The organism is Bradyrhizobium sp. USDA 4341 (assembly GCF_054063755.1).
Genome location: NZ_JBSSGO010000002.1, coordinates 898648 through 1119661, shown reverse-complemented (window position 1 = coordinate 1119661; position 221014 = coordinate 898648). Strand labels below are relative to the sequence as shown.

Annotated in this window: 229 protein-coding genes, 3 tRNA genes and 2 pseudogenes (2 of these 234 running past the window's edge); 149 read left to right on the top strand and 85 right to left on the bottom strand. The window is 64.6% G+C overall.

Going from position 1 to position 221014, the window contains the following annotated elements; genetic code table 11:
• From ACVIGB_RS11150 to ACVIGB_RS11140, 3 genes are all read left to right on the top strand, one after another.
• Nucleotides 1-393, top strand: partial view of a hypothetical protein gene (locus tag ACVIGB_RS11150; protein ID WP_456722639.1) — the 3' portion only. 126 nt of this gene lie to the left of the window's left edge; the window shows 393 of its 519 coding nt (coding positions 127-519); its start codon lies off the left edge, out of view; it ends in the stop codon at nucleotides 391-393.
• Between the two features lie 132 nt (nucleotides 394-525).
• Nucleotides 526-3237 carry a bifunctional diguanylate cyclase/phosphodiesterase gene (locus ACVIGB_RS11145; protein ID WP_456722640.1) on the top strand — a complete coding sequence of 904 codons (2712 nt, stop codon included), beginning with the start codon at nucleotides 526-528 and terminating at the stop codon, nucleotides 3235-3237.
• Nucleotides 3238-3344: 107 nt separating this feature from the next.
• Entirely contained in the window at nucleotides 3345-3641 is a 297-nt protein-coding gene (locus ACVIGB_RS11140; protein WP_456722641.1) for a septal ring lytic transglycosylase RlpA family protein, read from the top strand.
• Between the two features lie 19 nt (nucleotides 3642-3660).
• Here ACVIGB_RS11140 and ACVIGB_RS11135 read toward each other — a convergent pair whose 3' ends face one another.
• Together ACVIGB_RS11135 and ACVIGB_RS11130 are read right to left on the bottom strand one after the other, a co-directional pair.
• Nucleotides 3661-6129, bottom strand: coding sequence for a PAS domain-containing protein (locus ACVIGB_RS11135; RefSeq protein ID WP_456722642.1), 2469 nt, complete (start codon nucleotides 6127-6129; stop codon nucleotides 3661-3663).
• A gap of 80 nt (nucleotides 6130-6209) precedes the next feature.
• Nucleotides 6210-7007, bottom strand: a complete 798-nt coding sequence (locus tag ACVIGB_RS11130; protein WP_456722643.1) for a thermonuclease family protein — start codon at nucleotides 7005-7007, stop codon at nucleotides 6210-6212.
• Nucleotides 7008-7165: 158 nt separating this feature from the next.
• Here ACVIGB_RS11130 and ACVIGB_RS11125 point away from each other — a divergent pair, with 158 nt between their 5' ends.
• From ACVIGB_RS11125 to ACVIGB_RS11105, 5 genes are all read left to right on the top strand, one after another.
• The gene (locus tag ACVIGB_RS11125) at nucleotides 7166-7294 is read left to right on the top strand and encodes a hypothetical protein (protein WP_456722644.1); all 129 of its coding nucleotides are present in this window, start codon (nucleotides 7166-7168) and stop codon (nucleotides 7292-7294) included.
• Nucleotides 7295-7347: 53 nt separating this feature from the next.
• Entirely contained in the window at nucleotides 7348-7554 is a 207-nt protein-coding gene (locus tag ACVIGB_RS11120; RefSeq protein WP_016840474.1) for a hypothetical protein, read from the top strand.
• A 166-nt stretch (nucleotides 7555-7720) separates the two neighbouring features.
• Nucleotides 7721-9736: an acetyl-CoA carboxylase biotin carboxylase subunit gene (locus ACVIGB_RS11115; protein ID WP_456722645.1), complete on the top strand. Its 2016-nt coding sequence runs from the start codon at nucleotides 7721-7723 to the stop codon at nucleotides 9734-9736.
• 131 nt (nucleotides 9737-9867) lie between these two features.
• Complete coding sequence (locus ACVIGB_RS11110; RefSeq protein ID WP_456722646.1) at nucleotides 9868-10734, top strand: isocitrate lyase/PEP mutase family protein; 867 nt, start codon at nucleotides 9868-9870, stop codon at nucleotides 10732-10734.
• Nucleotides 10731-11030: an acylphosphatase gene (locus ACVIGB_RS11105; RefSeq protein WP_456722647.1), complete on the top strand. Its 300-nt coding sequence runs from the start codon at nucleotides 10731-10733 to the stop codon at nucleotides 11028-11030. Before ACVIGB_RS11110 ends, ACVIGB_RS11105 begins: the two co-directional genes overlap by 4 nt.
• Before the next feature lie 7 nt (nucleotides 11031-11037).
• Here ACVIGB_RS11105 and ACVIGB_RS11100 read toward each other — a convergent pair whose 3' ends face one another.
• On the bottom strand, nucleotides 11038-11850 hold the full coding sequence (locus ACVIGB_RS11100; RefSeq protein ID WP_456722648.1) for a class I SAM-dependent methyltransferase: 813 nt from the start codon (nucleotides 11848-11850) through the stop codon (nucleotides 11038-11040).
• A gap of 240 nt (nucleotides 11851-12090) precedes the next feature.
• Here ACVIGB_RS11100 and ACVIGB_RS11095 point away from each other — a divergent pair, with 240 nt between their 5' ends.
• From ACVIGB_RS11095 to ACVIGB_RS11080, 4 genes are read left to right on the top strand one after another with little or no spacing between them, the layout of a single operon-like run.
• Nucleotides 12091-12648 (top strand): GbsR/MarR family transcriptional regulator, encoded by a 558-nt coding sequence (locus ACVIGB_RS11095; RefSeq protein WP_176530732.1) that lies wholly within the window; start codon nucleotides 12091-12093, stop codon nucleotides 12646-12648.
• A 26-nt stretch (nucleotides 12649-12674) separates the two neighbouring features.
• Nucleotides 12675-13340: a DUF4166 domain-containing protein gene (locus ACVIGB_RS11090; RefSeq protein WP_456722649.1), complete on the top strand. Its 666-nt coding sequence runs from the start codon at nucleotides 12675-12677 to the stop codon at nucleotides 13338-13340.
• On the top strand, nucleotides 13337-14773 hold the full coding sequence (locus ACVIGB_RS11085) for a TIGR01777 family oxidoreductase (RefSeq protein WP_456722650.1): 1437 nt from the start codon (nucleotides 13337-13339) through the stop codon (nucleotides 14771-14773). The genes ACVIGB_RS11090 and ACVIGB_RS11085 overlap by 4 nt, the downstream gene beginning before the upstream one ends.
• A 10-nt stretch (nucleotides 14774-14783) precedes the next feature.
• Complete coding sequence (locus ACVIGB_RS11080; RefSeq protein ID WP_456722651.1) at nucleotides 14784-15209, top strand: hypothetical protein; 426 nt, start codon at nucleotides 14784-14786, stop codon at nucleotides 15207-15209.
• Between the two features lie 21 nt (nucleotides 15210-15230).
• Here the strand turns inward: ACVIGB_RS11080 and ACVIGB_RS11075 are convergent, their stop codons facing one another.
• Nucleotides 15231-16088 (bottom strand): LysR family transcriptional regulator, encoded by an 858-nt coding sequence (locus ACVIGB_RS11075; protein WP_456722652.1) that lies wholly within the window; start codon nucleotides 16086-16088, stop codon nucleotides 15231-15233.
• 115 nt (nucleotides 16089-16203) lie between these two features.
• Here ACVIGB_RS11075 and ACVIGB_RS11070 point away from each other — a divergent pair, with 115 nt between their 5' ends.
• Entirely contained in the window at nucleotides 16204-16629 is a 426-nt protein-coding gene (locus tag ACVIGB_RS11070) for a tautomerase family protein (protein WP_092114882.1), read from the top strand.
• 3 nt (nucleotides 16630-16632) lie between these two features.
• Here ACVIGB_RS11070 and lipB read toward each other — a convergent pair whose 3' ends face one another.
• Nucleotides 16633-17361, bottom strand: coding sequence for a lipoyl(octanoyl) transferase LipB (gene lipB, locus ACVIGB_RS11065; protein ID WP_456722653.1), 729 nt, complete (start codon nucleotides 17359-17361; stop codon nucleotides 16633-16635).
• 60 nt (nucleotides 17362-17421) lie between these two features.
• On the opposite strand from lipB, the gene ACVIGB_RS11060 reads away from it, so the two are divergent.
• The 3 genes from ACVIGB_RS11060 (at nucleotide 17422) to ACVIGB_RS11050 (ending at nucleotide 18468) form a co-directional block, all read left to right on the top strand.
• Nucleotides 17422-17667, top strand: a complete 246-nt coding sequence (locus ACVIGB_RS11060) for a FliM/FliN family flagellar motor switch protein (protein WP_021080574.1) — start codon at nucleotides 17422-17424, stop codon at nucleotides 17665-17667.
• A 92-nt stretch (nucleotides 17668-17759) separates the two neighbouring features.
• Nucleotides 17760-17844, top strand: a tRNA-Leu gene (locus ACVIGB_RS11055).
• A 249-nt stretch (nucleotides 17845-18093) separates the two neighbouring features.
• Nucleotides 18094-18468, top strand: coding sequence for a hypothetical protein (locus ACVIGB_RS11050; RefSeq protein WP_456722654.1), 375 nt, complete (start codon nucleotides 18094-18096; stop codon nucleotides 18466-18468).
• A gap of 8 nt (nucleotides 18469-18476) precedes the next feature.
• Here the strand turns inward: ACVIGB_RS11050 and ACVIGB_RS11045 are convergent, their stop codons facing one another.
• Nucleotides 18477-19853 (bottom strand): polysaccharide deacetylase family protein, encoded by a 1377-nt coding sequence (locus ACVIGB_RS11045; RefSeq protein WP_456722655.1) that lies wholly within the window; start codon nucleotides 19851-19853, stop codon nucleotides 18477-18479.
• 95 nt (nucleotides 19854-19948) lie between these two features.
• On the bottom strand, nucleotides 19949-20764 hold the full coding sequence (locus ACVIGB_RS11040) for a polysaccharide deacetylase family protein (RefSeq protein ID WP_456722656.1): 816 nt from the start codon (nucleotides 20762-20764) through the stop codon (nucleotides 19949-19951).
• Between the two features lie 84 nt (nucleotides 20765-20848).
• Between ACVIGB_RS11040 and mgtE the strand changes: the two genes are divergently transcribed.
• Both mgtE and ACVIGB_RS11030 read left to right on the top strand, forming a co-directional pair.
• Entirely contained in the window at nucleotides 20849-22270 is a 1422-nt protein-coding gene (gene mgtE, locus ACVIGB_RS11035) for a magnesium transporter (RefSeq protein ID WP_456722657.1), read from the top strand.
• Between the two features lie 145 nt (nucleotides 22271-22415).
• Nucleotides 22416-22736 carry a helix-turn-helix domain-containing protein gene (locus ACVIGB_RS11030; RefSeq protein WP_456722658.1) on the top strand — a complete coding sequence of 107 codons (321 nt, stop codon included), beginning with the start codon at nucleotides 22416-22418 and terminating at the stop codon, nucleotides 22734-22736.
• An 89-nt stretch (nucleotides 22737-22825) separates the two neighbouring features.
• Here ACVIGB_RS11030 and ACVIGB_RS11025 read toward each other — a convergent pair whose 3' ends face one another.
• Nucleotides 22826-23851 (bottom strand): IS481 family transposase, encoded by a 1026-nt coding sequence (locus ACVIGB_RS11025; protein WP_456722659.1) that lies wholly within the window; start codon nucleotides 23849-23851, stop codon nucleotides 22826-22828.
• Nucleotides 23852-24246: 395 nt separating this feature from the next.
• Here ACVIGB_RS11025 and ACVIGB_RS11020 point away from each other — a divergent pair, with 395 nt between their 5' ends.
• A complete protein-coding gene (locus tag ACVIGB_RS11020; protein ID WP_456722660.1) occupies nucleotides 24247-24456 on the top strand; it encodes a hypothetical protein in 210 nt (69 codons plus the stop codon).
• 39 nt (nucleotides 24457-24495) lie between these two features.
• On the opposite strand, the gene ACVIGB_RS11015 is transcribed toward ACVIGB_RS11020, so the two are convergent.
• The gene (locus ACVIGB_RS11015; RefSeq protein ID WP_456722661.1) at nucleotides 24496-25023 is read right to left on the bottom strand and encodes a DUF6428 family protein; all 528 of its coding nucleotides are present in this window, start codon (nucleotides 25021-25023) and stop codon (nucleotides 24496-24498) included.
• A gap of 49 nt (nucleotides 25024-25072) precedes the next feature.
• Between ACVIGB_RS11015 and ACVIGB_RS11010 the strand changes: the two genes are divergently transcribed.
• From ACVIGB_RS11010 to ACVIGB_RS10995, 4 genes are read left to right on the top strand one after another with little or no spacing between them, the layout of a single operon-like run.
• A complete protein-coding gene (locus tag ACVIGB_RS11010; protein WP_456722662.1) occupies nucleotides 25073-25432 on the top strand; it encodes an ArsR/SmtB family transcription factor in 360 nt (119 codons plus the stop codon).
• Complete coding sequence (locus tag ACVIGB_RS11005) at nucleotides 25432-26118, top strand: aquaporin (RefSeq protein WP_456722663.1); 687 nt, start codon at nucleotides 25432-25434, stop codon at nucleotides 26116-26118. Before ACVIGB_RS11010 ends, ACVIGB_RS11005 begins: the two co-directional genes overlap by 1 nt.
• Entirely contained in the window at nucleotides 26115-26552 is a 438-nt protein-coding gene (arsC, locus tag ACVIGB_RS11000; protein WP_456722664.1) for an arsenate reductase (glutaredoxin), read from the top strand. The genes ACVIGB_RS11005 and arsC overlap by 4 nt, the downstream gene beginning before the upstream one ends.
• Nucleotides 26549-27715 carry an MFS transporter gene (locus ACVIGB_RS10995; RefSeq protein ID WP_092114872.1) on the top strand — a complete coding sequence of 389 codons (1167 nt, stop codon included), beginning with the start codon at nucleotides 26549-26551 and terminating at the stop codon, nucleotides 27713-27715. The genes arsC and ACVIGB_RS10995 overlap by 4 nt, the downstream gene beginning before the upstream one ends.
• Here the strand turns inward: ACVIGB_RS10995 and ACVIGB_RS10990 are convergent.
• On the bottom strand, nucleotides 27684-28592 hold the full coding sequence (locus tag ACVIGB_RS10990) for a LysR substrate-binding domain-containing protein (RefSeq protein ID WP_456722665.1): 909 nt from the start codon (nucleotides 28590-28592) through the stop codon (nucleotides 27684-27686). The two genes, ACVIGB_RS10995 and ACVIGB_RS10990, sit on opposite strands and share 32 nt — an antisense overlap.
• 80 nt (nucleotides 28593-28672) lie before the next feature.
• Here ACVIGB_RS10990 and psrA point away from each other — a divergent pair, with 80 nt between their 5' ends.
• The 10 genes from psrA to ACVIGB_RS10940 all read left to right on the top strand — a co-directional run bounded on the left by psrA (nucleotide 28673) and on the right by ACVIGB_RS10940 (nucleotide 40440).
• Complete coding sequence (gene psrA / locus ACVIGB_RS10985; RefSeq protein WP_456722666.1) at nucleotides 28673-29803, top strand: iron-containing alcohol dehydrogenase PsrA; 1131 nt, start codon at nucleotides 28673-28675, stop codon at nucleotides 29801-29803.
• A 25-nt stretch (nucleotides 29804-29828) separates the two neighbouring features.
• A complete protein-coding gene (gene phnA / locus ACVIGB_RS10980; RefSeq protein WP_456725200.1) occupies nucleotides 29829-31076 on the top strand; it encodes a phosphonoacetate hydrolase in 1248 nt (415 codons plus the stop codon).
• A gap of 24 nt (nucleotides 31077-31100) precedes the next feature.
• Entirely contained in the window at nucleotides 31101-32549 is a 1449-nt protein-coding gene (gene phnY, locus ACVIGB_RS10975) for a phosphonoacetaldehyde dehydrogenase (protein WP_456722667.1), read from the top strand.
• A 96-nt stretch (nucleotides 32550-32645) separates the two neighbouring features.
• Entirely contained in the window at nucleotides 32646-33962 is a 1317-nt protein-coding gene (locus tag ACVIGB_RS10970; RefSeq protein ID WP_456749139.1) for an MFS transporter, read from the top strand.
• A 441-nt stretch (nucleotides 33963-34403) separates the two neighbouring features.
• Nucleotides 34404-35708, top strand: a complete 1305-nt coding sequence (locus ACVIGB_RS10965) for an MFS transporter (protein ID WP_342728600.1) — start codon at nucleotides 34404-34406, stop codon at nucleotides 35706-35708.
• A 53-nt stretch (nucleotides 35709-35761) separates the two neighbouring features.
• The gene (locus tag ACVIGB_RS10960; protein WP_456722669.1) at nucleotides 35762-36538 is read left to right on the top strand and encodes a maleate cis-trans isomerase family protein; all 777 of its coding nucleotides are present in this window, start codon (nucleotides 35762-35764) and stop codon (nucleotides 36536-36538) included.
• Nucleotides 36535-37353: a GntR family transcriptional regulator gene (locus tag ACVIGB_RS10955; RefSeq protein ID WP_456722670.1), complete on the top strand. Its 819-nt coding sequence runs from the start codon at nucleotides 36535-36537 to the stop codon at nucleotides 37351-37353. The genes ACVIGB_RS10960 and ACVIGB_RS10955 overlap by 4 nt, the downstream gene beginning before the upstream one ends.
• Nucleotides 37350-38114, top strand: coding sequence for an aspartate/glutamate racemase family protein (locus ACVIGB_RS10950; protein ID WP_456722671.1), 765 nt, complete (start codon nucleotides 37350-37352; stop codon nucleotides 38112-38114). The genes ACVIGB_RS10955 and ACVIGB_RS10950 overlap by 4 nt, the downstream gene beginning before the upstream one ends.
• Nucleotides 38114-39526, top strand: coding sequence for a dihydropyrimidinase (gene hydA, locus ACVIGB_RS10945; RefSeq protein WP_456722672.1), 1413 nt, complete (start codon nucleotides 38114-38116; stop codon nucleotides 39524-39526). Before ACVIGB_RS10950 ends, hydA begins: the two co-directional genes overlap by 1 nt.
• A 29-nt stretch (nucleotides 39527-39555) precedes the next feature.
• Complete coding sequence (locus ACVIGB_RS10940) at nucleotides 39556-40440, top strand: alpha/beta fold hydrolase (RefSeq protein WP_456749138.1); 885 nt, start codon at nucleotides 39556-39558, stop codon at nucleotides 40438-40440.
• Nucleotides 40441-40467: 27 nt separating this feature from the next.
• On the opposite strand, the gene ACVIGB_RS10935 is transcribed toward ACVIGB_RS10940, so the two are convergent.
• Nucleotides 40468-41226: an SDR family NAD(P)-dependent oxidoreductase gene (locus ACVIGB_RS10935; protein ID WP_456722674.1), complete on the bottom strand. Its 759-nt coding sequence runs from the start codon at nucleotides 41224-41226 to the stop codon at nucleotides 40468-40470.
• 14 nt (nucleotides 41227-41240) lie between these two features.
• Nucleotides 41241-41990: an SDR family oxidoreductase gene (locus ACVIGB_RS10930; RefSeq protein WP_456722675.1), complete on the bottom strand. Its 750-nt coding sequence runs from the start codon at nucleotides 41988-41990 to the stop codon at nucleotides 41241-41243.
• Nucleotides 41991-42089: 99 nt separating this feature from the next.
• Here ACVIGB_RS10930 and ACVIGB_RS10925 point away from each other — a divergent pair, with 99 nt between their 5' ends.
• The 5 genes from ACVIGB_RS10925 (at nucleotide 42090) to ACVIGB_RS10905 (ending at nucleotide 46781) form a co-directional block, all read left to right on the top strand.
• Nucleotides 42090-42992: an AraC family transcriptional regulator gene (locus tag ACVIGB_RS10925; protein WP_456722676.1), complete on the top strand. Its 903-nt coding sequence runs from the start codon at nucleotides 42090-42092 to the stop codon at nucleotides 42990-42992.
• A 209-nt stretch (nucleotides 42993-43201) separates the two neighbouring features.
• Nucleotides 43202-43672: a MarR family winged helix-turn-helix transcriptional regulator gene (locus tag ACVIGB_RS10920; RefSeq protein WP_456722677.1), complete on the top strand. Its 471-nt coding sequence runs from the start codon at nucleotides 43202-43204 to the stop codon at nucleotides 43670-43672.
• Between the two features lie 256 nt (nucleotides 43673-43928).
• Complete coding sequence (locus ACVIGB_RS10915) at nucleotides 43929-44963, top strand: HlyD family secretion protein (RefSeq protein ID WP_456722678.1); 1035 nt, start codon at nucleotides 43929-43931, stop codon at nucleotides 44961-44963.
• Nucleotides 44956-46497 (top strand): DHA2 family efflux MFS transporter permease subunit, encoded by a 1542-nt coding sequence (locus ACVIGB_RS10910; protein ID WP_456722679.1) that lies wholly within the window; start codon nucleotides 44956-44958, stop codon nucleotides 46495-46497. Before ACVIGB_RS10915 ends, ACVIGB_RS10910 begins: the two co-directional genes overlap by 8 nt.
• A 56-nt stretch (nucleotides 46498-46553) precedes the next feature.
• Nucleotides 46554-46781: a hypothetical protein gene (locus ACVIGB_RS10905; protein ID WP_092114856.1), complete on the top strand. Its 228-nt coding sequence runs from the start codon at nucleotides 46554-46556 to the stop codon at nucleotides 46779-46781.
• A gap of 199 nt (nucleotides 46782-46980) precedes the next feature.
• Here the strand turns inward: ACVIGB_RS10905 and ACVIGB_RS10900 are convergent, their stop codons facing one another.
• On the bottom strand, nucleotides 46981-47166 hold the full coding sequence (locus ACVIGB_RS10900) for a hypothetical protein (RefSeq protein ID WP_092114855.1): 186 nt from the start codon (nucleotides 47164-47166) through the stop codon (nucleotides 46981-46983).
• A gap of 85 nt (nucleotides 47167-47251) precedes the next feature.
• Between ACVIGB_RS10900 and ACVIGB_RS10895 the strand changes: the two genes are divergently transcribed.
• From ACVIGB_RS10895 to ACVIGB_RS10880, 4 genes are all read left to right on the top strand, one after another.
• Nucleotides 47252-48955: a phospholipase C gene (locus ACVIGB_RS10895; RefSeq protein ID WP_456722680.1), complete on the top strand. Its 1704-nt coding sequence runs from the start codon at nucleotides 47252-47254 to the stop codon at nucleotides 48953-48955.
• A 24-nt stretch (nucleotides 48956-48979) separates the two neighbouring features.
• A complete protein-coding gene (locus ACVIGB_RS10890; protein WP_456722681.1) occupies nucleotides 48980-50311 on the top strand; it encodes a cytochrome-c peroxidase in 1332 nt (443 codons plus the stop codon).
• A gap of 72 nt (nucleotides 50312-50383) precedes the next feature.
• Nucleotides 50384-51169 (top strand): aldo/keto reductase, encoded by a 786-nt coding sequence (locus ACVIGB_RS10885; protein WP_456722682.1) that lies wholly within the window; start codon nucleotides 50384-50386, stop codon nucleotides 51167-51169.
• A 207-nt stretch (nucleotides 51170-51376) separates the two neighbouring features.
• The gene (locus ACVIGB_RS10880) at nucleotides 51377-52297 is read left to right on the top strand and encodes a hypothetical protein (RefSeq protein ID WP_456722683.1); all 921 of its coding nucleotides are present in this window, start codon (nucleotides 51377-51379) and stop codon (nucleotides 52295-52297) included.
• A gap of 13 nt (nucleotides 52298-52310) precedes the next feature.
• Here ACVIGB_RS10880 and ACVIGB_RS10875 read toward each other — a convergent pair whose 3' ends face one another.
• Complete coding sequence (locus ACVIGB_RS10875; protein ID WP_092114851.1) at nucleotides 52311-52988, bottom strand: DUF599 domain-containing protein; 678 nt, start codon at nucleotides 52986-52988, stop codon at nucleotides 52311-52313.
• Between the two features lie 127 nt (nucleotides 52989-53115).
• On the opposite strand from ACVIGB_RS10875, the gene ACVIGB_RS10870 reads away from it, so the two are divergent.
• From ACVIGB_RS10870 to ACVIGB_RS10850, 5 genes are all read left to right on the top strand, one after another.
• Nucleotides 53116-53769, top strand: coding sequence for a glutathione S-transferase family protein (locus ACVIGB_RS10870; RefSeq protein ID WP_456722684.1), 654 nt, complete (start codon nucleotides 53116-53118; stop codon nucleotides 53767-53769).
• 117 nt (nucleotides 53770-53886) lie between these two features.
• Nucleotides 53887-54255: a YidB family protein gene (locus ACVIGB_RS10865; protein ID WP_456722685.1), complete on the top strand. Its 369-nt coding sequence runs from the start codon at nucleotides 53887-53889 to the stop codon at nucleotides 54253-54255.
• A gap of 216 nt (nucleotides 54256-54471) precedes the next feature.
• Nucleotides 54472-54675: a hypothetical protein gene (locus ACVIGB_RS10860; RefSeq protein WP_092114848.1), complete on the top strand. Its 204-nt coding sequence runs from the start codon at nucleotides 54472-54474 to the stop codon at nucleotides 54673-54675.
• Nucleotides 54676-54828: 153 nt separating this feature from the next.
• Entirely contained in the window at nucleotides 54829-55773 is a 945-nt protein-coding gene (locus tag ACVIGB_RS10855) for a hypothetical protein (protein ID WP_456722686.1), read from the top strand.
• Nucleotides 55774-55892: 119 nt separating this feature from the next.
• A complete protein-coding gene (locus ACVIGB_RS10850; protein WP_028336418.1) occupies nucleotides 55893-56333 on the top strand; it encodes a DUF1489 family protein in 441 nt (146 codons plus the stop codon).
• Nucleotides 56334-56376: 43 nt separating this feature from the next.
• Here the strand turns inward: ACVIGB_RS10850 and ACVIGB_RS10845 are convergent, their stop codons facing one another.
• Together ACVIGB_RS10845 and panC are read right to left on the bottom strand one after the other, a co-directional pair.
• The gene (locus ACVIGB_RS10845) at nucleotides 56377-57123 is read right to left on the bottom strand and encodes a hypothetical protein (protein ID WP_456722687.1); all 747 of its coding nucleotides are present in this window, start codon (nucleotides 57121-57123) and stop codon (nucleotides 56377-56379) included.
• 145 nt (nucleotides 57124-57268) lie between these two features.
• Entirely contained in the window at nucleotides 57269-58120 is an 852-nt protein-coding gene (gene panC, locus ACVIGB_RS10840; RefSeq protein WP_456722688.1) for a pantoate--beta-alanine ligase, read from the bottom strand.
• A gap of 288 nt (nucleotides 58121-58408) precedes the next feature.
• Between panC and ACVIGB_RS10835 the strand changes: the two genes are divergently transcribed.
• Both ACVIGB_RS10835 and ACVIGB_RS10830 read left to right on the top strand, forming a co-directional pair.
• On the top strand, nucleotides 58409-59332 hold the full coding sequence (locus ACVIGB_RS10835) for a division plane positioning ATPase MipZ (protein WP_456722689.1): 924 nt from the start codon (nucleotides 58409-58411) through the stop codon (nucleotides 59330-59332).
• A 301-nt stretch (nucleotides 59333-59633) separates the two neighbouring features.
• Nucleotides 59634-60593, top strand: coding sequence for a serine hydrolase domain-containing protein (locus ACVIGB_RS10830; protein WP_456749137.1), 960 nt, complete (start codon nucleotides 59634-59636; stop codon nucleotides 60591-60593).
• Here the strand turns inward: ACVIGB_RS10830 and ACVIGB_RS10825 are convergent.
• Nucleotides 60590-60847: pseudogene (locus ACVIGB_RS10825) on the bottom strand (alcohol dehydrogenase); the annotation flags it as partial. The gene ACVIGB_RS10830 and the pseudogene ACVIGB_RS10825 overlap by 4 nt on opposite strands.
• A 26-nt stretch (nucleotides 60848-60873) precedes the next feature.
• Between ACVIGB_RS10825 and ACVIGB_RS10820 the strand changes: the two are divergent.
• From ACVIGB_RS10820 to ACVIGB_RS10810, 3 genes are all read left to right on the top strand, one after another.
• Nucleotides 60874-61062, top strand: coding sequence for an MmyB family transcriptional regulator (locus ACVIGB_RS10820; protein ID WP_456722691.1), 189 nt, complete (start codon nucleotides 60874-60876; stop codon nucleotides 61060-61062).
• A 342-nt stretch (nucleotides 61063-61404) separates the two neighbouring features.
• Nucleotides 61405-62349 (top strand): alpha/beta hydrolase family protein, encoded by a 945-nt coding sequence (locus ACVIGB_RS10815; RefSeq protein ID WP_092114842.1) that lies wholly within the window; start codon nucleotides 61405-61407, stop codon nucleotides 62347-62349.
• 98 nt (nucleotides 62350-62447) lie between these two features.
• Nucleotides 62448-63188 (top strand): VWA domain-containing protein, encoded by a 741-nt coding sequence (locus ACVIGB_RS10810; RefSeq protein ID WP_456722692.1) that lies wholly within the window; start codon nucleotides 62448-62450, stop codon nucleotides 63186-63188.
• A gap of 13 nt (nucleotides 63189-63201) precedes the next feature.
• On the opposite strand, the gene ACVIGB_RS10805 is transcribed toward ACVIGB_RS10810, so the two are convergent.
• Entirely contained in the window at nucleotides 63202-63609 is a 408-nt protein-coding gene (locus ACVIGB_RS10805) for a DUF302 domain-containing protein (protein WP_092114840.1), read from the bottom strand.
• Nucleotides 63610-63738: 129 nt separating this feature from the next.
• Between ACVIGB_RS10805 and ACVIGB_RS10800 the strand changes: the two genes are divergently transcribed.
• Nucleotides 63739-64458, top strand: a complete 720-nt coding sequence (locus tag ACVIGB_RS10800; protein WP_456722693.1) for a DnaJ domain-containing protein — start codon at nucleotides 63739-63741, stop codon at nucleotides 64456-64458.
• Nucleotides 64459-64702: 244 nt separating this feature from the next.
• Here the strand turns inward: ACVIGB_RS10800 and ACVIGB_RS10795 are convergent, their stop codons facing one another.
• Nucleotides 64703-66499 (bottom strand): serine hydrolase, encoded by a 1797-nt coding sequence (locus ACVIGB_RS10795; protein WP_456722694.1) that lies wholly within the window; start codon nucleotides 66497-66499, stop codon nucleotides 64703-64705.
• A 424-nt stretch (nucleotides 66500-66923) separates the two neighbouring features.
• Here ACVIGB_RS10795 and ACVIGB_RS10790 point away from each other — a divergent pair, with 424 nt between their 5' ends.
• On the top strand, nucleotides 66924-67259 hold the full coding sequence (locus ACVIGB_RS10790; protein ID WP_092114837.1) for a phasin family protein: 336 nt from the start codon (nucleotides 66924-66926) through the stop codon (nucleotides 67257-67259).
• A 73-nt stretch (nucleotides 67260-67332) separates the two neighbouring features.
• Here the strand turns inward: ACVIGB_RS10790 and ACVIGB_RS10785 are convergent, their stop codons facing one another.
• Nucleotides 67333-69315, bottom strand: coding sequence for a pilus assembly protein TadG-related protein (locus ACVIGB_RS10785; protein ID WP_456722695.1), 1983 nt, complete (start codon nucleotides 69313-69315; stop codon nucleotides 67333-67335).
• A 499-nt stretch (nucleotides 69316-69814) separates the two neighbouring features.
• Between ACVIGB_RS10785 and clpS the strand changes: the two genes are divergently transcribed.
• Both clpS and clpA read left to right on the top strand, forming a co-directional pair.
• Nucleotides 69815-70147: an ATP-dependent Clp protease adapter ClpS gene (gene clpS, locus ACVIGB_RS10780; RefSeq protein WP_092125690.1), complete on the top strand. Its 333-nt coding sequence runs from the start codon at nucleotides 69815-69817 to the stop codon at nucleotides 70145-70147.
• A 260-nt stretch (nucleotides 70148-70407) separates the two neighbouring features.
• Nucleotides 70408-72807 carry an ATP-dependent Clp protease ATP-binding subunit ClpA gene (clpA, locus tag ACVIGB_RS10775; protein ID WP_092114835.1) on the top strand — a complete coding sequence of 800 codons (2400 nt, stop codon included), beginning with the start codon at nucleotides 70408-70410 and terminating at the stop codon, nucleotides 72805-72807.
• Between the two features lie 85 nt (nucleotides 72808-72892).
• Here the strand turns inward: clpA and ACVIGB_RS10770 are convergent, their stop codons facing one another.
• From ACVIGB_RS10770 to ACVIGB_RS10760, 3 genes are all read right to left on the bottom strand, one after another.
• Nucleotides 72893-74314 carry an MFS transporter gene (locus tag ACVIGB_RS10770; protein WP_092114834.1) on the bottom strand — a complete coding sequence of 474 codons (1422 nt, stop codon included), beginning with the start codon at nucleotides 74312-74314 and terminating at the stop codon, nucleotides 72893-72895.
• A 130-nt stretch (nucleotides 74315-74444) separates the two neighbouring features.
• Nucleotides 74445-74798 (bottom strand): PilZ domain-containing protein, encoded by a 354-nt coding sequence (locus ACVIGB_RS10765; RefSeq protein WP_092114833.1) that lies wholly within the window; start codon nucleotides 74796-74798, stop codon nucleotides 74445-74447.
• A gap of 151 nt (nucleotides 74799-74949) precedes the next feature.
• Nucleotides 74950-75906: an AraC-like ligand-binding domain-containing protein gene (locus tag ACVIGB_RS10760; RefSeq protein WP_456722696.1), complete on the bottom strand. Its 957-nt coding sequence runs from the start codon at nucleotides 75904-75906 to the stop codon at nucleotides 74950-74952.
• 207 nt (nucleotides 75907-76113) lie between these two features.
• Here ACVIGB_RS10760 and ACVIGB_RS10755 point away from each other — a divergent pair, with 207 nt between their 5' ends.
• Together ACVIGB_RS10755 and ACVIGB_RS10750 are read left to right on the top strand one after the other, a co-directional pair.
• On the top strand, nucleotides 76114-77124 hold the full coding sequence (locus tag ACVIGB_RS10755) for a carbon-nitrogen hydrolase family protein (RefSeq protein ID WP_456722697.1): 1011 nt from the start codon (nucleotides 76114-76116) through the stop codon (nucleotides 77122-77124).
• Nucleotides 77125-77159: 35 nt separating this feature from the next.
• The gene (locus ACVIGB_RS10750; protein ID WP_456722698.1) at nucleotides 77160-78212 is read left to right on the top strand and encodes a phenylacetaldoxime dehydratase family protein; all 1053 of its coding nucleotides are present in this window, start codon (nucleotides 77160-77162) and stop codon (nucleotides 78210-78212) included.
• 285 nt (nucleotides 78213-78497) lie between these two features.
• On the opposite strand, the gene ACVIGB_RS10745 is transcribed toward ACVIGB_RS10750, so the two are convergent.
• The gene (locus ACVIGB_RS10745) at nucleotides 78498-79349 is read right to left on the bottom strand and encodes a LysR substrate-binding domain-containing protein (protein WP_456722699.1); all 852 of its coding nucleotides are present in this window, start codon (nucleotides 79347-79349) and stop codon (nucleotides 78498-78500) included.
• 103 nt (nucleotides 79350-79452) lie between these two features.
• On the opposite strand from ACVIGB_RS10745, the gene ACVIGB_RS10740 reads away from it, so the two are divergent.
• The gene (locus tag ACVIGB_RS10740) at nucleotides 79453-80466 is read left to right on the top strand and encodes a bile acid:sodium symporter family protein (protein ID WP_456722700.1); all 1014 of its coding nucleotides are present in this window, start codon (nucleotides 79453-79455) and stop codon (nucleotides 80464-80466) included.
• 162 nt (nucleotides 80467-80628) lie between these two features.
• Here the strand turns inward: ACVIGB_RS10740 and ACVIGB_RS10735 are convergent, their stop codons facing one another.
• Nucleotides 80629-81558, bottom strand: a complete 930-nt coding sequence (locus tag ACVIGB_RS10735) for a glycine/sarcosine/betaine reductase selenoprotein B family protein (RefSeq protein WP_456722701.1) — start codon at nucleotides 81556-81558, stop codon at nucleotides 80629-80631.
• A 91-nt stretch (nucleotides 81559-81649) separates the two neighbouring features.
• Between ACVIGB_RS10735 and ACVIGB_RS10730 the strand changes: the two genes are divergently transcribed.
• From ACVIGB_RS10730 to tsaA, 5 genes are all read left to right on the top strand, one after another.
• Nucleotides 81650-82753: a transglycosylase SLT domain-containing protein gene (locus ACVIGB_RS10730; protein ID WP_456722702.1), complete on the top strand. Its 1104-nt coding sequence runs from the start codon at nucleotides 81650-81652 to the stop codon at nucleotides 82751-82753.
• A 192-nt stretch (nucleotides 82754-82945) separates the two neighbouring features.
• Nucleotides 82946-83698, top strand: coding sequence for an AzlC family ABC transporter permease (locus tag ACVIGB_RS10725; RefSeq protein WP_456722703.1), 753 nt, complete (start codon nucleotides 82946-82948; stop codon nucleotides 83696-83698).
• Nucleotides 83695-84039: an AzlD domain-containing protein gene (locus tag ACVIGB_RS10720; protein ID WP_456722704.1), complete on the top strand. Its 345-nt coding sequence runs from the start codon at nucleotides 83695-83697 to the stop codon at nucleotides 84037-84039. Before ACVIGB_RS10725 ends, ACVIGB_RS10720 begins: the two co-directional genes overlap by 4 nt.
• Nucleotides 84040-84099: 60 nt before the next feature.
• Nucleotides 84100-85080: a Bug family tripartite tricarboxylate transporter substrate binding protein gene (locus ACVIGB_RS10715; RefSeq protein WP_456722705.1), complete on the top strand. Its 981-nt coding sequence runs from the start codon at nucleotides 84100-84102 to the stop codon at nucleotides 85078-85080.
• 3 nt (nucleotides 85081-85083) lie between these two features.
• Entirely contained in the window at nucleotides 85084-85575 is a 492-nt protein-coding gene (tsaA, locus tag ACVIGB_RS10710) for a tRNA (N6-threonylcarbamoyladenosine(37)-N6)-methyltransferase TrmO (protein ID WP_074128941.1), read from the top strand.
• A gap of 104 nt (nucleotides 85576-85679) precedes the next feature.
• On the opposite strand, the gene ACVIGB_RS10705 is transcribed toward tsaA, so the two are convergent.
• The 4 genes from ACVIGB_RS10705 to ACVIGB_RS10690 form a co-directional block, all read right to left on the bottom strand.
• Complete coding sequence (locus tag ACVIGB_RS10705) at nucleotides 85680-86105, bottom strand: HIT domain-containing protein (protein ID WP_456722706.1); 426 nt, start codon at nucleotides 86103-86105, stop codon at nucleotides 85680-85682.
• Nucleotides 86106-86158: 53 nt separating this feature from the next.
• Nucleotides 86159-87409, bottom strand: a complete 1251-nt coding sequence (locus ACVIGB_RS10700) for a GNAT family N-acetyltransferase (RefSeq protein WP_456722707.1) — start codon at nucleotides 87407-87409, stop codon at nucleotides 86159-86161.
• Between the two features lie 155 nt (nucleotides 87410-87564).
• On the bottom strand, nucleotides 87565-88317 hold the full coding sequence (locus ACVIGB_RS10695; RefSeq protein WP_456722708.1) for a glycerophosphodiester phosphodiesterase: 753 nt from the start codon (nucleotides 88315-88317) through the stop codon (nucleotides 87565-87567).
• Between the two features lie 3 nt (nucleotides 88318-88320).
• Nucleotides 88321-88788: a RidA family protein gene (locus ACVIGB_RS10690; RefSeq protein WP_021078295.1), complete on the bottom strand. Its 468-nt coding sequence runs from the start codon at nucleotides 88786-88788 to the stop codon at nucleotides 88321-88323.
• A gap of 262 nt (nucleotides 88789-89050) precedes the next feature.
• On the opposite strand from ACVIGB_RS10690, the gene ACVIGB_RS10685 reads away from it, so the two are divergent.
• Both ACVIGB_RS10685 and ACVIGB_RS10680 read left to right on the top strand, forming a co-directional pair.
• Nucleotides 89051-89914: a cell envelope integrity EipB family protein gene (locus tag ACVIGB_RS10685; protein ID WP_456722709.1), complete on the top strand. Its 864-nt coding sequence runs from the start codon at nucleotides 89051-89053 to the stop codon at nucleotides 89912-89914.
• A gap of 208 nt (nucleotides 89915-90122) precedes the next feature.
• The gene (locus ACVIGB_RS10680; protein WP_092114816.1) at nucleotides 90123-90524 is read left to right on the top strand and encodes a RidA family protein; all 402 of its coding nucleotides are present in this window, start codon (nucleotides 90123-90125) and stop codon (nucleotides 90522-90524) included.
• A gap of 152 nt (nucleotides 90525-90676) precedes the next feature.
• On the opposite strand, the gene ACVIGB_RS10675 is transcribed toward ACVIGB_RS10680, so the two are convergent.
• A complete protein-coding gene (locus tag ACVIGB_RS10675; RefSeq protein WP_456722710.1) occupies nucleotides 90677-91993 on the bottom strand; it encodes a DNA polymerase IV in 1317 nt (438 codons plus the stop codon).
• Nucleotides 91972-92271 carry a DUF3572 domain-containing protein gene (locus ACVIGB_RS10670; RefSeq protein WP_456725201.1) on the bottom strand — a complete coding sequence of 100 codons (300 nt, stop codon included), beginning with the start codon at nucleotides 92269-92271 and terminating at the stop codon, nucleotides 91972-91974. Before ACVIGB_RS10670 ends, ACVIGB_RS10675 begins: the two co-directional genes overlap by 22 nt.
• Nucleotides 92272-92499: 228 nt before the next feature.
• Between ACVIGB_RS10670 and ACVIGB_RS10665 the strand changes: the two genes are divergently transcribed.
• Together ACVIGB_RS10665 and ACVIGB_RS10660 are read left to right on the top strand one after the other, a co-directional pair.
• The gene (locus tag ACVIGB_RS10665) at nucleotides 92500-92865 is read left to right on the top strand and encodes a response regulator (protein WP_016845968.1); all 366 of its coding nucleotides are present in this window, start codon (nucleotides 92500-92502) and stop codon (nucleotides 92863-92865) included.
• Between the two features lie 15 nt (nucleotides 92866-92880).
• Nucleotides 92881-94254, top strand: a complete 1374-nt coding sequence (locus tag ACVIGB_RS10660) for a PleD family two-component system response regulator (RefSeq protein ID WP_092114814.1) — start codon at nucleotides 92881-92883, stop codon at nucleotides 94252-94254.
• A 101-nt stretch (nucleotides 94255-94355) separates the two neighbouring features.
• Here the strand turns inward: ACVIGB_RS10660 and ACVIGB_RS10655 are convergent, their stop codons facing one another.
• Together ACVIGB_RS10655 and ACVIGB_RS10650 are read right to left on the bottom strand one after the other, a co-directional pair.
• Complete coding sequence (locus tag ACVIGB_RS10655) at nucleotides 94356-95561, bottom strand: serine hydrolase domain-containing protein (protein ID WP_456722711.1); 1206 nt, start codon at nucleotides 95559-95561, stop codon at nucleotides 94356-94358.
• A 132-nt stretch (nucleotides 95562-95693) separates the two neighbouring features.
• Entirely contained in the window at nucleotides 95694-96293 is a 600-nt protein-coding gene (locus tag ACVIGB_RS10650) for a TetR/AcrR family transcriptional regulator (RefSeq protein ID WP_456722712.1), read from the bottom strand.
• 133 nt (nucleotides 96294-96426) lie between these two features.
• On the opposite strand from ACVIGB_RS10650, the gene ACVIGB_RS10645 reads away from it, so the two are divergent.
• The 3 genes from ACVIGB_RS10645 to ACVIGB_RS10635 all read left to right on the top strand — a co-directional run bounded on the left by ACVIGB_RS10645 (nucleotide 96427) and on the right by ACVIGB_RS10635 (nucleotide 99764).
• Complete coding sequence (locus tag ACVIGB_RS10645) at nucleotides 96427-97659, top strand: MFS transporter (RefSeq protein ID WP_092114812.1); 1233 nt, start codon at nucleotides 96427-96429, stop codon at nucleotides 97657-97659.
• Between the two features lie 503 nt (nucleotides 97660-98162).
• Nucleotides 98163-99563, top strand: coding sequence for an ammonium transporter (locus ACVIGB_RS10640; RefSeq protein ID WP_456722713.1), 1401 nt, complete (start codon nucleotides 98163-98165; stop codon nucleotides 99561-99563).
• A gap of 72 nt (nucleotides 99564-99635) precedes the next feature.
• Nucleotides 99636-99764 carry an inositol phosphorylceramide synthase regulatory subunit KEI1 gene (locus tag ACVIGB_RS10635; protein WP_244549481.1) on the top strand — a complete coding sequence of 43 codons (129 nt, stop codon included), beginning with the start codon at nucleotides 99636-99638 and terminating at the stop codon, nucleotides 99762-99764.
• On the opposite strand, the gene ACVIGB_RS10630 is transcribed toward ACVIGB_RS10635, so the two are convergent.
• The 7 genes from ACVIGB_RS10630 to topA form a co-directional block, all read right to left on the bottom strand.
• A complete protein-coding gene (locus ACVIGB_RS10630; protein WP_092114809.1) occupies nucleotides 99761-100291 on the bottom strand; it encodes a hypothetical protein in 531 nt (176 codons plus the stop codon). The genes ACVIGB_RS10635 and ACVIGB_RS10630 overlap by 4 nt on opposite strands.
• Before the next feature lie 109 nt (nucleotides 100292-100400).
• On the bottom strand, nucleotides 100401-100568 hold the full coding sequence (gene rpmG / locus ACVIGB_RS10625; RefSeq protein WP_018271988.1) for a 50S ribosomal protein L33: 168 nt from the start codon (nucleotides 100566-100568) through the stop codon (nucleotides 100401-100403).
• 128 nt (nucleotides 100569-100696) lie between these two features.
• Nucleotides 100697-102022: an LLM class flavin-dependent oxidoreductase gene (locus ACVIGB_RS10620; RefSeq protein ID WP_456722714.1), complete on the bottom strand. Its 1326-nt coding sequence runs from the start codon at nucleotides 102020-102022 to the stop codon at nucleotides 100697-100699.
• Nucleotides 102023-102255: 233 nt separating this feature from the next.
• Nucleotides 102256-103005 carry an NUDIX hydrolase gene (locus ACVIGB_RS10615; protein WP_456722715.1) on the bottom strand — a complete coding sequence of 250 codons (750 nt, stop codon included), beginning with the start codon at nucleotides 103003-103005 and terminating at the stop codon, nucleotides 102256-102258.
• Nucleotides 103006-103041: 36 nt separating this feature from the next.
• Nucleotides 103042-103479 carry a DUF983 domain-containing protein gene (locus ACVIGB_RS10610; RefSeq protein WP_456722716.1) on the bottom strand — a complete coding sequence of 146 codons (438 nt, stop codon included), beginning with the start codon at nucleotides 103477-103479 and terminating at the stop codon, nucleotides 103042-103044.
• Nucleotides 103470-105827: a ribonuclease R gene (gene rnr, locus ACVIGB_RS10605; protein WP_456722717.1), complete on the bottom strand. Its 2358-nt coding sequence runs from the start codon at nucleotides 105825-105827 to the stop codon at nucleotides 103470-103472. Before rnr ends, ACVIGB_RS10610 begins: the two co-directional genes overlap by 10 nt.
• Complete coding sequence (gene topA, locus ACVIGB_RS10600; RefSeq protein ID WP_456722718.1) at nucleotides 105828-108608, bottom strand: type I DNA topoisomerase; 2781 nt, start codon at nucleotides 108606-108608, stop codon at nucleotides 105828-105830.
• 328 nt (nucleotides 108609-108936) lie between these two features.
• Between topA and ACVIGB_RS10595 the strand changes: the two genes are divergently transcribed.
• Nucleotides 108937-109077: a hypothetical protein gene (locus tag ACVIGB_RS10595; RefSeq protein WP_456722719.1), complete on the top strand. Its 141-nt coding sequence runs from the start codon at nucleotides 108937-108939 to the stop codon at nucleotides 109075-109077.
• Nucleotides 109078-109570: 493 nt separating this feature from the next.
• Here the strand turns inward: ACVIGB_RS10595 and ACVIGB_RS10590 are convergent, their stop codons facing one another.
• Nucleotides 109571-110047: a winged helix-turn-helix transcriptional regulator gene (locus tag ACVIGB_RS10590; RefSeq protein WP_456722720.1), complete on the bottom strand. Its 477-nt coding sequence runs from the start codon at nucleotides 110045-110047 to the stop codon at nucleotides 109571-109573.
• Nucleotides 110048-110156: 109 nt separating this feature from the next.
• Here ACVIGB_RS10590 and ACVIGB_RS10585 point away from each other — a divergent pair, with 109 nt between their 5' ends.
• Together ACVIGB_RS10585 and ACVIGB_RS10580 are read left to right on the top strand one after the other, a co-directional pair.
• Nucleotides 110157-110930, top strand: a complete 774-nt coding sequence (locus ACVIGB_RS10585; protein WP_456722721.1) for an SDR family NAD(P)-dependent oxidoreductase — start codon at nucleotides 110157-110159, stop codon at nucleotides 110928-110930.
• Nucleotides 110931-111086: 156 nt separating this feature from the next.
• Nucleotides 111087-111251, top strand: coding sequence for a hypothetical protein (locus tag ACVIGB_RS10580; RefSeq protein ID WP_092114800.1), 165 nt, complete (start codon nucleotides 111087-111089; stop codon nucleotides 111249-111251).
• Between the two features lie 156 nt (nucleotides 111252-111407).
• On the opposite strand, the gene ACVIGB_RS10575 is transcribed toward ACVIGB_RS10580, so the two are convergent.
• Nucleotides 111408-112016 carry an FMN-dependent NADH-azoreductase gene (locus ACVIGB_RS10575; RefSeq protein WP_456722722.1) on the bottom strand — a complete coding sequence of 203 codons (609 nt, stop codon included), beginning with the start codon at nucleotides 112014-112016 and terminating at the stop codon, nucleotides 111408-111410.
• A gap of 99 nt (nucleotides 112017-112115) precedes the next feature.
• Between ACVIGB_RS10575 and ACVIGB_RS10570 the strand changes: the two genes are divergently transcribed.
• Nucleotides 112116-112514, top strand: coding sequence for a winged helix-turn-helix transcriptional regulator (locus tag ACVIGB_RS10570; RefSeq protein WP_092114798.1), 399 nt, complete (start codon nucleotides 112116-112118; stop codon nucleotides 112512-112514).
• A gap of 146 nt (nucleotides 112515-112660) precedes the next feature.
• Here ACVIGB_RS10570 and dprA read toward each other — a convergent pair whose 3' ends face one another.
• Nucleotides 112661-113800, bottom strand: coding sequence for a DNA-processing protein DprA (gene dprA / locus ACVIGB_RS10565; protein ID WP_456722723.1), 1140 nt, complete (start codon nucleotides 113798-113800; stop codon nucleotides 112661-112663).
• Nucleotides 113801-113892: 92 nt separating this feature from the next.
• On the opposite strand from dprA, the gene ACVIGB_RS10560 reads away from it, so the two are divergent.
• Together ACVIGB_RS10560 and ACVIGB_RS10555 are read left to right on the top strand one after the other, a co-directional pair.
• Nucleotides 113893-114090, top strand: a complete 198-nt coding sequence (locus tag ACVIGB_RS10560) for a hypothetical protein (protein WP_456722724.1) — start codon at nucleotides 113893-113895, stop codon at nucleotides 114088-114090.
• 62 nt (nucleotides 114091-114152) lie between these two features.
• On the top strand, nucleotides 114153-115391 hold the full coding sequence (locus ACVIGB_RS10555; protein ID WP_456722725.1) for an amidase: 1239 nt from the start codon (nucleotides 114153-114155) through the stop codon (nucleotides 115389-115391).
• Nucleotides 115392-115553: 162 nt separating this feature from the next.
• Here ACVIGB_RS10555 and plsY read toward each other — a convergent pair whose 3' ends face one another.
• The 3 genes from plsY to ACVIGB_RS10540 all read right to left on the bottom strand — a co-directional run bounded on the left by plsY (nucleotide 115554) and on the right by ACVIGB_RS10540 (nucleotide 118738).
• Nucleotides 115554-116150, bottom strand: a complete 597-nt coding sequence (gene plsY / locus ACVIGB_RS10550; protein WP_456722726.1) for a glycerol-3-phosphate 1-O-acyltransferase PlsY — start codon at nucleotides 116148-116150, stop codon at nucleotides 115554-115556.
• Between the two features lie 328 nt (nucleotides 116151-116478).
• Nucleotides 116479-117780, bottom strand: coding sequence for a dihydroorotase (locus ACVIGB_RS10545; protein WP_456722727.1), 1302 nt, complete (start codon nucleotides 117778-117780; stop codon nucleotides 116479-116481).
• A 4-nt stretch (nucleotides 117781-117784) separates the two neighbouring features.
• Nucleotides 117785-118738: an aspartate carbamoyltransferase catalytic subunit gene (locus ACVIGB_RS10540; RefSeq protein WP_456722728.1), complete on the bottom strand. Its 954-nt coding sequence runs from the start codon at nucleotides 118736-118738 to the stop codon at nucleotides 117785-117787.
• Between the two features lie 240 nt (nucleotides 118739-118978).
• On the opposite strand from ACVIGB_RS10540, the gene ACVIGB_RS10535 reads away from it, so the two are divergent.
• The 9 genes and pseudogenes from ACVIGB_RS10535 (at nucleotide 118979) to ACVIGB_RS10495 (ending at nucleotide 127355) form a co-directional block, all read left to right on the top strand.
• Nucleotides 118979-119737 carry a M15 family metallopeptidase gene (locus ACVIGB_RS10535; RefSeq protein ID WP_456722729.1) on the top strand — a complete coding sequence of 253 codons (759 nt, stop codon included), beginning with the start codon at nucleotides 118979-118981 and terminating at the stop codon, nucleotides 119735-119737.
• A 130-nt stretch (nucleotides 119738-119867) separates the two neighbouring features.
• On the top strand, nucleotides 119868-120278 hold the full coding sequence (locus ACVIGB_RS10530; protein ID WP_092114792.1) for a hypothetical protein: 411 nt from the start codon (nucleotides 119868-119870) through the stop codon (nucleotides 120276-120278).
• 35 nt (nucleotides 120279-120313) lie between these two features.
• Complete coding sequence (locus tag ACVIGB_RS10525; RefSeq protein WP_456722730.1) at nucleotides 120314-120766, top strand: hypothetical protein; 453 nt, start codon at nucleotides 120314-120316, stop codon at nucleotides 120764-120766.
• Between the two features lie 134 nt (nucleotides 120767-120900).
• The gene (locus tag ACVIGB_RS10520) at nucleotides 120901-122544 is read left to right on the top strand and encodes an acyl-CoA dehydrogenase family protein (protein WP_456722731.1); all 1644 of its coding nucleotides are present in this window, start codon (nucleotides 120901-120903) and stop codon (nucleotides 122542-122544) included.
• Between the two features lie 10 nt (nucleotides 122545-122554).
• On the top strand, nucleotides 122555-123325 hold the full coding sequence (locus ACVIGB_RS10515; RefSeq protein WP_456722732.1) for a CPBP family intramembrane glutamic endopeptidase: 771 nt from the start codon (nucleotides 122555-122557) through the stop codon (nucleotides 123323-123325).
• A gap of 65 nt (nucleotides 123326-123390) precedes the next feature.
• Nucleotides 123391-124149, top strand: coding sequence for a CPBP family intramembrane glutamic endopeptidase (locus tag ACVIGB_RS10510; protein ID WP_456722733.1), 759 nt, complete (start codon nucleotides 123391-123393; stop codon nucleotides 124147-124149).
• Between the two features lie 221 nt (nucleotides 124150-124370).
• The gene (locus ACVIGB_RS10505; RefSeq protein ID WP_456722734.1) at nucleotides 124371-125582 is read left to right on the top strand and encodes an ABC transporter substrate-binding protein; all 1212 of its coding nucleotides are present in this window, start codon (nucleotides 124371-124373) and stop codon (nucleotides 125580-125582) included.
• Nucleotides 125583-125707: 125 nt separating this feature from the next.
• Nucleotides 125708-126780, top strand: a pseudogene (locus ACVIGB_RS10500) (IS630 family transposase); the annotation flags it as partial.
• Between the two features lie 95 nt (nucleotides 126781-126875).
• Complete coding sequence (locus ACVIGB_RS10495) at nucleotides 126876-127355, top strand: ester cyclase (RefSeq protein WP_456722735.1); 480 nt, start codon at nucleotides 126876-126878, stop codon at nucleotides 127353-127355.
• A 178-nt stretch (nucleotides 127356-127533) separates the two neighbouring features.
• Here ACVIGB_RS10495 and ACVIGB_RS10490 read toward each other — a convergent pair whose 3' ends face one another.
• The 3 genes from ACVIGB_RS10490 to ACVIGB_RS10480 all read right to left on the bottom strand — a co-directional run bounded on the left by ACVIGB_RS10490 (nucleotide 127534) and on the right by ACVIGB_RS10480 (nucleotide 129910).
• A complete protein-coding gene (locus ACVIGB_RS10490) occupies nucleotides 127534-128460 on the bottom strand; it encodes an AEC family transporter (protein WP_456722736.1) in 927 nt (308 codons plus the stop codon).
• Nucleotides 128461-128462: 2 nt separating this feature from the next.
• Nucleotides 128463-128945: a Holliday junction resolvase RuvX gene (ruvX, locus tag ACVIGB_RS10485; RefSeq protein ID WP_456722737.1), complete on the bottom strand. Its 483-nt coding sequence runs from the start codon at nucleotides 128943-128945 to the stop codon at nucleotides 128463-128465.
• 74 nt (nucleotides 128946-129019) lie between these two features.
• A complete protein-coding gene (locus ACVIGB_RS10480; protein WP_456722738.1) occupies nucleotides 129020-129910 on the bottom strand; it encodes a LysR substrate-binding domain-containing protein in 891 nt (296 codons plus the stop codon).
• Between the two features lie 131 nt (nucleotides 129911-130041).
• Here ACVIGB_RS10480 and ACVIGB_RS10475 point away from each other — a divergent pair, with 131 nt between their 5' ends.
• The 3 genes from ACVIGB_RS10475 to ACVIGB_RS10465 all read left to right on the top strand — a co-directional run bounded on the left by ACVIGB_RS10475 (nucleotide 130042) and on the right by ACVIGB_RS10465 (nucleotide 132556).
• Complete coding sequence (locus ACVIGB_RS10475; protein ID WP_456722739.1) at nucleotides 130042-131022, top strand: NAD(P)H-dependent flavin oxidoreductase; 981 nt, start codon at nucleotides 130042-130044, stop codon at nucleotides 131020-131022.
• An 18-nt stretch (nucleotides 131023-131040) separates the two neighbouring features.
• A complete protein-coding gene (locus tag ACVIGB_RS10470; RefSeq protein WP_456722740.1) occupies nucleotides 131041-132117 on the top strand; it encodes an NAD(P)H-dependent flavin oxidoreductase in 1077 nt (358 codons plus the stop codon).
• Nucleotides 132118-132241: 124 nt separating this feature from the next.
• Nucleotides 132242-132556 (top strand): NIPSNAP family protein, encoded by a 315-nt coding sequence (locus tag ACVIGB_RS10465; RefSeq protein ID WP_097673410.1) that lies wholly within the window; start codon nucleotides 132242-132244, stop codon nucleotides 132554-132556.
• 63 nt (nucleotides 132557-132619) lie between these two features.
• On the opposite strand, the gene ACVIGB_RS10460 is transcribed toward ACVIGB_RS10465, so the two are convergent.
• Entirely contained in the window at nucleotides 132620-132790 is a 171-nt protein-coding gene (locus ACVIGB_RS10460; protein WP_456722741.1) for a hypothetical protein, read from the bottom strand.
• A gap of 367 nt (nucleotides 132791-133157) precedes the next feature.
• Here ACVIGB_RS10460 and gatC point away from each other — a divergent pair, with 367 nt between their 5' ends.
• The 7 genes from gatC to ACVIGB_RS10425 all read left to right on the top strand — a co-directional run bounded on the left by gatC (nucleotide 133158) and on the right by ACVIGB_RS10425 (nucleotide 140404).
• Nucleotides 133158-133445 carry an Asp-tRNA(Asn)/Glu-tRNA(Gln) amidotransferase subunit GatC gene (gene gatC, locus ACVIGB_RS10455; RefSeq protein ID WP_207829947.1) on the top strand — a complete coding sequence of 96 codons (288 nt, stop codon included), beginning with the start codon at nucleotides 133158-133160 and terminating at the stop codon, nucleotides 133443-133445.
• A 23-nt stretch (nucleotides 133446-133468) separates the two neighbouring features.
• The gene (locus tag ACVIGB_RS10450; RefSeq protein WP_173642511.1) at nucleotides 133469-133711 is read left to right on the top strand and encodes a hypothetical protein; all 243 of its coding nucleotides are present in this window, start codon (nucleotides 133469-133471) and stop codon (nucleotides 133709-133711) included.
• On the top strand, nucleotides 133708-135183 hold the full coding sequence (gene gatA, locus ACVIGB_RS10445; protein ID WP_456722742.1) for an Asp-tRNA(Asn)/Glu-tRNA(Gln) amidotransferase subunit GatA: 1476 nt from the start codon (nucleotides 133708-133710) through the stop codon (nucleotides 135181-135183). Before ACVIGB_RS10450 ends, gatA begins: the two co-directional genes overlap by 4 nt.
• A gap of 3 nt (nucleotides 135184-135186) precedes the next feature.
• On the top strand, nucleotides 135187-135468 hold the full coding sequence (locus tag ACVIGB_RS10440; RefSeq protein ID WP_456722743.1) for a hypothetical protein: 282 nt from the start codon (nucleotides 135187-135189) through the stop codon (nucleotides 135466-135468).
• A 164-nt stretch (nucleotides 135469-135632) separates the two neighbouring features.
• Nucleotides 135633-136994 (top strand): patatin-like phospholipase family protein, encoded by a 1362-nt coding sequence (locus ACVIGB_RS10435; protein WP_092114780.1) that lies wholly within the window; start codon nucleotides 135633-135635, stop codon nucleotides 136992-136994.
• Between the two features lie 130 nt (nucleotides 136995-137124).
• On the top strand, nucleotides 137125-138612 hold the full coding sequence (gatB, locus tag ACVIGB_RS10430) for an Asp-tRNA(Asn)/Glu-tRNA(Gln) amidotransferase subunit GatB (protein WP_456722744.1): 1488 nt from the start codon (nucleotides 137125-137127) through the stop codon (nucleotides 138610-138612).
• A 1525-nt stretch (nucleotides 138613-140137) separates the two neighbouring features.
• Complete coding sequence (locus tag ACVIGB_RS10425; protein ID WP_212318705.1) at nucleotides 140138-140404, top strand: hypothetical protein; 267 nt, start codon at nucleotides 140138-140140, stop codon at nucleotides 140402-140404.
• 96 nt (nucleotides 140405-140500) lie between these two features.
• Here the strand turns inward: ACVIGB_RS10425 and ACVIGB_RS10420 are convergent, their stop codons facing one another.
• From ACVIGB_RS10420 to ACVIGB_RS10405, 4 genes are all read right to left on the bottom strand, one after another.
• A complete protein-coding gene (locus tag ACVIGB_RS10420) occupies nucleotides 140501-141265 on the bottom strand; it encodes a sulfite exporter TauE/SafE family protein (RefSeq protein ID WP_456722745.1) in 765 nt (254 codons plus the stop codon).
• A 73-nt stretch (nucleotides 141266-141338) separates the two neighbouring features.
• Nucleotides 141339-142061, bottom strand: a complete 723-nt coding sequence (locus ACVIGB_RS10415; protein ID WP_456722746.1) for a helix-turn-helix domain-containing protein — start codon at nucleotides 142059-142061, stop codon at nucleotides 141339-141341.
• A gap of 57 nt (nucleotides 142062-142118) precedes the next feature.
• Nucleotides 142119-143366, bottom strand: coding sequence for an MFS transporter (locus tag ACVIGB_RS10410; RefSeq protein ID WP_456725202.1), 1248 nt, complete (start codon nucleotides 143364-143366; stop codon nucleotides 142119-142121).
• Nucleotides 143367-143377: 11 nt separating this feature from the next.
• A complete protein-coding gene (locus ACVIGB_RS10405) occupies nucleotides 143378-143884 on the bottom strand; it encodes a PaaI family thioesterase (RefSeq protein ID WP_456722747.1) in 507 nt (168 codons plus the stop codon).
• A 196-nt stretch (nucleotides 143885-144080) separates the two neighbouring features.
• Between ACVIGB_RS10405 and gcvA the strand changes: the two genes are divergently transcribed.
• Nucleotides 144081-144983 carry a transcriptional regulator GcvA gene (gene gcvA / locus ACVIGB_RS10400; protein WP_456722748.1) on the top strand — a complete coding sequence of 301 codons (903 nt, stop codon included), beginning with the start codon at nucleotides 144081-144083 and terminating at the stop codon, nucleotides 144981-144983.
• 14 nt (nucleotides 144984-144997) lie between these two features.
• Here the strand turns inward: gcvA and ACVIGB_RS10395 are convergent, their stop codons facing one another.
• Nucleotides 144998-145786: an AraC family transcriptional regulator gene (locus ACVIGB_RS10395; protein ID WP_456722749.1), complete on the bottom strand. Its 789-nt coding sequence runs from the start codon at nucleotides 145784-145786 to the stop codon at nucleotides 144998-145000.
• Nucleotides 145787-145882: 96 nt separating this feature from the next.
• Here ACVIGB_RS10395 and ACVIGB_RS10390 point away from each other — a divergent pair, with 96 nt between their 5' ends.
• The 4 genes from ACVIGB_RS10390 (at nucleotide 145883) to ACVIGB_RS10375 (ending at nucleotide 149680) form a co-directional block, all read left to right on the top strand.
• A complete protein-coding gene (locus tag ACVIGB_RS10390; protein WP_456722750.1) occupies nucleotides 145883-146788 on the top strand; it encodes a DMT family transporter in 906 nt (301 codons plus the stop codon).
• Nucleotides 146789-147056: 268 nt separating this feature from the next.
• Nucleotides 147057-148907 (top strand): hypothetical protein, encoded by a 1851-nt coding sequence (locus ACVIGB_RS10385; protein WP_456722751.1) that lies wholly within the window; start codon nucleotides 147057-147059, stop codon nucleotides 148905-148907.
• A gap of 139 nt (nucleotides 148908-149046) precedes the next feature.
• A complete protein-coding gene (locus tag ACVIGB_RS10380; protein ID WP_456722752.1) occupies nucleotides 149047-149262 on the top strand; it encodes a hypothetical protein in 216 nt (71 codons plus the stop codon).
• A 193-nt stretch (nucleotides 149263-149455) separates the two neighbouring features.
• Complete coding sequence (locus tag ACVIGB_RS10375) at nucleotides 149456-149680, top strand: hypothetical protein (protein WP_143046613.1); 225 nt, start codon at nucleotides 149456-149458, stop codon at nucleotides 149678-149680.
• 92 nt (nucleotides 149681-149772) lie between these two features.
• Here ACVIGB_RS10375 and ACVIGB_RS10370 read toward each other — a convergent pair whose 3' ends face one another.
• The 6 genes from ACVIGB_RS10370 to ACVIGB_RS10345 all read right to left on the bottom strand — a co-directional run bounded on the left by ACVIGB_RS10370 (nucleotide 149773) and on the right by ACVIGB_RS10345 (nucleotide 154851).
• Nucleotides 149773-150054 (bottom strand): hypothetical protein, encoded by a 282-nt coding sequence (locus ACVIGB_RS10370; protein ID WP_456722753.1) that lies wholly within the window; start codon nucleotides 150052-150054, stop codon nucleotides 149773-149775.
• Nucleotides 150055-150187: 133 nt separating this feature from the next.
• Nucleotides 150188-150760, bottom strand: a complete 573-nt coding sequence (locus ACVIGB_RS10365; RefSeq protein WP_456722754.1) for a hypothetical protein — start codon at nucleotides 150758-150760, stop codon at nucleotides 150188-150190.
• 490 nt (nucleotides 150761-151250) lie between these two features.
• Complete coding sequence (locus ACVIGB_RS10360) at nucleotides 151251-151421, bottom strand: DUF3606 domain-containing protein (protein WP_456722755.1); 171 nt, start codon at nucleotides 151419-151421, stop codon at nucleotides 151251-151253.
• 158 nt (nucleotides 151422-151579) lie between these two features.
• Nucleotides 151580-151861 (bottom strand): hypothetical protein, encoded by a 282-nt coding sequence (locus ACVIGB_RS10355; RefSeq protein WP_092114768.1) that lies wholly within the window; start codon nucleotides 151859-151861, stop codon nucleotides 151580-151582.
• Nucleotides 151862-152059: 198 nt separating this feature from the next.
• Nucleotides 152060-152153, bottom strand: a tRNA-Ser gene (locus ACVIGB_RS10350).
• A gap of 250 nt (nucleotides 152154-152403) precedes the next feature.
• Nucleotides 152404-154851, bottom strand: a complete 2448-nt coding sequence (locus ACVIGB_RS10345; protein WP_456749371.1) for a transglycosylase SLT domain-containing protein — start codon at nucleotides 154849-154851, stop codon at nucleotides 152404-152406.
• 378 nt (nucleotides 154852-155229) lie between these two features.
• Between ACVIGB_RS10345 and dapA the strand changes: the two genes are divergently transcribed.
• Genes dapA through ACVIGB_RS10325 form a run of 4 tightly spaced genes read left to right on the top strand, consistent with a single transcriptional unit; the run spans nucleotide 155230 to nucleotide 157717 of the window.
• Complete coding sequence (gene dapA / locus ACVIGB_RS10340) at nucleotides 155230-156120, top strand: 4-hydroxy-tetrahydrodipicolinate synthase (RefSeq protein WP_097673426.1); 891 nt, start codon at nucleotides 155230-155232, stop codon at nucleotides 156118-156120.
• 59 nt (nucleotides 156121-156179) lie between these two features.
• The gene (mscL, locus tag ACVIGB_RS10335) at nucleotides 156180-156596 is read left to right on the top strand and encodes a large conductance mechanosensitive channel protein MscL (RefSeq protein ID WP_456725203.1); all 417 of its coding nucleotides are present in this window, start codon (nucleotides 156180-156182) and stop codon (nucleotides 156594-156596) included.
• 1 nt (nucleotide 156597) lies between these two features.
• Nucleotides 156598-157071, top strand: a complete 474-nt coding sequence (gene smpB, locus ACVIGB_RS10330) for an SsrA-binding protein SmpB (RefSeq protein WP_050400974.1) — start codon at nucleotides 156598-156600, stop codon at nucleotides 157069-157071.
• Between the two features lie 49 nt (nucleotides 157072-157120).
• On the top strand, nucleotides 157121-157717 hold the full coding sequence (locus ACVIGB_RS10325) for a peroxiredoxin (protein ID WP_456722757.1): 597 nt from the start codon (nucleotides 157121-157123) through the stop codon (nucleotides 157715-157717).
• A 41-nt stretch (nucleotides 157718-157758) separates the two neighbouring features.
• On the opposite strand, the gene ACVIGB_RS10320 is transcribed toward ACVIGB_RS10325, so the two are convergent.
• Nucleotides 157759-158418 carry a uracil-DNA glycosylase gene (locus tag ACVIGB_RS10320; protein WP_420964318.1) on the bottom strand — a complete coding sequence of 220 codons (660 nt, stop codon included), beginning with the start codon at nucleotides 158416-158418 and terminating at the stop codon, nucleotides 157759-157761.
• Nucleotides 158399-159031 (bottom strand): LabA-like NYN domain-containing protein, encoded by a 633-nt coding sequence (locus ACVIGB_RS10315; protein WP_016844002.1) that lies wholly within the window; start codon nucleotides 159029-159031, stop codon nucleotides 158399-158401. Before ACVIGB_RS10315 ends, ACVIGB_RS10320 begins: the two co-directional genes overlap by 20 nt.
• 360 nt (nucleotides 159032-159391) lie before the next feature.
• Between ACVIGB_RS10315 and rpoZ the strand changes: the two genes are divergently transcribed.
• The 12 genes from rpoZ (at nucleotide 159392) to ACVIGB_RS10255 (ending at nucleotide 172024) form a co-directional block, all read left to right on the top strand.
• On the top strand, nucleotides 159392-159784 hold the full coding sequence (rpoZ, locus tag ACVIGB_RS10310; protein WP_016844003.1) for a DNA-directed RNA polymerase subunit omega: 393 nt from the start codon (nucleotides 159392-159394) through the stop codon (nucleotides 159782-159784).
• Between the two features lie 216 nt (nucleotides 159785-160000).
• Nucleotides 160001-162292 (top strand): RelA/SpoT family protein, encoded by a 2292-nt coding sequence (locus tag ACVIGB_RS10305; RefSeq protein ID WP_342728702.1) that lies wholly within the window; start codon nucleotides 160001-160003, stop codon nucleotides 162290-162292.
• Between the two features lie 93 nt (nucleotides 162293-162385).
• Nucleotides 162386-163159 (top strand): pyridoxine 5'-phosphate synthase, encoded by a 774-nt coding sequence (locus ACVIGB_RS10300; protein WP_456722758.1) that lies wholly within the window; start codon nucleotides 162386-162388, stop codon nucleotides 163157-163159.
• Nucleotides 163156-163572: a holo-ACP synthase gene (acpS, locus tag ACVIGB_RS10295; protein ID WP_456722759.1), complete on the top strand. Its 417-nt coding sequence runs from the start codon at nucleotides 163156-163158 to the stop codon at nucleotides 163570-163572. The genes ACVIGB_RS10300 and acpS overlap by 4 nt, the downstream gene beginning before the upstream one ends.
• 282 nt (nucleotides 163573-163854) lie before the next feature.
• Nucleotides 163855-164616 carry a signal peptidase I gene (gene lepB / locus ACVIGB_RS10290; protein ID WP_092114761.1) on the top strand — a complete coding sequence of 254 codons (762 nt, stop codon included), beginning with the start codon at nucleotides 163855-163857 and terminating at the stop codon, nucleotides 164614-164616.
• The gene (gene rnc, locus ACVIGB_RS10285; RefSeq protein WP_092114760.1) at nucleotides 164613-165434 is read left to right on the top strand and encodes a ribonuclease III; all 822 of its coding nucleotides are present in this window, start codon (nucleotides 164613-164615) and stop codon (nucleotides 165432-165434) included. The genes lepB and rnc overlap by 4 nt, the downstream gene beginning before the upstream one ends.
• Nucleotides 165427-166350, top strand: a complete 924-nt coding sequence (era, locus tag ACVIGB_RS10280) for a GTPase Era (RefSeq protein WP_456722760.1) — start codon at nucleotides 165427-165429, stop codon at nucleotides 166348-166350. The genes rnc and era overlap by 8 nt, the downstream gene beginning before the upstream one ends.
• A 44-nt stretch (nucleotides 166351-166394) precedes the next feature.
• Nucleotides 166395-166775 (top strand): hypothetical protein, encoded by a 381-nt coding sequence (locus ACVIGB_RS10275; RefSeq protein WP_456722761.1) that lies wholly within the window; start codon nucleotides 166395-166397, stop codon nucleotides 166773-166775.
• A 68-nt stretch (nucleotides 166776-166843) separates the two neighbouring features.
• Nucleotides 166844-167593 carry a DNA repair protein RecO gene (gene recO / locus ACVIGB_RS10270; protein ID WP_456722762.1) on the top strand — a complete coding sequence of 250 codons (750 nt, stop codon included), beginning with the start codon at nucleotides 166844-166846 and terminating at the stop codon, nucleotides 167591-167593.
• Between the two features lie 72 nt (nucleotides 167594-167665).
• Nucleotides 167666-169921, top strand: a complete 2256-nt coding sequence (gene parC / locus ACVIGB_RS10265; RefSeq protein WP_456722763.1) for a DNA topoisomerase IV subunit A — start codon at nucleotides 167666-167668, stop codon at nucleotides 169919-169921.
• A 173-nt stretch (nucleotides 169922-170094) separates the two neighbouring features.
• Entirely contained in the window at nucleotides 170095-171072 is a 978-nt protein-coding gene (locus tag ACVIGB_RS10260; protein WP_456722764.1) for a cation diffusion facilitator family transporter, read from the top strand.
• Between the two features lie 148 nt (nucleotides 171073-171220).
• Nucleotides 171221-172024, top strand: coding sequence for an N-acyl homoserine lactonase family protein (locus tag ACVIGB_RS10255; RefSeq protein ID WP_456725204.1), 804 nt, complete (start codon nucleotides 171221-171223; stop codon nucleotides 172022-172024).
• Here ACVIGB_RS10255 and ACVIGB_RS10250 read toward each other — a convergent pair.
• A complete protein-coding gene (locus ACVIGB_RS10250) occupies nucleotides 172015-172836 on the bottom strand; it encodes a helix-turn-helix domain-containing protein (RefSeq protein WP_456722765.1) in 822 nt (273 codons plus the stop codon). The two genes, ACVIGB_RS10255 and ACVIGB_RS10250, sit on opposite strands and share 10 nt — an antisense overlap.
• A 79-nt stretch (nucleotides 172837-172915) precedes the next feature.
• On the opposite strand from ACVIGB_RS10250, the gene ACVIGB_RS10245 reads away from it, so the two are divergent.
• Nucleotides 172916-173794 carry a DMT family transporter gene (locus ACVIGB_RS10245; protein WP_456722766.1) on the top strand — a complete coding sequence of 293 codons (879 nt, stop codon included), beginning with the start codon at nucleotides 172916-172918 and terminating at the stop codon, nucleotides 173792-173794.
• On the opposite strand, the gene ACVIGB_RS10240 is transcribed toward ACVIGB_RS10245, so the two are convergent.
• Nucleotides 173795-173986: a hypothetical protein gene (locus tag ACVIGB_RS10240; protein WP_456722767.1), complete on the bottom strand. Its 192-nt coding sequence runs from the start codon at nucleotides 173984-173986 to the stop codon at nucleotides 173795-173797.
• 176 nt (nucleotides 173987-174162) lie between these two features.
• On the opposite strand from ACVIGB_RS10240, the gene ACVIGB_RS10235 reads away from it, so the two are divergent.
• Nucleotides 174163-175416: an adenylate/guanylate cyclase domain-containing protein gene (locus ACVIGB_RS10235; protein WP_456722768.1), complete on the top strand. Its 1254-nt coding sequence runs from the start codon at nucleotides 174163-174165 to the stop codon at nucleotides 175414-175416.
• A gap of 109 nt (nucleotides 175417-175525) precedes the next feature.
• Here the strand turns inward: ACVIGB_RS10235 and ACVIGB_RS10230 are convergent, their stop codons facing one another.
• From ACVIGB_RS10230 to ACVIGB_RS10215, 4 genes are all read right to left on the bottom strand, one after another.
• Nucleotides 175526-176767 (bottom strand): MFS transporter, encoded by a 1242-nt coding sequence (locus ACVIGB_RS10230; RefSeq protein ID WP_456722769.1) that lies wholly within the window; start codon nucleotides 176765-176767, stop codon nucleotides 175526-175528.
• A gap of 308 nt (nucleotides 176768-177075) precedes the next feature.
• Nucleotides 177076-178830, bottom strand: a complete 1755-nt coding sequence (locus tag ACVIGB_RS10225) for a flotillin family protein (protein WP_456722770.1) — start codon at nucleotides 178828-178830, stop codon at nucleotides 177076-177078.
• A 3-nt stretch (nucleotides 178831-178833) separates the two neighbouring features.
• Nucleotides 178834-179496 carry an OB-fold-containig protein gene (locus ACVIGB_RS10220; RefSeq protein WP_456722771.1) on the bottom strand — a complete coding sequence of 221 codons (663 nt, stop codon included), beginning with the start codon at nucleotides 179494-179496 and terminating at the stop codon, nucleotides 178834-178836.
• Entirely contained in the window at nucleotides 179493-180623 is a 1131-nt protein-coding gene (locus tag ACVIGB_RS10215) for a PspA/IM30 family protein (protein WP_456722772.1), read from the bottom strand. The genes ACVIGB_RS10220 and ACVIGB_RS10215 overlap by 4 nt, the downstream gene beginning before the upstream one ends.
• A gap of 121 nt (nucleotides 180624-180744) precedes the next feature.
• On the opposite strand from ACVIGB_RS10215, the gene ACVIGB_RS10210 reads away from it, so the two are divergent.
• On the top strand, nucleotides 180745-182118 hold the full coding sequence (locus ACVIGB_RS10210; RefSeq protein WP_092114747.1) for an Nramp family divalent metal transporter: 1374 nt from the start codon (nucleotides 180745-180747) through the stop codon (nucleotides 182116-182118).
• 20 nt (nucleotides 182119-182138) lie between these two features.
• Here the strand turns inward: ACVIGB_RS10210 and ACVIGB_RS10205 are convergent, their stop codons facing one another.
• Together ACVIGB_RS10205 and ACVIGB_RS10200 are read right to left on the bottom strand one after the other, a co-directional pair.
• Entirely contained in the window at nucleotides 182139-182915 is a 777-nt protein-coding gene (locus tag ACVIGB_RS10205; protein WP_092114746.1) for an arginyltransferase, read from the bottom strand.
• A gap of 86 nt (nucleotides 182916-183001) precedes the next feature.
• Nucleotides 183002-183544, bottom strand: coding sequence for an RDD family protein (locus tag ACVIGB_RS10200; protein WP_456722773.1), 543 nt, complete (start codon nucleotides 183542-183544; stop codon nucleotides 183002-183004).
• A gap of 133 nt (nucleotides 183545-183677) precedes the next feature.
• Here ACVIGB_RS10200 and ACVIGB_RS10195 point away from each other — a divergent pair, with 133 nt between their 5' ends.
• Nucleotides 183678-184340, top strand: a complete 663-nt coding sequence (locus ACVIGB_RS10195) for a DUF6151 family protein (RefSeq protein ID WP_456749136.1) — start codon at nucleotides 183678-183680, stop codon at nucleotides 184338-184340.
• 5 nt (nucleotides 184341-184345) lie between these two features.
• On the opposite strand, the gene hemB is transcribed toward ACVIGB_RS10195, so the two are convergent.
• The gene (hemB, locus tag ACVIGB_RS10190) at nucleotides 184346-185410 is read right to left on the bottom strand and encodes a porphobilinogen synthase (RefSeq protein WP_456722775.1); all 1065 of its coding nucleotides are present in this window, start codon (nucleotides 185408-185410) and stop codon (nucleotides 184346-184348) included.
• A 207-nt stretch (nucleotides 185411-185617) separates the two neighbouring features.
• Between hemB and ACVIGB_RS10185 the strand changes: the two genes are divergently transcribed.
• The 4 genes from ACVIGB_RS10185 to ACVIGB_RS10170 all read left to right on the top strand — a co-directional run bounded on the left by ACVIGB_RS10185 (nucleotide 185618) and on the right by ACVIGB_RS10170 (nucleotide 187919).
• A complete protein-coding gene (locus ACVIGB_RS10185) occupies nucleotides 185618-186079 on the top strand; it encodes a DUF6163 family protein (protein ID WP_016845013.1) in 462 nt (153 codons plus the stop codon).
• A gap of 661 nt (nucleotides 186080-186740) precedes the next feature.
• Nucleotides 186741-187259, top strand: coding sequence for a transcriptional regulator LdtR (gene ldtR, locus ACVIGB_RS10180; RefSeq protein WP_018271925.1), 519 nt, complete (start codon nucleotides 186741-186743; stop codon nucleotides 187257-187259).
• A 187-nt stretch (nucleotides 187260-187446) separates the two neighbouring features.
• Nucleotides 187447-187677: a hypothetical protein gene (locus ACVIGB_RS10175; RefSeq protein ID WP_092125669.1), complete on the top strand. Its 231-nt coding sequence runs from the start codon at nucleotides 187447-187449 to the stop codon at nucleotides 187675-187677.
• A gap of 20 nt (nucleotides 187678-187697) precedes the next feature.
• A complete protein-coding gene (locus tag ACVIGB_RS10170; protein WP_092114742.1) occupies nucleotides 187698-187919 on the top strand; it encodes a hypothetical protein in 222 nt (73 codons plus the stop codon).
• Nucleotides 187920-188537: 618 nt separating this feature from the next.
• Here ACVIGB_RS10170 and ACVIGB_RS10165 read toward each other — a convergent pair.
• The 7 genes from ACVIGB_RS10165 to ACVIGB_RS10135 all read right to left on the bottom strand — a co-directional run bounded on the left by ACVIGB_RS10165 (nucleotide 188538) and on the right by ACVIGB_RS10135 (nucleotide 191743).
• Complete coding sequence (locus tag ACVIGB_RS10165) at nucleotides 188538-188660, bottom strand: hypothetical protein (RefSeq protein WP_276327612.1); 123 nt, start codon at nucleotides 188658-188660, stop codon at nucleotides 188538-188540.
• Between the two features lie 224 nt (nucleotides 188661-188884).
• Entirely contained in the window at nucleotides 188885-189217 is a 333-nt protein-coding gene (locus tag ACVIGB_RS10160) for a hypothetical protein (RefSeq protein ID WP_456725205.1), read from the bottom strand.
• A 245-nt stretch (nucleotides 189218-189462) separates the two neighbouring features.
• Nucleotides 189463-189729: a hypothetical protein gene (locus ACVIGB_RS10155; RefSeq protein ID WP_456722776.1), complete on the bottom strand. Its 267-nt coding sequence runs from the start codon at nucleotides 189727-189729 to the stop codon at nucleotides 189463-189465.
• Between the two features lie 637 nt (nucleotides 189730-190366).
• Entirely contained in the window at nucleotides 190367-190552 is a 186-nt protein-coding gene (locus ACVIGB_RS10150) for a hypothetical protein (protein WP_092114740.1), read from the bottom strand.
• On the bottom strand, nucleotides 190549-190860 hold the full coding sequence (locus tag ACVIGB_RS10145) for a hypothetical protein (RefSeq protein ID WP_456722777.1): 312 nt from the start codon (nucleotides 190858-190860) through the stop codon (nucleotides 190549-190551). The genes ACVIGB_RS10150 and ACVIGB_RS10145 overlap by 4 nt, the downstream gene beginning before the upstream one ends.
• 11 nt (nucleotides 190861-190871) lie before the next feature.
• Nucleotides 190872-191207, bottom strand: coding sequence for a hypothetical protein (locus ACVIGB_RS10140; RefSeq protein ID WP_456722778.1), 336 nt, complete (start codon nucleotides 191205-191207; stop codon nucleotides 190872-190874).
• An 80-nt stretch (nucleotides 191208-191287) separates the two neighbouring features.
• A complete protein-coding gene (locus tag ACVIGB_RS10135; RefSeq protein WP_456722779.1) occupies nucleotides 191288-191743 on the bottom strand; it encodes an Hsp20 family protein in 456 nt (151 codons plus the stop codon).
• An 818-nt stretch (nucleotides 191744-192561) separates the two neighbouring features.
• On the opposite strand from ACVIGB_RS10135, the gene ACVIGB_RS10130 reads away from it, so the two are divergent.
• Complete coding sequence (locus tag ACVIGB_RS10130) at nucleotides 192562-192795, top strand: DUF6894 family protein (RefSeq protein ID WP_456722780.1); 234 nt, start codon at nucleotides 192562-192564, stop codon at nucleotides 192793-192795.
• Nucleotides 192796-192888: 93 nt separating this feature from the next.
• Here ACVIGB_RS10130 and ACVIGB_RS10125 read toward each other — a convergent pair whose 3' ends face one another.
• A complete protein-coding gene (locus tag ACVIGB_RS10125; protein ID WP_456722781.1) occupies nucleotides 192889-193278 on the bottom strand; it encodes a PRC-barrel domain-containing protein in 390 nt (129 codons plus the stop codon).
• Between the two features lie 107 nt (nucleotides 193279-193385).
• Complete coding sequence (locus ACVIGB_RS10120) at nucleotides 193386-193619, bottom strand: hypothetical protein (protein WP_092114737.1); 234 nt, start codon at nucleotides 193617-193619, stop codon at nucleotides 193386-193388.
• A gap of 326 nt (nucleotides 193620-193945) precedes the next feature.
• Here ACVIGB_RS10120 and ACVIGB_RS10115 point away from each other — a divergent pair, with 326 nt between their 5' ends.
• The 4 genes from ACVIGB_RS10115 (at nucleotide 193946) to ACVIGB_RS10100 (ending at nucleotide 197339) form a co-directional block, all read left to right on the top strand.
• Nucleotides 193946-194914 (top strand): Bug family tripartite tricarboxylate transporter substrate binding protein, encoded by a 969-nt coding sequence (locus tag ACVIGB_RS10115; protein ID WP_456722782.1) that lies wholly within the window; start codon nucleotides 193946-193948, stop codon nucleotides 194912-194914.
• Nucleotides 194911-195411 (top strand): tripartite tricarboxylate transporter TctB family protein, encoded by a 501-nt coding sequence (locus ACVIGB_RS10110; protein WP_456722783.1) that lies wholly within the window; start codon nucleotides 194911-194913, stop codon nucleotides 195409-195411. The genes ACVIGB_RS10115 and ACVIGB_RS10110 overlap by 4 nt, the downstream gene beginning before the upstream one ends.
• Nucleotides 195411-196910 (top strand): tripartite tricarboxylate transporter permease, encoded by a 1500-nt coding sequence (locus ACVIGB_RS10105; protein ID WP_456722784.1) that lies wholly within the window; start codon nucleotides 195411-195413, stop codon nucleotides 196908-196910. The genes ACVIGB_RS10110 and ACVIGB_RS10105 overlap by 1 nt, the downstream gene beginning before the upstream one ends.
• Before the next feature lie 147 nt (nucleotides 196911-197057).
• A complete protein-coding gene (locus tag ACVIGB_RS10100) occupies nucleotides 197058-197339 on the top strand; it encodes a hypothetical protein (RefSeq protein WP_456722785.1) in 282 nt (93 codons plus the stop codon).
• A 256-nt stretch (nucleotides 197340-197595) separates the two neighbouring features.
• On the opposite strand, the gene ACVIGB_RS10095 is transcribed toward ACVIGB_RS10100, so the two are convergent.
• The gene (locus tag ACVIGB_RS10095) at nucleotides 197596-199872 is read right to left on the bottom strand and encodes a TonB-dependent siderophore receptor (RefSeq protein WP_456722786.1); all 2277 of its coding nucleotides are present in this window, start codon (nucleotides 199870-199872) and stop codon (nucleotides 197596-197598) included.
• Nucleotides 199873-200476: 604 nt separating this feature from the next.
• Between ACVIGB_RS10095 and glyA the strand changes: the two genes are divergently transcribed.
• From glyA to ACVIGB_RS10050, 9 genes are all read left to right on the top strand, one after another.
• The gene (gene glyA, locus ACVIGB_RS10090; protein ID WP_456722787.1) at nucleotides 200477-201778 is read left to right on the top strand and encodes a serine hydroxymethyltransferase; all 1302 of its coding nucleotides are present in this window, start codon (nucleotides 200477-200479) and stop codon (nucleotides 201776-201778) included.
• Nucleotides 201779-201804: 26 nt separating this feature from the next.
• Nucleotides 201805-202287, top strand: coding sequence for a transcriptional regulator NrdR (gene nrdR / locus ACVIGB_RS10085; protein ID WP_050400938.1), 483 nt, complete (start codon nucleotides 201805-201807; stop codon nucleotides 202285-202287).
• A complete protein-coding gene (gene ribD / locus ACVIGB_RS10080) occupies nucleotides 202284-203444 on the top strand; it encodes a bifunctional diaminohydroxyphosphoribosylaminopyrimidine deaminase/5-amino-6-(5-phosphoribosylamino)uracil reductase RibD (protein WP_456722788.1) in 1161 nt (386 codons plus the stop codon). The genes nrdR and ribD overlap by 4 nt, the downstream gene beginning before the upstream one ends.
• Nucleotides 203444-204052, top strand: coding sequence for a riboflavin synthase (locus ACVIGB_RS10075; RefSeq protein ID WP_212315012.1), 609 nt, complete (start codon nucleotides 203444-203446; stop codon nucleotides 204050-204052). The genes ribD and ACVIGB_RS10075 overlap by 1 nt, the downstream gene beginning before the upstream one ends.
• A gap of 214 nt (nucleotides 204053-204266) precedes the next feature.
• The gene (ribH, locus tag ACVIGB_RS10070; protein WP_229166337.1) at nucleotides 204267-204758 is read left to right on the top strand and encodes a 6,7-dimethyl-8-ribityllumazine synthase; all 492 of its coding nucleotides are present in this window, start codon (nucleotides 204267-204269) and stop codon (nucleotides 204756-204758) included.
• 2 nt (nucleotides 204759-204760) lie between these two features.
• Nucleotides 204761-205255, top strand: a complete 495-nt coding sequence (gene nusB, locus ACVIGB_RS10065) for a transcription antitermination factor NusB (RefSeq protein ID WP_092114726.1) — start codon at nucleotides 204761-204763, stop codon at nucleotides 205253-205255.
• 138 nt (nucleotides 205256-205393) lie between these two features.
• Nucleotides 205394-206395 carry a thiamine-phosphate kinase gene (gene thiL, locus ACVIGB_RS10060; protein ID WP_456722789.1) on the top strand — a complete coding sequence of 334 codons (1002 nt, stop codon included), beginning with the start codon at nucleotides 205394-205396 and terminating at the stop codon, nucleotides 206393-206395.
• Nucleotides 206396-206618: 223 nt separating this feature from the next.
• Entirely contained in the window at nucleotides 206619-208739 is a 2121-nt protein-coding gene (locus ACVIGB_RS10055; protein ID WP_456722790.1) for a sodium-translocating pyrophosphatase, read from the top strand.
• Nucleotides 208740-208890: 151 nt separating this feature from the next.
• Complete coding sequence (locus ACVIGB_RS10050) at nucleotides 208891-209046, top strand: hypothetical protein (RefSeq protein WP_171947607.1); 156 nt, start codon at nucleotides 208891-208893, stop codon at nucleotides 209044-209046.
• Between the two features lie 167 nt (nucleotides 209047-209213).
• Here ACVIGB_RS10050 and ACVIGB_RS10045 read toward each other — a convergent pair whose 3' ends face one another.
• Together ACVIGB_RS10045 and ACVIGB_RS10040 are read right to left on the bottom strand one after the other, a co-directional pair.
• The gene (locus tag ACVIGB_RS10045) at nucleotides 209214-210221 is read right to left on the bottom strand and encodes a Bug family tripartite tricarboxylate transporter substrate binding protein (RefSeq protein WP_456722791.1); all 1008 of its coding nucleotides are present in this window, start codon (nucleotides 210219-210221) and stop codon (nucleotides 209214-209216) included.
• 152 nt (nucleotides 210222-210373) lie between these two features.
• The gene (locus tag ACVIGB_RS10040; RefSeq protein WP_456722792.1) at nucleotides 210374-210853 is read right to left on the bottom strand and encodes an outer membrane protein assembly factor BamE; all 480 of its coding nucleotides are present in this window, start codon (nucleotides 210851-210853) and stop codon (nucleotides 210374-210376) included.
• 137 nt (nucleotides 210854-210990) lie between these two features.
• On the opposite strand from ACVIGB_RS10040, the gene ACVIGB_RS10035 reads away from it, so the two are divergent.
• The 9 genes from ACVIGB_RS10035 (at nucleotide 210991) to ACVIGB_RS09995 (ending at nucleotide 219342) form a co-directional block, all read left to right on the top strand.
• Entirely contained in the window at nucleotides 210991-211542 is a 552-nt protein-coding gene (locus tag ACVIGB_RS10035) for a ubiquinol-cytochrome C chaperone family protein (RefSeq protein WP_456722793.1), read from the top strand.
• Nucleotides 211539-212126, top strand: a complete 588-nt coding sequence (locus ACVIGB_RS10030) for a YceD family protein (protein ID WP_456722794.1) — start codon at nucleotides 211539-211541, stop codon at nucleotides 212124-212126. The genes ACVIGB_RS10035 and ACVIGB_RS10030 overlap by 4 nt, the downstream gene beginning before the upstream one ends.
• Nucleotides 212127-212441: 315 nt before the next feature.
• Nucleotides 212442-213503, top strand: coding sequence for a phosphate acyltransferase PlsX (plsX, locus tag ACVIGB_RS10025; protein ID WP_092114721.1), 1062 nt, complete (start codon nucleotides 212442-212444; stop codon nucleotides 213501-213503).
• Complete coding sequence (locus tag ACVIGB_RS10020) at nucleotides 213500-214477, top strand: beta-ketoacyl-ACP synthase III (protein ID WP_212314986.1); 978 nt, start codon at nucleotides 213500-213502, stop codon at nucleotides 214475-214477. The genes plsX and ACVIGB_RS10020 overlap by 4 nt, the downstream gene beginning before the upstream one ends.
• A gap of 130 nt (nucleotides 214478-214607) precedes the next feature.
• Entirely contained in the window at nucleotides 214608-214943 is a 336-nt protein-coding gene (locus ACVIGB_RS10015) for an integration host factor subunit alpha (protein ID WP_021079083.1), read from the top strand.
• A gap of 123 nt (nucleotides 214944-215066) precedes the next feature.
• A complete protein-coding gene (locus ACVIGB_RS10010; RefSeq protein ID WP_456722795.1) occupies nucleotides 215067-215660 on the top strand; it encodes a MerR family transcriptional regulator in 594 nt (197 codons plus the stop codon).
• A gap of 98 nt (nucleotides 215661-215758) precedes the next feature.
• A tRNA-Pro gene (locus ACVIGB_RS10005) sits at nucleotides 215759-215836 on the top strand.
• An 820-nt stretch (nucleotides 215837-216656) separates the two neighbouring features.
• A complete protein-coding gene (locus ACVIGB_RS10000; protein ID WP_456722796.1) occupies nucleotides 216657-217166 on the top strand; it encodes a sigma factor-like helix-turn-helix DNA-binding protein in 510 nt (169 codons plus the stop codon).
• Between the two features lie 10 nt (nucleotides 217167-217176).
• Nucleotides 217177-219342 (top strand): AAA family ATPase, encoded by a 2166-nt coding sequence (locus ACVIGB_RS09995; protein ID WP_456722797.1) that lies wholly within the window; start codon nucleotides 217177-217179, stop codon nucleotides 219340-219342.
• Here the strand turns inward: ACVIGB_RS09995 and ACVIGB_RS09990 are convergent.
• The gene (locus ACVIGB_RS09990) at nucleotides 219337-220245 is read right to left on the bottom strand and encodes a hypothetical protein (RefSeq protein WP_456722798.1); all 909 of its coding nucleotides are present in this window, start codon (nucleotides 220243-220245) and stop codon (nucleotides 219337-219339) included. The two genes, ACVIGB_RS09995 and ACVIGB_RS09990, sit on opposite strands and share 6 nt — an antisense overlap.
• Nucleotides 220246-220987: 742 nt before the next feature.
• On the opposite strand from ACVIGB_RS09990, the gene ACVIGB_RS09985 reads away from it, so the two are divergent.
• A protein-coding gene (locus ACVIGB_RS09985; RefSeq protein WP_456722799.1) for a hypothetical protein crosses the window boundary here: on the top strand, nucleotides 220988-221014 show its 5' portion. The gene runs 339 nt beyond the window's last position; the window shows 27 of its 366 coding nt (coding positions 1-27); it begins with the start codon at nucleotides 220988-220990; its stop codon lies beyond the right edge, outside the window.

The following is a 221014-nucleotide window of genomic DNA, read 5'->3' as shown; positions in this document are numbered from 1 at the left end:
CTGACCGCCAGGGAGGGCGACAGTCAGGGGCTGTATCACCTGACCGACGGCGAACGGGTCCACGCGGTCTGTCAGGTCAGGCGTCTGTTGATGAGCCGATATACGTCGCCGGCGCTCAGCGCGCGTTTCATCAATGTGTCTCCGATTTACGATCTCGGCCTCGCCGATGTCAGCGATTACGCGCAGATGCTCGTGGCGCTGTTCTCCGGCGTCGTCTGGCTGTCGCGCGATGCGCTGGCGGCCAGCCACATCCGTTTTCTGCTCAAGAGTCCTGGCGACTCGCAATTCTTCGCAGCGCTCAAGGCCGCGACGCCGTTCTCTCCATTCTCGAAATTCAGCATTGAGGGCGCGTTGATCGAGTGCAGCCTGAAGGAGGCGGCCGGGGTCGCCTGAGGCGGTCGCGTCCTGAGGCGTCCCGTGCCGATCGCGCTCAGCTACTCATCCGCCTTAACAGTCCGATAACTGATTTTCCTAACGAGCCCTTGGGTTGTGCTCCCGTAGAAGGGCACCCGCAGGGGCAGGAAAATGTCGGTTGTATCAACGAACAGCGTGAAGCCGGAGCACCGGCGGCTGTCGATCAAGGGTGTGCTGCGCGCCACCAGGATGGGCGCCATTCAGTGGCTCGTCCTCAGCGCCGCGCTGCTGGTGCTCGCCATCACGCTTGGCACCGGCTATCTCGCGCTGCAGTTTCGCGAGCGCGCGCTGGAGATGTCCGAACGCGAGCTCAACAACACCGCGCTGCTGCTGTCGCGGCATTTCGACCAGCAGCTCAGCGACCTCCAGCATGTCCACGACGACATCGTGAACTATCTGCGGTCGGAGCAGGTCGAGACCGCCGATCAGTTCGAAAAGAACATGTCGCTCCTGAGCGCGCACGAGATGCTGCGCACGCGGCTGGCCGCGCTGCCGCATGTCGGCGGGCTCAATCTGTTCAACGCCAAGGGATGGCTGATCAACTCGTCCGAGATGTGGCCGGTGCCCGACGTCAGCATTGCCGAACGGCGCTATTTCCAGGAGTTCACCTCGGGACGGCCGACGTCGCCTGTCATCGTCGAACCCGCGATGAGCAAGGTGACCGGCAACTGGACCACGATCTTTGCGCGCAAGATCACCGGGCGCAACGGCGAGATCATCGGCTTCGCGAGCCGCGGCGTCGAGCCCAGCCATTTCGAGGACTTCGTGGCCTCGCTGGCGCTGGACGGCGACACCGTGATTTCGATGATTCATCGCGACGGAACGATCATCGCGCGTTATCCGCAGGATGCCGGCGTGGTCGGCCGCAACATCATCGACCAGCCGGTGTTCCGGAAGGTCATCAGCCTTGGCGGCAACCTGTCGGGACGGTTCGTCGGCGCATCGGGTGAGGAGAACGTCGGCGCGGCCAGGTCGCTGTCGCATTTCCCGATCCTGATCCTTGCCACCACAAGGACCTCCAGCGCACTGGAGGACTGGCGTGCCCAGACCAAGCTGCAGTTTTGCGCTGCTGTGCTGGCGGTGCTGATCGTCGTCATGACGATCTTCTTGATCGTGCGCCAGCTGCGACGGCAGCACGACGCGGCGCAGCGCCGGCTGTCCGAGAAGAGCCAGCATCTCGACACCGCGATCAACACCATGACGCAGGGGCTTCTGCTGTTCGATGCCTCGGCGCGGCTCGTGATCTGCAACCAGCGATACATCGACATGTTCGGCCTGTCGCCCGATGTCGCCAGGCCCGGCTGCCATCTGCGCGATCTGATCCTGCATCGCCGGGCGCTCGGTTCATTCGTCGGCGATGTCGACGAATATTGTGCGCGGTTCACCAATCCCAGGGGAGACGAAATCCGGGACTCGGTGATCATGACGCCTGACGGCCGCAGCATCCGCCTGATCTACAAACGCGCTCCTGACGGCGGCTGGGCCACCACGCTCGAGGACGTCACCGACGGGCGGCGTGCGCAGGCGCAGATCGAGTATCTCGCGCATTACGATGCCTTGACCAATCTGCCGAACCGGACGCTGTTCCAGCGTCACGCGGAAGAATTGTTGCGCGAAGCTGTCGTCCGCGAGTTCGCGATCCATTACATCGATATCGACGAGTTCAAGCGGATCAACGATACGCTGGGGCATCCGATCGGCGATGAATTCCTGCGGCGCGTCGCCGAGAAGCTGCGCCAGTCGGTCGGATCGAACGACTTCATCGCGCGCCTCGGCGGCGACGAATTCGCGATCGTCCAGCATGACATCATGTCGGACGACGACGTCAGCGATCTGGTCGCGCGTGTCTATCAGTCGCTGCGCACGCCGTTCGACTGCCACGGTCATTGGCTGTCGAGCGACGCCAGCATCGGCATTGCGATCGCCCCGCGCCACGGCTCCGACCTGTTCGGCCTGCTCAAATGCGCCGACCTCGCCATGTACGCGGCCAAGGCCGCCGGCCGCAGGACCTATCGCTTCTTCGATCCGGCGATGGAGAAGCAGGCCAATCTGCGCCGCGCGCTGGAGGCCGATCTGCGAAGTGCGTTGGCGGAGGACCGCTTCGAGCTGCACTATCAGCCGCTGGTCGACCTGCGCAGCGACGAGGTGACCGGCTGCGAGGCGCTGCTGCGCTGGCGCCATCCGGTGCGCGGCATGATCTCGCCTGCGGAGTTCATCCCGGTCGCCGAGGAGACCGGGCTGATCGAGGAGATCGGGCAGTGGGTGTTGCGCACCGCCTGCATCGAGGCGGCGGCGTGGCCGGCGCATGTGCGCCTGGCGGTCAACGTCTCGCCGATCCAGTTCAAGTCGGAGACGCTGGCGCTGAAGGTCGCGAGTGCGCTTGCCGAGAGCGGGCTCGACCCGCGCAGGCTCGAGCTCGAGATCACCGAGGCGGTGCTGATCGCCGACGACGATGCGGCGCTGGTCACGCTCGGCCAGCTCCGTGCGCTCGGCGTCCACATCGCGCTCGACGATTTCGGCACCGGCTACTCGTCGTTGCAATATCTGCAGCGCTTTCCGTTCGACAAGATCAAGATCGACCGCAGCTTCGTCAAGGAAGTCACCCGCAACAGCGGCTCGGCCTCGATCATCCGCGCGGTGGTCTCGATCGCGGCCGACCGCAACATGATCACGACCGCCGAGGGCGTCGAGACCGATCAGCAGCGCGATACCGTGCAGATGCTGGGTTGCACGCAGATGCAGGGCTACCTGTTCAGCAAGCCGGTTCCGGCGCAGGATCTGCGGACGCTGCTCGCGGCCGATAGCGTCGAGGACGCCGCCTGAGCGGCTCTCACTGAAAAGTTCCCAAAAATCGACCTGCCGACGTGTCGGGCGCGGAACCGAAACGGTGGAACCGCGTTCCATTGCGGGGCTCGACCGGCAGGCAATCAATGAAGACCGCAGTAACGTCCGTGGCCATGCTGCTGTTTACCTCGTGCATGGCGAACGCTGAGAATGGCCTTGCGTCCTATTATCATGGCATCGGCAGGAGTGGCGAGATGACCTGCGCGCATCGCAAGCGGCCATTCGGCAGCATGGTCACGGTGTCCTATCACGGGAAATCGATCCGGTGCCGGGTCAACGACCGCGGACCGTTCGTTCGCGGACGGATCATCGATGTCTCGACCACGGCGGCCCGCGCGCTCGGCATCCTTCAGCTCGGCGTCGCGCATGTGGTGATCGAGTAGCGCGCGGCCGGCGGCGGGATCAGGGTTTTGAGGCGGTCGCCCGCTGCTCGGCGATCGCCTTGCGGAGCGTGCGCGACAGCGCCTCGACCGAATAGGGTTTCTGTATCAGCTCGAAGCCGCTATGCGCATTCTCGGCGAGCACGTTGCTGTAGCCGCTGGTCAGCACCACCGGCAGGCCGGGAAAGCGATCGCGGATCACGCCGGCGAGCTCGACGCCATTCATGCCGGGCATGATCACGTCGGAGAATACGAGGTCGGCGGCGAACTCGTTCTCGGAGAGGATCGACAGCGCTGCGTTGGCGTTCGCTGCGCGCTTGACCGAATAGCCGAGATCCTCGAGCAGCTCGGTGGAGAACTGGCCGACATCGTCGTTGTCCTCGACCACGAGGACGCGATAGCCGCGGCCGATCGAGGCCTGCTCGATGCCGGCGCTGGCCGCGACCTTGGCGTCCGCCGGGCGCATCGCCTGCGGCAGATAGATGGTGAAGGTTGCGCCGTGCCCGGGCGTGCTGGTCACCTCGATGTCGCCGTCGGACTGCTTGACGAAACCGAACGCCTGGCTCAGCCCGAGGCCCGTTCCCTTGCCGACCTCCTTGGTGGTGAAGAACGGTTCGAAGATCGCGTCGAGATTTTCCGGCGAGATGCCGGTGCCGGTATCCTGGATCGAGACCGTCACGAAATCGCCGCTGCGCGAGGCCTGGGCGCGCAGGGCGGGGATGTGCTTGACCTTCCTGACGCCGATCGTCAGCTGGCCTTCGCCGTTCATGGCATCGCGGCCATTGACCGCAAGGTTGATCATCGCGGTCTCGAACTGGCCGATATCGGCGATCGCAAAGCAGTCGGGATCGTCGATCCTGACCTCGATGTGAATCCGCGCGCCGACCAGCGGACGGATCAGCTGCACCACGCTATCGACCTGCGTCCCGACATTGAACACTTCGGGATTGAGCGGTTGCCGGCGCGCGAACGCCAGAAGCTGTGCTGTGAGCTTGGAGGCCCGCTCCACGGTCTCGGAGATCGCGTCGATGTAGCGGCGTCGCCGCTCGTCCGGCAGCTCGCGGCGGCGCAGGAAGTCGGTCGCGGAGCGGATGATGGTGAGCAGGTTGTTGAAGTCGTGCGCGACGCCGCCGGTGAGCTGGCCGACCGCTTCCATCTTCTGCGACTGCCGCAGGGCTTCCTCGCCGCGGCGCCGTTCGGTGATGTCGACGGCCTCCGGCACCGCGCCGACGATCGTGCCGTGCTGGTCCTGCAACGGGCGCATCGCGAAATCGAAATAGCGCTCGCCGATCGGCAGCTGCAGCCGCAGCTCGATCTTGACGTCCTCGCCGCGCATCGCGGTCGCAAAGGCATTCTGGATCACGCGCGGCATGCCGTCGGTCGCAGTGAACCATGGCGTGTCCCAGAACGGCTTGCCGACGACGTCACTGGCCTCGGCGCGGATGCCGGCCAGCGCGGTCTGGTTGGTATAGAGCAGATCGCCATCCCGGTTGAGCAGCATCTGATATTGATGGCTGGTTTCCAGGATCGCGCGCATCTGCGCTTCGCGGGATTCGAGCTGTGCGGTGCGCTCCAGGATGCGCCGTTCCAGCGACTCGTTGAGCTTGCGCAGCTCGATCTCGGCTTCCTTGGCCGCCGTGATGTCGTGGGCGACGCCGATGAAGCCGATATGCTTGCCGTTCGGGTCCCAACGCGGTTGCGATTCCGAGCGCAGCCAGCGCCAATCGCCCGCCGCATTCCGATAGCGTGCCTCGAGCACGAACGGCTTGAGCGACAATTCGCCGGTGATCTGCTCCTGCAGGATGTTCGGCAGATCGTCCGGATGCAGCGCCTTGCGCCAGTCGAACACGACCGCCTCCTCGAACGGCAGGCCGAGGAAATCCAGATAGGCCTGGTTGGCGAAGGAGCGGGTGCGGTCGAGCTTGGTCACCCAGATCGGCACCGGCGCGCTGTCGGCGATCAGGCGGAAGCGTTCCTCGCTCTCGCGCAGGGTTTCCTGCGCCAGCATCTGATCGGTGACGTCGAGATCGGCACCGACCAGCCGCAGCGCGCGGCCGTTGCGGTCGCGGTCGATCTTGGCGACGACACGGATCCAGCGGCTCTCGCCGTCGTTCGGGCGGATGATGCGGTATTCGGCGGTGTAATCCTCGCCGCCGGCCTTGAGCACGCCGAACAGGTGGCTGATGGTTCGTTCGCGATCGTCGGGGTGAATGCGCGCGACCCAGTTCTCATAGGTCTCGTTGACCTCTTCGGGCGGCAGGCCGTGCACCAGCAGATATTCGGGGGAGCGGCGGTTGCGCACGCCGTCGCGGAAATCGATCTCGAGCCCGCCGACCCGCGCGATGCGCTGGATCCGTGCCAGCTCGGCCTCGCGCTCCTGAAGCTCGCGATGGGCGCGATCGCGTTCGCGCGCGATCTCCTCAAGGTGCTGCCGCAGCCGTTCGGCTGCCGCAGCTTCGGGAAGCACATCAGCGGGATCGGGTGGGGTCATACGCGCCGGCAACCTCTCGGCGCAGTTTCACACAGGACGAGGCGGCTTTTCCAGCGTGATTTGCGGCGATCACTTGCCCTTCATTTGCCTTTGGGCGGGCGGCAATTATAGGCCCTGCGGAACCCGGCGGCCTGCGCATCCTCCTCGGAGCAGAACCAGCGATCCGGATTGCCGAGGCCGGGGTAACTGCGGCACGCTTGCAGGTGATAGATGCCGACATTGCCGGTGACGCGGGCGCGTACGGCATACTTGCCCTTGATGTTGCAGCTTGCCGGCATCGGCAGGTCGTCGGGGAAGAGCGCATTGCGGATCTGCGTGTCACGGTCGGCCGGGCAGGCGTTGCCGAGCAGGGCGCCGTCCTTCTTGCCGAGACGAAAATCGCGCGGCGCCACGAAGCAGCCCTTCCATAGCCCGGCACGATTGTCCTTGGCGGTGGCCTGATCCGGCTTGAATCGGCCAGTGGCCGACGTCTCGACGTTGAGGGCGTAGCCCTTCTGCACCATCACCTGGCTGAGGCTGGTCGGGTCGCCCTCGAGCTTGCAGACGCCGAGGCGGCGCTTCTTGAAGGTCGGGTCGACGCCGATGTCGTCGCAATGAATCGGTTTGCCGCCGATCAGCTTTGTCAGCTGGTCGCGCGCTTCAATCCCGCAGGTCCAGACGTCGGCGTGCTCGTCGATGCAGAGCTGGTCGGCCGCCGGCGCGTCGATGCCGTCGAGCCGGTAAACCGTGTTGCCGAGCTGAACCGTGCCGGCGTCCTTGACGATCGCCGCGGCCGAAGGGCCGGCGGTCGTAGACAAGGCAGCCGTCGCAGACAGGACAGCGCTCGCGGACAGGCATGTCAGGAGAAGCGTCGTGATGATCGGATTGCGAAACCGCATTTTCTCACTTCAGATTTTTGGCGGGCAGCCGAACTTCTAGCACAGGCAGGTACGATCCAACCAAGGCCTGTTCACACGAGATACGTGCGCGCCATCACATCCCGATCGGCATTCCGCGACGTAGAACGGCCGGACACTGTCATCGAAGGGATGCTGATATGGCCGAGTTCATCATCAACCTCATTGCCGATGTCATCACCGACATCTGGACCCTGCAATGCCTCGTGCGCTGGCGGCGGAAGCGAGAAGCGCCTCAGCAGACAGCTTCCGAGCAAAGATCCGATTGACTTCATGAGAACAAAATAGGAACATGATGTGCCACCTGAATCCCGGATGCCCCATGATGTCTGCACGGCCCGAATCTGATGACGATGACGGGCTGGAAGCGGCTGTCGATCAGGCTATTTCCGCCTGCGGCGGCAATTTGCGCGCGACCATCCGGGCGCTGATCGTGGCCAATGAATTCCTGGAGAACGAGGTCAGCGAGCTGATGAAGGCCGTCGCGAAAGCGCATTCGCGCGGCCGCTTCAAGACCTATTCGGGCTGAAATACCTCTCAGGCTACCGCCCGGGACTGGGCAAGGACTGGCCACGTCGGGGCCGGGTCTGCATTTGCCTCCGGGGCATTTTGCTGTACCACGGAGCGGTTACGCCCAATCGCCCGTGCCGGATTGCGCGGGGAGGAATCCTGCCCAAAGCCCAAGCAAGAAGAGCATGTTCAAACGAATCCTGATCGCCAACCGCGGCGAGATCGCCTGCCGGGTCATCAAGACTGCGCGCCGTATGGGGATTGAGACGGTTGCCGTCTACTCCGAGGCCGACCGCGACGCGCTGCATGTCGAGATGGCCGACGACGCCGTGTTGATCGGCCCGCCCGCCGCGGCCGAGAGCTATCTTCTGATCGACAAGATCGTCGACGCCTGCCGCAAGACCGGCGCACAGGCGGTTCATCCCGGCTACGGCTTCCTGTCCGAGCGCGAGGCGTTTCCGCGCGCGCTGGAAGCAGCCGGCATCGTCTTCATCGGCCCGAACCCCGGCGCCATTGCCGCGATGGGCGACAAGATCGAATCCAAGAAGGCCGCGGCCAAGGCCAAGGTCTCGACCGTGCCCGGCCATCTCGGCGTCATCGAGGACGACAAGCACGCCGTCCAGATCGCCGACGAGATCGGCTATCCCGTGATGATCAAGGCCTCCGCCGGCGGTGGCGGCAAGGGCATGCGCATCGCGCATTCGAAGAGCGAAGTCGCCGAAGGCTTCAACCTCGCCAAGGCCGAGGCGAAGTCGTCATTCGGCGACGACCGCGTCTTCATCGAGAAATTCATCGTCGATCCCAGGCACATCGAGATCCAGATCCTCGGCGACAAGCATGGCAACGTGATCTATCTCGGCGAGCGCGAGTGCTCGATCCAGCGCCGCAACCAGAAGGTCATCGAAGAAGCGCCGTCGCCGCTGCTCGACGAGCAGACCCGCCGCAAGATGGGCGAGCAGGCCGTCGCGCTGGCCAAGGCGGTGAACTACGATTCGGCCGGCACCGTGGAATTCGTCGCCGGCCAGGACAAGAGCTTCTACTTCCTGGAGATGAACACCCGTCTGCAGGTCGAGCATCCCGTCACCGAGCTGATCACCGGCATCGACCTCGTCGAGCAGATGATCCGCGTCGCCGCCGGCGAGAAGCTTGCACTCGCGCAGAAGGACGTCACGCTGACCGGCTGGGCGGTGGAGTCCCGCGTCTATGCCGAGGATCCGTTCCGCAACTTCCTGCCCTCGATCGGCCGCCTGGTGAAATACCGTCCGCCGGCCGAGGCCAGCCATGACGGCATTACGATCCGCAACGACACCGGCGTGCAGGAGGGCGGCGAGATCTCGATCCATTACGATCCGATGATCGCCAAGCTCGTCACCCATGCTCCGTCGCGTGCCGCGGCGATCGAGGCGCAGGCGACCGCGCTCGACGCCTTCTATGTCGACGGCATCAGGCACAACATTCCGTTCCTGTCGGCGCTGATGAACCATCCGCGCTGGCGCGAGGGCCGGCTCTCGACCGGCTTCATCGCGGAAGAATTCCCGAAGGGATTCTCCGCGCGCGCCCCCGAGGGCGAGATCGCGCGGCGGCTCGCGGCGGTCGGCGCCGCGATCGATCACGTGCTGGGCGAGCGCAAGCGGCAGATTTCCGGCCAGATGGGCGGCCGGGTGGTGCAGCGCGAGCGCCGTCGCGCGGTGTGGCTCGATCGCGCCGAAATCGCGCTCGACGTCGCGCGCGAGGATGACGCCATCGCTGTGCGCTTCATCGGCGCCGATGGGCTGCCGGGCAATCCGCACAATCTGGTGTCGAGCTGGGCGCCGGGCGAGCCGGTGTGGCAGGGCACCATCGACGGCAATTTTGTCGCCGTGCAGGTGCGGGCCATCAACAACGGCTTCCGCCTCGCGCATCAAGGCTATGAGGTGCCGGTCTATGTCTTCACCGAGACCGAGGCGACCTCGGCGCGGCTGATGCCGGTGACCTCGGCCGCCGACACTGGCAAGAAGTTGCTGTGTCCGATGCCCGGGCTCGTGGTGTCGATCGCGGTGATCGAGGGCCAGGAGGTCAAGGCCGGCGAGACGCTCGCGGTGGTGGAAGCCATGAAGATGCAGAACGTGCTGCGCGCCGAGCGCGACGGCACGGTCAAGAAGATCCACGCCGCCGCCGGTGCCACGCTCGCGGTCGATGCACTGATCCTGGAGTTCGCCTAGACTCGTCATTGCGAGCGAAGCGAAGCAATCCACTCTCCTCGTCAACAATGGATTGCTTCGTCGCTTCAACGCAAAATTGCTTAGCAATTTTGTCGCGAGCTCCTCGCAATGACGTGGATGGAGAGGAATACATGGCCTTCCGCAAACGCCGCGAAGCACTGCGATCGATTCTCAACGGATCAACCTGCATCCGCCCGGGCTCGGTCTATGACGCGACCTCGATCCGGATCGCGGATGATCTCGGTTTCGAGCTCGGCATGTTCGGCGGCTCGGTTGCATCGCTCGCCGTGCTCGGCGATCCCGATATTGCGCTGATCACGTTGACTGAATTCGCTGAACAGGTGCGCCGGATGTCGCGTGCGTCGACCTTGCCTGTGCTTGTCGATGCCGACCATGGTTACGGCAATGCGCTCAACGTTCGGCGCACGGTTCAGGAGGTCGAAGCCGCCGGTGCCGCCGGCCTCACCATCGAGGATACGCTGCTGCCGCAGGCGTTCGGCCAGGCCAAGGCGCAGCTGATCTCACTCGAGGAAGGCGTCGGCAAGATGAAGGCCGCGCTTGACGGCCGCAGCGATCCGTCGCTCGTCATCCTGGGCCGGACCGGTGCCGTCTCGATCACAAACCTCGACGACGCGATCGCACGCGCCAAGGCCTATGAGGCGGTCGGCGTCGATGGACTGTTCTTCACCGGTATCAAGTCGCGCGGTGAGCTCGAGGCGCTCTCGGCCGCGACGAGGCTGCCGATCGTGCTTGGCGGCGCGCCGGAGGAGATGACCGCGCTGGATTATCTGGCAAGCCAGCGCGTCAGGATCGCGCTGCAGGGCCACGCGCCATTCGCGGCCGCAACCCAGGCCGTCTACGAGACGTTGAAGGCGCTGCGCGAAGGCACCTCGCCGAAGAATCTGAAAGGCATCGCCTCGTCCGAACTGACCGGCCGCGTGATGCGCGAGGCGGAGACCAGGGCGCGCAGCGGCGAGTTCCTCGGCCTGAAAAAATGAGCGGTGTGATCCGCCATATCACGGTCAGTGGCCGCGTCCAGGGGGTCGGCTATCGCGCCTGGGTCGACGAGCAGGCGACCTCGCGCGGCCTCGAAGGCTGGGTCCGCAATCGCCGCGACGGCAGCGTTGAAGCGGTGTTCGCCGGCCCCGAGGCCGTCGTCGCTGACATGATCGCGGCCTGCAGCCGCGGACCGTTCTCGGCGCGCGTCGACCGTGTGCACGCCGTATCAGGCAATTCCGATCTTCTGAACCTGCGACGGGCAGGGGAGCGGTTCTCGGTCCTGCCGACGGTATGACGCGTGGTCACGCAACAGCCGTGATCACCAGCGCCTGAATGCGGCCTTCGATCGCGCCCTTGCCGAAGCGCCGCGCGAGCGCCGATGCAGCGTGCTCGGTCGCGGCGTCGAGGCCGATCCCGCCGCGCGCCTCGATCTCGCCGCGCAGCGGTGAGCCCTGGCAAAAACCGATCGCCGGATCGTGCGGCGCGTTCGCCCGGCTTTGCTCCCGGACGGTGTCGATCTCGATCTTGCTGAAGCCCGCGGCCAAAAGATCGGCCCGGATCGGGTCTGCCGCGTAGTGGCCATGGGGCGTGCGCGCGAGGAATCGCGGCGGATCGGCCGGGAAGACCTCTGCCAATGCCTGGGTCACCACGTCGGCAAACTCGTTCTCTTCGATGCGATCCCACATGCTGAACAGGAAGCGGCCGCCCGGCTTCAGGACACGGCGAGCTTCCGAATAGCCCTTGGGCTTGTCGGGGAAGAACATCGCGCCGAACTGGCAGGCGACGACTTCGAAGCTCGCATTGTCGAACGGCAGGTTGAGCGCGTCGGCCTGCCGCCACGTGATATCGGCCGCGTCCGGCATCCGCGATTTCGCCCGTTCGAGCATCGGCTCATTCAGGTCGGTCGCCACGATGCGGGTGCCGCGGCCGAGCGCTGCCGACAGCGCGCGGGTCACGGCCCCGGTGCCCGCGGCCGTCTCGAGCAGGTCGCGCGGGCCAATGGCCTTGGCGCGTTGTGCGAGATCGCGTGCGTAGGGTTCAAAAATCATCGGCACGAGGAGCCGGTCGTAAAGTTCTGGAATGGACCCAACGAACTCCTTGTCGGACGCGGGCATCGCAAGCTCCTTGTTGGCCGTGAAGCTGGCTCGTGTCGACAGCCCGCGATCCGGCCGAAAAATCGTCCACCCGGATCAGCTTGGACGAAGACGTCGGTCGCGACAAAGGAAAATTCGTCATCTGTGATGAATCACCCTCGCTGGGGTCACACAGCCGAGAGGGACACGCTGCGTCATGCGGCGTCCCTGGCGGCATCGATGACCCTTGACTTCTGCTCCGAACAATCTGATATTTCTGTCATGACAGAAATAACCGCCAAGAAAAAACTTCCCGCCGCCGTCGAGCGCTTCATCCTGCATTGGGGCGACATGGGCGACGAATGGGGCGTCAACCGCTCGGTCAGCCAGATCCACGGGCTGCTCTATCTCGCCGAAGCGCCGATGACCGCGGAGGACATCGCCGACACGCTCGGCATGGCGCGCTCCAACGTCTCCAATTCGATCAAGGAATTGCTGTCCTGGGGATTGATCCGGCGCGTCCCGATCCTCGGCGATCGCCGCGACCATTTCGAGGCCGAGACTGATATCTGGGAGGTCGCGGCGAAGATCGCGGCCGGACGCAAGGAGCGCGAGATCGATCCCGCGCTGGCGGCGCTGCGCGCTTGCGTCTCCGACGCGGCCGACGATCCCGCCATCAGCCCGCTCGCCAGCAAGCGGCTGAAGGAGATGCTGACATTCACCGAACTGGTCGACCGCTGGTACACGCAGATGCTGAACGTGCCGCGGCCGCGCCTGGTCGCGTTGATCAAGCTCGGCGAGAAGATCGTGAGTTTCCTGCCGACAGGCAGGGCCAAATAGGGGCGGCGGCGTAACGGGAGTGTGCGATGGTGTCAGCAAGGATATCCACCTTAAAGACAGCGCCGGCTTCCGATACGAAACTGCTCGACGATCATCGCTTCCGCGCATTGCTGTCGGACGAGGATTGGGGCCGCCTGCCGGTCGCGATCTGGCGGCGCTTCTCGAAGCGGTTCGAGGACGGCAACACCGTCGTCTATGTCGGCGAGGTCGAGGAAGCATCGAGCAGCCGCGCCGGCTGGTGGCTGGCACAGGCCGCGCGGCTGATCGGCGGGCCGCTTCCGACCGGCACCGAGACCGGCGTGCCGATGATCGTCACGGTTACCGAGGACGCCGCGAGCGGCGGCCAGATCTGGACCCGCATCTGCGCGCGCCGCGACGGCTTCCCGCAGGTCATCCATTCCGCCAAGCGCTTTGCCGGGCCGACCGGGCTCGAGGAGTATGTCGGATTCGGCGTCAGCATGGCGTTGCGGATCGCGGTCGAGCACGAGGCGCTGGTGTTTCATAGCGTCGGCTATTCGCTGCGGCTCGGGCCGTTTCGGGTGCAATTGCCCGAATGGCTCACGCCAGGCGATCTCACCGTCACGCATTCCGATCTCGGCTGCGGCGACTTCCGCTTTACGCTGGAGATCATCCACCCGCGTTTCGGCCGGCTGATCCGTCAGTCCGCCGTGTTCAGGGAGGCTTCGTCATGACGCCGCTGCTGTGGACCTTGGTCGCCATCCAGATCGCGATGGGCGCGTTCGACACCTTCTATCACCACGAATTCACGGAGCGGCTCGCCTGGCGTCCCTCGCAGCGTCATGAGTTGCAGCTGCACAGCGTGCGGAACATGCTTTATGCACTGCTGTTCCTCGTGCTCGGCTGGCTTCAAGTGCACGGCATCTTTGCGATCGCCATCATGGCCGTGCTGGTCGTCGAGGTCGTCATCACGCTGATGGATTTCGTCGAGGAGGATCTGAGCCGAAAGCTGCCGCCGAGCGAGCGGATCAATCATACGCTGCTGGCGATCAATTACGGCGCCATCCTCGTGCTGCTAGTGCCGGTCCTGATCGGCTGGGCGATGCTGCCGACGGCTGTCGTGCCGGCCTATGCGGGCCTCCTAAGCCTGTTCGCAACTGCGGCGGCCTTCGGCGCGGCGCTGTTCGGTGCGCGTGACTTCGCTGCTGCCAGGCGGCTGGGACGGATGGTCAGCGGTTCGGCCGGCACCTTGGTGGAGAAATTGCCGGCGCGGCAGACCGTGCTCATCACCGGTGCGACCGGTTTCATCGGCAGCCGCCTGGCTGCAAGCCTCACCGCATCAGGCCATCAGGTGATTGCGCTGATCCGCAATCCGGCGAAGGCCGAGATGCTGTCACCGCCGGTGACGCTGATCACGAGCCTCGACCAGCTGCCCGCGGACTCAGGGATCGACGCCGTCGTCAATCTCGCGGGCGAGCCGATCGGCAACGGTCTTTGGACTGAAGCCAAGCGCCGCAAGATTATCGCCTCGCGTGTCGAGATGACGGCCGAGGTCGTCAGGCTGATCGCGCGGCTCGAACGCAAGCCGTCGGTGCTGGTGAGCGGCTCCGCGATCGGCTGGTATGGGCTCTGGCAGGATCAGGTGCTGACGGAGTCGGCGAAATCCCACGCTTGCTTCAGTCATGAACTGTGCGAGGCCTGGGAGAATGCGGCCAAGCCCGCTGCCGGTCATGGCGTGCGCGTGGCGTATTTGCGGATCGGTCTCGTGGTCGGCACCGACGGCGGCTTCATTACGCGGATGCTGACGCCCTTCGAATTCGGTCTCGGCGGCCCGCTCGGCTCAGGCAAGCAGTGGATGTCATGGATCGAGCGCGACGATCTGGTGCGCCTGATCGCGCATGTGATCGCGAAGCCGGAGCTCGCAGGCCCGATCAACGCGACCGCGCCGATCCCTGTGACCAACACGAAATTCACCGAGGAACTCGGACGCCGCCTGCACCGGCCCGCGATCTTTCGCGTGCCTGCCGCGCTGCTCCGCGCCGTCGGCGGCGACTTCGCCAATGAGCTGCTGCTCGGCGGCCAGCGCGTGCTGCCGAACAAGGCGCTCAGCAACGGCTTTGTGTTCCGGCACGAGACCCTGCGCAGCGCGTTCGAGGCGATCTTGTGAGGAGGGCGCGATGTCTGATGACGGTTGCCGTGCATTTGGAGGTTGGCTCGCAGGATGCGGAGCCGCAACGGCGGTTCTCTCTGGCGTTGCCCAGACGCTCCTGATGGTCGCATCCGGCGGCGACATCATGAGGCTGCTGGGAGGCGTCATCGCGCTTCTGCTCCCTTCATTCCTGGTCTTTGTCATCACGTGCCTGCTGACCGCGATTCCCGCAGCGATCGCGATCTGGCTAAGCGAGGAGTTCGAAATCCGATCCGCCGGGTTCTTCGCCGGCGCAGGCGCTGCGATCGGCGCATTGAGCATCACGGTGCTGCTGCGGTCTCCGGCCGTCTGGACATCCGGACTTGTCTGCCTGTTCGCCGCCGCCGGATTTATCGCAGGCCTGACCTACTGGTTTGTCGTGAGAGAGCTGGAAGCCGCCGAGCATTCCCTGTGATGCCGCAGAGCGGTGCCCGCACTACGCCGCAGACGCCACACTCCGGAATGTCGCCGCCAGCGTCCGCAATGCCGCGAGCTTGGCGGGATCGCTGACCTTCGAGTGCAGCATCACCTTTGACGTGCCGAGCCGCGGCAGCTTGTGCGTGGGTCCGATGTCGATCAAGCCGGGTGGCGCGATGCGGCGGACGAGGGGCGCAACGGCAAGGCCTGCGAGCGCGGCAGCCACGACCGCGGTGACGCCGCCGCCAACGAAGCCTTCGGTCCACGCGATGCCGGCCTTGTCGAGCGCCCGCACGGCGAGGGCGCGCACCCCGCACGGTGGCGCCAGCGTAGCGAGCGGCAGCACATCGCCGCGCGGCCAGACCAAGCGCCTGGCGGCGAACCAGCCGAATTCGTCCTCGGTCAGTTTCTCGCCGCCGCGCCGGCTGCCTTCCTGGCGCACGATCACGGCGTCAAGCTCGCCGGCATCGTAGGCGTCGAGCATCTCGCGCGAGAAGCCGATGGTCACGGCGAGCGCAAGCTGAGAGGCCATTGCGTGCAGCCGCTCCAGCAGCGGCACCAGCTCTTGGCCGGCGGCGTGATCGCTGATCCCGAGCGTCAACTGCTGCCGCGCCGGTGTCTCGCCGGACAGCGCACGGTCATGCACCTCGATCAGCGCGCGGGCATGGTGCAGGAAGGCCGCGCCATCGGCGGTCAGCCGCACCGCGCGCGGCGAGCGCTCGACCAGCCGCTTGCCGAGCACGGTTTCCAGCCGCTGCAATTTCATGCTGATCGCCGCTTGCGTGGCGCCGAGCGCCTCGGCGGCACGGGTGAAGCCCTGCAGCTCGGCGACGAGGAGGAAGGCCTGCACGGTGTCGATATCGAGCGTCGCCGTCATGATCAATAATCGTTATCATTGCTATCCATATAGATAAGATACCAAGATGATGCGCAAAGGTCTAGTTGGAGGAGGCGCGATTGACCCGCGCCAACCGAATTCAAGGAGACCGATCATGCCGCTCATCACCGTTACCTATGCGACCTCGCGCGAGAGGCCGTCGCTGAAGTCCGACATCGCCGCTGCCGTCTCGGAGCTGACCGCAGGGATTCTGCACAAGGACCCCAAGGTCACGGCAATCATCGTGAAGTCCGCCGACGCCGCCGACTGGTTCGCCGGCGGCAAGTCGCTCGCCGAGCAGGGGCTCGCGAGCTACTGGCTCGACATCCACGTCACCGAAGGCACCAACACCAAGGACGAGAAGGCGGCCTATCTCGCCGCGCTGTTCAAGCGTATGGGCGAATTGCTCGGACCGCTCCACACCGAGAGCTACGCCCATGTCGACGAGGTGAAGGGCGATGCCTACGGCTTCGGTGGCCTCACCCAGGAGCGCCGCTACATCGCCGGCAAGCTCGAGGTCGCGCCACAGAAGGCGGCGTAGGTCCTATGAGGTTGCTTCCGGCAGGCGCGCTGCAGTGTCTCCGAACACCTCGGAAAATGCCTGCCGGAGCGCGATGTCGACATCGGCCATCGTGACCGGCAGCCCGAGATCGACCAGCGAGGTGACGCCGTAGCGCGGATCGACCACGCCGCAGGGCACGATCGCCTGGAAGTGCGAGAGATCGGGCTCGACATTGATCGCGATGCCGTGGAACGAGACCCAGCGGCGCAGCCGCACGCCGATCGCGGCGATCTTGTCCTCATGGCCAGGCCCCTTGTCCGGGCGCCGCACCCAGACCCCGACGCGGTCCTCGCGGCGCTCGCCGCGGACGTTGAAGGCGGCGAGCGTGCGGATGATCCATTCCTCCAGCGAGGCGACATAGGCGCGCACATCCGGCCGGCGCCGCTTGAGGTCGAGCATCACATAGGCAACGCGCTGGCCCGGGCCGTGATAGGTGACCTGGCCACCGCGGCCGCTCTGGAAGGTCGGAAAGCGCGGAGCCAGCAGATCGTCGGCCTTGCCGCTGGTGCCGGAGGTGTAGAGCGGCGGATGCTCGAGCAGCCACACCAGTTCAGGCGCCGAGCCCTCGGCGATCGCCGCCACCCTTGCGTCCATCTCGGCGAGAGAATCGGGGTAGGGCACCGGACGGTCCGAGATCCGCCATTCGACCGATTCGCCGCCCGAAGGGCACGCAAAGGTCGTCAAATCGAGGCTTTGGCGGTCGTTAACCATTAGCTAACCCTAACGTGGTCAGGTGAACCCACAATTTAGTTCCCGTTCGGTGGTTCAGAAGTGCCCACGCTTGATAAAGTCAGCGTCGATCTCATGGTGGTCCTCGGCACGACCACCATGCCGATTCACCAGGTCATGCGGCTGTCCCGCGGCGCCATCATCGAACTGGATGCCACCGAGGCCGACGAGGTCAAGATCCTCGCCAACAACCTGCCGGTGGCCAGCGGCGTCGTCCTGGTCGACCGCAACCGGATTGCGGTCGAGGTCAAGCAGATGCTGCCGAAATCTCCCGGGGTTCGCAGTTAATTCACGCATCAAGCGCCTTGTCCCTGCATCCGTGATTTGTTACATGGCCCCCTCGATGCGGCGGCGCCTTAGGGTTCCATCCGACATCCTTAGCGCTCGTGGCGGAATTGGTAGACGCGCTGCCTTGAGGTGGCAGTGGGTAACACCGTGGGGGTTCGAGTCCCTCCGAGCGCACCACACCTCAGCTGATCCTTGAAATCGCTGGACTTTTCGAAGCGTAGCCGCGCACTGACCGTGCCGGCCCCGCGCCCCGGGGCAGGTCCGACGAGTGCCGGCCGGCGACGTGAAGGCGCCGGTCGATGCGGTCCTGTAACACCGGTCAGGTAGATTCGCGGATGCATGGCCTTGCCGGTGTGGCGCTGCCGACCGGAGGCGGCCGCGTCTCCCGACCGCGCGGCCGCAAGCCTGCCCCACCCGGAGACCTCGATGATCTTTGCTAGCTACGCCTACCGTGTTCTCTCCAACTTCGTGTTCCTGGGACTGGTCTATTTCACGCTGAATCTGCTGGAGAAATACGAGCAGCGCGCGACGGTCGCGATCCTGGTCCTGGTCTATGCAACGATGCATGCCCTTTCCGGCCTGCGCTCGTTCTATTTCTTCCAGCGTATCGAGCGCCTCGAAGGCGAGACGCGGCGGCTCGCCGCTGCCGCCGGTGAGGGGCCCAATGCGGTGGCCTCGCGCAAGCAGATCGTCACCGATGTCACCGCGCTCAGGCATGCCGGCGAGATCAAATCCTATATCGACATCTTCTTCCTGGCGCTGGTGATCCTGCTCTGCGTCGCCAAGATCGTGGTCAGCTAGATCGCGCTCTAGTCAGGCACGCGCTTGCTGGCCGCTGAGGCCTCGGCGCGCGGGGTGCGCTTGGCGACGTGGACCGACGCATTGCTCGCGGCCGGCGGTACGACATGCAGCGGCGCGCCGTGAAGTCGGCCGTGAGCCGCAGCGGGGATCTGATGCGCGGCCTGCTTCGGGTGCCTGGCCTGGCGCGCCGGGATCGCCTGCGCGCGCGGTGCGCCGACGCCGGGGACAGCTGTCGCGCGCTGTGCGAGACGGCGATCGGCCGCCGAGCGGGCCGCGAGCAGGGTCAGGTCCAGCGCTTCGGGAACGCGAAACACGTCCGCCGCCGGGATCGGCAATGTCGAGACCGCCGCGAGCTGGGTGAACTGCGGCTGCGGCCACAGGGTGCGGACGGATGCGCCGACGCGCGCGCGCTGCGCGTGATCGAGAATGTCGGCATCGCGCCAATCCATGTCGGCAAACACCGGGGCCGGCAGCGTCCGCGTCGCGGTGAAGACGAAGTTCGCAATTTTGGGCCAGCGCGTGATCGCGACCGTCTCGGTCGGCGGACGCATGAACCATTGCTGCGGCTCGGTCGGCGTCGCCGGGCGGTCCGCTGTCGCGGGCACGACATGGACGATGCGGTAGCCGCGCTCCTTCAGCGTGTTGAGGATGCGCGGCAGTGCCGCGACGGTGCGCGGCTGGATGTCGTGCAGCAGCAGGATGCCCTTGTGCTTGGCCTCGATCCGCTGGATCGCGAGGTCGTAGACCCGCTGCGGCGAGACGTGGCGCCAGTCGTCGGCCGGGAAGTCGGCACTCCAGACCTGGATGCCCTGTGACGCCAGATAGGCTTCGGGGATCTCGGCGCGCATCAGGCCGGGGATCCGGAAGAACGGCGCGAGCTTGCTCTTGTCGCCGTTGAGCGCGGCGAGCGTCGAGGCGATGCCGTCGTCGACTTCCTGCCGCACGCGCTCGAGCGGCATCTTGTTCATCGTCAGCGGATGGTTCTGGCTGTGCGTGCCGACAGTATGCCCGGCGGCAACCAGCTTGCGCACGCCCTCCGGATTGAACCGGGCCTGGGAGCCGATGGTGAAGAAGGTCGCCTTGACGCATTGGCTGGCGAGAATGGCCAGCACCTGGTTGCTGTATTTCGGCAGCGGTCCGTCGTCGAAGGTCAGCACCACCTCGTGATCGGCGAGCGGCAGCGTTTCCGGATACTGCATGGTGCCGATCCGCGGATGCTCCCTGGGATCGACGACGATGGTCCGCGAGGTGCCGAGCGCGTTGGGGTTGCCCGGACAATCCGCGGCGAGGCCGGCCTCCGGCGTCATGAAGCAGCAGCCCAGCAGCGCCGCGCCGACCACGGTCCGCGACCGCTTCCGGATCATCACCAGGACGTCTGCAATCATCAATCTCGGCCGCATTCCAAACGCACTGACGAATCCTTAGGTGCGGCCTCATGAATGCCGCCTTAACGGTCTGTAATCCACCTTGGGTCCCGGGTTCAATGTGTCCGGTCAGACACGGTTTTCAACGCCGCCGGGACGACGTGGACGACGTGATAATTATGCTCCTGCAGGTACCTTAGGAAGGCCGGCAGCATCTCGGCTGTTCGCATCTGCGGGTCATGCAGCAGGATAATTCCCTTGCGATGACCTTCGAGTCGCCCGGTGAGCAGCTTGAGTTCCTCCTCGGGGGTCATCTTGTTCCAATCGCTGGCCCAGAAATCGGCGCCGAACACCGCGATACCGCGCTTTTCCAGGCGCTCGAGCAGGGCGGGCGTCGACTCGAAATAAGGGAACCGGAAGAACGGCGTGCTCGGGACCGTGCTCGCGGTGCCGCGCAAGGCCGTCTGGACCGCTTCGATCCCCCGATTGATGTTCGCCTCGGCCTGATCGGTCGGCATTTTGTTGAGATGCGGATGGTCCCAGCTATGATAGCCGATGCTGTGGCCGAGCCGCGCGATCTTGCGGACCATGTCGGGATGATCGGCCGCATTGCGGCCGACCATGAAGAAGGTGGCCTGCACGCATTCGGTTGCCAGTGCCGTCAGCACCTTGTCGGTGACGCCAGGTGTCGGCCCGTCGTCGAAGGTCAGCACGACTTCACCATCCCGCAGCGGCAGGGTCTGCGGAAAGCTTTTCTGCCCGACGCGCGGATAGGTCGCAGGGTCGACCTCCAGCACACGCGAGGTGCCGAGCGCGTCCTTGCGCGGGCATTCGGCGGCCTTCGCCGAGCTAATCAGCGCAACAGGTGCGAGCGCGATCAGCGCCGCGACAATGTTCAGGATCGGTCGCGGTGCGCTCGACATCTTTCTCATTGCACTGGGCCCCACCGATTAGGTAATCCGTTCCGCACTCATCAGAGCAGTTTTTCCCCTCCTGTCAAACCGGCGAAACACGGCATGGCCGAGAATATCGACGTTGCCGAACCCGCCGAGGCCGACCCGCTCGCCCGGATGCCGATGCGGAACGAGGAGGGCCAGCTCCGCCCCGAATTCGTCGCGGAGATCACCCGGGCCATCCATGCCGCCGACCGGCCCCTGCTGTGCGAGGTGGTGGCGGAACTGCACGAGGCCGATCTCGGCGACCTGATCGAGGCGCTGGAGCCGGACGACCGCGTCACCCTGGTCGAGATCACCGGCACGGACTTCGACTTCTCGGCGCTCAACGAGGTCGACGAGACCGTCCGCGAGGAGATCCTCGAGGAACTCGAGCCGGAGACCGTTGCCGAGGGCGTCCGCGAACTCGAATCCGACGACGCCGTCGAGCTGCTGGAAAGCCTCGACGAGGAGGATCAGGAAGAGATCCTGGAGAAGCTGCCGGCGGCCGAGCGCGAGGACATCGAGCGCAGCCTGCTGTATCCGGAGAATTCCGCCGGCCGGCGGATGCAGACCGAGTTCATCGCGGTGCCGCCGGATTGGAAAGTCGGGCAGGCGATCGACTACATGCGCGACACGCCCGATCTGCCGGACCGCTTCTACGAGATCTATGTGGTCGACGCCGACAAGCATCTGCTGGGCGCGGTGCCGCTCGACGTGCTGTTGCGCACGCGCCGCCCGGTCCCGGTCAAGGACCTGATCGACGAGGGCCGCCGCCGGGTCTCCGCGCTGGAAGACCAGGAAGAGGTCGCGCGGATGTTCGGCAAATACAATCTGGTCGCGGCTCCCGTGGTCGACACCACCGAGCGGCTGGTCGGCGTGATCACCATCGACGACGTCGTCGACGTGATCGAGGAGGAGGCCGACGAGGACCTCAAGGCGCTGGGCGGCGTCACCCACCCTGAAGAGCTTTCCGACACGGTCTGGACCATCGCCCGCGGCCGCTTCAACTGGCTTCTGGTCAATCTCGCCACCGCGTTCCTGGCCTCCTCGGTGCTCGGCCTGTTCGAGGGCCAGCTCGAGAAGATGGTGGCGCTCGCGGTGCTGGCGCCGATCGTGGCGAGCCAGGGCGGCAATGCCGCGACCCAGACCATGACGGTCGCGGTGCGCGCGCTCGCCACCCGCGAGCTCGGTGCGTTCAACGCGACGCGCGTGGTGTTGCGCGAGACCATGGTCGGGCTCGTCAACGGGCTCGCCTTTGCCGTCATCACCGGCATCGCCGCGGTGGCCTGGTTCAGGATCCCCGGCCTCGGCATCGTGATCGGGCTTGCGATCATCTGCAACCTGGTCGCCGGCGCGCTCGGCGGCATCCTGATTCCGATGGTGCTGGAACGGGTGCGCGCCGATCCCGCGGTCGCCTCCGGCACCTTCGTCACGACCGTCACCGACGTGGTCGGCTTCTTCTCGTTTCTCGGCATCGCCACGCTGTGGTTCGGGCTGAAATAGAGCATGACCCGGAAAAGTGCGAAGCGGTTTTCCGAAAAGGTCATGCCTAACGGGTGGCCTTGCAGGCCGGTTTATCGTTAATCGCGCCTTAACGGGGTTGGCGGATGATGGTCCTATCTCCAAAGGGGCCATCACGGGGGCCATCATGCAGCGGTTGCGGCTCAAGGCGGACGGACGGATCGTCGAATTGCGCGACGGGCAGGAAATCCCGCTCGCGCCCGCACATCCGGCCGAGGCGGCGATGCAGCCTTCGGCCGCGCAACCGGCCGTGCGCGATCTGCGCCGCCGGGCCCAACTTACCCAGCTCGAATTCGCCGCCAAGCTTGGCGTACCGGTGGAGACCATCCGCAACTGGGAGCAGGGCAAGCGCGCCCCGCGGGGACCCGCCCGCGCGCTGCTCGCGGTGATCGCCCATTCGCCGGAGACGGTGTTCGCCGCGCTGTCGAGCGAGCCGACGGCGGCGTGAGCGGATACGCAGCGGGCGGCGTTCATAATCAGCCGATTGATCGCGCTTACAGGCCACAGCACCAGTGTCGTCCCTGCGAAAGCAGGGACTCATACTCCGCGGCCCGTGTTGTGAACGGGATTCGTCGTTCCACCATCGCGCAACAATGGCCATTCGTGGTCATGGGTCCCTGCTTTCGTGTTTGGTCCCGTGTGATTGGCGAGGGCCTGCATTGGGGCCAGGTAGCCGAGGCATTTGAGGCGAGTTCGGTTGTAGTCGTGGACGAACTTGGCGATGAAGGCGTCCCGATCGGCATGGTCGATGAAGGTGCGCCTTGCACTGCCGCGCTTTTGTTCGCGGCCAATGGCTTCGGCGATACGGCGGTTGAAGCGTTCAACGAGACCGTTGGTCTGCGGGTGGTAGGGCTTGGTCAGGCGATGCTGGATGCCGCGCTGCTTGCAGACCTGATCAAAGGGGTGGTCGCCGGACGGTTTCCCGACCGGCTTGTTCTTCTTGTCGACAGCAAAGCGGTCGGTGAACTCGGCGCCGTTGTCGGTCAGGATGGTGTGAACCTCGTGCGGGAAGTCGGCCAGGAAGCGTTTGAGGAAGCCGGTCGCGGTGGCTCCGTCCCGCCTGGAATGGATCTCGACAAAGACGTAGCGGGTGGCGCGGTCGATGGCGACGAAAGCATAGCTGGTGCGGCGTTGCAGAGCCGGCAGATACTTCACGTCGATATGGATAAAGCCGATGCTGGCGGTCTCGAAGATACCGGGCTTGGGCTTGTCAGGCTTGGCAAGCCGGCTGATGCCATTGCGCTGCAGGCAGCGGTGAATGGCGCTGCGGGACAGCTTGGCATTGATGCATCGCTGCATCACCTCGACGATGTCGTCCAGCGGCAACTGCAGCGACGTCCGCAACTCGCAAACCGCTCGCTCTTCGACGGCCGACAGGCTGGTCGTGAGGTTGTTCGGCCGGTGCGAACGGTCTCCAACCGTGGTGCGGCCGCGCCAGCGGTAGATCGTGGTCTCGCTGACCCCCAGTTCAGCCGCCAACTGGGCAACCGACTTCTTGCTGCGCTGGATGTAGGCGCGCGTCTTGGGTGTCGTGGTGGCGTTCGCGTGCAGGTTCAGTTCCATGACACGAGGTGCTCCCTGACAAAGGCCACGCCTCGTTCTACACCGATTCCATCCAACCAATCAGCAGGGACCAAACACTTTCGCAGGGACGACAGCGAGTGCGTTGCGCGAGTTGTGAGGCATACATCCGCATTCTCGCGACATGAATCGTCCGAGCTATGCATCTCGTTTCGCCCTCTCTCTTAAAGAGGGCGCAGGGAACGCCGGGTGCCGGCGCGGGCCGGCCGCAACGAGACGGCAGGGCCTTCGCCGCCGCCTGTGGTGCGCGAGGCGTGGTCTTGCGGGGAGCCGTGCCAGCGCTCCCGGCACCGCGTCATGGGGCTTGCCAGCAAGGTGGTTTGGCCGCTTTAATCCAAGGATTGCAGTACGTTTTTATTTTGCAGCGTGGATTTCCCATGAAGGCCATCGAGCAGATCATTGCCGGCTACGTGTCGCTGAAGAATCGTCAAGCGCTGGAACAGCTGCGAGACCATCGCCAACACCTGCTGGACGATGTTCGGACCCACAGCGTTCCGGGTTTCAGGCCATCGGTCGTGAACGAGACCCTCGCCGAGGAGATCGAGCTCATCGAGGGAGCATTGGCTCGCTTCGACGAGGGCGGATAGCTCGCGACCGGGGCGTCAGGCCGGCTGGTCGTCTGATGATCAACCGCAGCACGGCTGCTTGGTTTTCGGCGCGCAGCAGGACTGCTGTTCCTGCAGCCATCGGTCGCGCGGCTTGCAGCTCGATGGACGCGCCGAGAGATAGACGCGGATCGCGGCGTCGCCGGCATCCATGCGTTCCGCGCGATAGATTTGCATCGGCCGGACGCCATCGCTTACTTCAAAGGTCAGCTTGGCTTGCGGATCGAAGCCGACGGCCTCGTCGACCTTGCGGATGATCGCAAGAAACTTTCCGGCCGGCATGTGGCCCCGGTTTTCCTCCTCGATGTCCCAGAGCTGAATGAAGGTCTCGCTCCAGCTCTCGGGGTTGGCGCCGCAATCGAGCCCTCTGAATGAGCCGGTCTTGACCTCGGTGACGTGGTAGCTGGGGCGGACATCCCGGCCGTCGTAACTGAAGATCAGCGGCTTCTCCCTGTGCGCCTCGAGGCTGGAAAGCAGTGCTGCAGACGAGAGCTCTTCGACCGCCAGCAGGGCGCCGACGGTCGATCGGGTATTGGCAAGCGGGTTCACGGCTGCTATCCTCATTTCAATGATTCTTGAATTGTAGGATTATCAAAAGATGGAGGAGCGTCAAGCCCGAACCGCCTTCGCCGCGCTGTCGCAGGAAACGCGGCTGCGGATCGTGCGATTGCTTGTACAGGCCGGTCCCGATGGCATGGCGGCAGGGGCGATCGCCGAGGCGGTCGCAGTATCGCCATCCAACGTATCGTTCCATCTGAAGGACCTCGAGCATGCCGGCATGATCGTGCCGCGTCGCGAGGCGCGTTCGATCATTTACTCGGCGGATTTCACCGGCTTGCGTGATCTCATTGCCTTCCTGATGAAGGATTGCTGCGCGGGCCACCCGGACATCTGCGCGCCGGCGCTCGCCGATGCCGAGTGCAGGCCCTCCACGGCCAAGAAAAAGGCGCGCGCCTGATGCACGGCTTCGACCTGCCGCGGCGCCTGGTGACCGAGGGCCTCGGTACGTTACTTCTGGTCGCGACCGTCGTTGGCTCCGGCATCATGGCCGAGACGCTGACCAAGGACGTTGCGTTGGCGCTGCTCGGCAACACCCTTCCGACCGGCGCCATTCTGGTGGTGCTGATCACGATCCTCGGGCCAATATCCGGCGCGCATTTCAATCCGGCGGTCACGCTGGTCTTCATGCTCAAGGGCGAACTCCGTCCGCCGCATGCCGCGCAATACGTCGCGGCGCAGGTGCTCGGGGGAATCCTCGGCGCAATGGTCGCGCACGCCATGTTCGGCCTGCCGCTATTGGAATTCTCGGCGAAGGCAAGGACGGGATTTCCGCAATGGTTTGCCGAATTCGTTGCCGCGTTCGGACTAATCGCAACGATCATTGGTGGCCTCCGATTTCGTGAGGCCGCGATTCCATGGCTGGTCGGGCTGTACATCACGGCCGCGTACTGGTTCACCGCATCCACGTCGTTCGCCAATCCGGCCGTCGCCATCGCGCGATCGTTTACCGACACGTTTTCCGGCATCCGCGCGCAGGATCTGCCGGGCTTCATCGTCGCCGAGGTTCTGGGAGCCATGGTCGCGCTGGCATTCATGACCTGGCTGCTGCGGGGCGCCGAAACCACCAAGGAAGCAGTCCGATGACGATCACGATCTACCACAATCCCGATTGCGGGACGTCGCGCAACACCCTGGCAATGATCCGCCAAAGCGGGGAGGAGCCCGAGATCGTCGAATATCTCAAGACGCCTCCCTCGCGCGACAAGCTGATCGCGCTGATCGCAGCCATGGGCATGATACCGCGCGCGCTGCTCCGCGAGAAAGGCACGCCCTATGCCGCGCTCGATCTCGCCAATCCGAAATGGAGCGACGACGAATTGATCGATTTCATGATGGCGCATCCGATCCTGATCAATCGGCCTATCGTGGTCTCGCCGAAGGGCGTGAAGCTATGCCGGCCGTCCGAGGCCGTCCTCGATCTCCTCGCCGTTGCCGACATCGGCCGGTTCGTCAAGGAAGACGGCGAGGTGGTTTCGCCCAAGATATCGCCCAAGACGCCGGGTGCGCGCGCTGAATGAGCCGCCGTGCAGATAACCTCCTGATCGTCGCGCTCGGCACTACGCAAACCCTGGCCTGGGCGTCGAGCTACTATCTGCCGGCCATTCTCGCGGACCCGATTGCGCGGGACCTCGGCATATCCACGAACTGGCTGTTCGCCGCGTTCTCGATGGCGCTCGTGATATCAGGACTGCTCGGCCCGCGCGTCGGCCGCCAGATCGACCGCATGGGCGGGCGCGAAGTGCTCTGTGCGTCCAATCTTATCCTGGCGTTCGGCCTGATCCTGCTCGGACTTTCGCAAGGCCGCGTTCTGATGGCTGCAAGCTGGCTGCTGCTCGGCGTCGGCATGGGCCTTGGCCTGTATGATGCAGCCTTCGCGGCGCTCGGGCGCATCTATGGCAACACCGCACGCCGCTCCATCACCGGCATTACCCTGATCGCCGGGTTTGCCAGCACGATCGGCTGGCCGCTCACCGCGTGGGGCCTTGCAACCATCGGCTGGCGCTGGACCTGCTTCGGCTGGGCGGCTGCGCACATTCTGATCTGCCTGCCGTTGAACGCCTTCCTGGTCCCCAGGTTGAAGAGCGAGCATCGGATCGCAGCCGACACGCCAAAGCCGCATATTCCGATCGACCGCGCGATGGTGCTGCTCGCCTTTGCCTTCGCGGCCGCCTGGAGCGTCACGTCGGCGATGGCGGTTCATTTGCCGCGAATTCTGGAGGCGTTGGGCGCAACGCAAACGCAGGCGATTGCGGCAGGTGCATTGATCGGCCCGGCGCAGGTGGCGGCACGGATTGTCGAAGCGAGCCTGCTGAAGCGCTTCCATCCACTCTGGTCGGCGCGATTGGCCTGCATCACGCACCCCTTGGGCGCCTGCGTCATCGGCCTGTTCGGCGGTGGCTTCGCCGGGATCTTTGCGCTGCTGCACGGCGCCGGAAACGGCATCCTGACTATTGCGCGCGGCACGCTGCCGCTGGCGATCTTCGGTCCGAAGGATTACGGCTACCGCTTGGGGCTGCTCGGCGCGCCATCGCGACTGTCGCAAGCGATCGCGCCGCTGGTCTTCGGATTCCTGATTGCACCGCTCGGCGGCTATACGTTCGCGGTCACATCGGCCCTCAGTCTGGCTGCGCTCCTGGCATTGTTCGCACTCAAGGCCGAGCCGAAGATCCCCTCGCAGTAGCGTCGCGACCTTTCATCCGCCGAACCGTATCGATGAACGCCTTGATGATCGGGGAGTGGCCGCGCCCGCTGTGATGGGCGATGCTGTACTGGGTCTTGATGGTGCGGTCGCTGATCTCGAGTGCGCGCAGGTTGGGATGCGGCACGAATTCGAAGTCGGCGACGATGCTGATGCCGAGCCCGCGCTCGACCGCCTTCCACACACCTTCGCGGCTTTCGATCTCGAACACCGGCTCGATCCTGATGCCCTCGGCCTGCATCGTCGCCTCGAAGGCGCGCCGCGTGGTCGAGCCGCGTTCGCGCAGCACGATGGGCTGGTCGGCGAGCTCGCGCAGCCTGACCGATTTCCGCTTGAACCAGGGATGGTCGCGGTTGACGAACACGATCACGCGGTGCGTGCGATAGGGGATCATGGTGACGCGCGGATCCTCCGGCACCTCCGCCAGGATCGCGACGTCGGCCTCGAAGTCGATGATGTGGCGGAGGGTGCGTTCGGAATTACCGAGCAGGGTCGAGATCTGCACCTCGGGGTGATCGCGCTTGAACGCGGCAATGATCTCGGTGGCATGAAACGGCCCGACGGTCGCGACCCGCAGATGGCCCTTGGTCGCCTTGCCGTGCGCGGCCAACAGTTCGTGCGCCTCGTCGCAGAATGTCATGATTCCGCGGGTGATCTCGAACAGCGCGGCGCCGGGTTCGGTGAGCTCGGTGTGCCGCGGCTTGCGGATCAAAAGCTCGACGCCGTAGGTCTCCTCCAGCTCCTTGACCTGAATGGTCAGCGTCGGTTGCCCGACATTGAGCACGCGCGACGCCGCGGTGAAGCCGCCATGGGTGGCGACCGCGTGAAAGGCGCGAAGCTGGCTGAATACTATTGACATAATCAATAGAACGCATCCGAAGAATGAATTTGTCAATACCAGCCGGCGCCGTACCTTCGCGCCAAATGGAGGACGCGCGAATGGACTGGAGTTATTCCAACCCGGTAAGAGTCGAATTCGGAGCCGACAGCTTCGACAAGCTGCCGGCGCTGATCGGCAAGCGCGCTTATGCGCTCGTGACCTATGGCGAGCCGGTCTTCGCCGAGCTCGAGCGGCGGCTGCGGGATGCGGCGGGCGCTTCGGTCCTGACCATTCGCGACGTCGCCCCCAATCCGGACTACCGCCTGCTCACCGAACAGACTGCGCGCTTTGCCGGGCTCGCCAGGCAGCCCGAAGTGATTGTCGCGCTCGGTGGCGGCTCGGTGATCGATTCCGCAAAGGTGTTCGCTGCTGCCGGCGGCGACTTCGCGACCGTCAAGACCTATCTGGAAACGCAGCAGGGCGCCGATCGCTTGTCCGCCATTCCGATCATCGCGGTGCCGACCACCGCAGGCACCGGCAGCGAGGTGACGTGCTGGGGCACGGTGTGGGACGAGGCCAACGGCAGGAAATATTCGCTGGCACGGCCGTCGCTCTATCCGACCCATGCGGTGATCGATCCGCGCCTGATGCTCGGCAAGCCGCAGCTTCTGACCATCAGCACCGGGCTCGATGCGCTGTCGCACGCGCTCGAGAGCATCTGGAACGTCAACAACAACCCGGTGTCGGCCAACCATGCGGTGGCGGCGGCGCGTGGCGTTCTCGACGTGCTGCCGAGGCTCGCCAATGATCTGGGCAATCTCGAGCTGCGCAGCCGGATGGCGCAGGCGGCGCTATTCGCTGGCCTCGCGTTCTCCAACACCAAGACCGCGATCGCGCATTCGCTGTCCTATCCGATCACGCTGCGGCACGGCGTGCAGCACGGCATCGCCTGCTCGTTCTCGCTGCCGATGGTGCTGCGCAGCGTGAAAGGGGCGGGCGGGCTCTGCGAGGACAGCCTCAAGCAGATCTTCGGCGCCGACCTGGCGCGCGCCGCCGACGATCTCGAGGACTTCATGGCGCGGCTCGGCATCTCCTGCAATCCGGCCGCCTACAGGATCGAGCGTAGCGAGTGGCACGCGCTGATCGCGGACTCGCTGCAGGGCGAGCGCGGCCGCAACTTCCTGGGGTCCAAGGAACGGCTGATCGAGGCATCGCAGACGCTGCGGATGCCGAGTGCGGCGAGCGCGTGACGACGGCATAGCGACACGGAGAGATATCATGCAAGACAATCGCAAAACCATCACCGTCAACGGACGCCATTACGACGCGCCGACGCGGCCAACGGTCGTGATCTGCCTCGACGGCTCAGAGCCCGGCTATATTGAGCAGGCGATCGAGGCCGGCGTTGCGCCGACCTTCGCGCGCTTCATGAAGGAGGGCGCGCATGTGCATGCCGCGAGCGTGATCCCGAGCTTCACCAATCCCAACAATCTCTCGATCATCACCGGACGGCCGCCCGCGGTGCACGGCATCGCCGGCAATTATTTCTACGACACGGCAAACGACGCCGAAGTCATGATGAACGATCCGAAATTCCTGCGCGCGCCGACCATCCTGGCCGGCGTACATGACGCCGGCTACAAGGTCGCCGCCGTCACCGCCAAGGACAAGCTGCGTACATTGCTCGCCTATGGGCTCGACTATGCGAGCGGCCGTGCCATCGCCTTCTCATCGGAGAAAGCCGATCAGGCCACCAGGGCCAATAACGGCATCGACAACGTGCTCGACTTCGTCGGCCTGCCGCTACCCGAGGTCTACTCGGCCGATCTGTCGCGCTTCGTGTTCGCGGCCGGCGTCAAGCTGGTCGAGCGGCATCGTCCGGACCTGATGTATCTGTCGACCACCGACTACATCCAGCACAAGGTCGGGCTCGGCACCAAGATCGCCAACGACTTCTACGCGATGATCGACGGCTATCTCGCCCAGCTCGATGCGCTCGGCTGCAACATCGTGGCGACCGCCGACCACGGCATGAACGACAAATTCCTGCCCGACGGCAAACCCGACGTGATCTACCTCCAGGACGTCATGGACGACTGGACGGGGAGGGGTGCGGCGCGCGTGATCCTGCCGATCACCGATCCCTATGTCGCCCATCACGGTTCGCTCGGCTCGTTCGCGACGATCTACACGCCCGAGGGCGCCGACGTCGACACGCTGCTGATGCGGCTGCGCGACATCAAGGGCATCGAGGTGGCGCTGCCGCGCAAGGATGCTTGCGCCCGGTTCGAGCTGCCGCCCGACCGGATCGGCGACATCGTCGTGATCTCGACCAGGCACAAGGTGCTCGGCACCAGCGAATCTCGCCACGATCTGTCCGGGCTGACCGAGCCGCTGCGCTCGCATGGCGGGCTGACCGAGGAGCGGGTGCCGCTGATCGTCAACCGCAAGATCGCGCTGCCGGCCGATCACGCCTTGCGCAACTTCGACGCCTTCGACGTCGCGCTCAACCGCATCCAGTGACATCCGGACCTTGAGGATACCACCATGAACATCCAGAGCCCGGCCGTTCGCCATGAGCAGATGCGGATCGCAGGCAGCCTCGTCGACACCGACGAGCATGTCGAGGTTTTCAATCCCTACACCAACAAGGTGGTGGGCACGGTGCCGGCGGCGCGGCCCGAGCATGTCCGCAGCGCCTTTGCCAGGGCGGCGGCGTTCAAGCCGAATCTGACGCGTTACGAGCGCCAGCGCATCCTGCTGCGCACCGCCGAGATCCTGGCGGGCCGCAAGGAGGAATTCGCGCGGCTGATCACCGCCGAATCCGGGCTGTGCTGGAAGGACTCGCTCTATGAGGCCGGCCGCGCCTACGACGTCTATTCCTTTGCCGGGCAGCTCGCGATCAAGGACGACGGCGAGACGTTCTCCTGTGACATCAGCCCGCAGGGCAAGGCGCGCAAGATCTTCACGACGCGGACGCCGCTGCTCGGCGCGATCTCGGCGATCACGCCGTTCAACCATCCGCTCAACATGGTGAGCCACAAGATCGCGCCGGCGATCGCCACCAACAACCGCGTGGTGCTGAAGCCGACCGAGCTGACGCCGCTGACCGCGCTCGCGCTCGCCGACGTGCTGTACGAGGCCGGGCTGCCGCCGGAGATGCTGTCGGTGGTCACGGGCAATCCGCATTCGATGGGCGATGCGATGATCACCGATCCCGACGCCGATCTCGTGACCTTCACCGGCTCCGTCAGGGTCGGCAAGCACATCGCCGACAGAGCCGGCTACAAGCGCCTGGTGCTCGAGCTCGGCGGCAACGATCCCTTGATCGTGATGGAGGACGCCGACCTCGAGAAGGCGGCCGAGCTCGCGGTCACCGGCGCGACCAGGAATTCCGGCCAGCGCTGCACGGCCGTGAAGCGCATCCTCTGCGTCGAGGCGATCGCCGACGATTTCGCTGATCTGGTGCTGAAGAAGGCGCGCACCCTGAAGTGTGGCGATCCGATGGACCCGACGGTCGATGTCGGCACGGTGATCCATGAGGGCGCGGCGAAAGAATTCGAGCGCCGGGTCAACGCTGCGGTCGCCGACGGCGCCGAGCTCTTGCACGGCAACGACCGCAAGGGCGCGCTGTATCCGCCGACGGTGGTCGACCGGATTCCCTACACCAGCGAGCTGGTGATGCAGGAGACCTTCGGTCCGGTGATCCCGATCGTCCGCGTGCCCAACGACATCGAGAGCGTGATCCGGATTTCGAATGCGACCGCGTTCGGCCTGTCGTCCGGCGTCTGCACCAACCGGCTCGACTACATCACGCGGTTCGTCAACGAGCTCGACGTCGGCACCGTCAACGTCTGGGAAGTGCCGGGCTACCGGATCGAGATGTCGCCGTTCGGCGGGATCAAGGATTCCGGCCTTGGCTACAAGGAAGGCGTGCAGGAGGCGATCAAGAGCTTCACCAACGTCAAGACCTATTCGCTGCCCTGGCCGGTGTAGGGACGCGCGTCGATCCGAAGGAGGGCCGCACGCGCGCAACAAGAACAGCGCGGCGGCCGAGGGTGAACAACAAAACAATCATCAGGGGAGGCCTCAATGTCGATCACGTTCAGTCCGTCGGGCGTCGGCTCGGTCGGAGTCCAGAATCCGGAGCTTGCGACATCGTTCCGCCGCGCGCAGTGGCGGATGCTGTTCGCGGCGATGTTCTGCTATCTGTTCTTCTATACCGGCCGGCAAACCTTCGGCTTCGCCATTCCCGGCATCCAGGCCGAGTTCGGCGTCAGCAAGGAGGCGCTGGGTTGGGCGAGCGCGGCGCTGCTCTGGTGCTATGCTGTCGGGCAGGCCATCAACGGCAATCTCGGCGACAAGTTCGGCGGCCGCCGCGTGATGAGCGCGGGCGCGATCCTCTCCTTCATCATGAACTGGGCCACCAGCCTCTCGACCGGCATCGTCAGCCTCACCGCGTTCTGGGGCATCAACGGCTATTTCCAGTCGATGGGGTGGGCGCCGGGCAGCCGGCTGCTGTCGAACTGGTGGGGTCGTCACGAGCGCGGCACGGTCTATGGGCTCTATACCTTCGCGGCCGGTCTCGCCTCGGTGCTGTCGTTCGTGACGTCGCTGGTGGTGGTCGGCTATTTCCAGCTCGACTGGCGCTGGATCTTCCGCATTCCGGTGGTGCTGCTGCTGCTCGGCGGCATCGCGTTCTATCTGATCGCGCGCGAGAAGCCCGAGGACATGGGCTTTGCTTCGCCGCATGACGAGGCCGATGACGTCACCGCAAGCGAAGCCGCGGTCGACGCCAATGAGGGCTCGCTCGCGCGCTACAGAGCGGTGCTGTCGAACTGGCGCCTGCTCGTCGCCGGCGTCTCGATCGGCTTCCAGAACGCGGCGCGCTACGGCCTTTTGGTGTGGGTGCCCGTTCACTTCCTCGGCAGCAACTGGGCCAAGGTCGGCGCCACCTCGGCGATCGATCCGCGCTGGATTAGCATCGCGCTGCCGGTCGGCATGGCGGTGGGTGCGTTCAGCAATGGCTGGGTCTCGGACAAGGTGTTCGGCTCGCGGCGGTACCTCGCCATCGTGCTCTATATGGTGCTCGCCGCGGTCACCGCGCTGTGCATGTACGCGATCCCGACCACCGAGGTCTATCTCGGGATGACGGTGCTGTTCCTGTGCGGCTTCTTCACCTACGGCCCGCAATCCTCGTTCTGGGCGCTGTGCCCGGATCTGGTCGGCCACAAGCGGGCAGGGACCGCGACCGGGGTGATGAACTCCTTCGCCTATCTGTTCGCGGGTCTCGGCGAGCCGATCATCGGCCACTTCATGGACAAGCATAACCAGACCTCGCTGGTGTTCCTCGTCGTCGCGGTCTGCGCGACCTCCAGCGCCGTGGTGGCAGCCTTCATCCGACGCTAGCTCACTCACATGCGTCCCGGGTGACTGCCCGGGACGCGGCCATCGGGGTATGTGTAGCCCGGATGAGCGAAGCGATATCCGGGGTTGCTGTGGTCCCCCGCATGTCGCTTCGCTCATGCGGGCTACGCCTTTTTGCAGCCAGCGGAACGCAGCCGCGCGCGAACGCTGGAGCCCAAACACCGCGCCAGTTCGCTGAAACCGCCTGGCCGCGCCGGCGAACTGACGCCCAATTCCTCATCACGGGCTGACTAACAACAAAGCACCTGAGGAATAATATTACGTAATATCAATATGATATAAGAAATTGCATGCAGAATACAAAATGTGCTTGTCGCCTCGCGCGGCTTGAAGCAGACTTTGCGCGGGGCAGGAGAGGGCCGATGACCTTCGATGACGAAGGTCGCGCGGGGCAAAAACAATCTGCCGGCAGAGGAGCGAGCAATGAGCGATCAGGTGTCCACCATCGCAATGGCAGATACGGCGAAGCCTTCCGGCGTGCGCTGGAAGATCTTCCTGCTGATGCTGTTCCTGATCTCGATCAACTATATCGATCGCGCCTCGCTATCGGTCGCGATGCCTGTGATCGCCAAGGAGTTCGACATCGATCCGGCGATGCAGGGCCTGATCCTGAGCTCGTTCTTCTGGACCTACGCGCTGATGCAGGTACCGGGCGGCATGCTCGCCGATCGGTTCAAGCCGCGGATCGTGATCGCCCTTGCAACGCTGTTCTGGGGCTTCTTCCAGGCGCTGGCGGCGCTGTCCACCAGCTGGATGCTGCTGCTGCTTACCCGGCTCGGGCTCGGCGCGTCGGAAGCGCCGATCTATCCGGCCGGCGGCAAGCTCAACGCGATCTGGATGACGCAGACCGAACGCGGCCGCGGCGCCACCTTGCTCGACGGCGGCGCGCCGCTTGGTGCCGCGCTCGGCTCGATCGTGATCGCCTGGCTGATGGCGGCCTTCAGCTCCTGGCGCGTCGCCTTCGTCGTCGCGGGCATCGGAACCATGCTGTGCGGGCTGTGGGCCTGGTACTACATCCGCAACGCGCCACGCGAGCATCCGTCAGTCAATGAAGCGGAGGCGCGCTATCTCGAGGAGGCGCATGCGATCGAGGACGCAGCGACGCCGCCGTCGTCGGGCGCGAGCGGGATGGCCTATTTCCGCTTCCGCTCGGTCTGGTGCATGTGTCTGGGCTGGATGTTCTTCAACACCACCTTCTACGGCCTGCTGACCTGGATGCCGACCTACCTGTTCAAGGTGCACGGCTTCGACATCAAGGCGCTCGGTGGCGCATCCTTCATCATCTTCTTTGCGGGCTTCGTCGGCGAGCTGGTCGGCGGCTGGATCGGCGACGGCTGGCGCGCGCGGGGCGGGGCGCCCAACACGGTGTTCCGCACCCTGTTCGGGATCGCGGCGATCATGGCGACGGTGTCGATCTTCCTCGTCGCCTACGTCACCAACGCGGTCGTGGTCGTGGTGCTGCTGTCGACGACGCTGTTCTTCCTGCGCTGGTGCGGCATGTACTGGGCGATCCCGTCGGCGCTGGCGGGCCGCGGCAAGTCCGGCTTCCTCGGCGGCTGCATGAATCTCGGCGGCAACATCGCCGGCATCACCACGCCCCTGATCGTCGGCTTCATCGTGCAGGCCACCGGCTCCTACTTCCTGGCCCTGATGTATTTTGCCGCCGCGGGCATTGCGCTGTTGATCTGCTCGACCCTGATCGATTACAGCCGCAAGCTCCCGGTCTGAAACGAGGACGGCCGAATCCTGCCAAGGGTTCGGCCGGTTGATGAGGCAAGCGAATGACACGTCCTATCAGGCTCGGCATGCTGACGCCGTCGTCGAATACCGCACTCGAGCCGATCACCTGCGCGATGCTATCAGGCGTCGACGACGTTTCGGCGCATTTCTCGCGCTTCAAGGTGACGGAGATCGCGCTGTCGGAGCAGGCGCTGCGCCAGTTCGACGCCAGCGAGATTCTTCGCGCGGCAGAATTGCTCGCCCATGCCAAGGTCGACGTCATCGCCTGGAACGGCACCTCGGCAAGCTGGCTCGGCTTCGATCGCGACGAGAGCCTGTGCGAGCAGATCACGGCGGCAACCGGGATCAAGGCCTGCACCACGGTGCTGGCCTATCGCGACCTGCTGCGGCGGATCGGCGCCAAACGCATCGGTCTGGTGACGCCGTATCGCAGGGATGTGCAGGACAGGATCATCGCCAACTGGAATTCGGCGGGGCTGCATTGTTTTGCCGAGCGGCATCTGTCGCTGCAGGACAATTTCTCTTTTGCCGAGGTCAGCGAGGCTAAGGTCGCGGACCTGATCGAGGAAGTGGTGCACGAAGGCTGCGATGTCGCCGTCGTGCTCTGCACCAACATGCGCGGCGCCGGCGCCGCCGAACGGATGGAGCGCGGTTTTGGCGTGCCGGTGCTGGATTCGATCGCGGTGACGCTATGGGCGTGTCTCACAGCTGTGGGCTGCGATCCGTCGCGCGTGCGCGGCTGGGGCAGCCTGTTCACCAACCCCGATCTGCGCGCAGCGACCGCAATCTCCGATCATGACGATAAAGGCGTGCGGTGACTGAAGCCAAGATTGAAGCCAAGCCGACCAGACGGAGCAAGGAGCCGAAGCGCGCGATCACGGCGCAGCAACGGCGCCGCCTGCGCGTGCCGCGGGTCGGACTGCACGAGCAGGCGGCTGCGCGGCTGCGCACCATGATCGTGCGCGGCGAGCTGGCGCCGGGACAGTCGCTGGGGGAGGCGGACCTGTCCGACGCGCTCGGCATTTCGCGGACCCCGCTGCGCGAGGCGCTGAAGCAATTGGCGAACGAAGGCCTGGTTGAACTCAGGCTGAACCACAGTGCCGTGGTGGCACCGTTCCGCCGCGCCGAGCTGACCGAGTTGTTCGAGGCCGTCAGCGGCATCGAGCGCTGCGCCGCTGAACTCGCCGCGCTGCGCATGGAGAACGCCGACTTCGAACGGCTCGATGCGCTGCAGGACAAGATCGAGTGGCATCACGGCCGCGGCGAGCTGCGCGACTATTTTCAAGTGAACCAGCAGATCCATTCGGCGATCGTCGGCTTCGCGCGCAACGCGGTGCTGAAGGCGACGCATGAGGCGTTGCTGGCGCGGGCCGAGCGGGCGCGCTTCTTCGCGCTCTCGGTGCTCGGGCGCTGGGATGAATCAGTGCGCGAGCACCAGGATATCCTGGCCGCGCTCAGGCGCCGCGATGCGGCGCGGGCCGGGCAGATGCTGGCTCACCATGTGCGCCGCACCGGCGAGATCGTCGCCGAGACGCTGGATGGCAAGGCACTGAACAACGAGGCGGATGACGCCGCGGTGCCGGATACTCCCACAAAGCCGCGCGGCCGCAAGACGAGGAACGTTGCGCCATGAAGATCCTGCTGCTCAATCCCAACACGACGGCGGCAGTGACCGATCTGCTCCATGCCGCCGGCAGCAAGGTGGCTTCAGCCGGCACCGAGCTTGTGCCCACGACCGCTGCGCGCGGCGTGCCTTATATCGCGACCCGCGCCGAGGCGCAGATCGGCGGTGCGATCGCGCTGGAAATGCTGGCCGAGGCCGGCCCGGGCATCGATGCCGCCATCATCGCCGCGTTCGGCGATCCCGGACTGTTCGGCGCGCGCGAGCTGTTCGCGTTTCCGGTGGTGGGATTGGCCGAGGCCGCGATGCTCACCGCCTGCATGCTCGGGCGGCGGTTTTCCATCGTGACCTTCGCCGGCGCGCTGGCGCCCTGGTATGAGGAATGTGTCGCCATGCACGGGCTGAGTTCACGCTGCGCCGGCATCCGCACGCTCGACGGTAGCTTCCAGTCTATCTCCGACGTGCAGGCGGAGAAGGAAGAGCTGCTGGTCGCGCTCGCCAACCGGGCGGTCGAACAGGACGGCGCCGACGTCGTCATTCTGTCGGGCGCGCCGCTCGCGGGCCTTGCCGCAAAGGTCCGCGACCGAATTCCGGTGCCCGTGGTCGATCCGGTCGCGGCCGCCGTGCGCCAGGCGGAGACGCTTGCCGTGCTCAAGCCGCGCAAGGCGGTCGCCGGCACCTTCCGCCGGCCCGATCCGAAACCGACGATCGGGCTGGCCGAGCCGCTTGCTGCCATCATCGAACATCGCTCACCAAAAGAGGGGACAGACTGATGTCCTTCGACACCATCATCCGCGGCGGCACCGTCGTCACCGCTGCCGACACCTTTGCCTGCGATGTCGGAATCCGTGACGGCAAGATCACGGCGCTCGGCCGCGATCTCGGCGATGCGGCCACGATCATCGACGCCACCGACCGGCTGGTGCTGCCCGGCGGCATCGACAGCCATGTCCATTTCGCCCAGCCATCGGGCGACGGCATCGTGATGGCCGACGGCTTTGCCAGCGGCACCCGCTCGGCGGCGTTCGGCGGCAACACCACCGTGCTGCCGTTCTGCCTGCAGGAGAAGGGCCAGACGCTGCGCGAGGCGCTCAAGCATTACCATTCGCTGGCCGAAGGCGAATGTCATGTCGACGTCGCCTTCCATCTGATCGTCACCGATCCGACCGAGCACGTGCTGGGCCAGGAGCTGCCGGCGCTGGTCGAGGACGGCTATACCTCGCTCAAGGTCTTCATGACCTATGAGGGGCTGGCGCTGTCGGATCGCGAGCTGCTCGAGACCATGTCGGTCGCGCGCGAGACCGGCGCGATGCTGATGGTGCATGCGGAAAACTTCGACGCCATCCGCTTCCTGACCGACCGACTCGAACGCACCGGCAACACCGCGCCGCGCTTCCACGCGACCTCGCGGCCGATCCCGGTCGAGCGCGAGGCGACGCACCGCGCGATCTCGCTGTCCGAGCTGGTCGACGTGCCGATCATGATCGTGCATGTCTCGAACCGCGAGGCGATGGACGAGATCCGGCGCGCGCAGCAGCGGGGCTTGCGGGTGATGGGCGAAACCTGTCCGCAATACCTTGTCCTGACCGAGAAGGATCTCGATCAGCTCAATATGGAAGGCGCAAAGTACGTCTGCTCGCCGCCGCCGCGCGATGTCGCCAGCCAGCAGGCGTGCTGGGAAGGCTTGCAGCAGAAAGTGTTCTCGGTGTTCTCGTCGGACCATTGTCCGTTCCGCTACGACGACCCGAAAGGAAAGCTCGCGCCCAAGGGGCGCACCAGCTTCCGCTGGGTGCCGAACGGCATCCCCGGGGTGGCGACGCGGCTGCCGATCCTGTTCTCCGAAGGCGTCGTGAAGGGCCGTATCGACCTCAACAGCTTCGTCGCCTTCAGCGCCACCAATCACGCCAAGATCTACGGCCTCTATCCGCGCAAGGGCACGATCGCGGTTGGCTCGGATGCCGACATCGCGCTGTGGGACCCCAAGCGCAAGGTGACGATCCGCCACGAATTGATCCATGACGGCTCGGATTATACGCCCTATGAAGGGCTCGAGGTCACCGGCTGGCCGGTGCTGACGATGGTCCGCGGCAAGGTGGTCGTCGACGACGGGACCCTTGTCGGTAGCAAGGACTACGGCACATATTTGCCGCGTGCCAAACCACCCGCAGGAGCGACCATCCCGTAACCTGCAAAGCAAGAAGGCAGGAGACCACCATGCCCTACGCGACAACAGATGACGGCGTGCGGCTCTATTTCGAGGAGACCGGATCCGGCCATCCGGTGATCCTGGTCCATGAATTCGCCGGCGACCTGCGCAGCTACGAGCCGCAGATGCGGCATTTCGGCAAGCGCTTCCGCACCATCGCCTATAATGCGCGCGGCTTTCCGCCGTCTGACGTGCCCGAGCAGGTCTCGTCCTACTCACAGGCGCGCGCCGCCGACGATATTCTTGCCGTGCTCGATCACATCGGCGCGCCGAAGGCGCATATCATCGGCCTCTCGATGGGCGGCTTCGCGACCTTGCACTTCGGACTGCGTCACCCGACGCGGGCGCTGTCGCTGTGCATCGGCGGCTGCGGCTATGGCGCCGAGCTCGACAAGCGCGAGACATTTCGCGCCGAGGCCGACGTGATCGCGGCCATGATCCGCAAGGACGGCATGCCGGCGTTCGCCGAGCGCTACGCCTATGGCCCGACGCGCGTGCAGTATGAGAACAAGGACCCGCGCGGCCACGCCGAGTTCAAGACCATGCTGGCCGAGCATTCGGCGGTGGGATCCGCCAACACCCAGCAGGGCGTCCAGAAGGAGCGTCCCTCGCTCTACACGCTGGTCGACGAGATGAAGCGCATCACGGTGCCGACGCTGATCATCACCGGGGACGAGGATTGGCCGTGCCTGCTGCCGGGCGTCCTGATGAAGCAGAGCATCCCGTCCGCCGCGCTCGCCGTGATGCCGAACTGCGGCCATGCCATCAACATCGAGGAGCCCGATGAATACAACCGGATCGTCGGCGAATTCCTGTCGCAAGTCGAAAGCGGCCGCTGGCCGCAGCGCGATCCCAGAGCGGTGAGCGCCTCGATCACCGGGATGAAGAATTAGACGGCATCCTCGACTGCCGCCACGCGGCTACCAGGGAATCGTCCCGAGCGTTGCGTGTGTGAATGTGCCTGTGGGGCTCTCCGGGCCGAGCAGGGCAACGCGCACCGCCTCACGGGCGCCGTCCTCGACCGTCTCCGTGCCTGCATAGCCGTTGAGATTTGTCCTGGTGAAGCCGGGGGAAACGGCGTTGACCTTGATCCCGATTTCTTCCAGCTCGATCGCCATCGCGAGCGTGATTGCGTTGAGCGCGGTCTTGGACGCCGGGTAGACCGGGCCGAAGATCGGACGATGCGGATTGGCCGGGTCCGCGTTGCGCGTCAGCGAGCCGGCGCCGCTCGACACGTTGACGATGCGCCCGCCCGGAGCCTTGCGCAGCAGCGGCAGCATCGCCTGATAGACGGCAAGGACGCCGAACACGTTGGTCTCCCAGACCGCGCGCATTTCATCGAGTAATACATTGCTCGGACGGGTGGTCGCTGCGTAATCCTCGACGGACTGGTCCGGCCGCTTTCGCGTATTCGAGATCGCGGCGTTCTGGATCAGGATGTCGAGGCGGCCAAATTCCTTGCCGACGCGCTCGGCGGCGGCGGCGATCGAGGCCTGATCGGAGACATCAAGCTGGAGCGGGTGGGCGTCCGCGCCGATCTCGCAGGCTGCGGCAACGCCGCGCGCGAAGTTGCGTGACCCGACCAGCACAGTGAGCCCGTGTGAAACGAGATCCTTTGCGATCTGGAGTCCGATTCCCTGATTGGCCCCGGTGACCAGGGCGATGCGCTTGTCTTGCATGTTGACCTCTTCTCCTAGCTTCGGCTCGACTCGGCCCAAATCACGGCGTCGGCGCCGGCAGGGATTCGCATCGGACTCGACGGATCGGTCACCGCGCGCCACACCGCTTCGGCAACGTCATGTGCGGTGGTGACCGGCCCCGGTTCGCCGAACCTTGCGAAGACGCTCTGCACGAGCTCGGCATAGGCCGCGTGGTCGAGGCCCTGCGCGTGGGCACGCGCAGTATCGCCGAAGCGGGTCTCCGGCGAACGTCCCGGCAGCACCAGGCACGCGCGCACGCCGAACTGCGCGAGCTCCAGTGCCATCGACTCGGTGAATGCGTTCACCGCCGCCTTGGTCGCGGTGTAGGATGCGATCAAAGGGATCGATCTCAACGTCACGCTCGAGGTGACGTTGACGACAACGCCGGCCCTGCGTTGCCTGAACCGCGGCAGCACTGCCTGCGTGAGGGCCATCGTGCCGAACGTGTTGGTCTCGAACAGCTCGCGGATCGTCGCCATCGGCGTGGCTTCGAATGGCGACGCTGCGCCGAAGCCTGCATTGTTGACGAGGGCATCGATCGATCCCGCGGCCTCGACGGTGCGATGGATGCTGTCGGGATCGGTGACGTCGAGCGCGAGCACGCGCAGATGCGCCGAACGCGGCAGCACATCCTCGCGCGGCGTCCGCATCGTCGCGATGACCTTCCAGTCGCGGTCGAGAAAATATTTCGCGGTTTCAAGTCCGAAGCCGGACGAGCATCCGGTGATCAAGATGGTGTTCATGGGGGCTCTTGGAAGTGATTTGACTGACACAGACGATAGGTGTCAGTGGCCGGACTCTCTATGTTTGAAAGTCCAAGAGTCATTTGCAGGAGTCCGGACATGATCGACCCGCTTGCGGAGGTCGTCACGCTGCTGCAGCCAAGCGCCCGGTTCTCGAAGGCCGTGGTCGGCGCCGGGGCGTGGCATGCCCGCCGCTCCGATGCCGGACAGCCGTTTTATTGCGTGGTCCTCGAGGGCGGGTGCCGGCTTGAGGTCGACGATCACGTAGCGATCGAACTGGGGGCGGGCGACTTCATTCTGGTCCCCGCGGCGTATGACGTCGCGATGTCGAGCCTCGCGCGGTTTCCTGGGACGGCCGCCGAAACACGTCCCGTCGCGCTCGCCACCGGAGAGTTCAGGATCGGAGACCAGGACGGTCCAACCGATCTGCGGATGCTGATCGGCCATTGCAGCTTCGGCTCGGCGGACGCGAGCCTGCTGGTGTCGCTGCTTCCCCAACTGGTGCATGTGCGCGGCGAACCGCGGCTCGCCACCCTGATGCAGTTCGTCCGAGACGAATTCCGCGAACGGCGCCCGGCGCGCGATGTGATCCTGGCCCGTCTGCTCGAGGTTCTCCTGATCGAGGCGTTGCGCTCGACGGCGGGCACCGCGGCGTCGCCGGGTCTCGTGCGCGGGCTCGCCGACGAGCGTCTCGCTGTTGCGATCCGCCGGATGCATGAGAGCCCGACGCGGGCGTGGACGGTCGCGCAACTGGCGAAGGAGGCGGCGCTGTCGCGTTCGGCATTCTTCGACCGGTTCAGCCGCGCTGTCGGCGTTGCACCGATGGAGTATCTACTGGCCTGGCGCATGGCGATGGCCAAGAACATGCTCCGGCAGAATGAAAGCGGCATCGCCGAAATCGCCGAACGCGTGGGCTACGGTTCAGCAAGCGCGTTCAGCGTCGCGTTCACCCGCCACGTCGGATTGTCGCCGACGCAATATGCGCGGGAGCAGGCGCAATAGCGCCGCGCATGACTCAAGGGCCGCATTCGTCACGCCGGTAGGTCCGGGCGTCCCGCGCCACCCGACAGAGCCTTCTCCGATCCAGGACTCCACCATGAACCGATCAGCTGACATGCGCCTTGCGCAGGGGTCGGCGCTTGCGCTTTTTCATAAGCAAGCTTATTAATTTGATACGCAAGCTTATCATAAGCTAGCTTAGGAGTTTGGCCGTGGAAGTCGAATCCCCCACTCTTGGCTTTCTGCTGCACGAGGTCGCGCGGCTGCTCAGGAAGAGATTCGAGCAGATTTCCCGCGATTCCGGGCTGACCAGATCGCAATGGCAGGCGCTGGCCTACCTCGCTCAGAACGAAGGCATCAATCAAAGCGGATTGGCGGAACTGCTCGACGTGGAGCCAATAACGCTTTCGCGCATCCTGGACAGGCTGGAGTCCTGCGAACTGATCGAGCGACATCTGCATCCGTCGGATCGGCGGGTCCGGATCCTCCGGCTTGCGCAGGCAGGCCGGGCAAAGCTGGTGCAGGCGCGCAAGCTCGGCGAAATAGCCCGCCGCGAGGCGTTGAGCGGTCTATCCGAGGCGGAAGGTTTGCGCCTGATGGAGATGCTGCAGGTCTTGAAATCCAATCTCACCAGCGCGTGCGACTTGCCGGTGGAACAGCAGAAGCGAGCAGGTCATGGCTAACACCGGCGAAGCAAATCCCAAACGGCACGGAGCTGACGCCGAAACGGCTGCGTCTGAAAGCGGCTCGCAAGGCGTCGAGGACAAGGTCTATCATTTGACGCGCCATCCACCTGAGGCAAGGGACGCTCCAGATCCGGACGTAACCGTCAGGCCAGCCGCGAAAGAGCGGCCGCAGCTTCGCGAGCCGTCCAGCGAACCGCAGCAGCCTGCGTCGGCAACTCCGGGAGCACCGAGAAAAAGCCGAAAGCGGATTCTGATGTTTACGCTGTTGCCGGTGACGCTGATCATCGGCGGCTATCTCTATGTGACGGGTGGCGCCGTCATGTCGACCGACAACGCCTACGTCCAGGCCGACATGGTCGGACTATCGACCGATGTTTCCGGCATCGTTATGGAGGTCCTAGTTCACGACAACCAGGGGGTCGCAAAGGGCGACGTGCTGTTCGAGCTCAACGACCTGCCATTCCGCCTGGCGCTGGATCGCGCTGAAGCCCAGATCGGAAACACCCGGAATGATCTTGCCGCGCTGCAGGCCAGCTATCGCAATATGCTGAGCCAGGTCGCGCAGGCCAGGACCGACGTCGATTTCAACAATGTCAACTTCAGGCGCCAGCAGCAATTGGTCGCCAACAACTTCACCCCGCAGGCGACTTTCGATGCATCCCGCAACACGCTTCAGGGCTCACAGCAAAAGCTCGCCTCGTTGGAGCAGCAGCTTGCCGGGATTGCCGCAAATCTGAACGGCAATCCCGACGCGCCGATCGAGGATCATCCGCGCTACAAGGACGCTCTGGCCGCGCGCAATGAAGCCGCGCGTCAGCTCGCCCACACCGTCGTGAAGGCGCCATTCGCCGGAATTGTAACCAACGTGCCGTCGTTGCAGCCCGGCCAATATCTCGCCGCCGCGGCAACCGCCTTCAACATCGTGTCGACCGATCATGTCTGGGTCGAAGCCAGTCCGAAGGAGACGGAGCTGACCTACGTCAAGCCCGGCCAGAGGGCCACGATCGATGTTGACACCTATCCCGGCCAGCATTGGGTCGGCGCGGTCGACAGCATCAGCCCCGCGTCGGCATCGAGCTTCTCGCTGCTGCCGGCCGAGAATACCAGCGGCAACTGGGTCAAGGTGGTGCAGCGTATTCCAATGCGTATCCGGGTCAACAATGCACCGGGCCGGCCTCCGCTCCGGGTTGGCATGAGCGTCGAGCTGAACGTCGACACGGGGCACGCGCGCGGACTACCCGGCTTCATCACGGAGCTGTTCGGATCATCGGAAGGTTCAAATGGCTGAGTCTGCCGCCGCCGAGGGCCGGCCGATCAACCGGCCCGCCATCACGGCGTGCGTGATCCTCGCGGTGGTCATGCAGGCGTTGGATACTACGATCGCCAACGTTGCGCTCCCCTACATGCAGGGAAGCGTTTCGGCCAGCGCGGACCAGATCAACTGGGTGCTGACGTCTTATATCGTGGCCGCAGCCATCATGACGCCGCCGTCCGGGTTTCTCGTCAACAAGTTTGGCCGCCGGCAGGTCCTGATGATGGCGGTCGCCGGCTTCGTGGCAGCTTCAGTGCTGTGCGGCATCGCGCACTCGCTGGTCCAGATCGTGGCGTTCCGGCTGCTGCAAGGCTTTTTCGGCGCGGCGCTGGTGCCGGTGTCGCAATCGATCCTGCTCGACATCTACACCCCCGAGGAACGCGGATCGGCCATGGCGCTGTTCGGCGTGTCCGTGATGGTCGGGCCGGTGCTCGGCCCGGTGATCGGCGGCTGGCTAACGGATCATTACAGCTGGCGCTGGGTTTTTTATATCAACGTGCCGCTTGGCGCCCTCGCGTTTGCCGGCATCTCCTTCTTTCTGCGGGAAACCAAAGCCGGCGCGGCGGCGAGGCTGGATTGGGTCGGATTTGGCAGCCTGAGCATCGCCATCGCCGCCATGCAGGTCTTCCTGGATCGCGGCGCGCAGCTTGACTGGCTTTCCTCCTTCGAGATCCTGGTCGAGGCCGTCGTCGCGGTGTCGGCGTTCTACATCTTCCTTGTGCATAGCTTCACGGCAAAGGCCTCCTTTGTGAATCCAAAGCTGTTCCTCGATCGCAACTTCGCGGTGGGAATGCTGTTCATCTTCATCGTCGGCATAACCTATCTGGCTTCGCTGGCATTGATGACACCCTATCTGCAGACGCTGATGGGGTATCCCGTCGTCACGGCCGGGCTCGTCATGGGCCCGCGCGGTTTGGGGACCATGGTTTGCATGTTCGCGGCTGGCAAGCTGATGGGGCGGATCGATACCAGGGTGCTGCTCGTGATCGGCCTGCTGCTGACGGCGTGGGCCATGTACGACATGACCGGCTGGAATCCGAACGTCTCGCAATGGACGATCGCGGTGACCGGGTTCGTCCAGGGGGCGGGACTTGGATTTCTCTTCGTCCCGCTGACCACCGTGACCTTCGCCACGCTTGCGCCCGAGCAGCGTGCCGATGCAACCGGCCTGTACAACCTCTCACGTAACGTCGGCTCGAGCGTCGGCATATCCGTCACAACATACCTCCTGACCAGGAATGGCCAGGTCAACCATGCCATCATCGGAAGCCATGTCACGGCGGTTAATCCGGGATTCAGGAACAGCATCATCGCGCATGCGTGGAATCCATGGACTGCCTCGGGACGGGCCGCCCTCGATCAGGTCATCCAGAATCAAGCTTCCATCATCAGCTACATCGACGATTTCAAGCTGATGATGGTTCTCTCGTTGTGCGCCATCCCCCTCGTGTTGTTGCTGCGGCGTGCTGCGACGGAGACAAGTAGCGACCATGCGATGGTCATGGAATGAAGCCGCATCTCGGCGCTCCGCGAATGCGGCAGCTGCAATAAAGGAAGGAAACGCAAATGAACAAATGTCTGCTGGCGCTCGCCTTGCTTGCGAGCTTATCCACCGTGGCCTTTGCCCAGCACGCTGGCACCGACCAGGACGAGAAAGCTTGCATCCACGATGTCAAGCGGCTCTGCCACAAGTGGATGGATCAAGGCGATTTTACCATTTTGGCGTGCCTGAAGGAAAATCGTGCTCGGCTACAACCGGCTTGTCGGGACGTGCTGATCAGGCACGGGCAATAGCTGCGCCGGCTCTTGGTATCGAGAGCAGTGCCGCTCACGGCGGTGTCCCCGATCGGGCAGATCCAGGCCGTCGGTCGGGGAAATCCTCCACCACCCCACGCCGGCGTGAGTTGGCAATTGTGTGGCCGCACCTGTGCATCGTCGAGCGAGCGCTGCGGCTCGGCTACCGTCACGTCAACATTGCCAACAATCGCACGCGTCACTTCCCGTTTCGATTGACTGTCAGGTACGCGATCAGCATCGGCGCCGCATGGGCAGAAACAGCCGATTGCTTTTCAGTGCGTGACGAGGGCCAGGCGCCGTGATCATGCAGTTTGAATCCGAAGGCGCCGCAACCGCCGCGTGAAATCGAACGCATGACGATCACGTCGCGATGATGCGTCAATCGCAAAACCGACACAGAGCTGTTACGCGCGTTGGCTAATGTGTCGCATGTCGACGTCATAAATCCTTAAAAAATGGGGCAAGAAGTGAAGGCGAAATTCCTTTCAACGGTCGGAGTCTGTCTGGTCGCTGCTGCTGCAGTTGTGTGCAGCGCCGCCGCTCACGACGATGATAGAGATCACGATCATCGTCATCCGCGCGACATCCACACCGCAACGCCGATCAAGCATCTCGTCGTGATCTTCAACGAGAACCGCTCGTTCGATCACTATTTCGCAACCTACCCGAATGCGGCCAACCCGACCGGCTCGATTCCGTTCACGGCCAAGCCGCATACGCCGAAGGTCAACAACCTCGCCAACGCCAATCTGTTGACCAACAACCCGAACACCAATCCGGCCAACGGCACCGGCGCGACCAATCCGTTCCGGCTCGATCGCACCCAGGCCAACACGCGCTCGCAGAATCACGCCTACACGCCCGAGCAGCAGGCGGTCGACAACGGCAAGGAAGACCTGTTTCCGAAATTCACCGGTCGCGGCACCGCCGGCGGCGTCGGCGCCTTCGGCACCAACGGGCAGGTGATGGGCTATTTCGACGGCAACACCGTCACCGCGTTCTGGAATTACGCGCAGAACTTCGCGATGAGCGACAACAACTGGACCGACACCTTCGGTCCGTCGACGCCCGGCGCGCTCGAGGTAATTTCCGGCCAGACCAACGGTGCACAGAACATCGTCGGTACGTCATCGTCGATCGCCGACGGCCAGGGCGGCCTGACGCTGATCGGTGATACCGATCCTGCCTACGATTCCTGCTCGAGCACGACCAGCCAGGTCCTGATGACCAGCAAGAACATCGGCGACCTGCTCAACGCCGAGCACATCAGCTGGGGCAGCTTCATGGGCGGCTTCGACCTGACGTTCAAGAACAGCAACGGCACCACCAACTGCGCCCGCAGCACCTTCTCGAGCAACGTCAACGGCTCCATCGTGGACTACATCCCGCACCACGCCTGGTTCCAGTATTACAAGTCGACCGCCAACCCGACCCATGCGCGGCCGAGCTCGGTGAACGCCGTGGGCCACACCTACGTTCCCGGCAGCAAGACGCTCGATCCGGCCAATCATGCCTACGATCTCGAGGACTTCTACGCTTCGGTGAAGGCCGGCAACCTCCCGGCGGTCTCCTACATCAAGATGCCGGCCTATCAGGACGGTCATCCCGGCAACTCCGATCCGCTCGATGAGCAGGCCGGCAATGTCGAGCTGATCAACTTCCTGCAGAAGCAGCCCGAGTGGCGCGACACCGCGGTCATCATCACCTATGACGACTCCGACGGCTGGTACGACCACCAGTACACGGCGCCAATCAGCGCCTCGTATGATCCGACCGCCGACCAGGTCAACGGTCCCGGCCAGTGCGGCCGCGGCATCGGCAAGCAGACGCAGCCGAATGGCCTGAACGGTCAGCCGGTGAACGGCCGCTGCGGTCCCGGCACGCGGACCCCGTTCATTGTGATCTCGCCTTACGCCAAGAAGAACTTCGTCAGCCACACCCGCATCTCGCAGGCGTCGGTCGTGCGCTTCATCGAAGACAACTGGCTGCACGGCCAGCGTCTCGGCGGCGGCTCGTTCGACGACAGCGTCGAATCGATCACGGACATGTTCGACTTCGATCATGGACACGATCACGATCACGACGGCGACGATCGGCAGAACAAGCTGTTCCTCGATCCGACGGCCGGTACGGTCATCGTCAGCCCGTCCGACGATCATCACCATCACTAACGCTCTGGGATCACTGGACGTCATATGAACGGCCGCATGTTGTGGCTTCTCGGCGCCGGCCTGCTCTGCATGGCCGGCGCCGTTGCGGCAGCCGAGACCCAAGGGCTTCCGGGGACGAATCCGAACCCGGTGCAGCTCAGGCGTCCGCCCGTCGCGCCGCTGTCCGGCATGGCGCAGCTCGGCCAGAAGATCTTCTTCGACGCGTCGCTGTCGTCGTCAGGCGCATTGTCGTGCGCCTCCTGTCACAGTCCGGACCACGCCTACGGTCCGCCCAACGATGCGGCGGTCATGTTCGGCGGGCCCGCGCAATCGCGGCAGGGAACGCGCGCCGTTCCCGGCCTGACTTATCTGGAACGCCAGCCGAATTTCAGCATCGGACCCGAGAAGGACGAGGACGACAATCTTGTCGACTTTGCGCAACTGGCCGCGGCAGGCCAGCAGGCCGCGCGTGCGAAAAAGGTCGCGACCGGGACCGCGGCGTCGGCGGTCAACATCGTGCCGCAGGGCGGACTGTTCTGGGATGGCCGCGCCGATACGCTGCAGGACCAGGCGATCTTCCCGCTGCTCGATCCCAATGAGATGGACGGCGGCAGCATCGAGGTGGTGGCGCAGAAGCTGCGCCAGGCGAGCTACGCCCCGCGCTTTGCCGAACTGTTCGGCGCTCAGGTCTTCGACAACACGCGGCTGCTGGTCGCCGAGGCGATGTTCGCGGTCGCACGCTATCAGGTGGAAGAACCGAGCTTCCATCCCTACACCAGCAAGTTCGATTACTGGCTGGAAGGCAAGGCGCGGCTGAGCGAGAGCGAGTTGCGCGGCCTGCAATTGTTCAACGATCCGGACAAGGCCAATTGCGCCGGCTGCCATACGTCGTCGCCGACCCGCGACGGCCTGCCGCCGCTGTTCACCGACCATCAGTATGAGGCGCTCGGCGCGCCGCGCAACGCCGCGCTCGCCAGCAACCGCGATCCCAACTATTTCGATCTCGGGGTCTGCGGCCCGTATCGCACCGACATTGCCGAGCAGACGCAATATTGCGGGATGTTTCTGACGCCGACCTTGCGCAACACCGCAACCCGCCGCGTGTTCTTCCACAACGGCGTCTTCACGAGCCTCGAGCAGGTGCTCGATTTCTATAACTTCCGCGATACCAATCCGGAGAAGGTCTACCCGCGTGCGGCCGACGGTACAGTGCGGAAATACGACGATCTGCCGGAAAAGCATCACGGCAATGTCGACGTCGCCGATCCGCCGTTCGAGCGCCATCTCGGCGACACACCTGCGATGACCGCGCTGGACGAAGCCGACATCATCGCCTTCCTGAAGACGCTGACCGACGGTTACCAGCCGGAGCGGTGAGCAGTCGCAACCGGCCGTCGCGGAACCCGTACGTGAGTTGGCAGGTCCTCGTCATGCGCGCATAATGGGCGCATGAATGTCGTCGAAGGCAACGGCGCCAAAATTCCCGCGATCGGGCTCGGCACCTGGGAGCTGCGCGGGCGGACCTGCGCCCGTATCGTCGAGCAGGCGCTGCGGCTCGGCTACCGGCACATCGACACCGCCCAGATCTATGACAATGAGCGCGAGGTCGGCGAGGGGCTGCGCGCCTCCGGCATCAAGCGCGATGATGTGTTCCTGACCACCAAGGTCTGGACCACGCATTTCATGGCGAAGGATCTCGAACGTTCGGCCAAAGAGAGCCTGGCGCGGCTGCGTATGGCCGAGGTCGATCTGTTGCTGCTGCACTGGCCGCATCCGCACGTGCCGCTTGCCGAGACGCTCGGCGCGCTGGCGCGGGTCAAGCAGGCGGGACTGGCGCGGCATATCGGGGTCTCGAACTTCAACGTGGCGCTGATCGAGGAGGCGGTGGCGGCGTGCCCCGAGCCGCTCGCCTGCGATCAGGTCGAGTACCATCCTTATCTGAACCAGGCCGATGTGATCGAAGCCTGCGCGCGCCATGGCATGGCGTTCGTCGCCTACAGCCCGATCGCGAAGGGACGCGTGAAGGGCGACCGCGCGCTGGCGCGGATCGGTGACCGCTATCGCAAGACGGCCGCCCAGGTCTGCTTGCGCTGGCTGGTGCAGCAGAATGTCTCCGCGATCCCGCGCACCTCGAAGCTCGAGCGGCTCCAGGAAAATCTGGACATCTTCGACTTCGAGTTGTCGGATGAGGACATGCGCGAGATTTCGGCAATCGGGAGCGCGGCGGCGCGCTGACGGCCCATCTGACTGCGCATCTGAACGCCCATGGCGCGTTGGGTCCTTGCCTGTGAATCGCCGCGCGGAAAATGGCTGGGCAGCGGTCCGGATCATGCTATTGCGCGCTGGCGGACTTGCGGTTTTGCACCGAATGGGGATTGAGGCAGGCGGGTTCCACCCGGTATTGTGACCGGCGGGGAGACGACACTGATGTGATCGAGTGGGATGAAGTTTCGGCCAAACGCGGATCTGATGGCATCGGTGTTCGTGCACCTGATGCTGCTCGCGCTGATTTTCCTGTATTCGGAGGTGCATCAGTTCGATCCGGTCGCCGCTGACACGGTGCCGGTCGAGATCGTGACGCCGCAGGAGGTCGCCAGGAGCGAGATCAAGAGCGAGATCAAGCCCGATCCGGTGCCGAGCCCGTCGCCGACGCCCGAACTGCAGTTGCCGTCGCTCGACAAGCCGGTCGACACCGCCAAGTCCGAACCACCGGCGCAAGCGCCGGCACCACAGCCGCAACAGGCCCAGCAGCAACCGCCGCAGAAGCAGGCGACGCCGCCGGAGCCCAAGCCCAGCCCGGCTCCGCAGCATGCCGCGGCCGAGCCGCCGGCACTGCAGACGCCGGCACCCCAGACGCCGCCGATGCCCCAGCCAATGGCGCAGCAGGCAGCGACGCCGTCGCCACCCGCCTATGTGCAGCCCGAGCCGGACCTGTCCGTCAAATACAATGTCATGCTCGGTTTGCCGCCCGACATCCCCATCAAGCCGCCGGCCGAAGCGCCGCACGGCCCCGGTCCCGGCAAGGACAATTTCGACGCCGCGGCCACCGAGCAGGCCGACGTCGGCTCCAGCGTGGTCGCCGAGTTCCGCCGTCATCTGAAGAGCTGCATGAAGCTCCCGGCGACGCTGAGCACCGGCGATGACGTCAGGATCAAGCTCAGGGTGTTCATGAAGCCCGACGGCAAGCTCGGCGCGGCGCCGTTGCTGATCGAAGCCACCGCATCGGAAAAGGGGCCGCTGCTGCTCAAGAGCGCGACCGAGGCGCTGCAGGCCTGCCAGCCCTATGCGATGCTGCCGCGGGATCGCTACGGCGAATGGAAGGTGCTTGATCTCGACTTCACACCGCGCGATTTCGCGTCGTGAGCGGAGGCAAGTCTCAGCTTCCCATCGCCTGCCAGGCATTCGAGGCGAACTGCCGGCGCCAGATCACGATGACGACTGCGGCGGTGGTGGCGAACAGCACCCAGGGGCTGAGGAACCAGCCGAGATAGCCTAGCGCGAAGAAGAACGCGCGCTGGCCGCGGTTGAAGTGCCGGCCCGCGGTCTCGAACAGGCGCGTGGTGCGGATCACATGGGCCTCGGCCTCCGGCGTATCGCGCTGGCCGGCCGGCGGCATCGCACCGAACAGGATCGCAACATAGTTGAACAGGCGATAGGCCCAGGCGAATTTGAAGAACGTGTAGATGAAGATCAGGATCAGCCCGATGCATTTGATCTCCCACAGCGCGGGCGAGGGCGTCAGGTTGACCGGCAGCGCGCCGAGCACCGCGAGCGCGTCACTGGTCGCGCGCAGCAGCGCCAGCGCGCCGCCGATCGCGATCAGGCTGGTGGAGGCAAAGAACGCGGTGCCGTTCTGCAGGCTGGCCATGATCTGCATGTCGACCATCCGCGCATCGCGGTTGAGTAGATTCCGCACCCAGATCTCGCGATAGACATGCATCCGCGCCGACAGGCTGTCGCGTCCGTAGGCGGTGTGCTCCAGCGTGATGGCGTAGACCAGCCATTCCAGCGCGAAGAAGCCGACGGCCAGGATGTCGACCCAATAGCCGGTCATTGGTGCCTTCCTTCGTCAATGCGCGGCGGCCCGTCCGCGCCGCGCTGCATCCGCATCCCGCGTCATGTACAGGTTGAACGCGTGCAATGCACTATGGCAAACTGACGTGGCAACAGGATTCACAGGCATGCTCAAGCTCGTCATCGGCAACAAGAACTATTCGTCATGGTCGATGCGGCCCTGGCTGGCGCTGCGCGCCAACGACATCCCGTTCGAGGAAATCTTCGTTCCGCTCTACACCGACCAGGCTGACAAGAACCGCATCCTCTCTTTCAGCAAGGCCGGCAAGGTGCCGACGCTGATCGACGGCGACGTCACGGTGTGGGATTCGCTCGCGATCATCGAATATCTCGCCGAGAAGTTTCCCGAGGCGAAGCTGTGGCCGGCGGATCGCGCTGCGCGCGCGCATGCCCGCGCGATCTCGGCGGAGATGCACTCCGGCTTCGTGCCGCTGCGCAGCGAATGCGGCATGAACCTGCACCGGCCGATCCGCGCCGTCGCGCTGTCGGACGATGCGCGGGCCAATGTGGCGCGGATCGAGCAGATCTGGGCCGATTGCCACGCGCGCTACGGCAAGCAGGGTCCGTTCCTGTTCGGGGCATTCTCCGGGGCGGACGCGATGTACGCGCCCGTGGTGCATCGCTTCCGCACCTACGCGATCCCGGTGAAGGCCGAGGCGCAGCATTATGTCGATGCCATGATGCAGCTTCCGGCGTTCCAGCAATGGACCCGCGACGGCTTGGCCGAGACGCTGCGGATCGAGCGATTCGAGGACGCCTGACCGGTTCTCGCGCTGCCGAATTGTGACAGCGGTGGCAAAGATCGCGGCTTGACGCCGCGGGGCCGAAGGCGTCGAATCCAAAAGACCGGTTTTGCAAGTCGTGAAAGGACTTAGACCATGGGCATTCTCGATTCCCTGGAGAATTCACGGGAGCTGAAAGGCATGCTTGGCCAGCTCGGGGCGGCCGTCATCCCCGTCGTGCTGGGCCAGGTGATGGGCAATGGCGGGCAGGGCGGCTTGTCGGCGATCGTGGCCAAGCTCGAGCAGGCCGGCCTCGGCGAACAGGTCAAATCCTGGATCGGCACCGGACAGAACCTGCCGATCACCGCCGAGCAGCTCCAGGAGGTGCTGGGCAGCGACACCGTCAAGCAACTCGCCGCCAAGTTCAACATTCCGGTCGACCAGCTGTCCAAGGTGCTGGCCCAGCAACTTCCGGCTGCGGTCGACGGCGCGAGCCCCAACGGAAAGTTGCCGCATACCGCCTGAGGCTGTGGAACCGGGTTCCAGCCGAGGTCGGCGGGCAATTTCCGGCTGGCACGTAAATTGCTGCCTATCGCCCTGAAAAACCTGCAAAATCGCACCTTCGCCATGCCCCAATCTTGCTGGATTTGGGGCGGCGCGATGTGCTAGGTTGCCGCAGGGTTCTCAAAATGCCGGCTTGAGCTATCGGGACTGTCAGCTCAGCCAGCAATCTCTAAGAAAATGGAGAGGGCGTTGAAGCATAAGTACTCGATTGGCGAGATCGTCTATTTCACGGCCAGCAACGTGGCGCGCCCCGCTGCGAGCGGCACCTATGAGGTGATCCGGCTGCTGCCGACCGATGGTGACGATTGCCAGTATCGCATCAAGAGCTCGACTGAAGCTTTCGAACGGGTGGCCAAGGAGAGTCAGCTCGCGCTGTCCTGAACGCGTTGTGCGCAAGCCGGTGGCTGGAGCGGGTTCCGCGCCGTCGCCGTCAAAAGGCCCTGTTCGCAGACCCATTGTGCTGAAGGTTGGACGTCGGGATGGCGGCGTTCGCCGTCGCCGGCTGTGCTTACGCTGTGTTGAGGGACATCGCGCATGAATTGGGCTTCCTCGCTGGATCAGATCTGGCGCTCACCGACCTTCCCGATGTGGCTGACGTTGGCCGCGGCGGGCTTCTTTGGGATTGTCGTTCTGGTCACGCTGCTGCGCGCGGAAAAGTCCGTCGCCAACGGCGCGCTAACCGTCATCACGCTGCTGTCGATCGCGGTTGCGGTCGCCGCCACGATCCGCGGCTTCGGGCCGGGCGGGCAGGCGGCGCCCGCCGACACACGGACGGCGCAATTCACCAGCCAGACCACGCCGGCGCTGGCCTGCGTCGACGACCTCGCCGGAGATGCCGTGCTCAATGCCTGCGAGAAGGTGCTGTTCGGTTCGTCTGATACGGCCGCGGCGGCAGTCAGCTATGCGGCGGCGCAGATTTCGCGCCTGACCGCGCTCGGCGACCTCGCAACCGCGGAGCGCAATTCCACCACCGAGTTGCAGGCGCTGCGCCGCGCCATCGAGCACGACCGCTACGGTCTGGTGGCCTACGCGCTGATGGCGAGAGACCACTGCACGCCGACCGCGTGTCCCGCGTTCCGCTCGCTGGGCGACAACCATCAGATCATCAACAACATGAACGAGCGGACCTACGAGAACCTGGTCACGCGCTACGCGGCGTCCTGGAACGCGCCGGGCGGCGCGCAGGCGTCGGCCGCCTCCGGCCTGGTCGCGGCGCTGCCGCAGTCGTTGCCCACCGGCAAGCCGACCAATGCGGAGTTTCCGAGCGCGTCCTCGACGCCGCCGGTCAGCATCATGACGCCCGAACCGGCGAAGCCGGCCGCTGCGGCACCGCCGCCGGCCGCGCGCGCCGCCGCCGCACCGCCCGCAGCCCCGAAGCGGCCGCCCGCAGCGAAGCGTCCGGTCCAGATCGCGCCGGCTGCGGCGCCGGCGCCGCCGCCTGCCGCGGCGAGTGCGCCGGCGGCCGCGAACCAGGAATGAGCGTGACGACGGCGGCTTGAGCCGCCGTCCTTGCATCGTTCCGGGTAGTAAATCCCGATATCCACTGCCGCTGCTATCGCTCTCTTTCCAAAGCGCGCGCCGGCCGCTACATCCGGCGCATGCCGCTTCATCTCATCAAGCTTGCCGTCGGTTGCGACTCGGTCAAGGAACTCAAGGGCTGGGTCGCCGAACGGATGGCGACCGCGAAGAAAAAAGGCCTGCCGCTCCGTCACGTCCACATCACGCGGATGACGCCGAAGCGCGAGGAGGAGATCCTCGCCGGCGGTTCGCTGTATTGGGTGATCCGTGGCGAGATCGCCGCGCGCGAAAAGATCATCGCGATCGAGCCGTTCCGCGACAAGGACGGCATCGGACGCTGCCGGCTGGTGATGCAGCCCAAGGTGATCGCCGTTTCGCCGCGGCCGATGCGGCCGTTTCAGGGCTGGCGCTACCTGACCGCGGACTCCGCGCCCGCAGATCTCACCAAGTCGAGCGCAGCCAGCGTGGCGTCGATGCCGGAACCCATGCGCCGCGAGTTGCGCGACCTCGGATTGCTCTGAGCCATCGGATTGCTGTGAGCAATCCGATGATTGCTGGCGCAAATTACTGAGTTACGAGATGCAGCCGGCCCCATTCGGACGCCGGGATCTCGACATAACGGCCGCCGCCCGCGTTGCTGAAGGCGACGTCGAGCAGTTCGTGATCGATCCCCATCTCGCCGAGATAGCGCCGGAACTGATCGGTGAAGATCGAGGTCAGACTTTCGCGATGCTCGGCCGAGACGTTGGGCGCGAGCCGGCTTTGGATCGCCATGCCGCTCAGCACCACGCGGCTGCCCGCCGGCAGGCTGCGATGCACGCCGCCCGACAGCACCAGCACGCAGGCAAGATCGCAGGCAATGCTGGACGGCTTCTCCTTGGCGTCCAGCGGGCCGCCGGGCCGCTTGAGCGCAAAGCATTCCTCCTCGGACTTCCCGTTGCAGGCCTCGACCTCGGTCGCCGCGACCGCGGTATCCGCCCCGCGGTCGCGCAGGATCCGGCCGAGGCTGGAGGCGACGTTGAGGTTGGAATCGCCCTTGATGTTGATCACCACCGGGAGCTTGCGTCCGCCCTGCCGGTCGAGGATCGCCAGCAGGCGCTTGTAGGTGTCCCATTGCACCGAGCCCTCGGCGGCGATCCATTCCGAGCAGCCCGGACCGCAGGCATCGGGCGCACCATGCGCGACGTAGAAGATCATCGCGCCGGGTGCGGAAATGACCCCGCCGACCGGCGGCCGGGACTGCGCCTGCGCCGCGCTGGCGGCCAGCAGCGCGAGGCCGAGAACAATGCCTTGCCTGAAATGACTGACCATTCCGATCGCCTCTGAACGGGGCGATCATCCATGCGTCACGGGCGCCGCGCAAGCACGACCCGGCCGCACAGATGAGGCCGGGCCCTCATTACAGGCTCGCATCCGGTTTGCGCGTGAACCGCTTCACACTTGTCCGGACCCAGCCTTAGACCGCGATGTTATCGATCAGGCGCGTGCTGCCGATCCTTGCCGCCACCAGCATCCGCATCGGCCCGTCCTTTAGCGAGCCGATCGGCGCCAGGGAGGCGGCGTGGCGGACCTCGAGATAATCCAGCACGAAGCCGGCCTTGGTGATCTGCGTAGCGCCGGCGGCCATTGCGGTCGCGGCGTCCTCGCCGGCGCGCAGGCGGCCCGCCGCTTCCTTCATCACGCGGTTGAGTTCGGGGGCCGCGCGCCGTTCCTCCGCCGAGAGGTAGACGTTGCGCGAGGACATCGCGAGGCCGTCGCGTTCGCGCACCGTCTTCGACCCGATCACCTTGACGCCGAGGTCGAGGTCCGCGGCCATCTGGGTCACGACCCGAAGCTGCTGAAAGTCCTTCTCGCCGAAGATCGCAACATCGGGCCGGACTTGCGTGAACAGCTTGCCGACCACGGTGGCGACGCCGCCGAAGAAATGCGGCCGGAAGCGATCCTCCAAGCCGGCGGTGGCCGGTCCCTCCGGCACGATCCTTGTGGCGAAGCCGTCGGGGTACATCGCTTTCACCTCGGGATGCCAGATCAGGTCGACGCCTTCGGCGGCGAGCTTGGCGACGTCTTCCTTCCAGGTGCGCGGATACGAACCGAAATCTTCGGTCGGCGCGAACTGGGTCGGATTGACGAAGATCGAGACGACGACCCGCTTGGCGCGGCGCTTGGCGAGCCGCACCAGCGACACATGGCCGTCATGGAGCGCTCCCATGGTCGGGACCAGCGCGACGGTCGCCTTCTTGGCGCGCAGGGTGTCGACGGCGCGACGAAGGGCGGGGACGGTACGGACGACGGTGGGATTTCTCGGCATCTGGTCTCGACTCGTGGGGCAAGCTGGGTGGGGGGAATCCAGGTGGAACGTTTGGCGTTCGGCAGGTAGCGGAGCTTACCAAGTCCGAACCGTTATCGGCAAACCGCCGCGCAAGCATTACCCGATCTCGCACGCGCATGGATCGCAGGCCTCGTGCCGCCGATCGACGCAGCCGGCGTGCGCGTTCGATTCATCATTAAGGATGGCTGCAATTGATTTCCTGTCGCAGTGATGCATTTCACTTGACCGCAGCCGTGCGCGATTTGAAGATCATTGCGGGGATGAATCATGTTGGTGCAGGCTAGTCAGGGTCAATCCGGCTCCGCACATGTCGTGGTGCTGGGCAACGAGAAGGGTGGTTCGGGCAAGTCGACCACCGCCCTGCATATCGCCGTTGCGCTCCTGAAGGCCGGACAGCGCGTTGCCAGCATCGATCTCGACTGCCGCCAGCAGAGTTTCACCCGCTACATCAGCAATCGCCAGGCCTGGGCGCGGCGTTCCGGGCTCGATCTCGAACTCCCCGCGCATTATTGCATCAAGTACGGCGAGACGATGCAGATCGAGGAGAACGAGAACGCCGAATTCCAGCAGTTCATGGCCGCCGTGAGCGCGGTGGAACGTGCCAATGATTTCATCGTCATCGATACCCCGGGCTCGGACAGCTACCTGATGCGGCTCGCGCATTCGATGGCCGACACGCTGGTGACGCCGATCAACGACAGCTTCCTCGATTTCGACGTGCTGGGCACCGTCGATCCCGCGACCTATGCGGTGATCGGCGAGAGCCATTACGCGGAGATGGTGCGCGACACCAGACGCAAGCGCCGCCAGCTCGACGGCGCCTCGACCGACTGGATCGTGGTGCGCAACCGGCTATCGATGCTCGGCTCGCGCAACAAGCAGCTGGTCGCCGACGGCTTGAAGCAGCTGTCGCTGCGGCTCGGGTTCCGTTCGGTCGACGGCTTTGCCGAGCGGGTGGTCTACCGCGAATTCTTCCCGCGCGGGCTGACAGCGCTCGACGACATCGACGAGGCGACGCTCGGCACCCGCCCGAGCCTCGGGCACGTCACCGCCCGCGAGGAGGTGATGGGCCTGTTGCGCCAGCTCAAGCTGCCGCTCGATGAGCGCGGCCGCCGTCGCGCCGCCAACCGGGCCGAATGGTTCAGCCAGGTCGACAAGCCGCTGGAACTCGACGACATCATCGGCAGCTAGGCCGGCAAGGCCGGTAATCCCGGTGGCGGCCCAGCGTCGGGCAGATTCTCCGAACGATTGGTTTGAGCGGTCGCAAGGTGATGAACGGAGGATCGAATGGAACGGCGCCAGTTCATGTCCCTTCTTGGAGGAGCTGCTTTGGCACCGCTCGCCACCTTGCCGGCCTACGCGGACCCGTCGGACGCCTGTGGTGTTCCGGTCGCGCGGGACGATGGTTGGTCCGTCGCCTCCATCACTGAGGACAAGCTCGCCGACCGCGCTGCGCTGTGCAGGATGGCTGACCGGCTCGCAACGGGTGCCAATGTGCACGCGGTGCTGGTCGTTCGCAGCGGGCAAGCTGGTGTTCGAGCGGTACTTCAGCGGTTCCGACGAGGTCCCCGGCCGCTTCTACGGCAGCCGGGTCGAAGACGTCGCGTTTAATGCCGATACGCTGCACAACATCAAGTCGGTCTCGAAGAGTGTCACCTCACTCGCCGTCGGGATCGCGATCGATCGCGGGCTGATCCGCAGCATCAACGAACCGATCTTCAGCTTCTTCCCCGAATTGTCAGACCTGCGGTCCCCCGAAAAGGACCGCATCCAGCTCGTGCACGCCCTCACCATGTCGATGGGGTTGGCGTGGGTGGAGGCGACCCCGGCGACGGGAGACGACAACGACGAGGTGCGCATGCATCGGGCGTCGGATCCGTGCCGTTACGTCCTCGGTCTTTCGGCAACGGCCCCGCCGGGACAGGCGTTCTTCTACAACACCGGCGCGCTTACGCTGGTGTCGGCCATCGTCCGCAAGGCGACCGGACATCCGCTCGACGAATTTGCGCGCACCGCGTTGTTCGAGCCCCTGGGCATTACCAGCTTCGAATGGAGCCGGGTCAAAGGGGATAGCGATGCCGGTGGCGGGTTGCGCCTGCGGCCGCGCGACATGGCAAAGATCGGGCAGCTTGTCCTCGCAGGCGGTCGCTGGAACGGTCGCCAGATCGTCCCAAAGTCATGGATCGAGACCTCGACGGAATCGAAACTCAAGGCCACGGAGCATCAATCCTATGGATACCTCTGGTGGCTCGGCCAGTCTCTGCTGAATGGGCGAAAGGTCGACTGGATTGGCGCGCTCGGACGAGGCGGGCAATCGATCCGCATCGTCCCTGAGCTCGATCTCGTTGTCGTGGTGACCGCAGGGTACTACCAGGACTACAGCCCGCAGGCGTTTCAAGCGCAGTACGGCGTCTTCAAGGACGTCCTGCAAGGGATTTCGCCTCCGGCCTAGTTCGGTTTCAGCACGGTCATCTTGAACGGTCCGCCGTTGGCGGCGGCATGCGCGACCGCGTCGTTGGCGTGTTCGAGATCGAAGGTCGTGACCTCGAATTGATCGAGCCGCAACAGCCCGGCGCGGGCGAGATTGACGAGGCCGAACGTCGCCTCCGGCGGATACATCCAGACACCGTGAATGCTGATGCATTCGCGCATGATCCAGGGGTAGGGCAGGTCGAGTCCCGGTCCGCCCTGCATTCCAACGCCGCCCCGTCAGCACGACGCGGCCGGACCTGTTGGCGAGGCTCCGTCAGGGCTGTCCCGAGTTCGACGCCTGGTGGGGAACCCATGACGTCAGCAGCAGCGTTGCCGGGCGGAAGGTGCTCAGCCACCCCAGGCGCGGCAGGCTCAATTTTGAGTACGCCAGCTTCCAGGCCAACGACGATCCCGGCCTGAAGCTGATCATCTACACCGAAATTGGTTGAGATCCGTGCTTTTCCGGTGAGTTCGGCCACACCACGGCCAAAAAGCCGGAACAAAGCAGCCGAAATCCAGTTTCTCCTCAGGGTCGATCCAAGGGCGATCCAAGAGTGATCCAAGGCTCGAACGCAACCTTGGGAACTCACGTCGAAGGGAAGAGGAGAGCACGAGCCGTCGCGGTGAGGCGTGTGCATCTGCACAAACTATAGGTGCAGCGCACAACGTTATGCCACCGAAGCCACAATATTTGGACTTCCTGTCACGGCGCTGTGACATATATTCTCAAAAGGAGGCCGAAGAGCCTCCGGCCAAAATCGCCCTGTAAAGGCGGGCACCTCGAGGACGTCATGAAGCGTGGAATTCTCGTTCTGCTTTCGCTCTCCGTAGTGATCACGGGTGCGTACTTCACCGCGAGCAAGTGGGCGATCCGTCACGAAACTCTCATGTTCAAGGATCCGACCCGCGATGAGCGGCCGGTCGCGGTCGACGTTGCCGTGCGCTTCGACAAGGAGATGCAGGCCGACGCCGGCATGATCAAGCTCCCGGTTGCGATCCTCAATCATGGTAATACCGTCAAATTTACCGAATATTCCTTCCTCGCGAATGTGTTCGCGGCACGCGGCTATCTGACCGTCAGCATTCAGAACGACCTGCCGTCGGATGGACCGATGGTGACCAAGGTCGGCGAGCTCTATGTCGGGCGCCTGCCGCAGTATCAGCGCGGCATCACCAACATCAAATTCGCGATCGAGGAGATGAAAAAGCGTCAGCCGAACGCGGACTACAGCAAGCTGACGATGGTCGGCCATTCCAATGGCGGCGACATCGCGATGTATTTCGCCAAGCAGTATCCGGACGAGATCAAGAAAGTCGTCACGCTGGACAATCTTCGCGTGCCGTTCATGACCGACGGCAAGTTCAAGATCCTTTCATTCCGGTCTCACGATTCGCACTTCAAGCCCGATCCGGGCGTGGTGCCGGACGAGGAGGAGTGCGAGAAGGCCGGCATCACCGTTGTGAACACCAACTTCCAGCACAACGACATGCGCGATACCGGACCCGAGAAGGCCAAGGACTCGATCCAGGCGATGCTCGATAAATTCCTGGCCGACACCGACAGCGATGTTGCGGCGGTCGATACCAGGAATGCGCCGCTGAAGATTCTGGAGCCGGGTCCCGTCTCGCTCTACGTGCCGGTCGAGAAGCCGCCTCAGACCTTCGGCGAGAAGGTCAAGAAGTCGCTCTCGTTCACCAAGAGCGAGACCAAGAAGGATCCGTCGGTCACGAACTGACAGGGCCGCCCGGGATCCGATCCGGGCCGGCGGGCGCGTTACGTTGACCAATCCGATGCCGCGGCCCACATAGTGTTTGCTGTACGAGGCAAGCGCTGATGGCTGGCAAGACGATCAAACCGACCTCCGGAGGCGACGTGCGCCCGGGCGATGCGCCTGGCGTGCCGGCGTCGAGCGCCAATGACATCGCCGCATTCGTGGCGAAGGCGCGCGCGATGTCGCCGCATCGCGCCGGCGCACGCGGCAGGCTGGTGTTCGCACTCGACGCCACGATGAGCCGGCAGCCGACATGGGACATGGCCTGCACGCTGCAAGCGGACATGTTCCGCGAGGCCGGCTCGCTCGGCAGCCTCGATATCCGCCTCGTCTACTATCGCGGCTTCAACGAGTGCCGCGCGTCGGGCTGGATCTCCGACAGCGCGCAGCTCGCGCGGCTGATGAGCAAGATCGACTGCCAGGGCGGCAATACCCAGATCGGCAAGGTGCTGTCGGAGACGCGCCGCGAGGCGGTTGCGGCAGGCGTGCGCGCGCTCGTGTTCGTGGGCGACGCGATGGAGGAGAACGCCGACGCACTGTGCGCAAGCGCCGGGGAACTCGGCCTGCTCAAGGTGCCGGTCTTCATGTTCCAGGAGGGCGCGGACGCAACTGCCGAGCAGACGTTTCGTGAGATCGCGCGGCTGACCGGCGGCGCATGGTGCAGGTTCGATCCCGGCGCGGCGGCACAACTCCGCGAGCTGCTGCGCGCCGCTGCAGCCTATGCTGCCGGCGGCCGCGAGGCGCTGCTGCAACTGGCGAAGACGACGAGCGGCGCGGCCAGGCTGATCGGCCAGATGAAATAGGCCGTTTGGCGCGTCAGGCTCCGCCCGACGTCACGGCTTTGGCAATTGCGCCGAGCAGCGCCGACATGTTGGCCGTGACCTGTCCGGTCGCTTCCGCGACGCCGTGCCGTTCGGCGAGCCAAGCCGGATCATTGTAGGAGAACCAGCAGTCGCCGGCTTCGTCCTGCCAGACCAGCGCCTTGAGCGGCAGATCGATCCCGATCGTCTGCGCAGCCTGCATCAACGGCGTGCCGCCCTTCGCGTTGCCAAACACGAACAGTTCGGTCGGACGGAGCGCAAGACCGGCGCCGGCAGCGCCCGCGGCATGATCGATCTGCGCGAACAAGGTCAGCCCGCGCGCCTGCAGTTCGGCCTTGAGTCGGTCGGCGGTTTGCTTCGGCCCGACTTGGCTGCGAAGGCTGATCAGTCCGTCAATCGCCATCAGGCTTCCTCTAGCGCGATTGCCGCAAGCTACTCAATCGCAGGGGGCGGCGCCACGCGAGGGCGCTTCACGCTCCAGTGAGACGAAGCTTCGCATGCTTTTTGTCGCCGGGCCGCCTATATTCCGCGCATGCCAACCCTGATCGCCGGCGTCGTCGCAATTGTCATCCTTTATTCCGCACTGCAGATGTTTCGTGCGGCCAATCCGGCCGTGCTTGCGCGTGCGATCAAGATCGTGGGCGGCGTGCTCGCGCTTGCCGTTGCGGCCTTTACCGGCGTGCGGGGCGAACTGGCGGTCGCAATCCCGCTCGGCATCTTCGGCGCCGGACTGCTCGGCTGGTCGCCGTTCGGGAGCACGGGCTTTCCCAATTTCGGCGGCATGTTCGGTGGTTCGCGCAATCAGGGACAAAGCTCGCGGGTGCGCTCGCAATATCTCGACATGAGCCTCGATCACGACAGCGGCGTGCTCAAGGGCCAGATCGTGGCGGGACCGCAGGCCGGCCGCATGCTCGACGAGTTCGACCTGTCGCAGCTTCTGGCGATGGTCCCGAGCTTCGACGCCGAAAGCGTCGCGCTACTTGAAAGCTATCTGGACCGCCGCTTTCCCGCCTGGCGTCAGGACGCACAGGGCGACCGGGCAGGGGGGCAGGGCCGCGCGGCGACGAGTGGCAAAATGACGAACGAGGAGGCCTATCAGATCCTTGGCCTGCAGCCGGGAGCGTCGCGTGACGACATCGGCCGGGCTCACCGCGCCCTGATGAAGAAACTCCATCCCGACCAGGGGGGCTCGACGTATCTCGCTGCCCGTGTGAACGAGGCCAAGGATACTCTGCTTCGCACGCATCTCTAACTCCGGCTACACTACTGACGCCACAGCCGAGAGCTGCCTTCCGTTTCTGATTGATGCCCCGTGTGGCCCGCCGCTGTCCGGCGTGGCCGATTGTTCTTTCGGGAAAACTTAACCGTAAAATATTGACGAGAAGTTCTCATGGTCGCGCCGCGCGCGGAAAGGCCGGTCGTTGGCGCGGCGGCCTGCAAAGCAAAAGGGCCGGCGCTTGCGGCGCCGGCCCTTTGAAATCAGCTGTTGCTGTCGATCAGTTGCGAACGGTGATGCAGGAGATCTCGGCGCGCTTCAGCGTCTTGCACGCCGCTTCGGCCTGATCGCGCTCGAGGCCGGCAAAGCGGGCGCGGTAGAGCTTGCGGTTGTCCTTGGCCACGACCTCGGTGAACGGATCCGCCTTGCTGAGGAGGCCGCGGGCCGAGCTGCGCGCGAGGTCGATGCGCTTGTTGGCCTCACCTTCGGACTCGAGCGCACCAACCTGGATGATCCATCCGGAATGCGCGGCGCCTGGCTTGACGACGCTGGTCTGCGGCGCGGCCTGCAGGCTGCGGGTCGTCGGTTCGATCGAGGCCACGGCCTGCGGCGCCGCGGCGGCGGCCGGTGCATGGACGGACGAGGCCGGCAGCACGCCGAGGATGCCGTTGCCGGTGCCGAAGTTCGCCGGCTGCGGCGGCATCTCGGGCCTCGAGGTCTCGGCAGCCCGCGCCATCATCGCATTGGAGGTCTCGGGAACTTCGCCGCGCGATGGGATGGTGCTGGTGATCGGGGGCGCGGACTGTGCCGGGCCGGCGGCGGCAAGCTTGATCTGGCCGGCCTTGACCTGCACGGTCTTCACCTTGACCGGCTTCATCGGTTCGGCCGAGCCGGGGATCGCGGCGATCGGCTGGGTCTGGATCACGCCTGAGGTCAGCGGGGCCGGCTCGGGCTTGGCCTGCGGCTCAGGCTTTGCCGGGGGCGGCGGCAGCGCGGCGGCGACGGCGGCCATCAGCGAGGGCTTGCTGGCCGGGCGCGGCGCCTGCACCGCGACGGCTGCCGCGGCGGGCTCCGACGCCGCGACCGGCGCGGTGTCCGCGCTGCGGGCGTTGTCGGCATCGGCAACCTCGACATTGGCGTCGGCCGGGTTGCGCTCGGTGATCGCGGCGGCCGTGCGGGTGGTCGCGCCCTTGCCGATGTTCTCGGCCAGGAGGTTGCGCATGATGGCGTCGCGGGAGCCGCCGCTGCGGCCGCCGAGCACCACGCCGACCAGGAAGCGATTGCCGCGGTGGATCGAGGTCACCAGGTTGAAGCCGGAGGCGCGGGTGTAACCGGTCTTGATGCCATCGACGCCTTCGACGCTGCCGAGCAGGCGATTGTGACCGGTGATCGTGTGGCCGCGGAAATTGAACGCCGTGGTCGAGAAGTAGCGATAGTAACGCGGGAAACGATCCTGGATGGCGCGACCGAGCGTCGATTGATCGCGCGCGGTGGTGATCTGCTCGTCGTTGGGCAGGCCCGAGGCGTTGCGATAGGTGGTCCGGCTCATGCCGAGCGCGCGGGCCTTGCGGGTCATCATCCGGGCGAAGTCGTCTTCGCTGCCGCCGATCGCCTCGGCGATCACGACCGCAGCGTCGTTGGCGGAGCGGGTGACGAGACCCTTGATGGCGTCTTCGACCCTGATGGTCTGGCCGGGCCGCAGGCCGAGCTTGGTCGGGTCCTGCTCGGAAGCATGCTCGGAAACCGGCATCTCGGTGTCGAGCTTCATCTTTCCGGAATCGAGGCGCTCGAACAGCAGATAGAGCGTCATGATCTTGGTGAGCGAGGCGGGGTGCCGCAGGCCGTCGGGACTGTTCGACGTCAGCACCGAGCCGGTGTTGCCGTCGACGACGATCGTCGCGAATTGCGGGCTGTAGCTTTCGCGCGCGGCCTCGCTGTGGTGGTGACGGGCGGTGTGGCGCCGGTGACGGCGCGCCTCCGCGCTATCACCGGTGATCAGGATCGCCGTCGTGACGGTAACGAGCCCAAGAACGCCAACTCGCAGCGCCCGCGAGGAGGCCAAGGTTGTTCGAAGCATCTACTTCCCCGTCCCAATTTCTATCTAGATCACTGGCTCGTGAGGCGAAATTGTGCCCGGCGGCCGTCGATCCTTGCCTGCGCAACAGACCACTTCGGGCAGAACCATCGGCCCTCGTGGCGGCTCAGGTCGCTCTTCTAGCTAAGGTGTTGTTCACAAACAGCTTTCAAGGCTGCCCGTCGGAAGGCGAACAAAGTCCAGGAATCAGGTTAGGCGGACCGAGTTTCCAAAAGATTAAGCAACCGTTGCGTAGTCCCCCTGGGTTTATCGCAAATGCTCAGGATTCGGGCAAATGTCGTTGTGCGACGCACAATATTTGTTGACTTTATTGTGCAATGCGATATTCCGATGGTTGTCAGGGGGCCGGGAGCTTCCCGGCAATGGGAATTTGCGCCTTCAAGTCTGGGAAAAGGAATTCCAATCCATGGTCAAGATCGAAGACATTCAGAACTACGGCAAAGAGCATATCGAGTCCGTCACTGCGTCTGCGAACAACCTGCAGAGCGGCGTCCAGGCGATCGCCACCGCCTATGGCGACTACGCCAAGAAGTCGTTTGAGGACACCAAGTCGTTCGTCGAGAAGCTGTCGGGCGTGAAGTCGCTGGACAAGGCGCTCGAGGCGCAGACCGAGTACCTGCGCTCGTCCTACGAGACCTTCGTTGCGGAATCGCAGAAGATCGCCGGCCTGTACAGCGACTGCGCCAAGCAGACCTTCAAGCCCTACGAGGGCCTGGTCTCCAAGTTCGCGCCCGCTCAGTAAGCGCTACTGACCAAGACAAACGAAAAGCCCGGCCGTTTCGGCCGGGCTTTTTTGTTGCGCCTGAAGCGGGCGGTTATTTCGCCAGCCGCAGCTTGCTGAGAGCAGTTCCGATCGTGTTGAACGTCGTCAGGATCTGGGTCGAACTGGTCAGCATGTAGAACTTGTCCGGGCTGCTGGCGCAGTTCTTCAGGACGGTCGAGGTCGGATCGGCGGGCGTGCTGGTGTTCACCTGGATGGTGTAGATCGTGTACATCGGCGCACCGTTGGCATCCCTCGCGTTCTGCAGATTCTGGCACTGCAGGGCCTGCCTTGCGTCGATCGGATTGCCCGAGGCCTGCGAACTGCCGTCGCCATAAGCGGGCCAGCGGTCCTCGGTGTTCAGACCGTCGGACAGCAGGATGATGACCCGGTTGTAGGTGGTGTTGGAGTCCTCCGCGGGCGTGTTCAGCGGACCGCCCACCAGCAGGGACTGCCACGCCCAGGCGAGGCCGACCGACTGGTCGGTGCCGCCGGTCGGTTGCATGGCGTTGACCGCCGTCTTGAGCGCGCTCCAATTGTAGCTCAGGGGGATGATCGGCTCGAGCGACGTCGAGGCGCTGCTACTGCAATAGGCTGTGCTGTTTTCGAAATACTCGTAGGCGGGAAACAACGTCGTGACATCGGACGTCGCCGGCAGCACGCCGGTCGCATCGTTGGGTTGGGTGCGGTCCGTGATGCAGCCGGTCCATGTGCTGATCGGGTTGGTGGAAGGTTGGCGCCAGTCATTTGCGACCCCGACGGCGTTGGGAGTCCAGATGTGGTCCTTGTTGGTTGTGCTGGTATTGTCCTTGAATCCGACGATGGCGGACACCCTCGGTTGGCTGGGATTGTCTGTCAGGTCGTTGGGACCGGGCTGCGTCCAGTTGTGAACATAAGTCAATCCGGTGCAGGACTTGCTGCTGCCGGTGCCGCTGCAAGTGCAACCCGTGACGGGGGAGCCCGAGGAGTTCTTTGGGCAACTGCAATTCGAGCTTCCGCTGCAGAATGTTTCCGTCAGGCCGGTCGGTTCGCTGCTCCAGCAGCCATTGTACTTCACAAAGGTGTATGGAGCGGTGAACGTCTCGGCAGTCGGGCAAATGGGATTTTTGACGGTTGCGCCGTTGATCGTGATCGTCGTCGACGGAATCGTTGAGGTGGTCGAACCATCGCTTGCTGTGGGACCCGTTTTACAAACGAAGCTACCGTTTGCGGCACCATTGGTATTGCCGATGCTGTTGGTGAACGGGCACTTCGCGCCAGGTCCCACGGCATGCCAGTTGATGGGAAGTGTCGCCTGGAAACCACCGTTGCTGTTGGCGGGCTGTGTGGTCGGAGGATTGAGCCAGTCGGTCCAATCGATGTAGTTCTGGCCATAGTTGCTGGCGCCGAGGTTGACGACCTTGGCGAACGGGATGACGGAGATGTAGACGTCGCCGTTGTTCTTGCTGAGCGCGCTGAGCTGGTCGATCAGGCCGCCGGTTCCGGCCACCGCGTTTCGCAGCGCGGTAATCTTGCCGTTCTGGCTCATCGATCCCGTATTATCGAGGGCGAGGGCAACGCGCATCTTGACGTTGCCCCAGGTGGTGGTCGTCGAGGTACCGAAATTCACTTTCCGGAAATTGCTGCCGGACAGATCGGCAAACTTCATGAAATAGGTGTTGATGTAGCCGGACCCGCTCAGGAGAATGGTCGCGGCTGCGCTCGAGGTCGGGGTCGTATAAGTGGCCGAGACGGCAATGCCCTGGCCGTCCTTGTTGGTGAAGAGGCTGTTGAAATAGGCCTGTGCCTTGCTCGGGATCTGCGCGGCCGTGATGGTGCCCATGGTCAGATCCTTGGACAGCATCAGCGCGGTGGAATCGAGGGCCGACTGCATCGCGGTGCGGGCGTTGTTGGCGCGGGTATAGTCGACCGCTGCGCCCACGAAGGCGAGGATCGGCAGGATTGCGAAGGTGAAGATCACCGCGACATTGCCGTCGGTTGCCCTGGAAAACCGGCGGACGGCCGCGCGGACGCGATTGGAAATGGCTGAACCAAGCATGGCGCTCTCGTCAAAATGGATTGCGCGGCCATCTCGACGTGCGCGGCTAAACAGATGGTGAATCGGGAAACTGAAACCCGGCGGGCGGGCCCCCCAGACGGCCAAAAGCAGGGCAAAAGCACGCGCTATCCTCAATGCCCGCTAAATTGGATACCCGACTCCTTTGTCAAACCAGGCAGAAATGATTAACCTTCCGAGGGTTGCCGCGCCGGGAATCGGACCGGTGGGCTGCGGCGGGTCTGCGCTTGCGGCAGGGCGTCGTGAGGCCCATATTCGGGAGGTCGATCCGGCCGCCGGATCGGACCGGGAGCGGCAATCTGGAAAGCATTGCTGGGGGTTCCGCGATCAGTCTTGCGGCAATCGCGACCACCTTCCAATCGCCAACCGGTTTCCCCTGGGGAATTCGAACGCCTGAGCCATGCTGCGATACACGTTGACAGTCCCGATCTCCGAGCCGGTTTCGGCCAAGCCCGCGGTGTCCGCCGCGCCGGAGCCGAAAATGAGCAATGACGACAACCGCAATGGAGCGGGCAGCGGCCCGTCGACCTCGGTCATCACCAAGGTCAAGCCGAAGACCAAGCGCCCGAACCTGTATCGCGTCCTGATCCTGAACGACGACTACACGCCGATGGAGTTCGTGGTTCACGTGCTGGAACGATTCTTCAACAAGGACGCCGAGGCGGCGACCCAGATCATGCTGCACGTTCACCATCACGGGATCGGTGAGTGCGGCGTGTTTACCTATGAGATCGCCGAGACCAAGGTGACGCAAGTCATGGACTTTGCGCGCAAGCATCAGCATCCACTGCAATGTGTGATGGAAAAGAAATAGTTCGCGGGAACGATTGACCTGCTGCGGGAAGCGGAACGGGTCTTGCATCGCGCATTTTGACCGCGGCGAACGGCGTTCCCGTATGATGACGGGGCGCCGCCGGATCACGTCCCGGCGCCTGAATTTTAGAAGAAAACCATCATCGCGGGACCGGTCTTTCGCCACGATCCGTCGTAACTATATCAATGGCGATCACGAAGGTTGTTATTGCCTGACCCGGTAATGGCGATCATGATGGCCGGGGGCCATAGAGGACGCGAATGCCTACTTTTTCCCAAAGCCTAGAACAATCCTTGCATCGTGCATTGGCGATCGCGAACGAGCGTCACCATCAATACGCGACGCTCGAACACCTTCTGCTGTCGCTGATCGATGACTCGGATGCGGCGGCGGTGATGCGGGCCTGCAGCGTCGACCTCGACAAGCTGAGGACCAGCCTCGTCAATTATCTCGAGACCGAATTCGAAAATCTGGTAACGGACGGCGCGGACGACGCGAAGCCGACCGCCGGGTTCCAGCGCGTGATCCAGCGCGCGGTGATTCACGTCCAGTCGTCCGGTCGCGAGGAAGTGACCGGCGCCAACGTCCTGATCGCGATCTTCGCCGAGCGCGAGAGCCATGCCGCGTATTTCCTGCAGGAGCAGGACATGACGCGCTACGACGCCGTCAACTACATCAGCCACGGCATCGCCAAGCGGCCCGGCGTGTCCGAGGCGCGGCCGGTGCGCGGCGTCGACGAGGAAACCGAGACCAAGGGCAACGAGGATGCCAAGAAGAAGGGCGAGGCGCTCGACACCTATTGCGTCAACCTCAACAAGAAGGCGCGCGACGGCAAGATCGATCCGGTGATCGGCCGCAATGCCGAGATCAACCGCGCGATCCAGGTCTTGTGCCGCCGCCAGAAGAACAACCCGCTGTTCGTCGGCGAAGCCGGCGTCGGCAAGACCGCGATCGCCGAAGGCCTCGCCAAGCGCATCGTCGACAGCGATGTGCCGGAGGTGCTGGCGGCCGCGACCGTGTTCTCGCTCGACATGGGCACGCTGCTCGCGGGCACCCGCTACCGCGGCGATTTCGAGGAACGGCTGAAGCAGGTCCTGAAGGAGCTGGAGGCGCATCCGAACGCCATCCTGTTTATCGACGAGATCCACACCGTGATCGGCGCCGGCGCCACTTCCGGCGGCGCGATGGACGCGTCCAATCTGCTCAAGCCCGCGCTGGCTTCGGGCACGATCCGCTGCATGGGCTCGACTACCTACAAGGAATATCGTCAGCACTTCGAGAAGGACCGCGCGCTGGTGCGGCGCTTCCAGAAGATCGACGTCAACGAGCCGACGGTGGAGGACGCGATCGCGATCCTCAAGGGCCTCAAGCCCTATTTCGAGGATTACCATCGGCTGAAATACACCAATGAGGCGATCGAGGCAGCGGTGCAGCTGTCGTCGCGCTACATCCACGACCGCAAGCTGCCCGACAAGGCGATCGACGTGATCGACGAGTCCGGCGCGGCGCAGATGCTGGTCGCCGAGAGCAAGCGCAAGAAGACGATCGGCATCAAGGAGATCGAGACCACGATCGCGACCATGGCGCGGATCCCGCCCAAGAGCGTGTCGAAGGACGATGCCGAGGTGCTGAAGCATCTCGAGCAGACCCTGAAGCGCACGGTGTTCGGCCAGGACAAGGCGATCGAGGCGCTGGCTGCGTCGATCAAGCTGTCGCGGGCCGGCTTGCGCGAGCCGGAAAAGCCGATCGGCTCGTATCTGTTCTCGGGTCCCACCGGCGTCGGCAAGACCGAGGTCGCAAAGCAGCTGGCGGCCTCGCTCGGCGTCGAGCTGATCCGCTTTGACATGTCCGAATACATGGAGCGGCACACCGTGTCGCGCCTGATCGGCGCGCCTCCCGGCTATGTCGGTTTCGATCAGGGTGGCCTGCTCACCGATGGCGTGGATCAGCATCCGCATTGCGTGGTGCTGCTCGACGAGATCGAGAAAGCGCATCCGGATCTGTACAATGTGCTGCTGCAGATCATGGATCATGGCCGGCTCACCGACCACAACGGCAAGCAGGTCAACTTCCGCAACGTGATCCTGATCATGACCACGAACGCGGGCGCGGCCGACCTCGCGCGGCAAGCCTTCGGCTTCACCCGCTCGAAGCGGGAAGGCGACGACCACGAGGCGATCAACCGGCAGTTCGCGCCCGAGTTCCGCAACCGGCTGGACGCGATCGTCTCCTTCGCGCACCTCAATGCCGACGTGATCGGCATGGTGGTCGAGAAGTTCGTGCTGCAGCTCGAGGCGCAACTCGCCGACCGCGACGTCACGATCGAGCTGTCCGAGCCCGCCAAGGCCTGGCTGATCGAGAACGGCTATGACGAGCAGATGGGCGCGCGTCCGATGGCGCGCATCATCCAGGAGCACATCAAGAAGCCGCTTGCGGATGAAGTGCTGTTCGGCCAGCTCAAGGGCGGCGGACACGTCCGCGTCGTCCTGGTCAAGGACGAAGCGACCGCCAAGGACAAGATCGGGTTCGAGTATGTCGAGGGCCCGGTCACCCCGAAGCCCGAGAACCTGCCGCCGCGCAAGCGCAAGCCGCCGAAGGGTGGTGGCGGCGGAGGCGGCACCAAGGGGCCGGCCTCAAAGGGTCCGATGGTCAAGGCCTGAGGCGCAAGCGAACAACCAAATGAAAGGGCCGGCTGAAAACAGCCGGCCTTTTAGTTGGACGACTGAGGGGCGCTGCCGCGCAGCGTCACTCGCCCTTCAGGCGCTGGCCCTCATGGACCCGCACCTGGTCGGCGCCGCGGCTGCCGGCCGATGACAGCCGCAACGTGCTCAGCACGGCGCCCACGACGGCAAAGCCGACGCCGACCATCAGCGAGATCCTGGTGCCGTCGGCCGGATAGCGCGCCAGTAGCATCGCCACCAAGGCAGCGCCGATGGTCTGTCCGAGCAGGCGCGCGGTCCCGAGCATGCCGCTGGCGCCGCCGGAGCGCTCGCGCGGCGCGGCGGCGATCATGGTGCGGTTGTTCGGGGTCTGGAACAGGCCGAAGCCGGCGCCGGCGAGCGCCATGCGCCAGATCACGTCGATCGGTGTCGCAGTGGCCGGCATGAACGCCAGCGTGCCCAGACCCAGTGCGAACAGCAGCAGGCCGATGCCGCCGAGCAGGCCGGCCGGGTAGCGCTCGACCAGCCAGCCCGCGATCGGCGCGGCGAATGCGACCGCGATCGGCCACGGCGTGATCAGCAGGCCGATCTGCACCGCCGAATATCCGAAGTGGTTCTCGAGATAGAACGGCATCGCGACGAAGGCCAGCATCTGGCCGCAGAACGAGGCGATCGACGTGCCGATCGACAGCGCGAAGATCGGAATCCGCAAGAGGTCGACGGGCAGCAGCGGCGAGGGCAAGTTCTGTTGTCGCCGATACAGCAAATGGGAAGCGACCGCGGCAATCGCGAACTCCAATGCGCAGAGATACAGCGCCTCGCCGTGGCCGGCGCTGTCGATCGCGCTGATGCCGAACCCGAATGCGATGGCGCTCATCGCGGCGCTCTGCCAGTCGAAGGCGTGAACCGCGGGCCTGGTGTGCGGCAGGAAGCGCCAGCCCAAAGCCAGCGTGACGATGCCGAGCGGGACGTTGATGGCGAACAGATACGGCCAGGTCCCGACCGCCAGGATGAACGAGGCGATGGTCGGGCCGACCGCGGCCGAGATGGCGACGACCAGCGCGTTGACGCCGATGCCGCGGCCAAGCCGCGAATGCGGATAGATGAAGCGGACCAGCGCAGTATTGACGCTGAGGATTCCGGCGGCGCCGAACCCCTGCAGGATGCGGGCGATGGTCAGCAGCGGCAGCGTATGCGACAACGCGCAGAACAGCGACGCCAGCGTGAACAGCAACAGCCCCGCCAGATAGACCCGGCGATAGCCGATGATCTCGCCGAGCGAGGCCAGCGGCAGCAGCGAGATCGTGATTGCCAGCTGATAGCCGTTGACGATCCAGATCGAGAACGCGGGGCTGGCGTTAAGATCCCGCGCGATGGTCGGCAGCGCAACGTTGGCGATCGAGCCGTCGACGACGGCCATCACGAGGCCGAGCGCGATCGTGAGAATGGCCCAATTGCGCTGCGGTTGCGGCAGCCCGTCGGGATGCTCGATGATCGCGGACGACATGTCGTGAAATGGCTCTCGGTTCCAGCATTGGCGGGCCTACCGGATGCTGGAATAACCTGGCCTTTGCAACCCCCGAAATGACAGATGTCGGCCGCGATCCAAACGCGGCCGGGGAGCTGCGGGAGGACGCTCAGCCCTGGCCGAGCAGTTCCTTGATCCGTCGCTGCAGCTGCCGTTTCTTGATCTCGCTGCGGCGGACCCGCTCGTCGAGATCGCTGACCGGGGTGTCCGAGGTCATGGTCCGGAACGCGAGGCCGACCTTGTTGGCCTGGCGCCAGATCATGCGCGCCAGGAACGAGCGACCCTTGCGCGCGACGTTGAGATTCATCTCTTCGGGCAGGTGTGCGGCGTCGCCAAATTCGACGCAGGCACCGCCTTCGCTGATGTTGCGGACGACGCAATCCATCGTCGAGCCACGCTCATTGATCTCCGCAACCGCACCGTAAAACACCTTGTCACGTGGGCTCTGGCGCCGGTCCTGCATGGGAAATCCTCCTAAATCAACGGCAGGACTGTACCGGTCCGGACCCGCGAAAAGAAGGGTACGAACGGAACCCGCTGGAGTTAGTGTAAATTGTTTGCATCTGTGAAGGTCAGGATTCCCGGCTATTTTGCGCCGCAAACGACCCGAGAAGTCAGTTCGGCACCCGGCTGTGCCGCCAATCGCGCGGCGACAGGCCGTAATGATCGCGGAACACGCGGCCGAAATGCGAGAGATCGTTAAAGCCCCAGGCGAACGCAATCTCGCCGATATGGCGATGGGCGTGTGCCGGTGAGGCTAGGTCGCGCTTGCAGCGCTCCAGCCGCTGCGCCAGCACGAAGCGCTGGAACGAGGTGTCCTCGTCGGCCAGCAGGCTGTTGACGTAGCGCGGCGAGATGCCGAGCGCCGCGGCGGTCTCGTTGAGGCTGAGCTCAGGGTTCGGCAGATGCGCGAGCACATGCGCCTTCAGCCGGTAGAGCAGGGCGGAGCGGTGCGTCGAGGCCGGTAGCGCCGCGCCGCCGAGTCGCTCGCTGATCGCCATCGCGAGCAGGTCGGCCGCCTGATCGGCGAGGCGGATCGCATTGTCCGGATCGAGCTTGTCGGCGATCTCGGAGAGCCCGCTGATGAACTGCCAGGCGAGCCGCTGCACCGGGCGATCCGATGTGAACGTGGTCGCCGTCAAGCCCTGGGTGCCGGCAAAGCGCCGGTGCAGCATCGCGCGCGGCACCTGGAAGATGGTCTGCGTGAAGTCGTCGTCGAAGCGCAGTTCGTATGGCCGGGTGGTGTCGTAGAACGCAAACTCGCCCGGCCGGATCACGGTCTCGCGGCCGTCCTGCACCACGCCGCCCGCGCCACTTTGGCCGAGCGCGAACAGAACAAAATCCTCGCTGGTGCGTGCGATCCGTGACGGTGTGCGCAGCACCCGTTGCCGGCCCGACGAGACGACGGAGCATTTCACCGCGCCGAGTTGCGCGCTGGTGATGGCGCCGTGGAAGGCGGTGCCGAGATCGGACTTGCAGTCGAGTTGCACGAACACGTCGCAGACGATGTCGCGCCAGAGCGCGAGGCGCTGATGTGTGGGCGCGCCTTCCGTGGTGAACAGGGCCGGCATGATTTCCTCCCTTCACGAGTGCAAACGCTGGCCACGCAAACAAAGCAAGCTTCGTACCGGAGACGGCTGGGGAATCTCCTCCGCAGTCGAATTTTCCTTCCGTCCTGGTCGAACGGCGCTCCCGGTCCCGGGGCAGCATGATGTCAGAGGCCGCTGGGCCCGATCAAGTACGAACCGGCCCGCGCCGCCGGCCACGAGGAGGACATCATGGGCATCGAACATCCGAAATATCGCGTTGCGGTGGTGCAGGCGGCCCCTGCCTGGCTCGACCTCGACGCTTCCGTCGCCAAGAGCATTGCCTTGATCGAGGAGGCCGCCGCGAAGGGTGCAAAACTGATCGCGTTCCCCGAGGCCTTCATCCCCGGCTATCCCTGGTACATCTGGCTGGACTCGCCGGCCTGGGCGATCGGGCGCGGCTTCGTGCAGCGCTATTTCGATAACTCGCTGAGCTATGACAGTCCGCAGGCCGAGAAGCTGCGGCTGGCGGTGAAGAAGGCCGGCTTGACCGCGGTGCTCGGCCTGTCCGAACGCGACGGCGGCAGCCTCTATCTGGCGCAATGGCTGATCGGGCCCGACGGCGAGACCATCGCCAAGCGGCGCAAGCTGCGGCCGACCCATGCCGAGCGCACCGTCTACGGCGAGGGCGACGGCAGCGACCTTGCGGTGCATGACCGCCCCGGCATCGGCCGGCTCGGCGCGCTGTGTTGCTGGGAGCATCTGCAGCCACTCTCGAAATACGCGATGTACGCCCAGAACGAGCAGGTGCATGTCGCGGCGTGGCCGAGCTTCTCGCTGTACGATCCGTTCGCGCCGGCGCTCGGCTGGGAGGTCAACAACGCGGCCTCGCGGGTCTATGCTGTTGAAGGCTCGTGCTTCGTGCTGGCGCCCTGTGCCACGGTCTCGCAGGCGATGATCGACGAGATGTGCGACCGCGACGACAAGCACGCGCTGCTGCATGTCGGCGGCGGGCACGCCGCGATCTACGGGCCGGATGGCAGCTCGATCGCCGAGAAGCTGCCGCCCGATCAGGAAGGTCTGCTGCTCGCCGATATCGATCTCGGCACGATCGGGATCGCCAAGAACGCCGCCGACCCGGCCGGGCATTACTCGCGGCCCGACGTCACGCGTCTGCTGCTGAACAAGAAGCCGTCGAAGCGCGTCGAGCACTTCGCGCTGCCGCTCGACAGTCTTGAGGAGGTCGACGCGGCCGCGAGCTAACGTATCAGGGCAACATCCAACCGGAGGCGACTGCCATGGAATCCGCGATTCCTTCCCATCTGCAAACGGCGCGCTCCCGTCATCGTCGCGTGCCCGACGATTACGCGCCGCCTTATCCCTCGTTCGTCGCGCGGCACAAGCCCGCGGTCGCACGCGTCATCATGGCCTATTTCGGCGTACAGGTTCGCGGCGAGCCGACCGCAGCAGTGGCAGAGGCGCTGGCATCGATCGCAACGCGCTTTGCCGGCGAGAACGGCCCGACGCATTGGGATCGTGCGCAATATGTCGACCAGGCCGGCTACACCAACGTCGTCTCGGTCGCCTATTGGGACGATGCCGGGCGTTTCGACGCCTGGTTCGCCGGCGCGCGCGAGGCCTGGACCGGCAAGGGCGCCACCGATGGTATTGGCCGCTTCATCGAAGTGCTGCGGCCGCATGTTGCGCGCTACGAGACGCTGTTCTCGTCGCTCGGCCGTCCGGAGGGCGTCGCTGTTCTCGCCGACGGCATGAGCGGGGAAGTGCAGGAGCACGCCTATTGGGGCGGCATGCGCGACCGCATCCCGCTGTCGCAGACCGACGCGATGACGCCCGGCGGCGAGCCGCGCGTGATCCGCGACGGGGCGCGCATCCGCGTGGTCGCGCATGACAATCTCTGCCTGATCCGCTCCGGCCAGGACTGGAGCGACACCGAGGCGTCGGAGCGCAAGATGTATCTCGACGATGTCGAGCCGGTGCTGCGCGAGGGCATGGATTTCCTGCGCGACGACGGCGTGCCGATCGGCTGCTACGCCAACCGCTACATGCGCGTCGTTGACGCGGATGGACGACTGACAGAAAAGTCCTACGGCCAGAGCTGGTGGAAGAGCCTTGCGGCGCTGGAGCGCTGGGCGGAATCGCATCCGACCCATGTCCGGATCTTCGGCGCGGCGATGAAGTATCTGTCGACTTTGGGACCAGCCGCAAAGCTCAGGCTGTATCACGAGGTCACCGTTGCCGCCGCCGACGAGCAGTTCTTCGAGTATCTCGGCTGCCACGAACGGACCGGCATGCTGAACGCGGTGCAACTCGCGGGGGCGCTATCCGCCTGACGCGGGGCGCCGGGTCCGATCAGGGCCCGCATCGAAGCTGCGTTCAAAATATCGAAAACAACCCCATGCAAAGGAGCCGGCGGCCGCGGGCGTTCGACACGGCAACTTGACACGTCGGGCAAATCAGCAGCATTATTCTATTATTCCGAAATCGTGCGGGCGCCCTTGGCTTGCGCGGTGTCATCACCCGCGCAAGCGCATGGGGTGATGAGTATTCCAGAGACCGCAGCGCTTGAGCCGAAGGGTCGCGGCGTCAGACCATTCCAGCCAAACATCGCTGTACTTCTAAGGCCGCAGCCGGCCGCCGCGTTCCGTGATCGCCTGCGCCAGTTCTGTGGCCGGGCCGCGTCTGGTCCGGCGGGCGGTGCGGACCACGAATTCGACGCTGCCGAGCGGCGGCAGGCCTGACGCCGACATCGCTTCGAGTCCATCCGGGATCAAGCCCTGTGCTTGCGGGGTGATGCCGAGACCGGCGAGCGCTGCGGCGCGCAGGCCGCTCAAGCTGCCGCTGGAGCAGACGATGCGCCAGGGCCGCCCGAACCGCTCCATCGCCTCCAGCACCACGCTGCGGCTGACGCTCGGCGGCGCGTAGAGGATCAGTGGCAGCGGCTCGCCGGGCTCGGGCCGCATGCCCGGCGCGGCGGTCCACACCAGGCGGTCCTGCCAAACCAGTTGCCCCAGCGCGTCGCCGGGCCGGCGCTTGCCGAGTACGAGATCGAGCTCGCCGGCGTCGAGCTGTTGGTACAGCACGGCGCTGAGGCCGATCGTCAGCTCGAGATCGACCTGCGGATGGCGCCGGACGAAATCGCGCAGCAAATCGGGCAGGCGCGAACTGGCAAAATCCTCCGCGGCGCCGAACCGGACCTTGCCGCGCACCTGCGACCCCGCGAAGTAATCGCGGGCGCGCGCATTGGCCTCCAGGATCGGGCGCGCAAAGCCCGTCATCGCTTCACCGTCGGCGGTGAGCACCACCGAATGGGTGTCGCGCACGAACAGGCGGCGCCCGGCGGCGGCCTCGAGCTTGCGGATGTGCTGGCTCACGGTCGATTGCTTCAGGCCGAGGCGGCGGCCGGCCTCGGTGAAATTCTGGGTCTGTACCACCGTGAGGAAGGTTTCGAGCTGGGTCGGGTCGAGCATGGCGGCGATCCGTCATTACGTAACGCAATGACAATAACACCGGTAAGCGCGGTTCACAATCGGCACGGGGATGCGCACCTTCCAGTCGAGGAAGGAAGCCACCATGACCATCAGCCGCCTGCGCTCATTTGTGCCTGTCGACCCCTACATCGCCGCCATCGTCGGTATGGTCGGCCTTGCCACATTGCTGCCGCTGCACGGGCAGGGCACCGTGATCGGCGGCTATGCCACGGATGCGGCGATCGCGCTGCTGTTCTTCCTGCACGGCGCCCGGCTGTCGACCACGGAGGCGCTGGTCGGCGCCCGGCACTGGCGCCTGCACCTCGTGATCTTCCTGTCGACGTTTGCCCTGTTCCCGCTGCTCGGGCTCGCAGCGCATGCGCTGGCGCCGCATCTGCTGACGCCGGCGCTGTGGGCGGGCGTGATCCTGATCTGCATTCTGCCGTCGACGGTGCAGTCGTCGGTCGCCTTCACCTCGATTGCGCGCGGCAATGTGTCGGCGGCGCTGTGCTCGGCGACCGCCTCCAACCTGCTCGGCATCGTCGCCACGCCGCTGCTGGCCGGCGTGCTGCTCTCCAGCCATGGCGGGTTCTCGGGCAATGCCGCGCTCGACATCGTCGTGCAACTGCTGCTGCCGTTCGTGGCGGGGCAATTGTCGCGGCCGCTGATCGGCCGCTGGGTTGCCAGGCACCATGCAATGCTTGGTCTGGTCGACCGCGGTTCGATCCTCTTGATCGTCTACACCGCGTTCAGCGATGGCGTCAGCCACGGCATCTGGCACCAGGTCAACGCAAGCCAGATGGCGATCGTGCTCGGCCTCGATGCGCTGCTGCTGGCGATCGTGCTGCTGGTCACCAATTTCGGCAGCCGGCTGCTCGGCTTCTCCCGCGCCGACCGCATCGCCATCATGTTCTGCGGCTCGAAGAAGAGTCTGGCGAGCGGATTGCCGATGGCGAGCGTGCTGCTCGCCGGGCAATCGGTCGGCCTGATCGTGCTGCCGCTGATGCTGTTTCATCAGATCCAGCTGATGACTTGCGCCGCGCTGGCGCGCCGGTATGCGGGCGGCGAGGAAGGGGCATCACGTGATGCGGTTCCTGCGCTTGTCGATGCGCACTGAGTGGAGGCATTTGCCTCCGCTGTCGTCCCCCGGCTTGACCGGGGGACCCAGTACGCCGCGGCCTCTCCGTGACTGACTGATGTCTCTGGAATACTGGATCGCCCGGTCAAGCCGGGCGATGACACCGCGAGTTGGGTGAGTGATCGTGTCTAACGCAAAGCCTCACGCCACGCGCAGACCCTTCGCGATTTCCTTCTGCGCGTCGAACTCACGGCGCAGGCGCGCCAGCTCCTCGGCGCTCAGCGCATCGGCATTGCTGTAATCGCGCTTCCACGACGCGTCCTCGCTCCAGCGTAGCGGCGATTGCACGGTGGTCTGCGGACCGGGAGCTTGCTCAAGCACACGCAGCGCCAACTCCAGCGTGAACGCCTGCGAGGCCTCGTCATGCGGCTTGCCGGCGGAGTTGCCGAGCGGGAAATCGGAGAACATGAAGCGCGGCACCGCGGCGTGCTCGACGATATCCTTGGCGCAGCCCATCACGACGGTGGGGATGTCGTTGGCCTCGAGATGCCGCGCCACCAGGCTGACGGTCTGGTGGCAGACCGGGCAGTTCGGCACCAGCACCGCAGCGTCGACCTTGTCGTCGCGGCAGCGCTTGAGGATTTCGGGCGCATCGGTCTCGATGGTGACGCGGTGGCTGCGGTTGGTCGGGGCGCCGAAGAAGCGCGGCGCGACCTCGCCGATCTTGCCGGCCGCGGCGAGGTGCCTGAGTTGCGCCAGCGGGAACCAGGTCCCGCTGTCGGTCGCCGTGGTGTGGGTGCGGTCATAGGCGATGTGCGAAATCCGCAGATCGTGTGGCTGCGACGTGTCGCCGTCATAGACCGAATAGAATTTTGCCCCGCCATTGTATTTTGCGCCGGGACCCTGGTCGCCCCTGGCGGGATCGAACGGCGCCGCGGTCGTGATGATGGCGACGCGGGACTGGTTCAGCGGCTTCCTCAGCGGCTGGAACGGGGCGGAGGTGTAGTGCGCCCAGCGGTAGGGGGTGGTGTAGCCGATCGCCGCGTAATAATCGCGGGTCCGCTTCATGTAGCCGATCGGGGCGTCGTCGTCGGGGGCAAAGCCTGTTTGATCATCTGAGGCTGCGGCCATTTTGCGCTCCCTTTTGCGCGCCATCATTTCAGTCCATAGCTAGACCACGAGCCTGCGGTGTCAAGCCGCGCCGCGCGGGAACAGATTTGCGATGCGAACAGGTCTTTGCGCCGCATGGGTCATGCTTCTGGTGCTGGTGTTGCCGGCCGGTGCGGAGGACGCGCCTGCCGCACCTCCGCCGACGTCGCCAAGCCCCGAGCAGCCCGCAACGCCGCCCGGCGACAAGCCCGCCGAGAAACCCGTGGCCGCGCCGGCGGAGCAGCCTGCGCCACCGCCGGGAGAGCAGGCCACACCATCAGCCGGGAAACCTGCCGCACCTCAGCCAGACACGCCCGCGGCACCTGCCGAGAAGCCCGCGGCGGCAACCGACAAGCCCGCGGACGACGCGCGCGAGAGCGACACCCGCGAGGCGATGTGCCTGATGATCGAGTCGGCTGCGCGGGCGAACGACCTGCCACTCGAATTCTTCGCGCGCGTGATCTGGCAGGAGAGCCGTTTCCAGGCCGACGCGGTTGGTCCCGTGACCCGGAGCGGCCAGCGTGCGCAGGGCATCGCGCAGTTCATGCCGGGCACCGCGAACGAGCGCGGGCTGCTCGATCCGCTCGATCCGGTGCAGGCGCTGCCGAAGTCGGCTGAATTCCTCAGCGAGCTGCGCAACCAGTTCGGCAATCTCGGCCTCGCGGCGGCCGCCTACAATGCCGGCCCGCGCCGAATCCAGGACTGGCTCGCCGGCTCCGGCTACATGCCGCAGGAGACGCGCAACTACGTCTCGGCGATCACCGGCTCCAGCGTCGACGACTGGGCCGCCGCCGGCCGCAACGGCAAGATGCCGGCGCGTGCGCCGACCACGAGCTGCCGTGAGCTGATGGCATTGTTGAAGCGCGCGCCCAATCCGTTCGTGGCCGGGCTCGAACAGCACATCACGCTGTCGGCCGCCAAGCTATGGGGCGTGCAGCTCGCCGCGGGCTTCAGCCGCGACAAGGCGCTTGCGATGTATGCCCGTGCCATCAAGCGGCTGTCGAGCGTGATCGGCGACCAGGATCCGAGCCTGCTCGGCTCGCGGCTGCGCAGCCGCGGCAGCGCGATGTTCTACCAGGTGCGTATCGGCGCCGACACGCGCCCCGAGGCCGACGGTCTGTGCAACCGCATCCGCAAGGCGGGCGGGGCGTGCTTCGTGCTGAAGAACAGGGCGTGATTGTAGCTTCCGTAGCCCGGATGAAGCGCCAGCGAAATCCGGGGCCGCTCTTGCAATGGGTGAGAGCTGTCCCGGATTGCGCTGCGCTTCATCCGGGCTACCGTGGCGCGAACCCGCCGTGCGCCGTCCATTGCTTGACCCTGCGTTGTCTGCGCCCTAAGCCGCCGACATTGCAAGACCATCCGGCTTCCCGTGGCGCTTCCTCCGCTCGATTCTCCGCAATGGCAGACCTCGTTCCGCGCCTTCCTGTGGGGCGCGCGGTCGATCGGCGCCACCGTGCTGACGCTGGTGCTGTTCGCGACCTATCTCGGCATCGGCGCGCTGGCGCATGATTCCGGCTTCTCGCTGGGCTGGACCCTGGCGAGCACGGCGTTCGTCTGGGCTGGCCCCGCGCAGATCATCGTGATCACGACGCTCGGCTCCGGCGCCACCGTGCTGCAATCCGCGATAGCGGTCACCGTCAGCGCGATCAGGCTGTTTCCGATGGTGGTGTCGGTGTTGCCGATGATGCGCACGGAGGACACCAAGCGCCGGCATCTGATCCTGGTTGCGCATCTGACAGCCGTGACGCTGTGGGTCGAATGCTTCCGCTTCCTGCCGCAGGTCCCGCGCAACCGGCGGATCGCCTTCATTCATGGGCTCGGCTGCGGCCTTGTGTCGGTCTGCCTGATTGCGAACACGATCGGCTACACGCTCGCGGCTAACCTCACGCCGCTCTTGGCCGCCGGCATGCTGATGCTGACGCCGCTCGCCTTCCTGTTCTCCACTGCGCGCAACTGCCGCGAACTCGCCGACGTCATCGCGCTGGTGCTTGGGCTATTGCTGTTCCCGCTGGCGGCGATGCTGAACAGCGGCGTCGACATCCTGGTCAGCGGCGTCGTGGCGGGAACCATCGCCTATGGCGTCCACCGGGCAAGGGCAGGCATCGTGAGGGTGCGCGCATGAGCACCTTCATCGGCGACTGGCACGCGCTCGCGATCCTGTTCGTGGCCGGCGTCATCCCCAACCAGATCTGGCGCATGCTCGGCCTGTGGTTCGGCGGCGGCATCGACGAGAACTCCGAGCTGCTGGTCTGGGTGAGGGCGGTCGCCACCGCGATCCTCGCCGGGATCATCGCGCAGATCGTGGTGCAGCCACCGGGCGCGCTCGCCAGCGTGCCGGACTGGCTGCGCTACGGCGCCGTTGACGCAGGCTTCGTGGCGTTCATGCTGGCGAGGAAATCGATCTTCGCCGGCGTGATTGTGGGCGAAATCGTCATGTTGTCAGGCAAATACTGGCTCGGCTGATTGCGGCGACCGCATTATCCGTTACTCTCGTTCTCCAAGAAAACAATAATGGGGAACGTCATGCAGCGGCGCGCATCATCGGCCTTCATCGTGGCTCTGACTGCCTTGCTGACAGCAGCGCTGCCTGCGCGTGCCGCGGATTATCCGACGCGTCCGATCAAGCTCGTGGTGCCCTACGCCGCGGGCGGCCCGACCGACGTGCTCGGCCGCATCGTCGGCGAATATCTCGGGCGCGATTTCAAACAGGTGGTCGTGGTCGAGAACAAGGCGGGCGCGCAGGGCGCGATCGGGGCCGAGGTGGTGGCGCGCTCCGATCCCGACGGCTACACGCTGTTCGTGACGGCGGCCTCGATCTTCGTGCTCAATCCGCTGCTCTACAAGAAGCTACCCTACGATCCCGCCAGGGATTTCCGCCTGCTGTCCGTGATCACGGATGCGCCGATGATCATGGAGGTGCATCCGTCCGTCCCGGCAAAGACGATCGCGGAGTTCGTCGCCTACGCCAAGAAGAATCCCGGCAAACTCAATTTCGGATCGGCCGGTACCGGCGGCACCGTTCACCTCGCCGGCGAGATGTTCAAGCAGATGGCCGGCGTCGAGATGACCCACGTGCCCTACAAGGGCGCCGGACCCGCGCTGACCGACCTCCTGTCGGGCAACATCCAGCTGATGTTCGACACGCTCGGCACCGCGCTGCCGCCGGTCAAGTCCGGCATGCTGCGCGCGCTCGCCGTCACCTCGACCGAGCGCATCCCCGACTTGCCCGATCTGCCGACGATTGCCGAGAGCGGCTACCCCGATTATGCGGTCAGCGTCTGGTATGGTATTGCAGCGCCGTCGAAAGTACCTGACGACATCGTGGGCAAGATCAAGGCGAGCCTCGACCGGGCCTTGAACGACGAGGCGTTTCGCGCTTCGCTGGTCAGGATCGGTTTTCCGCCGCTGCGCGTAAAGAGCCAGGCCGAGATCGACAAATTCGTGGACGCCGATCGCGCGCGGTGGGCGGGCGTGGTCAAGGCGCTGAACATATCGTTGGACTGACACATGGTACGTGAAATGGAATTGCGCCAGGGCGAGGTCGCCGTCGACATGCCGACGGCACGCGACGCCGGGCTCGTCTTCATCGGCCGTATCCGCACACCCTGGACCTCGCGGCTGGCGACGCCGCGGCAGGGGCGGCATGACGGTCCGGTGTGCCGGCTCGAGATCTTCGAGCCCTGGGTCGCCGCGATCAAGGGCGTCGATTTCTATTCGAACCTCGAAGTGCTGTACTGGCTGCACCAGTCGCGCCGCGACATCGTGCTGCAAAGCCCGAAGAACAACGGCAACACCCGCGGCACCTTCTCGCTGCGCTCGCCGGTGCGCCCCAATCCGATCGGGACCTCGATCGTGAAACTGGTCGGCGTCGAGGGCAACGTCATCCTGGTGCGCGGCCTCGACTGCCTCGACGAGACGCCGCTGATCGACGTCAAGCCCGACCGTTGCGAGTTCACCCCGCTGGCCCCGCCACAGGCCGGGGATTTCGAGACGGAGTAAGATTTGTAGCCCGGATGAGCGCAGCGATATCCGGGAAGAACGGCGAGACGGGCCCCGGATGTCGCTTCGCTCATCCGGGCTACGTGGCGGGATGCGCGGCGCGGTTACTTCAACGCCGCGATCAGCTTCGTCGCATTCGCCTCCAGCACCTTGCCGTCTTCCTTGTGGCTGGCGGGCGGCAACAGCGCGACGCCGTCCTTGCGCGGCATCACGTGCATGTGCAGGTGGAACACGACCTGGCCGCCGGCGGGCTCGTTGAATTGCTGCACGGTGATGCCGTCGGCCTCGAACGCCTTCATCGCGGCGGCGGCGATCTTGTGGGCGGCGCGTGCAACGTGGGCGTAGTCGTCGGGCGTGATGTCGAGGATGTTGCGGGCAGGGGCCTTCGGGATGACAAGCGTATGCCCGGGCGAGCGCGGCATGATGTCGAGGAAGGCGAGCACGTGCTCGTTCTCGTAAACCTTGTAGGAGGGAAACTCGCCGCGCAGGATTTTTGCGAAGGGGTTGTTGATGTCATAGGCGGCGGGCATGGCGGCGGCTCCTCGGATTTTGTAGCGCTAATGTCTAGGTCGCGGTCCAAACGTCAAGCGTCGTCGTCGGCCGTCTTGCGGAACGGACCGGCCTCGGCCAGCTCGCGGCCGACCTCGGCGACATAATCGCGCTCGCGCTTGAGGTAATCGGCGATCGCCCGGCGCAATCCGGGATCGGCGATGAAATGCGCCGAATAGGTGGTCTGCGGCAGGTAACCGCGCGCCAGCTTGTGCTCGCCCTGCGCGCCGGCTTCGACCACCTTGAGCCCGCGCTGAACCGCGAAATCGATCGCCTGATAGTAGCAGACTTCGAAATGCAGGAACGGGTGGTGCTCGATCGCGCCCCAGTTGCGGCCGAACAGCGTATCCGAGCCGATGAAGTTGATCGCACCTGCGATCCAGCGGCCGTTGCGCTTGGCCATGACCAGCAGCACGTCCCGGCTCATGCTCTCGCCGATCAGCGAGAAGAATTCTCGGGTGAGATACGGCCGGCCCCATTTGCGCGAGCCGGTCTCCATGTAGAACTCGAAGAACGCGTCCCAGGCGTCCTCGGTAATATCCGAGCCGGTCAGCCAGTGGATGGTGATCCCGGCGGTAACCGCCTCACGGCGTTCGCGCTTGATGCCCTTGCGGTGACGCGAGTTCAGCGATCCCAGGAAATCGTCGAAGCTCTTGTAGCCTTGATTGTGCCAGTGGAACTGCTGGTCGGTTCGCTGCAGGAAGCCGTGTGCGCCGAGGAATTTTGCCTCGTCCTCGCGGGCAAAGGTGACGTGCACGGAGGAGGCTTCAGTGGCGCTGCAGAGCGCCCGCAGGCCCCGCGCCAGCGCCGAGCCGATCGCCTCGCGGTCGACACCATCGCGGATTAACAGCCGTGGCCCGGTGGCGGGCGTGAACGGGACGGAGACCTGCAGCTTCGGATAGTAGCTGCCGCCGGCGCGGTGATAGGCCTCGGCCCAGCCGCGGTCGAACACGTATTCGCCCTGCGAGTGCGATTTCAGATAACAGGGCACGACGCCGACGATCCGGCCATCGAGCTTTGCGATCAGATGCCGGGGGCCCCAGCCGGTTCGCAGGCAGGCCGAATTGGAGGCTTCCGCCGCGGCGAAAAAGGCGTGGGAAACGAAGGGGTTATAGCTCGAACTTGCAACCGTCTGGCAATCGCTTGCGGAGCCGGGCGAGGCCAGCGTGTCGAGGTGATGAATGCTGTCCGCATCCGCCATCGGATTGGCGCAGGCGTCCCATTCGGCGGCCGGAATGCCGCCGATGTCAGCCACAGCCTCTAGGGTGATTTCAGACGACGCCATCGAGAGTGAAGACCGGTGCCTCTTTTGAGCATGATCTTTCCGGAACAGCTGGCTCCACTTCCGGATCATGCTCCGCATTCCGCCATCGCCGATGACGACCAACTCCCGACAAGATCGTGCGTCGCAGCGACGAGTTCAAGACTGCCGACGACATGTCAGGTTCCCGGCACAAATCCCTCAAAGATCATCTGGTCGGCGTAGCGGGTCGCGCGCTCGCGCTGTTCCGCCGTCCGCACGGTCCAGGCCAGCAGCGGGCAGCCGAACACATTGCGGGCGATCCAGGGCGCCGGCGCCGGCAGCTGGTTGACCCAGAAGGCCACGAAATGCGGCTCGGTCTTGAAGCCGTGGCGCAGGTACAGCATGCCGTCGCGCTGGGCCGGCGTCAGCTTGGTCCAGGAACTGTCGTCATAGGTGCGCTGGGCGGTGATGCCGCGCGGCAGGTTCGGCATGGTCTCGCGCAGTGCCAGCACCTGGTCGGGGTCGAACGACATGCCGACGACAGGGCCGGAATAGGACGACAGCACCTCGGCCATCCGCCGAACCAGCTTGCGGTCGCCGTCGAAATGGCTCTTCACCTCGACCAACAGCGGGACGCGGCCGGCGACCAGCGCGCAGAGATCGCCGAGTGTCATCATCTGCTCGGAGGTGCCCTTGAACGTCACCGCCTTCAGCTCGGCTGCGGTCTTGGTCGACAGCAGGCCGGAACCCTCGGTGAGGCGGCCGAGCGCATCGTCGTGATGCACCATCGCCTCGCCATCGGCGGTGAGCTGGATATCGCACTCGATCGCGAAATTGCCGGCGACCGCCGCGTTGGCCGCGGCCGGCATGTTCTCGATGACGCCGCGTGCGACATCGTGCAGGCCGCGATGGGCGACCGGCCGCTTCGTCAGCCAATCAGGGGCGCGCATCGATCAGGCGACTTCGAACACGCCTTCGACCTCGACCGCGGCGTCGGCGGGCAGCGAGGCGACGCCGACGGTGGTGCGGGCATGGCGGCCCTTGTCGCCGAACGCCGCGACCATCAGGTCGGAAGCGCCGTTCAGCACCTTCGGTCCGTCGAAGAAGTCCGGCGCCGAGTTGATGAAGCCGCCGAGCCGCACCACGCGCACGACCTTGTCGAGATCGCCGAGCGCGGCCTTGACCTGGGCCAAGAGGTTGATCGCGCAGCCCTGCGCCGCGGCGACGCCTTGCTCGAGCGTGACGCCGGCGCCGAGCTTGCCCTTGGCGATCAGCTTGCCTTCGGCGTTGAAACAGACCTGGCCCGAGACGAACAACAGGTTTCCGCTGCGGACGAAGGGGACATAGTTCGCGACCGGGGAGGTCGGCTCCGGAAGTGTGATGCCCTGTGACGCCAGTTTCTGTTCGACGGTACCCGCCATTTTTGTTCCCCAATTGGATTTGCACGAAGCCTGAAACGCGGTCAGGGCCAAGTTTGTTTCGATTGTTTCGCGCATCGTGCCGCCGGTTGCAAGCGACGGTAAGGTGGGGGCGGCGCGGCCGTGACGTACGGAATCGTACGGAGAACTGCCAAAAATGACGGCAAACTCGCTCCTTACATTGCTATTTGTCAGAGTTGCCCCAGTTGCGGCGCAATACCACCGTCACTATTGTGGCGAATCCCTGCCTCCTCGAGGAAAAACCATGACCTTGCCGTTTCGGAATCCGTCGCGTGCCCTGGTGCTCACGATCGCCGTTGCGGCAGGAACCGGTCTGGTTCATGGGGCGGCTGCTGCGGCCGGCGGGCCGTTTCTGGCGCATCAGGCGCTGTACGATCTGAGCCTCGTGAAATCGCGCGGCTCCAATTCGGTCAGCGATGCGCGCGGGCGCATCCTGTACAATTTCTCCGGCAGCTCCTGCGAAGGCTACACCTCCGAATTCCGCCAGGTGTCCGAGCTCGACAGCGGCGAGGGCAAAGTCACGCTGTCCGATCTGCGCTCCACGTCCTGGGAGGACGCGTCCGGCAAGAGCTACCGCTTCAAGATCGATACGCGGATGAACGACAGTGACTCGTCGCCGGTCGACGGTATCGCCGAGCGCGTGGGCGATCATATCACCGTGAAGCTGACCCAGCCGGTGAAGAAGACGTTCAATCTCGACGGCAAGATCGTGTTCCCGACCGAGCAGATCCAGCACATCATCGCCGCCGCCCGCGACGGCAAATCGGTGCTCGAACAGACCGTCTATGACGGCTCCGACAATGGCGAGAAGGTCTACAACACGCTGACCGTGATCGGCCGGCCGATCGCAGGCGACCGCGCGCCGTCATCGCCCGATCCGTCGACCGCGAGCGACGCGATGAAAACCATGACCCGCTGGCCGGTGACGGTGAGCTATTACGACAGCGACGCGCGGGCCAAGGATGGCGAGCAGACGCCGGTCTACGCGATGTCGTTCGAACTCTATGAGAACGGCGTCTCCCGCGCGCTGGTACTGGACTACAACGACTTCGTGATCTCAGGTGCGCTGGACAAATTCGACGTCAGGGATTCCAAGCCCTGCAAGTGACCGGTAAGTGATCGGCTCGCTATCGCCACCCATTCGGCGTCGTCCCGGGCAAGCGAAACGCGACCCGGGACCCATCTTCGGTGGTGATGGGTCCCGGCCTTCGCCGGGACGACGGCGGAGCAAGCGTGAGCACTCCGCGAGACCGCTCTGGCCGGAACCATCAGACACGAGTACGCTTCCCAAAACGCGCGTGTCAGGGAGGCACATCATGAGCAAGCTCGATCATCTTCGCCCCAGCGGCCTGCATCACAATCCGGCTTACTCCCACGTCGTCGTCGCCTCGGGCGCACGCACGATCTACATTTCCGGACAGGTTTCCACCGACGAGGAGGGCCGGGTGGTCGGCGCCGGCGATCTCGCCGCGCAGACGACGCAGGTGATGCAAAACCTCGGCATGGCGTTGAAAGCAGCCGGCGCGAGCTATTCCAACATCGTCAAGATCACGACCTTCGTCGTCGGCTACAGACCGGAGCTCCGCCCGATCATCGGCAAGGCGCGCTCGGCGTTCTTCGAGGGCATGGAGCCGCCGGCCTCCACGCTCGTCGGCGTCACCGCGCTCGCGGCGCCGGAATGGCTGATCGAGATCGAGGCGGTGGCCGTCGCCGATTGATAGGCAGCCCTCTCTGTCATTGCGAGGAGCTCGCGACAAAATTGCAAAGCAATTTTGCGCTGAAGCGACGAAGCAATCCATCGCTCCGCATATGCTGAAGCATGGATTGCTTCGCTTCGCTCGCAATGACGGCCGGTGAGACTGAGTAGCTTCTACTCCTCCGCGCTCTTTCCCGGCCCCTCATAGGCAATGCCGCGGATCACGGCGGCGTTGCCGAACTTCTTGCGCAGATTGTCGATCGCGCGTTCGGCGTGCGCCGAGCGGCGGTCGAGCATGTCGGAGTCGTTGGCCTGCGCGCCCGGGCGCAGCGCGCTGACGCCGGCGCCCATCAGGCGGAAGGCGGTGCCGTCGATCTCCTTCAGCAGCATCTCGCGCGTCACCGCAAAGATCTTTGCGGCCAATTGGGTCGGCGTCTGGATCGATTGCGAGCGCGTGCGCTGGCGGAAGTCGGCGGTCTTCAGCTTCAGCGTGATGGTGCAGCCCGAGAGGTCGCTGCTCTTCAGCCGCGCCGAGGTCTTCTCCGACAGCTTCCAGAGCAGCTTTTCCAGGATTGCAAAATCGCGGATGTCGGTCTCGAAGGTGGTCTCGCTCGAGATCGTCTTGGCGCCGCGATCGGGCACCACCGTGCGGTCGTCGATGCCGCGCGCCAGCCGCCACAGCCTGCGGCCTTCGCTCGCGAACTGCTTCATCAGCTCATTCTCGTCGGCGCGCTGCAGGTCGGCGATGACGCGGAAGCCGCGCTGCACGAGTTTCTCCTGGGTCGCAGGGCCGACGCCGTAGATGAAGCCGACCGGTTTGCTCGCCAGCATCTCGCGCGCTTCGTCCTGGTCGAGCGTGGCGAAGCCCCTGGGCTTGTCGAGATCGGAGGCAATCTTGGCGAGGAACTTGTTGCAGGACAGCCCGACCGACACCGTGATGCCGATATCGCGCTCGACGTCGCGGGCGAATTTGGCGAGCACCTTGGCCGGGATCATGCCGTGGACGCGCTGCGTGCCGGAGAGATCGAGGAAGGCTTCGTCGATCGACAGCGGCTCGACCAGCGGCGTCAGCGCCTGCATGGCCTGGCGCACCTCGCGCCCGACCCGGACATATTTCGCCATGTCGGGCGGGATCACGGTGGCGTCGGGGCAGAGTTCCAGCGCCTTGAACATCGGCATCGCCGAGCGGACGCCGTAGGTGCGGGCGATGTAGCAGGCGGCCGATACCACGCCGCGCTTGCCACCGCCGATGATGACGGGGCGGTCGGCGATCTCAGGATTGTCGCGCTTCTCGACGGTGGCGTAGAACGCGTCGCAGTCGATATGCGCCAGCGCCAGCGCGGGCAGGGTGCGATGACGGACCAGCCGCGGCGAACCGCAATGGCTGCATCGCTTCACCTTGATATCGAGATCGCCGAGGCAGTCTCGGCAGAAACTGAGGGGGCAGTCGGGAGCTGGCGCTGCCGTCGTCACGGCACGTCGCGCTCCCATTTCGGGTCGCCCAGCACCTGGTGGGCGGCAGCGATGTTGGTCGGGTGCAGTTCGGAGGCTGCGGCGAATGCCTTCACGGTGGCATCGTCGCGCATCACGAAATCGAGCACGCTCGCAAGAAATTGAGGATTGGACGCGGCGTTCCGCAGCGTCTCCGGACCGATTCCGGTTTCGGCCAGGAACAAGCCCAGCCGCTCGGGATCGCCGGCAATGAAGCCGAGCGCCTGAATCGCAACGATTTCAGCGGCTTCCCGGGGGTTGTGAACAGGCTTTTTCAACGCGCCGGTTTGCCTTTCCGTTAACTTATGGTCTCTATTGAGAGGCCCATCATGCCCGAGTCTTCCGTGTGTGTTCAAGCAACCGAAACCACGCTGCGGAAGTTGGACCACGGGTTAACGGGTTAGAGCGATTCTGGCGCTAGTTTGAATTCACATTTTCGACGCGCTCCGCGCGCGGTGCGTGAGGTGCCGCAGCCGGGCCTGTTTCCTAAGTCTGGGAGGGACGGGATGGCCAAAACCGTCCTGATCGTGGAGGACAACGAGCTCAATATGAAGCTCTTTCGCGATCTGTTGGAAGCGCATGGCTATCAGACTTCGGGCACCAGCAATGGCTTCGAAGCGCTCGATCTCGTCCGCAAGCTGCGCCCCGACCTCATCCTGATGGATATTCAGCTGCCCCAGGTTTCCGGCCTCGAGGTCACGCGCTGGATCAAGGACGATCCCGATCTGCGCACGATTCCGGTGGTCGCGGTCACCGCCTTCGCCATGAAGGGCGACGAAGAACGCATCCGCGAGGGCGGCTGCGAAGCCTATTTGTCCAAGCCGATCTCGGTCGGCAAATTTATTGAGACTGTCCGACGCTTTATCGGATAGGGGAGTTGTGGTGCCATGTCCGCGCGTATCCTCGTCGTCGATGACGTTCCGGCGAACGTGAAGCTGTTGGAAGCCCGGCTGTCAGCCGAATATTTCGATGTGCTGACCGCTTCCAACGGGACCGAGGCGCTGGAGATCTGCGCGCGCGCCGAATGCGACATCATCCTGCTCGACGTCATGATGCCTGACATGGACGGCTTCGAGGTCTGCCGCCGCTTGAAGTCGAATCCGGCAACCCATTTCATCCCCGTCGTCATCGTCACCGCACTCGACAGTCCTTCCGATCGCGTGCGCGGCCTCGAGGCCGGCGCCGATGACTTCCTGACCAAGCCGGTGTCCGACGTCGTGTTGATCGCACGCGTGCGCTCGCTGACACGGCTGAAGATGATGACCGATGAGCTGCGCATGCGCGCCATCACCTCGCTCGAGATCGGCATGCAGGCGCCCGAGCGCAGCGCGATCGCCGACCGGGGAACGGGTGGCCGCATCCTGCTGGTCGACGACCGGCCGTCGTCCTACGAGAAGCTGGCGCCGATCCTCTCCGCCGAGCACACCGTCGACGTCGAAACCAATCCGTCGGAAGCGCTGTTTCACGCCGCCGAGGGCAACTACGATCTCCTGATCGTCTCGCTCAGCCTCGACAATTTCGATGGCCTGCGGCTGTGCAGCCAGGCCCGCTCGCTCGAGCGTACGCGGCAGGTGCCGATCCTCGCGGTCTCGGATGCCGACAACAACACGCGGCTGATGCGCGGGCTCGAGATCGGCGTCAACGACTATCTGCTGCGTCCTGTCGACAAGAACGAATTGCTGGCGCGGGCGCGCACCCAGATCCGCCGCCGCCGCTACACCGATCATCTGCGCGACAATGTGCAGAACTCGATCGAGATGGCGATCACCGATGCGCTGACCGGCCTCAACAACCGGCGCTACATGGAGAGCCACCTCGCGACGCTGGCGGAGCAGGCTTCGATCCGCGGCAAGCCGCTGGCGCTGATGATCCTCGACATCGACTACTTCAAGGCGATCAACGATACCTACGGCCATGACGCCGGCGACGACGTGCTGCGCGAATTCGCCGTTCGCATCCGCAAGTCGATCCGCGGCATCGATCTCGCCTGCCGCTATGGCGGCGAGGAGTTCGTGATCGTGATGCCGGAGACCGATCTGCATGTCGCCGGTATGGTCGCCGAGCGGCTGCGCCGCTCGATCGCGGGCGAGCCGTTTGCCGTCAACAAGGGCGGCAAGCGGATCACAGTCACGATCTCGATCGGGCTCACCACGCTGGAGCGCAAGGGCGAGCCGGTCACCGACGTGCTCAAGCGCGCCGACACCGCGCTCTATCGCGCCAAGCACGACGGCCGCAACCGCGTGGTTTCCGCCGCGGCGTAGTCAGTCTGTAGCCCGGATGGAGCGACGCGCAATCCGGGACGCTTGCGCATGTGGCGCGATACCCGGATTTCGCTGCGCTCCATCCGGGCTACGAAGTTGCACTATCTCCCGCGCTTCACCGCGTCGTAGGCCATCCGCTTGAACTCGAACGAGAACGGATGGACGAACGCCATCTGGCGCTGCGCCATCATGACGCCGGCCATGCCGGTTTTAGGCGAAATCCACCACTGCGTGCCCGCGACGCCGCCCCAGTAGAACTCGCCGGCAGCGTCGGGATGATCGATCGGCGAGGGGGTGAGGATCAGGCCGCCGGCAAGCCCGTGCGCCTTGCCGGGTTGTTCGCCCATCATCGCGAAGCGGATCCACTGTCCTTCGGGCAACTGGTTGGACATCATCATTGCGATCGTGTCCGGCTTCAGCAGCGTCGGTCCGCCGGGCAGCAGGCTGCGGATCAGCGCGACCATGTCGGGCAGCGTGGACACCAGGCCGCCGCCGCCGTTGAGCCTGGCGACCGGGCGCAGATAGGCGCCGGGGAAGGGCGCATTGTCGGTGCGGGTGAGGCCCGGCTTCATCGGCTCCATCAGATCGGCACCCGCGTAATACGCGACAAGGCGCCCCTGATCCTGTTGCGGAACGACGAAGCCGGTATCGACCATGCCGAGCGGATCGAGGATGCGCGCCTTGATGAACTTGTCGAACGGCTGGCCGCTGACGACTTCCACCAAGCGTGCCACCACGTCGATCGCGAGCGAGTATTCCCACGACGTGCCCGGCTGATAGATCAGCGGCAGACCGGCGAGCACGTCGACCATCTCGGCCAAGGTCGTATTGGGATTGTGCACGCCGCGCTCGTTGAGCGCTTTGAAAATGACGGTGCCGGGATCGAAGAAACCGTAGCTCAAACCGGCGCTGTGGCTCAGCAATTGGCGGATGGTGATCGAGCTCTGCGCCGGCTCGGTGTCATCGATCGAGGTCGCGCCCGGCCGAAGCACCTTGCGGTTGCCGAGCTGCGGGATGAAGGTCTCGATCGGGTCGTCAAGCCGGAAACGGCCTTCCTCGAACAACAGCAGCGCCGCGCAGGAGGTGATCAGCTTGGTGTTGGAGAACACCCGGAAGATGTGGTCGGTGCGCAGCGGAATCTGCGCTTCCTTGTCGGCCCATCCGACGCAGCTGACGTCGACGAGCTCGCGGCCCACCATGACTGCGGACGAGATGCCGGACAGCAGATCGTTGTCGATATAGCGCTGCATGGCGGCGCGCGCCGGCGCGAAGTCGTAGCCGGTGGCCGTCACCTTCAGATCTTCCATGGTCGTTCCCCAGTTGTGCCGCAGGTTGTCGCGCGGTCGCCGTCAATCTCGCCGGACGGAATATCCAATCGGGGATGCCGTCGCGTGCCGTCAACGCTAACAACCAAACCGGACCTGTGTGCGCAACTGGATTTATCCAGTGCGCTTCTTGTCCGCAGACGCGGAGCCGACCTTGACGCCCGCATTCGCCAGCAGCACGCGGGCGGCTTCCTTTGCCGCACGGGCCATGGCCGGATCGTTGCGCACCAGGTCCTGCGCGATCGAGCCGTCGACCAAGAGCGTCAGCTGGGTCGCAAGTGCCTCGGCATCCGTGACGTCAAGCTGCCGCAGCAGATCGCGAAACCAGACCCGGCGGCTTTCCTTGAAGGCAACCGCGATGTTTCGAACGGTGCGATCCTCGTCCTCTGGACCAAGCTCCGCCACCGCGTTCACGAACGGGCAGCCGCGAAAATCCTTCGCCGAGAAGCGCCGCTCCAGCGAATCGAAGGTCGCGAGAATCTGCTCGGCCGGCGGCTTGTCGGAGGGGCGGGGCTGCACGAAGCGGCGCTGCAGATAGGCCTCGATCAGCGCGTCCTTCGACGGGAAGTGATTGTAGAGCGTGCGTTTGCTGATGCCGATCTCGGCCGCGATGGTGTCGACGCCGATGGCGCGAATGCCCTGCAGGTAGAACAGTTTGTCGGCGGTCTCGAGGATCCGCTCTTTCATGGTCTGTTTGGGAGGCGGGGAAGCCATGCGCCGTCCGTGATCCTCTTCGCTTGACAGGTCGCCCCCTGTATAGCCTAAGTACACAGGTCTGTGTAACCAAAACATGCGTGAATCGCAGGCTGTGGCACTCGTGCCGGGCCGTCATGGGAGAACAAGAACAATGCCCCTGTTGCAGGTCCTGCGTCCCACGCTTCCCATTCTGATCGGTGCCTCCATCATGCTCACGCTGAGCATGGGGCTGCGGCAGAGCCTCGGCATCTTCATGCAGCCGCTGACGCACGACATCGGCATCTCGGTGTCGCATTTCACCTTGGCGCTGGCGGTGCAGAACCTCGCCTGGGGCTTTCTGCAGCCGTTCGCGGGCGCGATGACGGTGCGTTACGGCTTCCGCCCGATCATGGTGGTCGGTGCGCTGGCCTATATCGCGGGCCTCGTGCTGATGACGACGGCGCATGGCCTCGTCGCCATCATGATCGGCGCCGGTGTGCTGATCGGCCTTTCGCTCGCCTGCACCGCGAATGCGATCGCCATGTCGGTCGCGGCGCGCGCGGTGTCGGAGACGGTGCGCTCGACCGTGCTCGGCATGGTCTCCGCCGCGGGCTCGCTCGGTGCGCTGCTGTCGGCGCCGATCGGCCAGATGCTCAATGAAGGGTTCGGTTGGCGCGTCGGGCTTGCCGGATTCGTCATCCTGTCGATCGGGATGATTCCAGCCGCGTTGTACGCCGGTCGCGTCGACAAGATCCCGCTGCCGAAGCCCTCGGCCGATGATATCGGCAACGCCACGGCGGCGACCGCGGCCAAGACCGCGTTTGGCAACGCGTCCTTCGTGGTGATGACTTGCGCGTACATGGTCTGCGGCATGCAGCTCGTCTTCCTCACCACGCATCTGCCGTCGTATCTGGCGATCTGCGGGCTCGATCCGATGCTGAGCGCGCAGACGCTCGGCATGATCGGCGGCTTCAACGTGCTGGGCTCGCTGTTCTTCGGCTGGGCCGGCCAGCGCTGGAACAAGCTCGCGCTGCTTGGCGGCATCTACATCCTGCGCTCGCTGGCGCTTGCCTGGTACTTCATGCTGCCGGCGACGCCGGGCTCGACATTGCTGTTCGGCGCCATCATGGGCTTCCTCTGGATGGGCGTCGGTCCGCTGGTGGCGGGCGCGGTGGCCGAGATGTTCGGTCTGCGCTGGCAGGCGATGATCCAGGGCCTTGCCTTCATGAGCCACCAGGTCGGCAGCTTCCTCGGCGCCTATGGAGGCGGGCTGATCTACGATTCGCTCGGCTCCTACACTATGGCCTGGCGCATCGGCGTCGCGCTCGGTCTTGCCGGTGGCATCATCCAGGTCGCCTTCGCGCTGATCCGGCCCGCGCAACCGCCGCTGCTCAAGGCCGCCTAGCTTCCGATCCCGGCCAGACGGCGACTGCCCCGTGCGAAGGCAGTCGCCGGTTGCTGCCTATTTTTCCATCGATCGCTTGCTACGAGAACGTGCAATGGAGCGCGAAGCTGTTCCGTACGCGGATCGAAGTCACAGCATCTTCAACGTGTTACGCCGCACGCGTCGGTGGCACGAATCTTGATAGAATTTGGCTAGAAATCGTGCCGGAAGCCGTCGCTTCGGTTCCGGCCTGGGGACCCATGGGAAGGGCTGGCCGCGATGAGGCTAGTCGCCGTCATTCTCCAGCCATCCGCGCACCACGGCCTCCGCCGCGCCGCCGAGCAGGAAGCTCTTGTGCCTCGCATCCGGCCTGATGCCGCGACGACTTCGCTGCATCGCACCGTCAGCAACGCGGCACTTCGAGATATCCCGACAACTGAGCGCGCAGGTGGCCCCTTCGCCGCTTACGCGCGGAGCGCGCTGCGCCCATTCCGAACACCAGCATTTCTTGTGAAGGGAGGACGATGATGGAGTCTGGGACATATACGCACCAGAAGCTCGTGAGAATCGTGGTTGCCTTGCTGGGAGTGGCCGTTCTTTGCCTGCTGTTCAGCGACCTCGCGCTGGCTGAGGATGCGGCGGCGGCGCCGCCGGCCTGCGGCGGCAAAATTCTCGAGAAGTGCACACCGAATTCCGGCGACACCGCCTGGATGCTCACGTCCGTCGCGCTCGTCCTGATGATGACGATCCCGGGGCTCGGCCTGTTCTATGGCGGCATGGTGCGCAAGAAGAATGTCGGCGACACTGTAATGACCAGCTTCGCCGTCACCTGCCTGGTCACGATCCTGTTTGCCGTCCTGACCTACAGCCTGGCGTTTCGTGCCGGCACGCCGTTTATCGGCGGTCTGGATCGCATGTTCCTCAAGGACATCCTGAGCGACATCGGCAAGGGTGGCATCGGCAATCCCAATCCGCTTGCCGCGACCATCCCTGAGTCGGTTTACATCTGCTTCCAGATGACGTTCGCCATCATCACGCCGGCGCTGATTGCAGGCGCGTTTGCCGAGCGCATGAAGTTCTCGGCGATGCTCTGGTTCATCGGGCTGTGGGCGATCTTCGTCTATGCGCCGATCGCGCATTGGGTCTGGGGTCCTGACGGGATCTTCTCGGCGGGTAACGATGCCGCCTATGTCAAGGTTCTCGATTTCGCCGGCGGCACCGTCGTGCACATCAATGCCGGCGTGGCCGGGCTGATGTGCGCCATCATGCTTGGCAAGCGCGTCGAGACGGGGCCGGCGCACAACATGGTGCTGACCTTCATCGGCGCCTCGCTGCTGTGGGTCGGCTGGTTCGGCTTCAACGCCGGCTCCGCCGTCACGGCGGGAATGCAGGCGGGCATGGCCATGCTGGTGACCCAGATCGCCACCGCAGTGGCGGCCTTCACCTGGATGCTGGTGGAATGGGCGTTGAAGGGCAAGCCGACCGTTGTCGGCATCTGCTCGGGTGCCGTTGCGGGCCTCGTCGCGATCACGCCGGCCTCCGGTTTCGTCGGTCCGGTCGGCGCTTTCGCCATCGGCATTGCCGCCGGCGTCTGCTGCTACTGGGGATGCACCGGCCTGAAGCGCTTGTTCAGCTACGATGACGCGCTGGACTGCTTCGGCGTCCATGCCCTCGGCGGCATCGTCGGGGCGCTGCTGACCGGGGTGTTCGCGGTCGAGCAGTATGGTGGAACGGCAGGCGTTCTGGAGGGAAATCCCGGCCAGTTCCTCAATCAATGCATCGGCGTCGCGACGGTTTTCGTGTATGATGCGGTGGTGAGCCTGATCATCCTGTTCGTGATCAATCTCTTCGTCGGGCTTCGCGTGACGCGGGACATCGAGCGCGAAGGGTTGGATCTGGCACTGCACGGCGAGGTCGTGCAGTAGACTTTGGCGGCACTCCGCACAGCCGGCGATCTTCGCCGGCTGGCGCGGATCAAAGCTGTTCGAGGTGATCCGATGAACTGGTTCTATTGGAACACAGCGTGGTCGCTGTTCTTCAGCCTCGTTTGGTTCATGACTATCACACATAATCCGGATGCGCGTATCGCGGACGCGCATCTGCGTGATGAGGCGTTCAAGGGCTAGCTCCGGTAGTAACGCCACATCCTGAGGAACGTCCGGTGGATCTCGTCGGGCGTCCGGTCGAATGGCTCCAGACTGACGCGGACCACGCCACGATGGTCCATGCGCCACGGCAGGCGCATCAGCAGCCGATAGGCCGGCCGCTTGCGCCAATCGGCCACCAGCGCGCTGCCGAGCGGCCCGCTGAGCGCGATCTGCAACTCGTGGACGGTCATCGCGCGCTCGGCGATTTCGACGAGATCGATGCGCGTGATGGCGCGCCAGCGAATCAGCCCGAAGGCCTGGATGAAGATGCCGTACTGGTTGGCTCCGATGGTCGGACGACCGGCCTCCAGCAGGGGGATGTTGTAGTAGGTGAAGCCGCCCGCCGCAGCCGCCGGCGCCAGCCAATAGATCTCGCCGGTGATCCAGCTCGCGGTCAGGAAGATCGCGGCCAAAGCGGCCGTGACATAGACCGGAAAGTAGATGTCCTCGCGGCCGTAGGCGACCGAGTAGCCGCCTGCGTTTCCCTCGTCCAAGCTTGCGATCATCTGAGCCCTGCGCCCGGAACTTGTCCGGGAATCATGCGGGATGACGCAGGCCTACAAAGCAAAAACGGGGCCGCGAGGGCCCCGTTCGAAACGTCGGAAGCAGACGATCTTACTTGATCTTGGCTTCCTTGAACTCGACGTGCTTGCGCGCGACCGGGTCGTATTTCTTCTTGACCAGCTTGTCGGTCATGGTGCGCGAATTCTTCTTGGCGACGTAATAGAAGCCGGTATCGGCCGTCGACACGAGCTTGACCTTGATGGTGACCGCTTTGGCCATGTGCAAAACCTCGAAACTGCAGGGATATCGGGAGCCGGCCAAATCGGCCCGCGTTTGGCCGGGAAACTAGCCAGAAACCGTCCAAAGTCAAGGATTTCCGAGCCAAAACCATCCCGAATCCGGGCCGATTACCCCCCGAAGAACTGATTTTTGCGCCGCGGCAGGCCCAAATTCTCGCGCAGGGTCCGCCCTTCGTACTCGGTGCGGAAAATCCCGCGCTTTTGCAGTTCCGGCACCACCTTGTCGACGAACTCGAACAGGCCCTGGGGCAGATAGGGGAACATGATGTTGAATCCGTCGCTGCCGCGGCCGGTCAGCCATTCTTCCATCTGGTCGGCGATGGTCTGCGGCGTGCCGACGAAGGCGAGCCCGCCATAGCCGCCGACGCGCTGTGCGAGCTGGCGCACGGTGAGCTTGTCGCGCGCCGCGACATCGACGAGGCGCTGGCGGCCGCTCTTGCTGGCATTGGTTTCCGGGATCGGCGGCAATTGCCCGTCGGGATCGAAGGCGGACGCATCGGTGCCGAGGATCACCGAGAGCGAGGCGATCGCGCTGTCGTAATGCACACGGCTGTCGAGCAGCGCGCGCTTCTCCTTGGCTTCGTCGATACTGTCGCCGACCACGACAAAGGCGCCGGGCAGAATCTTCAGATGCTCGGGATCGCGGCCGATCTTTTCCATGCGGCCCTTGATGTCGGCGTAGAGCTTCTGTCCGTCCGCAAGGCTGCCGCCGCCGGTGAACACGGCTTCCGCCGTCTCGGCCGCAAGCTGCCTGCCGTCGTCGGATGCGCCGGCCTGCACGATGACGGGCCAGCCCTGCACGGGGCGGGCGATGTTGAGGGGGCCGCGCACCGAGAGATATTTGCCCTTGTGGTTGAGCACATGCATCTTGTCGGGATCGACGAACAGCCCGGACTCGACATCGCGTACGAACGCATCGTCGGCGAAGGAGTCCCACAGGCCGGTGACGACATCGTAGAACTCACGGGCGCGCCTGTAGCGCTCGGCGTGCTCCATGTGGTCGTCGAGGCCGAAATTCAGCGCCGCGTCCGGATTGGACGTGGTGACGATATTCCAGCCGGCGCGACCGCCGGAGATGTGATCGAGCGAGGCGAAGCGGCGGGCGACGTGATAGGGCTCGTCGAAGGTGGTCGAGCCGGTCGCGATCAGGCCGATATTCTCGGTGACGGCCGCGAGTGCCGACAGCAGCGTGAACGGCTCGAACGAGGTCACGGTGTGGCTGCGCTTCAACGCGTTGATCGGCATGTTCAGCACGGCCAGATGGTCGGCCATGAAGAAGCCGTCGAACTTGCCGGCCTCGAGCTTCCGGATCAGCGTCTTGATGTGGTCGAAGTTGAAATTGGCGTCGGGCCAGGCCCCGGGATAGCGCCAGGCGCCGGTGTGAATGCTGATCGGCCGCATGAATGCGCCGAGCTTGAGTTGACGCTTCGCCATTGCCCCGTTCCGTTCTTGATGTCGTTAGCGGAACAGATAGGGAGGCGTTTCGCGGCACGCCATCCCAGCGACAGCAGAAGAATCTTGCAAATTGAGGGACGGCCAGAGGATAAGTCCGCGTTCATCTCACGGTCGTCATTGCGAGGAGCGCTAGCGACGAAGCAATCCACAATTCAGCAAGCGGTGAGATGGATTGCTTCGCTTCGCTCGCAATGACGGGAATCGAGCGTCTCCTACGCCCCCAGCACGTCCTTGTGCATCTTGCCGCCGTAGAAATGGAAGAACGGCACCGGCGCGTCGTGGCGGAGCGGGCCGGTGGCGAGACGGCGGTCGAGCTCAGCGAGCACGTTTTTGGTCATGGCATGCGCGTCCGCGAGCGGCTCGGAGCCGATCTCGACCCACACGAGCTCGACCAGCTCGGCATCGGCATGCACCACGCCTTCGACACGATGTGCGATCGTCGAGGCATCGGCGGTGAAGAAGCGCGTATCGAAGCGGCGGACGCGGCCGGGCGGCGTGATCGCGCGCGCGATCAGGAACAGGCCGGACGGATCAGGCAAGAGACCAGCGTCGGCGAACGGCGCCCAGGGGCCATCGAGCTTCTGCGACTTCTCGACCTTGCGGCCGAGGCAGAGCCCGGTCTCTTCGCAGGCTTCGCGGATCGCGGCATTGGCGAGCGCGCGCGCGCGGCCCGGCGTGATCTTCGGGCTGCCCTTCAACAGATTGGCTTCGAGCTCCGGCGTGATCGGGGCTGCAACGGGCACGCGGTTGTCGGTCTTGTCGACGCGGCCGCCGGGGAAAACGAATTTGCCCGGCATGAACACGACCTTGTCGTGGCGCTTGCCGACCAGGACCTTCGGCTTGGCACCGGAGCGATCGATCAGGATCAGCGTCGCCGCATCCTTCGGCCGGAAGTATGCGTGATGATCGGCTTCCTTTTCGCCCTGGTGGACGGCGGCGGCAGGGGCGGCAGCTTCAGTCATTTCATCCCTTTCATTTTTTCTTGGTGCCCGGTTTAGCTAGACCGGCGGGATGTCGCTAGGGGGATTCTCGTCAAAGCCATGCATGCGCAGGGCCCATTGCAATCCGATCACGGCTCCCTTCACCGGCTGCAACAGCGCCAGCGATGCGAACAGCGTGAACGGCAGATAGATCGCAAGTTGCAGCCACACCGGCGGCGAATAGTTGGTCTCGATCCACAACGCGGTCGGTACCACGATATGGCCGACAATGACGATGACGAGATAGGCGGGCAGATCGTCGGCGCGATGCGGGGTGAAATCGAGATCGCAGACCGGGCAATGGCCGTCGCATTTGAGAAATTTGCGGAACAGTTTGCCTCTTCCGCAGCGTGGGCAGCGGCCAAGGAACCCGCGCTTCATCGCGGTCCACACGTCGCGCTTCTCGGGCTCAGCTGCGTCGCGGGTCCAGACCACCGTGGGCGGTGTCACTTCCATGACTTGCCTCGCTTCGATTTGCCGGATGTCGGCTTCGCCGGCTTGCGGTCCTTCTTGCGTGCCTTCCGTTCCTTGTGCGCCTTCTTGCTGGATCCCTTATTCGGCCCCTTGCCAAATCCTGCGGCGCGGCGCTCGGACTCTGCGCCGTCACGTTTTCTGCCGCGCGGAATTGCCTGGCCGTCGGATAATAGCTCAAAACGCAGCGCGCCCGCCACCGGCGCGGCCTCGACCAGGCGCACGTCGACGACATCGCCGAGCCGATACATGGTGCCGCTGCGCGTGCCGATCAGCGCGTGGCGGGTTTCGTCGTAGTTGAAATACTCGCTGCCGATGGTGCGGATCGGGATCAGGCCGTCGGCGCCGGTGTCATCGAGCTTCACGAACAGGCCGGCTCGCGTCACGCCGGAGATGCGGCCCTGGAACGAAGCGCCAATGCGATCGGCGAGGAAATGCGCGATCAGGCGGTCGGTGGTCTCGCGCTCCGCCTTCATCGCGCGGCGCTCGGTGACGGAAATCTGCGCAGCGATCTCGGCCAGCGTCTCCACGCTCTCGTCGGTCGGCAAGGCGCCTTCGCCAAGGCCGAGCGCGCGGATCAGCGCACGATGCACGATCAGATCGGCGTAGCGGCGGATCGGCGAGGTGAAGTGCGCGTAGCGGCGCAGGTTCAAGCCGAAATGGCCGTAGTTCTCGGCGGAGTATTCGGCCTGCGCCTGCGAACGCAGCACCACCTCGTTGACCAGCGGTTCGTAATCCTCGCCGGCAACCTGCGCCAGCACGCGATTGAATTGCGTTGGACGCAGCGCGCCCTGTTTGGTGAAGGGCAGGTCGAGCGTCTTCAGAAATTCCTGGAGGTTGTACACCTTCTCCTGGCTCGGCTCGTCATGCACGCGGTAGATCAGCGGCAGCGCCTTCTTCTCCAGCATCTCGGCGGCGGCGACGTTGGCGAGGATCATGAACTCCTCGATCAGCCGATGCGCATCAAGCCGCTGCGGCACGATCACCCGATCGACGGTGCCGTCCGGTTTCAGGAGGATCTTGCGCTCGGGCAGATCGAGATCGAGCGGGTCGCGCTCGTTGCGTGCGAGCTTGACCAGCTCATAGGCCGACCACAGCGGCTTCAGGATCGGATCGAGCAGGGGACCCGTCGTGTCATCGGGCCTGCCGTCGATCGCGGCCTGCGCCTGCGCGTAATTGAGCTTTGCTGCCGAGCGCATCAGCACGCGGTGGAAGGTGTGCGATCGTTTGCGCCCGTCGGCGCCGATCACCATCCGCACGGCGAGTGCACCGCGCGGTTCGCCCGGCACCAGCGAGCAGAGATTGTTGGAGATGCGCTCGGGCAGCATCGGCACGACGCGATCGGGAAAATACACCGAGTTGCCGCGCTGGAGCGCGTCGCGGTCGAGCGCCGAGCCGGGCCGCACGTAGAAGGCGACGTCGGCGATCGCGACATGGACGATGAAGCCGCCCTTGTTGTTCGGATCGGAATCGACCTCGGCATGAACGGCGTCGTCGTGGTCCTTGGCATCCGGCGGGTCGATGGTGACAAGCGGCACGTCGCGCCAGTCCTCGCGGCCCTGCAAGGTCGCGGGTTTTGCTTCCTCGGATTCGCGCACGGCGGCGGCGGAGAATACCTGCGGGATATCGTGGGTGTTGATCGCGATCAGGCTGATCGCCTTCTCGCTCGCGATCGAGCCGAGCCGTTCCTTGACGCGGGCGGAGGCGAGCCCGTAGCCGCGGGTGCGGATCAGGTCGACGCTGATGAGGTCGCCGTCCGCGGCGTCGCCGCTGTCGGCCTTGGCGATGTTGAGCTCGCGGCCGGCCTGCTTCTTGTCGACGGGGATCAGGCGCCCGCCGCCATCAGGGTTCTTGCGGAAGATGCCGAGGATGCGAGTGCGGCCGTGATCGATCACCTTGATGACGCGGCCGCGATAGGGCGTGCCGTCGTGCTCGTCGGTCACCTCGACGTGGAGCAGCGCGCGGTCGCCGACGCCGGCGGTGGTGCCGGGCTTCGGCCGCCGCGGCGTCTCGATGCGGATTTTCGGGGCGGTGCCGTCTTCCGAGTCCCACTCGGCGGGCGTCGCGATCAGCTCGCCGTCGCTGTCGCGGCCGGTGATGTCGGCGAGCAGGGTCGGCGGCAGCGCCGCCGGCTCATGGATCTTGCGGCGGCGCTTAGCGACCGTGCCGTCGTCGGCGAGTTCGCGGAGGATCCGCTTCAACTCGATGCGGTCGGCGTTCTTCAGGCCGAACTCGCGCGCGATCTCGCGGGTGCCGACCTTGCCTGGATTGGCGCGGATGAAGGCGACGATGGCGTCCCGGCCCGGAAAGCCATGGTCGGGTTTTCGTTTCACTTATCCTCTTGCCTTGCCGGCGCTCTTCTTCGCGGGCGCTTTCGCTGGTGCCGATGACTTTGCAGGCGACGTCTTGGCACCGGAGGCGACCGGCGCGCGCGCCTTGCTGGTCGCATCCGTTTTCGGCTTCGCCGCGGCCTTCTTCGACGCAGCCTTCTTGGCAGGCTTGGCCTCGGCGTCGCCGTCGGTCTCCTCCGACTTTGCGTTTTCAGACTTGGCCTTCTTGGCCTTGGCGGGCTTTTCCGCCTTCGCCTTCTTGGCCTTCTTGCCGCCGCCCTTGGCCGCGCGCTCGTCGATCAGCGCGATCGCTTCCGCAAGCGTGATCTCGTCCGGGGTGCGGTCGCTCGGGATCGTCGCATTGACGCCGCCGGCCGCGACGTAGGCGCCGTAGCGGCCGTTCTTCAGCGCGACCGCGCCGAGCGTCGGGTGGTCGCCGAGCGGTTTGCCCGGATCGGCGCCGAAGCGGCGGCCGCTCGGGCCCTTGGCGATCTTCTCGGCGATCAGGGTAACGGCGCGGTTCAACCCGATGTCGAAGACCTCGTCGCCGGCCTCGAGGCTGGCATAGGTCTTCTCGTGCTTCACGAACGGCCCGAACCGGCCGAGGCCGGCGGTGATCGGCTGCCCGGTTTCCGGATGCTTGCCGATCTCGCGCGGCAGCGACAACAGCTTCAGCGCCAGTTGAAGATCGACATCGCCAGGCGAGGTGCCTTTGGGAATGCCGGCGCGCTTCGGCTTCTCGCCTTCGGCGTAATCCTTCTGCTCGCCGAGCTGGATGTAGGGGCCGAACCGGCCGGCCTTCACCGTGACGTCGAACCCGGTGTCGGGATCGGTGCCGAGCACGCGATCGGCACTCTCGGCGCTGTCGGCCGCGAGCGGGCGGGTGTAACGGCATTCCGGATAGTTCGAGCAGCCGACGAAGGCGCCGAACTTGCCGGCCTTGAGGTTAAGCCGGCCGGTGCCGCAGGTCGGGCACTGCCTGACGTCGCCGCCATCCGCGCGCGGCGGATAGATGTGCGGACCGAGCATCTCGTCGAGCGCATCGAGCACCTCGGCGACGCGGAGGTCCTTGATGTCGTTGACCGCACCGATGAAGCCGCGCCAGAAATCCTGCAGCACCTGCTGCCAGGCGATCTCGTTGTTCGAGATGCGATCGAGCTGTTCCTCGAGATCGGCCGTGAAGTCGTACTCCACGTAGCGCGAGAAAAAATTCTCCAGGAACGCGACCACGACGCGGCCCTTGTCCTCGCCGTGCAGCCGCTTCTTCTCAAGCTTGACGTAGCCGCGGTCCTTCAGCACCTGCAGGATCGAGGCGTAGGTCGAGGGGCGGCCGATGCCGAGCTCTTCCATCCGCTTCACCAGCGAGGCTTCCGAGAAGCGCGGCGGCGGCTCGGTGAAGTGCTGGGTGACGGCAAGGCTCTGGCGCTTCACCGCCTCGCCCTGGCTCATCGCGGGCAGGCGGCGTGAATCCTCGTCCTCTTCGTCGTCGCGGCTTTCCTGGTAGAGCGCGAGGAAGCCATCGAACTTGATGACCTGACCGGAGGCGCGCAGCTCCAGCACGCGGGCGCCGGCCTTGGCTTCGATGTCGACGGTGGTGCGCTCGAGCTCGGCCGATTCCATCTGGCTCGCAATGGTGCGCTTCCAGATCAATTCGTAGAGCCGCGCCTGATCGGTATCGAGCCTTCGGCCGATGGTGGCCGGACGGCGCGACAGATCGGTCGGGCGGATCGCTTCGTGCGCTTCCTGCGCGTTCTTGGCCTTGGCCTGGTACTGGCGCGGGGCGTCCGGCACATAGGCGTTGCCGTAATCCTCGCCGATCACCTTGCGGGCCTGGGTGATCGCGGACGGATCGATCTGCACGCCGTCGGTTCGCATATAGGTGATGAGACCGGTGGTCTCGCCGCCGATATCGATGCCCTCATACAGTCGCTGCGCGATGCGCATGGTGTGCGCCGGCGCGAAGCCGAGCTTTCGGCTCGCTTCCTGCTGCAGGGTCGAGGTGGTGAAGGGCGCCTGCGGATTGCGCCGGGCCGGCTTGGCCTCGACGGTCGCGATCTTGAACAGCGCGGCCTCGATCGCCTTCTTGAAGTCCTCGGCTTCCGCGCCGGAGCCGATGTCGAGCCGTGCGATCTTCTTGCCGTCGGCGCCGACCAGCCGGGCCTCGAAGGCTTCGCCACGCGGCGTCAGCAGCGTCGCGACCAGCGACCAGTACTCCCTCGGCACAAACTTCTCGATCTCGAGCTCGCGGTCGCAGACCAGCCGCAGCGCGACCGACTGCACGCGGCCGGCGGAGCGGGCGCCGGGCAGCTTGCGCCACAGCACGGGCGAGAGCGTGAAGCCGACCAGATAGTCCAGCGCGCGGCGCGCCATATAGGCGTCGACCAGCGCGCCGTCGATCTGGCGCGGCGCCTTCATGGCGTCGGTGACCGCCTGCTTGGTGATGGCGTTGAACACGACGCGCTCGACCTTCTGGTCCTTCAGCGCGCGCTTCTCCTTCATCACCTCCAGCACGTGCCAGGAGATCGCTTCGCCCTCGCGATCAGGGTCGGTCGCCAGAATCAGGCGGTCGGCCCCCTTGAGCGCCTTGGCGATGTCGTTCAGCCGGCCGGCGGCCTTGGCATCGACCTCCCAGATCATCTGGAAATTGGCGTCCGGATCCACCGAACCGTTCTTGGCCGGGAGGTCGCGAACATGGCCAAACGACGCCAGGACCTCGTAGGAGGACCCCAGATATTTGTTGATCGTCTTGGCCTTGGCAGGCGACTCCACAATGACGATATTCATGTCATTCCAATAGCTTACGGGAAAACTTGAAGGCTGGTTCCGCTAGACTCGCGGCCCGCCGTGTCGGGGCGAACATGGGTGCTGGGGCGGTCGGTGTCAAATCGCCAGATATTGAAGGCAGGGCCCAAGCTGTGGAGTTTCTATCCCAAGGGTTGAAAAATGCGTCCTAGAGTTGCGGCCAGAAACGGCGTATCCCTTTATATATAGGGTGGGAATCGGATTAGGCCTTTTGAGCAGCACAGGGGGTGGGCGGAAGCCCAAGCCGTCTGGCCGACGGCGACCGGAAGGCGACGAGCCAGGCGGGGAGGGCGGCCCGGATGACGCCCTGGTGCTGATCGCAGCGGCCGCGACCGAGCTCGCCAAACTCGCCCAGCGCCACAAATTCGAAGTCCTCGACCATCTGCTCGCGATGACCCGGCTGGAGGCGGACGAGCAATTGCGCGCGCGCAGCCGAAGGAAGCTGTCGTGAGGGATGTTGCGGGATGACAGGGCCGGCCTTGTACGCAGGGCTCTCTCCATTCGTCGTCCTGGCGAAAGCCAGGACCCATAACCACGACATTCGGTGATGAGCGTGATCGCGGCCCCAGCGTCGCGCACCAATTGAGATTTGGGGTAATGGGTCCTGGCCTTCGCCAGGACGACACCGAATGTGTGGTGCGTCTTGCACCCCGATCGTCGTCCCTGCGAAAGCAGGGACCCATAACCCCAGGGGCGTGTTGTTGAAGAGGGCTCTGGCCCCAGCGTCGCGCAACAATCACCTTCGGTGGTTATGGGTCCCGGCCTGCGCCGGGACGACGATGAGGATGGTTCTCGCACGATGCGACGCACCGTCATTGCGTACTTCATTTCGGTGTCATCGCCCGGCTCGCCACCATCTGCGCCGTAGGATGGGTGGAGCGAAGCGAAACCCATCATCTTGCCGCGCGTCTATAATTGATGGGTATCGCTTCGCTCCACCCATCCTACGCAGTAACGTGGCGCCGGGCCGTCTTCCGCGCAGGCCGCGGCTTCAACGTCGTATCGGCCGGCCCAAGCACGCGACCGTCCTGCGAAAGCAGCGCGAGCTTCTTCACCGGCTTGCCCTTGTCGCGGTCGACCATGATGGTCGCGATCTCGTCCGGATGGTCGTCGAACTCCTCGGTCCATTGCCGGAGTGCGACCAGGATCGGAAAGATGCCGTGGCCCTTCGGCGTCAGCACATATTCCTGATAGGCGCTGCCGTCGGAGGCGGGGACCGTTTTCAGGATGCCACGCTCGACCAGCGTGCGCAGCCGGGTGGCGAGGATGTTCTTCGCAAGCCCGAGGCTGGCCTGGAATTCGCCGAAACGGCGCCGGCCGAGGCTGGCGTCGCGGATGATCAGGAGCGACCACCAGTCGCCGAACACGTCGAGTGCGCGTGCCACCGGACAGCTGTCGCCTGCAAGGCTGGTTCGTTTCACGACGCACGCTCCGAAAGTTGGGCCATCACGGTCTTGTGTGGTTGCAATATTAAACCGTATGCCCTAGCTAGGCAACGAAGTTTAATAATGCAACCAACTGGAGGCGGACATGAGACTGGCAAACAAGACGGCGTTGATCACCGGCGGTAACAGCGGCATCGGACTTGCGACGGCAAAGCTGTTCGTCGCCGAGGGCGCCAAGGTCGTTATCACCGGGCGCAACAAGGAGACGCTCGCGGCGGCGGCGCGGGAGCTTGGATCGAACGCGCTCGCGGTGGTGGCCGATGCCACCGATGTCGCGGCGCTGGAAGCCGCGGTGAAGCAGGGCGCGGAGAAGTTCGGCAAGTACGACGTGCTGTTCGCCAATGCCGGCATTCCGGGCCAGACGCCGGTCGGCGGCACCACGCTTGCTGCATTCGAAAATGTGATCCGCACCAATCTCACCGGCGTGTTCTTCACCGTGCAGGCGGTCGCGCCTTATCTCAACGACGGCGCGTCCATTATCCTCAACGGCTCGGTGATTTCGGTGCTCGGCAATCCCGGCTACTCGGCCTATGCCGCGAGCAAGGCCGGTGTGCGCGCGATGGCGCGGGTGATGGCGTCAGAACTGTCGCCGCGCAACATCCGCGTCAACGTGGTCGCTCCGGGCGCCGTGCGTACGCCGATCTGGGGCGCTGCGATCGCAACGCCCGAGGCCGAGAAAGCGTTCGAGCAGCGGATCGGAAAGTCCACGCCGCTCGGACGTATCGGTGAACCCGGTCACATCTCGAAAACCGTGCTGTTCCTTGCGTCCGACGACGCGGCGCATGTACAGGGGCAGGAACTGTTCATCGATGGCGGTGCAACGGCATCTCCCGCCGGCGCGCCGATCTATCGCGGCTAGTTTGTTTCGCATTGTAACGAACGGCCGGTGTGAAGCAGTTCACACCGGCCGATTTCGCGCGCGACTACTATCGCGCGTATTGAACCTTTGACGTACTCGCCGGACTCCTGAATAGGCGGGGATTTTTTCACCACGGAATCATTTTGGAGTTCCTTCATGCCGAAAGCAGCCCGCATTTCGACGCCGATCCCCGTTTCGTCTACCTCCGAAAATGAAAATTCAGACACAGCACAATTTGTAACGGTCGCGCTGTTTTCCGGTATCGGTTTGTTGATCTCGCTCGTCGCCGTCATCTTCGGCATTCAAGGCGTCTGGTCCTGAATTCCTTCACCTGAACGGCCCTGCCGCCGCCGGAGCGACGGCAGGTGCAAAACCAGCTCCGTTCCGATTGGATCGGAACTGGGCTTGGATCTTGTTCCGTCGCGTTTTCTTCACGCGAACCGCTATCGACTTCGCTCGAAAACGCTCTGGATCGCGTCAGGCGGCGTTCAGGCTGCCCGCGGCCTGCAGCGCGCCCGCGACCGCCTTCTCGCGATGCTCGGGACCGACCTGGATGCCGTCGGCAGGGATCAGCTCGAGATTCGTGACGCCGATGAAGCCGAACACCCCGCGCAAATACGACTCGAGGTGCTCGAGCGCGGCCATCGGCGTGTCGGCGCCGTAATAGCCGCCGCGCGAGATCGCGATGATGACGCGCTTGTTGCCGGCCAGTCCCTCGACGCCACCGGCGCCGTATTTGAAGGTCTTGCCCGCGACCATGACGCGGTCGATCCAGGCCTTCAGCTGAGAGGGAATGGTGAAATTGTACATCGGCGCGCCGATCACGACGATGTCGGCGGCAAGGAACTCGTCCAGCACGGCCTGACCGGTCGCGATGTCGTCGCGCACCGACGGGTCCGGCGCCGCGCCCTGGCCGGCGGCGAGGTGCAAGCCGGAGAGGTGGGCGAGCGGGGTCTGGGTGAGATCGCGGTAGCTCACGACCAGGCCGGGATTGGCCTGGCGCAGCCGCTCGACGGCGGCGGCGGAGACCTGGCGGCTGACGGAGTGGGGGCCGAGGACCGAGGAGTCGATGTGCAGAAGTTTCATGGCAGCGGTCACCTTTGGTATAGGTTTGTAACTGGCGCTATATGAGTGACTGCCCTAAATGGGCGCAAGAACGCACATTTTTGAAACCCGAGCACAGCAATGAAACCCGAGCACATCCGTGTGCCTGCCCTTCCGCCCCTGCCTGACCAGGATCACAGCGATTGCCGCGCGGTTGCCTCCGTATTGGCGCGGGTCGGCGACAAGTGGAGCGTGTTCGTGATCATGATGCTGACCGATGGGCCAAAGCGCTTCAACGAGCTGAAGCGTATGATCAACGGCATCTCGCAGCGGATGCTGACGCTCACGCTGCGCGGGCTGGAGCGCGATGGCTTGGTGACGCGCACGGTGTTTCCAACCATCCCGCCGCGGGTCGATTACGAGCTCACCGATCTTGGCCGTGGTCTGGCCGCGCCCGTGAAGGCGCTCGGCGAGTGGGCGTTCGCGCATCTGCCGGAGATCGAGGGCGCGCGGACACGGTTTGACGGACGCAACGAGTAGGGAGTGTTATCCGTCGCCCTGAGGAGCGCGTAGCGCGTCTCGAAGCGTCGACGGCCACCGGCCGGGCCGTGCATCCTTCGAGACGCCTGCTGCGCAGGCTCCTCAGGATGACGGTGACGGATTGGCGTAAGCCAGAGCCGCCCACGCTAAATCATCGACACCAGCCCGCCGCCGTGACGCTCGAGCCTGCCGGCGAGTTCGAGCTCCAGCAGCACCGCGCGGACGACGGCGGGCGAGACATCGGCCATCCGGATCAGATCGTCGAGGCTGATCGGGCTCGGTCCGAGCAGATTGATGATGCGGGCATGATCGGACGCATCGGTGGCAAAATCCAGCGGCTCGTCGTCTTCGCGCGCGGACAGCATGACGGGCCGCTCCATGATCGGCGTGACCGCGCTGATCACGTCGGCGGCTTCGGTGACCAGCGTGGCGCCTTGCTTGATCAAATCGTTGGCGCCGGCGGCGCGCGGATCGATCGGCGAGCCCGGCACCGCGAACACCTCGCGGCCCTGTTCGGCGGCCATCCGCGCCGTGATCAGCGAGCCGGAGCGATGCGCGGCCTCCACCACCACGACGCCGAGCGATGCGCCCGAGATCAGCCGGTTGCGGCGAGGGAAGTCGCGCGCCCGCGGCACGTGGCCGAGCGGCATCTCCGAAATCGCCGCGCCGTGCGCGAGCAGGGCGGCCAGCAGATCCTCGTGCTCCGGCGGGTAGATGCGGTCATGGCCGCCGGCCAGCACGGCGACCGTGCCGCTTGCAACGGTCGCGCGATGCGCAGCCTGATCGATGCCGCGGGCAAGGCCGGAGATCACGACAAAGCCGGCATCGCCGAGATCGCGCGCCAGCTGGCCTGCAAATTTCAGCCCGGCGCCGGAGGCATTGCGGGAGCCGACGATTGCGATCATCGGGCGCATCAAGGTGTCGCGCGCGCCGCGCACGCCAAGCAGCGGCGGCGCGTCGTCGATGGTGGCAAGCCGCGCCGGATAGTGGGCTTCCTCCGGCGCGACGAGATCGATGCCGAATTTGCGGCAGGCCGCGAGTTCCGCGGCCGCATCGGCCACGCTCGTGATGCGCCCGGGTCCCGATGCGCCGCCGCGGCGCGCGAGATCGGGCAGGCGCTCCAGCGCGTGCGCCGCATCGCCAAAATGGCGGAGCAGCGATGCAAAGGTGCGCGGCCCGACATTGTCGGAGCGGATCAGCCGCAGGCGGTTGAGCCGTTCGATGTCGGTGAGTTGATTTGAGGTCTGCTTGTTGTCGCCACTGGTCCAGTCCATGGTGCGCAGCATGGCGCAACTGAGACGTGTGGACAACTAGTTGTGTGTTTGCAGAGTCTTGTCTTGCCGACGGAGTGGGTCAGCATGGCCAACGGAGGTATCGAATGCTGGCGCTTGTGCTGATTGCGACCGGAGTTTTTTACGTGCTGAATCCGATGATGTTTCGACGGGGCATTTGGCTCAAATGGAACATCCTCATGCGCGATTTGTCGGAAGATGGCTTCATCAGATGCATCCGCATTATGGGCGTCATCCTTATTATTTTTGGCTTGGGTCTTACCATCAGAGCGACACTTCACTAAGAGAAATATCGCGTTGCTCCGATCCTGATAGAGGATCGGCTTGCGTACAGGAGCTACTGTCCATGATTTCGCTTGCCGATTTCCAGCGCCGCATCGCGTCCGGCAAACTCTCCGCCGATGCCGCCATTGCGCAGACGCTGGAGGCGATCCGTGCGCAGGACAAGACGATCGGCGCCTTTGTCCGCCACGACGCGAAGGCGCGTGCGCAGGATGCCGGGCCGCTGCGCGGCATCGCGGTCGGCATCAAGGACATCATCGATACCGCCGGATTCCCGACCGAGATGGGGGCTGCGATCTATCGCGGCCATCAACCGCGCGCCGATGCGCCGGTCGTGATGGCGCTCAAGCAGGCCGGCGCGACCATCATCGGCAAGACCACGACGACGGCGTTCGCGGCGAACGATCCGACCGCAACGCTCAATCCGCACAATCACGCGCACACGCCGGGTGGCTCGTCGTCCGGCTCGGCGGCCGCGGTCGCCGCCGGGATGATCCCGCTGGCGCTGGGCACCCAGACCGGCGGATCGGTGATCCGGCCGGCCTCGTTCTGCGGCGTCGCCGCGATCAAGCCGAGCTACCGGCTGCTGCCGACCGTCGGCGTGAAGTGCTTCTCCTGGACGCTCGATACCGTCGGGCTGTTCGGCGCCGGCGTGCGCGATGTCGCGCTGGGGCTGGCCGCGATGACCAAACGACCTGACCTGGTGGTGTCATCTGCCGTCGCGGCGCCGCGCATCGGCGTCGTGACGCAGGCCTTCGCCGGCGCGCCCGAACCATCCGGCGCGGAGGCATTGCAGAAGGCGGCGCGGGCGGCGGAGCAGGCGGGCGCAACCGTGCGCGAGCTCGCGATGTCCGAGATCATCGCGGAGGCGTGGCGGATCCATCCGGTGGTGCAGGAGTTCGAGGCGCATCAGTCATTCGCCTGGGAGTATGGCCAGAACTACGATGCGATGCCGCCGCTGCTGCGTGGCCGGCTCGACGAGAGCAAGGGCGGCACACCCGCCGAATATGATGCGGCGATGGACGTCACGCTGCGCGCGCGGCAGGCGCTGTCAGCGATTTTTGGCGAGGTCGATGTGCTGCTGACGCTGTCGGCGCCGGGTGCCGCGCCGAACGGCTTGGCCTCGACCGGCGATCCCCGTTACAACCGGCTCTGGACGTTGATGGGCGTGCCCTGCGTCAACGTGCCGACGCTGACGGCCGAGGGCGGATTGCCGGTCGGCGTGACCGTGATCGCGGGTTTTGGCAGCGATGCAAAGGCGTTGGCGGCGGCGAGCTTTGTCGAGGACGCTTTGACAAAATAGACCTCGTCATTCCCCGGTGCGCAATTGCGCACCTAAGGGCGCGACGTAGTCGCGAACCCGGAATCCATTTCACCGCGAAACATGCGGCCCAATGGATTCCGGGTTCGACGCTGCGCATCGCCCTTAGGTGCGCAATTGCGCACCGGGGAATGACGGAGAGAGTTATTTCTTCTCGCCGATCTTGCCTTCGGTGCCGGCCTGCAGCCGCTTGATGTTCTCGCGGTGCATGTAGAACAACAGCAGCGTCAGCACGACGAACAGCGAGGCGAGCGCGTTGTGGCCGAACCACCACAGGAACAGCGGCGTCACGAACGCGGCGACGAGCGCCGATAGCGACGAGTAGCGCGTGGTGACGGCGGTGCCAATCCAGATCACGGCGAAGATCAGCGCCGCGGGCCAGAACAGGCCGAGCAGCACGCCGATATAGGTCGCGACGCCCTTGCCGCCGCGGAATCTGAGCCAGACCGGGAAGAGGTGGCCGAGGAACGCGCCGAGCGCAGCCAGCATCGCCGCGTTCGGGCCGTCGATGGTGCCTGCGATGATCACTGCGACGGTACCCTTGAGCATGTCGCCGATCAGCGTCGCAGCGGCGAGGCCTTTGTGGCCGGTGCGCAGCACGTTGGTGGCGCCGATATTGCCCGAGCCGATGGTGCGCAGATCCTGCGTGCCGGCGAGCCTGGTGAGGATCATGCCGAACGGGATCGAGCCCAGGAGATAGCCGATCAGGAAGGCGGCGAGCAGCAGCGCGTCAGCAGACATCGCGGTGGTTCCCTGGACGGTCGATCCGGTCCATTTTTGGCAATCCCGTCAATGAAATATTAACCATCAATCCGCACCATGGCCTTGGAAATGAGGGAGCTTATCATGGCTTCTGTTCGCAGGCGGTTGGAGCAGGTCTTCTTTGTGGTTTACGTCGCGGCCATCGTCGTTGGAACGACGATGGAAGCGATGTCGCAACTCGCGGTACGCTGAGTTCCACGCTGATCTAGAGCCTTTTCCGTTCCGATTGAATCGGAACGGAGCTCTAGTTTTTTGTTTTGGCGCGTTTTCTTCACGCGAACCGGCACCCACTTCGCTCGAAAACGCTTCAGACGTGTTCGTACACCGTCCGTCCGCCGACGATCGTCCGCGTCACACGGCCCGAGAAGCGGGCGTCGTCGAACGGCGTATTCTTGCACAGCGATTTGAGGTCGTCGCGGTCGAGCACCCAGGGGGTGTCGGCGTCGATCACGATCACGTCGGCCGGGGCCCCGGCGCGCAGCGTGCCGCCGGGCAGGCCGAGCAGTTCCGCCGGCCGCGTCGACATCGCCCTGATCAGCGTCTTGAACTCCATCTCGCCATTGTGGATCAGCCGTAGCGCCGCCGGCAGCATGGTCTGCAGGCCGACCGCGCCGCTCGCCGCTTCCGCGAACGGCAGCCGCTTGACCTCGACGTCCTGCGGATTGTGATCGCTCATCACGACGTCGATCAGGCCGGAGGCGAGCGCTGCGACCAGCGCCTTGCGGTCCTCCTCGGTGCGCAGCGGCGGCGCCAGCTTGAGGAAGGTGCGGTAGGGGCCGATGTCGTTCTCGTTCAGCGTCACGTGGTTGATCGAGACCGAGGCCGAGACGTTGAGGCCGTTGTCGCGGGCACGCTTGAGGATTTCCAGCGACTCGATCGAGGTCAGCGAGGCCGCGTGATAGCGCCCGCCGGTCAGCGCCGCGAGCCGCATGTCGCGCTCGAGCATGATCGACTCGGCGGCGGTCGGAATTCCGGCGAGCCCGAGCCGCGTTGCGAATTCGCCCTCGTTCATCACGCCTTCGCCCACCAGATTCGGGTCCTCGGTGTGGTGCACGATCAGTGCGTCGAAATCGCGAGCGTAGGTCAGCGCGCGCCGCATCACCTGGGCGTTGGTGACGCTGCGGTCGCCATCGGTGAAGGCGACGGCGCCGGCGGCCTTCAACAGGCCGATCTCGGTCATCTCCAGGCCCTGCATGCCCTTGGTCAGCGCCGCCATCGGGTGGATGTTGACGATCGCGGTGTCGCGGCCGCGGCGCAGCACGAAGTCGACGGTCGCCGAATTGTCGATCACCGGCGAGGTGTCGGGCTGGCAGATGATGGTGGTGATGCCGCCGGCGGCCGCGGCTTGGCTCGCGGACGCAAAGGTCTCGCGGTGGCTGGCACCGGGTTCGCCGACGAAGGCGCGCATGTCGATCAGGCCGGGGGCCACGATCTTGCCGGCGCAATTGACGATGTCGGTGCCTTCGGGGACGCCGGCGGCGCCGATGCCGCGCTTGGCGTCACGGATCACGCCGTCCGCGATCAGGACGTCGCCCGGACCGTCGAAGTCGCGGGACGGATCGATGACGCGGGCGTTGGCGAGCAGGATGGGGCGGCGGTCAGTCAGCATGGCGTCACGCGTTCGGCAGGTTGCGGGCGAGCGCTTCGAGCACTGCCATGCGCACCGCCACACCCATTTCGACTTGTTCACGGATCAGCGACTGCGCGCCGTCGGCGACGAACGTGTCGATCTCGACACCGCGGTTCATCGGGCCGGGATGCATGACCAGCGCATCTGGCTTGGCGTAAGCGAGCTTCTTCTGGTCGAGGCCGAAATAGTGGAAATACTCCTGGCTCGAAGGCACGAAGGAACCGTTCATGCGCTCGCGCTGCAGCCGCAGCATCATCACGATGTCGGCGCCGTTCAGGCCTTCGCGCATGTCGCGTGCGACCTCGACGCCCATCCGCTCGATGCCGCGCGGCAGCAGCGTGGAGGGGGCCACGACGCGGACGCGGGCGCCCATGGTGTTGAGCAGGAAGATGTTGGAACGCGCCACGCGCGAATGCAGCACGTCGCCGCAGATCGCGATCGTCAGCCCCTCGAGCCGGCCCTTGTTGCGGCGGATGGTCAGCGCGTCGAGCAGCGCCTGGGTCGGGTGCTCGTGGGCGCCGTCGCCGGCGTTGATCACGGAACCGTCAACCTTGCGCGCCAGCAGTTCGACCGCACCGGAGGCGTGGTGGCGCACCACCAGGATATCGGGGTGCATCGCGTTCAGCGTCACCGCGGTGTCCATCAAGGTCTCGCCCTTGCGGGTCGACATCGATGACACCGACATGTTCATGACGTCGGCGCCCAGGCGTTTTCCGGCGATCTCGAACGAGGACTGGGTCCGGGTCGAGGCCTCGAAGAACAGATTGATCTGGGTGCGGCCGCGCAGACTGGCGCGTTTCTTGTCGACCTGGCGGTTGAGCTCGACATACTCCTCGGAGAGGTCGAGCAGGCCCGTGATGTCGTCAGCGGAAAGGCCCTCGATGCCCAGCAGATGCCGGTGACCGAGGACAAAAGTCGATTTTAATGATGGGGTCATTAAAGCGAGAGCTATAGGCGCGGATGGCCGGTGGGGCAAGCGGGAAGAGAGCCCGGAGGAGTTTTCCCCGAGTAAGATGGGGCTGGGTTTCTCCGCCATCATGCCTGGGCCTGTTGCGAGCTGTCCGCGCCTTGCTTTTGCTGGTTTTTCCGGAACAAGACGTGGACGACCGGGCTCAGGCGGAGCATAGCGAGGTGATCCCTTGGACGGCATGCAGCCAGGACAGCGGAGCGAGGACTCGTGAAAATCGCCGTGATCGCACTGCTGGCCATCGAGTTGATCTCAGGGTCGATCTCGTCTGCCTTCGCCCAGAACCTGCCCGGCGACTTCGCGTTCCTGCGCGAGATCGATCCGACCATCATCCAGGACATCCGCTACGCGACCTCCAATAATTTCATGGGGCGGCCGATCGCGGGCTATGGCGCGGCGGAATGCGTGGTGAAGCGGGAGGTGGGGCTGCGGCTCAAGGCCGTACAGCAGGAACTGGCGCGGCAAAGCCTGTCGCTGAAAATGTTCGATTGCTACCGGCCGGCCCGCGCGGTCGCCGACATGGTGGCGTGGTGGAAGAACGGCAAGGAGACCGCCGGCGAGCGGCGCTACAACCCGGCCTTCTCGAAGGCGGATCTGTTCCGCCTCGGCTATATCGCCACCCATTCCGGTCATTCGACCGGCGCCGCGGTCGATCTCACGCTGGTCGATCTTCGCGCTGACAATTCGCGCAAGTTCGATCCGGCCAAGGACTATGCCGACTGCACCGCGCCGGTCGCAGCGCGCGCCCCGGAGGGCAGCGTCGACATGGGTACCGGCTACGACTGCTCTGATGCGAGGGGCCATACTGCCTCAGCGGCGATCACGCCGGCGCAAAAGCGGTGGCGCAACCTTCTGGTCGCGGCGATGGCGCGGCAGGGATTTGCCAACTATTCAAAGGAATGGTGGCACTTCTCGCTGCCGGGGGCCGGCGGGGCCGCCTATGATTTCCCGATCACACGCGCGCACTAGCGGTTGGATTTTCCTCAAATTCAAGGCATCTCGGCAACACAAAGCTTGCCATCGCTGAAGTAGCTGAATGCGCTTTCAACACTCCTTAATTGTGGCCGTATGAAGTGCGGGCATTGCGGGAGCAGAAAACATGCGTTGGGCTGTTGTCATTGTTGCCGTCGGTGCGTTCGGCATCGCGATCTACGACCAGTACGACAAGGGCGCGAACTATCAGCGCGTCGATGCGCGCATCAGCAGCGTCAATGACCAGTGCTATCTGGAAAAGGTCGAGCGCGGCGTCATCACCAAGACGACGTTCACGTCCGATCTGACTCGCTGCGAAACCGCCGAGCTGCTGCGGAAGGAGCATCCGAAGTGGCAGGGCTATCACGTGATGCACAAGATCGAGGTGCGCGTCGTCTATGTCTCGCCGGTCGATGGAGCCACGCACCAGTCCAGCCTGCAGATGTCCTATTTCCCTAACGGCAAGCCGCTGCGCGCCGGCGACGTGTTGCCGGTGCTGGCCTCCAAGACCAAGGCGGAGACGACACGTTCGATCTGACCGTCACCGCGGTTCGGAAGGATGGGAGTTCGACCATGCGCCTGGGGCTCTACGGCATCATCGCGATCGGCGTTGCGGGGTTCTATATCTATGGCGAGCTCGACAAGCGGGTGAACTTCCGGCCGATCGACGCGCGCGTCAGCAGCGTCAAGGAGCAATGCTACATGGAGAGGACCGAGGACAATCGGAGCTCGACCTCGGATCTGTTGCCTTGCGAGCTTGTCGAGCTTCTGGCGCGTCACCATCCGAAATGGCAGGGCGCAGACATCAAGCACAAGATCGAGATCCGGTTTGCCTACATCTCTCCGGTGGACGGTGCCGCGCATGAATCGAACCTGCAATTGGCTGAATATCCCGATAACCGGCACCTGAACAGCGGCGACATCTTTCCGGTCCAGGCTTCCAGGAGGGAGGCGAACCGGACCCGCGCCAACGACTGGGTCGACCGGTGGCTCGGCCGCCGTGAGCCGAGGCACGGAAGCATCTAGTGGACGCGTACATTTCGCTGCCCCGCGCCGGCTCGCAGGCTTATGATCCCCCGATTCCAGTTATGGCGCTGCTGCCGCCAACGAAGACCGTTGTCCGGGCATCGCGCGCAGTGCGACCAATCGCCGAGGAGACCATGACGCAGGCTCCGTTCGCCACCCACGACGTCTTCAACCAGTCGCCGCCATTTGGGGATGTCGACCTGTTCGCGACGGACGCGCCGCTGGCCGCGGCGGTCGCCGCCAACGGCGGCGCGGCGGCCACGGCTGAACTGTCGGATTTCGGCAAGCATTGGGGATCGGCCGCCATGGCGGAGCGCGGCCGCGTCGCCAACGAGAACACGCCTAAACTGCGAACCTTCGATGCCAGGGGCAATCGCCGCGACGAGGTCGAGTTTCATCCGGCCTATCACGAGCTGATGGCGCACTCGGCCCATGCCGGCGTGCACAACTCGACCTGGACCGCCGCCGGCAAGCCGGCCGGCGGGGCGGCCGAGGTGGTACGCGCGGCAAGGTTCTATATCGCGTCCCAGGTCGAGACCGGTCATCTCTGCCCGATCACGATGACGCGCGCCTCGGTCGCGGCGCTGGCCTCGCAGCCGGACATCCTGGCGAAGACGATGCCGGTCATCGCCACGCGCGCCTACGACCCCAGCTTTGCGCCATGGTGGACCAAGCGCGGCATGACGCTCGGCATGGGCATGACGGAAAAGCAGGGCGGCACCGACGTGCGCGCCAACATGACGCGTGCCGAGCGCGACGGTGGCGCCTGGCGCATCACCGGGCACAAATGGTTCATGTCGGCGCCGATGTGCGACGCCTTCCTGGTGCTGGCGCAGGCCGAGCAGGGGCTGAGCTGCTTCTTCATGCCGCGCTTTGCGCCCGACGGCACGGTCAATGCGATCCACTTCCAGCGGCTGAAGGACAAGCTCGGCAACCGCTCCAATGCCTCCTCGGAGGTCGAATTCCACGGCACCCATGCCGAACTGATCGGTGAGGAGGGCAAGGGCATCCGCACCATCATCCAGATGGTGCAGCTGACGCGGCAGGATTGCGCGATCGCATCCGCAGGCCTGATGCGCTCGGGGCTGGCACACGCGCTCAATCACGCGCGGCACCGCAGCGTGTTCCAGAAGCATCTCGCCGACCAGCCGCTGATGCAGGCGGTGCTGTCGGACATGGCGCTGCATGTCGAGGCATCGATCGCGCTGGTGATGCGGCTCTGCCGCGCCTTCGATCGCGCGCCAACCAATACGGGCGAGGCCGCCTATATGCGGCTGCTGACGCCGGCGATCAAATACTGGACCTGCAAGAGCGCGCCCGGCTTCCTCTACGAGGCGATGGAGTGCCTCGGCGGCAATGGCTATGTCGAGGAGGGTATTCTGGCGCGCCATTACCGGGAGTCGCCGGTCAACGCGATCTGGGAAGGCTCAGGCAACGTGATGTGCCTCGACGTGTTGCGCGCGCTCGGCCGCGAGGCCGAAGCCGCGCTCGCTGTGCTGCGTACGCTCGCCGACGAGACCAAGGGCCTGCCGGGCGCCGCTGAGGCTATTGCGTCGATCGGACAATCGTTCCGCCGGCCGGACAGCGAGCGCATCGCACGGCTTGCAGTCGAGAAGCTGGCGCTGCTGGCGGCCACCGCGGCGCTCAACCAGGTCTCGCCGAAAAATGCCGAGCTGTTCGCGGCGACACGGCTTGCCGAACGCCACGCCGGCATGTACGGCGCGGTGGACCTCTCCGATGCCGATCAGCGCGCGCTGCTGGCGCGGGCGCTGCCATGAAGGTTTGCTGATGGACGCACTCAATCCCGATACTCCGCCGTCGGCTGTCGAACCGCCGCCACGTCCCCCTCGGGTCTGGAAATTCTGGGGCACCGCGCTGTGGGGGCTTTTGATCTTCGCGGCGATGTTCCTCGGCCAGGTCGCGGTCATCGTCTATCGCATCATCGCGCAGGGCGGCGAACTGTCGGCGGCCGGCATCACCCACGTGGTCGCCGACGGTCTGACGATCTCGCTTTCGGTCCTCGCCGGCCTGCCGATGGTGCTGCTGGTGCTGTGGTTCGCGATCCGCCGGACCGGGATCCCGTTCGCCAATTATCTCGGGCTGCGCGGGACGTCGTGGAAGAACGTGATCATCGGCGTCGTCGCGCTCATCGTGCTGGTCGGCGCCTGGGACATGGTGTCCCGCGCCGCCGGCCGCGAGGTGACGCCGGGCTTCATGGGCGACGTGCTGAAATCGGCGCAGGAGCACAGCGCGCTGTGGCTTCTGGTGATCGCCTTCGCCGTGGCCGCGCCGCTCTGGGAGGAGTTGTTCGCGCGCGGCTGGCTCTATCGCGGCTGGTCGGAATCCAGGCTCGGCCCCTATGGCGCGATCCTGCTGTCGTCGATCGTCTGGACCGTGATGCACTTGCAGTACGACTGGTTCTTCCTCTGTGAGGTGCTGTCGATCGGGTTCTTGTTCGGCTATTTGCGCTTCCGCACCGGCTCGACCTGGCTGACGATCCTGCTGCACGGGCTGAACAATTTCGCGGCGACGCTCCAGACCTGGTGGCTGGCGGGCTAGCTGTCCCGTATGTTAGGTTGAGCTCAGGCCCACCTTCGCTGCAACGTTGTTGCAGAAAAATCCATATGTCGAACTTCGAAAATGCCGGCGCGCGGACATCTGCTTCGGCGCCGCCACTGCGGACCTGGGACTTCTGGGAGACGACATTCGTCACCCTGATTGCCTACGGCGTTTATATGCTGGCAGGAGGTCTAGCCGCGACATTCGTCGTCGGGCTGCAAGACGGCGTAGCCAAGATGTCGCCGGCTCAATTCCAGGATTTCGCATCGCAAGGGAGATGGTTCGGCCCGGTCATTGCCATTGCGAGCCCGTTGACCATCGCCGTGCTGTGGATCGCGATCCGGAAGGCTGGCCGCGGGTTTGCCGAATATCTTGCGCTCAACTGGCCGAGCAGGGGTGAGGTAGTTCGCGCCCTGGTGATCTCTGCCATCATTATGGGCGCCGAGACCCTGAGCGGACTCCTCATCGGTTCAGAGAATGGCACGCCCGATTCATTCCTGATTGTCAATGGACCTGGCGGGTTACTGGCCCTCCTCATTGCTGTGTGCATTGCCGTGCCCATCATGGAAGAATTCATCTTTCGTGGATTCACGTTTCGCGGTTGGTCGGAGTCATTCCTCGGTCCGACGGGAGCCATCGTCCTTACATCAATCGCGTGGGCGATGATCCACACTCAGTACGATTGGTTTGGGCGCTTCTGGATATTCGTCTCAGGTCTTGCTCTCGGCCATTTCCGCTGGCGCAGCAATTCGACCTGGCTGACGGTCATTGCTCATTCGGCCATGAACATTGTCGATTTTCTTTCGACGGGCCCTTACACCTAGGATTGTCTGCAACCAAGGAAGTTACGATCGGCATCGTAATGGTCGCCGCGATCGTCTGCAGCGTGATGGTCCGGAACCCGCGGCCGCGCGTCGCCGCCCATCGGGAACCCGACTGAGGGGATGCAGGCGGCCCCCTCAGAGTGCTATGATCTAGATCAATGAATGAGCGCGGGCCGGACCGAAACTAGGCAGCGGCGGCTGCCGTCGTGCGAGTTCTTCTCATGGCTAGGTTGATCCGAACGCTCTTGGCCAGCGTCGTCGCGCTGGCGTCTCTCGGTGCCATCACGCAGCAGGTGCGCGACCAGGGCGTCACCGACACCGAAATCCGCATCGGCAATCTGATGCCGTACAGCGGCGCGCTGGAGATTTTCGGCCAGATCGGCAAGGCGGAAGCCGCTTATTTCGAGATGATCAACGAACGCGGCGGAATCGGCGGCCGCAAGATCCGTTTCATGTCCTACGACGATCTGTCGGATGCGTCCAACGCCATGGACCTGACGCGTATTCTGGTCGAGACCGACAATGTGCTCTTGATGTTCGGTTCGTTCGGCACGCCGGGGAATCTCGCGGTGCGGAAGTATCTCAACGAACTGAAGATCCCCCAACTCTTTGTTGCCTCCGGCGATCGGGACCTCAGCGAGCCGTCTCTCTATCCCTGGACCATGGGCTGGCAGCCCTCGTACCGCGAGGAGGGACGGATCTACGCCAACTACATCCAGGCTTTCTATCCCGGAAAGAAAATCGTGGCGCTTTGGGAGAATGACCAGTTCGGGAGGGAATTGTTCAAGGGGCTGGTGCAAGGGCTGGGTGACGTCGCCCACAACATCAGGGTCGACATTGCCTATGATGTCGACGATCAGCATCTGGACGGCCACGTATCGATCCTGAAGCAATCGGGAGCGGAGGTCTTTGTATTTGCCGGGGTGCCGGAAAATGCCTCGAAGGTGATCCGGGCTGCGGCCGAGCACGGCTGGCGGCCGGTGTTCATCGTGAACCAGATGGCGTCATCGATCGAGACGGTGCTCAAGCCGGCCGGCACGGAGAATGCGACCGGCGTCATCACCGCCGCCTTCCTGAAGGATGCAAGCGATCCGGCCTGGAGGGAAGATCAAGGAGCCTGGCGCAGCTTCCTCGACAAGTTTACGAAAGCCGGCGGCAAGGACGACGCTGCCGCAGTCTACGGCTATGCCGCCGCCGAAACGATGATCCAGGTGCTCAGGCAATGCGGCAACGATCTGTCGCGCGAAAACGTCATGAAACAGGCTGCGGCGCTCAGGGATTATCAGGCATCCGCCGTGCTCCCCGGCATCAAGATCAACAGCGGTCAGTTCCGTCCGGTCGAGCAATTGCGGTTGCTTCAGTTTGATGGCCGCAGCTGGCAGCCGATCGGCGACGTGCTCGATACGGCGTTCACCGGTTCGTCCGGAAAGTAGCGACGATCAGCGCAACGAGCCGGCCTGCGCAAGCGCATGCCGCATGCCGCATGCTAGTGGATTGATGCCGACGTAAGAGTCCTTGTTGGGATTCCCATGGCCTCGACGTCGTGCGAGTCTGCGGGATGCGTACTGGCGTCACCGTCTATCTGAGCCCGACTGATCGCAAGCACCTGCAAGCGATCGTCGATGACCGCAACAGCCCCCAGAAGTATGTCTGGCGCGCCCGGATTGTGCTGGCGACGGCCGACGGGCTGGGCACGGCGACGATCATCCGCACCGCTGGCGTCAGCAAGACGGCCGTCTGGCGCTGGCAGGAGCGGTTCATGTCGGAGGGTGTTGATGGCCTGTTACGCGACAAGACGCGGCCGGCGCGGATCGCCAGACTGACCGACGATGTCGCCGAGCGCATCGTCGCCCTGACCCTGGGCGAACCGCCGGGCGAGACCACCCACTGGACTGGTCGGGTGATGGCCAAGACCGCGGGCGTCAGCCTGACCTCGGTTCAGCGTATCTGGCGGGCTCACGGCCTAGCCCCGCACCGGATCCGCACCTTCAAGCTTTCCAACGATCCGAAGTTCGCCGCCAAGGTCCGCGACATCGTCGGCCTGTACGTCGATCCGCCCGCCCACGCCGTGGTCCTCAGTGTCGATGAGAAGTCCCAGATCCAGGCCCTGCACCGCACCCAGCCGGGCCTGCCCCTGAAGAAGGGTCGGGCCGGGACCATGACCCACGATTACAAGCGCAACGGCACGACCACCCTGTTCGCCGCCTTCGACGTGCTGGAGGGGAAGGTCATCGGCCGTTGCATGCAGCGCCACCGGCATCAGGAGTTCATCCGGTTTCTGAACGCCGTCGAGCGCGAGGTCCCGGCCGGCAAGACTGTCCACGCCATCCTCGACAACTACGCCACGCACAAGCACCCCAAGGTGGTCGAATGGCTGGGGCGTCATCCGCGCTGGAGCTTCCATTTCACGCCCACCTCGGCCAGTTGGCTCAACGCCGTCGAGGGTTTCTTCGCCATCCTCACGAAGCGGCGCCTCAAGCGCGGCGTCTTCAAAGGCGTCGTCGATCTCCAGGCCGCCATCAATCGCTTCGTCGCCAACCACAACCAGCAGCCAAAGCCCTTCGTCTGGACCGCCGATCCAGACAAAATCATCGCCGCAGCAACCCGGGGCACCAAGTGTTGGATTCAATCCGCTGCCTGAGGATCAATTGCCGACCCTCAGGTACCGAGGTATCCTCCCACTCCATGACTTTCAAACAGGGGTGCCCATGGACAGGCGAAACATAATGCTCGGCCTTGCGATTTCCGGTGCCGGATTCTCGGTCATGACGCCGTCGCTTGCCGCGCCAGACCTGATGGTAAAGAATCTCGCTGAGCAATTCGCGGGGACTTTGAGCGCGCATGATATCGACGCGTTCGCGGCGCTGTTCACCGACGATTTCGTCAATCACCAGAGAACTGCCGCCGTGCCGCCTCCGCCAGCTGGGACACGACCAAAGGACGCAACGGTGGCGTACTTTGCGAGCCGCCTCAAAGGGATGCCCGACCTCGCCGTGTCGATTGAGGCGATGGTGGTCAATGCGGATATGTTCGCGGCCAGCTTCGTCTACGAGGGCACGCATCAGGGCGTATATTTCGGTATCGCGCCGACTGGCAAGAAGTTGCGGTTCACGTCCTGCGACATCTTTCGCGTCGCCGACGGAAAGATCGCGGAGCACTGGGGCATGGGCGACATCGCGGGCACGCTGGCGCAATTGAAATCGTAAGAGGCGACGGTGACGCTGCGCAGGATGTCGCTGTTGGCAACGCCACTTCTCACGGGCAATGCGGCATGGAGTTGCTTGAAGGGGTTGTAAGCCGGAACCCCGAAGAATTCCGCTCGTCGATCCCGACAAAATCATCGCCGCAGCAACCCGGGGGGCACCAAGTGTTGGATTCAATCCACTAGGGCCCGACCGCGGCAATCACGATCGGCATCGTGATCGCGGCCAAAATCGTCTGCAGTGTGATGATCTGGGCGAGCAGGGGGGCGTCGCCGCCCATCTGGCGCGCCAGCACATAGGCGGACGGCGAGGTCGGCACCGCGGCGCAGGCCGCGACGATGGCAAGGTTGGCGCCGGTGACGCCGAACCACACCGCGAGCGCGACGGTCAGGACGGGCATTGCAACCAGCTTCAGTACCAGCGCGATGCTGGCAGCGAGGCTGGGACGGAAGATGCCTGCCAGATGCAGCCCGGCGCCGGTCACGAGCAGGCCGATCGCGAGCGACGAGCCGCCGAGTGCGTCGGCAACGTCGTGCCAGATTTTCGGCAGCGGGACATGCGTGACGTTGATGGCGAGCCCGATGACGCAGGCCCAGATCAGCGGGTTCTTCACGACAGTCATCACGATCGCGCCGGCGGACCGCTTCTCGGATGAGGCATATTTCGCCAGCACGGCGACGCTGAAGACGTTGACCAGCGGGATGATCGCGACCATCGCGACCGAGGCCAGCGCAAGTCCGACCTTGCCATAAAGATTGCCCGACACCGACAGCGCGACATAGGTCTGCCAGCGGGTGGCGCCCTGGAAGATCGAGGAGAAGGCGGGGCCGTCGACCCCGGCGCGGGCAAGCGGGGCCCGCAGCGCAAGACACAGCAGGCACATCACGAGCGCGGCGAGCAGCAGCGCGCCGCCGACGCCCGCGACCGGCACCTTGGTCAGATCGGCCTTGACCAGCGTCTGTACCAAAAGCACCGGGAACAGCACGTAGTATGTGAGCTGTTCCAGCCCGTGCCATTGGGTGTCGAGCCGCATCAGCGTGCGTCTCAGGATGAAGCCGAGCACGATCAGCAAAAACACCGGCAACAGCGCCGCGATCACCACGGCCATCGTCAGCGGTCTCCGCGCAGCTTCGTCAGCCGGTCGAGCGCGCCCTGCAGGATGAAGATCGCGGCGTGCTCGTCGATCACCTCGGCGCGGCGGGCGCGGCTGACGTCCATCCCGATCAATTCGCGTTCCACCGCCGCGGTCGACAGCCGTTCGTCCCACAGCCCGATTGCAAGCGCGGTGAGGCCCGCGAGGTTGCGGGCAAAGGCCCGGGTCGATTGCGCGCGCGGGCCCTCGCTGCCGTCCATGTTGATCGGCAGGCCCAGCACGAAGCCGACGGCGCTGCGCTCGGCCGCGATCGCGAACAGCCGCGCCGCGTCGACCTTGAACTGCTTGCGCTGGATGGTCTCGACGCCGGTCGCGAGCCGCCGGTCCGGATCGGAGACGGCAACGCCGATGGTCTTGGTGCCGAGGTCGAGGCCGACCAGCGCGCCGCGGTCAGGCCAGTGCGGCGCAGCTTCGATCAGGGGAAGGATGAGAGCGGGCATGTCGTGCGCTTAGCACGCACCCGCGCGCCGAGGCAAAGCCCGGCGGCGGGCGGCCGTCCATGCGAAAACGCCGGTCAGGCGGCGATCACCCGATCGTCGCCGGAAAGGCATGCGGCAAGTCCCTGCAACGCGCTGGACTGGTGCGCGGTGCGGCGCTGGATGAACAGCGTCTCGACATGCGCATGCTGCGGATTGAGCTTGTGGATCTTGATGTCGCGCTGGACGTGGTCGCGCTCGACCACCGCGCGCGGCAGCAAGGTCACGCCCATGTCGGCGGCGACACAGCCGACCATGCCGTCGAGCGTGCCGAGCTCGAAGCGGGCGGCCGACGGCCAGCCGAACTCGGTGAAGACCTGTTCGAGGCGTTGCCTATAGGTGCAGCCGGTGCGGAACACCAGCGCGGTCGGGCCCGACTCCGGCGTTCCGGCGCGCAAGGCGGCGAGCGATTTCCAGCGCTGCGCGGTGACGAGCACCAGTTCCTCGGTGAAGGCTGATGTCGCCGACAGTTCGGCGTGCTCGATCGGACCGGCGACAAAGGCGCCATCGAGCGAGCCGTCGAGCACGGCGGCCACGAGGTCAGCGGTCGGCGCGGTGCGCAAGGTCAGGCGCACCGCCGGATAGCGGCGATGAAACTCGGCGAGCAGCGTGGGCAGCCGCACCGCGGCTGTCGTCTCCATCGATCCGATTGACAGCGGCCCCTTCGGCTCGCCATCGTCGCGCGCGGCGAGCACGGCTTCGCGCGACAACGCCGCCATGCGCTGCGCATAGGGCAACAGGCGGCGGCCGGCGCCGGTCAACGACATGCCGCGGCTGTGACGCTCGAACAGTGCGGTGCCGATCTCGGCCTCCAGCGCCTTGATGCGCTGGGTGACGTTGGACTGCACGGTGTTCAGCTCGTCGGCGGCCCGGGTGATGCCGCCGAGCCGGGCGACCGTGGAAAAGGTAAGGAGGTCGGTCAATTCCATCTGGGACCACCGTTTCATTTTAGAGATGGTAGCGTTCTCTAGTATTCATTTTCCGAGAATGTTAGGCCCGCTTAGGCTGCGAGTCCAGAACAGCAAGTCCAGAACAGCAACTCCAGAACAGGGAGCAACGCATGCCGATCGGCACCGAATTGACCGCTCGTCTGGGCATCGCGCATCCGATCCTGCTGGCGCCGATGGCGATGATCACGGGAAGCCGGCTGGTGATGGCGGTGAGCGACGCGGGCGGCCTCGGCATTCTGGGCGGCGGCTATGGAGATCGGGCCTGGCTCGAGGCGGAGACTGCGGTGCTCAGGAGATATCACCGCCCATTCGGGATCGGCTTTATCACCTGGAGCCTCGCCAGGCAGCCCGAGCTGATCGATATCGCACTGGAGGCGCGGCCGCGCGCGGTGATGCTGTCATTCGGCGATCCCGCGCCGTTCGCGGCCAAGATCAAGGCCACAGGCGCGCTCCTGATCTGCCAGGTGCAGAGTGAGGAGATGGCGCAGCAAGCGCTCGATTGCGGCGCCGACATCCTGGTTGCGCAGGGCACCGAGGCGGGCGGTCACGGCGCCTCGCGCACCACGCTGGACATTGTGCCTGCGATCATCGATTTCGCGACAGGGCGCGTCCCTGTCGTCGCAGCCGGCGGCATCGCTGATGGCCGCGGCCTCGCGGCGATGATGATGCTCGGCGCATCCGGCGTGCTGATGGGAACGCGCTTCTATGCCAGCGTCGAGGCCGACGCGCCCGAGCAGGCGAAGCAGCTGATCTGCGCGGCGAAGAGCGGCGAGACGGTGCGCGGTGTGGTGATGGACTGGTCGCGCAAGCTGATGTGGCCGGCGCCGTTCACCGCGCGCTCGCTCTCCAACGATCATTTGCGGCGCTGGAGCGGCCGCGAGATCGAGCTGATGCAGCGCGCGGACGAGATCGCGGTGGAATACGCCGCCGCGAGGGCCGCGGCGAATTTCGATATTGCCGCGGTGTTCGCCGGCGAGTCCGTCGGGCTGATCCATGATATCGTTCCCGCGGCCGAGATCGTCGGCCGTATCGTCGCCGAGGCCGAGCAGTCGTTGCAGGGCCGGCGCAATTCGCTTTCCTCTTCGTCCTGAACAAGCGCGAGACAGACCATGTGGCCGGACCGTCGATTGATCGATCGTTTCAAGACCGAATTCCCGATCGTGCTGGCGCCGATGGCCGGCGTGATGGATGCGGAGCTCGTGATCGCGGTGGCGCAGGGCGGCGGGCTCGGCTCGCTGCCATGTGCGATGCTCTCGGCCGAAAAGGCGCGTGAGCAGGTCAACATCATCCGCCAGCGCGTGTCCGCGCCGGTCAACCTCAACTTCTTCTGCCACAAGGCGGTCGACGCCGATCCGGCGCGCGAGGCGCAATGGCGGCAGCGGCTGGGGCCTTACTATCGCGAACACGGCCTCGATCCGGATGCGCCGATCAACGCGGCGAACCGCGCGCCGTTCGATGCGGCGTTCTGCGCAGTGGTCGAGGAGCTGAAGCCCGAGGTCGTCAGCTTCCATTTCGGCCTGCCGGAGCCGAAGCTGCTGCAGCGGGTGAAACAAGCGGGCGCCATCGTGATGTCGTCGGCGACCACCGTGAAGGAGGCGATCTGGCTCGAGGAGAACGGTGCCGACGTCATCATCGCGCAAGGCGCCGACGCCGGCGGCCATCGCGCCATGTTCCTGACCGATGATATCGCCGAGCAGCCCGGCACGTTCTCGCTGCTGCCGCAGGTGGTCGATGCGGTGAAGGTGCCGGTCGTCGCGGCCGGCGGCATCGCGGACGGACGCGGGATCGCGGCGGCCTTTGCGCTCGGCGCATCCGGTGTGCAGATCGGCACCGCGTTCCTGCGCTGCCCGGAATCCAAGGTCAGCGCGGCGGGCCGCGTGGCGCTGGCGCAGGCGAGCGATGAATCTACCGTCATCACCAATGTGATGACCGGCCGCCCGGCGCGCGGTGTCGCCAACCGCGTGATGCGCGAAGTCGGCCCGATCTCACCAGACGCGCCGGCGTTCCCGCACGCGGCGACCGCCCTCGGACCGCTCAAGGCGGCTGCCGAAAAACAGGGCAACGTCGATTTCACCAACCTCTGGGCCGGGCAGGCGGTGCGGATGGGCAAGGAAATGCCTGCCGCCGAGCTCACCCGCGCGCTGGCGGGCGCCGCGCTGGCGCGGATGGGCAAGATGGCGGGCTGATTTCACCTCTGTCTGCGCAATTTCGGTGTTGCCCCCAATGCCGCCTCGGATATGCGGGTATCGAGAGGCGGCAGTTCACTTGTCGCATCACTTGGCCCACCACCTGGCGCAGGAGCACCACGGCATGATCACCTGTTATCTGCGATACGAAGTTCGCGCGGACAAGCTCGCCGAATTCGAGGCTTATGGTGCGATGTGGCTGGAGCTGGTGCCGCGGTTTGGCGGCACTCATCACGGCTATTTCTTGCCGTCCGAGGGAGCAAGCGACGTCGCATTGGCGATTTTCAGCTTTCCGAGCCTTGCGGCCTACGAACAATACCGCAAGGACTCAGCGCTGGATCCGGACGTTCAGAAGGCCATCGCCTTCGCGAGGGAGACGCGCTGCTTTGTCCGCTATGAACGGTCGTTTTTTCGGCCATTGCTGCCGAAGCCGGCTTAGCAGACCGGGCCGGGTCGCTCCGACGCTGGCGGGCGCTGCACTGGCACGGATGGGAACTCTGTCTCAGGTGTGAGGTGCGGGCTCGCTCCGGTTGATCTCCAGATGCTCGGTCGCGAGCCTGCGATAATGCGCGGCCATTTCCCTGTAATGTTCGCGGGAGATCGGATCCGCGGCGCTCTCGGCGCGGCGCTCGAACATCTCGGCCTTTTCCTGCAGAGCTTTTGCCTGGGACATGGCCATTGCTCGCCTCGCTCAGACCAGACAGGCGACGTAAAGGATCGCGATCCCCAGCACCGTGCCGATCGACCACAGGGCAGGATCCCAGCCCTCCGGCCGGGGGCGGCTTTCCAGCGTTTGCATGACGCACTCCGAACTTTTCTAATTGGAGGGAGTAGGCGCCCTGAATGTTTCGCCACCACTTCGTGGCAGCCGCAAAGTGGTTTCGTCGCAGGCTTTTGCGGCCCGAATGCGCGCCGGAATGTCCTGCCCGGGTGCCCGGCAGGGTGCCGAAGCCCCGGGGCTGAGGGATTCGCGCGGTTGCGGCGCAAAACCGGCCTCTGCTATACGGCGGGCTGACCTTTCAGCCCCGAGGCCCTATATAATGTCCGTCGACGCCACGACCGTCCGCCGCATCGCGCATCTGGCGCGGATTGCGGTCAGCGACGCCGAAGTTCCCCATCTCCAGGGCGAGCTGAACGCGATGCTGGCCTTTGTTGAGCAGCTGTCGGAGGTGAATGTCGACGGCGTCGAGCCGATGACCTCGGTGACGCCGATGGAGATGAAGAAGCGCGCCGACGTGGTCAATGACGGCGAGATCGCCGACGACATCGTCCGCAATGCGCCCGATACGACCAACCACTTCTTCCTGGTGCCGAAGGTGGTCGAGTAGTTCTCTGTTCTGGGACGATCCCGATGTGTCTGCTCTGCGACGATGAGAAGGCCTACAAGGCCTATATGGACTTCCTCGATGCGATGGAGCGCAAGGGGAAGGTCGCCGACCCCAATGCGGCGATGGACGCCGTGCTCGACCATCTCGAGGCGCTCGATGCCGCCCGCGCCAAGGAAAATGCCCAGAGAAATATGAGCCCCCGGCAGGACGACCCCGCCAACGACAAGACCCTGTCTCCGTTCTTCTGCAGCCCGATCAATAAATGACCGATTTGACATCGCTGACGATCGCCGAGGCCCGCGAGGGCCTGGCGAGCAAATCCTTCACCGCCCGCGAACTGACCGACGCGCATCTCGCCGCCATCGACGCCGCGCGCGTGCTCAATGCCTATGTGCTCGAGACGCCGGACCGTGCCCGCGAAATGGCCAGGGCGGCCGACGAGAAAATTGCTAAGGGCGAGGGCGGGCCGCTGGCCGGCATTCCGCTCGGCATCAAGGACCTATTCGCGACCCGCGATATCAGGACCACGGCGTGCTCGAAGATCCTCGGCAATTTCATTCCGCCCTACGAGTCGACGGTGACCTCGCAGCTGTGGCGCGACGGCGCGGTGCTGCTCGGCAAGCTCAACAATGACGAGTTCGCGATGGGCTCGTCGAACGAGACCTCGTGCTTCGGCCCCGTCACCAACCCGTGGCGGCGCGAAGGCTCCAACACCACGCTGGTGCCGGGCGGCTCGTCCGGCGGCTCGGCTTCGGCCGTGGCGGCACTGCTCTGCATGGGCGCGACCGCGACCGACACCGGCGGTTCGATCCGCCAGCCCGCCGCGTTCACCGCGACCGTCGGCATCAAGCCGACCTATGGCCGCTGCTCGCGCTGGGGCATCGTGGCGTTCGCATCCTCGCTCGACCAGGCCGGCCCGATCGCGCGCACGACGCGCGACGCCGCGATCCTGATGCGCTCGATGGCCGGTCACGATCCCAAGGACACCACGTCGGTCGACATCGCCGTGCCGGATTACGAGGCCGCGATCGGCAAGTCCGTGAAGGGTATGAAGATCGGAATCCCGAAGGAGTACCGGCTCGACGGCATGCCGGCCGAGATCGAAAAACTCTGGAGCGAGGGCGCGCAGTGGCTGAAGACCGCCGGCGCGGAGCTCGTCGAGGTGTCGCTGCCGCACACCAAATACGCGCTGCCGGCCTATTACATCGTGGCACCGGCGGAGGCCTCGTCGAACCTCGCGCGCTATGACGGCGTGCGCTACGGGCTGCGCGAGCCGGCCAAGAACATCATCGAGATGTACGAGAACTCCCGCGCCGACGGCTTCGGCGACGAGGTACGCCGCCGCGTGCTGATCGGCACCTATGTGCTCTCGGCCGGTTACTACGATGCCTATTATCTGCGTGCGCAGAAGGTGCGGACGCTGATCAAGAAGGACTTTGAGGACTGCTTCGCCAAGGGCGTGCATGCGATCCTGACGCCGGCGACGCCGTCGGCGGCGTTCGGCATCGGCGAGAAGGGCGGCGCCGATCCGGTCGAGATGTATCTCAACGACATCTTCACGGTGACCGTGAACATGGCGGGCCTGCCGGGCATCGCCGTGCCCGCGGGCAAGGACACGCAAGGCCTGCCGCTCGGCCTGCAACTGATCGGCCGTCCGTTCGACGAGGAGACGCTGTTCTCGCTCGGCGAGGTGATCGAGCAGGCGGCGGGCAGGTTCGCAGCGCCCAAATGGTGGTGAGCGATGGCGGATTTCCGCGCCAGTCTCGCTGACGGCGCGCCTGATGCGGCGCTGTCGCCGCCGCTCGCCGCATTGTGGTGGGCGAAGAAGGGCGACTGGGACCAGGCGCATCGCATCGTGCAGGACGAGAGCGATGCCAATTCGGCGTGGGTGCATGCCTATCTGCATCGCGTCGAGGGCGATCTCGGCAATGCCGGCTACTGGTATCGCCGGGCCGGCCAGCCCGTCGCGAAAGATACCGTAGAGGCCGAGTGGGAGCGGATCGTCTCCGCACTTTTGGTCTGAGCAACCGGTGCAGGTGCGGTGTCTTGGCACCGCGAGCATTAACCCTGTTTCGGCCGCCATGCCGCCGCCCAGATTGGCCGTGATAGGCTGGTGGAACCGGGCGGGGGCCAGCGGCAAAGAGAGTATTCGTGCGTGGGTCGGGCATAGGGGGATGGCTGTCAGCGTTGCTGGTGGCTGCGGTGGCGGTGGGCCTTGCCGGCTGCGCAACCGTCTACAATCTCCCGGGCAATGTGCCGCTCGGTGCCGCGGCTGCCGACACCAACGGTGTCCGCGATATTCCAAGCTATGAAGACGATCTGCTGCTTGCGCTGTCGTTCTCCGGCGGCGGCACGCGCGCGGCGGCGTTTTCGTTCGGCGTGCTGGAGGAACTCGACCGGGTGCGCTCCAGTGCCGCCGGCACCAAGACGCTGCTCGACCGCGTCGACTTTGTCTCCGGCGTCTCCGGCGGATCGGTCACCGCGGCCTATTTCGGATTGAAGCGGCGCGCGGCGCTCGACGATTTCCGCGAGCGTTTCCTGCTGCGCAATGCCGAGGAGGGACTGAAGACCAAGATCTCGCTCGGCAATATCGGGCGCGCGCTGGGCGGCGGCGTCAACGACAGCCAGTTCACCGATTGGCTCGATCAAAACCTGTTCGACGGCGCGCGGTTCGAGGCATTGCCGGACGACCGCCGGCCGCGGGTGTGGATCAACGCGTCAGACATCTATAACCGCACGCCGTTCGTGTTCGGCAAGACGTCGTTCGATGCGCTGTGCAGCGACATCCGCTCCTATCGTGTCGCCGAAGCGGTGGCGGCATCCGCCGCGGTGCCGCTGGCATTCGCCCCGATCGTGTTGCAAACCTATCCGGGCGGCTGCGCCGCGCCGCTGCCGTCCTGGCTCGATCGGGTGCGCAACGATCCGAACGCGCAGCCGCTGCTGCGCTCCTATGCCGAAGCCCAGGCGCGCTACCGCGACGGCTCGATGCGCTACGTCAAGCTACTCGATGGCGGCCTCGTTGATAACTACGGCCTGTCGGGGCTGAGCATCGGATTGCTTGCCGCGCAACGCCCTTATGAGCCACTGAGCGAACGGCAGGCGGCCAAGCTCAGGCGCATCCTGTTCCTGGTGGTCGATGCCGGCCGCGGCATCTCCGGCGACTTCGTGCAGACGCTCGAAGGGCCGAGTGGTGTCGAGCTGGTGTCCGCGGCCGCCGACACCGCGATCGATGCCAGCGTGCGCTCGAGCTACGCCGCCTTCACGGCGCTCGCCAGCGACTGGTCCGGCAAGCTGAAGCACTGGCGCTGCGGCCTGTCGACGGCGGATCGCACCAGGCTCGGCGTCGGCGCCGGCTGGAAGTGCGGCGACGTCGCGATCTATGTCGAGCGGCTCGGCTTCGACCGGCTCGGACCGGAGCGCGCCGGCATCCTGAACGCCATCCCGACGCGGCTTTCGCTGCCGGCCGAGCAGGTCGACCAGCTGATCACGGGCGGCGCGGACGCGCTGCGCTCAAGCAAGGCCTATCAGCAGTTCCGGCGCGGGCTCTGATCTCTGCCCCAATGCGCCGGTACGGGCTGCAAGGGGACTGCAAGGGGATTGCAAGGCGGCTTGACTGGCGCGATCGGTTGCGCGAAGCCCAATCTATCCCAGATATCACTTTATCCGGAAACCGAGATCCATGACCGCATCCGCTGCCCCTCACAAGCTAATCAAGAGCGCCACCGGCGATTGGGAGGTCGTGATCGGCATGGAGGTCCATGCCCAGGTCACCTCGAACGCGAAGCTGTTCTCGGGCGCGTCGACCGCGTTCGGCGGCGAGCCCAACTCCCATGTCTCGCTGGTCGATGCCGCGATGCCGGGCATGCTGCCTGTGATCAACGAGGAGTGCGTCCGCCAGGCGGTGCGCACCGGTCTCGGGCTGAATGCGAAGGTCAACCTGCGCTCGGTGTTCGACCGCAAGAACTATTTCTATCCGGACTCGCCGCAGGGCTACCAGATCAGCCAATACAAGTCGCCGATCGTCGGCGAGGGCGAGGTGGTGCTCGAGCTCGATGGCGGCCGCAGCGTCACGATCGGGATCGAGCGGCTGCATCTAGAACAGGATGCCGGCAAGTTGCTGCACGATCAGTCGCCGACGATGTCCTTTGTCGACCTCAACCGCTGCGGCGTCGCGCTGATGGAGATCGTCTCCAAGCCCGACATCCGCGATGCCGAGCAGGCCAAGGCTTATGTGACCAAGCTACGCTCGATCCTGCGCTACCTCGGCACCTGCGACGGCGACATGGAGAAGGGCAGCCTGCGCGCCGACGTCAACGTCTCGGTGCGCCGTTACGGCGAGACCGCGTACGGCACCCGCTGCGAAATCAAGAACATGAACTCGATCAACTTCATCGGCCAGGCGATCGAATACGAGGCGCGGCGCCAGATCGAGATCATCGAGGACGGCGGCTCGATCGACCAGGAAACCCGGCTGTTCGACCCGAACAAGGGCGAGACACGCTCGATGCGCTCCAAGGAAGAGGCGCACGACTACCGTTACTTCCCCGATCCCGATCTGCTGCCGCTCGAATTCAGCCAGGCCTTCGTCGACGAACTCAAGGCGCAGCTGCCGGAACTGCCGGACGAAAAGAAGTCCCGTTTTATTACGGGCTCCGGCCTGTCGCCCTATGATGCGAGCGTGCTGGTCGCCGAGCGCGAGAGCGCGGAGTTCTACGAGACGGTGCTCGCTCGTCTCGCCGACAAGGCGCGCGACGGCAAGCTTGCCGCCAACTGGGTGATCAACGAGCTGTTCGGCCGTCTCAACAAGGAGGGCGTCGCGATCGCAGCCTCGCCGGTGTCGGCGGAGCAACTCGCCGCGATCGTCGATCTGATCGGCGAGGGAGCGATTTCCGGCAAGATCGCCAAGGACTTGTTTGAGATCGTCTGGCGGGAGGGCGGCGATCCGCGCGCGCTCGTCGAGGCGCGCGGCATGAAGCAGGTCACCGACCTCGGCGCGATCGAGAAGGTGGTCGACGACATCATCGCGGCCAATCCTGACAAGGTCGAGCAGGCGAAGGCGAAGCCTGCGGCTCTTCAATGGTTCGTCGGTCAAGTGATGAAGTCGTCGGGCGGCAAGGCGAACCCGAAGGCGGTCAACGAGCTCTTGAAGTCCAAGCTCGGCATCTGAACGAACAGGACAATGATGTTGTCCTTGGCGCATGATCCAGTCGGATCATGCTCTCGCGCCGTCACCGTCGGCGTCGTTGCGCGCGCGTGAACGCGGCGTGATCTTGCCTCACACCCTCCCTCGACGGTCGCGCTGACGCCTTCGGCGCCGAATCGCCGGAGATGCGATTCGTTCGCGAATCCGGTCCGGGTGACCTCAAACGAGGCAAAAGCGGTCTTACCCACGAAAATTTTTTCGTTGCCAAAAATTACGACTCGGCGTTCGCGACGCGCCGCTTTTCGTCACGGCTCGCGACTCAACGCAACGACGATCGCGCGTCGATCGTTCGAGTGCGAATTCAAGAAGTGCCTGCAATACAGGCGTTTCCTGCAACGTTGACAAATGCCGATGTCGGCCGTTGCTGCATTTCTTGCATCGACGCGCGAACGCAATGCCGATTTGATCGGCGCCGCGCGCTGTGCGCACTGCCACCGCTGCGTCAACACTTCCTTAAGCGGGACACTGTTTTTTTCGGTCTGTTGGTGTATTCGGGAAGTAGTGCATATCGATTCCCGAGTGCACGCAGCGAGAGCCATCTCACATACTGGAGGGCAACATGGCTAAGAAGGCAAAGAAGGCGAAGAAGGCGAAGAAGGCGAAGAGCGCAGTGAAGAAGACTGCGAAGAAGACCCGCAAGGTCGCCAAGAAGAAGTAAGCCTCTCGCCTTGAGAGGATTGCCGGCGGCTTGATGCCGGCACGTCGCGAGAGCCAGCGGACGGACTGCTGAGAGGCACATCCCACCCCAAGGCTCTGGCTGACGAAAGAGGGTGTCGGCGAGACATCAGGTCAAACGGCTGGATCGAATTTCGGAGAGGGCAACCTCCCCAAAAGCGGTCCGGCAGAAGAAACAGAGATTTCTTCGTTCGGTGCGGGGCCGGCTTGGTTCCGCAATTTCACCGGCGAGAATGCCGAGCTGAAATCTGGTCCTGACGTGTTCGCCGACCCCCTCGTTCCGGCGGCCCGCGCAGTCCGCGCCCGGCAGCCACTTTCCACATCCCATTTTCTGGACCGACGTCGGGCCTGACGGGCTCGCGTTTCTTTGCGCGCGCGACCGTACCGCAGCCTCGCGGACCGTCCGCCAGGCGTGGCAGCCCGCTGTCAACTCATCGGCTGATCACATACGTCGGCGGCCGGGACCGGCCGGCGCCCGCGGCCATTGTCCGCGATGGTTATCGATGTCCGAAACACCAGGGTAAACCGGCGTTCACGAATGCGCGGAAATGCCTGCGGCACAGGCACTTCTGCGATTCCGGGGAACGCGCTCGGCGGCGGCGATTTACATCCCGTTCATCGCGATACTTAAACCGCTCTTCAAATTTGATGGGCCATGATCATCCCAACAAGCCGGCAAACGGTGAGCGGTGATCCCAGAGATCAGCGCGGCGCATGATCCCAGGATCAGCGCGGGGATAACAAGGCGTTTCAACAGTGGACGGGGGCCGCGCTCGGGGGAGGGCGGCCAACAACAAAAAGGGGAATGACGACAATGTTTCAGGGGGTCATCGATCAGGAAGGCGCTGTCCCGGTTGCTGCGACTGCAATCCAGGACGTGCTGTTCGAGCGTGGCATGTATTGGGCGAGCGGCCGCTCCGGCGTGGTCAACCTCGTCGCGGCGCACAAATGGTTCAACCTGGCGGCGCTCAAGGGACGTACCGACGCAATCGCGCACCGCCGCGAAGTCGCCGAGCAGATGTCCGACGTCGAGATCGCTGCCGCCCAGCGCGAAGCCCGCGCCTGGATGACGACGCACTAAGCTTTCGTTTTGACGCGTTTTCTTCACGCGAACCGGTAATCCACTTCGCTCGAAAACGCACAGCTCGAGCTGGGAGCCTCGGCTCCCTCGCTCCATCTAGAGCCAGTAGCGCGCTGCGTAGATCACGGTCATCAACGCTCCGGCGGCGATGACGAACTGCCGGACGATCTGAGCCGGCAGGATCCGGATCAGGTGGCCTCCGGCATAGCCGCCGATCATGGCGCCGAGCAGCATCACAGAGGTCTCCGGCCACCGTACCGCTCCCTGCACGATGAAGATCAGTGTGGCGGCGAGCGACACGCAGGTTGCCAGCAGGTTCTTCAACGCCTTGACCGCCCTGATGTCGTTGGGTTCCGTGATCGACAGCACCGCGGTCAGGATGACGCCGAGCCCGGCACCGAAGAACCCTCCATAGACACACGCCAATCCGAGCACAGCACTGCTCGCGCCGGTCGAGGGCAGAGCCGCTGCCTTCTGGTGCCGGACGGTCCATGCCTGGATCTGTGGCGCGAAGGCAAACAGCAGCGTTGCGAATGCGATCAGTGCCGGCACCGGCAGGACGAACAGCCGCTCGGGAAGCAGCAAAAGGACGCCGGCACCGGCCGCGCCGCCAACCGTGGAGACGGCGACGAAGCTGATCATGCGCCGCGTCGGCGGCGGGAGCTTGCCGCGATCGGCGAGGGCTGCGATCAAATGTCCCGGCGAGATCGCCACCGCATTTGACGCATTGGCGATGACGGCCGGCAGGCCCGCCGTGAGCATCGCCGGAAAGGTGATGAGCGTCGCGCCGCCCGCCAATGCATTGATGATGCCTCCCGCGCCACCGGCTGCGAGCAGCAGAAGACTTGTTCCGGTATCCATCCTTCACCCCTTTGCAGGGTGAGCAGGCTAGCGGGCCGAGCGCCGGCCGGTCTGGAACGTCTGTGACGCCGCTTCAATCGCGCCAGTAGACGCCTGGTGTCGTGCCGAAGGTGCGGCGGAACAGGCGGGTGAGGTGGCTCTGGTCGGAGAAGCCCGCATCCGCCGCAACGGCTGCGATGGGCTCGCCGGCGCGCAGCAACTGCCGGGCAAGATTGAGCCGGGCGAGCAGGCGGAAGGTATGCGGCGCGACGCCGAGCTCGCGCCTCACCATGCGGCTGAACCCTTCGCGGCTTCGCCCGAAGCTGGCGGCAATCTCGCCGATCGGCTCGACGCTCTCCGTCAAGGCCGTACCGAGCTTCGCCCTGTCGATGCACCCGGCCGGGCGTGACGGCTCGCGCGACAGCGTGTCGTTGGCGATCTCGCCGATGTGCTTGGGCGATATCTCGTCGATGCTCCGCCAGCGGTCCCCGACATTGATGATCCGGAGCGACGAGCAGGCGCGGCCGGCCGGAACATAGGCATTCAGGCAAACCGTCTCCGCGCCCGGTGTCGCCATCGGTGCATGCAGCATTCCCGCCGGGACCAGCGCGGCATGGCCCGCAGGCACCGTGACGGTCGCGCCGTCGATGCGAAAGGCGCGCGATCCCGACAGCACCAGCACGATCTGACTCTCGTCATGGAAGTGCGGTCGGAGGGCGAGCGAGCCGTCACCGCGCCACGACGCCAGCTCGACGATGTCGTCACCGTCGGCTCGCCGGTAGTTCCAGGCATTGGTCATGGCGAAGCGAGTGATCACAGAGGCTCGGACCGGTGAGTGGGCGATCCCCGAGTGTAGCACGGGGGTCACCCATCGTCATGGCCGCGCGGCCGAAGCCATCGGCGAGGCCGTTCGCATCGTCGCGACGGCGATGAGGGCGGCGACGAGGTTGGCGGCTGCGCTGATCGCCACCGGGATGAAGTAGCTGTGGCTGACGTCGAACGCGAAGCCGGCAGCGCTTGGACCCAGCAGCGTGCCGACGGCGACGCTGGTGTAGAGGATGCCGATGATGCCGCCGACATTGCGGCCGCCGAAATGATCGGTGACCACGGCGGGCAGGATCGCCACCCAGCCGCCATAGAACACGCCGAACAGCAGCGCGAAGACCGTGAGCGACCAGAAGCTGCCGGCGATCGCCCAGATCGCCAGCGAGACGGCCATGCCGAGATACATCGCAATCAGGAATGCATCGCGGCCGACCCGGTCGGCGATGCCGCCGAGGAAGAACCGGCCGGCGGTGCTGCCGACGCCGATCATCCCGAGCAGCAGCACGGCAAGCGTCGGCGCCACCTGATGGTCGACGGCGAAGGGCACCAGGTGCACGAAGGGCACGAATACCCCGAACGCGCTGATCAGGCAGGCCGCATAGAGCCCGGCGAAGCGGGCGGTCTTGACCGCGCCGCGGATCGAGACGCCCTGGCGGAGCGGCGCTCCTGAAGCCGCTTCAAGCGGATCGCCATCCGGTCCGGTGCCGTAGCGGCGCGGATCGTCGGCGATCAGGAGCGATGCTCCGATCCCGGCGACGGCAGCGACGACGCCCAACACGACGTAGGCATCGCGCCAGCCGAGGCTCGTGATCAGCCAGGTCGCGAGCGGCGGCATCACCAGTGTCCCGACCCCGATCCCGCTGACGGCGAGGCCCGACGCAAAACCGCGCCGCCGGACGAACCAGCGCTGCACGGCGCCCAAGGTCGGAACGTAGGCGCAACCGACGCCGGCGCCGATGCCGATGCTGTAGGCGGCATAGACCTGAAGGATGGTCTGCGCCTGTCCCGCCAGCACCATGCCGAGACCGACCAGCGCCATTCCAATGACTGCCAGCCTGCGTGCGCCCCAGCGGTCGGCAAGCGGGCCGGAGACGATGCCGAGACCGAAATACAGGAAGCCCGCGAACGAGAACACCAGCGAGACCGAGCCGCGCGAGGCGCCGAACTCCCGCTGCAACGACTCGACAAAGGACGAGAACGTGTAGGCGCTGCCGAAGCCGATGAACGTCACGACGAAAGCTGATGCGATGACATACCAGCCATAGAACGGCTTTGCTCTTTGATAACCGGCGTGCATGACGGCGTTCCTCACGATCGTTCTCCCTGTGGTGCGCCGCTGCCTGCCTTGGCCGGCGGATAGAGCAGCATCTGCGTGCAGCGAAACAGCGCGATGGCCTTGCCGGTCGCTTCGCTGCGGATCTCGGCATCCCACACCTGGGTCGTGCGCCCGGCGTGAACGAGGCGCGCCTCGCAGCTGACGCCGCCTTCGCGCGCGGCACCGATGAAGTTCGTCTTCAACTCGCCGGTCGCGAAGCCGATCGCGCCGTCCGGCAAGGAGGCGAGGCAGCCAAAGCCGCACGCGGTATCCGCCAGCGCGACGATGCTTGCGCCGTGCAAGAGCCCGTGCGGCGAGAAGTGCTTCGTGGCAATCTCGAAGCGGCCGCGGATAAGGCCGCGCTCGGCTTCGAGCCATTGAAGGTCCAGCAGGCCGGGCAGGCTGCCGGCTTGCGACGCGTTGATGCGGTCGATGCGTTGGATGGTATCGCCGCCTGCACCGATCTCGCGCAGGGCGAGTTTGTTTGGGACCTCGGTCATGTTCTGTCCTGGCTCCATCAGGGAACCGGGAGCCGCTGTCGCGAGCCGTGACAAAAGATTAGAAAAACTAACTTCATTGGCCCGGATTTCTCTGAGTTGACGCGGCTCTCAGCGTTACGATAGGCTGATTGAGCGCCCGGAAGGCCACGTTGGCAAACCAGATTTGCTGCGCGATTGAGATTAGAAAATCTAAATCATGGAGAGCCGGCTTCCACCCCTGAACGCGCTCAAGGCGTTCGAGTCCGCCGCCCGCCATCTCTCGGTGAAGCTCGCGGCCGAGGAGCTGTGCGTGACGCCGGGCGCGGTCAGCCAGATGCTCAAGACGCTGGAAGCCCATCTCGGCGTCAAGCTGTTCGAGCGGGTGCCGCGCGGCATCTATCTCACCGACGCCGGGCGCGACTATCTGCCGTCGATCCGCAATGCGTTTCGCCAGATCGCGGAGGCCTCGCGCCGCGTCGCTGCGTCAGTCGACGTCGGCACGTTGACGGTGAGCGTCACGCCGTTCTTTGCGTCGGCCTGGCTGGTGCCGCGCATGGCGTCGTTTCAGGGCGCGCATCCCGAGATCGATCTGCAGATCGTCACCAGCAACACGCTGGTCGATTTCTCGCGCAGCGGTATCGACGTCGCGGTGCGCCACGGTCTCGGCCGCTATCCGGGGCTGCGCAGCGACCGCGTCGTCACGGTCGAGATGGTGGCGGTCGCGTCGCCGTCGCTGGTTGCGCGTCTCGGGCGGCCAGCATCTCCCACAGATCTCGCGGGCTGGCCGCAGGTGCATGATGCCGATCGCAAGGGGTGGAGCCTGTGGTTTCAGGCCAACGGCATCGCGGAGGTGCGCACGCCGCGCGGCCCTTCGTTCGACGACAGCGGTCTCCTCCTGAAAGCCGTGCTGACAGGGCAGGGCGCAGGCCTGCTGCCGGCGGCGATGGTCGCAAACGAGATCGAGAGCGGCGAGCTGATCCAGCTGCTGGAGACCGCGCATCTGGAGGAGTTCGCCTACTATCTCGTCTGTCCCGACAACCGGCAGGGTCTCCCGAAGATCGCGGCGTTCAGGGAATGGATATTGGGGCCGGTGGCCCAGTCGGCATCTGCGGAGCGCTAGTTATCCGCGGCGGCCTACCGATAGAACGCGTTCGGCGGCACGCCAAAATGCTTGCGGAACATCGCCGTGAAGGCGCTCTGGCTGGCATAGCCGGCATCGAGCGCGACATCGACCACCCGCGCGCCGCGCGCGAGGCGTTCCAGCGCGAACAGCAGGCGGGCCTGCTGACGCCACTCACCGAACGTCATGCCGGTTTCTCTGGCGAACAGACGATGGATCGTCTTCGACGTCAGCTTCAGCCGGCGCGCCCATTGCTCCGCCGTGGAGGCGTCGTCCGGGCGGGCGACCAGCGCCGCGCAGATCCGCGCGAGCCTGGCATCGCGCGGCATCGGCAGATGCAACGGCAGCACATCGACCTCGCGCAACTGGTCTAGCAGCACCTGCATCAGGCGCTCGTCGCAGGTCGCGGGCGCATAGTCCAGCGGCACCCCCATCGCGGCGACGAACAATTCGCGCAACAGCGGCGAGACCGTGAACACGCAGCTGGTCTGCGGCAGATTGGGGGCCGCGTCGCTGTCCACGAACACGGTGCGGATCTTGACCGCGCCGCACATCCGGACCTCGTGCGCGAGACCGGCCACCAGCCACACCGCGCGATTGGGCGGCACCACCCAGGTGCCCTCGGCGCAGCGCACGATCATCACGCCTTCGATCGCATAGAGCAGCTGGCCGCGCGGATGCGCATGCAGGCCGGTCGATGTGCCGCTCGGATAGTCGATCTCCATCGCCGCCATCGGCCGCGCCGTGGCGTGATAATCGAGGTGCCGTGTGATCAGCTCGTCCAACACGTCTTCATCTCGCATGTCCCAATCTCGCTAGGTGAGGTCATTCTAGCGTGAGACGGACTTCGACGCGACAGGTAGTTGCTGGTGTGTCCTTCACCAATGCGCTGCCAGGTCATGCTCAAGAAAAATGCTGCACTTCTCTATCCCTTCGTTGCCATCGTGCTGTGGGCCGGCAACGTCATTGTCTCGCGTCTGTCGGCCCACACGATCGGTCCGCAGGCGATCACCTTCTATCGCCTGCTGGTCGCGGTCCTGCTGATGTCGCCATTCGTGGCGCGCGCCGCCTGGCGCAATCGCCGCGCGATCTGGCCGCATCTCGGGCCGCTCGCGATCCTCGGCTTCCTTGCGATGTGCCTGTTCCAGAGCCTGTCATATCTCGCGGCCGAGACCACGACTGCGACCAACATGGCCTTGTTCACCGCGCTGACGCCGCTACTCACGGTCGCGCTCAGCGCCGCGCTGCTCGGCGAGCAGCCGACACTTGGCATGGTCTGCGGCGCGCCGCTGTCGTTTGCCGGCCTCGTCTATCTCGTCAGCGGCGGCGACTTGTCGTCGCTGTTGCAGAACGGCGTGCATGCGGGCGACGCGCTGATGCTGCTGGCCGCGATCGTCTACGCGCTGTACGGCGTGCTCCTGAAGCGCTGGAATCTGCCGATCACCGGATGGCAATCCACCTACATGCAGGCGCTCTGCGCGCTGGCCGTGATGTTTCCCGCGTTCCTCGCGACGCCGGCGCCGTTGCGGCAGGTCAGCGCGGCAACCTGGCCGTTGATCGTCTATGCCGGCGTGCTGGCCTCGGTGGTGTTGCCGTTCCTCTGGATCCGCGGGGTCGCGCAGCTTGCCCCGAACCGTTGCGCGATCTTCATGAACCTGTTGCCGGTGCTGACGGCCGCGGCCGCGATCGTGATGCTGGGCGAGCCGGTCAGGACGTTTCACGTCATCGGCGGCGGCCTCGCGCTGCTTGGCGTCGCCTGCGCGCAGGCCTTTCCGCGGCCGCTGTTGCGAGCGCAGCGTGCCTGAGCATGTGACCTATCGTCACAGCAATGGCTGATCTATTTCTCGCCGTGCTGGCGTCGCGACATCAAGCCCGCAACTCCCGAGTTCTAAAACGCGAGAGGATGTTTCTAATCTTTGCTGATCGATGTTCGATCGCTGCCGAATCGGCGTGCTTGTAGCCCGTTTGGATCATGAGCTTCACATCGAGCGCGATCAAACTAAAGGATATCTAGCTTCTCACTTCGAGTCGTGAGGGTTTGCTCGTTTCATCGATAGTTGTCTCGAGCGAATTATGAAAAAGAAGATCGCGTATGGTGCGATTCTGGTTGGCGCAATCGTCCTGGTTTTGTTCGCGCACAAAATCAAGACCGCCGCGAATCTCCTGACGGAGACGCTGCTCTTTGGCGGTCAACGCATGGCTACCATTATCAGCCGCCTGGACGCGCAGGAGCAGATCGCGAACAAACAAGAGCAGACGGCGAACAGGCAAGAGCAGGCCGCGAGCAAGCAGGAGCAGGCCGCGAGCAGGCAAGAGCAGACTGCGAACAAGCAGGAGCAGGCTGCGAGCAGGCAGGAACAGGCCGCGAGCAAGCAGGAGCAGACTGCGAGCAGGCAGGAGCTGGCTGCGAGCAAGCAGGAGCAGATTGCGATCAAGCAGAACGAGGCTGCAAACAAGCTGGAGCAGACCGCGAATCAGCTGGAGCAGATCGTCAATAGACTGCGGGCGGATATTGGTGCGGTAATCGACACGCAGAAGCCCGGTCAGCCTGCGCCCGATCTGCAGGGCAACTCGATTCAAGTTTCGCTGCCTCAAAGCGAATATGGACCGATGACGCCAGTCTCCATGACGAAGATCTCAGCGCGAGAATTTCTGATCGCCAACTACCGGGATGTTTATCTGTTCGACCAGGACCAGCGCACCGCGGTGCCGCTTGAGATCGACGTCGAACTGCCTGTCTGGTATCCTACTGCCGTGTTCTACTCGGCCTTCTATGACAGGGTCTTCATCGCGAACTACGTTGGAGGGGACATTATCGTCGCCCAGCTTGAGCGAACGAGGGCCGGCGCGAAGCTTCATGTAACCGAGCGCATAGCGGATAACGGCATCAAGGGGGCGGAGGGAGTGGCGATCTCGCGAGGAGGTCGATTTATGGGCGTGGCGGACTACGACGGCAACGTGGTCTCCATGTTCGAACGCGTAGATGACAAATGGATCCTGCGCTGGAAGCGGGATTTGGCGGCCTCTCACGGCATCACGATGATCGGAGACGAGGTCTTCGCCTCGGGTCAGGGGAGCATTGTCAAGCTGTCGATTGAAACCGGGCAGGAGCTCGCCAGGACCGCAAATATCGGCTCTCAACCGATTCAATTTGCCACGTGCATCAACGAAGACGAGAGCACGGGCGATCTGATTGGTTCGGATCCGATGTCCGGCGTCGTTTTCACGATGACGAAGAGCCTTCAAGTGAAGGACGTCTACGGGGCGAACGGTCCGACCCATGCAAATCTGTCCGCGCCGTTCTGTGCCTATCGGGACAAGGACGTAGTCTATATTCTGTCCACCTACCAGGACAGGCTCATCGCTATCAGCGGAGCTGTGACAACGTCTTTCGAGTTCGGATACCCACGATGGAACTACATCGCTGATCAATCGCGATTTCGATACCCCTCGGTTACGTCGCGCGGACCCGTCCAGTTCGATGCGCCGAGCTATCAGATGTTCGACAAGACTGTGCGTGCTGCCTATGGCGCGCTGGCGGCGAATGACGGCACGCTGTTGATGATGCCCGCCCGCGGAGACTTGTTTGGCGACGAGTCGACCTTTTACGCCACCGGCATAGCGAGCGACCCAAATTGGCTTGTCATCGTCTCCAATTCATCGCCCAAGGCAGTTCTCTATAACCGCAAGACGGGGGCGTTGGGTGGTGTAACGATTGGCGAGTGGGATTGCTGGGCGCAGGCGAGTGAAATCCTGTGTCCATCGCGGCGCTATTCAATCGGCGAACTTTCTGCTGCTGCGGGCATGTTGGATCAAGAGGAAGAGGCCAAGATGGCGGGAGGCTGGATTGGCAGTGCGATCCCGCTTCTGAAGTACTGGGCAGCATGGGCATCAACGCCTCGCTCGGCAGAGGCGCGCCCCTAGACGTCGGCGGGCTCACGCTGCGTGATAACGCGCAGGCTCTACATCGGCGATCTCGCGGTTTTGATCACATGTGAAAGGCCGGGGCAGAATAGGACGCCGCGGTCGGCGGTCACTTGTTCGGTGAAACGGAGTGATCGCCATGCGTGTTGCCTTGGTCTTGACGTTGCCTCTTGTGTTCCTGTGGAGTGCGGTTGCCGACGCGGCAACAGCGCATCACCGGCGCGTGCGACAGCACCTCATCATCCGTCCGAGCGAAGAGGTGGTCGTGCCGGGTGGGTACAGATATCCCGGCTTCGGCCCGATCCCGCCAAGCGAGAACCGAAATCTCGACCCATCCACCCGCGGCAGCGGCTGACGTCGGTCAGCGCCGCAGCTCTATCACGTCGATCACGCTGCCCGCGCCGGCGTTTCGGTGGCGAGGGTGATCGTTCCAGGGCTGCTCCGGCGTACCCGAGTGACCCGCCTCACATCACTCCCGGAGCCCATTTGGGAGTGTTTCGGCCAGGGCGATGCAATGGTGCGTCGGCCCAATTGTGGAGGAGGGTATCATGCGTTCAATTTCACTGAGCTTTGTCGTCGCAACTGCGATTGCTCTGTTCACGTTCGGTCAGGCGGCTTCTGCCGCTCCCATCGGAGCAGTCGTGAAGGCATGCGACAGAACCGCAGGCTGCAACTACACCCTGAACAAGGCTGGAGACCTGACGGGCTGCTCCTCGAAAGCCTGCTTCTACTGCCCGAACGACGGCAAGCGGCAGTGCTTCGGGGTGCAATGAGGTGGCAGGGGCCTGCTTCTCGCGGGCCCCTTTTCTTGGCGAGGACGGAGGATGCCGCTTCCATCGAACAAGAGGTTGGTCGAAGGAGCGAGCTATGCCGCGTCGGTGACCAACTTGTGCTGAGATCGCTCAGTGACACGCTTTTCGAGCATGGCGATGGTTCCCTTGAGATTGTCGTACCGCTCATTGAGCGACCTTGCCAGGGTCGGATACCTTGCGTCCGATGGGTCATAGATTCCCGCGCGCGCTTCTTCGGTCGCGATGTCGGCTTCGATCTGCTGGCAGGCCAGGACAAGATCGGACAGCATCTTCGCAACCGTCGACTCTCGTCCCGTGCTTGCGCGAGCTGTCTCAAAACGATGATGCATGTTCATGTGCGTGCTCCGAATGTCCGAGTTCGGCACACCGCGAACAGCTGGCGCCGAACTATTCACGGATACATCGCAAGTCGCCTGCCAGGAGCGGGTCCGTAAGAATACGGTCGGGGCGTAAGTCTGATGGGTCTTGCTATTCTCGGCGCCAAGCCGGAATGCAAGCGCTGAGCGTGACGCGCTTGTAGTCTCGAGCGGCGTTCTGATCTCCGGATTCTTCCGCAAACCTGACCGCTGCCTCCATGTCCTGAGAGGCAGGCGCGCTGTCGCAGAACAGGCTGTGAATTTCAGCCCGGTATCGATATGCCCTGTAGTTCATCGGGTTGTACTGAAGCGCCATGGTGTAGTTGCTTTGCTCCTCAGTGGCGCCTCGGCGCGCTTCATCCGATTGACTGTCGATGTTGGCCAGGCGATTGAGCGCCTGGAGTGTTCCGAGCTCCGTGTACCGTTGAGACATCGCGCCGAAACTTGCAGGAAGTGCTTCGGCCGAAGAAGCAGGCTGCTTCGCCGCGCTCTGCGCGCGTTCAATTTCGATCTTCTTGTATTTGATGGCGTTGTCGTAGTCCCGCAGGCTTTGGAAGGTGCTCGATATTTCGCTGTTGATCGGCGCGATATAGGCAGTCGACAGTCGTCGATCGCTCAGCAGGTTGAGGCATGCCTGTATCTTTGCCTGCGCGGGCAAGACATCGCGACATTCCTTGTCAACCACACGACGCGCGTCCCGCGAATGCACTGTTGGCGGCGTCTGAGCAGCAGGCAGGACAATAGCCAGTGCGAAGCAGACCGCTAACCTGAGACCGCGACTCGGGCCATCCATCTTATTTCTTCGCCTTCAGCCCGATCTCGACCAGCCGGCGGATACTTCGTGCGGGCTTCATGATTATTTGATGCCAAATAATCAAGCCGAGGGGAAGCTGCGACTTCCACCTCGGCTCTAACCCTCATCCGGCTCCGTGGCTACGCCAGCCGCCACAATCACCTCAATCCTCAAGGCTCGTTTATCGATCGCGTAGCCGCTGACGCATTTCATTGATGGGCTCAAAAGTGAGGCCGTTCGTGACTGGGATCGACCGAACGGCCTCAGCCGGCCCGCGCTACCAAATGGAAGAATGGGCCGGCTGTCGAGCTACGGCGTCGCCGGATAGATGGTTTCGCCAGCCAATTGACGTCGCGACCGTCAGCCCCTTCGACCTGTTGGGTCAGATCACCTTTGCTTCCTTGGTGATGGCGGCAATTGAGGGACCCGATTTTCGAAGGATTGAAGCAAACTGTTGATCGGAGACCTTGAGGCGCTTCCTCAATACTTTGACCTGGATCTTGTCGCGCAGATCCAGCGAATTGCGAAAATAGGTTTGCCTGCGCTTGTTCATGGGAATTTGGCTCGCAAAGGACATGTTGCTCGCGATGTTGCGGCATTGCGTCGACATCGATCGGTCGACGAGGGGACCGGTTGCCCTCGCGAGCGTGGCGTCGCCGCCTACACAACGCCCGGCCAGGGGTAGCGTTCCTTCAACGATGAGGCCGCTTGCTATGAGCGCGCAGGGTCGGTTTGACGACAGGTCGTCAAGACAAACGCTGCCTTGCTACATTGCCAATCGCTGCCAAGCGCAGCGCTCGAGACGGGCCGAGGAGCAGCAGCGATCGCCAGCACGACAACCATGCAAGCCAGCGAAGTTGCGATGACGAGCCTGCCTGCCTTGGATGAGAAGCGCTGCCGTAACCAGGGAGCCAAATCGGCGGATCGGCGAAGCTGGGCGTTACGCAAAACCTGGTCGATATCCTGGAATTGAATGCCACTGTCCTGCTGCATGGCTTTACTCCGGAAACATTCAGGTGATGAAAAACTGAGGGGATGCTGCGCGCGGTTTGTTTCGCGCTCGCTTCAACGCACCGGGAATGATGTTTCGTTCACGCGGAGGTGATTGCCGGTTCAGGCCCAAGGCGGCTTGTGCAGCCGCTCGTGCGCTGAACAGCGATTTTCCAGAAATTTCAATGATGTCAATGAGACTGGCGGAGACGGAGGGATTCGAACCCTCGATAGGCCTTTACAAGCCTATAACGGTTTAGCAAACCGCCGCCTTCAGCCACTCGGCCACGTCTCCAATGGCGCCGATATGCCCGAGAGGGCGCTAAGCCGCAAGCGGCAGATTCAGTTTGTGGCAAGGTGATTTGGTGGCAGCTCCGCCGCCGCCGGCCCGGGAGCGGGCGCTGAGCCTTTATACTCCGCGCCGATTCCGGTGCGATGGCGCGGGTGAATGCAGGAAATGCAAGATATAACAATAAGTTAGACCGATATCGGCGCAGAGCTAACCGTGGCCCCTCGCAAGGCTGTTGAAAACCGGCCGCGTCGGCTCATTCCACGCTGGCGCCGCGGCGCAGGTCGGCGTCGATCTGCAATCTGGTGCCGCCGCCGAAGCGGGCGCGATAGACCTGCAGGTTCTCCATGATCCGCTGGACGTAGTTCCGCGTCTCCGAGAACGGAATCAGCTCGACCCAATCGACCGCGTCGACCTTGGGATCGCGCGGGTCGCCATAACGCTCGATCCACTTCTTCACGCTGCCGCGGCCGGCATTGTAGGCGGCGAAGGTCAGGATGTAGGAGCCGCGATAGTCCTCGAGCAGGCCGCCGAGCTCGGCGGCACCGAGCATCGCGTTGTAGACCGGGTCGGTCTTCATCCGGTTGAGGTCGAAGCCGATGCCGGCGCGCTTGCAGACGTAGCGTCCGGCGTCCGGCGTCACCTGCATCAGGCCGTAGGCCTGGGCCGGCGACACCACGGCCGGATTGAACGCGCTTTCCTGGCGCGCAATCGCGTAGACGACGCTCTGCTCGACCTCCGGTCCGACCTGGCGGAACGATGGAATGCCGTTCACCGGGTAGGCGTAGTGGTCGAACGGCAGTCCGCGATTGAGCGCGGCCTTGCCCATCAGAAGCATGCCGCGGGCATCGCCATGGCGGGCGGTGAGCTCGCCGAGCCCGGCCAGCGCTTCCGGATCGCCATTGTCGCCCATGTCGCCGAAGATCGGGATCGCGAGCTCGCGCGCGTCGATTTCGTAGAGCAGCCCGACCGCGCGCACGATTTCCAGCCGATCGGCGCCGCGGCCGCGCGGCGCGCTGTTCAATTCGATCTGCGGCAGGCCGAGCTTGGCGCGCGCGAGCTGGCCGTAGTAGCTGGTCGACTGCTCGGCTGCGCGTGCGTAGGCGGCGCGCGCCTCCTGGCCGCGGCCGGCGGCCTCCGCGGCGCGGCCTTGCCAATAACCGGCACGCGCCAGCGCGGTCGGGTTGGCGCTGCCGACGCCGATCCGCGCGAAATGCTGGGCGGCGAGGGCGGGGTCGTTGAGAAAGCGCAGCGCGATCCAGCCCGAGGTGAATTCCTGCTCGGTCTTGTAGATGTCGCGGGCGGGCAGCGCCGCGTCGCGCGCGATCAGATAGGCGGTGCGAAACTCGTTGACGTCGATCATCTTGCGCGCCAGCAGGCGGCGCTCGACCCACCATTCGTCGACGTTGAAGAGCCGCGCGGCGTCCTTCGGTGCGCTCAGCATCAGCTGCGCGGCCTCGGTGAACTTCTCCTCGCGGCGGAGCAGCTGGATCTTGGCGAACAAATAGCCGGTGTCGCCGGAGAGTTCGCGCGGCACCTCTTCGAGCAGCGCGCGCAGGTTCGAGCCCTTGCGGCTGGCCGCGATGCGCGCCTTGGCGAGCGCCTGATAACCGGAGCCGAGACGCCTGGCCGCGCGGATGCCGGCGGCCTCGTTGTCGGTGCCGTAGAGCATGGTGTCCATGCGCGCCTTGTGGTCGCCGGCGGTCAGGAACGAGCCGAACAGGTCGAGCGCGGTGGTTTCGGTGTCCTCGCTCATCGGATCGTTGCGCCAGGCCTCGCGCACCAGCCGTTCGGCATTGCCGCGGTCGCCGCGTCCGATCATCACCTTGGCGAGCGCGAGCCGGCCCTTGGCCGAGACCGGCGATTCATTCTGGAACCAGGCCCACACCGCGGAATCGTCGCGATGGTCGTCCCATAGCGATGCCTCGATGCGGCGGCGCAGGAAGGTCTGCGAGGGCCAGCTCGGATTGGCGTCAAGGAAGGTGCGGTAGCGCTCGACCGAGGCGCCATTGTCCTCGCTGCGCAGGATCAGCCATTCGGCAAGCTTGCGCGCAACCGGATCGGAGATCGAGGCCTCGGCCTCGGTGGCATCAGCCGGCTTGCGCTTGCGCAGCAGCTCGACGACGCTCGCAAGCGCCTCCTTGTCGGATTGCGACGTCGACGACGTCGCGGCCACGGCCGCCGGCAGCACCGGCTTGCGCGCGATCGGCGTGGCATGCTGGCGGGTCGCCGGAACCAGCGCGGGGGCGGCGGCGCGGACGGGCACCGGCTTGTTCGGCAGACTTCCTGTTGCAGCCAGAGCAGCGGGCTTCGACGCGGTGGTCTTTGCCGCAGTGGGCTTCGTCGTAGTGGTCTTGGACGTGCTGCTCTTCGACGCGGCGGCCTTCGAAGCGTCGGTCTTGGAGGGCGCGGCCTTGGCGCCGTCGGTCTTCACCGCGCCGGACTTCGAAGAGGTCGTCTTGGCAGCCTCCGTCTTGGCAGCGCTGGTCTTGGCTTCACTGCTTTTGGCGGCGGTTGGCTTCGAAGCATGCGGCTTCGAGGCGCCGGTCTTGGAAGCGTCGGTCTTGGAAGATTCGCTCTTGGAAGCCGCGGTCTTCGAAGTCCCGTTCTTCGGGGCCGCTGTCTTGGCGGCTGTGTCTTGGGCAGCCGGCTTCGCGGCTGGAACATCCTCGGCGGCCCATGCATCGGCCGTGATGGCGGCCAGGCCGACGACGAGCGCCAGGCTCGTCGCCAGCGCCGTCGATCGCAAAGTGCGCGCGCGGGCGGAACGGATCACAGAAGTCCTCTGCGGCCCCGAATCATCTGGTCGGTTGGGCCATGGGTTCTTATTTGATTGAAAACGTAGACAAAATACTAAGAAGCCTGCCGGTGCGGCTGTTTGCGCCAGCACAACGGCAAAATCGCGGCTGGAGTCGCCTGGGAATAGGTTCGGTACGGCCCTTTCGCCTGCCGGTCAGACCCGATATGAATTGCCTTTCATGGCGTTTCGCATCAACCGGGTGCCGGTTGCACGGACGTGAAGCACGACAATAACAAGGGTCCGTCGACCTAGCCTTTAGCCTGAAGCGTTTGGAGGAAGTCCATGGCAGCCAAGACAAAATTCCGGGGATCATTCACTGCCTTGGTGACGCCCTTCAAAAACGGCGCGGTGGATGAGGCGGCGTTCCGCGGCCTCGTCAACTGGCAGATCGCCGAGGGCACGCACGGCCTGGTGCCGGTCGGCACCACAGGCGAGAGCCCGACGCTGAGCCATGACGAGCACAAGCGCGTGGTCGAGTGGTGCATCGAGGAGGCCAAGGGCCGGGTGCCCGTCATCGCCGGCGCCGGCTCGAATTCGACCAAGGAGGCGATCGAGCTCGCCGAGCATGCGGAGAAGGCCGGCGCCAATGCGGTGCTGGTGGTGACGCCGTACTACAACAAGCCGACCCAGGAAGGCATGTACCAGCACTTCAAGGCGATCAACGATGCGATCGGCATTCCGATCATCATCTACAACATCCCGCCGCGCTCGGTGATCGACATGTCCGTGGACACCATGACGCGGCTGTTCGAACTGAAGAATATCGCCGGCGTCAAGGACGCGACCGCGAGCATGGTGCGGGTGTCGCAGCAGCGCGCCGCCATGGGCGAGGACTTCAATCAACTGTCGGGCGAGGACGCGACCATCATCGGCTACATGGCGCATGGCGGCCATGGCTGCATCTCGGTGACCTCGAACGTCGCGCCGCGGCTGTGCTCGGAATTCCAGACCGCCTGGCAGAAGGGCGATGTCACCACGGCGCTGAAAATCCACGACAAGCTGATGCCGCTGCACACCAATTTGTTCATCGAGAGCAATCCGGCGCCGGTGAAGTATGCGATGTCGCTGCTTGGCAAGCTGGACGAGAAGCTGCGCCTGCCGATGGTGCCGGTTTCTGAATCGACCCGCCAGGCCGTCCGCAGCGCCATGGTGCATGCCGGCCTGATCAACTGAGCCTGGCCGGTACCGCCGTGAACAATGCCGTGCGCAATGTCGAAGAGAAGGGGATGGGCATGCTGAAGGAGTTCCGCGAATTCGCCATGAAGGGCAATGTCGTCGACCTCGCCGTCGGCGTCATCATCGGTGCGGCCTTCGGCGCGATCGTTACCTCGCTGGTCGGCGACATCATCATGCCGATCATCGGCGCGATCACAGGCGGACTCGATTTCTCCAACTATTTCACCGGGCTTTCCAAGGCCGTCACCGCGACCAACCTGGCCGACGCCAAGAAGCAGGGCGCGGTGCTGGCCTGGGGCAACTTCCTGACGCTGACGCTGAACTTCCTGATCATCGCCTTCGTGCTGTTCATCGTCATTCGCGCCATCAACCAGTTCAAGCGCAAGGATGAAGCCAAGCCCGCCGAGCCGCCGAAGCCGTCCGACGAGGTCGTGCTGCTGACGGAAATCCGCGACCTCCTCAAGAAGGGCTAACGTGGCCGACAAGAACGAACGTCCGATCAAGGTTGTCGCTGAAAACCGAAAGGCCCGCTTCAACTACGCCATCGAGGATACGGTCGAGGCCGGCATTTCGCTGACCGGCACCGAGGTGAAGTCGATCCGCAGCGGCAAGAGCACGATCGCGGAATCCTATGCGGATTCCAAGAACGGCGAGATTTGGCTGATCAACGCCAATATCCCCGAATATCTGCAGGCCAACCGCTTCAACCACGAGCCGAAGCGGCCGCGAAAACTCTTGCTGCATCGCAAGCAGATCAACAAGCTGCTTGGCGCCGTCGACCGCGAGGGCATGACGCTCATTCCGCTGAAGCTGTACTTCAACGAGCGCGGCCGTGCCAAACTGCTGCTTGCGGTCGCCAAGGGCAAGAAGCTGCACGACAAGCGCGAGTCCGAGAAGAAGCGCGACTGGGGCCGCGAAAAGGGCCGCCTGATGCGGGCGCGGGGCTAGGGCGTTCCGAGTGCCGTCACTGCGACGACGGCGGATGGAGATTGGTCCGATGAACCAGAGCAGCCTCACCGACGTCGACTGGAGCAAGATCCCGGCACCCGCGGACGATGGCGGCGCGGCGCATCTGACCGGCATGACGATCCCGCCGGTCCGGCTGCGCGCCACCGACGACACCTCGGTGGCGCTCTCGGCGCTCGAGGGCCGCACCGTGGTGTTCGCCTATCCGCGAACCGGCGAGCCCGGCAAGATCGGGCTGGTCGACGATTGGGACATGATCCCGGGGGCCCGCGGCTGCACGCCGCAGACCTGCGCCTTCCGCGACCTGTTCGCCGACCTGAAGGCGGCCGGCGCCGCCCAGGTGTTCGGGCTGTCGACGCAGAGCAATGCGTATCAGACCGAGATGGCGTCGCGCCTGCATCTGCCGTTCCCGGTACTGTCGGACGAAGCGCTGGAACTGACCCACGCGCTGAGATTGCCGACGATGTCGGTGGCGGGCCTGACGCTGATCAAGCGGCTTGCGCTCATCATCGACGATGCGCGCATCACGCACGTGTTCTATCCGGTGTTCCCGCCTGACCGGAATGCCGGCGACGTGCTGGAATGGCTGCAGGCCAATCCGCGGAAAGATGAGAGCGCTTCCAAGTAAAGTGGATACCGGTTCGCGAAGTGGATACCGGGAGAAGGGCGCTAGCCGAGCTCCTTGCGCACGGTCGCGAAGACCTTGCGGAACATGTCGGTCGTCAGCACGCCCGTGTTCGTGTTGTAGCGCGAGCAGTGGTAGCTGTCGTAGAGCTTGAAAGTGCCCGCGCTATGCACGGCGCCGTGCACAAAGGGCGCCGCAGCCAGACGAATATCCAGCGCCTTCAACGTAGATTCGTGCGCGATTCGCCCGAGCAGCACGATCGCGCGCAGCTTCGGCATCGTAGCGATGGTGGCGCGGAGGAATTGCCGGCAGGTATTGATCTCGGCCGGCAAGGGCTTGTTTTGCGGCGGCACGCAGCGCACCGCGTTGCTGATCCGGCAGTCCACCAGCTTCAAGCCGTCGTCCGGCCGCGCCTGATAGACGCCGCTGGCAAAGCCATATTCGAGTAAGGTCGCGTAGAGCAGATCGCCGGCGTAATCGCCGGTGAAGGGACGGCCGGTGCGGTTGGCGCCCTGCATGCCCGGCGCGAGCCCGACGATCAGCAGCCGCGCATTCGGATCGCCGAATGATTCCACCGGCGAGTTGAACCAGTCCGGGTGGAGTGTGCGGGCCTGCGCGCGAAAGTCGGCCAGCCTGACACAGAGCTGACAGTTGCTGTCGGGGCGCGTCGGTGCGGCGACGAGATTACTCGTCGAAATCGTCATCGGCTCCCCGGGGGGCCATCGTGGTCGCGCGCTGCAGGAATTGCGGGGAGTGGTGACGCGGTTCGCGCGGGGCCGGACGTTCGGACGGATCGCGGCCAAGCTTGGATTGCAGCTCGACGAGGTCGGTGAAGACGTCGGCCTGGCGGCGCAGCTCGTCGGCGATCATCGGCGGCTGGCTCGCAATGGTCGAGATGACGGTGACGCGGACGCCGCGGCGCTGGACGGCCTCGACCAGCGAGCGGAAGTCGCCGTCGCCGGAGAACAGGATCATCTGGTCGATGTGCTCGGCCAGCTCCATGGCATCGACGGCGAGCTCGATGTCCATATTGCCCTTCACCTTGCGGCGGCCGCTGGCGTCGATGAATTCCTTGGTCGCCTTGGTGACCACGGTGTAGCCGTTGTAGTCGAGCCAATCGATCAGCGGACGGATCGACGAATACTCCTGATCCTCGATGATCGCCGTGTAGTAGAACGCACGGAGCAGGGTGCCGCGACTCTGGAATTCCTTGAGGAGGCGCTTGTAGTCGATGTCGAAGCCGAGCGTCTTTGCGGTTGCGTAAAGATTGGCTCCATCGATGAAGAGCGCGATCTTGTTGGAAACAGGTGACGACATCAAAGTGTTCTCGCGTGGTTGTTAGTGTTCTTAGCGCGGCGGTGATCAACCGCGCGTAATTTCCGGCGTTGCTGCCTAAAGTTCTGTGAATCTTTCCCCACGACAGTCACCACCGCAATTATGGTGAGGCGAGGGCAAAAAGCCTAGACCTTTGACATTGCAATGAAGAGATTTACTTGTCTGGGACAGCAACCTAGCCATGTCGTCAGACGCTCCGGCCCTTCTGGCCCCGGCAGAGGGGGTTATCAGAGCCCGTTGGGAAGGCAAATCACAAATTTTACCTTGCGAAACGGGGACTAGCCCTATAACTAACCCTCATAACCTACATGTTTGGTCCCTTTTACCACGGAGCGCCTCGAGATGGCTCGCGTCACCGTCGAAGATTGCATTGATAAGGTCGATAATCGTTTCGACCTCGTCCTGTTGGCTGCGCATCGTGCCCGGATGATCTCGTCGGGATCGCAACTCACGGTTGATCGCGACAACGACAAGAACCCGGTCGTTTCGCTGCGGGAGATCGCCGATTCGACGATCTCGCCGGAGGACCTGAAAGAGGAACTCGTGCACTCCCTGCAGAAGTTCGTCGAGGTCGACGAGCCCGAGCCGGACACTGTGCCGCTGATCGGTTCCGCCGGTGCCAGCGTCGACGCCGACGACACCGAGGTCGCGGTCGAGCGCATGACCGAGGAAGAGCTGCTGAAGGGCCTCGAGGGCCTGGCGCCCCCGGAAGAGCAGCCCGAGGAAGACGAGTAAGCCCGTCGTTCGGCTCCACATCTCGGATCAATTTGCCAAAGGCCCGGACATTGCTCCGGGCCTTTGCTTTTGTTGACAATTTTGCGGTTACGGTGCGTCCTATGCGGGCGCGCGAAATTGAATGGTTCCAGGGCCCGCGCGGGGTGCTGCTTCGTTCGAAAGCGCACTAGATTGAGGAAGAAGGGACGTTCCGGTCCCGCGAGAGGCAGCGAGTTCATGGCGTATCGACGCCGCAGTTCCATCCAGATGCAGGCTGCAACCGAAACGGTCGCGGTCGCGCCGGCCTCGTCCGCGGCGGAAAGGCCGGCGAAGCCGCGGACCCGAATGATGCGACAATATGACCTTGTCGAGCGCGTCCGGTCCTATAACCCCGACACCAACGAAGACCTGCTCAACCGCGCCTACGTCTACGCCATGAAGGCGCACGGCACGCAGACGCGTGCCTCCGGCGATCCCTATTTCTCGCATCCGCTCGAGGTCGCCGCGATCCTCACCAACCTCAAGCTCGACGACGCCACGATCGTGGCGGCGCTGCTGCACGACACGATCGAGGACACCGAGGCGACGCGGGCCGAGATCGATCATGTGTTCGGCCACGAGATCGGCGCGCTGGTCGAAGGCCTGACCAAGCTGAAGCGGCTGGAGCTGGTGTCGCGCGAGGCCAAGCAGGCCGAGAATTTGCGCAAGCTGCTGCTGGCGATCGCCGACGATGTCCGCGTGCTGCTGATCAAGCTCGCCGACCGCCTGCACAACATGCGCACGCTGGAATTCGTGCCGCCGGCCTCGCGCCGCCGCATCGCCGAGGAGACGCTGGATATCTATGCGCCGCTGGCCGGCCGCATGGGTATGCAGGAGATGCGCGGGGAGCTGGAAGACCTGTCGTTCTTCGTGCTTGATCCCGAGGCCTATGCGGTGGTCAAGCAGCGGCTCGATTCACTGGCCGAGCGCAACCGCAACCTGATCGGCGAGATCGAAACCCAGCTCTCCAAGAACCTGCAGAAGAACGGCATCACCGCGCGGGTGTTCGGCCGCCGCAAGCAGCCGTTTTCGATCTGGACCAAGATGGAGCGCAAGTCGGTCGGCTTCGAGCAGCTGTCCGACATCTACGGCTTCCGCGTCATCCTCGACGATGTCGGCGCCTGCTACCGCGCGCTCGGCATTGTCCACACCACCTGGCCGGTCGTGCCGGGCCGCTTCAAGGATTACATCTCGACGCCGAAGCAGAACGACTACCGGTCGATCCACACCACCGTGATCGGTCCGGGCAAGCAGCGCGTCGAGTTGCAGATCCGCACCGAGGAGATGAACCAGATCGCCGAGTTCGGCATCGCCGCGCATGCGTTCTACAAGGAAGGGGCGGGCTCTCCGCATGAGCGGCTGAAGCACGAGTCCAACGCCTTCGCCTGGCTGCGCCACACCATCGGCATCCTCTCGGAGAGCTCCAATCCCGAGGAATTCCTCGAGCACACCAAGCTCGAGCTATTCCACGACCAGGTGTTCTGCTTCACGCCAAAGGGCAAGCTGATCGCGCTGCCGCGCAACGCCAACGTGATCGATTTCGCCTATGCCGTGCACACCGGTGTCGGCAACAGCGCGGTCGGCTGCAAGATCAACGGCAAGTTCGCGCCGCTGTCCTCCGAGCTGCAGAATGGCGACGAGGTCGAGGTGCTGACCTCGAAGGCGCAGTCAGCGCCGCCGTCGGCCTGGGAAGCGCTCGCCCGCACCGGCAAGGCGCGCGCCGCGATCCGGCGTGCCACCCGCGATGCGGTGCGCGACCAGTATGCCGGCCTCGGCCGCCGCATCGTCGACCGCCTGTTTGCCCGCGCCAAGATCGAATATGCCGACGACAAGCTGAAGGGCGCCTTGCCGCGGCTCGCCCGCACCTCGATCGAGGACGTGATGGCCTCCGTTGGACGCGGCGAGATCAAGGCCTCCGACGTCGCGCGCGCGATGTATCCCGACTACAAGGAAGAGCGGATGGTGCGCTATGGCGCCAAGAAGGGGCTCGCCGCCAAGCTGAAGACGCAGACCCCGCCGCATCCGGCGCGCGCCACCTCGGTGATCCCGGTGCGCGGCATCAATTCCGAGCTGCCGGTGAAGTTCGCGCCGAACGGCGGTGCCGTGCCGGGCGATCGGATCGTCGGCATCGTTACGGCGGGTGAGGGGATCACGATCTACCCGATCCAGTCGCCGGCGCTGAAGGATTTCGAGGAGGAGCCGGAGCGCTGGCTCGACGTGCGCTGGGACATCGACGAGACCATGCCGCAGCGCTTCCCCGCGCGCATCCTCGTCCACAATGTCAACGAGCCGGGCAGCCTCGCCCAGATCGCGACCGTGATCGCCGAGCATGACGGCAATATCGACAACATCCACATGTCGCGCCAATCGCCTGACTTCACGGAGCTGACCATCGATCTTGAGGTCTATGACCTCAAGCATCTCAGCGCTATCATCGCGCAGTTGCGCGCCAAGGCCGTCGTTGCACGGGTCGAACGCGTCAATGGGTAAAGATGCATGTGCAGGGCATAGGCGAGCGGAAGCGACGCCCTCCTTCGGACGGCTATGGCCGCGCATGACAGGCTAGAATTGCAGGTTAGAGACATGTCAAAGGCTGCTCCGCTCCGTCTCGGTATCAATGTCGATCACGTCGCGACCCTGCGCAATGCGCGGGGCGGGGCGCGGCCCGATCCGGTCCGGCTGGCGCTTGCCGCGATCGCGGCCGGCGCCGACGGCATCACCGCGCATTTGCGCGAGGATCGCCGTCATATCCGCGACGAGGACATGGCGCGGCTCAAGGCCGAGATCTCCAAGCCGCTGAATTTCGAGATGGCGGCGACCGACGACATGCTGCGGATTTCGCTCGCCACCAAGCCGCATGCGGTTTGCCTGGTGCCGGAACGGCGCCAGGAGCTCACCACCGAAGGCGGCCTCGACGTGGTCGGCCAGCACAATGCGCTGGCGCCGTTCATCGCGCGGCTCAACGATGCCGGCATCCGGGTCTCGCTGTTCATCGCCGCCGATCCCAGGCAGATCGAGATGGCCGCGCAGCTGAAGGCGCCCGTGATCGAGATCCACACCGGCGGCTGGTGCGACGCCGTGGTCGACGGTCACAAGGACAAGGTGGAGGCCGAGTGGAACCGCATCGTCGCCGGCGCCAAGCTCGCGCAGACGGCCGGGCTCGAGGTCCATGCCGGCCACGGGCTCGATTATGAGACCGCGGAGACGATCTCCGCGCTGCCCGAAATCCGCGAGCTCAACATCGGCTACTTCATGATGGGCGAGGCGCTGTTCGTCGGCATCGCCGCTACGGTGCGCGAGATGCGTGCGGCGATGGACCGCGGCCGTGCCAGGGCGCAAGGTGCCGTCAGCGCATGATCATCGGCATTGGCTCCGACCTGATCGACATCACCCGGATTGCGAAGGTGATCGAGCGGCACGGTGAGCGCTTCCTCGATCGCATCTTCACCGACGCCGAGCGCGCCAAGGCGATACGCCGCGCCAACAGCGAGAAGATGGTGGTCGCAACCTACGCCAAGCGGTTCGCCGCGAAGGAGGCCTGCTCCAAGGCACTCGGCACCGGGATCCGGCGCGGGGTGTGGTGGAAGGACATGGGGGTGGTGAACCTGCCGGGAGGGCGGCCGTCGATGCTGCTGACCGGCGGGGCGCTGGCCCGGCTCCAGGAGCTGACGCCCGAAGGCATGCAGGCGCAGATCGACCTTTCGATCACGGACGATTGGCCGCTGGCACAGGCCTTCGTCATAATTTCGGCGGTTGCTCCCGCCAGATGAGCGCGCGGCGCCGGAATTTGCCAGAAAACTTCAGCAAACTAAAAAATCATTGACATTTCAATGAATTGCGAAGTTTTGAGGCGGCGATTGATTGCGCCCCTGCGAACAACCGTCTAAAACGCCGCAGGGTATCGAGCGAGACGCGGATTCCAGGTTTAGGCCGGAATTTGCCCTCAAGATCAGAATCAAGGCCATTTTCCTCACGCGGGGGTCGAACGCTTCGCGTGGAGAGAACGTTCTGCCACCGCGTGGGCATCAGGGCCCGCGGGAATTGGGAAAGCAATGAGCGCGACCACCGGGACCAAATCTGAGAGCGGCTTGGGCGAGACCATCCGTGTCGTCATCCATGCCCTTCTGATCGCGCTCGTCATCCGCACCTTCCTGTTCCAGCCGTTCAACATCCCCTCGGGGTCGATGAAGGCGACGCTCCTGGTCGGCGACTACCTGTTCGTCTCGAAATATTCCTATGGCTACAGCCACTATTCGATCCCGTTTTCGCCGAACATCTTCTCGGGGCGTATCTTCGGCTCGGAGCCGAACCGCGGCGACATCGTGGTGTTCCGCCTGCCGCGGGATGACTCCACCGACTACATCAAGCGTGTCATCGGGCTGCCGGGCGATCGCATCGAGGTCCGGAACGGGCTGCTCTACATCAACGATGAGCCGATCAAGCGCGAGCGGCTGAGCGATTTCGTCGGCGAGGATCCCTGCGGCTCGGCGGATGCCACCGCCCGGGTCAAGCGCTGGAAGGAAACGCTGCCGAACGGCGTCAGCTATGAGTCGCTCGACTGCACCGACAACAGCTACATGGACAACACCATCGTCTACACCGTTCCGCCCGGGCATTTCTTCATGATGGGCGACAACCGCGACAACTCCACCGACAGCCGCTTTCTGTCGCAGGTCGGCTACGTGCCGTTTGAGAACATCATCGGGCGTGCCCAGATGATCTTCTTCTCGATCGCCGAGGGCGAGCAGGCCTGGATGATCTGGCGCTGGCCGTTCGCCGTGCGGTGGAACCGCCTATTCTCCATCGTGCGATGAACGACGATACCGCAGCCATCAACGATCAAGCGCCCACCGGCGAGCCGAGCCAGACGCCCGCCGCCGAAAGCACGGCCGCGCCGAAGAAGCGGCGCACCAAGGCCGCCAGGGCGGCTGAAGAGAAGGCCGCGATCGCCGGCACCGAGGCGCGGATCGGGTATACGTTCTCGGATGCCGCACTGCTGACCACCGCGTTCACCCACGTCTCCGCGCTGAAGCCCGCCACCCGCAACCGCGCCGACAGCTACCAGCGGCTGGAATTCCTCGGCGACCACGTGCTCGGGCTGATCGTGTCCGACATGCTGTTCCGGGCGTTCCCGAAGGCCGACGAGGGCGAATTGTCGAAGCGGCTCGCCGATCTCGTGCGCAAGGAGAGCTGCGCCGACGTCGCCAAGTCGCTCGGGCTGCTCGAGGACATCAAGCTCGGCATGGTGAAGGCGGTCGAGGGCGCACGGCTGCGCAAATCCGTGCTCGGCGATATCTGCGAAGCGGTGATCGGGGCGATCTTTCTCGACGGCGGCTACGAGGCCGCACGCCAGTTCGTCGAGCGCAATTGGACCGAGCGGATGCACAAGCTGCGCCGGCCGCTGCGCGATCCCAAGACCGTGTTGCAGGAATGGGCGCAAGGCAAGGGATTGCCGACTCCGGTCTATCGCGAGGTCGAACGCACCGGCCCGCACCACGATCCACAATTCCGCGTTGCGGTTGACCTGCCGGGCCTAGCCTCCGCCGAGGGCCTCGGGGGCAACAAGCGCGCGGCCGAGAAAGCAGCAGCATCCGCGATGATCGAGCGTGAAGGCGTCGGTACCAATGACTGACGAACCCAACGGGCAAGGAGACGCGACGCGCTGTGGCTTCGTCGCGCTGATCGGTGCGCCCAATGTCGGCAAGTCGACGCTGGTCAACGCGCTGGTGGGCTCCAAGGTCACCATCGTTTCGCGCAAGGTGCAGACCACGCGCGCGCTGATCCGCGGCATCGTGATCGAGGGCAACGCGCAGATCATCCTGGTCGATACGCCCGGCATCTTCGCGCCGCGGCGCCGGCTCGACCGGGCCATGGTGTCGACCGCCTGGAGCGGCGCCCACGACGCCGATCTCGTCTGTGTGCTGCTCGACGCGAAGTCGGGCATCGACGAGGAGGCCAATGCGATCCTCGCCAAGCTCGAAACCGTCGCGCATCCGAAGATCCTGGTGCTGAACAAGGTCGACCTCGTGCAGCGCGAGAAGCTGCTGGCGCTGGCGCAGGCCGCCAACGAGCGGATGCGCTTCGAGCACACTTTCATGATCTCGGCGCTGTCGGGCGACGGCGTTGCCGATCTGCGCACGGCGCTGGCCAAGCTGGTGCCGGCGGGACCGTTCCTCTATCCCGAGGACCAGATGTCGGATGCGCCGATGCGGCATCTGGCGGCCGAGATCACCCGCGAGAAGATCTACAGCCATTTGCATCAGGAATTGCCGTACCAGTCGACGGTCGAGACCGACAGCTGGACCGACCGCAAGGACAAATCGATCCGCATCGAGCAGACGATCTTTGTCGAGCGCGAGAGCCAGCGCAAGATCGTGCTCGGCAAGGGCGGCGCCACCATCAAGTCGATCGGCGCGCAGGCGCGTGCCGAGATCGCCGAGATCATGGGCGTGCCTGTACACCTGTTCCTGTTCGTCAAGGTGCGCGAGAATTGGGGCGACGATCCCGACCGCTACAAGGAAATGGGACTGGATTTCCCCAAGGAATGAGCCGGCGCTTGAACGTGCCCAGAGCAATGAGCGTGCCCAAAGCAATGAATGTGCCCAGAAATGTGCTATGGTTTGAGGTGCTGCTCTATCTGTCGCTGACGCTCGACGCGTTGTCGGTGGCGTTCCAGGACCGCACGCCGACCGACGTGAGGACCGATCAGATGATCACCGGCGAGACGCTGACCGCCGGCTGCATGATCCTGCTGCTGGTGTATTTCGTCCGGCTTGCGGCGCAGCACCGCAAGAACTGGCCGCGCTGGGCGCTGGGTGCGATGCTGGTGTTGTCGGTGATCTCGCTGGTGCAGGTGATCGGCGAGAAGGGCCTGGAGCTCGACAGCGCCATCGAGGTGGTGTCCTGCCTCCTGACCACGGCCGGGCTCTATTACTCCTTCACCGGCGACGCACGGGGCTGGTTCAACGCGTAGCGGATCGCCCCGGAATGACGCATCGAGATGGCTGCGTTCATCCTCAAAATCCTGATAGACTTTCGACCATGGAATGGACCGATGAAGGCATCGTGCTGGGCGTACGGCGGCATGGCGAATCCTCCGCCATCGTCGAGCTCTTGACGCGCGAGCACGGCCGTCATCTCGGCCTGGTGCGCGGCGGTGCCAGCTCGCGGATGCGGCCGCTGCTGCAGCCCGGCAACAGCGTCACGGCGGTGTGGCGGGCGCGGCTCGACGAGCATCTCGGCATGTACACGCTGGAAGGCACGCGGCTGCGGGCGGCGACGCTGCTCGCCTCGTCGCACGCGGTCTATGGCGTGACCCATCTGGCGGCGCTGGCCCGGCTGCTGCCGGAGCGCGATCCGCATGAAGACATCTACGAGATGCTGCAGGGGACGCTCGACGATTTCGACGATGCCGGCGTCGCGGCGGTGCACTTGATCCGGTTTGAGCTCGCCATGCTCACCGAGCTCGGCTTCGGGCTCGACCTGGAAAACTGCGCGGCGACCGGAGAGACCACCGACCTGATCTACGTGTCGCCGAAATCCGGGGGCGCCGTGTCCCGCGCCGCCGGCGAGCCGTGGCGCGACCGGCTGTTGCCGCTGCCGGCGTTCCTGCGCGAAGGCGAGAGCGGCGCCAACAGCTGGTCGGAGCAGGACCTGCGCGACGGTTTCCTGATCACCGGCCTGTTCCTGCTCCGCCACGTGCTGGAGCCCCGCGGTCAGGGCCATTCCGACGCCCGCGACGGGTTTATCAACGCCGTGACCAGGCCGCGAAGCCGAACGGCGGTTCCGTAAGGCCGATTCGGACCCTAAATTCCCGGTGATTCGCGGCTTGCCCGATTCACCGCCAAGGTTTAACGCCTCCCCATGGGAAAACGACAGGTACCGCCGGAAAAGCCGGCCGAAATTCACGAGGTGCCGCTGCGTGATGCGCTCGAGGAGCGCTATCTCGCCTATGCGCTCTCGACCATCATGCATCGTGCGCTGCCGGATGCCCGCGACGGGCTGAAGCCGGTACACCGGCGCATCCTCTACGGCATGGACCTGCTCGGGCTCGACCCGCGCGCGGCATTCAAGAAGTCGGCGAAGATCGTCGGCGACGTGATGGGCTCGTTCCATCCGCATGGCGACCAGGCCATTTATGACGCCATGGTTCGCCTCGCGCAGGATTTCTCCTCGCGCTACCCGCTGGTCGACGGCCAGGGCAATTTCGGCAATATCGACGGCGATAATCCGGCCGCCTACCGCTACACCGAAGCGCGCATGACCGAGGTCGCGCGGCTGCTGCTCGAAGGTATCGACGAGGACGGTGTTGAATTCCGCGCCAATTACGACGGGCAGACGAAAGAGCCGGTGGTGCTGCCGGGCGGCTTCCCGAACCTGCTCGCCAACGGTGCGCAGGGCATCGCGGTCGGCATGGCGACCTCGATCCCGCCGCACAACGCGGCCGAGCTCTGCGACGCCGCGCTGCATCTGATCGAGAAGCCCGACGCCAAGTCGAAGGCGCTGCTGAAATGGGTCAAGGGCCCGGACTTCCCGACCGGCGGCACCGTCGTCGATTCCAAGGAAGCGATCGTCGAGGCGTACACGACGGGGCGCGGCTCGTTCCGCACCCGCGCGCGCTGGTCGGTGGAGGAGGGCGCCCGCGGCGCCTGGGTGGTCGTCGTCACCGAAATCCCGTGGCTGGTGCAGAAGTCGCGTATGCACGAGAAGATCTCGGAGCTCATCGACCAGAAGAAGCTGCCGCTGGTCGGCGACGTGCGCGATGAATCCGCGGAGGACGTCCGCTTCGTCATCGAACCGAAGTCGCGCACCGTCGATCCGGCGCTGATGATGGAATCGCTGTTTCGGCTGACCGAGCTGGAAAGCAAGATCTCGCTGAACCTGAACGTGCTGATCAAGGGCCGCATCCCGAAGGTGGTCGGCCTTGCCGAGTGCCTGCGCGAATGGCTCGACCATCTGCGCGACGTGCTGGTCCGCCGTTCGAATTTCCGCAAGACGCAGATCGAACACCGGCTGGAAGTGCTGGGCGGCCACCTCGTCGCCTATCTGAACCTCGACAAGGTGATCAAGATCATCCGCACCGAGGACGAGCCGAAGCCGGTCTTGATGAAGACCTTCAACCTCACAGACGTCCAGGCCGACGCCATCCTTAACATGCGCCTGCGCAATCTGCGCCGCCTGGAGGAGATGGAGATCCGCACCGAGGACAAGGATCTGCGCAAGGAGCTGAAGGGCATCGAAGGCCTGCTCGGCTCCGAGACCGAGCAATGGGCCAAGGTCAGCGATCAGGTCCGCAAGGTCCGCGATATCTTCGGACCCAAGACCCCGCTCGGCAAGCGCCGCACTACCTTCGCCGATGCGCCCGAGCATGATCTCGCCGCGATCGAGGAAGCCCTGGTCGAGCGCGAGCCGTGCACCGTCGTGATCTCCGAGAAGGGCTGGGTGCGGACGCTGAAGGGCCATGTCGAGGATCTGTCGGGGCTCGCTTTCAAGACCGACGACAAGCTCGAGCACTCGTTCTTTGCCGAGACCACCTCGAAGTTGCTGCTGTTCGCCACCAACGGCAAGTTCTACTCGCTCGATGTCGCCAAGCTGCCGGGCGGCCGCGGCCATGGCGAGCCGATCCGCATGTTCATCGACCTCGAGCAGGACGCCGCGATCATCTCGCTGTTCGTCAACAAGGGCCAGCGCAAGTTCCTGATCGCCAGCAGCGAGGGACAGGGTTTCGTCGTCAAGGAAGAGGACTGCGTCGGCAATACCCGCAAGGGCAAGCAGGTGCTCAATGTCGAGATGCCGAACGAGGCCCGTGCGATCACGACCGTGAACGGCGACACCGTCGCCGTGATCGGCACCAACCACAAGATGGTGCTGTTCGGTCTCGACCAGGTGCCGGAGATGGCGCGGGGCCGCGGCGTTCGGCTGCAGAAATACAGCAGCTCGGAGCTGTCCGATGTCGCCGTGTTCGATTCCAAGGCCGGCCTGACCTGGAAGGATTCCGCCGGCCGCGAGCACAGCATGACCTTGAAGGAACTGGCCGACTGGCGCGGCAACCGCGCCGACGCCGGCCGGCTCGCCCATGGCCTGCCGAAGTCGAACAAGTTCAATCGCGGCGTGGAGTAGCGGTGTTGTAGCCCGGATGAAGCGAAGCGAAATCCGGGGCCGCTGTCGCGTTTGGCAACGATCCCGGATGCGCTGCGCTCCATCCGGGCTACGCCGTTCGACAGCCGCGGTGTGATAGTATCCACATTTCACCGCGCTATAACCGTCGCCGACGATATCGGGCGACGGTTGCCATGGCGCATAATCACGACCACGACCATGACCACAGCGGTCATTCTCACGGACATTCCCATGCCGAGCACGCTCACGCCGGGCATTCCCATGCCGGGCACAGCCACGCGCCCGACAGTTTCGGTACCGCCTTTGCGGTCGGCGCGTCGCTGAACACCGCCTTCGTCATCGCCGAGCTGATCTTCGGCTATTCCGCCAACTCGCTGGCGCTGGTCTCCGACGCCGTTCACAATCTCTCCGACGTCATCGCGCTGCTGCTGGCCTGGGGCGGGGCGTGGCTCGCCGGCCGGCGCCCTACCGACACCCACACCTATGGCTATCGTCGTGCCTCGATCCTGGCGGCGCTGTTCAATGCCGGGCTGCTGTTGATTGCGGTCGGCGGCATCGCCGTCGAGGCGATCAACCGCTTCCGCGAGCCGGCCGAAGTCGCAAGCTGGACCGTGGTCTGGGTCGCGGCGCTCGGCATCCTGATCAATGGCGCCACGGCGCTGCTGTTCATGCGCGGCCGCGACAGCGACCTCAATGTGCGCGGCGCCTATCTGCATATGGCGGCGGATGCCGGCGTCTCGTTCGGCGTCGTGATCGCGGCGCTGCTGATCATGGCGACCGGCTGGCAGTGGCTCGATCCGGCGATCAGCCTGGTCATCGCCGTGGTGGTGCTACTGAGCGGCTGGGAGCTTGCCCGCGACAGCGTCAACCTCGCGCTCGACGCGGTGCCGAGGGGCATCGATCTCAAGCAGGTGAGGGACTATCTCGGCGCGCTCGAGGGCGTCACCGAGGTGCACGATTTGCACATCTGGGCGATGAGCACCAGCGAGACCGCGTTAACCGCACACCTGGTGCGGCCCGGCGGACATGACGATGTCTTCCTGCATCGCGCCTGCGCCGAGCTGTCGGAGCGATTCAGCATCCACCACGCGACCCTGCAGGTCGAGATCAGCAGCGAGACCTGCCGGCTGGCGCCGGCGGAAATGGTCTAGCCCGCGGCGAGACTCACTCGCGTTCAATTGATCGATCGACCCATGTCCGTGTCTTCCACGGCTGCCGATGAGGCGGCACATTGCGGCCGCGCGCGTTGAGCGGGCGCGATCAATGGAGGGCAGCGTGAAGAATGCAATCGGTCTTGCGATGTTGCTCTGGGTCGTGGGCGTGGCGCCGCAGGCAGACGCCCAGCCGGCGAAATCAGGTGTCGAGCGGCTCTACATCCTCAATTGCGGCGAAGGCGTTGCCGGCGACATTTCGCGCTGGTCGCCCGGCGTTAATGAAGGCAAGTCGATGGACTTCGTCGACAACTGCTACCTGATCAAGCACGCGCAGGGCTGGTTCCTGTGGGACACCGGCATTCCCGACGCGGTGGCGGCGATGCCGAACGGTCTTGCGCCTGCCGATCCCAAGGCCGTGACCTGGCGGCGGCCGAAGACGCTGGCCGCGCAGCTCGACGAGCTCGGGGTGAAGCCGTCGGACATCAAGGGGATCGCCGTCTCGCATACCCATCCCGATCACATCGGCAATGTCGAGCTGTTCCCGGCCGCGACGCTGTATGTGCAGAAGGCCGAGTATGAATGGCCCGGCGCCAACAACGCGCCACGCTTCAAGCCCGAGCATCCCGTGACGAAACTCGAGGGCGACCGCGACGTGTTCGGCGACGGCAGCGTCACCATCCTGTCGACGCCGGGCCACACGCCCGGCCACCAGTCGCTGCTGGTTAAGTTGCCGAACACCGGCGCGGTCGTGCTGACCGGCGATGCGGTTCACTTCAGGGACAATTGGGACAATCGGCGCGTGCCGAGCCTGAATGCCAGCAAGGAGCAGACGCTGGCCTCGATGCAGAAGATCGCCGACACGCTGACGAAGGAGAAGGCGCAGCTCTGGATCAACCACGACAAGGCCCAACGGGACGGGCTGAAGCTGTCGCCGGACTTCTATGACTGAGCGGCTTCGCGACCGCGCGCTTTCGCCCAGCTTCGAAAAATCTGCGCGGTCTCTTCGTCCATCGGAAAGAAGCTCTCGATGCGCAGCTCCTGCAAGGTGACGTCCTGCGGCGTTCCGAGCGTCGCGATGGTGGTGAACAGCTGCAGGCGGATGTCGCCCTTGCGGAACAGCATCGGCAGCACCGGTCCGGACGCGGTCCCGGCAGGCGGCGCGGTCAACGCAGCGTCGACGCCGTCATAGGCCAAGAGGCGCTTGAGCAGGTCGGCCGTCGCTGTGGTGCCGTCGGCGGCGGCATCGGCCTCGACGCTGCGGACGAAGTAGCCCGCGACCTCGGTCCAGTTGGCGAGATAGGGCCGCAGCACGCCGGGCGCGACCAGTGCATCGGCGAGATTGACCGCTGTGCCGGGCGCCAGCGGCCCGACCAGGAATTCCACCAGCTGCCCGGCGCCTGCATTGGCGAGCAGCAGATTCCAGTGCCGGTCGACCACGACCGCGGGGAAGGGCTCCTGCTGCGCCAGGATGAAATCGAGCGCGTAACGGATCTGCGCGAGCTCAGGCGCGGCAAGATCGGTTTGCCGCCACACCGGCGCGAAGCCGGCCGCGACCAGCAGTGCGTTCTGCTGGCGCAGCGGCACGTCGAGCGCCGCGGCGAGCCGGATCACCATGTCGCGGCTCGGCGCAGCGCGGCCAAGCTCGAGGAAGCTCAGATGGCGCTGCGAGATATCCGCGCGTCCGGCGAGCTCGAGCTGCGAGTGGCCCTTGCGCTGCCGCCACCAGCGCAGGCTGGCTGCAAAGTCGCGCTGCTGCGACATGAATACCCACCAGGTAGTTGCCGGAATGATCTCGCCGGGCAAGATGCCACAAACAAGTATGAAACGCGTGGGGGCCGGAATGGGCGAGTGGATCGGCGTTGCGATTGCACTGATCTCGAGCTGCCTCGGCGGCACGGCGGCGGCGATCACGCGTTATCTGGCAGGCAATGCCGACCCGATCACGCTTGCGATCCTGCGCTGGGCGATTGGCTTCCTCTGCGTGCTTCCCGCCGCGGTCCTGCTCAGGGCGAAGTGGCCGCCGCGCGAGGATTTGCCGGCGGTCGCGGCGCTCGGGATCGCCTTCTTCGGCGTGTTCTTCGTGCTCTACAACATCGCGATGTCCTACACGACGGCAGCGCGCGCCAGCCTTGCGCTGGCGACGTTGCCGCTCTCCACCATGGTGGTCGGTGCCTTGCTTGGCATCGAGCCGCTGACGATGCGCAAATCGATCGGAGTTTCAATTGCGGTGTTCGGCGTGGCCGCCGCGCTGGCATCCGGGCTGTCGGCGGCGCCAGCGGGTGCATGGCGCGGCGAACTGATCATGGCCGCCGCGGTGCTCTGCATGGCGTTCTACAACGTGCTGTCGCGACCGTTCATCCGCCGCTCCAGCGCGCTCGGCTTCCTCACTGTGGGCATGGGCGCGGGCGCGGCGGCGCTCGTGGCGGTGGGGGCGTTCACCGGCAGCCTGGCGACGCTGCGCGATTTCGGCCCATCGCAGTGGATCGCGGGGATCTATCTCGGGATAGCCGGCGGCGCGCTGGCGTTCATCCTGTGGGTGCTGGCGCTCGAGCGGGCCTCACCGACCCGCGTCGCCAACACCATGACGGTCAATCCGATCGCCGCCGCGCTGCTGGCCAAGCAGCTGGTCGGCGAGCCGATCATGGCCAATCTGTTGGTCGGTCTGATCGCCGTCTTCGCCGGAATCTGGATCGCGACGCCGGAGACCAAATCGGCCTGATCAGTTGTGCGGGGCGGACGGCGCGGCCACCGGCGGGGCGGGCGCGTGCTTCGGCTTCATCGTGCCGGCGTAGAACGAAAGGGCGTAGACCAGGATGATGCCGGCCAGATACACCCCATAGGATTGCGGCGGGGTGATCGCCCATCGCATGAGGCGTCGGATCGGGTTCGGCTGGCCGGCGTCGTTGTCCATGCGCTCTTGTGCGTGAAGGCCGGGACAAAGGGAAGCAGAATCGCTGCCGTTCGGGGGCGTCGTTCCGCCCGAAAATGGTGAGGCGGGTCGGCCTTGCAATATTGGACTGGCGTCCGCATCTGTCACGCGACGACCAGCCCTTCCTCCCGCACCAATTGCCCGGCATAATCCAACGTATGGAACTGACGCCTCGTTTGCGCCTCATGAATTGGCTGGTCCGCCAGGGCCTGACCGGTCTGCCGGAAAACGACCTGCTGCGCGGCTTCTGCGAGCGCTGCCGGGCCGCCGGCATGCCGTTGTCGCGGGCGATCGTCTTCATCGACACCCTGCATCCGATCTTCGAGGGCCGCGGCTTCCGCTGGAACGACGGTGAGAGCAACGAGGCCGACATCTTCGAATACGGCTCGACCAGCAGCGGCGAGGCCAGCCAGAACTGGCGGCGGTCGGCGTTCCATCACATGCTCGAAAACGGCGACGACGAGATGGTGATCGATCTCACCGGTTCGCACGATTTTTCGATGATCGGCGACCTCGCCGAGAAGGGCCACAAGCATTTCGCAGCCTTCGTGCACCGCTTCGGCGAGGCCGGCACGATCGGCGAGATGGACTGCTTCTATTCCTACTACACGACGCGCCGTTCGGACGGCTTCGACGAGAACCACATGTCGGCGCTGCGCGACCTCGTGCCGGTGCTCGGGCTCGCGATCAAATCGGCCGCCCAGGTCGAGATCGCCCGCACGCTCGGACGGGTCTATCTCGGCCGCGAGACGGCGGAGCAGGTGCTGCGCGGGCGCATGCAGCGCGGCATCACCGAGAAGATCAAGGCCGTGCTGTGGTACTCCGACGTGCGCGGCTCGACCGCGATCAGCGAGCGCATCGGTCCCGACGAGATCATCCCGTTCCTCAACGACTACGCGCAGGCTTCGATCGACGCGATCCACGATGCCGGCGGCGAGGTGCTAAAGCTGATCGGAGACGGCGTGCTGGCGATGTTCACCAGCGAGAACATGGCAAGCGCCAAGCGCGCGGCGCTGCGCGCCGAGCACAGATTCCGCCATAACATCCGCGTGCTGAACGATCGTCGCGAGAACGAGGGCCGGCCGACGACCACGGCCTATGTCGGCCTCCATGTCGGTGAGGTCTTCTACGGCAACATCGGCAGCGAGGACCGGCTGGATTTCACGGTGGTCGGGCCCGCCGTCAACGAGGTCAGCCGAATTGCTTCAATGTGCGCATCGGTCGACCGCGAACTGCTGACTTCGACCGATTTCCGCACCGGGCTCGACGCCGCCGGCCGCAACTATCTGGTCTCCACCGGCCGCTTCGTCTTGCGCGGCATCAGCCATGCGCAGGATCTCTATACGCTGGATCCGGCTGTTACCGCCGACGAGGTCGTCGGCGGCAAATATGAGCGCTATCTGGCGAGCTGATCTCTCTCCCCGTCATTGCGAGGAGTATAGCGAAGCGAAGCAATCCATGTCCCCACAAGCGGGGGAATGGATTGCTTCGCTTCGCTCGCAATGACGTTGAGGGGCGAGATTAGCAGCGCACCGGTTCGCCGACCATGTCGGGCTGACGCCTGAGCGACACCGCCGGCGACATCAGGATCACCAGCGCCTGGGCCGCGAAGATCGCGGCCGCGAGGTAGAGGCAGGCTTCGGCGCCGTAGAGGCCACCGACGATGGCGCCGAGTGCGGAGCCGAGCGGACGGGCGCCGTAGCTCATGATGTTGATCGCGGAGACGCGGCCGAGCAGCGAGGGCGGCGTCACCGATTGCCGCAGCGTGGTGGTCGAGATCACCCACAGGATCGGGCCGACGCCGAGCAGGAAGAAGCCAAGGCCCGCGAGCAGCGGCGTCGCAATCCAGGTCGTCAGCGCCATCACGAGTGAGGCGACGAGGCCGGTGACCGGGCCGAGCCCGATCACGGTGCCGAACGCCAGCCGCTTCATCACGCGGGTTGCGAACAGCGCGCCGACCACCATGCCGACGCCATACATCGCGAGCGTCGTACCGACACCGGTGGCGTTGAGCCCGAGATGGCGCACCGCATAGGGCACGAACACGGCGAGCAGCAGGAACGACGCGGTGTTGAAGATGAACTGGGTGATGAACACCGGCCGCAGCAAGGCGTGATGCATCACGAAGGCCGCGCCTTCCTTGATGTCCTGCATCGGATGACGTCGCGGGGCGGGCTGGCGTGCCGGCTCGTAGATCCCGGCGAGCAGGACGACCGCGATCGCCGACAGCGCCGCGGCAAAGCCGAATGCGGGCGCAGCGCCGACCCAGCCGACCAGCACGCCGCCGAGCGCGGGTCCGCTGGCGAAAGCGACGGTGCGCGCAAGTTCGATACGGGCATTCGCCGCCGGCAATTGCTGCGAGGTCACCAGGGACGGGACCAGCGCAGGAGCTGCGACGCTGTAGGCAACCGTGCCGCAGACCGCGATGAAGCCGAGCAAGGCGAGCAGCGGCAAGGTCATCGCGCCGAACCACAGCAACAGCAGGATCGCGGCAAGGGCCGCGGCGCGCAGCGCCTCGGAGCCCGCCATCACCCAGCGCCGCGACACGCGGTCGGCCAGCAGGCCGGCGGGAATTGCAAACAGGATGAACGGCAGCGTCAGTGCGGTCTGCAACAGGCCGGTCTGGCCTTCGCCGACGCCGAGCACCAGCACGGCGACGATGGGGGCGGCCGCAAGCGCAATCTGCTCGGCCGATTGCGCGGCGAGGTTGGACCAGGCCAGGCGATTGAAGGTGGCGGGCAGGCGCGGCGTATCGGCGGACATGGCAGAATCCTTGAGGATATTCGATCTGGCCATAGTGTGTGGTTGGAAGACGCCCGATCCCACCCGTTTCCCGACAACGCCAAAAACAAGGCCCGCCGTGAGAGGCGGGCTTTTCATTGGACAACGAAATTCGCTCTGCAACCGCATCGGACGTGCGTTCCCTCTCCCGCTTGCGGGGGAGGGTTAGGGTGGGGGTCTATCCGCGAGTCGCATCGTGGAGAGAGAGCCCCCACCCGGATTGCATCTTCGATGCGATCCGACCTCCCCCGCAAGCGGGAGAGGTGAAGCGCATCTGCCGTCAGACCGCTTCACAGCGGTTTGGCAGCCGGAGTAAGTTGGCCGGTGATGGTCCCGACGAGAGCGGTTGGCGCGCTTTCGACGCTCACTGCCGGTGTTTCGGCGACCTCCGTCTTGCGCTGCGCCAGCGCGCTGGTCAGGCTGGTGAGCGCGTCGGGTCCGGCCGGGAAGCCTGCCTCTGCGAGGATCTTGTCGATCATCGGCTTGAATGCCGAGACCGACAGCAATTGCGCGGCGAGGCCGTCGCCGAGCCCGAGACCGCCATTGCCGTTGGCATGGCCATTGGCGCCGCCGCGGCCGAGCATGCCGCCGGTGTCGAAGATCCGGATGTCGGAGATCTTCTCGATCGGCTTCACCGCCTCGGCGAGCGCGCTCGGGATCACGTTGATCCGCGCGAGGTTGAGATCGTAGTCGATCATGTCGGCGCTCAGCTTGTTGCGCGCCTCCGCCTTCAACGTCGCGACTTCCGCTTCAGCCTGACCAAGCGCCTTGACGCCGGCGGCGCGGGTGGTGGCGGCGTTGGCATCGGCTTTCGCCAGCACGTTGGTGGCCTCGGCCTTGTTGGCCGCAGCCTGCTTTTCGGCTTCCGCCATCACGGTGATCGGCATTGCATTGGTCTCGGCAACCTTGCGCGCGGCGATCACGTTGATGATCTTGTCGCGCTCGGCGACCTCGGTGGCGCGCGCGGTGGTGACCTTTTCCTCGGCTGCGATCGCGAGTGCGCGCGCGGTCTCGGCGATGGTCTGGGCTTCCGACTGCTCCTTGCTCTTGGTGGCCACCGCGATCGCGGCCTCCTGCGCCACGATCTGCAGCTCGCGGTCGGTTTCGGTGGTGCGGCGCTTAACGGCGAGATCGGCCTCGATCTTGCGGGTGTCGCGGGCCTGGTTGGCCTCGGTCTGCTTGTTGGCGACCGCAAGCTCCTGCTGGATGCGGTATTCGGCTTCGTTCTGCAACGCGGTCTGTTCGACCTGCGCGGTCTGCGCGCGCATCGCGGCGGTCTTGTTGGCGATGTCGCGCTGCTGGGCGAGCTCGGCCTCGCGCTTGGTGCTTTCGATCGTCAGCGTGGTCTGCCGCGCCACCAGGTCCTGCTGCGCGATATTGACCTCGGTGGTCCGGACGATCTGGTTGCGCTCCTGCTCACGCTCCTTGGTGATCTTGGTCAGCGTGGTGAGGCCGTGCGCGTCGAAGAAATTGCTCGGGTTGAAATGCTTGATGTCGCTCTGGTCGAGCCGTGTCAGCGACACCGACTCGAGCTCGAGACCGTTGTTCTGGATGTCGGCGCCGACCGCGTCCTGCACCGCCTTGACGAAGGTCGCGCGCTGCTCCTGCAACTCCTCGAGGTTCATGGTCGCGGCGACCGAGCGCAGGCCGTCGACGAACTTGGCCTCGACCAGCTCGCGGAGCTCGGCCGCGTCATTGGTGCGGTTGCCGAGCGTCTGCGCGGCGAGCGCGATCGACGAAGAGTCGGGTTTGACGCGCAGATAGAACTCGGCGCCGATATCGACGCGCATGCGGTCCTTGGTGATCAGCGAGTCCGGGCCGCCGCGCGCGACCTCGAGCCGCAGCGTCTTCAGGTTCACCGCGGCAGTGGAGTGGAAGATCGGCAGCACGAGCGAGCCGCCGTCGAGCACCACCTTCTGGCCGCCGAGGCCGGTGCGCACATAGGCCTCATCGCGTGTCGAGCGCTTGTAGAGCTTTGCGAAAAGCAGGCCAATGACGAGGATAGCGAGGACGCCAATGGCGACGGGTACAGCAAGTTCCCACATATGTTATGCCCTGTTGGAAGATTGTTGTTGTTCAATGAGGTCGGCGGGAGCGGCAATCGCGATGAAGCCCTTGGCGTCGCGGTCGACCAGCAGCACGCTGGTGCCGACCGGCAACGCCTCGGAATCAGGGCTGGCACGCGCCGACACAGTGTGCCAGTTGCCGAAGACATCCTTGAGACGGACCCTGCCGGGCAGGCCCTGATCGAGCGGGCCGACCGACACGGTTGCGACCTTGCCGACAAAGTCGCTGTCGTTGACCGCATAGCTCTCGTCGCGCGGAATGATGCGGGCGAGGCCGCGGCTCGCATTTCTGATGACGGGGATGCTGCCGGCGGCAGCCACCACCGCGGCAATCGAGACAGGAATGGCGGTGCCTGCGGCATGCGCCAGTCCCTGAAGCAGGAAGCCTCCGATCGAGAATATGCCAAGTATCAGGATGATCAGGATCAGGAGGGGAAGCCGCCCGGCGTTGATCCAGAGAAACAGGCCACTGAGAGCATTATGGCTCTCGGCCTCGAACGCGAAATCCTTGCCGACGAGTTCGCTGATCGAAAGTCCGACCATGGTGGTCAGCAGCTCGATACCGCCAAGTGCCACCATGATCGCAGCCGCGACCGCGAAGGGCCGCACGTCCGGGGCGAGCAGAATGTCGCCAACTGCACTCATTTTTCTGACTTGATCCTTTCAAGCCGCGCCGCGATTTCCTTTTCGCGGTGCAGGCGATCGAGTTCGTCAAGCTCCTTGTCGCCGAGCACGCTGGAGGCGGGAACACCGGTGACCCGGGCAATCGCCGCCATGGCGCGTTCGGCACTCAATGTATTGGTCGTCGATGGGGCCCGGCTGGTTTCGTCCTTGGCCTCGCGGATCAGACTTTGTTCGAGATCGGCTAATCGCGCCTCTGCCTCGCGGCGCGCGCCGAGCATGGCTTGCAGCGCCTTGGTCTGCTCGTCGATCTCGAGCTCGATGAAATCCATCGCGCGTTCCAGCGCGATCACCTGCGACTCCAGGTCGATTTGCCGTGCGACGCCGGCGCGCGCGAGATCCTCGCGACTTTCCGCAAGTGCGAGACGGATCTTCTCGTTCAGAGCAGTTGTCTCGGTATCCAGTTCTTCGCGGCGCCTCTTCAAGCGGAATTCCTCGGCGCGCGACTTGCCGAGCGCATAGCGCGCTTCGTCGGCGCCGGCGTCGATCTCGCGGATCGCCTGTTTGACCAGCGCCACCTTATTGTTGCTCTCGACGTTGTCGATGGTCTGGCTTGCGATGGCGGCAAGAAGCCGGCCCATGCGCGCAAGGATGCCTTCGTGAAGCATGGTCTTCTCCTCCGGTTGTGCTGATTTCGATTTGACGGCGATGTGGATTTCGTAGCCGCGTCCATCCGAGATCAAATGCGCCGGGAAGGGGCTTTCCCAGCCCGAGACATATCCCGGCACGTCGAACGGCACCAAGACGCGTCCGCTGACAGTGCTAATGGTCAGTGAAGTTGGGCCCTTGATCGCAAACAACTTGTCGTCGAGCGGTATCCGGCGGACGGCGGCGCCTGCGATGTAGTTGGCGCGGTCGCGCAGGCCGAGCGTCACCAGCCGCGCGGGTAGGCCGGTCTCCTTGCGGATCTTCTCGTAGGCCTGGGCGTGCAGCGAGACCAGGTTGGCCCCGACCGGGGCGACCTCGGCGAGGATTGTCATCATCCGATCATAGGCCGCAAAGGTCGCCTCGATCGCCTCGATGCCCGACGGGTCGGGGGCGAGGGCGTAGCGCAGCGTTGCGGTTGGCGTCTCGACGGGCAGCTTGATCATGCGTCTAACGTAAAGCACTTCCTCAGTACTTTACAAGACAGGCAGTCAGTATCATTTTCGTGAGCCTAGATGCAGTTGCAAATGAGTTGCAATAACGGGAGGGATCGGTCATGCTTCTCGCATGGACGCTCGCACCCCTGAAATGTCTCCCGTTTCTGTTGCCGATACCGTGCCAGGTGGCTGGCGGGGCGACGCCGGGCATGCGCGCAGCCTGCCCGAGGTAAACGCGACCGTCGCGGTGCCGACCACGGGCGTGTGGTGGCGGCGGCTGCTGGCCTTCGCGGGGCCGGGCTATCTGGTCTCGGTCGGCTATATGGACCCTGGCAACTGGGCCACCGATCTCGCGGGTGGATCGAAGTTTGGCTACACGCTGCTGTCGGTCATCCTGCTCTCCAACCTGATGGCGATCCTGCTGCAGGCGCTTTCCGCCCGGCTCGGCATCGCCACCGACCGCGACCTGGCGCAGGCCTGCCGCGCGACCTATTCGCGGCCGGTGAATCTGCTGCTGTGGCTCGCCTGCGAGGCCGCGATCATCGCCTGCGACCTTGCCGAGGTGATCGGCACTGCGATCGCACTCAAGCTGCTGTTCGGCATTCCCTTGATCGGCGGTGCGCTGCTCGCGGCGCTCGATGCGTTCCTGCTGCTGCTCCTGATGAATCGCGGCTTCCGCTTCCTCGAAGCCTTTGTGATTGCGCTCGTGATCGTCATCGCGGTCTGCTTCGTGGTCCAGATCGCCGCCGCCGCGCCGCCGATTGCCGGTGTGATCGGCGGCTTCATGCCGTCGCGCGAGATCGTCACCAATCCGGAGATGCTCTACATCGCGATCGGCATCATCGGCGCCACCGTGATGCCGCATAACCTCTATCTGCATTCCTCGATCGTGCAGACCCGGGCCTATCCGCGCACCGAGGAGGGCCGGCGCGACGCGATCAAATGGGCGACCACGGACTCCACCATCGCGCTGATGCTGGCGCTGTTCGTCAACGCCGCGATCCTGGTGCTGGCGGCCGCGACCTTCCACAAGAGCGGCCACTCAGATGTCGCCGAGATCGACCAGGCCTTCGAGCTTTTGTCGCCGCTGCTCGGCCTCGGCATCGCCTCGACACTGTTTGCCGTGGCGCTGCTGGCGTCTGGCCTGAACTCGACGGTGACGGCGACGCTCGCCGGGCAGATCGTGATGCAGGGCTTTCTCGACCTCAAGCTGCCTGACTGGCTGCAGCGGCTGGTGACCCGCGGCATCGCGATCGTCCCGGTCATCGTGGTGGCGGCGCTCTATGGCGAGAGCGGCACCGCGCAGCTGCTCGTGTTCAGCCAGGTCGTGCTGTCGATGCAGCTGCCGTTCGCGGTGATCCCGCTGGTGCGCTTCGTGTCCGACAAGCGCAAGATGGGCGCGTTCGCGATTTCGCGGCCGGTCGCGGTGGCAGCATGGATCGTCGCCGGCCTGATCGTGATCCTGAACGTGAAGCTGCTGATCGATACGATCTTCGGCACCTAGAGCGCCTGACTGAAGAGGCGCTAGTCCTGCGGCTCGGCCAGCGCCTCACCTGACGCGTCGACGCGTAGCCAGCCCGACGGCGCGAGCCGCTGCTGCGGCAGGAAGCGGCCCTTGTAGTCCATCTTCTTGGAGCCCTCGATCCAGTAGCCGAGATAGACGTAGGGCAGGCCCTGCCGGCGGGCGCGGGCGATGTGGTCGAGGATCATGAAGGTGCCGAGCGAGCGGGCCTCAAGCCCTGGCTCGAAGAAGGAATAGACCATCGACAGCCCGTCGCTGAGCACATCGGTCAGCGCCACCGCCATCAGCTCGTCGCCGCGGCCGGTGATGGCGCTGTCGGCATTGCGCTTGCGGTACTCGATGATCCGGGTCTCGACATGGCTGTCCTCGACCATCATGGCGTAGTCCAGCACCGTCATGTCGGCCATGCCGCCGTTGCGGTGGCGGCGGTCGAGATAGGCGCGGAAGACCGAATATTGCTCCGAGGTCGGCACCGCCGTGCGCTGCTCGCCGATGATGTCGGCGTTACGGGCCAGTACCTTGCGGAAATTGCGGGAGGGGCGGAATTCGTTGGCGACCACCCGGACCGAGACGCAGGCCCGGCAGGCGTCGCAGGCCGGGCGATAGGCGATCGACTGGCTACGGCGGAAGCCGCCATGGGTCAGCAAGTCGTTGAGATCGCCCGCTTTGTCGCCAACCAGATGCGTGAAAACCTTCCGCTCATGCCGGCCCGGCAGATAGGGGCAGGGTGAGGGCGCCGTCAGATAGAACTGGGGGGTATCACGCGAGTGCTGGGTCACGTCTGATCGTCGGGCTCCACATACAATACAGGCAGCCGAGTTAGCATCGCCCCCCGGAGGCTAACGGTCAATTGGTTTAGGCGGGCCTAATAGGAGGCCCGCGCGGCCGGGGTGACCTGGGTCCGGACCGAGCTGTTGATCATGACGGTTCCGAGGATGATGTCGTGCAGCAGCCGGCGGCGGCCGTTGAGGAGTCCGACCAAGAGCACCAGCGGCGACAGGAACGAGATCGTCACCCAGAACAGCACCGCGTGGGTGGCGCCGAGCACGAAATAGCCGCGCGCGCCGTACCAGGTGCGCAGTTCCAGATCCATCATGCGCATGCCAAGCGTGGCCGAGTGCTGCCCGCCCATCGAGGCGCCGTAATAGACAATGGCCCAGACGATCGAAGCGGGCGACACCAGCCAGAACAGCGCCCAGCCGAGGCCGAGCGTGACGATGCCGAAGATCGCGATGAAGATCACCGCCAGGATCACCGGCACCGACAGCACGAAGAGGTCGATCAGGAACGCGAACACCCGCCGCGTCAGCACGCCGCGGAACAGTTCCGGCTGCATCAACGGATCGAACGCATGCGGGGGAACGCCGCCGTCGTTGCGCCACGCGCTACCGTCACTGCCGTAAGACATGACCAACCTCCGATGAAACTCCCGCGCAGGACATGGGAGCACGAGGCTCGCCTGCCAAGTCCGCGCGAACATTAACTAGCCGAAATATTCCGGCGATTCGGCGGCCGAAAGCGCCCGCCTCGGTGTAGGCTGGATGTTACGTGACGGCGGGGGACGTATGGGCACACAAATCGGGTTGCGCTGCCGCTGTGGAGAGGTTCGAGGCGTGGTCACGAACGCCGCGCCGACGGCCGCCAATCGCGTCGTCTGCTATTGCGACGACTGCCAAGCGTTCATGCATCGGGTCGGCCGTGCCGATCTGCTGGATGTCCACGGCGGTACCGACATCGTCCAGGTCGCCCCGGCGTCGCTCAGTTTCGTGCAGGGGCATGACAAGATCGCCGGGCTGCGGCTGACGCCCAAAGGACTGTACCGATGGCACACCACCTGCTGCAATTCGCCGGTGGGCAACTCGCTGACACCTGCCGTCCCGTTCGTCGGAATCGTGGCGCAGGCCTTCGACGGCGGCGCGCCGCGCGTGGACGAGGTGTTCGGCAAGCCGACCGGCGCAATCCTCGGCAAATATGCGATCGGCGAAGCTCCGAAAGGATCGACCGGCTTCAACCTGCCGCTGATCCTGCGCGCGATCGGCAAGGTCTTGGGCTGGCGCCTGCGCGGCAAGGCCTGGCCGCATCCGTTCTTCCAGCGCGAGACGAATGAGCCGATCTACCCGCTGAGGGTGCTGTCGCAGGACGAGCGCGAGGCGCTGCGCCCGCTCTGCGGTCCACGTCCAACCGCGTCGGCCGGACCCGTATAGCGCCCTTACGATTCCGCCTTGATCTTCTCGGCGGCCTTCGGCGCGAAATAGGTCAGGATGCCGTCGGCGCCGGCGCGCTTGAAGCCGACCAAGCTCTCCATCATCGCGCGCTCGCCGTCGATCCAGCCATTGGCGGCGGCGCCAGCGATCATCGCGTATTCGCCCGACACCTGGTACACGAAGGTCGGCATCGCGAAATGGTCCTTCACGCGGCGGACGATGTCGAGATAGGGCATGCCCGGCTTCACCATCACCATGTCGGCGCCCTCGGCGATGTCGAGCTCCACTTCGCGCAGCGCCTCGTCGGAATTGGCGCTGTCCATCTGATAGGTGCGCTTGTCGCCGGTCAGCGTCTTGGCCGAGCCGATTGCGTCGCGGAACGGGCCGTAGAAGGCGGAAGCATATTTCGCCGCATAGGACATGATCTGGACGTCGCCGAAGCCGTTGTCGTCGAGCGCCTCGCGGATCGCGCCGATCCGGCCATCCATCATGTCCGACGGCGCGATCACGTCGCAGCCGGCCTCGGCCTGGGTCAGCGCCTGCTTCACCAAAACCGCAACCGTCTCGTCGTTGAGGATCTTGCCGCCCTCGATCAGCCCGTCATGGCCATGGCTGGTGAAGGGATCGAGCGCGACGTCGCAGAGCACGCCGATATCGGGAAACTCCTTCTTGATGGCGCGCACCGCCTGGCAGACCAGATTGTCGGGGTTGAGGGCCTCCGAACCTTGCTCGTCGCGCAGCGCCGGCTCGGTGAAGGGGAACAGCGCGATGCAGGGGATGTTGAGTTTTGCGGCGCGCTCGGCGTCGCGGACGATCTGGTCGACGGTGAGCCGCTCGACGCCGGGCATCGAGGCCACCGGCGTGCGGGTGTTGTGGCCATCGACCACGAACATCGGCCAGATCAGGTCGTCCGTGGTCAGCACGTTCTCGCGCACCAGGCGGCGGGCCCATTCGGACTTCCGGTTGCGGCGCATCCGGATCGTGAGGTCGAGCGTGGGGGAGGCGAGGGCATCAGTCTGGCGCCACGGCGTATCGCGCAGTTCGATCGGGCGCCCGAATTTGATCGCCATATTGTCTTCTCCTCGACGGACGGCTGGTCTCGACCTGATATAGGTCTGGTTCTAGCACCTGTCAGGGGCGCCGTCATTGCGCCGCTATTGCACCCCTGTTGCACTCTTGGCGCCCTTGATTTGCCGCAACGGCGATTGATTTTGGGCCCCCGGCGGGCCAAGACTGCGCCATGAACCCCATTTTGCAGCCGCCATGCGGCGATTCGGATGTCTGACACCTCTGCACGCGATCAGGCGCGGGACAACGCCATCTCGGTGAGCGCGATCTCATCCGACCGGATCGAGCCGGACGACAATGCCTGGACGCGGCGCCTCGTCATCTTCCTGCGCATCATGGCGGTCGTCTCGGTCGCCAAGGGTCTCTATCACTGGGCCCAGGTGACGGGCTTCGTCGGTGGCGAGGAGGAGGCCTTCGAGAACCAGTCGATGGCCTGGCAGACCGCCACGATCTATTTCGCCGTCATCGAGCTCGTCGCAGCCGTCGGGCTCTGGCTCGCGACGCCGTGGGGCGCCGTGGTCTGGCTGACCACCGTGGTGTCGATGGCGGTCATCGAGCTGATGTTTCCGGGCATCTATGGCGGCAGTCTCACCGTGGTCGGGCTCGAGGCCCTGATGCTCGCGGCCTACCTTGCACTGGCCTGGATGTCGGCGCGCGAACGCCCGCCATAGGCAAGCGTGCCCTGATGGCTTGAGCAGTGTTGCCTGACTGCGACAGCACGACGAAGAGCTGACGGTGAGGGCCAATATTTCGCAGTCGTGCGCGGAGCGAGAAGACAGCGTCGCTGGTTCTGCTAGGTGGATGCCTCAGATCGCATCCCATTTAAGGCGTCCCATCGCGGCAGCGCCTTTGCGGGACCTGCCGTCGGGACCCATTTCACCGGATCTCGGCGCGTGTGCCGGCCGGCTTTGCGCGGGCCGACGGCGGAACCGATCTGGCCGCGGCGATGAACGGGGGCCGCTTGCGCGCAGCCCACGCGTCCCGCCCCGATGCACCCATAAAATTTTCGAAGAATTTTCCGGTAACCGATCGGTCACCGTAAAGGGTTCCCTCATACCCGTTACGCCACCGTTTCGAATTCGGACGCTGCTGTTTCCGAATGTGACAGGTGAGGCACACGAAGCGTGAACAGGGGCCCGCCACCGTCAATGAACAGTTGCGAAAAGTCCTTGATCCATGGGCTTAATCCACGATTCACTGTCTTAAATTCATGATCTCTTTATTCTCTTATTTAAGCGGATATTCAAACGGCCCCCTTACGTTGGACCTATCAGGCGGGACACAAGTTTCGTCGAAATAAAGTCGATAAAAACGACAAACAGGGGAAGTGTCATGATGAAAGCCGTTGCGACAACGGCGGCGGATGCCGCTGATCGCGCTACCGGTCAAGCTCCGGTGCAGCCGCTCTATCTCGAAGCCCTGACTTTGGTGGAGCGGCTGCATCGCCGGCTCCTCGACGTCATCAAGGACGAATTCGACCGTCGTGGCCGCGCCGACATCAACTCGGTGCAGGCGCTGCTCCTCTACAATATCGGCGACAAGGAACTGACCGCCGGCGAGCTGCGCACCCGCGGCTACTATCTCGGCTCCAACGTCTCCTACAATCTGAAGAAGCTCGTCGAGCTCGGTTTCCTCGATCACCAGCGCTCACGCGTGGATCGCCGCTCGGTCCGCATCCGTCTGACCCCGCAGGGCCAGGAAGTCCGCAAGATCGTCGATGCGCTCTATCAGAAGCACGTCAAGACGGTCGAGCAGGTCGGCGGCATCTCGAACGAGGAGTTCGCGAGCCTCAACAAGTCGCTGCACCGCCTCGAGCGCTTCTGGACCGACCAGATCCTGTATCGCCTCTGAGCCCTCCTCGTTTCGCCTGATGGCCAAGCCGGCCACTTGAGAAGACCGGCAGCCTCCCTCCAGTCAACGCATCGGTCATGCCCGGCCGATGCGTTTTTCATGCTGCACCTGCGAAAATAAATGGGTCCCGGCGAGGAACCAAGCCGTTCCCTGCGCTTTATCTTGTCTCCCAATGGAGAGGCAGGACATGCTGGTCGAACGCGGGATTGAGGTGCTGAACGTCGAGGTCGTCGGTGACGCCTACGCGATCGCCTCGAATTATCTGCGCAAATCCGGCGTCATTCCCGACACATTCGCCACCAATGAGCGCCTGCTCGGCATCGTCGTGAAGCTGTTCCAGCGCGGTGAGCTGAACCGACTCCGCCTCGCCAACAAGGCGATCGCGAAGTTCGAGGCCGAGACGCTGGTGGTCGCCTGAGCGTCAACCCGGAGACATCAATGGAAGCCGCGATCGATCGGATCATGCAGACGTATGATCTGCTGCTCAACCGCACGTCCGCTGCAAGCGACGAAGCACGGGCGAAGGTGACAGAGTACGTGCAGACGCTGTTCGAGGCGGGCGAGCGCGATACGCATCGGTTGACCGTGTGCGGGCTGACCTATCTGCGCCAGCTCGACGGCAGCACAGACCATGTGAAGGCTGGGTTTACCGGGCTGTAGGGCGTACTTTTCTGTCGTCCCTGCCTAGTGCGCAGTTGCGCACGGGAGCAGGGACCCATAACCACTGGATTGTGTTGTTGAGGCAGGCTGGGCCCCAGCGTCGCGCAACGATCGAGATTTGGGGGAGTGAGTCCTGGCTTTCGCCAGGACGACACTGGGTGCATTGCGCGACCTACATCCAAATCGTCGTCCCTGCGAAGGCAGGGACCCATAACCACAGGGTTGTGTTGTTGAAGAGGGCTGTTGGTGAGACGGGCAAACCATACACTGAGTTGTATTTCGGATAAATAGAATTATTTCTGCCGGAGGCGGTTGACAGGTTTTTGCTGAGTTGCCCGTCGGGTTGTTTTGCCGCACGTCGCGGGGAGGGGCCGCGCGAGTCAAGCACGCGGCCTGGTTTCTGCGGCTCTCTGTGTGTCCCGGAAGCGCCCCCGGCCTGGTTCCGTCGCCGGAACACCGTACTGATCCGGATTTCATCGCAAGCCAGGATGGCCGTAATACAATTCTGCCGGCACTACTTTTATTTACAGAGCATTTTTTAACTTTTGAGTTTTTACAGATCCATTCCAACCGGCAGAAAAGGACCGCCCGTGTGACGGTCCTTTTCGATTCGATTGCTCACCGCAGCAGGAGCCACGCCACGCTGGCGAGCAGGGCCATCAGCGACACAACCGCAGCGCCGACAAAGGCAAGCTCCACGCCGTCGAAATGGTGATGGTTGCGGTGATGGTTCGCCTGCATCGTCGCCCTCCTAGATGGGCGTCCGTTGACCTGGGGACATCAGCCATTCCGACAGGTGCGCGGCGGCTTCATTATGCTGCGCTCGCTGGAGCAGCGCGTCACGGTCTCGACCCGCGGGAAGTTGCCCGGCACGGTCGCGAAGTTCTTTCGCTCCCTGCGTGAGCCGGATTTCGAGCGTATCGGCTTGCATCACGCGGCGGCGGATTTGTCCCATGCATTTCCCTTTATCGGTTCCTGCCCGGAACAAGAGCCCAATTGTCGGGACACCGTAAGGTTCCAAGCTCAAAGCTCCTTCGGCAGCCAATTCCATTGCTCCAGGGAAGAGCGTTGCCGCGCGTCAGCGCCGGCGCGGCAATCCGGCTCACCTGATCCCGGTTCGAGACCGGGCGGTTGTCCTGAAGCCAGGGGCACTCCGGCGCGTATCGGTGGAGATGCGCACCGGCGATGTGGCGGTGAGCTCCGGGCCCGGCACGTCGCAGGCGGGGCAGGTATTCTTCAGCCATGTCAGTGCACGCGCCATCGAGGCTGTATGCCGCCTGATGGTTGATTCCCTTGATCTGGAAACGCTCATGTCAGTTATCCCATGATGCCGCTTCGTCGGCATGCACGACCGTCCCTTCGCGATGCGAGCGCGAATGAATGAAGCGACCTGGCTTTCCGAATTGAAAATTGCCGGGACGGAAGTTTCTCCGCGCTCCCGAACTATGACGACAACTCTGAGCTTGCCGTTCCGGTTCCTGGCAAAGCGACGGTCGATGCGATCCGCCGTCATATTGGCGGGCTTCACGCCGCCGCTACGAAGTCAGAACTGAAATGGAGCGACCGAAACGGACAATTTTCCGTCGGCTGATTTTTGCGCGGTGAATTCCACCTCTTTCGACGCCTTGACGTCGCCGACGGATACCGAAATCCCGCCGCTGCACTGCAGGGTTCGCTTGTCCCTGCTCGTCGAAGTCGTGACGATTCTTTCACCGAGCAGGTATTGGGGCTGCGAGTTTTCCGGATCAGGCTTCGCCGTTGACTCCCTGGCGGCGTAGTTGACCAGCGGATTGCGATGGTCATCCGGCAATGGCCTGGAGCACGGCCTTTCGGGTGTCGATCGAATCGCACTCGAGCTGATCGCCGCAACCGCTCAGAACAACCAGAACCGGAAAACTCAGAAACAAAAGCAACCGTGACGGCATGCCAATTTGCTTGTGTGTGGACGCTTTCCGACAACCGGCCCGGAAGAGCATTGTTCCTGCGCCGTTCGATAGGAACGCCGATCCTGCGCCTCCGTTGATCATCGATTGGTTGCCGGGGGATGGACCATGCGCATATCCCTCCTTTTGATCGTCCTGGCATTCGGCGTCGCAGGGCCGGTTAATGTGACCCCCGCCAGTGCGAGGGATTATCCCTGGTGCGTCCAGGGAGAGGAGTCGGCTATCCCGGCGATTGCTCGGGCGTTTTCCTTCGCCGCGTTACGCGGAGCCCATGGAATGAAAAAGCTTCTCGATCGCGATCAGTGAACCGAAGACTGCGCCGGTCACAGCGAGGAAGACGACGAAATAGTAAATGCGATACATAACGCGACCTCTCCCAGATATTTGCAGGCCTGGGATAACGGATGCGTCCTTCGATGGTTCGGCGGCCCGCGGGCGGCTTCGCGCAGGGCCAAGCGGCGGAGATATCGCGATCGATATTGATCCTCCGCCGCCATGATCGCCTCAGGCCGCGCGTGCCGACTGATGGTCGGACGTATCGAGCAGCCTGCTCAGTATCCTGCGTTCTTCCTCGATCCTCCGTCGGAAGAGCTCGCGCTCCTCTTCCGACATCGCCGTATCGAGCAGGAATTGATAGTGACCGATGATCTTTTCACTGCCTCTTATGAGTATTTGTTGCAGCCCCTTCATGGCCGGATCTCCTCGCAAGCAGCGCGATCGAACGAGGCAGCCGGAAGTGGCGGAATGTCGGCCGCGACGCCTTGCATCGCCGCCACTTCTTCGGAGAGCCGCCTTTCGATGAACTCGCGTTCGAGATCGGAGAGTTGGGTCTGCAGCAATCGCCGATACCGCTGAACATTGTTGCGATGAGCGCGCAACTGTTCAAGCCGGCGGTCGAACAGTTCCGAGTTCAGCTGCCGTTCCCGGTCAAATCTTGACCGCCAGCGTCGCTCGAGCCGGTCGATGACCTGCTTCGGTAGTCTGATGTCCACCGTCATCTCGCTGCCTCCTATGCGGCCAGGCAACGGTCGACGGAGCGCAGCCGGGCAGGCCGGCCGCCTGGCGGATGGGGCGGACCGCTGTCGAGAGCACGAAGCGCTTCCAGGATATCGCTGACAGGAACGGGCGATTTGAGCCCCTTGGGCGCGCGCAAGATGGGATTGGACGCCACAGCGCTGGCGTCCGAGGCCCAGGATGCCAGGATAGCTCGCTTCTCGGTCAGGCTCAGGCGAGAATCCCGCACCACATCGTGCGGGGTCTCATATTCGTGGGCGCCTTCCTGGTGGGCGCGAATTGGAAGGTTGAAGCCAATAACGTTATGAGCAGGCGCGGTCGTCGGCCGCATGGATGCCTCCGTTCGAAAGACGAGTTGCTGAGGAGACGAAGCCGCGCTGGTTCGTCGGGCGCGCGGCTTCGCCGGTTCGATCAGGCGGCGACGCTTTCGAGCTGTCGGGGCGAGTTGCTCGATGCCGCATTGATTGCGATGCGTCGCGGCTTCATCGCCTCCGGCACTTCGCGCGCCAGCTCGATCCTGAGAAGTCCGTTGTCGAACGCAGCGCTCTTGACCTCGACATAATCGGCGAGGCTGAACTGGCGCTTGAATCTGCGCGTCGAGATGCCCTGATAGAGATACTCGCGCTCGGCCTTGTCGACCTTGACGCCTTCGACAGTCAGAACGTTCTGTTCTGCCGTCACCGAAATCTCGTCGGGCGCAAAGCCGGCGATCGCGAGCACGATCTGGTATCGGTCCTCGGCCAAGCGTTCGATGTTGTAGGGCGGGTAGTGATCTTCACCGGCCCGATGGGCCGCTTCGGCGAGATCAAAGAGCCGGTCGAATCCGATGGTCGACCGGAACAGGGGGGAGAAGTCGTATGTGCGCATAGCCAAATCCTCCATAGAGCAAGATGGATATGAACGGCACCGGACACGACCGGTGCCCGTCTCGCCTGGCCCCGCAGGGCGACCAGGCACCAGTTCCCGCGACGCGGGCTGGCGGGGAAAAAATAAAAATCGGCGATGCCGTGTCAAGAACCCGGCCAAAAAAAATTTGAGGTTGATTCCATCCGCTCTCTTGTGGCGGTTGTTGCCCCAAGACCAGGGCGGACATTCGGACACGGATTCACATAGGCTATTGCCGGAACCGCGCCGCTATTGATCGATCAGGCTGCCTGCCTCCAGTAACAACTCGGCCCGGATCAGGCGACCGGCCCCGGCACTGGCCTCCAGGCCCCCAAAGGTGCCTGGGCCGTATTGCTTTCGTGCGTTGCGTGATCCGTTCCAGACCGCTGCGCCCGGTATCCTCGAGAGCGAGAAGAAAGGACACCGCCGATTACTTGTTCTGGGGCTTCCAGATCGTGCCGGCCGATCGGCGCCTCGCAGCGCCGGGGCGTATTTTACAACCCAGACTCGAACTGCTCGCTCCTGACTGATGCGAAAGGTGGGAACAGAATCCCGCAGGACTTGGGAGGACCCATTTGTCGTTCGGCGACAGAGTTTCTTCCGCGTCACGCACGAAGGCACGCGTACGAAGGCGGCGTGAGTTGTCGGTTCGCGATCATCCGAAAGCGGCAACGCGCAGCTGACGCGCCGCTACGGTTTCGAACTGGATACGCTGATTGTTCCCTCGACTTCGTCGCAGTTCGTTTAGGAACGACACGTCCTTGCCTTGTGTTGCTTCACTGCCGCCGCGTATGGAGGCGATGGTGCGCTACTTCTTCGATATCAGAGATGGCAGCGAACTTTATCCCGATGAGGAAGGACTCGAGTTCCGCGACCAAAAAGCTGCCCAAGTAGAAGCGGTTCATACGCTGGCAGGTCTGGCGCGTAACGCCGCCGAATCCCAATCACCGCATGACGTGGCGATTGAAGTTCGCTCTGACGATGGACCCTTGTTTCACGCGGCCCTTATCTTCACGGCCAAAGCAAAACACTAGCGCCGCGCCGAGGCTCCTCCGCACAGCAGCCCGTTTCGCTGATTGATTTCGAAGGGTCCCGTCTGCTCGCAGCGAGCAGACGGGACTTCGGTACTACTTGTTCTCAGGCTTCCAGGTTGTGCTGGCCCGATCGTACTTGAAGCCCGGTGCAGCCTTCAGGCTGTCCTTGGTCTCGTCGAGCGTGAGCCACCACTTGTCGTCCTTCTTTTGCGATTTGACGGCCGTGTACGGCACGATCACGTCCTTCTCGCCGGCGCCGAGAAAGCCGCCGACGCCGATGACGAGGCCGGTCACCTTGCCCGCCTTGTCGACAAGCACGTCGTCGATCGTCCCGATCTTGGATTCCTTCGGATCATAGACATTCTGCTTGTAGTAGTTGGTGATGGTCCAGCTGTCCGTCGGGGCGGCGGGCATCGTGGTCGCCGCCTGCGCGGCGGTAGCGAACGCCGCAGCCAAGATGCAGCCGATAGCAAACTTCTTCATAAGAGACTCCTCGCCTTCAGTGGATGACCGACCAGGCAGGCGCCACCGCCCAGGATGACGACTGCCGGCTCGGCCCAAAGTATGGTGACTGGCGTGCTCAGCGCCTGTCAGTCGGACGTGCAGACCTTGACGCTCTTCATGCCGGTCTCAGCCTCGGAGCGTGTCTTGTAGATGGTGCCCGAAGGGCTGACGACGGTGGTCGTCGTGTCGACCGGCTTCTGATCGACGATCGTGCACTTCTTCGTCTTCACGTCCTGCACGACGTAGAATTCGTCCGCTGCAAATGCCGGCGTGACAAAAGCGGCAAGCAACGCTGCCGCGACAATCGTTTTAACGTTCATGTTCTCTCCTCCAATGCCGTATCTATCGGCGGAGGTGGAACGGGAAGAGCTAGCAATGGTTCCTAGAACTGAACCCGCTGGCTCCCGGCTCGAATCAAGGCAAGCGAAAACCGACTGTCGAGGTGCGGCGATATGCAGCACGGCTTGGTCGCGCCGTCGGGCTTGCCGAAGGCTGTTGCGAATGGTCGCTAAGAACGCGCAGACGCGAGCTCGGTGAGCGATTCCATAACCCGATGCGACCGCGCGTTTCGATTGGCGATGCGACCACGCGACTGAACGCAGCCGGCGATCGGCGGGCCGCGTCTGAAAATCCAGGAGGAAGCCCCATGAACTCGTCCCACGTGCGCCTGTTCGGCGCGGTCGTCGCGCTGTTGCTTGGGGCGAGCGGTCCGGCGCCCGCGCAGCAGCTCGAGCTCAAGCTGATGGCGCCCGCAGCGCCTGGCGGCGGCTGGGACCAGACCGCGCGCTCGATGCAGCAGGCGCTGGTCGCCGCCGGCGTCGCGCGCAGCGTCCAGGTCACCAACGTGCCCGGCGCCGGCGGCAGCGTCGGCATCGCGCAGTTCGTCAATGGCGCCAAGGGCGACGGCAACCAGATGATGGTGAACGGCTTCGTCATGGTGGGCGCGCTCGCCATGAACAAGTCGCCGGTGACGCTGGATCAGGTGACGCCGATCGCGCGCCTGACCGAGGAGACCCAGGTCATCGTGGTGCCCGCCAGTTCGCCGATCAAGACGGCGCAGGATCTTGCCGCCGCGCTCAAGGCCGATATCGCCAAGGTGACCTTTGCCGGCGGCTCTGCCGGCGGCGTCGACCACGTGATGGCGGCGCTGTTCGCGGGCACGGTCGGCGCCGACGCGAAGAAGATCAATTACATTCCGTTCTCGGGCGGCGGCGAGTCGCTCGCCGCCATTCTCGGCGGCAAGGTCACGGCCGGCATTTCCGGCCTCAGCGAGTACGAAGGCCAGATCAAGGCCGGCAAGCTGCGCGCGCTTGGCGTGACCTCGGCGCAGCGTCTGCCCGGTGTCGACATCCCGACCTTCAAGGAGCAGGGGATCGAGCTGGTGCTGGCCAATTGGCGCTCGGTGGTCGCACCGCCCGGCATCACGCCGGAGCAGCGCAAGGTGCTGAGCGACGCCGTCGAGAAGATGGCGAAATCCGATGCCTGGAAGGACATTCTGAAGCAGAAGGGCTGGGATGACGCCTATCTCAGCGGCGATGCCTTCGCCGGTTTCCTGAAGAAGGAGATCGCGCGCGTGACTGAGGTGCTGAAGTCCGTCGGCCTCGTGAAGTCATGACGCCGGACACGGCTTCGGAAAATCTCCCGCGCGAGCCGGCGCGGCGCGTCGATCGCGCAGGCGTCGCTATCGCCGCCGCGCTTGCTGTGCTCGCCGCCGTGCTGGTGTTGGACGCCAGCAAGCTGCCGGCGACAACAATGTACGGGATGGGGCCGGAGGCGATGCCGATCGTGATCGCGATCGGCCTTGTCATCCTCGCGGCCGGCAATCTGATCGATGCGCTGCGCGGCAACCTGCCGCCGCGCGAGAGCATGGATCCGAAACCGGTGTGGCTGATCATCGCCGGCCTGGCGCTGCTGATCGCCATCATCGGCCTCAGTGGTGGCTTCATCCTTGCTACCTCGGCGCTGTTCGTCACCACGTCGGCCGCCTTCGGCCGGCGCGCCGTCGCGGCCGACACCGTCATCGCGCTCGTGATCACAACGCTCATCTACCTCGCGTTCGACAAACTGTTGACGCTGAACCTGCCCGCCGGCCCGCTGGAGCGACTGCTGTGATGGACACTTTCGCCGCGCTGGCGCACGGCATGGTGGTCGCCATGCAGCCGATGAATCTGCTCTACGCCCTGATCGGCGTGTTCCTCGGCACCGCGGTCGGCGTGTTGCCGGGAATCGGCCCGGCGCTGACGGTCGCGCTGCTGCTGCCGGTGACCTACAAGCTCGATCCCGGCGGCTCGCTGATCATGTTCGCCGGCATCTATTATGGCGGCATGTATGGCGGCTCGACCACCGCGATCCTGATCAACACGCCGGGCGAGAGCGCGTCGATGGCGACCGCGCTCGAGGGCAACAAGATGGCCAAGGCCGGCCGCGGCGGCCCGGCGTTGGCGACCTCGGCGATCGGCTCGTTCGTGGCCGGTACCATCGCCACCATCGGCCTCGCATTCCTCGCGCCATGGCTGGTCGACGTCGCGGTTCGGTTCGGGCCGGAGGATTACTTCGCGCTGATGTGCGTCGCCTTCGTCACGGTATCGGCGACCTTCGGTGACTCGCCGGTCCGTGGGCTCACCAGCCTGTTCATCGGCCTCACGCTCGGGCTGGTCGGCATCGACAAGCTCACCGGCCAGGCGCGGCTTGCCTTCGGCATCCCCGAGCTGCTCGACGGCGTCGAGGTGACGACGCTCGCGGTCGGCTTGTTCGCGGTGGGCGAGGCGCTCTATGTCGCCTCGCGCCGTCATCACGCCGAGGAGAAGCTCGAGCCGGTGCGCGGCTCGCTGTGGATGACGCGGGAGGACTGGCGGCGCTCGTGGAAGCCGTGGTTGCGCGGCACGCTGTTCGGCTTTCCGATCGGCGCGCTGCCGGCCGGTGGCGCCGAGATCCCGACCTTCCTGTCCTATTCAACCGAGCGGCGGCTGACCAAACATCCGGAGGAATTCGGCAAGGGCGCGATCGAGGGCGTCGCCGGACCCGAAGCTGCCAACAACGCGTCCGCCGCGGGCACGCTGGTGCCGCTGTTGACGCTTGGGCTGCCGACCTCGGCCACCGCGGCGATGATGCTTGCGGGCTTCCAGCAATACGGGCTCAATCCGGGGCCACTGTTGTTCGCGGAGCGGCCCGACCTGGTGTGGGGCCTGATCGCGAGCCTGTTCATCGCCAACGGCATGCTGCTGGTGCTCAATCTGCCGCTGGTCGGGCTGTGGGTGCGGCTGCTCGCGATCCCGCAGCCATGGCTCTATGCCGGCATCCTGGTGTTCGCGACCATGGGCACGATCGCGGCGAAGCCGTCGGTCGTCGAGCTGTCGATGCTGGCGGCGTTCGGCGTGATGGGCTTTTTGATGCGGCGGTTCGATTTCCCCATCGCGCCCGTCGTGATCGGGCTGATCCTCGGGCCGATCGCGGAAAGCCAGTTGCGCCGCGCGCTGGCGATCAGCCTCGGCGATCCCATGGTACTGCTGCAAAGCCCGATGTCGGCTGTGCTGCTCGGCATCGCGCTGATCGCGCTGCTTGCACCGTTCGTGCTGAGGGGACTCGGGCGGTTCAAGGCCAATGAAGATTAGGACGTGAAGCCATCGGCCGCGTCGAGACAGACGGTAACGCTGCCAACATTTGCGTGATCCGGAAATATCCAAACTCCGATCTCGGTCTTCCTTTCAGCAACGCACACATGCCTCGCCCGCGCGAGGCGCAATCAAGGCTGCTGAACGATGAAGACCATCTACCTTTTGGCGGCGCTCATGCTGGCGCCATCTCTTGCGACCCAGGCCTTCGCTCATGCACGAACCGGCAAAGGCAGCGATCGAGCGCATGTCGGCACGGGACCGACAATTGGCAACGGACTGCAAGGATACGGGATCGTCGGTCGTCAGATCGCGGCTCCGCCGTGGAGTTCGGCCTGCATGAACGACACAGGCCCACGACAATGCGACGAGCCCATGTGGGTCTATGGCAGCCCCGACTATGTCGCGCAGTTCAGGAGTGCATTCTGATATTGGCCCGCGCGCGGCCCGTGCGACGGGCTCGGATGCCCTTGGGTTGCCACGGGAAACCTTCGCCACCTAAAAGGCCCGCTCCTGGGCTCGCAATTCGGAGCGGGCCAGTCTGGGCGCGGCAAGTGTAGCCCCTGTTCGAACCTAGCGCGACATGCTGACACCACCCTGACGGCGTCAAAAAAATGGAGAGGCGGCTGAATGCCGCCCCTCTGTCTCGATGATGGATTTGTGAACGGAATGTTTCGCGGCACGCTCACCATTTGTAGGCGAGGCTTGCCGTGATGCGCCGGCGATCGCCGTAGTAACAGGAATTGATGGTGGCGCAGCTCGCGACATAGATCTTGTCGGTGACGTTCACGACATTGAGCGCGGCGCGCCAGTTGTTGTCCCATTCGTAGTGCAGGGCAAGGTCGCCGAGCACGACTCCGGGGACGCGCGCGGTGTTCGCGGTATCGGCAAAGGATGAGCCGACATAGCGTACGCCGCCGCCGAAGCCGAAGCCGTTCAGCGGGCCGTCGCGGAAGGTGTAGTCGGTCCAGACCGAGGCGAGCTGCCGCGGCGTGTTGGTCGGCACGGTGCCGATCAGCGCGGGATTGAGGTCCTTGCTGACGAACAGCTCGTAATTGGTGTAGCTCGCCACCAGCTTGAAATCCCGCGTGATGTTCGCCACCGCCTCGAGCTCGACGCCGCGCGACGTGACCTCGCCATTCTGGGTCTGGAACAGCGTGTTGTTCGGATCTGTGGTCAGCGCGTTCTTGCGCTTGAGGTCGAACAGCGCGACGCCGAACCGCGCGTTGAGGCCGACCGGCTCGTACTTGACGCCGACCTCGGTCTGCTCGGAGGTCTCCGGCAGCAGCAATTGGCCGGCGGCGTTGGTGCCGATGACAGGATTGTAGCCGGTCATGTAGGAGACGTAGGGCGCGACGCCGCTGTCGAAATTGTAGATCGCGCCGACCCGGCCGGAGAACTTGCTGTCGTCGCGGCTCTGATCGACGCCGATCCGGTTGTTGTTGGTGAGGTCGACCCAGTCCTGGCGTCCCGACAGCACGACCGTCAGGCGATCCAGCTTGACCTGATCCTGCAGATAGAGCCCAGCCATGCCCTGGGTGAGATAGGCGTTCTGATACAGCGGGCCGCTATACGGCAGGTTGTTGCCGTAGACCGGATTGAACACGTTGAGATTCGTGCCCATGCCAAAACCCTGCCGGTCGTCGATGCCGTAATACTTCAGATCGACGCCGACCAGCGCGGTGTGTTGGAGCGCGCCGGTGGAGAAGCGGTATTCGAGCTGATTGTCGAGGTTGAGCTGCGTGGCGATGCCGCGGGTGTAGAAATTGCCGCGGGTGATGTCGGCCGCCGCCGGCGTCGTGGCGTAACCGAGCCCGTAGAGGCCGGCGTAATAGACGTCGACATGCGCCATGCGCGCGTTCTGGCGGAAGTCGACGCTGTCAGACACGTTCTTCTGGAACTGGTAGCCGACCAGCTCCTGGTCGCGGCGGAATTGGTCGACGCTGGGATCGCCGACGAACAGGCTGGTCGGTATCCGGCCGAACGGCGCGTTGGTGACGGTGCCGACATAGGGCAGGAAGTTCAGCGCGCGGGTGTTGCTGTGCGAGGCCATGCCGAACACGGTGAGGCTGGTGTCGGCGTCGGGCCGCCAGGTCACTGACGGGGCGAAGAAGAAATTGTTGTCGTAGACATAATCGGTCTGGGTGCCGCCGCCCTGGGCCTGGCCCACGAGGCGATACTGCACCTGGCCGCCGCCGGGTTGCGCCGCCGCGCCGCCGATGTCGAACTGGGTGTAGGCGTTGCCGAAATTGTTGACGCCGGTCTCGATGTAGCGAATGGGCTCCGCCTGCGGCAGTTTGCTCACCGCATTGACGAGGCCGCCCGGCGCCGAGCCGCCATACAGGATGCCGGACGGACCGCGCAGCACCTCGACGCGCTCGAGATTGAAAGGCTGCAGCTTCCAGCTCGCATAGGAGGTGTAGAACAGCTGGAGGCCGTCGAGGAACAGCGACTCGTTCTGCGCGGGGAAGCCGCGGATCATGAACCAGTCGTTGCGGAAATCGGCGCCGTAGGTGCCGCCGATGACGCCCGGTGTGTAGCGCAGCACTTCGTCGAACTTGCTGACGATCTTCTGGTCGCGGATCTGCTCGGCGCTGATGACAGTCACCGATTGCGGTGTCTGGATGATCGGCGTGCTGGTCTTGGTGCCGCTGGCGCTCTGCCGCGCCAGGTAGCCGGTGACCGGGCCGTTGGCGCGCTCGCGCCCAGCGCCTGAGCCTGCGGCCTGCTGTGCAGCCTGTGGCTGCGCTCCCACTGGCGCGACTGTGGCGCGGCGCGAGGCGCTGCGTGCGCGCGTGGACCGTTGCGAAGGCTGCTGCGATCGCGCCGCTTGCCGGTGGGGCGCATCGACCGTCACGGACGGCAATTGCGTCTGCGCGAAGACCTCGCCCGCACCCGCAACCCAAAGCATCACCAAAGCCGGAGCAGCAAACCGCTGCGGCCGAATCCATCCGTCCGTCATTCAACGCCCCCAAAGAGAATTGTCTTCGGCGTCGTTATCACGATGATTTTCGCGAACAGCCCGAGCGCGGTTAGAAGCTATCGAAGCTGTGCGCTAAGCTGATGTGTGTGGCTGAGGGACAACGGAGTACGACGCACAATTGCACGCATCGCGTGAGAGGCTTGAATCGATCCAGTGTTGAGTGATTCAAAGAACGATTCAAAATCATCTCGTGACTCGATGCATCATGATCGCGCGCGTGATGATCGAGAGAGCCGGACGTCGCGTGATTGGGTGGGCCGCTCTGGTGAAGCTCGAGGGCGCGGCTCGCCTTGAGGCGTCAGCATCGGCTGGTCGCGCGATCGGGAAGGGGGCGTCCCGTCCGCCCCCGCGGGCCCCGGCAGCTATGGCCTGCGGAGGGGCCGGAACCGGGACGGGGATAGGCCGGCCCAGCCGGCTGGCAATCCCCGGCATCCCCACCATATCTGGCATAATTGACCGCCGGGGACCGCAACGGCTTGGCCATTTTGGGGTGATGTGATAACCCTCTGAAACCAGCTTCGACCGCCACTCGTGACCGTCCGCATCCCGTGTAAAGGCTTGCGGCGGTGGAGATATTTCGCCGATGACCTCATCCTCCAAGACCGCTTCCGCGCCCGATTCCTTCTTCACGGCAACCCTTGCCGAGGCCGATCCCGAGATCGCCGCCGCGATCAAGGGCGAGCTCGGCCGGCAGAGCCATGAGATCGAGCTGATCGCCTCCGAGAACATCGTCAGCCGCGCGGTGCTGGAGGCGCAGGGCTCGGTGATGACCAACAAATACGCGGAAGGCTATCCGGGCGCGCGCTATTACGGCGGTTGCGAGTGGGTCGACGTCGCCGAGAACCTGGCGATCGAGCGTGCCAAGAAACTGTTCGGCGCCGGCTTTGCCAACGTCCAGCCGAACTCCGGCAGCCAGATGAATCAGGCGGTGTTTCTGGCGCTGCTGCAGCCCGGCGACACGTTCATGGGTCTCGACCTTGCCGCCGGCGGCCATCTCACCCACGGCTCACCGGTCAACATGTCCGGCAAGTGGTTCAAGGCCGCGCATTACACGGTGCGTCGCGAGGACCAGATCATCGACATGGACGAAGTCCAGAAGCAGGCCGAGCAGGTCAAGCCGAAGCTGATCATCGCCGGCGGCTCGGCCTATTCGCGCGCCTGGGACTTCAAGCGCTTCCGCGAGATCGCAGATTCTGTCGGCGCGTATCTGTTGGTCGACATGGCGCATTTCGCGGGCCTCGTCGCCGGCGGCGTGCATGCCTCGCCGGTGCCGCACGCCCACGTCACCACCACGACGACCCACAAATCGCTGCGCGGTCCGCGCGGCGGCCTGATCCTCACCAATGACGAGACGCTCGCCAAGAAGCTGAACTCGGCGATCTTCCCCGGCCTGCAGGGCGGCCCGCTGATGCACGTCATCGCCGCCAAGGCGGTCGCATTCGCGGAAGCGCTGCGGCCGGACTTCAAGATCTACGCCAAGAACGTGGTCGAGAACGCCAAGGCGCTGGCGGAGACGCTGCGCAGCCACGGCCTCGACATCGTCTCCGGCGGCACCGACAACCATCTGATGCTGGTCGACCTCAGGCCGAAGGGCCTGAAGGGCAACATCTCCGAGAAGGCGCTGGTGCGCGCTGCGATCACCTGCAACAAGAACGGCATCCCGTTCGATCCCGAGAAGCCGTTCGTCACCTCGGGCCTGCGTCTCGGTACGCCGGCTGCGACCACCCGTGGCTTCGGCGTCGCCGAGTTCAAGCAGGTCGGCGGCATGATCGCGGAAGTGCTGAACGCGCTGGCGCAGTCGCCGGACGGCAAGGCGCCGCTGGTCGAGGCCGCGATCAAGGAACGCGTTAAGGCGCTGACCGATCGCTTCCCGATCTACCAGTAGCCGTTCGCTCGTAAAGGTCCCGTCGGATGCGCTGCCCGAGCTGCAATTCTCTCGATACGCAGGTCAAGGACTCGCGTCCGACCGAGGACTCCGCTGTCATCCGCAGGCGACGCGTCTGCATGGCCTGCAACTTCCGCTTCACGACCTTCGAGCGGGTGCAGCTGCGCGAGCTGACCGTGATCAAGCGCAATGGCCGCCGCGTGCCGTTCGATCGCGACAAGCTGGTGCGCTCGCTGCAGATCTCGTTGCGCAAACGCCCGGTGGAGTCGGAGCGGGTGGAGAAGATGGTCTCGACCATCGTGCGCGAGCTCGAAAGCGGCGGCGAGGCGGAGGTCTCCTCGGAGGCGATCGGCGAGATCGTGATGGAGCATCTGCGCCAGCTCGACGACGTCGCCTATGTGCGCTTCGCCTCGGTCTATCGTAACTTCCGCGAGGCCAAGGACTTTGAGGCCGTGCTCGACGAGCTGACCGGCGAAGAGGACCCGCGGATCGCGACGTTGCGAAAATGATCTTCCGCATTCTGGAAGAGCAGCTCGGGCAGAAAGCCAAAGAGGCGAAGGAAACGGCAAAGGCCGCCGATCTGCGCTTCATGCAGCTCGCGCTCGCGCTCGGCCGCCGCGGGCTCGGGCGCACTTGGCCCAATCCGGCGGTCGGTGCCGTCATCGTCAAGGACTGCGTGATTGTCGGCCGCGGCTGGACCCAGCCCGGCGGCCGTCCCCATGCCGAGGTCGAGGCATTGAGGCGCGCGGGTGACGCGGCGCGCGGCGCCACGCTCTATGTCACGCTCGAACCCTGCTCGCATTTCGGCCGCTCGCCGCCCTGTGCGGATGCCGTCGTCGCGGCCGGGCTCGCCCGCGTGGTGTCGGCGATCGAGGACCCCAATCCGGAGGTCGGCGGGAAGGGGCACGCCAAGCTGCGCGCTGCAGGAATCGCTGTCGATGTCGGGCTGTGCGCGGCCGAGGCCGCGCGCGACCATGCCGGGCATTTCCGCCGTATCACGGACAAGCGCCCGCATGTGATCCTCAAGCTCGCGGTGTCCGCCGACGACAAGATCGCAGCGGGTGGCCACAAGCCCGTAGCGATTACCGGCGAGGCTGCGCAGAGGCGCGTGCATCTGTTGCGCGCGCAGAGCGATGCGATCCTGGTCGGCATCGGCACGGTGAAGGCCGACGATCCGCTGCTGACCTGCCGGTTGCCCGGCATGGCGGCGCGTTCGCCGGTGCGCCTGGTTCTCGATCGCGCGCTGCGGATCTCGGGCGACAGCCGCCTGGTCCATTCGGCGCGCGAGACGCCGCTCTGGGTGATGACATCAGATCTTGCCGAGCCGCCGGCCGCGATGAAGCTTGGTGCTGCCGGGGCGGAGGTGATCCGCGTTGCGTCCAGCGCGCAGCCCGGGCTCGATCTGCCGGCGGTGTTGCATGCGCTGGCGGAGGAGGGCGTCACGCGGCTGATGGTCGAAGGCGGCGCACGCGTGGCAAATTCTTTCGTGGCAGCCGGCCTGGTCGACGAAATCTGGCTGTTGCGCGGACCTGAACCAATCGGTGCCGATGGCGTTCCCGCGCTGGACGCAATGCCGCTCGCCGCAATCACGCAGTCGCCCGCCTTCCGCCTTCGTGCTAGCGAAACCCTCGATAACGACAGTCTCATGATCTACGAGCGTGCGTAATGTTTACCGGAATTGTCACCGATATCGGTGAGATCACCAGCCTGAAGCCCGTGGCGCAGGGGCAGCTGCACCGGATGCGGATTGCCTGCGACTATGACCAGACCACGATCGCCGACGGCGCTTCGATTGCCTGCAACGGCGTCTGCCTCACCGTGGTCGCCTCTGGCACGGCTGACGGCAAGACCTGGTTCGATGTCGATGCCGCGGCCGAGACGCTCGGCATGACCACCGCCAGGCACTGGGCGCAGGGTGGCCGGCTCAACCTCGAGCGCGCGCTCAAGATCGGCGACGAGCTCGGCGGTCATATCGTGGCCGGGCATGCCGACGGGATCGCCACCATCGTCAAGCGCGATGATCTGCCCGACATGGCTCGCTTCGAGCTGCGAACCAGCCGCGAACTGGCGCGTTTCATCGCCGCCAAGGGATCGATCACGCTGGACGGCGTGTCGCTGACCGTGAATACGGTCGACGATGTCACTTTTTCGGTGCTGATCATCCCGCACACGCTTTCCGTCACGACCCTGAGCGGCTGGAAGGCCGGCAGCGAGGTCAATATCGAGGTCGATCTGATGGCCCGCTATGCCGCGCGGCTGTCCGAGATGAAATAGCCTCGGCTTCGGCATTGCGGCCGAGATAGACGTCCTTATCTGCCTGTTCACCTCGGGTGGCCTCCAGCCGGATGGCCTATGCATTGCGGGCGAAGCCGACCTGAAAAATCAGGCTGATCGTGGTGACATCCGGGTCAGTATTGCCCTTGGCTTTACCGCCTGCTGCGCCTAAAACGCAGCACAACTCCTCCCCAAGTTCCCGATTGGTATTGCAATGGCTGACGCGCGGCGCGCACCCCTGAAGGACCAGACCGACATCAGCGGCGCACGCGTGCTGATCGTCGAGGCCCGGTTTTATGACGATATCCAGGATGCGCTGCTGGAAGGCGCGCTCGCCGAGCTGAAGACGGCGGGCGCCAGCCATGACGTGATCACGGTGCCGGGCGCGCTGGAGATTCCGGCCGCGATCGCGATCGCGATCGACGCCGCGGCGGCAAACGGCAAGCCCTATGATGCGGCGATCGCGCTCGGCTGCGTGGTGCGCGGCGACACCATCCATTTCGAGATCGTCTCGCAGGAGTCCTCGCGCGGATTGATGGATCTGGCCGTGAGCCGGAAATTTCCGCTCGGCAACGGCATCCTCACCGTCAACACCGAGGCGCAGGCCTGGGCGCGGGCGCGGGCCAGCGAGTTGAACAAGGGCGGCGACGCCGCGCGCGCGGCGATCGCGATGCTGCGGATCAAACGCCGTCTGGCAAAGGCCTGACCATGGCTGACAACAAGAAGCCCGCGAAAGCCCCCGACAGGAAAGCCAACCGGCGCGGCGCGGCACGGCTCGCTGCCGTGCAGGCGCTCTACCAGATGGACATTGGCGGCGCTGGCATCAACGACATCTTCGCCGAGTTCGAGAGCCACTGGCTCGGTAACGAGGTCGAGGGTGAGAAATACCTGCCGGCGGAAGCCGCGTTCTTCCGCGATGTCGTCTCCGGCGTGGTGCGCGACCAGGCCAAGCTCGATCCCTTGATCGACGAGGCGCTGTCGAAGGGCTGGCCGCTGAAGCGGATCGACGCGATCCTGCGCGCGGTGCTGCGGGCAGGGTCCTACGAGCTCGAGCACCGCCGGGACGTGCCGGGCCGCGTGGTGGTTTCCGAATATGTCGACGTTGCGCACGCCTTTGTCGAGAAGGACGAGACCGGCATGGTCAACGCCGTGCTCGACCAGATCGCACGCCAGTTCCGCGGCGACGAGTTTGTGCGGGGCTGAACCACGTATTCCGCCGTCATCACCCGCGCATGCGGGTGATCCAGTACGCCGCGGTGGTCATTGGCAACAACAGCTTCCGCGGCGTACTGGATCGCCCGGTCGAGCCGGGCGATGACAGCTGAGGGGAAGGCGCACGATATGGCAGAGCGTCACGACGGTCCCTCCGGCGAAGACTCCCTGATCGCGCGCTATTTCAGGCCGCTTGCGACCGACCCGGGCGCGTTCGGGCTCGACGACGACGCTGCCGCGCTGAGGGCGGCCGGCGAGGACATCGTCGTCACCACGGATGCGATCGTCGAGGGCGTGCATTTCCTGCCCGATGATCCGCCGGACACGCTGGCGCGCAAGGCACTGCGGGTGAACCTGTCCGACATCGCGGCCAAGGGCGCAGCGCCGGCCGGCTTCGTGCTGACGCTGGCGCTGCGCCACGCCGAGGAGGCCTGGCTCAAGCCGTTTGCCCAGGCGCTCGGTGAGGACGCCAGTCATTACGGCTGCCCGCTGCTCGGCGGCGACACGGTGTCGACGCCGGGGCCGCTGATGATCTCGATCACCGCGTTCGGGCGGCTGCCTCAGGGCAAGATGGTGCACCGCGCAGGGGCAAAGGCCGGCGACCGCCTGTTCGTGACCGGTACGATCGGGGATGCCGCGCTCGGTCTCGATGTGCTTCAGGGCGGTCCGGTCGCGGCGGCACTGGCCGACGATGCCGCCGGCCGGGATTTTCTTGCGGCCCGCTACCGAGTTCCGCAGCCGCGCAACGCCCTTGCCAAGGCCGTCCGCAGCTACGCCAGCGCGGCGATGGACGTGTCCGATGGTCTCGCTGGCGATCTGGCCAAGCTTTGCGCAGCCAGCGGTGTGACGGCCGTGATCAACGTGCCCAGCATCCCATTGTCGCCTGCGGCCGCGGGGCTGCTCGCGCGCAAGGCGATCGGGTTCGAGACCTTGGTGGCCGGCGGCGATGACTACGAACTCTTGTGCGCGGTCCCGGGCGATCGCGCGGACGCCTTTGTGCGCGAGGCACGGCAGGCCAAGGTCGCTGTCACCGCGATCGGTGGCCTCATTGCAGGCCAGTCACCGCCAAGCTTCCTCGACGGACAGGGCAGGGAACTGGCGCTGAAGCGCCTGTCCTACAGCCATTTCTAGAACGTCCGGCCAAAACGCGCCGACTTTCCTTCTAAATTGCTGCCGATATCGGCGTTTTCGGCCGTAGGTGGCGTTGCACAGCGGTAACGATTTTGGCAAGGTCGCGCCCGATTTGAGGCAATCCGTTTTTGGGGAGGATTGTCCTCGCAAAATAAGCGCCTGCCGCCCCCTAGCGGCACAAAGAAGGCGCGGGGGTTACATCAAGGATCTGAGGCAACATTCAATGACAGCTTTATGGTTGATTGTGCTCTGCGGGGCGCTTTCCATCGTCTACGCGATCTGGGCGACGCAGTCGGTCTTGAACGCGGATGCGGGCAATGCCCGCATGCAGGAAATCGCGGGCGCGGTGCGCGAAGGCGCACAAGCCTATCTGCGGCGGCAATACACCACGATCGGCATGGTCGGTATCGTGATCTTCGTGGTGCTGGCCTACTTCCTTGGCCTTCTGGTGGCGATCGGCTTTGCGATCGGCGCCATCCTGTCGGGTGCGGCCGGCTTCATCGGCATGAACGTCTCGGTGCGCGCCAACGTCCGCACCGCGCAGGCGGCGACCACCTCGCTGGCCGGCGGCCTCGAGCTCGCCTTCAAGGCGGGTGCGATCACCGGCATGCTGGTTGCCGGTCTCGCACTGCTCGGCGTTACCATCTACTTCATCGTGCTGGTCAAGTTCATGGGGCTGGAGGCCGGTAGCCGCACCGTGGTCGACGCCATGGTGGCGCTCGGCTTCGGCGCCTCGTTGATCTCGATCTTTGCCCGTCTCGGCGGCGGCATCTTCACCAAGGGTGCGGACGTCGGCGGCGACCTCGTCGGCAAGGTCGAGGCCGGCATCCCGGAGGACGATCCGCGCAACCCGGCCACCATCGCCGACAACGTCGGCGACAATGTCGGCGATTGCGCTGGCATGGCGGCCGACCTGTTCGAGACCTATGCGGTGACCGCGGTCGCCACCATGGTGCTCGCGGCGATCTTCTTCGCCAAGACGCCGATCCTGGTGAACATGATGACGCTGCCGCTCGCGATCGGCGGCATCTGCATCATCACCTCGATCATCGGCACCTTCTTCGTCAAGCTCGGCGCCAGCCAGTCGATCATGGGTGCCCTGTACAAGGGCCTGATCGCCACCGGCGTGCTGTCGCTGGTCGGCGTTGCGGCCGTGATCAATTGGCTGATCGGCTTCGGCAAGCTCGATGGCGTCGACTTCACCGGCATGGCGCTGTTCGAATGCGGCGTGGTCGGCCTCGTCGTCACCGGCTTGATCATCTGGATCACCGAGTACTACACCGGCACCGACTACCGTCCGGTGAAGTCGATCGCGGCGGCGTCCGTCACCGGTCACGGCACCAACGTGATCCAGGGCCTCGCGATCTCGATGGAGGCGACCGCGCTGCCCGCGCTCGTCATCATCGCCGGCATCCTGGTCACCTACAGCCTGGCCGGCCTGTTCGGCATCGCGATCGCGACCGCCACCATGCTGGCGCTGGCCGGCATGATCGTCGCGCTCGACGCCTTCGGCCCGGTCACCGACAACGCCGGCGGCATCGCCGAGATGGCCGGTCTGCCCAAGGAGGTGCGCAAGTCGACCGACGCGCTCGACGCGGTCGGCAACACCACCAAGGCGGTGACCAAGGGCTACGCGATCGGCTCCGCCGGTCTCGGTGCGCTGGTGCTGTTTGCGGCGTATAATCAGGACCTCAAATTCTTCATCGCAGACTCCGCCAACCACCTCTACTTCAAGGGGGTCAATCCCGACTTCTCGCTCAACAACCCCTACGTCGTGGTCGGCCTGCTGTTCGGTGGCCTGCTGCCGTATCTGTTCGGCGCGATGGGCATGACGGCGGTCGGACGCGCCGCCAGCGCGATCGTTGAAGAGGTGCGCCGTCAGTTCCGCGAGAAGCCCGGCATCATGCAGGGCACCGACAAGCCGGACTACGGCAAAGCCGTGGACCTGCTGACCAAGGCGGCGATCAAGGAGATGATCATCCCGTCGCTGCTGCCGGTGCTGTCGCCGATCTTCGTCTACTTCGTGATCTACGCGATCGCGGGCGGCGGCGCGGCCGGCAAATCGGCGGCGTTCTCCGCGGTCGGCGCCATGCTGCTCGGCGTCATCGTCACCGGCCTGTTCGTCGCGATTTCGATGACCTCGGGCGGCGGCGCCTGGGACAATGCCAAGAAGTACATCGAGGACGGCCACTATGGCGGCAAGGGCTCCGACGCCCACAAGTCCGCGGTGACCGGCGACACTGTCGGCGATCCCTACAAGGACACGGCGGGCCCGGCGGTCAACCCGATGATCAAGATCACCAACATCGTGGCGCTGCTGCTGCTGGCGATTTTGGCGCACTGAGCGGTACGACAAGACTGAATGCAAAACCCCGCGGTGCAAGCCGCGGGGTTTTTGTTTTGCATGGACTTGGTTCGGTGTACTGCCGAATTGATCGGCTTTCCGCCGACGATATCCGCCGACAACCAGAGGCGAACAACACGGAGATCAATCGATGTCGCTCTCATCCGCACGGAACTATGCGCTCCGCGCCTCCAAGTCGCAGGATCAGAAGGAGGCCATCGAGCTGTTGTCGCAGGCGATCCTGGAACTGGCGATGTCGATGGAAGCAACCGACGCCAAGATCAAGAAGATCAACAAGTCCTCTTAGCCTTGGCCGCACCGTGCTCCGGAGTGACAGAATTGTAGGGTGGATTGGCGAAGCGTAATCCACCGATAGGTCTAACCGCCGCGGCGGATTACGCCTTCCGCCTTCGCTCGTTGAGCTACGGCGGACGTGGTCGGCTAATCCGCCCTACGGTGCTGTAACAGCGGCGGTTACTTGACCTCCATCTGCAAGCCTTCCTTCTCGATGATGGCGGCGAACTTTGTGGTCTCCGCGCTGACGAAGTCGGAGAATTGCTGCGGCGTGCGGTAGTCGGCGCGCGCGCCCATGCCGGCGATGTTCTTCCTGACGTCGTCGCGCTCCAGCATCGCCTTGATCTGACGGTTCAACTCGTCGACCACGGGCGCCGGTGCCGTCTTCGGCAGGAACACGCCGAACCAGGAGGCGACGTCGAATTTGGCAAGCTCAGGCGCACCCTCGCGCATCACAGGCAGATTGGGCGCGGCCTCGCTGCGCTCGGCCGTGGTGACGCAGAGCCCGTTCAGCTTGCCGTCCTGCACCTGCGGCAGCGACGGATAGAGATTGTCGAACAGGATCTGGATGTCGCCGGCGAGCCCGGCCTGCAGCGCTGGGCCGGCGCCGCGGAACGGCACATGCGTCATCTTCAGCCCGGTGAGTTGCAGGAACCAGGCGCCGGTGAGGTGAGGGCTCTGCCCGGTACCGGACGAGCCGTAGGTGAGCTTGTCGGGGTTCTTCTTCAGATAGGCGATCAATTCGGGGATCGACTTGATGCCGGTCGATGGATGCGCCGAGACGATGTTCGGGATCCGGATCATGTTGGAGACCGCCTGTAGCTGGTCGGCCTTGTAGGTCAGGTTCCGGAAGATGCTGAAGGCGATCGCGTTGGGGCCGGGATTGCCGATCAGGATGGTGTGGCCGTCGCCCTTGCTGCGCGCGACCTCCGATGTGCCGATGGTGCCGCCGGCGCCGGAGCGATTCTCCACCACGACCGACTGGCCCCAGAGCGGCTGCAAATGCGCCGCCAGCAGCCGCCCCATCACGTCGGTCGAGCCGCCGGCGGCAGCCGGCACGATGATCCGGACCGTCTCGGACGGCCGCCAGTCGCCGGCACCGAGACTGGCACGCGGCAGGATCGCCGCCGCCGACAATGCGGCCGCGCCCGACAATACCGTACGACGGGAAAATCTCCTGGCTCTCACGCGCTTACCCCCTGCTCAGGCTTCTTGTTTGCGAGCAAGCGTAGGGGACCGCTTGCCCGTGGGGCAAGCGACAAACTGGCGCAGTCCTTCAGGCCTTATTTTTTGAGCATGATCTTTTCGGAAAACCGCTTCGCACTTTTCCGGATCATGCTCTAGTTGAAGCTCAGCAGCTTGAAGAGCGGTGTCAGGTAGGACATTTCCTGGCCCGACGTCGGCGTGGTCCGGCTGACGAAGTCGAAGATCTTGCCGTCCTTCAGGCCGTAATTGGCAAGCCGGCGCACCTGGCGGTTCTTGTCGAAATAGACCGCGATGACGCGCTGGTCGACCACACGCTGGTTCATGAAGGCAACCGGCCGCGAGGTCCGCTGCGAGATGTAGTAAAACACCTCGCCGTCGAGCGTTGCGACCGTCGAGGGCGTGCCGAGCACGATCAGCACCTGATCCTGGCTCGCGCCGATCGGAATCTGCTCGAGCGCTCCGTCGGGCAGGATGTAGCCCTTCTGGAATTGCTCGCCGGCGCAGCCGCCGAGCGCGGCGGCGCAGAACAGGCCAACGACCGCGATGGCGCGGAAGCGCGTGAAGAACCCGCGCGCGGAAGCCGTGCGAGACTGTATTGGAAGAGTGTGGTTCATCGGCGGAACTAATCCGTCCCCTTGCATCGGCCGGAGCATTGACGTACCGGGCAGCTCAATGGATTGCAATCATGCCGAGCTCCAATGGGCGAACCCTCAACAGGCGTCCTTTGGGGGGCCGGCAGCCGGAACCCGCTATGCTTTGGCCGTTCAATCACTTCAGAAGACCCCGGGTGCCCGCGCGCAGCACCATTGAGACCATCTATGGCATGATCGTGACGCAGGCGCGAGAACCGTTGTTTTACCGTGACTTGGGCGTTCCGGACACGGTTAATGGCCGTTTTGACCTGCTTCTGATGCATCTGTGGCTGGTGCTGCGGCGATTGAAATCCTCGGAAGGCGGCGCTGGGCTGTCGCAGGCCCTGTTCGATCATTTCTGCATCGACATGGACGACAATCTCAGGGAAATGGGGGTCGGCGACCTCACGGTGCCGAAGCGCATGCAGGCGTTCGGCGAGGCCTTCTACGGCCGCACCGCGGCCTATGATCTGGCGCTGACCGACAGCGACGAGGCCCTGGCCCAGTCGCTCTGCAAGAACATCCTCAATGGTCAGAACATCGACAAGGCCCGCGAACTGGCCGTCTATGCCAGAGAGGCGATGGCGGTGTTGGCGCGCGCGGACCTCGCGACGCTTGCCCAGGGGGCATGGCGCTTCCCGGCGCCGCAAGCTGCGAGGACCACGGCATGAGCGGCGGCAGCACAGGACGGCCCGAAGCCGCGCGGGACCCTTGGCGTGTTCTCGTCAATGTCGGGCAGATCCCGGATACCGGGCTGCATCGCGAGATCGTGGCCGACGAGGCCACGCGCAAGGCGATCGCCGAGATCGGCGAGTTGCGCGAGGTCGTCTCCGCACGGGCGGCGTTCGATCTGCAGCCCAAGCGCGACGGCAGCTGCCACGTCACCGGCCGGGTTTGGGCGAGGGTCGGGCAGACCTGCGTGGTCACGCTCGACCCGATCGAGAACGAGATCGACGAGCCGATCGACGTGGTGTTCGCACCGCCCGAGCAGATCCCGGAGATGGCCGACCTCGTCGACGACGCCGAGCAGGGCGATGAGGAGACGCCGGATCCGCCGGAGCCGATCGTCGGCGGCTTCATCGACATCGGCCGTCTCGCCACCGATGCGCTGTTTCTCGGCGTAGACCCCTATCCGCGCAAGGCGGATGCGGTCTTTGAACAAGAGGTTGAAGCGCCTGATCCGGAAAATCATCCCTTCGCCGCGCTCAAGGCGCTGAAGGAAAAGGCGGACGGCAAGAAGCCCAAGGGAAGTTGAGGGAAGCTGACGGAACTTGAGGGCCGCCAGCTCCAACATTTGAGGGGATGGCTTGCCTGCAGGCCTGCGCGAGGGGGGGTCCCAGTTACTTCAAGTATGTGTCATAATAGTTTGAAATATCATGTATTTCTGGTATGCCTTGATGTGTTGCGTGACGGTTCGGCGCCTCGCTTGTTTGTGGTCAAGAGGTTGTGTCGGACCGCGGACACGCTATTGTCGCGGCCCGGCGTTTCGCCGCGCGCCGGTGACGGTGGTGACTTCAAGCTCGCGGTCTTCATCTGAAGGGCTGTGGGAGAGCAGGCTTCCGGGACGTTCATGCCTCATAAGGTTCGAATCGCGCTTGACGCCATGGGGGGCGATGTCGGCGCATCGGTGGTCATTCCCGGCGCCGCGATCTCGTTGAGCCGTCATCCCGATAGCGAATTCTTGCTGGTCGGAGACCGGGCCCAGATCGAGCCGGAGCTTGCGAAACATCCTGCGCTGAAGGCGGTATCGAAGGTGATCCATACCGACGTCGCGGTGAAGAATGATGAGAAGCCGAGCCAGGCGCTGCGGCGGACCCGCAGGGCGTCGTCGATGTGGCTGGCGATCGATGCGGTGAAGCACGGCGAGGCCGACGTTGCGGTCTCCGCCGGCAACTCAGGCGCGCTGATGGCGATGGGCAGCATCAATCTGCGGACGTTGCCGGGCGTCGACCGTCCGGCGCTCGCGGCGGCGTGGCCGACGCTGCGAGGCGATTCGGTGGTGCTCGATCTCGGCGCCTCGATCGGCGGCGACGCCCGCCATCTGGCGACGCTCGCGGTGATGGGCAGCGCGATGGCGAGCGTGCTGTTCAACCTCGAACGGCCGACCGTCGGCCTGCTCAATATCGGGTCCGAGGAGATCAAGGGGCACGGGGAAATCCGCGAGGCCGCCGAGATGCTGCGCGCGATGAACGCGCCCCAGTTCAACTATATCGGCTTTGTCGAGGGCGATGCGATCGGCAAGGGGCTCGCCGACGTGATCGTGTCGGAAGGCTTCAGCGGCAATATCGCGCTCAAGGCCGCCGAGGGCACCGCGCGCCAGATGTTCACGCTATTGCGCGAGGCGATGTCGTCGAGCTGGCTGGCGCGGATCGGCTATCTGTTTGCCCGCGGCGCGTTCCAGAAGCTGCGCGACAAGCTCGATCCCAACAAGTCGAATGGCGGCCTGCTGCTCGGCCTGAACGGCGTGGTGGTCAAGAGCCATGGCGGCATCAACGCGGAAGGCTTTGCCTATGCGGTGGATGTTGGCTATGAGATGGCCCACTACGATCTCCTCACCAAGATCAATCAGATGCTCAACCGCGATGGCGGCGCCCTGGTAAAGGCGCAGACCGCGCAGGAGGCTGTCTCGTGACTGCGATACGTTCGGTAGTGCTCGGCTGCGGCTCATATCTGCCGGAGCGGGTTTTGACCAATGCCGAACTGGCGAGCCGAATCGACACGTCCGATGACTGGATCGTGCAGCGCACCGGCATCAGCGAGCGGCACATCGCCGCCGATGACGAGTTCACCTCGCATCTCGCCATCAATGCGGCGCGCGCCGCGCTCGCCGATGCCAAGATCGACGCCCAGTCGATCGACCTGATCGTGCTGGCGACCTCGACGCCCGACAACACGTTTCCGGCGACCGCGGTCGCGGTCCAGCACGCGCTCGGCATCAACCACGGCGTCGCGTTTGATCTGCAGGCGGTGTGCTCCGGCTTCGTCTTTGCGCTGACCACCGCGGACAATTTCCTGCGCGCCGGGGCCCACAAGCGGGCCTTGGTGATCGGCGCCGAAACCTTCTCGCGTATCCTCGACTGGAACGACCGCGGTACCTGCGTGCTGTTCGGCGATGGCGCCGGCGCGGTGGTGCTGGAAGCGCAGCAGCATTCCGGCACGACGGACGATCCCGGTGTGCTGACGACGCATCTGCGCTCGGACGGACGCCACAAGTCGAAGCTGTTCGTCGATGGCGGTCCCGGCTCGACCAGGACGGTCGGCCATCTCCGGATGGAGGGCCGCGAGGTATTCAAGCACGCCGTCGGCATGATCACCGATGTGATCGTCGATGCGTTCAACGCCACTGGCTTTACCGCCGACGACATCAACTGGTTCATTCCGCATCAGGCCAACAAGCGAATCATCGATGCCTCGGCCCACAAGCTGCATATTGCGCCGCAAAAGGTGGTCTTGACAGTCGACAAGCACGGCAACACCTCGGCAGCCTCGATCCCGCTCGCGCTATCGGTCGCCGTGAGGGACGGACGCGTCAAGAAGGGCGATCTGGTGCTGTTCGAGGCGATGGGCGGCGGCTTCACCTGGGGTTCGGCGCTCGTGCGCTGGTAGCGCATCGCCAAAGAGTATCGGCAGGTTGCCGGCATCTTTCCAGCGCCCGGATGCTGGTCGCTGTTGACCATTGCGCGCTAAGCTTTTAATTTCAGTCAAGAAATTGTTCGCCGAGAGTGCGGGGCAGGCGATGACCACGGGAACCGGAAAAACAGTGACGCGCGTCGATTTGTGTGAGGCGGTCTACCAAAAGGTAGGTCTGTCGCGCACGGAATCGTCGGCGTTTGTCGAGTTGGTGCTGAAGGAGATCACCGATTGCCTGGAAAAGGGCGAGACGGTGAAGCTGTCCTCATTCGGCTCCTTCATGGTGCGCAAGAAGGGCCAGCGTATCGGGCGCAATCCAAAGACCGGCACCGAGGTGCCGATCTCGCCGCGGCGGGTGATGGTGTTCAAGCCGTCGGCGATCCTGAAGCAGCGGATCAATGGCCATGCCGTCACCAATGGCGACGGCAGCAAGGCCGACTAGCGCGTTTTCAAGCGAAGTGGATACCCGGTTCGCGTGAAGAAAACGCGCCAAAACCAGAATCCGGAGCCCCGTTTCGATCGGAACGGAAAGGGCTCCAGGCATTGAAGCCAGAGGAGCGGGCATTTGGACAAGGCGCCGGATGCGTTCCGTACCATCAGCGAAGTCGCAGATGAGCTCGATATTCCCCAGCATGTGCTGAGATTCTGGGAAACGCGCTTCGCGCAGATCAAGCCGATGAAGCGCAGCGGCGGACGCCGCTATTATCGCCCCGACGACGTCGACCTGCTCAAGGGTATCCGCCGCCTGCTCTACGGCGAGGGCTACACCATCCGCGGCGTGCAGCGGATCCTGAAAGAGCACGGCATCAAGTCGGTGCAGGGCATCGCCGACCAGACCGCCGCCGTCTCGTTCGGCGCGGTCGAGGAGGCGGTCGGCAACAGCATGGCCGAGCCCGACGATCTCCAGAGCAATGACGGCCTCGATTTCGACGGCGAGGAGGGCGACGGCGACGAGGGGGGAATCGACTACCGATTCGTCGATCCCGACGTGGATCCGATCCTGTCGACCTACAAGGCGCACGCCCACCCGGGCAAGGCGTCGGCTGCGCCGCCGGTGCGCCCGACCGTTCCGCCAGTCGATCGGGAGCGGCTCGAACGCGTGCTGCAGGAGCTGGTCGCCTGCCGGCAGCTGATCGATGCGGCGATGAAGGACGGCTGAGCCAAGGAAGCCGTCATGGGAACCGGGCCAGGATTGCAGCCCTCAAAGGGCCTGCTCCGCCTTGCGCGAACGCAGGATCGCAGCTAATGGAACGGCATCGGAGCGTGGCGCAGCCCGGTTAGCGCACTAGTCTGGGAGACTAGGGGTCGGAGGTTCAAATCCTCTCGCTCCGACCAATAAAATCAAAGACTTAACGGGAAGTCTTCTTTTTCGAAAATCGATCCGGGAAACACTTGGGAAACAGCGGCGGAGAGGGGGTTGCCCCTTGAGTCGTTTTTTTTCGTGTCAGCTCGAAAATTAGATCGCCGCGATTGGCACTCAGCCCCTGCCGGGTTGGCACTCGGCCTTGTCCATTAAGTTGACGATCTCGTATAACGGCCGATATACGAAAAGCATGGATGCCTAACGGAGATAAAGAGGCATACCGGAGCGGGGGACTCGGCCTAGCGCCCTCCTTCGTTGAGTAGCGGAAGTAACGCCCCGCAGGTATCGCTCTTCGGAGCGGGCCGTCTGCAACGCCGCAGACCCCCTCAACGCGCTTTAGAAACTGCTCCCTGCATGCGCTGGCAGGCTCCAAGAAACCCACTCTTTTGGAGCTAAAGCCATGTCTATCGCTAACGCGCGCTCTGCGACCATTCCCCCTGACTTTCCCAATCCGCACCGCCTTGGCGGTCGCGACCTCTATTTAGCTGTTCTCGGCAATCCTGCTCCCTCCACGTTCGCTCGCTGGCTCGCAGAGGGCAAAATCCCGAAGCCGCAGAAATTGGGCTCCCTGAATCGATGGCCCGAGACGGTCATGGCGGACACGCGCGACAGCGGCATCGCCTGAACCTCGCGCCGAACGCCGCTTAACAAACAAAATTTCAATCACGCCACCCAGCCCAACGCGCCTTTGCGCGAGTGACTCCGCGTGGCTGCAAAACTCACGAGACCACAACTCCCATGTCCCATCTCACCCAGACCGAATTCAACCGCGATCTAGTCGACCATCTCCCGATGCTGCGCCGTTCGATCCTGTCGCGGCTGCCTCGCGACCTCGCTAACCGCGCCACTACCGCCGACGAGATTCAAAGTGACGTTTGCTGGCTCGCGCTGGAATTACAGGCGTCCTACGAACGCGGCTGCTTTGAGTGCTGGCTGCACGCATTGCGACGAATTGCGCATGTCAGATACTTCGATGACCGCGCCAAACTCCGCAAGCGCGAAACGTTGAGGGCCGATTTGATCGACGGCACCGATGACGACCACGAGGAGCCCGTATCGCTTTCCGAGCGTGTCGACGCAGTCGACGGTGTTGCGCTCATCGAGGCGCGCGCTGCGCTGGAAGTTATCCGCGAACTGCCCGGCCACGAGGGCGAGGTATTGCTTCTGACTGGAGCGGGCCTCAACTCAGCGGAAATAGCCAAGGCGCTCGGCCTCAACGCAGAGCGTGTCCGAAAGATGCTTGAACGGAGCCGCGCGAAATTGCGCCTGATGCTCGACACGCCCGCCGCGCAGGCTGCCTAAAGGAAAAGACGTGACTGTAAGCGACAACACTGGCGAACGTCAGAGCACGAATCGCAAGAACGCGCGTTTCTTCGCGCAGGCTGGGCTCTACGTCTTTCCTAGCGATGGGAAGGTCCCCTTAATTCCGCGCTACAACCGCTCCGATGCGTCCCTCTCGAAAGAAGAGCGCGAGGCCGCAATCGAAGAGTACGCCGAGAAGCACGGCGTTGAACCCGTGCACGTGGGCGCTACCAAAGACGATGCCACGCTCGTCAAACTATGGCGCAAATTTCCGAACGCGGTGCCGTCCATTTCATGCGGCCCGTCGAAGCTCGTTGTGCTTGATGCCGATCAGAAAGATTCCGGGCCGGAGAAGTTGCGCGCGCTCTTCGACGAGCATGGAGGACCGCCCATAGGCGTCGCGATCAACCCGACAAAAAGCGGAGGGATTCACGTTGTCTTCCGCGATCCGGAGAACCGGTTCAGCAACCGCGCGGGGGCCTTGAAGAAAAACTACGGCACAGATGTCCGGGGGACTGGCGGGCAGTTCGTCGGTCCGGGCTCTATCCGGGAAGATGGCGCGACCTACGGCACCCAGGCCGACAAGCAAGCATTCGTTCGTGCGTTCGTTGGCGGTCAATTGCCGACGCTGCCGGACTACGTCGTCGAGCTGATCGGCTCTCAGCCCGAAGGTGAGTCTTCGCCACTCAATGATGGCGATCCCGTAATTAAGGGGCTCATTGAGGAGCTTGGCGTGGGGGAGCGGGACGGGTTCTTGTCGCTGTTCGACTCAACAGTCGGTAAATTCCCGCTCGACTACATTCGGCAGTGTCGACCCGACTTCGATTTCTTTTATGATCACCCGAGCGATGACCGCTCTGCGAATAGGATGAAGGCTGCGACGTTCCTTGTTGGGGCGTATCCCGAGCTGACCGTTAATGACTATGCGGTGTTCTGCGAGGAATGGGCTGGCGCAGGCGAGCCGGATGACCGGCAACTCGCCCGCGAGTTCGCGCGAGCGAAACGCAATCCCGCGCACGTCTCTAAGCCGAGTGACGGCAGCGCTTTTGAACCAGTGGATGAGGAAGGTGACGAGCCTAGTCACACACGTTCCTCTCACATTCGCGCAGGCGAGCTTGTCGCGACCTATAAACCCATTCGGTGGCTCGTTAAGCGGCTAATCCCGCTCAACAGCGTTGGCGCACTGTATGGGCTGCCGAACGTCGGCAAAAGCTTCGTCGTGTTCGATCTCGCGAGCCATGCTCGGCGCGGGCGGGAATGGTTCGGCCGTAAGACCGCAGGCGGCGACGTCCTGTACTGTTACGCGGAAGGAGCTGAAGGGATGAGCGGCCGAGCCAAGGCCTGGGCCGACAACAACGACACGAGTGGCGGCGATGTGGCTCTGATGAACAATGTCCCCAATCTGTTCAAGGACCCGAAGGCCGCCGACAAGCTGATCGCTGAAGCCCGCAAATGCGAAGCTGATAGCGGGCAACCGGTGCGACTGGTCATTGTTGATACGCTCGCAGCGGCGACTACCGGAGCCGATGGAAGTAGTGACAAAGACATGGGCTTGGTATGCGAGCGGCTACGCAAAGTCGCCACGGCGCTCGATTGTGCCGTCCTAGTCGTTCACCACAGCGGCAAGGACGTGACGAAAGGTATGCGCGGTTCGTCTGCGATCTTGGGCGCAGTAGACTACACGCTGCTCGCCGAGGAGGGTAAATGCGCGTCGACTGTCAGCGTCGAGAAAATGCGTGACGCATCCAAGGCTCAGTCCATCCGGTTCAAGTTGGTCGAGGTAGTCATCGGCAAAGACGAGGACGGGGAGGACGTGACGAGCTGCATCATTCGTCCGGTCGTCGTCGGCGATAGCATCGACATGGCAACAGACGATTCTGACGAGGAAGCAAGATTAACGCCTCCGGACGAACCGTCCGACAAGCTCGCGGCAACCCTTAGAGTTTTCAGGGAGCGTGCTGAAAGCATCGCTGCCGAGACGGGCGATAGGGTCGAAGAGGTTGGGTTGGCCGCGAAGGACGTGCTAGCGGCGCTGAACGTAGATCGGAAGCGGAGCGGCCTGGACGAACTTAAGGAACGTACAGCCGTCCCGCGACTGTTGGCAAAGCTGGTGGAAGCCGGTGAGATCGTTAAGTCCGGAGATAACAGGCGGACGGAATATAGGCTGGTGCTATAATTCTTTCGCCTTAAGCAGTTTAGACACTGCCGTATTAAGCTCGGCTTCGTCTTTCAAGGCGCGTGTGAGGCGTTCGGCAAGTTCAACGAGAACTAGCCGAACGGCTTGAGCAAATTCTAGGCATTGCTCATCCGTATGTTCGTGGACGCCAGCACTAAGAGCCGAATGTAGCAGAGTGAGCGGATTGTGAGTGTTTATCAAGATCGAGTCGGGTAGCCCGAGCTTTACCGAGGAAACAGCCTTACTGAACTGATTCTCGCGTTTGGCTTCTTCGAGCGTTGAAATCGTTTCGGCTGACGCGTTTTGCTTGCGAGAAACGGATATCATCTCGTCAAGTATTTCGTTCTTTTGGCTTTCCACACACCGGCGATAGTAAGCAAAAGCTGCGATGCCGAGCCCTTGATTTTCGCAGCGCCGACCTTTCAAAAAGTTGTCCCGTTGGTTTCCCATCATCTTCAGCAGGCGATTAGGCACGGCCACTCCGAACGGAGGCATCTCGCCATACTTATAAGCCCGGCCGGTCGCTTCGCGCTTGTTGCTGCTTGCGAACATCGCCGCGGCACTATTTGGCAGTGGAGTGAACTCGACATGGACTGAAAATGTCTTTCGGAAAGTTCGGCAGTTTGAGCACGCGTACTCAAAGAACAGGCTGCCGTGATCCCTCACGTGGATGCCATCTGCATCCTGCGTTCTAAAATGCCGCTCTCCGTCGCAATGTTCGCAATGTAATTCCAGAGGAGGCGGCATAAGCTGCGTGTACATCTCAGCAATCCCGCCCGGCTTTGAAATAGCGGGCGTTCCGAGTCCACGCACAAGTCGCGATTGCCCTGGAGGAATTGTCTGAAGAAAGTCGGCGAAGGCCATAATCTCAGGTTTTGGTAGTTCGACTTTCTCATCAGTCATTGGCTAGTCTCGCTAGTGAGCGTGCATCCGACCGTGCAAGCCCATCACCGTGCACGGTTGCTGCACGGTCGTTTGCACGGTTAGCCTGCACGGTTCGTGCACGGTCAGATGCACGGTTGTTCGTTAGTATTATCAGCCACTTACTCCGACCGTGCAACGACCGTGCAGCAACCGTGCACCGAATTTCCCATAAACCGTGCACGTATCCCCCTCCCTTAAGGGAGGGGGACGGCACGAGGGCGGGTAAGTGGGACGGCAGGTATTGCCCGGAAGGACCGACCGGCGAGACGCCGGAAAAAAGTTGCCGGGCGGCGTCACAAAGTGCCTCCCAAAACTGATTACCCAATGGGGCCGCTCGAAACCGAGCGCGCACCTCACCCGGCCGAAGGGGGCAACGGCCATTCAAAAGCAACCCTCACTGTGACGTGCAAGTCGCCACGCGCCTCTCCAAGCTTCCGTCCGGTCCGGTTGGCCGCCGCGAATGATCTAGGAGGGCAGGCAGCCTCCCTGGTCTCCGCACAGTGCGTGCTCGGATCAGATGGACTTAACGAGCCGCGAGGCTCGGCCAACGCGCCCGGAAACGGGAGGCGGGACAATATCAACGGGTGAGCTTCGAGCGGCGCAGGCGCGCGGCCCCAACAAGTTTTAAGAGCCAGTGCGAGCGGAGCGGGATGCCGCTTGCGCCAAGCGCCGCGCAGTCTGGCTCGTGACCACTGCGCGGCGCACCCCTGAAAGGACGCCCATGACCGATATTGTTACCGACGCCCTC

Coding starts and splice junctions, on each gene's coding strand:
- ACVIGB_RS11145 (WP_456722640.1), top strand. CDS start 526: ATGTCGGTTGTATCAACGAACAGCGTGAAGCCGGAGCACCGGCGGCTG.
- ACVIGB_RS11140 (WP_456722641.1), top strand. CDS start 3,345: ATGAAGACCGCAGTAACGTCCGTGGCCATGCTGCTGTTTACCTCGTGC.
- ACVIGB_RS11135 (WP_456722642.1), bottom strand. CDS start 6,129: ATGACCCCACCCGATCCCGCTGATGTGCTTCCCGAAGCTGCGGCAGCC.
- ACVIGB_RS11130 (WP_456722643.1), bottom strand. CDS start 7,007: ATGCGGTTTCGCAATCCGATCATCACGACGCTTCTCCTGACATGCCTG.
- ACVIGB_RS11125 (WP_456722644.1), top strand. CDS start 7,166: ATGGCCGAGTTCATCATCAACCTCATTGCCGATGTCATCACCGACATC.
- ACVIGB_RS11120 (WP_016840474.1), top strand. CDS start 7,348: ATGATGTCTGCACGGCCCGAATCTGATGACGATGACGGGCTGGAAGCG.
- ACVIGB_RS11115 (WP_456722645.1), top strand. CDS start 7,721: ATGTTCAAACGAATCCTGATCGCCAACCGCGGCGAGATCGCCTGCCGG.
- ACVIGB_RS11110 (WP_456722646.1), top strand. CDS start 9,868: ATGGCCTTCCGCAAACGCCGCGAAGCACTGCGATCGATTCTCAACGGA.
- ACVIGB_RS11105 (WP_456722647.1), top strand. CDS start 10,731: ATGAGCGGTGTGATCCGCCATATCACGGTCAGTGGCCGCGTCCAGGGG.
- ACVIGB_RS11100 (WP_456722648.1), bottom strand. CDS start 11,850: ATGCCCGCGTCCGACAAGGAGTTCGTTGGGTCCATTCCAGAACTTTAC.
- ACVIGB_RS11095 (WP_176530732.1), top strand. CDS start 12,091: ATGACAGAAATAACCGCCAAGAAAAAACTTCCCGCCGCCGTCGAGCGC.
- ACVIGB_RS11090 (WP_456722649.1), top strand. CDS start 12,675: ATGGTGTCAGCAAGGATATCCACCTTAAAGACAGCGCCGGCTTCCGAT.
- ACVIGB_RS11085 (WP_456722650.1), top strand. CDS start 13,337: ATGACGCCGCTGCTGTGGACCTTGGTCGCCATCCAGATCGCGATGGGC.
- ACVIGB_RS11080 (WP_456722651.1), top strand. CDS start 14,784: ATGTCTGATGACGGTTGCCGTGCATTTGGAGGTTGGCTCGCAGGATGC.
- ACVIGB_RS11075 (WP_456722652.1), bottom strand. CDS start 16,088: ATGACGGCGACGCTCGATATCGACACCGTGCAGGCCTTCCTCCTCGTC.
- ACVIGB_RS11070 (WP_092114882.1), top strand. CDS start 16,204: ATGCCGCTCATCACCGTTACCTATGCGACCTCGCGCGAGAGGCCGTCG.
- lipB (WP_456722653.1), bottom strand. CDS start 17,361: ATGGTTAACGACCGCCAAAGCCTCGATTTGACGACCTTTGCGTGCCCT.
- ACVIGB_RS11050 (WP_456722654.1), top strand. CDS start 18,094: ATGATCTTTGCTAGCTACGCCTACCGTGTTCTCTCCAACTTCGTGTTC.
- ACVIGB_RS11045 (WP_456722655.1), bottom strand. CDS start 19,853: ATGATTGCAGACGTCCTGGTGATGATCCGGAAGCGGTCGCGGACCGTG.
- ACVIGB_RS11040 (WP_456722656.1), bottom strand. CDS start 20,764: ATGAGAAAGATGTCGAGCGCACCGCGACCGATCCTGAACATTGTCGCG.
- mgtE (WP_456722657.1), top strand. CDS start 20,849: ATGGCCGAGAATATCGACGTTGCCGAACCCGCCGAGGCCGACCCGCTC.
- ACVIGB_RS11030 (WP_456722658.1), top strand. CDS start 22,416: ATGCAGCGGTTGCGGCTCAAGGCGGACGGACGGATCGTCGAATTGCGC.
- ACVIGB_RS11025 (WP_456722659.1), bottom strand. CDS start 23,851: ATGGAACTGAACCTGCACGCGAACGCCACCACGACACCCAAGACGCGC.
- ACVIGB_RS11020 (WP_456722660.1), top strand. CDS start 24,247: ATGAAGGCCATCGAGCAGATCATTGCCGGCTACGTGTCGCTGAAGAAT.
- ACVIGB_RS11010 (WP_456722662.1), top strand. CDS start 25,073: ATGGAGGAGCGTCAAGCCCGAACCGCCTTCGCCGCGCTGTCGCAGGAA.
- ACVIGB_RS11005 (WP_456722663.1), top strand. CDS start 25,432: ATGCACGGCTTCGACCTGCCGCGGCGCCTGGTGACCGAGGGCCTCGGT.
- arsC (WP_456722664.1), top strand. CDS start 26,115: ATGACGATCACGATCTACCACAATCCCGATTGCGGGACGTCGCGCAAC.
- ACVIGB_RS10995 (WP_092114872.1), top strand. CDS start 26,549: ATGAGCCGCCGTGCAGATAACCTCCTGATCGTCGCGCTCGGCACTACG.
- ACVIGB_RS10990 (WP_456722665.1), bottom strand. CDS start 28,592: ATGTCAATAGTATTCAGCCAGCTTCGCGCCTTTCACGCGGTCGCCACC.
- psrA (WP_456722666.1), top strand. CDS start 28,673: ATGGACTGGAGTTATTCCAACCCGGTAAGAGTCGAATTCGGAGCCGAC.
- phnY (WP_456722667.1), top strand. CDS start 31,101: ATGAACATCCAGAGCCCGGCCGTTCGCCATGAGCAGATGCGGATCGCA.
- ACVIGB_RS10970 (WP_456749139.1), top strand. CDS start 32,646: ATGTCGATCACGTTCAGTCCGTCGGGCGTCGGCTCGGTCGGAGTCCAG.
- ACVIGB_RS10965 (WP_342728600.1), top strand. CDS start 34,404: ATGAGCGATCAGGTGTCCACCATCGCAATGGCAGATACGGCGAAGCCT.
- ACVIGB_RS10960 (WP_456722669.1), top strand. CDS start 35,762: ATGACACGTCCTATCAGGCTCGGCATGCTGACGCCGTCGTCGAATACC.
- ACVIGB_RS10950 (WP_456722671.1), top strand. CDS start 37,350: ATGAAGATCCTGCTGCTCAATCCCAACACGACGGCGGCAGTGACCGAT.
- hydA (WP_456722672.1), top strand. CDS start 38,114: ATGTCCTTCGACACCATCATCCGCGGCGGCACCGTCGTCACCGCTGCC.
- ACVIGB_RS10940 (WP_456749138.1), top strand. CDS start 39,556: ATGCCCTACGCGACAACAGATGACGGCGTGCGGCTCTATTTCGAGGAG.
- ACVIGB_RS10935 (WP_456722674.1), bottom strand. CDS start 41,226: ATGCAAGACAAGCGCATCGCCCTGGTCACCGGGGCCAATCAGGGAATC.
- ACVIGB_RS10930 (WP_456722675.1), bottom strand. CDS start 41,990: ATGAACACCATCTTGATCACCGGATGCTCGTCCGGCTTCGGACTTGAA.
- ACVIGB_RS10925 (WP_456722676.1), top strand. CDS start 42,090: ATGATCGACCCGCTTGCGGAGGTCGTCACGCTGCTGCAGCCAAGCGCC.
- ACVIGB_RS10915 (WP_456722678.1), top strand. CDS start 43,929: ATGTTTACGCTGTTGCCGGTGACGCTGATCATCGGCGGCTATCTCTAT.
- ACVIGB_RS10910 (WP_456722679.1), top strand. CDS start 44,956: ATGGCTGAGTCTGCCGCCGCCGAGGGCCGGCCGATCAACCGGCCCGCC.
- ACVIGB_RS10905 (WP_092114856.1), top strand. CDS start 46,554: ATGAACAAATGTCTGCTGGCGCTCGCCTTGCTTGCGAGCTTATCCACC.
- ACVIGB_RS10890 (WP_456722681.1), top strand. CDS start 48,980: ATGAACGGCCGCATGTTGTGGCTTCTCGGCGCCGGCCTGCTCTGCATG.
- ACVIGB_RS10885 (WP_456722682.1), top strand. CDS start 50,384: ATGAATGTCGTCGAAGGCAACGGCGCCAAAATTCCCGCGATCGGGCTC.
- ACVIGB_RS10880 (WP_456722683.1), top strand. CDS start 51,377: ATGAAGTTTCGGCCAAACGCGGATCTGATGGCATCGGTGTTCGTGCAC.
- ACVIGB_RS10875 (WP_092114851.1), bottom strand. CDS start 52,988: ATGACCGGCTATTGGGTCGACATCCTGGCCGTCGGCTTCTTCGCGCTG.
- ACVIGB_RS10870 (WP_456722684.1), top strand. CDS start 53,116: ATGCTCAAGCTCGTCATCGGCAACAAGAACTATTCGTCATGGTCGATG.
- ACVIGB_RS10865 (WP_456722685.1), top strand. CDS start 53,887: ATGGGCATTCTCGATTCCCTGGAGAATTCACGGGAGCTGAAAGGCATG.
- ACVIGB_RS10860 (WP_092114848.1), top strand. CDS start 54,472: ATGGAGAGGGCGTTGAAGCATAAGTACTCGATTGGCGAGATCGTCTAT.
- ACVIGB_RS10855 (WP_456722686.1), top strand. CDS start 54,829: ATGAATTGGGCTTCCTCGCTGGATCAGATCTGGCGCTCACCGACCTTC.
- ACVIGB_RS10850 (WP_028336418.1), top strand. CDS start 55,893: ATGCCGCTTCATCTCATCAAGCTTGCCGTCGGTTGCGACTCGGTCAAG.
- ACVIGB_RS10845 (WP_456722687.1), bottom strand. CDS start 57,123: ATGGTCAGTCATTTCAGGCAAGGCATTGTTCTCGGCCTCGCGCTGCTG.
- panC (WP_456722688.1), bottom strand. CDS start 58,120: ATGCCGAGAAATCCCACCGTCGTCCGTACCGTCCCCGCCCTTCGTCGC.
- ACVIGB_RS10835 (WP_456722689.1), top strand. CDS start 58,409: ATGTTGGTGCAGGCTAGTCAGGGTCAATCCGGCTCCGCACATGTCGTG.
- ACVIGB_RS10830 (WP_456749137.1), top strand. CDS start 59,634: ATGTGCACGCGGTGCTGGTCGTTCGCAGCGGGCAAGCTGGTGTTCGAG.
- ACVIGB_RS10815 (WP_092114842.1), top strand. CDS start 61,405: ATGAAGCGTGGAATTCTCGTTCTGCTTTCGCTCTCCGTAGTGATCACG.
- ACVIGB_RS10810 (WP_456722692.1), top strand. CDS start 62,448: ATGGCTGGCAAGACGATCAAACCGACCTCCGGAGGCGACGTGCGCCCG.
- ACVIGB_RS10805 (WP_092114840.1), bottom strand. CDS start 63,609: ATGGCGATTGACGGACTGATCAGCCTTCGCAGCCAAGTCGGGCCGAAG.
- ACVIGB_RS10800 (WP_456722693.1), top strand. CDS start 63,739: ATGCCAACCCTGATCGCCGGCGTCGTCGCAATTGTCATCCTTTATTCC.
- ACVIGB_RS10795 (WP_456722694.1), bottom strand. CDS start 66,499: ATGCTTCGAACAACCTTGGCCTCCTCGCGGGCGCTGCGAGTTGGCGTT.
- ACVIGB_RS10790 (WP_092114837.1), top strand. CDS start 66,924: ATGGTCAAGATCGAAGACATTCAGAACTACGGCAAAGAGCATATCGAG.
- ACVIGB_RS10785 (WP_456722695.1), bottom strand. CDS start 69,315: ATGCTTGGTTCAGCCATTTCCAATCGCGTCCGCGCGGCCGTCCGCCGG.
- clpS (WP_092125690.1), top strand. CDS start 69,815: ATGAGCAATGACGACAACCGCAATGGAGCGGGCAGCGGCCCGTCGACC.
- clpA (WP_092114835.1), top strand. CDS start 70,408: ATGCCTACTTTTTCCCAAAGCCTAGAACAATCCTTGCATCGTGCATTG.
- ACVIGB_RS10770 (WP_092114834.1), bottom strand. CDS start 74,314: ATGTCGTCCGCGATCATCGAGCATCCCGACGGGCTGCCGCAACCGCAG.
- ACVIGB_RS10765 (WP_092114833.1), bottom strand. CDS start 74,798: ATGCAGGACCGGCGCCAGAGCCCACGTGACAAGGTGTTTTACGGTGCG.
- ACVIGB_RS10760 (WP_456722696.1), bottom strand. CDS start 75,906: ATGCCGGCCCTGTTCACCACGGAAGGCGCGCCCACACATCAGCGCCTC.
- ACVIGB_RS10755 (WP_456722697.1), top strand. CDS start 76,114: ATGGGCATCGAACATCCGAAATATCGCGTTGCGGTGGTGCAGGCGGCC.
- ACVIGB_RS10750 (WP_456722698.1), top strand. CDS start 77,160: ATGGAATCCGCGATTCCTTCCCATCTGCAAACGGCGCGCTCCCGTCAT.
- ACVIGB_RS10745 (WP_456722699.1), bottom strand. CDS start 79,349: ATGCTCGACCCGACCCAGCTCGAAACCTTCCTCACGGTGGTACAGACC.
- ACVIGB_RS10740 (WP_456722700.1), top strand. CDS start 79,453: ATGACCATCAGCCGCCTGCGCTCATTTGTGCCTGTCGACCCCTACATC.
- ACVIGB_RS10735 (WP_456722701.1), bottom strand. CDS start 81,558: ATGGCCGCAGCCTCAGATGATCAAACAGGCTTTGCCCCCGACGACGAC.
- ACVIGB_RS10730 (WP_456722702.1), top strand. CDS start 81,650: ATGCGAACAGGTCTTTGCGCCGCATGGGTCATGCTTCTGGTGCTGGTG.
- ACVIGB_RS10720 (WP_456722704.1), top strand. CDS start 83,695: ATGAGCACCTTCATCGGCGACTGGCACGCGCTCGCGATCCTGTTCGTG.
- ACVIGB_RS10715 (WP_456722705.1), top strand. CDS start 84,100: ATGCAGCGGCGCGCATCATCGGCCTTCATCGTGGCTCTGACTGCCTTG.
- tsaA (WP_074128941.1), top strand. CDS start 85,084: ATGGTACGTGAAATGGAATTGCGCCAGGGCGAGGTCGCCGTCGACATG.
- ACVIGB_RS10705 (WP_456722706.1), bottom strand. CDS start 86,105: ATGCCCGCCGCCTATGACATCAACAACCCCTTCGCAAAAATCCTGCGC.
- ACVIGB_RS10700 (WP_456722707.1), bottom strand. CDS start 87,409: ATGGCGTCGTCTGAAATCACCCTAGAGGCTGTGGCTGACATCGGCGGC.
- ACVIGB_RS10695 (WP_456722708.1), bottom strand. CDS start 88,317: ATGCGCGCCCCTGATTGGCTGACGAAGCGGCCGGTCGCCCATCGCGGC.
- ACVIGB_RS10690 (WP_021078295.1), bottom strand. CDS start 88,788: ATGGCGGGTACCGTCGAACAGAAACTGGCGTCACAGGGCATCACACTT.
- ACVIGB_RS10685 (WP_456722709.1), top strand. CDS start 89,051: ATGACCTTGCCGTTTCGGAATCCGTCGCGTGCCCTGGTGCTCACGATC.
- ACVIGB_RS10680 (WP_092114816.1), top strand. CDS start 90,123: ATGAGCAAGCTCGATCATCTTCGCCCCAGCGGCCTGCATCACAATCCG.
- ACVIGB_RS10675 (WP_456722710.1), bottom strand. CDS start 91,993: ATGGGAGCGCGACGTGCCGTGACGACGGCAGCGCCAGCTCCCGACTGC.
- ACVIGB_RS10665 (WP_016845968.1), top strand. CDS start 92,500: ATGGCCAAAACCGTCCTGATCGTGGAGGACAACGAGCTCAATATGAAG.
- ACVIGB_RS10660 (WP_092114814.1), top strand. CDS start 92,881: ATGTCCGCGCGTATCCTCGTCGTCGATGACGTTCCGGCGAACGTGAAG.
- ACVIGB_RS10655 (WP_456722711.1), bottom strand. CDS start 95,561: ATGGAAGATCTGAAGGTGACGGCCACCGGCTACGACTTCGCGCCGGCG.
- ACVIGB_RS10650 (WP_456722712.1), bottom strand. CDS start 96,293: ATGGCTTCCCCGCCTCCCAAACAGACCATGAAAGAGCGGATCCTCGAG.
- ACVIGB_RS10645 (WP_092114812.1), top strand. CDS start 96,427: ATGCCCCTGTTGCAGGTCCTGCGTCCCACGCTTCCCATTCTGATCGGT.
- ACVIGB_RS10640 (WP_456722713.1), top strand. CDS start 98,163: ATGATGGAGTCTGGGACATATACGCACCAGAAGCTCGTGAGAATCGTG.
- ACVIGB_RS10635 (WP_244549481.1), top strand. CDS start 99,636: ATGAACTGGTTCTATTGGAACACAGCGTGGTCGCTGTTCTTCAGCCTC.
- ACVIGB_RS10630 (WP_092114809.1), bottom strand. CDS start 100,291: ATGATCGCAAGCTTGGACGAGGGAAACGCAGGCGGCTACTCGGTCGCC.
- rpmG (WP_018271988.1), bottom strand. CDS start 100,568: ATGGCCAAAGCGGTCACCATCAAGGTCAAGCTCGTGTCGACGGCCGAT.
- ACVIGB_RS10620 (WP_456722714.1), bottom strand. CDS start 102,022: ATGGCGAAGCGTCAACTCAAGCTCGGCGCATTCATGCGGCCGATCAGC.
- ACVIGB_RS10615 (WP_456722715.1), bottom strand. CDS start 103,005: ATGACTGAAGCTGCCGCCCCTGCCGCCGCCGTCCACCAGGGCGAAAAG.
- ACVIGB_RS10610 (WP_456722716.1), bottom strand. CDS start 103,479: ATGGAAGTGACACCGCCCACGGTGGTCTGGACCCGCGACGCAGCTGAG.
- topA (WP_456722718.1), bottom strand. CDS start 108,608: ATGAATATCGTCATTGTGGAGTCGCCTGCCAAGGCCAAGACGATCAAC.
- ACVIGB_RS10585 (WP_456722721.1), top strand. CDS start 110,157: ATGAGACTGGCAAACAAGACGGCGTTGATCACCGGCGGTAACAGCGGC.
- ACVIGB_RS10580 (WP_092114800.1), top strand. CDS start 111,087: ATGCCGAAAGCAGCCCGCATTTCGACGCCGATCCCCGTTTCGTCTACC.
- ACVIGB_RS10575 (WP_456722722.1), bottom strand. CDS start 112,016: ATGAAACTTCTGCACATCGACTCCTCGGTCCTCGGCCCCCACTCCGTC.
- ACVIGB_RS10570 (WP_092114798.1), top strand. CDS start 112,116: ATGAAACCCGAGCACATCCGTGTGCCTGCCCTTCCGCCCCTGCCTGAC.
- dprA (WP_456722723.1), bottom strand. CDS start 113,800: ATGCTGCGCACCATGGACTGGACCAGTGGCGACAACAAGCAGACCTCA.
- ACVIGB_RS10560 (WP_456722724.1), top strand. CDS start 113,893: ATGCTGGCGCTTGTGCTGATTGCGACCGGAGTTTTTTACGTGCTGAAT.
- ACVIGB_RS10555 (WP_456722725.1), top strand. CDS start 114,153: ATGATTTCGCTTGCCGATTTCCAGCGCCGCATCGCGTCCGGCAAACTC.
- plsY (WP_456722726.1), bottom strand. CDS start 116,150: ATGTCTGCTGACGCGCTGCTGCTCGCCGCCTTCCTGATCGGCTATCTC.
- ACVIGB_RS10545 (WP_456722727.1), bottom strand. CDS start 117,780: ATGCTGACTGACCGCCGCCCCATCCTGCTCGCCAACGCCCGCGTCATC.
- ACVIGB_RS10540 (WP_456722728.1), bottom strand. CDS start 118,738: ATGACCCCATCATTAAAATCGACTTTTGTCCTCGGTCACCGGCATCTG.
- ACVIGB_RS10530 (WP_092114792.1), top strand. CDS start 119,868: ATGCGTTGGGCTGTTGTCATTGTTGCCGTCGGTGCGTTCGGCATCGCG.
- ACVIGB_RS10525 (WP_456722730.1), top strand. CDS start 120,314: ATGCGCCTGGGGCTCTACGGCATCATCGCGATCGGCGTTGCGGGGTTC.
- ACVIGB_RS10520 (WP_456722731.1), top strand. CDS start 120,901: ATGACGCAGGCTCCGTTCGCCACCCACGACGTCTTCAACCAGTCGCCG.
- ACVIGB_RS10515 (WP_456722732.1), top strand. CDS start 122,555: ATGGACGCACTCAATCCCGATACTCCGCCGTCGGCTGTCGAACCGCCG.
- ACVIGB_RS10510 (WP_456722733.1), top strand. CDS start 123,391: ATGTCGAACTTCGAAAATGCCGGCGCGCGGACATCTGCTTCGGCGCCG.
- ACVIGB_RS10505 (WP_456722734.1), top strand. CDS start 124,371: ATGGCTAGGTTGATCCGAACGCTCTTGGCCAGCGTCGTCGCGCTGGCG.
- ACVIGB_RS10495 (WP_456722735.1), top strand. CDS start 126,876: ATGCTCGGCCTTGCGATTTCCGGTGCCGGATTCTCGGTCATGACGCCG.
- ACVIGB_RS10490 (WP_456722736.1), bottom strand. CDS start 128,460: ATGGCCGTGGTGATCGCGGCGCTGTTGCCGGTGTTTTTGCTGATCGTG.
- ruvX (WP_456722737.1), bottom strand. CDS start 128,945: ATGCCCGCTCTCATCCTTCCCCTGATCGAAGCTGCGCCGCACTGGCCT.
- ACVIGB_RS10480 (WP_456722738.1), bottom strand. CDS start 129,910: ATGGAATTGACCGACCTCCTTACCTTTTCCACGGTCGCCCGGCTCGGC.
- ACVIGB_RS10475 (WP_456722739.1), top strand. CDS start 130,042: ATGCCGATCGGCACCGAATTGACCGCTCGTCTGGGCATCGCGCATCCG.
- ACVIGB_RS10470 (WP_456722740.1), top strand. CDS start 131,041: ATGTGGCCGGACCGTCGATTGATCGATCGTTTCAAGACCGAATTCCCG.
- ACVIGB_RS10465 (WP_097673410.1), top strand. CDS start 132,242: ATGATCACCTGTTATCTGCGATACGAAGTTCGCGCGGACAAGCTCGCC.
- ACVIGB_RS10460 (WP_456722741.1), bottom strand. CDS start 132,790: ATGTCCCAGGCAAAAGCTCTGCAGGAAAAGGCCGAGATGTTCGAGCGC.
- gatC (WP_207829947.1), top strand. CDS start 133,158: ATGTCCGTCGACGCCACGACCGTCCGCCGCATCGCGCATCTGGCGCGG.
- ACVIGB_RS10450 (WP_173642511.1), top strand. CDS start 133,469: ATGTGTCTGCTCTGCGACGATGAGAAGGCCTACAAGGCCTATATGGAC.
- gatA (WP_456722742.1), top strand. CDS start 133,708: ATGACCGATTTGACATCGCTGACGATCGCCGAGGCCCGCGAGGGCCTG.
- ACVIGB_RS10440 (WP_456722743.1), top strand. CDS start 135,187: ATGGCGGATTTCCGCGCCAGTCTCGCTGACGGCGCGCCTGATGCGGCG.
- gatB (WP_456722744.1), top strand. CDS start 137,125: ATGACCGCATCCGCTGCCCCTCACAAGCTAATCAAGAGCGCCACCGGC.
- ACVIGB_RS10425 (WP_212318705.1), top strand. CDS start 140,138: ATGTTTCAGGGGGTCATCGATCAGGAAGGCGCTGTCCCGGTTGCTGCG.
- ACVIGB_RS10420 (WP_456722745.1), bottom strand. CDS start 141,265: ATGGATACCGGAACAAGTCTTCTGCTGCTCGCAGCCGGTGGCGCGGGA.
- ACVIGB_RS10410 (WP_456725202.1), bottom strand. CDS start 143,366: ATGCACGCCGGTTATCAAAGAGCAAAGCCGTTCTATGGCTGGTATGTC.
- ACVIGB_RS10405 (WP_456722747.1), bottom strand. CDS start 143,884: ATGACCGAGGTCCCAAACAAACTCGCCCTGCGCGAGATCGGTGCAGGC.
- gcvA (WP_456722748.1), top strand. CDS start 144,081: ATGGAGAGCCGGCTTCCACCCCTGAACGCGCTCAAGGCGTTCGAGTCC.
- ACVIGB_RS10395 (WP_456722749.1), bottom strand. CDS start 145,786: ATGCGAGATGAAGACGTGTTGGACGAGCTGATCACACGGCACCTCGAT.
- ACVIGB_RS10390 (WP_456722750.1), top strand. CDS start 145,883: ATGCTCAAGAAAAATGCTGCACTTCTCTATCCCTTCGTTGCCATCGTG.
- ACVIGB_RS10385 (WP_456722751.1), top strand. CDS start 147,057: ATGAAAAAGAAGATCGCGTATGGTGCGATTCTGGTTGGCGCAATCGTC.
- ACVIGB_RS10380 (WP_456722752.1), top strand. CDS start 149,047: ATGCGTGTTGCCTTGGTCTTGACGTTGCCTCTTGTGTTCCTGTGGAGT.
- ACVIGB_RS10375 (WP_143046613.1), top strand. CDS start 149,456: ATGCGTTCAATTTCACTGAGCTTTGTCGTCGCAACTGCGATTGCTCTG.
- ACVIGB_RS10370 (WP_456722753.1), bottom strand. CDS start 150,054: ATGAACATGCATCATCGTTTTGAGACAGCTCGCGCAAGCACGGGACGA.
- ACVIGB_RS10360 (WP_456722755.1), bottom strand. CDS start 151,421: ATGAACAAGCGCAGGCAAACCTATTTTCGCAATTCGCTGGATCTGCGC.
- ACVIGB_RS10355 (WP_092114768.1), bottom strand. CDS start 151,861: ATGCAGCAGGACAGTGGCATTCAATTCCAGGATATCGACCAGGTTTTG.
- dapA (WP_097673426.1), top strand. CDS start 155,230: ATGGCAGCCAAGACAAAATTCCGGGGATCATTCACTGCCTTGGTGACG.
- mscL (WP_456725203.1), top strand. CDS start 156,180: ATGCTGAAGGAGTTCCGCGAATTCGCCATGAAGGGCAATGTCGTCGAC.
- ACVIGB_RS10325 (WP_456722757.1), top strand. CDS start 157,121: ATGAACCAGAGCAGCCTCACCGACGTCGACTGGAGCAAGATCCCGGCA.
- ACVIGB_RS10320 (WP_420964318.1), bottom strand. CDS start 158,418: ATGACGATTTCGACGAGTAATCTCGTCGCCGCACCGACGCGCCCCGAC.
- ACVIGB_RS10315 (WP_016844002.1), bottom strand. CDS start 159,031: ATGTCGTCACCTGTTTCCAACAAGATCGCGCTCTTCATCGATGGAGCC.
- rpoZ (WP_016844003.1), top strand. CDS start 159,392: ATGGCTCGCGTCACCGTCGAAGATTGCATTGATAAGGTCGATAATCGT.
- ACVIGB_RS10305 (WP_342728702.1), top strand. CDS start 160,001: ATGGCGTATCGACGCCGCAGTTCCATCCAGATGCAGGCTGCAACCGAA.
- ACVIGB_RS10300 (WP_456722758.1), top strand. CDS start 162,386: ATGTCAAAGGCTGCTCCGCTCCGTCTCGGTATCAATGTCGATCACGTC.
- acpS (WP_456722759.1), top strand. CDS start 163,156: ATGATCATCGGCATTGGCTCCGACCTGATCGACATCACCCGGATTGCG.
- lepB (WP_092114761.1), top strand. CDS start 163,855: ATGAGCGCGACCACCGGGACCAAATCTGAGAGCGGCTTGGGCGAGACC.
- rnc (WP_092114760.1), top strand. CDS start 164,613: ATGAACGACGATACCGCAGCCATCAACGATCAAGCGCCCACCGGCGAG.
- era (WP_456722760.1), top strand. CDS start 165,427: ATGACTGACGAACCCAACGGGCAAGGAGACGCGACGCGCTGTGGCTTC.
- ACVIGB_RS10275 (WP_456722761.1), top strand. CDS start 166,395: ATGAATGTGCCCAGAAATGTGCTATGGTTTGAGGTGCTGCTCTATCTG.
- recO (WP_456722762.1), top strand. CDS start 166,844: ATGGAATGGACCGATGAAGGCATCGTGCTGGGCGTACGGCGGCATGGC.
- parC (WP_456722763.1), top strand. CDS start 167,666: ATGGGAAAACGACAGGTACCGCCGGAAAAGCCGGCCGAAATTCACGAG.
- ACVIGB_RS10260 (WP_456722764.1), top strand. CDS start 170,095: ATGGCGCATAATCACGACCACGACCATGACCACAGCGGTCATTCTCAC.
- ACVIGB_RS10255 (WP_456725204.1), top strand. CDS start 171,221: ATGTTGCTCTGGGTCGTGGGCGTGGCGCCGCAGGCAGACGCCCAGCCG.
- ACVIGB_RS10250 (WP_456722765.1), bottom strand. CDS start 172,836: ATGTCGCAGCAGCGCGACTTTGCAGCCAGCCTGCGCTGGTGGCGGCAG.
- ACVIGB_RS10245 (WP_456722766.1), top strand. CDS start 172,916: ATGGGCGAGTGGATCGGCGTTGCGATTGCACTGATCTCGAGCTGCCTC.
- ACVIGB_RS10240 (WP_456722767.1), bottom strand. CDS start 173,986: ATGGACAACGACGCCGGCCAGCCGAACCCGATCCGACGCCTCATGCGA.
- ACVIGB_RS10235 (WP_456722768.1), top strand. CDS start 174,163: ATGGAACTGACGCCTCGTTTGCGCCTCATGAATTGGCTGGTCCGCCAG.
- ACVIGB_RS10230 (WP_456722769.1), bottom strand. CDS start 176,767: ATGTCCGCCGATACGCCGCGCCTGCCCGCCACCTTCAATCGCCTGGCC.
- ACVIGB_RS10225 (WP_456722770.1), bottom strand. CDS start 178,830: ATGTGGGAACTTGCTGTACCCGTCGCCATTGGCGTCCTCGCTATCCTC.
- ACVIGB_RS10220 (WP_456722771.1), bottom strand. CDS start 179,496: ATGAGTGCAGTTGGCGACATTCTGCTCGCCCCGGACGTGCGGCCCTTC.
- ACVIGB_RS10215 (WP_456722772.1), bottom strand. CDS start 180,623: ATGATCAAGCTGCCCGTCGAGACGCCAACCGCAACGCTGCGCTACGCC.
- ACVIGB_RS10210 (WP_092114747.1), top strand. CDS start 180,745: ATGGACGCTCGCACCCCTGAAATGTCTCCCGTTTCTGTTGCCGATACC.
- ACVIGB_RS10200 (WP_456722773.1), bottom strand. CDS start 183,544: ATGTCTTACGGCAGTGACGGTAGCGCGTGGCGCAACGACGGCGGCGTT.
- ACVIGB_RS10195 (WP_456749136.1), top strand. CDS start 183,678: ATGTTACGTGACGGCGGGGGACGTATGGGCACACAAATCGGGTTGCGC.
- hemB (WP_456722775.1), bottom strand. CDS start 185,410: ATGGCGATCAAATTCGGGCGCCCGATCGAACTGCGCGATACGCCGTGG.
- ACVIGB_RS10185 (WP_016845013.1), top strand. CDS start 185,618: ATGTCTGACACCTCTGCACGCGATCAGGCGCGGGACAACGCCATCTCG.
- ldtR (WP_018271925.1), top strand. CDS start 186,741: ATGATGAAAGCCGTTGCGACAACGGCGGCGGATGCCGCTGATCGCGCT.
- ACVIGB_RS10175 (WP_092125669.1), top strand. CDS start 187,447: ATGCTGGTCGAACGCGGGATTGAGGTGCTGAACGTCGAGGTCGTCGGT.
- ACVIGB_RS10170 (WP_092114742.1), top strand. CDS start 187,698: ATGGAAGCCGCGATCGATCGGATCATGCAGACGTATGATCTGCTGCTC.
- ACVIGB_RS10165 (WP_276327612.1), bottom strand. CDS start 188,660: ATGCAGGCGAACCATCACCGCAACCATCACCATTTCGACGGCGTGGAG.
- ACVIGB_RS10150 (WP_092114740.1), bottom strand. CDS start 190,552: ATGAAGGGGCTGCAACAAATACTCATAAGAGGCAGTGAAAAGATCATC.
- ACVIGB_RS10145 (WP_456722777.1), bottom strand. CDS start 190,860: ATGACGGTGGACATCAGACTACCGAAGCAGGTCATCGACCGGCTCGAG.
- ACVIGB_RS10140 (WP_456722778.1), bottom strand. CDS start 191,207: ATGCGGCCGACGACCGCGCCTGCTCATAACGTTATTGGCTTCAACCTT.
- ACVIGB_RS10135 (WP_456722779.1), bottom strand. CDS start 191,743: ATGCGCACATACGACTTCTCCCCCCTGTTCCGGTCGACCATCGGATTC.
- ACVIGB_RS10130 (WP_456722780.1), top strand. CDS start 192,562: ATGGTGCGCTACTTCTTCGATATCAGAGATGGCAGCGAACTTTATCCC.
- ACVIGB_RS10125 (WP_456722781.1), bottom strand. CDS start 193,278: ATGAAGAAGTTTGCTATCGGCTGCATCTTGGCTGCGGCGTTCGCTACC.
- ACVIGB_RS10120 (WP_092114737.1), bottom strand. CDS start 193,619: ATGAACGTTAAAACGATTGTCGCGGCAGCGTTGCTTGCCGCTTTTGTC.
- ACVIGB_RS10115 (WP_456722782.1), top strand. CDS start 193,946: ATGAACTCGTCCCACGTGCGCCTGTTCGGCGCGGTCGTCGCGCTGTTG.
- ACVIGB_RS10110 (WP_456722783.1), top strand. CDS start 194,911: ATGACGCCGGACACGGCTTCGGAAAATCTCCCGCGCGAGCCGGCGCGG.
- ACVIGB_RS10105 (WP_456722784.1), top strand. CDS start 195,411: ATGGACACTTTCGCCGCGCTGGCGCACGGCATGGTGGTCGCCATGCAG.
- ACVIGB_RS10100 (WP_456722785.1), top strand. CDS start 197,058: ATGAAGACCATCTACCTTTTGGCGGCGCTCATGCTGGCGCCATCTCTT.
- ACVIGB_RS10095 (WP_456722786.1), bottom strand. CDS start 199,872: ATGACGGACGGATGGATTCGGCCGCAGCGGTTTGCTGCTCCGGCTTTG.
- glyA (WP_456722787.1), top strand. CDS start 200,477: ATGACCTCATCCTCCAAGACCGCTTCCGCGCCCGATTCCTTCTTCACG.
- nrdR (WP_050400938.1), top strand. CDS start 201,805: ATGCGCTGCCCGAGCTGCAATTCTCTCGATACGCAGGTCAAGGACTCG.
- ribD (WP_456722788.1), top strand. CDS start 202,284: ATGATCTTCCGCATTCTGGAAGAGCAGCTCGGGCAGAAAGCCAAAGAG.
- ACVIGB_RS10075 (WP_212315012.1), top strand. CDS start 203,444: ATGTTTACCGGAATTGTCACCGATATCGGTGAGATCACCAGCCTGAAG.
- ribH (WP_229166337.1), top strand. CDS start 204,267: ATGGCTGACGCGCGGCGCGCACCCCTGAAGGACCAGACCGACATCAGC.
- nusB (WP_092114726.1), top strand. CDS start 204,761: ATGGCTGACAACAAGAAGCCCGCGAAAGCCCCCGACAGGAAAGCCAAC.
- thiL (WP_456722789.1), top strand. CDS start 205,394: ATGGCAGAGCGTCACGACGGTCCCTCCGGCGAAGACTCCCTGATCGCG.
- ACVIGB_RS10055 (WP_456722790.1), top strand. CDS start 206,619: ATGACAGCTTTATGGTTGATTGTGCTCTGCGGGGCGCTTTCCATCGTC.
- ACVIGB_RS10050 (WP_171947607.1), top strand. CDS start 208,891: ATGTCGCTCTCATCCGCACGGAACTATGCGCTCCGCGCCTCCAAGTCG.
- ACVIGB_RS10040 (WP_456722792.1), bottom strand. CDS start 210,853: ATGAACCACACTCTTCCAATACAGTCTCGCACGGCTTCCGCGCGCGGG.
- ACVIGB_RS10035 (WP_456722793.1), top strand. CDS start 210,991: ATGCTTTGGCCGTTCAATCACTTCAGAAGACCCCGGGTGCCCGCGCGC.
- ACVIGB_RS10030 (WP_456722794.1), top strand. CDS start 211,539: ATGAGCGGCGGCAGCACAGGACGGCCCGAAGCCGCGCGGGACCCTTGG.
- plsX (WP_092114721.1), top strand. CDS start 212,442: ATGCCTCATAAGGTTCGAATCGCGCTTGACGCCATGGGGGGCGATGTC.
- ACVIGB_RS10015 (WP_021079083.1), top strand. CDS start 214,608: ATGACCACGGGAACCGGAAAAACAGTGACGCGCGTCGATTTGTGTGAG.
- ACVIGB_RS10000 (WP_456722796.1), top strand. CDS start 216,657: ATGCTGCGCCGTTCGATCCTGTCGCGGCTGCCTCGCGACCTCGCTAAC.
- ACVIGB_RS09990 (WP_456722798.1), bottom strand. CDS start 220,245: ATGACTGATGAGAAAGTCGAACTACCAAAACCTGAGATTATGGCCTTC.